The sequence below is a fragment of the Paenibacillus polysaccharolyticus genome, from assembly GCF_023714295.1.
GTDB lineage: Bacteria > Bacillota > Bacilli > Paenibacillales > Paenibacillaceae > Paenibacillus > Paenibacillus polysaccharolyticus_A.
Genome location: NZ_JAMAUN010000007.1, coordinates 57,672 through 288,357, shown reverse-complemented (window position 1 = coordinate 288,357; position 230,686 = coordinate 57,672). Strand labels below are relative to the sequence as shown.

The window sequence follows — 230,686 nt, the reverse complement described above, 5'->3', positions numbered from 1 at the left end:
GTATATGAAGTTCCCGGAGCGGTGCCGGATTGTGGCAGTGGTCGATGTGTATATGGAAAAAGCGCAAAAACGAATCGAAGAATACGGACTACACGATGCTGTGGCAGTAGCGGATTACCATGAACTACTTCAAAACGATATTGATCTTGTATCGATCTGCACACCTCCGTATACTCATGCTTCCATCGCGTGTGATTTTATGAAAGCCGGCAAACATGTATTGGTTGAAAAACCGATGGCTTCCTCATTAGAAGAAGCGGATCAGATGCTGAAAGCAGCGCAGGATAGCGGCACATTGCTATCGGTTATTGCCCAGAATCGGTTTACCACCCCCATGATGAAGCTTAAAAGTATACTGGATAGCCGGCACATGGGGGCAATTCTCCATGTTCAAGTCGACTCCTACTGGTGGCGGGGACATTCCTATTATGATCTGTGGTGGCGAGGGACCTGGGAAAAAGAAGGTGGCGGCTGTACGCTTAACCATGCGGTACATCATATAGATGCCATGCTCTGGATGATGGGGGCACCCATCGAAGTGCAGGCGATGATGGCCAATACGGCGCATGATAACGCCGAGGTGGAGGACATATCCATGGCGATGCTACGCTTCAGCCAAGGAGCAGTGGGCATGATTACAAGTTCCGTGGTACATCACGGAGAGGAGCAGCAGTTGATTTTTCAAGGAAAAGAAGCCCGCGTGTCTGTTCCCTGGAAAGTAGTCGCATCCACTTCGCAAAGTCATGGATTCCCCGAACCTAATCCGGATCTCGAACGGCAGCTTCAACAGCAGTATGATGCATTGCCGGAAGTTATTCATTCAGGTCACACCGGACAGGTGGAGAATGTGCTGGATGCTATAGAGAAGGGCACAACGCTAGTAGTTGATGGAGAGAGTGGACGGGATACACTGGAGCTAATTGTTGGGATATATAAGTCTGCAAGTACGGGCGAGAAGGTAGTTTTTCCAATACCATCGGACGATACATTTTATTCCAGAGAGAGTATGATGCGGCATGTGGTTCACTTTTATGAGAAGAAGTCGTCTGTTGATAATTTTGAGGATATAGGTATTACGCTTGGACGCAGATTGGATGAAGAGTAATCGTCTTATGTAAATCAGATCCCCTTTCGAGTAACTGAAAGGGGATCTGTTTTTAGATGTTACTCTAGAAATTAGCTAAAATGCATCCTTTAGTGATGATTTTACGATGATTTCGTAGACTACCTGTGTTTTATCATCAAGCAGAAACGCGATCATACTTACATCTTCCATATTTGATATACGATCATAGATTGAAATATCCCGATAAGTAGCATCATTCATCTTCTTATAGTGATAATCGATGATCCCATTTCCTCTTACTCCAGATGATCCATATCGGCTTATAACGTCGGATATAGTGCTTTCACCCAATACAATTCCTTTTTTCGTAAGTCGTGAGACACCTGGTTGAATGGAATCTTCTTCATATAAGTATGTTTTCCAGCCATCTAATTCTCCATTTTGGTTAAAGTGAGCATTGAATAACGGATACATGTCGTCATCAAAAATACTCTTCCCTGAAGATTTACCAAATTGTGCATCAATGGATTTTTTTGAGTCTCCAAATCTGAGTTCTGAATTATTGCCCTGAATGACCAAATTAAAGTCCTCATCAGTGACAGGTTCTGTACTAAAATCAGGAATCACCTCAGGAGGTGTATCCACTAGTTCAGGCAGAAGACGGAGGTTCGTAGGGATTTTTGGTCTTTGCTCAATGGTTAGTTTTCCATGTAAAGCAAGTTCACGTATCCATTGAAGGGCCTCTGCTCTCGTAAGTGTACTTTCACCATCAAACTGCTGCGGAGAAGTTGCTTTGCTATTGGCTAATCCTTGTCCGATCAGGTAGGTGACCGCATATTGGCCAGTATAGTGAACACCTTGAGATTTAGTGATGATTTCGGCAACACGTAGTTTTGTAATCGGTCTCATTCTCATTCCCATTGAAATAAACGTTTAGCCCAGTGTTGATCCATATGCTTGATTGGTATTCCTTCCCACGTCCGAGCAGTTAATTCTTCATTGTACTGCTCTTGAATTACAGATTCAGCTGTTACGGTTGTGGAACCTAATAATAATGCAGTTAAAATAGAGCAAGCGGTCATACGTTTAAGGCTTTTCAAGTTATGTACCTTCCTTTGTTGGAATTTATTGTAGCTATGATGATTTATCGGTTGCTTATCTTATGATGTAAAGAATAGGAATAAAATAGCAGAGGTGAAAGAGCGATGAACGCTCCTTACCTCTGCCATTATATTGGTGAGTTGGTAAAATGAAACTTATAACCATTTTTCCGCCCATCGCTCGACAGCGCTTAACGCGCGCCCGAGTTCGCTTCCTTTGCGGGACAACATATATTCAGTCCGAACAGGACGTTCAGTAACGACATGTCGCACGACCAATCCCTCTTCTTCCAATTCCTTCATACGTTCATTCAATACACGTTTGCTCAGATCGGGAATATAAGCATGAATTTCACTGAAGCGTTTGGGTTCTTCCATCAACGCATGGATAATTAAAGCTACCCATTTTCGGCCAATGATCTGATAAGATTGTTCCACTTTTGAGCACATCTGTTTGGCATTCTCATCATCGTTCATAACTGTACTCCTTTGGTTTAGTATCCCTTGTAATATACTTAGTATACTTATTGTAACCTTCTTGTCCACAGGTGTTATGTATGAAATGTCACAATCCAATTGCTATTAAACTTACCACATAAAGCGTTAACATTCAACAAAACCCCTGTAAACACTGGAGTTCACAGGTTCGACACGAATGTTGACGAATTGTGACGACAGGTGTAATATGGGTAACGTTAATTCTTAAGGTTACAATTTATAACCTGATCAAAGTTGATTGAGGTTGTGGAGAGAAGGAATGTTCCCATGGTTGAATTGAGGCAACGGTAATAAACGGAGGCAAGGCGGGCGACGTGCCCACTTATTCCGTCTTTTGTCATGCTTGGATTTGACCATTTTGCAACATCATATACTATACTGCACAGATCATAGGAGGCACTCCAATGGACGCAATGACATTTGTCCTGTTCGGGGCAACAGGCGATTTAGCCAAACGTAAAATTTACCCTGCATTATACAATCTGTACGTAGATCAGAAAATGCCGAAGGCATTCTCCGTCATCGGTTTGGGCCGTCGTGAACTATCGGATGCAGACTTCCAAGCGAATGTGGAAAAGTCACTAAAGGAATTCTCCCGTCAAAAGCCGGAGGAGGAATCTCAAGTACGCGATTTCATCGGAGCTTTCCGTTACTGTTCGCTGAACAATACGAAGCTTGAAGATTACACCCGGTTGCTTCAACTGGTGCAAGAGCGGGAACAAGAACTGAATATCCCTGAGAACCGCATGTTCTATATGTCGGTGGCACCTGAATTTTTCGAGCCAATCGCACTGAATATTCAAGAAAGCGGTCTGGGTAACACGAAAGGCTGGAAGAAACTGATCATCGAAAAACCATTTGGACATGATTTGCAGTCTGCTCGTGAACTGAATGAGAAGTTGAGCAATACCTTTGCCGAAGAAGAAATTTATCGGATCGACCACTTCCTAGGAAAACCAATGGTACAAAACATCGAAACATTGACGTATGCCAACCCGGTGATTCAGGCACTTTGGTCTAACCGTTACATTGCGAATGTACAGATCACGGCGAGTGAAACGGTAGGTGTTGAGGAACGTGCAGCGTATTATGATCAAAGTGGTGCGCTTCGCGACATGTTCCAGAATCATATGCTTCAACTGCTGATGATGATTGCATTGCATCTGCCAAAACGCTGCACACCGCAAGAAATTCAGTATAAAAAGAAAAAAATTGCGGAGTCTTTGCGCCCATTGAACAAAGAAAATGTAGCATCTGAAGTGGTTCGCGCCCAATATGGTGCAGGCGAGCTTCAAGGCTCCGCAGTCGTAGGTTATCTGGACGAGCCTGGTATCCCTGCTAACTCACAGAACGAGACCTATGTAGCTGCAAGGCTATGGCTTGATGATCCGTTCTGGGATGAGGTTCCCTTTTATATTCGTACAGGTAAACGTATGGCTGAGAAATCAACCCGAATTGTCGTTGAATTCAAGGCTCCGCTCAAAACAGGCCATGAGTCCGAAAATACGATGGCTCCGAACCTGTTGACGCTGGAAATTGGTCCTGGCGAAAGTATCTCTCTTCAATTGAACGCGAAGAATCCAATGAACCACGGTGAGGTAGAGCCGATGCATATGACCTTTAACTCAGGAGAACGTAACGTTCCTGAAGCGTACGAGAACTTGATCTTCGACGCGATGCGTGGAGACTCCACCTTCTTTGCACACTGGAACGAAGTTGAACTGGCATGGCAGTGGGTACAACCGATTCAGGAAGCCTTTGCGGCAGGTACTATTCCACTGGATACGTACAGTGCAGGTTCGTACGGACCTGAATCAGCCGACCGGCTGACTGCGGAGAATGGATTCCGTTGGTGGTAAGAGAAGAAACATTCCTTAATTATTTTCTAAATATTTCATCGCTTTAAATTATACCGTTCCAATTTTGCATAAGACCTTCTGACTCATTCAGCCAGAAGGCCGCAAACATTTTATATATAGATAGCAGATGCATCGCGACTTAAGCACACATCATCATGGACCACGTAGTGGAGGGGACGGAATCGATTCTGCAGAAACGAAGTGTTCGCCTTTGTAGTCCAATTTTACCCGTACAGCTAGGAAATTCAAAAAAAATTGGAATACAACAGCGATCGGAAGAACGATCCGTAACTGGAACGGTTGGTGGGCAACAGCGGGATGTGTTATGTATTCTGATTCTACTCAAAACATTTGCATAAACAGGAGGATTTTATTATGAAACTTGGACTTATCGGACTCGGAAAAATGGGCTTGAACCTGGGCAGAAACCTGATTGATCACAAACACGAAGTGGTTGCCTTTGACCTGAATGCAGAAGCGGTTAAAGAAATGAAAGAATACGGCGCTCAAGGCGTGTCTTCATACAAAGAAATGGTTGAATCTCTGGAATCTCCGCGCGTACTGTGGATCATGGTTCCTCACAACGTTGTGGACGCTGTACTGGCTGAAGTGAGCCCGCTGCTATCCAAAGGGGATATCATCATCGAAGCAGGGAACTCTCACTACAAAGAGTCCATCCGTCGTTACGAGCAGCTGAAACCACAAGGTATTCACTACATGGACGCAGGAACTTCAGGCGGTATGGAAGGTGCGCGTAACGGTGCATGTTACATGATCGGTGGAGATCCGGAAGCTTGGGCGATCGTTGAGCCGGCTTTCAAAGACACTTCCGTAGAAAACGGTTATCTGTATGCGGGTAAAGCAGGTAGCGGTCACTTCCTCAAAATGGTACACAACGGAATTGAGTACGGTATGATGGCTTCCATCGGTGAAGGCTTCGATGTATTGGAGAAAAGCGGATTTGACTTCGACTTTGAACAAGTTGCACGGGTATGGAACAACGGTTCCGTTATCCGTTCTTGGCTGATGGAATTGACAGAGCGTGCGTTCTCCAAAGATGCTAACCTGGATGAAATCAAAGGGGTTATGCACTCTTCCGGCGAAGGTCGCTGGACCGTTGAAACGGCATTTGACCTTCAAACGGCTACACCGGTTATCGCCCTGTCCTTGCTGATGCGTTATCGTTCCCTGGAAACCGATACGTTCACAGGTAAAGTCGTTGCAGCCCTGCGTAACGAATTCGGCGGTCATGCGGTAGAAAAAAACTAATTCATTTATTCAAATAAAGCTAAAGATCTCTCTAGTGTGAAAAGTAAACCTTTCGCTTGTGCAGATGGCATATCTGCAACGAGCGGAAGGTTTTTTGCGTTGTAGCACCCTAATTTGCATATCTTGCCGATTTGTTTATCAGGCCACTCCAAACGTGCATTACAGAGCACTGTCCTTCTTTTTCAGGACAACATTGCATATGGATAACATATAGGCCTATGGCTCATCCCGCAGGGGAGGGACGCTCCAATGATGCGAAAGAGATGGCGAAGCCGAAGACGGCGTTCTAAGCCGCCAAGCGGTAAGCGGAAAGTGTGGTTAATTGCTTTACTCGTAGCTATATTTTGTTTGATGCAGGGCTTTGCATACGTGGACAAAAAAATGAAGCCGCCCATTATGCACTTGGCCAAGATCAGGGTGAAGCAGATTGCAACCGAGGCAATTAATAAAGCAATTACGGCTCAGGTTGCTGAAGGCAAGACAACGGAAGGTTTAATCGATTGGAAAACGGATACGGCAGGTAAAGTTTCGGGCTTCATGCTGAACTACAACGAGCATATGCGCATCACGGCAAGTACGATGAATGTGGTGCAGTCTACCCTTCAGAACGTGCATATGTTAAAGGAAAAAATACCGCTCGGGCAGGCGCTGGGTAGCCCGGTTATGGCTTCGTTTGGCCCAAGCATCCCCGTTCGTATTGAACCTCAGGGGGCTGTGAAGGTTGACCTGAACACGCGTCAGCAAAATGCAGGCATTAACATGATTTTGGTCGAGGTCTATATCCATATCATTGCCGAGGTTGCCGTGGTAGTGCCTTTTGACATGGAGCCGGAGACCGTAGATACCGAAATTCCGATCTCCTATTTACTCGTTGTCGGTGATGTGCCAATGTATTATTACGATAATCAGGGCAGGCCTGTCGGAAGCAATGGCAGTAATGCTCCTGCAATTGCCTTGCCTTCAGGGCAGGCAGGCGTATCTAGCGGCGGCAATGGTCACACGGGAAGTGGGAGTGGTACGAACAGCGGTAATGGTAATGTTAATGGGAATGGGGGTGGCATGCACAATAGTGGTGAGACACCAGGCAACCAGCCACAGATTCCGAGTACGCAGCAAGCGCCGGGAAGCAATACACAGTCAAACGGGCTTGAACTTGAATTGGACCCGCCTGATCTGAACGGAAGTTTCCAGTCCGGGCAAAATGGGCATTGAGCCGTTGAATCACTTAGCTTAGCTTTTAATATGTCATCAAGCTTAACCATAGAAAGAGAAAGAGGAACCTCCCGCCAATGGCAGAGGTTCCTCTTTCTGAGCAAGAATATAACAAGTTGTACGTTACATGCCTCTTTTATTTGCTCTTCTTGTTTCTCTGGCTTCGTTCTTCCTGTTCCCAATGTCTAAGTAACGGATAGGGATCGAAAGACCATTCATGCAGACCGCTGTCCCGGTAAATGCCGTAATGAAGATGCGGAGGGAATTTACCCTGAGTTCCCGGCTTGCCGTAGCCAGAGCTGCCGACCCAGCCTACAACCTGACCAGGAGTAACCACATCACCGATTCGAACCCCTTTATCGAAGCCGGACAAGTGAGCATAATAATGATAATGGTTGTTCAAATCCCGGATACCGATCCGCCATCCACCGAACGGATTCCAGCCTTTGATCTCCACAATGCCGTAACATGTACTGCGAACAGGCAGACCATGTGGAGCAAAGATATCTGTACCTTCATGAATGCGATATCCACCCCAACTTCGTTTGGTTCCCCATGTGCTGCGATAGGAATAATTGGTACCCAAAGGAACAGGAAAGGCATGCCCGAATAGATCGAGGTTGTCAAAATGCTCATATAATTTCGCAAATTGCTGGATTCGTTGCACGGCTCTCGAATTGTGATAGTACTCCCATAGGCCAATGCCGAAGTCCTCCGGTTTGTTTCCGTATTGTTGCATGATTGAGGCCATGCTGTAGAGTACATCGAGATCATTGTTCGGGTCCGCAATCCCGTCCCCTGAGCCATCTCTGCCTTTCCCATTGAAAAAAAGAATCGATTGGGGATGCTGGTCTGTCTCATCCGGATTCAACCAGCCTCTCCAAGCTGGAGAGGTCAAGAAAATACCAGTCAAACGTTCAGGGTGTTTGCGATCTTTGGGATGTGCTCGTGTAATCGTTCGTTCATACTGATCGATGGCGGCCAGCCTGTACCATGGAATTTGGGTCATCTGACCAATACTTTCATATAGATGTCGACGTGCAGCGAAAATATCGGATGCTTTGGGCTCTGAAACTTGGGTTTGGTTCGTTGTTTTCTGGACAGTCTCACCGTAAACATCAGCAGGCAGGAATGGGAGAAGCATCGCGCCTGCGAGTAACGTTTTGATGCAAAAGCTGTACGTATTTCGGAGTATCCACTGATGTTGCACAGGGAAGCAGCCCCTTTCCGTTAAGATGATGCGCTTATGCCCGATAAATCAAGCTATAACTTAGCGTTCTTCAAACGTTCTGTTTTTATCCATTTCGTTGTGTAAGCACAAGATGTGACAAATGGGGGTTTTTCCAAGCCTTTCATGGTATAATATGTTCCGAGCAACAGCCTAACTTCAGTAGAAAGAAGGTTTATGCATTGGCTAAACGTGTTAAAGAACCGAAACCGGACTGGATTCGGATCAAATTGACAACCGGAGATAACTACCAGGAAATTAAAAACATGATGCGTTCCAAAACATTGCATACCGTATGTGAGGAAGCACGTTGTCCGAATATTTATGAATGCTGGGCGAATCGAACAGCCACTTTTATGATTTTGGGCGATATTTGCACAAGAGCATGCCGATTTTGTGCGGTCAATACCGGTTTGCCTACGGAACTCGATTTACAGGAACCGGAACGTGTAGCTGAAGCAGCTGAACAAATGAATCTGCAACATTGTGTCATTACAAGTGTGGCCCGGGATGATTTGAAGGACGGAGGAGCGACCATTTTTGCCGAAACGGTAAAAGCTGTACGCAAGCGTCTGCCACTGTGTAGTGTGGAAGTGCTTATTCCGGATTTTATGGGTGATCGGGATTCACTGCAGATCGTTATGGATGCTAAACCGGACATCTTGAACCATAACATCGAAACCGTTGAACGGTTGTCAGACAAGGTGCGTGCCAAAGCCAAGTATAAACGTTCACTGGAATTGCTCGCTCGTGCCAAAGAGATGCAACCTAACATCCCAACGAAATCGAGTATTATGCTCGGTGTAGGTGAAGAATATAACGAAATTTTGGCAACGATGGATGATCTTCGTGCGGTGAACTGTGACATTATGACGATTGGTCAGTACTTACAGCCATCCGAGAAACATCTGTTTGTTGAGAAGTATTATCCGCCTGAAGAATTTGCAACATTGAAACAAGAAGGATTGAAGCGTGGATTCAGTCACGTCGAATCCGGTCCGATGGTACGCAGTTCTTATCATGCCCATGAACAGGTAAAATCAGCGAATCAGCATACGGAACAGGCGGCAACACACGCGTGATGGAGGAATCCGGATTGGAACAGAATAAAAACACGGAAGAACAGCTGGAGAACGAGCAACAGAACGAGCAACAGCTGCAGGAAACGGAACAGGAATCTGTACAGGAGCAGGAAAAGCCTAAGGCACCCGTCATTGTTCAAGTCGGCGGTAAAAATTATGAAATTGTACAGAACCACAAGCAGGGTTGGAACCCTGAAGTGTTCCGTGATCGGTACAGCGAAGTGCTGGAGCGTTACGACTATATTATTGGTGACTGGGGTTATAGCCAGCTTAGACTCAAAGGCTTTTATCGAGACAATCACCCCAAAGCAACGAAGGATTCAACCATCTCTTATCTTGTGGATTACATTAACGAGTACTGTAACTTTGGCTGTGCATACTTCGTACTGCAGAAGTGCAAAGAGCAGCCCCAAGCCAAAGCAAAAAGCGGCTCCTGAGAAGGACCGCTTTTTTGATGCGTATACATAAACTTTTGGCTAGTCAGACATGTTGCCTAATCAAGAAAGGCTGTGCGAACCCGGTTCCAGAACGGATATGGGCGAAAACGCGCAAAACTGACCTTCTGCTCCGAGACCTGGCAGCGAACGGAAATCAGATCCTCCACCATCACATTGACATGATCAATGGTCAGGAGCAAACGCTGATCTTTGCGTGAGAAAATATCACAATGATGATGCTTGGGCAAAATCACGGGTGAACCGAGTGTACGGTACACGCGGTTGTTGATGGAGGCAATCTCCGCAATTTGAATAGCGTCAATGGTTGGATGCACCATGGCCCCGCCAAGCGCTTTGTTGTACGCCGTACTACCTGACGGAGTGGAGACGCAGATCCCGTCCCCCCGGAACATCTCAAATGTAACATCATTGATGTCCACTTGTGCCACAACGGTACCATCTACCCCTTTTAACGTGAATTCATTCAGGGCGATGTACGATGCGTTGCCTGATTTCTTACGAATCTCCAGTTCGAGCAATGGATACTTCACAATACGAGGTTTAAGGAGATCAGGATCACCCTTACCGCTCATAAGTCGAACCAATTCCCTTAATTCTTCCTTCTTCCAATCGGCATAGAAACCGAGATGGCCCGTATGAACCCCAACAAAAGCAATATCCGGAATGCGGTCGATGAAATTGTGAAAAGCTTGAAGCATCGTACCATCGCCTCCGATGGAGATGACAATCTCCGGCGATTCTGCATCCAGCTTGAATCCTTCTTCCTTCGCCAGCGCATGAAACTGCTGACTGAGATCAATCGATAACTGGTCTCCGCGGTCTTGAACATAGTATCTCAAGATGAAAGCTCCTTTGTGGTCATTATACTACCGATGATAATCAATTCCGCGCCAGAACACAACGTCCGATTCAAACTTCTGGGAAACTATTTAGACAATGCTCTATTTTTCGCTCCGTTTGGGAATCAGTAACGAACGAATCCAGGTAAGGCATAAGAGAGTAGCGAGCATACCGACGAACATCTTTATTCCTGTTATTCCAATGACATTCCATCCGGGTGTGTGATCGAAGACAGAAGGGTTCAGCGTGTTCTCCAGAAATGCAGGCGAGGCCGATATGTTCATGAATAGCGGCCATAACAAAATGACGAGTAGAGGTGCAATTGCCGCATGAATTGCTCGAGCCAGCAAAAAAGGCCCGTATCGCATTGGCGTATTGCTTAACACGCTCATAATTTGCGCATGTACGGATAACCCGCCCCAGGAAAGTACAAATGCAGCGGCAGCAACTTTAAAGACAAGAGGAATGGAGGTGGATGCAGCTCCAGCTTCTTTGGCTCCAAGTGTCACTTCAAATAATCCGCCGACGAGACTGTGGGACAGGGATGGTGGTAAACCGGCAAGTTGAAGTCCTTGTTCCGTTAGAGTGTATAGCATGCCTAGCCATCCGGTCTGAACCAATAATTCCATAATGACGGAGAAGAATACAACGAGCCCGCCTACGATAATAATAAGCCGGAGGGAAGAGGATATAGCATGCCGAAGCAATTCCCCTAAGGTCCGCCCATCGGCTTGTCTCGCTTCGTGCATCGCATAGATCGCACTCAGGAAACGGTTGCGATGCTCTCCGTGAGCGGGAGGGGATTCAGACGGTAGAGTTGCAGCGGGACGGCCATGGAAACGCATGAGCACGCCTACAAGAATAGCCGCAGAGTAATGGGAGGCCACAAGAATTGGAGCGATGGACGTATTGTGGAAAAAACCGACAGACACAGCCCCAATCATAAAGATCGGATCAGATGAGGTAGTGAAAGCAACCAAGCGCTCACCCTCCTCTCTTGTAACCAGTTTCTGTTCCCATAATTGTGCGGTCAGTTTAGCCCCTGTAGGGTAACCAGAAGCACAGCTTACGGCAAAGACAAACCCGCCGCTTCCGGGAACGCGGAATATCGGGCGCATAAGTGGATTAAGCAATGTACCCAAAAAATGCACAATACCAAAACCGAGTAGCAACTCGGATAAAACCAGAAATGGAAACAAGGAAGGGAACAGAACATCCCACCAGATCGATAGTCCCCTCACACTGGCATGCCAAGTTTCAGATGGGTACAAAGCCATCAGAACACAAAAGAAAAGGAGAGCAAGGATGACCAGGATTTGCATGATGCGCTTTGAAACGTTCATGAATTTCTCTCCTTTTAGGGTTAAGATGCAGGATTCGCAGTCCATGATGGAGCTTTTGCCATAAATATATGAAAAAGATCGGACAAACAGTACAAAATAATCTAGGGAAAGCGCTTGCAAAAATGGCTGTGTTTTTGAAAAATGTATGCTAAAATGGTAAAAACGCCTGAACGTCACCTAATTGCCATAAAGGTGGAATCAATAAGGATGGAGTGATGATCATGAGTCTTGTCGCCGGAGTCCTGGTCTGTGCATTTGTGTATGTGATACGTGCCTCGCTGGTGCGTACCGAAGAGGAAGATTGGCGAAGTTATTAATGGAATATGTGATGCGCCAGCCATCGAGGTTGGCGCTTTTTTTGTCATTTTGTTCTGAAACTCCTTGGTACGTAAGGCTCTGGTCAAAACTGATCTTTCGTGTGATATAGGACTTTTTGGTTTTTTTTGATAGAATGAAGATGCTGGCCTTTAGGTCCAGCTTGTTGATCTGTTGTTTATCATGTTCATGTAGCATGTGTTATATTACAAAATTCGACATGTTAAAGGAGGGAAGAAGCATGAATTCCAGTTTAAGTATTTATGACAATCTTGGCGGTGAACAAGGCGTTCGTGCACTGGTGGAGGCTTTTTATCCAATCGTACTAGAAAATGAACAACTAGCACCTCTCTTCCCGGAAGATATCACTCCGGTAATGGACAAGCAATACATGTTTCTATCTCAATTTTTTGGTGGTCCGGCATTGTTTTCTGAGGCTTACGGACATCCGATGATGCGAGCTCGTCATATGCACTTTGAGGTGACGGTCGAGCGAGCAGAGGCATGGCTTGCATGTATGAATCAAGCGTTAACACAAATTGGCGTGGAAGAACCGTTGCATTCGTTTATTTTGCAGCGTTTATCCGGGCCCGCTCACCATTTTGTGAATACGCCATAGTTCCGGATTTACGACAAGCCTTACGGGAGAGGGATGGAACAAGTGGAATTAGAGCCGCTGTATAAGGTAAAAGTGACATGTCATTATTGTGAGAATGAATTTGAAACGTCACGAGTAAGACCTAGCTTGAAACGGCCTTACCGAACAGATTCTGATTTTTGTGCTTATTACAAACAGGAAAATCCGGATTTTTATGTGGTCCGGATCTGTCCTTCGTGTGGATTCGCCTCAACTGAAAATTCTTCAGCTAATCTGAATGAGATACAGCGCAAGGCGTTCATTGAACAGATCGGAAACCGCTGGGTTAAGCGAGATTATAGTGGAACAAGGAATCTGGAGCAGGCACTAGCTACATACAAATTGGGTCTGCTGTGTGCCCAGGTTATTCAGGAAAAGGATCGTCTCGTTGCTGGCCTGTTACATCATATTGCTTGGTTGTATCGGTATATGGAAGATCATACACAGGAGCATCGTTTTCTCGAATTCAGCTTGGAGGCTTATATCAAGGTATTTGAACGGGAAGGAACAGGCGGTAATGAGGCCAAGTTGCTGTATCTGCTTGGAGAACTGAATCGCAGAGTAGGAAGGTTCCATGAAGCGGTTCAATGGTTTGGTAGAGTCATTCATGACAAGCGCATTACAGATGCAGCGATGATTCGTGCGTCCAGAGAACAATGGGCGTTGCTACGTGAACAGATGATATCAGGAAAAATGGAACTGCCTCAAGAGATGCTTGAAGCAGACAAAGAGGCTGCGAAGCGCAGCCCTCTCTAAGTTTATTGCAGGTTTATTTATCGAACGGGGCGACTGGACAACAGGTAATCGTTGTCGGTATCAATGACGGTCATGCTACCATTACAGCAGGGAAAGACAAGCAATTTCTTTTTTCCTTCACGGATACGGATGAGTTCCTTGGGTTTGAGGGGGAGTAGCACATTGTTTGCACCGCAAAAAGGGCATTGCTGTACATAGATATCCCCCATGATGACATCGTATGGCCAACTGTTCTCAAAAGGAATCATTCCGACTTGTCTTCCTGATCTGAAGGTTTAGCCGCCTCTTCCTTGGCCAGCTCTGCAATCTTCTGCATGAGAATATGTTGAGGCATATGCATTAAATGTTCTAGAGGCACACCTAGAGATTCTGCTAATTTGACGGCTGTTTCAGCCGATACTTGTAAAGGTTTCATACACTTACCTCCTGAAAAAGTTGCTGATTATTTCTCTAGTATAGAGATACGTTGCGTATAAAACCAGTTTTTAATTCAATTCTATTCACCCGAATCCATAGAAAGAGGTGCCTTATTAGATGAAAATGCCATTACATCCTGTATGGGATCTGGAGTCCATCTTTAGTGGAGGTTCTTCTTCCGAAGCATTCGCCGCATATCTGAATGAACTGGAAGCGGATGTGCGAAAGCTGCAAGATACATTGAATCAAACGGCTGCTCCAGCAACATTGAAAGATACAGAGGCCTTTGACCCTATTCTTGAACTGTTGCAGAGTTGTTATGTTCGGATCTCTGAGGGGTCTGCGTTCGTCTCCTGTCTGTCTGCTCAAAATCAGCAAGATAAAAAAGCGATCCAGCTTCAAGGGGCTGTAAGTTCCATTGCAGCGATGTTGAACAGCAGTAAGTCTAAATTTGATAATACGCTTAGCCAGATACCACAGGATGTATGGACGGAGTGGCTTGAACGTCCGGTAATCCAATCATTGTCCTTTGTGTTAAACGAGAGTCGGACACAAGCAAAAGAAAAATTGCCACCGGAGCTGGAGGGACTTGCTCTGGATCTGGCTGTGGATGGTTATCATGGTTGGGGCAAATTTTACAATACAATTGTAAGTAAAGTGAATATCCCGTTCGAACAGAATGGAGAGACGATTATGCTGTCCGCAGGACAGGCCGCTAACAAGCTCGGTGACAGTGATCGTGCAGTGCGTGAGCAGGTATATGCATCCTGGGAGCAGGCCTGGACAGATGTGGAGGATTTCTGTGCAGACACGTTGAATCATCTCGCGGGTTTCCGTCTAAAATTGTATGAGAAGCGTGGCTGGCATGATATCTTAAAGGAACCTCTCTCGATCAACCGGATGTCACGCCAAACACTGGATACGATGTGGGAGGTCATCAACGGAGCAAAGCCGGTACTTGTACAGTATTTGGAGCGAAAAGCCCAATTGCTGGGCGTCGATAAGCTAAGCTGGAGTGATGTAGAAGCACCGGTGGGCAAGTCTGTTGGAAAAGTGACGTATGAAGGGGCAGCTCAGACAATCGTGGAGCAATTTGCCAAGTTCAGTCCTAAACTGTCGAGCTTTGCAGAGATGGCTTTTGAGAAACGATGGATTGAAGCTGAGGACCGCCCAGGCAAACGCCCAGGGGGCTTCTGCACCTCATTGCCGCTGAGTAAAGCAACCCGGATCTTTATGACCTTCTCTGGAACGCCGTCCAATGTATCCACACTCGCGCACGAACTTGGTCATGGATACCACCAGCATATCATGGAAGAGCTACCAGCATTGAATCAGCGTTACGCGATGAATGTAGCTGAGACGGCATCTACATTCGCAGAGATGATTGTTGCCGATGCATTGGTGCAAACGGCAAGTGATGAGCAAGAGAAGCTGGCGTTACTTGAAGATAAAATACAGCGCAGTGTTGCGTTCTTTATGAACATTCATGCCCGTTTCCTGTTTGAAAATCGTTTCTATGAAGAGCGTAAGAAGGGCTTGGTAAGTGCCGATGAGTTGAGCAGATTAATGGTAGAGGCCCAAGAAGAGGCGTACTGCGGCGTGCTTGCGTCCAATCATCCTCATTTCTGGGCATCGAAGCTGCATTTTTATCTAACAGGTGTACCTTTCTACAATTTCCCTTATACCTTCGGGTACATGTTTAGTGCGGGAATCTATGCTCGGGCACAGGAAGAAGGTACAGCTTTTGCAGGTAAATATGATGATTTGCTGCGTGATACTGGACGAATGACTGTGGAGGAACTAGCTAAGAAACATCTGAATACAGATTTGACGCAACCAGACTTCTGGCAAAATGCTGCGGATCTAGTCATTGCCGATATTGAGCAATTTTTAGAGATGACCTCAGATATAAAATAGCGAGCATGTTCATTTCGATTAAAAGAAAAGCCATAATGGATTGTTTGGCAGACAATCCATTATGGCTTTTTTGTTTGCAATGTTCTTTAAATTTGCACGTATTTTTTGTCGCAAATAAATGAAAAAGCTCGTTTTAAGGAGGGCTATAGGCAATTAATTGCGCAAAATATAGGGATAATTACCCAAAAATGTTTATATTTGTTGAGTAAGCGCATATGATGTCATATAATGAGTCGTAAGTCCTTGAGGTATAGGACTATAAGCATAATAGGAGGAGTGTTAAAGTGAAAACGGAGCAACTTTCATTAGCAAGACAGTTAGATTTGGTGTTCAAAGAGCTTGATCAGGAGTTATCAGGCTTAGATTCAGGGGTAGTTTTTGTGCAAATACGCAATAACGTTATCGGTAAATTCGGAATTCGACATAATCCGATAACGGGTAGAAATGGACAGCTTGAAATGGAGGGTGATGGACTGAATTCTGCGCAACGCTCTTCCTTCCGTGCAATGGCATTGGAGACATTGAAATTTAAGCGTAATTGGACACATGGTGAAATTAGCTATGACTTCACCGTTAGACAAGGCTTGATTATGATCGATGCGACGATGGAATCCAATTACAACATGGCCAACTTGATGATTCGCTATCCTAGAACGAATACATATCTGGATTCGGGTATGGGTTCTGGCTCATAATGTAGCAAAACTAGAGAATGATATCGTTAAGGTTTATGTGGCTTGTGGAGTACAAATAGAAATAAAGCGGCACTTCCGAAGAAGGCCGCCATTCACTTTCAGCAACACTCAAGCAATAATTACGAGCTTACGAACGACCCGATAATTGCTGCTCAGCGATTTGTACCAGACGTTTGGTGATATATCCACCCAGAGATCCAGTCTCACGGGAAGTATAGTTACCGTAGTAACCATCTTGAGGAATTGTTACACCCAGCTCTTGCGCAGCTTCCATTTTCAGTTGTTGCAATGCTGCGTTCGCTTGAGGCACAACCAGATTGTTAGAGCGGCTTCCGCCACCTTGGTTTTGACTTCCGTACATATGTCTCACCTCCTTGTGGGTTAGTGATGTTAGTATGGATCGAGAATGAGGAAATATACATGATATGGCGTAAGGAAAAATATGGATAATCAAACGAAGGCATGTCAACTCAACAAGCCGATCCAGTGCGGATCGGCTTGTTTTGGTTCAATGCGAGAATAGCAAAAGTTGAGGAAGCTCAACTATTTCAAAAGAAGTCTTGCTTAATCCATCGGGGGAACAACCTCGATATGGGCGAACAACTCTACAGGTTGCTCTGGTTCAAGCCGGATCAGTCCGGTTACGTCATCAGTTAATGGCAGATTCGGCGCATCCGGCAACCAGGTGTATGGTTCAATGCACAAGAATTGATCGGATTCTCCTTTGGTATACAAAACCCAATGTTTGAAAAAAGCTTCATCGACTGAATATTTCAGTGTATATCCATCTCTTCTCTTCAAATGAGCGACTGCAGGTTGACCTTCCGCAGCACGAAGCAGCGTATCCCAGTCTCGTCCCTGCATGTTGATTCCTTCCCCGATCGAGGACCATTCATCATGTAACGTTTCTATTTCGCCTGTAGGCAGCTGATCTTCATTTTGTGCATACAATCCGGAAACAGGTAGGTGTAGTGTCCAGTCTTCAGGTTTACCGTCGAGCAAAAACCATGTATGATATCCCATCCCGAAGGGAGCAGGTGTTGAACTTAAATTGGTGACACGCAGCCGCTGAGTCAGTACAGCATTTTTCAAACTGAATGTCATTTCAAGTTTCAAAGGAACGGGGAATTGTTCCATCCAATGTTTTTCATTTTCAGTTAATAATTCGGTGGTGATTGCACAGCCATCTTCATCTTCTTCAATATCACTGACACACCAGGACTGGCTGCGATGGAGACCGTGAATATGGTTGCCATTCGCCGTATTTTGATCGAACTGATAACGTACACCTTCATACTCGAATTGTCCCTTATGGATACGTCCTGGCGGTATAAGCAACGGGACTCCAAAATGATAGGGCTTTTGTAAATAGAAAGCCAGATCATTTTCGTCCGGGCGACGAACGATATCCCTATTCTGCACCAAATCGCGAATCGAGATGATGTTATTTCCCAGACGAGGCAGCAGGGTGATTTCCAATTCACGGCTATGTAGGATATACGTGTCGTAACCATTCCATTGACCTTTGGTCACTTGTTTCATATCGATGCTCCTTTTCCCACTTGAAATCTGTCTGCATGCAGTTGTGTGCTTCTGAACTGCTGCAGGCGTGTCATTGTGATCATTCCAACTTTTTGAGACATCCTGTAATGAGCTTCATAGCTTTCACAGGATAAGCAATACCATCATAACAGATTTTCAAGCTTCGCGAAAAAAAACTCATCTCATTTTGACATTCAGGCTTATGGGCATTAATATGGAATTCTAAAAGCTTTTTATGAACTGAATGATATCAAAGCGATGACGGGGACAAGTAAGCAAGGAGTATTCTCTTCAGAAAGCCAGTGGTGGATGCGAACTGGTGTGAACTCTTTTTTGAATGGACCCTTGAGTGTATAACTGAACAGATTGAGCTATACAGGGAGATCTCATTAGGTTATGCCGGTTATTCCACGTTAAGGAACAATGAAGGCTTTTTTCTTGCTATTTTCCTGCATATCAGGATAGCGGAGAGGAAAGCGAATAAGGGTGGCACCACGGTCTCACGTCCCTTGCGGATGTGGGGCTTTTTTGCGTTCGCAGAGCGAAGATGCTTCGTGTCCAAGCGTTGGAAGTTAAGAAGCCAAATTTTTGAATTCTAATTTCTAGTTAAGTTGGACGATTCATTTACACGATAACGGAGAGGATAGAAAAAACCTGGAAAAGCGAAGTGTTCGCCTTTATCACCGGATTTTTCCTTTTGAAATAAGGAATCAAAAAAATCTGGGGATAACAGCGATTGGAAGGTTATTCTGTCATCGAAGTAAGGTGTGTAAAATCTTTAGTTCAACTTATTTAGAATCTATGTGAATTAGGGAGGCGTATCAGATGAAAACGGTATTATCAGGTATTCAGCCGAGCGGTAAGCTTACACTGGGCAACTACATTGGTGCGATTAAAAATTTTGTGAAATTACAGCATGACTATAAGTGTCATTTTATGGTTGTAGATCTTCATGCCATTACAGTGGCACAGGAGCCAGCGGCACTGCGTGAACAGTCCGAGGCTGTGGCCGCATTGTTCATCGCGGCAGGAATTGATCCGAGCAAATCAAACGTATTCCTGCAATCTCACGTACCACAGCACGCAGAGCTCGGATGGTTGATGACAACGCTCACCTCTATGGGTGAGCTGGAGCGTATGACCCAGTTTAAAGACAAATCTTCCGGCAAAGATTCTGTCGGCGCAGGACTGTTCGTTTATCCATCCCTGATGGCTGCAGATATATTGCTGTATAATGCAGATCTCGTGCCTGTCGGGGAAGATCAGAAACAGCATCTGGAGCTGACTCGTGATCTGGCAGGGCGCTTTAACCATCGTTACGGAGAATATTTCACCATTCCTGAACCTTATATTCCACAGGTCGGTGCGCGTGTCATGTCACTGGATGATGCTTCCTCAAAAATGAGCAAAAGTAACCCCAATGCAGGAAGTTATATCGCCCTGTTAGATCCGCCGGACGTCATTCGCAAAAAAATTAGCCGTGCTACGACGGATTCCGGTCGTGAGGTTGTCTATGATCCGGCGAATAAGCCAGAGGTGAGCAACTTGATGAGCATCTATGCGGAATGTGCAGGTATGACACTGAATGAGGTGGCGGAGCGCTACGAAGGCAAAATGTACGGCCCATTCAAAAAGGAACTCGCCGAAGTCGTTGTCTCTGTTATCGAACCGTTACAAGCAAGATACAACGAAATTCGTGAGTCTGGTGAGCTTGCAGATGTATTAGAGACTTCGGCACGTCGTGCTGAAGAGGATGCTGCGAAGACGCTGGATGCGGTGAAAGAGCGGATGGGTTTCGTTCCTAGACGTAAGCTGTAATTGGGAATACAGGTTCAGCAAAGTCAATTTAGCATAAAGACCATGAACGGTTAATCATGTGAAACATAGAAGAGGAGACGGATGAATCCATCCGCCTCCTCTTTTTTTTGACTTATTAACTTCGTATGATAGCAATAACCTATGAAGCTGATTCGGAAGCCGAGCGGGCTTCCAGACGTTCTTTTTTCGCCCGAATGACAAATCCCCAAACGATATTAGCCATGGATACAACAAACAGCAGGGCTGCAAGCCAGCCGTTGTAAGAAATCGTGATTGCTGTAACCGTTAACAAAACAATCGAAGAAAATGCAAACCATAAGGATAAGCCTTTGCTCATTGGGAAAAACCTCCATGTACAAATTTATTGAATTTTCGTATAACCTGAAGCGTGGGAGCCATAATAATCTTGCAAGCTTGCAATACATTACAGACACAGATTGAAAGGAGATTTTAAATATGGCTCAAGGATCTCGCTCTTCTAACAACTTGGTGGTGCCTCAAGCGACAGCAGCTCTGCAACAATTGAAAATGGAGGCTGCACAAGAACTGGGTGTAACTATCCCGCAAGACGGATACTATGGTAACTACACTTCCCGTGAGACTGGATCTTTGGGTGGATATATCACCAAACGTCTGGTACAAATCGCTGAGCAGTCTCTGTCTGGCAAATAATTTATATACCAAAGCAGGAAAAGCCCGGAGCGGATAACGCTCCGGGCTTTTCCCGCGCAATCGTTCCTATAACGATTGTGCCCTGCAACCAAGGTCTGCGTCAAGGGCGAGCAGATAAAAGTTTTTTATCCATTTTTTCATCACTTAGCCAGCCTACGTAAGTATCAATTGTTTTGAAGTTACGATCCATGACCACTACGGCGACAAAGGGATACTGTTTCCGGTGTCGATACCGAACATCAGCCCAGCGAACTTTATATCCGGCAGGAAGTTCCTCCACCTCGGCTACAGCATAAGAAGTGAAATAGAGGAATGCACTAACCTCCGGTGCCTTGCGTGAGGCTACAACGGCTGCATGAGTGGAAGAGGTGGCATGCAGGCTCCAGGTCAGCTCAGAACCATCGATCTTACCAAGCTCATAACTTCCATCCTTATTCGTTTTGACAACATGCCAGCGGCTCCAGGAAATCGTTGGAATCACAATGTATTTGGCTGGTTCCGGACTGTTATCCATACGTCTCACTTTTCGAACCACCAGTGCCCGCGCGATGGTACGCCATACATAATATATTCCAATCAGGATATACAGCGTAGTAAAGAGTGGGGCAGGTGCAATAAGGTCGAAAGCCCATAATAGAATCGCAATCACATGTGTAATAAACAGGAACGGGTCAAAGATATGAATGATGTTCCAGGCAATCCAGCGTTCTGTAAAAGGACGGGCAGCCTGTGTTCCATACGTATTGAACAAGTCGGTAAAGACATGTATGCCTACAGCTACAGCAGTCCAGAGGGCAACATGACCAAGTGAAACTCCTGAAAAAATCAATCCGATCACACCCGTAATTAGCAGTACCCATAACAACAGAAACGGCAACGAGTGGGACAGTCCCCGATGATTTCGAATATAGAGCGAATTACTTTTAAAACGCAGTGCAGTATCAATGTCAGGGGCTTGGGAGCCGGCGATCGTGCCTACCATGACGGCGGCTGCCAGCATGGGGTCGGTTGCAACGACAGGATCAACATAGGCGAGACCCGCCAAACCAATGCCCATAACAAAATGTGTAGAGGTATCCATAAATCTCTCCTTTATAAGGTGTAACGTCAGTGTATCGTCATCAAAATTAACCTTCTCTATCTAGGTGATACCCAATTCTAGTGTATATTATCCACCCGCATGGATGCAAAACATGCTAAGCCCTGGGAACAATCTGTCCATTTCCCAACAAATGTACGAACATTGTCAAACTATTCCGTGGTTTCTTGTGATAAAATTTATATCGGAAGTCGCGTGGATTTAATAAACATGTCGCGATGAGACATATTTTGTGAACAACGACCTTGTCATAAGCCAAGATATGTCCCGTAATGAAGGCACTGTATTATACATATGTATCCCTTGGCTGAAATGATAACGTAGACTAATTTATCACGTTAACCGAAATCATTTTGTATCAGTAAGCCAGGGCAGCTTAACAGAGGGTTTTTATGGATCAAATATGTATGCGCATTCACTAGTACATTGTTAGGGGGAAGGGAAGAGGATGCAGGTCATTAAGAAATACAAATGGACGTGGATTTTGCTCGGTATTGCACTGATTATGGCGGTGTATTTAATGTGGAATACGGCATTTGCCAGCCAGGAGAAATTACCCGAGATTCGGGAGATCCAATCGTTTTCCATGGAAAATGTGGATGGTCGTAACGTATCGCTGGCGGATACGCAAGGCAAAGTGCGATTGTTCTACTTTTATTTCACTAGTTGCCCTGATGTTTGCCCGATTACGACATTTACACTGTCTCAGGTGCAGGACTTGTTGAAAGAAGATGGAACATTCGGAGATAAGGCATCCTTTGTATCGATTTCCTTCGACCCAAAAGTAGATACGAGGGAGAAGATCAAAACCTTTGCCGACCGTTTCCACGCGGATTATTCTGGCTGGTATTTCCTGCGTGGGGATATGGATAAAACCAAGCAGTTCGCCAAAGAATCGTTCCAGATTCTGATCGAAGGCGAGAACAAGGATGATTTTGCCCATATGAACATGATTGGTCTGGTGGATGAGAATAACCAGCTTCGCAAGGTGTATAACGCTTTTAATACAGAAGATGTGCAGCCGGAAGCCATCGCAGAGGACATTCGCAGGCTGATTAAAGAATAACAACGTGAAATGTTAAGCACGAAGTCTTTAGAAAAGGCTGTCTCTGGTTGCTATAACCAGAAACAGCCTTTTATTTGTTGTTCTTTTTAATACGAAGGTTCGTCAGGATACTGGATATATTCCTCCAGTCCTGCCTTCTCTAATTGCGAGATGATGTATTCATCAGGTGTGCCTTCAACCCCTGCATACCCACGTCTTGTATACATTTGTACCGCATCGGGAAAAGCATCGCGCAGTACACCTCTTATCTTTTTACCTGAGCTGTCATTGTCCATAAATAAATAAACTTCATCATATCCGACTTGCTTGCGCAGCGTCTCCAGTTTAAGGGAGTTCAGCGTTCCGAATGTGCACAAAATATTGATCTCTGGACCCACTAAACGTTTAAGTTTACTGCGATCATTCTTACCTTCCACAATGACATGAATAGGCATCTTATTCACCCCTGATTCGAGAGCTGATGTCGACATTCCCCGGGAAATGTTACAGCGAAAATCGACTGAATGTACTTATAGTGTATCTGGAAATGGGGGAATGATGCAAAGTTTAAATTGTTCTGCAGAAGGCTCTAACGTATAAGTTGGTCAGGACAAGCTCATATACTTCACCCCAGGATGCTTTTCGCATCGGAAGATGAGAGCGGGGCAGTATGTCTTGACGTATAATAGGGGAGTAGCAAGATGCCGATCATCAGCAAAATAAAAGCAATGAAATAAGGAGATACCCCCAGCCTCAGCTGTCCAGCCGTAATCGGACCAATAAACGAACCAATAGAGGTGGCAATCGATTGCAGAGAGAAAATACGACCAAGCTTGCTACCACCGCTTAAGTGAATAAAAAGTGTAGCCATCGCGGGGAAAATGATACCTTTGGACATCCCGAGCACAAATAACACGATGGATAACGAAATTTGCGGAACGGCTGCCATCACGAAAAAACTCAAGGACATCAGCAGTATACCAGCAACTAAACGCAGTTTGGGCGAATAACGGTTAAGAAACAGCATGCTGAGTGTAAAGAGCGCACCGATGCTAATGATTGAAAACAGTAAACCTGTCGACATCATGGAGGAATGCCCGCCTCCCCGCAGTGGTAATTCAAAGAAGAGAATACCTTGAGCGCAGGCAATGACCAAGGGTAGGATGAAATAACGCCAGGAAACGGGCAGGAATGCTTTTGGCGCTTCTGCTGGCGAATGATCAGAGTTAGCTTTAGCCGAGCCGGAAGGCGCAAGGCCAGGTTTTGCGGGTTCGGTCAAAGGCTGCGGCTGGCGAACGAGGCCACGCGGCATGGTAAGCAATGCAATGACACCTGTCAGAATGAGTAGATAGCCGAGACTCGAGAAGGTGGCAGAGAACCCCATGGCACCGACGATCACGGCACCTGCGGCTGGTGACACCACCGAAGCCAGCGTGTGCACGACACCGTGACCCGACATGTATTTTCCTTGTTTCACCGGGTCATTGGAGAGTTGAGCGAGCAGGGCCAGACATGCCGGAGATAGAAAGGCTAATACAAAGCCGCTGATAGAACGTAGCGCGAGCAGTTGCCAAGGGGTATGAATGTGAGCCTGCAGAAGTAGTATGAACCCCGCACCAACCAGACTGAACACAATATATCGACGGCTCCCGTGTTTATCAATCTGTGTCCCGGCGATCAGATTGCCAGGCAGGTGGGTTAAGGAATAGATGCCCATCATCCAGCCGATAAAGGTTGGAGCCGCACCGAGCGATATCGCAAATGGCGTCAGAATGGGATACTGGGCATGCAGATCAAACACAGCTAGGAACAAAAACAGGTATAGCCAGATGGCTGTTTTCACTAAAGCCCCTCCTTGTTAGGCGATGCCTGTTTGTACACAGGTCTTGAACGTGTCCACGTTCGTCGGACGAATCCTCATGGTACTACTTGTACGCCCCGCAGGACGAACTTAGACCGTTTATTTTTGCCGGAGAGGGCTTAGCTGACAGCAGGTTCGGAAATCATGTATAATATTCGGGAAGTCATGAATCAATTCTAATTCGGAAGGTGTAATCATGAATATAGAAGTAATCAAAGAGTTTGTGATGCAGAACTGGCTGGTGATCGTCGTTGCACTGATCATTTTGTTCTTTGTTCTGAATGTGGTCAAAACGATGTTAAAATGGGCGATTGCCATCATCATTATTGCGGCTCTGCTGATATACAGCGGCATCTCCATTGAACAGATCAAACAAACCGTCACAGACGTGCAGTCCAGCACGATGGACACACTCAAGAAAGAAGCAACAAGCATCATGCTGAAGGAAGCTTCCAAGGCCACCTATGCGGCGGGGAAAAATGGTGAATTTACGATAACCAGTCCTAACGTTGAGCTTAAGGGTAGCACGAAGTCGGATAAAGTCGATGTGACCTTCCGCGGTATTTCTGTTGGTGAGTGGAAACTCGACAACGATACGATCCGCACATTTGTCGAACAGGCACAAAAAAATAAAACAGCACCTGCTTCGTAGTTTAAAGGAGGAATGAAGACGTGCTGCAAACTTGGCTGGACAGCCTGAAGGAGTTTAATGGGATTACCATTCTGCTGTTGCTGATCGTAGCAGCATCCTTATTACAGGGATGGTCCAGAGGGGCTTCACGTTCTGCGGGGAGACTCTTTGGTTTCCTGATGGACGGTATTATGGCGGTCATTGGTATTTTGTTATCTATCGGTCTGACGTTATGGCTTGCGCCTTATGTACAGCAATGGTTATCTGTACATGCCGGGGATATGCCTAATCGTGAGTTGAACCGGTGGGAACAGCTGTATTATACGCTGGTTACAGCGATCGCAGATTTTCCGCTGATGCGGTTTGCCGTATTATTTGTATTGAGTTACGGCTTGATTCGCATGATTCTTGGATTTTTAACATCCTTCATATTTCGCAGAAGACATGCAGGAGATGAGCAAGCTGCGCCAAAAGGGATTTTTAGCCGGCTGACAGGCGCAGTGATCGGCACGGTCATCGGTTCGGTCCGAGGAATCATTGTGATTGCCGTATTGTTCATGATTGTAAGTCTCTATCCGGGTAGTATGTTCAGCCGTTATGTGGAGGCATCTCCGATCTATATGCAGGGTGCTAAATCGGTGATTGAGCCTTTGTCTGGTACGTTTATCAAGGACAAACTTCCGGTATTCACGCAGGCTGTGCAGAAGGAACTCGGAGGGATTTTGCAACGGAAGTATGAAGTGATTGACCACAATATTCCAGCCGATATTGAGCAAGCCGCGCAGGAGATTGTCAAAGGAAAATCGACGGATGAGGCAAAAGCCAGAGCTCTGTATGACTGGGTTGGCACCCGGGTTCAATACGACTACGGGAAAGTGGATGATTATGAACAGAGGGGAATATGGCATGAACAGACCCCTCAGAATACTTTTGATACGCGCAAAGGGGTATGTATCGATTATGCCCGCTTATATGCGGTAATGGCACGTTCTCAGGGGCTTGATGTCAGGGTTGTTACAGGTCTGGGATATAACGGTCAGGGAGGGTACGGCCCTCATGCATGGAATGAAGTCTATTTGAGTGATTCGAATCACTGGGTTCCGCTTGATCCAACGTGGGCCATCAGCGGAGATTGGTTTAAACCACCTAACTTTGCCGACACGCATCTGAAAGATCAGTCAGCCTGATAGTACACCGGACACGGATATGGTTCGGAATATGACGACGTTGCCAGGTTATCATGCCGGTGGTTAAGGTTCTGCGGCATGCATCAAGTCATGAAAGAGGTAGGATGAATGAAAAAGCATTCCAATGAGAAGGATGAACTTGCGGACAAACGGCGTTTTAGTTACCGGATGAACGTATTTTTCTTCGCTTCCTTTGTTATTTTTAGTGTAATCATTGTACGTTTGGCGTTTTTACAATTCGTTGAAGGACCTGAGCTCAGTCAGGAAGAAGCAAGTAACATTACGAAGGATGTGCCGCTTGCTCCGGTGAGAGGAACCATCTACGATTCTACGGGGACGGTGAAACTGGCGTATTCCAAGCCGATTCAGTCGCTGTATCTCACATTGTACAAAAACTACGGGGATGTGGATGGCCAGCCGAATCCGAAAATTGGTGAAGTTCAAGAGATGGCTACGCGTCTGCATGATGTTTTTGAAAAGTATAAAACCCCGAATTCCGAATCCTTGACCGTGGATCAAATCATGGAGGAAATGGATCTGAATTCTCGCAAGGCTAACGGGTTTATGCCACGTCTGATCAAGAGTGATTTGTCCGAAGGGGAGGTTGCTTATTTCCTCCAGCATAAGGATGAATTCAAAGGTATTCAGATTGTGGAAGAAAGTGTACGTTACTACGATCCGGATACCGTGGCCGTTCAATCCATTGGTTATTTGAAAAAATTCAAAAGCTCCAAAACGTTGAAAAAGTATAAAGAAGTAGATGAAGCAAACAAAACGCAGACTGATCCAGGTCTGGTCTATACGGAAAATGAGTTTGTTGGATTTGATGGACTGGAGTTACAGTATCAGGATAAGCTGCGGGGCAAAAGTGGTTATACGTCGGTTGACGTTGATTTACGTAACTTGCCTGAAGGTGTAGCAGGCACAACCCCGCCGCAAAAAGGGTATGATCTGATCTCCAGCATTAACAAAAATGTGCAGGTGAAAACAGAGCAAGCGATTATGGATCAGTTAAGCTGGTTGCATCGCAATCCGGTATCCGGCAGATTACATCCCAATGCCAAAACAGGCTTTGCTGTAGCGATGGAAGTGGATACAGGGAAGGTTGTAGCGGCAGCCAGTATGCCTGATTACGACACCAATGTGTGGAGAACGGGCAGCATCAGTACAGAAGATTACGATAAAATCAAATATATTTATCAGAACGGTACAATCCGGGGATTTCTACCTAGTGATTCCAAAAAAAGAGCTGAATCTGTCGTATTGCTCGGCTCAACGATTAAGCCACTGAGTGTATTGATTGGTTTGAAGGAAGGTTTCTTTACTACTAATTCGGTGTATATCGACCGAGGTTCAACCACGTTTGGTGGAGATAACCGCCGCGTACAGAACTCATCGGGACACGTGTACGGTGCCATGTACCCTCGTGACGCCATTCGTCATTCATCTAACGTATTTATGATTGACGAGATTGGTAAGAAGCTGTACTCGCGATATGGTGCTAAGGGCGTTGACGTGTGGGACAAGTATATGGAGCAGTTTGGTCTTGGTATAAAAACAGGAGTGGACTTGCCGAATGAATGGGCTGGGCGTAAAGAATATGAAAATGAAACGGAAAGCTCCTTGACCAAACTAGCCTATGCTTCCTTTGGACAACAGGGTAAATACACAACCATGCAGCTCGCGCAGTATACCGTGATGCTTGCCAATAAAGGAAAGCGAATGGAACCACAGCTTGTCAAAGAGTTCCGGGATTCCGAAGGTAATGTGGTGGAGAAGGTGAAACCGAAGGTACTCAGCACAGCAGATTTCAATGATGCCTACTGGAATGAAGTACAGCGTGGTATGGCTACCGAGGTTTCTGCCTTTGGCGGTTTCCCTTATGATTTTGCCAGAAAAACTGGTACGTCGACACAGAATATCGGAGGGAAACTGGTGGATAACGGGGTATTTATCGCTTATGCACCCCGTAACAATCCAAAACTGGCTGTTGCGGTCATGATCCCGGAAGGGGGCTTTGGTTCCAACAGTGCGGCTCCGGTTGCACGCGCCATCTTCGATGCTTACGATCAGGAATTCGGTCTCGACGGCGTTCCGAAAAAAAATAAAGATAAAGAAACAGAAACAAGTACACAGTGATGCAGTGATGGAGATCGTGTTCTCCATATGTTTTAAGGCCCCCACAACGGGGCCTTTTTTTGTTGCTTTTTTATGGAACCCAGGCAGTCTTCTTACGTTATATACAGAGGGCTTCTTATTACGAAAATGTAACCAAAATTAGAAAGACGTTACAGTCTGCATTTGCTACACTTAAGAGGTGAGAGTTTGCCATTTTAGTCTGTTGTCTGTTGGGGTCTATTATGACGTTTCAGTATCTATAGATCGTGTGATTTTTAAACTTGTACAAAGAACGGAGAGGGGAGCATATGTTTAATCGACTTAAAAATAAACCGCCGAACGAAGACGAGAGAGCGGTAAATCAATCGACCAGCGCGAGGCTGAATGTGTTTTTTTTCGTGGCATTTGTTATATTTAGCATTCTGATCTTCCGACTGGCGTTTGTGCAGTTTGTCGAAGGGCCTGAACTGACGTACATGGAATCTACGCGTAATACAAAAGATATCCCTCTAGCTCCGGTGCGCGGCCCGATTTATGATGCGACCGGGAAAGTGGCGCTTGCTTATTCGGAGCCGGTACAGTCACTGTATGTGCTGTTATATGAAGATTATCGCAATGATGATCGCAGGCAGGAAGCCGAAGGATTGGCTCGTGAACTTGCGGATATATTCAAACGATTCAATCCGGGAGACGAGAAGCAACCAGATGCAGAGGAGATTATAAAACGGCTGGATCTGGATCACCAAAAAACATTCGGTTATGTTCCAAGACTGGTCAAGTCCGATCTAACGACCCAGGAGATTGCTTTTTTTCTAGAGAAAAAAACGGAGTATCCTGGCGTAATGGTGCTGGAAGAGAATGTACGGAGATATGACCCTGATCGAGTCGCTGTCCAGGTTGTTGGTTACACACGGGAATTCAAGCGAGTACCCACAACACTCAAGCAGTACAAATCGATCATAGAGCAATCTGGGTCTCAGCGTGATCCTGGACTGGTCTACTCTCAGGATGAGAGGGTTGGATTCGATGGGTTGGAGCTGCAATATCAGCAGGAGCTTCGCGGAAGAAGCGGATATCAATCCATTGATATTGACTCTAGGAATTTACCTACAGGCACGATGGAGTTGACTCCACCAGAGAAGGGGTACAGTCTGATCTCCACCATCAACAAGGAGATCCAGCTTGCGGCACAAAAGGCCATTACGGATGAATTACGAAAGCTGCCGAAGGCTATTACAGGCTACGCCGTAGCTATGGAAGTGGATACAGGCAATGTGGTAGCTATGGCAAGTATGCCAGACTATGATCCGAATGACTGGGATTATGACAAAATCAAGTATGTTTTCCGTAACGGGACGACAGAGTCTTTTCCGCCTAACGATAATAAGCCAAGCCGCGCAGAGTCCGTTGTTCTGCTCGGGTCTGTCATTAAACCGCTGAGTGTGCTCATCGGTCTGAAAGAGGGACTGTTCACTGCGGGGAGTACTTATCATGATAAAGGTTACGCTGTATTGGGCAAGGATGGAAGACAAGTAAAGAACTCACATTCGGCCTATAACGGTAATATTACCGCACGGAGAGCGATTGAAAAGTCGTCCAATGCATTTATGATTGATATGGTGGGAAAGCGTTTGCTGAATAAATATGGTGCCACAAAAGCCCTTGCTAAGTGGGACGAATACATGAAGGGTTTTGGTTTGGGTGTCTCGACAGGCATTGATCTGCCCAAAGAATTCCTTGGTCAGTTGGAGTATAAAGCAGACAATAATGAGTCTGCACTGACACGTCTTGCGTTTGCGTCATTTGGTCAGCAAGCCAAATATACGACGATGCAACTTGCCCAGTACACCACTATGCTGGCAAATAAGGGCAAACGAATGGAGCCACACTTGGTGAAAGAAATCAGGGACGCAGATGGCAATGTGGTAAAGAAGTTTGAGCCAAAGGTTCTTAATGAGGTGCAATTTGCGGATGCACACTGGAACGAAGTGCATAAAGGAATGGTCACCAAAGTAAGCTCCTTCGACGGTTTCCCTTATGATTTTGCCAGAAAGACAGGGACATCCGAGCAAGGAACCGGACCGAATAAAAAGGAGAATGGTGTATTTATTGCCTTTGCACCAAGAGACAAACCGAAACTGGCTGTAGCGGTTATCGTGCCGGAAGGCGGTTTTGGATCGGTTAGTGCCTCTCCGATTGCACGCAAAATCTTTGATGCGTACGATGAAGTGTATGGCCTGAACGGCATCTCCAAGGGGAAGAAGCATCAGAAATTAGAACAAGATTAATGATTCAGGGCGTAAAATATGAGGAAGCAACAGCAAGCTTATAAAATTATCGGATAAACGGCTTTAGATTGAACTTTATAAGCAACAGGACAGGCAAGGGAAAATATCCCTTGCCTTTTGTTTTTCCATCGGCTAAAATTTGCACAAGGGAAACATTATTAGACGAGTTTAAAAGTTGGTACCTTGTACAACTTAATTAGTTATGGACAAATATTTTAGGATAGGGAAAGGGGAAGGTTGAATTGTTAATGGTGAAGATGAGGAGCATTCATCGTGGATTCATTACGATGGCTTGTATTGTACTTATTATTGTGCTTACCGCTTGCTCTGGTGCACCGGGAACAGATGCCAACGGCAAAGTGCAGGTCACGGCAACAACGGGCATGATTGCGGATGTAGCACGAGAGGTGGGCGGAGCATATGTTGAGGTTACCGGATTGATGGGACCGGGAGTCGACCCACATCTGTATAAGGCATCCCAAGGGGATATCCGCAAATTGGAGCAAGCCAAGGTCATCTTCTATAACGGCTTGCATCTAGAAGGTAAAATGACAGATATTTTGGAGAAAATGTCCAAAAGTAAGTTGGTCACCGCAGTTGCCGAAAAAATTCCGGTAGAGGAACTGCATTCCGGTCAAGCGACAGGTGGAACAGAGTATGATCCGCATGTATGGTTTAACGTAAATCACTGGATGCGTGCAACGGAAGCCGTGCGTGACACACTGGTGGAAGCCGATCCGGATCACGCGGAACAGTACAAGACGCAGGCAACATCCTATCTGGAGAAGCTAGAGGCGCTGGATACGGAAGTGCGGGAGAAAATCGGGCAGATCCCTAAAGAAAGCCGAGTGCTGGTCACAGCACATGATGCATTTGGTTACTTTGGTCAAGCCTATGGCATTAAAGTGATGGGGCTTCAGGGCATCAGCACGGCAGCAGAATATGGCGCCAAAGATGTAAGTGAACTAAGGGATTTTCTCGTGGAAAATCAGATCAAAGCCGTATTTATCGAATCGAGTGTACCTGCTAAAGCGATGGAAGCGATTATTGCTGGGGCAGCTGAGAAGGGCCATAACGTAAAAATTGGTGGCGAACTGTTCTCTGACGCTATGGGGGCTGAGGGAACCGTAGAGGGCACCTATATCGGAATGGTGCGGCACAATGTCGAAACGATCGTGGCGGCTTTGAAATAAACAATCATCTGAAGAGAGGAGAGCTATGATGATGAAAAATACCAATACAACTAAACAAGCATTAGAAACTATAGATGATAGTCAGCTCGGACAAAAAAAAGCAACGGTCTCTTCGCCTCTTCGTGTAAGGAACCTGGCCGTGGCTTACCACAAAAAGCCGGTACTCAGCAATGTATCCTTTGATGTACCGGAAGGGCAGCTCATCGGCATTCTTGGACCCAATGGTGCAGGCAAATCAACGTTGATCAAAGCGGTTCTGGGACTTGTTCCGAAAATGCAAGGTGACATTGCGATTTTTGGACGATCTTATCGTGAAACCAGACGGCGTATCGGTTATGTACCACAGAGAGAGTCCGTAGATTGGGACTTTCCGACACATGCGCTAGATGTTGTCATGATGGGGCGGTACGGACATCTGGGCTGGTTCCGCCGCCCAGGGAAAAAGGAAAAGGATCTGGCTGCTCATTGTCTGGAGCAGGTTGGTATGGGGGATTACATGTATCGTCAGATCAGCCAGTTATCTGGTGGACAGCAACAGCGCGTATTCCTGGCTAGAGCGCTGGTACAGGATGCGGACTTGTATTTTATGGATGAGCCTTTTGCAGGGGTGGACGCCACGACAGAGAAAGCGATCATTTCGCTGTTAGAGCAATTGAAAAATCAGGGCAAGACTGTGCTTGTGGTTCACCATGACCTGGCAACGGTGGAGGAATACTTCGATCATGTACTGCTGCTCAACGGACGTTTGGTTGCCGCCGGGCCAACAAAAGAAGTATTTGTACCGGACTTATTACAAGAAACCTACGGAGGTCGAATTGCTATGATCGGCAACCGAACGGAGAAAGGCCGGGTGTAGTCATGTGGAATTGGGTTGTTTCTATATTGTCAGACCCGAATACACGCTGGATTTTGCTCGGTTGTCTGTTGCTTGGATTCAGCAGTGGCATTATCGGCTCATTTACCTTTCTACGTCGTCAAAGCCTGATGGGTGATACACTGGCACACGCGGCGCTGCCTGGAATCTGTATTGCGTTTATGTTGACGGAAACCAAATCGATCGGATTGTTCCTGTTCGGCGCACTCATCGCAGGAATTGTGGCGACCTTCGGTATTTCGTGGATAACCCGATTTTCACGGATTAAGCAGGATGCGGCAATGGGCATTGTTTTGACGGTATTTTTCGGTATCGGTGTTGTAATGTTGACACGTATTCAGCACAGTGCCAGTGGAAGCCAGAGCGGGCTTGATAAGTACCTGTTTGGGCAAGCCGCTTCAATGGTGCTTACGGATGTGTATGTGATGGGTGGGGTATGTCTTGTATTACTCATTGCATGCCTTGTCTGGTTCAAGGAATTTAAGCTCGTGAGCTTTGATCCGGGTTTTGCAAGAGGCATGGGATTGCCCGTTGGTGTGCTGGAGCAATTCATTTTACTACTCACGGTTATAGCTGTTGTCGCCGGAATTCAGGCCGTAGGTGTGGTGCTGGTTGCGGCACTGCTGGTGACTCCAGCGGCGGCGGCAAGATGCTGGACCAATTCGCTCGCACTGATGGTGTTGCTGGCTGGATTGTTCGGCGCAGTAAGTGGTGCCGCAGGAACAATCTTCAGCACGTTTGTTCCAAATCTGCCGACTGGACCTGTAACGGTACTTGCAGCTACGGTGCTGTTTGTTGGATCTGCCCTGTTTGCTCCAAGACGTGGGTTGCTTGCGCGCAAGTTACGGAGTGTTCAGGCGAAATCGGCTTATATGCGTGAAGAAAAGGCCGCGTTGCAGGTACATTCTGCACAGCCTAAAACACAGAAGCAGGGGGAGATGTGATGGCCACATTTTGGATTATTCTAACCGCAATACTCGTCTCCTCCGCCTGCGCCATTCTTGGTTGCTTCCTGATTCTGCGGCGCATGGCTCTGGTCGGAGATGCGATCAGTCACGCCGTGCTTCCGGGAATTGCGATAGCGTTTCTGTGGAGCGGCTCCAGAGACTCCCTGTGGATGTTGCTAGGTGCAACCGTGTTTGGGTTGTTGACGGTGTTTTTCATTCAGACTCTTCAAGCGGGAGGACTGTCTTCGGATGCTTCGATTGGTATAGTATTTACAGCACTCTTTGCTGTAGGAGTCATCCTGATCAGCCTGAATGCACAGCATATCGATCTGGATCTGGATTGTGTATTGTTCGGTGAAATTGCCTATGTGCAGTGGGATACGTTAACACTGTGGGGAATGGATGTAGGACCTAGAGCGGTCTGGATGTTGGGCATTACGTTACTTGTTATTCTCGTTGTTGTAGGACTCTTCTACAAGCAGTTCAAATTGTGCGCGTTTGACCCGGCTTTGGCTGCGGCTTGCGGCATTCCGGTGGTCTTATTTCACTATGCGCTCATGGGACTTGTGTCCATGACGTCCGTTGCCTCTTTTGAAAGTGTAGGCTCTATTCTTGTAGTAGGTATGCTGATTGTACCTGCGGCTGCGGCTTATCTGCTCACGGATCAGCTTGGTAAAATGATTCTTTATGCGGTACTGATCGGTGCAGCTTCCTCTGTCGGCGGTTACCTGATGGCGTACGCGATGGATGCTTCCATTGCAGGATGCATGGTGGCTGTGGCTGGTATTTTGTTTGTACTGGCGTTACTTCTGTCACCGAAACACGGCATTGTACTTCGTTATGTTCGCCGTAAATATGTGGCACGTTAAACATGATTTCATAAATTTAGATGACCGTCTGCATCGCAGGCGGTTTTTGGCGTTCCGGTTTTTAGGTTACTTTGTTGCATACGCGTGATCTGTGGTAAAATGTCGTTAGCTGTGACGTCCGGGGCGTCCGCCATTTCGCGGATACCGGGCGATCTTGTTGTTTTAGAGGAGAGAGACATACTGGAGGAGGATTTACAACATGAGTGAACTGAAATATAAACTGCTGGCCCTGGATATGGACGGCACGTTGCTGAATGATAATCATGAAATTACACAGGAGACGGCCAAGTGGATACAGATTGCTATTCGTCGCGGAGTGCATGTGTGCTTGTCTACAGGAAGAGCCGTATACCACGCCATGCCATATGCGGTGCAACTTGGCCTGGAAACACCCATGGTTACGGTCAACGGCAGCGAGGTCTGGAAAGCTCCACATGAGCTTCACCTGCGCCATCTGATGGACCCGGCGTTAATTTGCAAGATGCATGAGATCGGGGAGAAATATAACAGTTGGTACTGGGCATACTCCGTGGAAGAGCTGTTTAACCGTGATCGATGGACGGATAATATTGAAGGATTAGAATGGCTGAAATTCGGATTTACCACCGAGGATGATGAGATTCGTCATCAAATCATGATGGAATTGCAAGAAATGGGTGGTTTGCAAATGACCAATTCCTCTCCTGTAAACATTGAGGTAAACCCGGAGAACGTATCCAAAGCTACCGGTGTAGCTGAAGTATGCCAATTGCTAGGCATCGACATGTCCGAGGTAGTTGCTGTTGGCGACAGTCTGAACGATCTGGCTGTCATTGAAGCTGTCGGTCTGGGTGTTGCGATGGGCAACGCACAGGAGCAAGTGAAACAAGCGGCAGATTTAATTATTGGAAGCAACAATGAGGATGGCATTGCACATCTGATTCGTGAACATATTTTGAAGGGGGAGTAACCTTTGCTCGCAACCGTTGGATGGATTTTAATTGTACTGCTGTTTGCAGTAGGTATGGCAGGTACGGTATATCCGATTCTGCCGGGTGCAATCGCGATTTTCTTCGCGTTTCTGGTCTACGGCTGGTTCTTCAGCTTTGATCCGTTCGGGGTATGGTTCTGGATCATCCAGATTCTAATTGTGGTGGTGCTGTTCGTGGCGGATTATGTGGTGAGTGCTTGGGGAGTCAAAAAGTTCGGCGGTTCCAAGCTGTCTACAACGCTGAGTACCATCGGAGTAATTATTGGCCCGTTTGTGATTCCGGCTTTTGGACTTGTACTGGGGCCATTCATCGGTGCTTTTATCGGAGAACTGATCGGCGGTTCCTCGCCTTCCAAAGCATCGAAAGTTGGGTTTGGATCTGTCGTCGGGCTGTTTACCAGCACGGTGATGAAAATTATTTTGCAACTTGTGATGATTGTTCTATTTATAATCTGGGTGGTTCGATTCGCCTAGAATATCAGGTTAGCTAGCTTAGGGCCGGAGAGGTCCGGTGTGGGGGAAAGAAGGGAATCCGTTTTGTCTAAGAAGGAAACATTTATTAAAGGTACGCTCATATTGGCGGCTGCCGCATTGATTGCAAGGGTACTGGGTCTGGTGCAACGTGTGCCGCTGGAGCATATCCTCGGGGATATTGGTAACGCATCGTTCACGATCTCCAATACGGTGTATTTAATGCTGTTAACTGTCGCAACGGCGGGCATACCGAGTACGCTGAGTAAAATGGTCTCGGAACGCTACGCGCTCGGACGCGCGGGCGAAGCGCAGCAGATATACCGTGCAGCCTTGATCTTTGCGGCCGTGGCCGGTGTGGTCATGTCTGTTCTGTTATGGTTCGCAGCTCCATTTTATGCCACCCATATTTCCAAAGTACCGGAATCTGTGAGTGCCATCCGGGCGCTTGCTCCGGCCCTGTTACTCTTCCCGGCGATCGCGATGATGCGTGGTTATTTCCAGGGACGCGGCAATATGACCGCAGGTGGTATCTCGCAGATCGTGGAGCAGTTTGCGCGTGTAGGTGTAGCGATTATTGTGGCCTATGTGATGTTGCAATGGAATTACGATGATCAGACGATTGCAGCCGGGGCATCCTTCGGTGGGGTGTTCGGTAGTATCGGTGCATTTGCGGTGATGCTGTACTTCACATTAAAGCTACGCAAAAGTGACCGTGCGGCACAGCTACATTATGAGCGTGCAGAGCAATTGCCGATGCGCGGAATTTACACTGATATTTTCAAACTTTCAATTCCGATTGTGTTGTCTTCACTTGCTGTTCCGGCAATCAACTTTATCGACTCTTCCCTCGTTGTTCCCCTGCTTAGTGGACGGATCGGTCTGGAAGAAGCTACAGGCGTACTGGCAATCCTGGGTGCCAAAGCCCAGAGTATAGCCGGTATTCCGCCTATTCTTGCCATAGCGCTCAGTCAGTCCCTTGTGCCTGTCATTTCAGCGGCTTTTGCCCGTAAAGATGAGCTACATCTGAAAAATCAGGTAACGCTGGCGCTACGTATTTCCATTCTGACGGGAATGCCGATTGTGATTACCCTGTGTGCGGCGGCTTATTCGGTAAACGGATTGCTCTTCACAACTCCAGATGGCACGCCGATTATTGCATTGCTTACGTTCGGCACTATTTTCCAGATTACAATGATGACAACGAACTCCATGTTGCTCGGGGTTGGGAAACCACGAATCACGATGATTAGTGTAGCGGCAGGAATTATCGTGAAGCTGATTGCGAGTCTTATCCTGGCGCCGATCTTCGGCATTTACGGGATCATCATTGCAACAGCGCTATGTTTCCTCGTCATCACATATCTGAATCTGCGTGTGTTACGTAAAATCGTTGATTTTTCAATTATGGGGGATCGCTGGATTGGATTTATCATTACGGTGTTTCTCGCGGCAGCTGTCGGTTTTGCGGCCAATTGGAGTGGAAACCAGATCTTTGGCGCGTTCCTGCCTGCACGGGTATCTTTTCTGTTAACCTGTATGGTGGTGGGTGTGCTGGTCGTTGTGGTATATCTCGTGTTGATGGTTGTTCTTCGTGTCTTGCGTAAGGACGAGCTGGCTAGTTACCCGCGAATTCTGCAAAAAATTCTCCGTCCGCTTATGCGTCTGCAACGCGGCGCCGGACAACGAGGATAAATTTAGGTAAAAAAGCGCGGTCTGCACTTGTAGCAGACCGCGCTTTTTTATTGTTATTGCATAAGAGGTTGGTTTCCGTGAAGGTGAACGTTATTCCTACTTTGGCCCTACACAGCAGAATCTGCTCGATCTGCTTTAGTGACTTTACGATCCTGTTAAAGCCGTATCGGGACACCGTTTTTTCTCCTGCCAATTAGTGAGTAAGAACTTGTACATCATGAGCGAGTGCTGTTTTTAACATGCCGTACCGGTGCTCATGACTCATCTCAAACAACCAAGGTCTGCGTGGCGCAGTGAGGTATCCGAGGCAATCCCGTGTTTCCAGCCAGTCATGTCTTGTTATCGGTTCATAGGGTGTGTCCTCCCACACGGCGAGCAACTCAGGAGAATATAGACGTTGACCTTCCGGCAGCCATTCCTCATTCAATAAAGCATCCGTGTACAGGGTATGATCTGTTGGCCCTTCATGGTGCTTGGTAAACAGGCCTGGCCAATATTCGGCTCGTGAGCCACGATGAGGTATTGTTCGTGCGAAGTCCAGCACCTGCTGAAGCACTTGCTCTACACCAAATAACAGGGCATACAGCCCTTTGCCGAACTGGATACGTTCATTCAATTTGCCAAAATGCTCAATGACCCGTCCGGTAAGTCCACCTCCTTGTGCAAGAGGGAAAACGATGTGGTTCAGCCCGGCCAGATTGTGCAGATGAAAAGCAGGTTTGGAGAGTACTACTTTTTGAAAATAAGGATGTTGCACCACCCGGCTCTCGATATAGTTCTGCTCATTAATAATTAAGGCCACACTCAGTATGGAACTGCAACGTTCGAGCCAAAATCGCTCCCAGAACGGGGTCATAAACGACGATACATGAAAATGAGACAACAGATGGAAGCAGCTTCGTCCAAGCCGCCGACTGTGGATATACAGCTGCAATTGAGGATAGGCATCCTGAAAAATAAGGGCATTGCACCGCTCCAGCAAGCGATACATATGCTCACGATCCTTCTGATTTTGCAGATTATGCATCAGGTCGCTGTGCAGGTCGGTCATATGATATCCGCCGTTGCGGGATACCATATGTGCCAGGAGCGCCCAATGTAGTTCGGGATACTGCTCGTAGCATTCCAGATAAGCGGCGGTTCGAGTCACATTACTGCGATTCTGCTGTTGCGTTAAAGTTTTGATCTCTTCGAGAATGATGCAATCCTCTTCACACACCAGTGCACGTTGTGCCTGATTGTTGCGTGCAGGAGATGGCTTGCCTGTTGTAGGGATTAACTTCTCCACCTCAGCTTGCAGAGCGGCAGCTGTATCTGCGTTCCAATTCAGGTCACGCAAAGGATGTCTAAGCCTTGCAGACGCATGCCAGGCGGCTTGTTTACCTCGCCATACTTCCAGAGCTGCTCCGGGAATGGAGCGAATGATCTGTACAATGGAGCCTGAATGCTGATTTTCCGAAGAGTCATTTCTGGTGGAAGTCATGAATGGAACATCCTTTCATGAATATCTGTGTTTGATATGCCAGGACTTGTGGTTATTCTAAGTATGCGCTGAACATTTGACTTCCAATCACCAATTTGCTTCACTTAGAGGGAGACAAGGTACAGAAAGGGAGATGTGACAATGGAACAGATTACATCCAAGCCGGAATTTGATGTGGCGATTCAATCTCCACGTTTGACAGTGGCCGTATTTAAGGCAGACTGGTGCGGGGATTGCAAATACATCGATCCGTTTATGCCTGAGGTGGAAACGAAGTATTCACGTGACTTGACCCTGATTGAAGTGGATGTTGATCAGGTGGGTACAGTAAGTCAGGAGCAAAATATTTTGGGTATTCCAAGTTTTGTAGCCTACACGGACGGACGTGAACTGGTGCGCTACGTGAACAAGCTGCGCAAATCGAGAGAAGAGATCGAACAGTTTTTGGATCGCGCGGTTGAGGTCTATAACACCATTCATAAGTAAGGCCTAGGTGCATCGCAGGGAATGAAATCTTCAAGACAGGGTAGACTGTACAATAGGTATGAAATTACAAGGCTGTCGGTTGAGCCGTCTTCAGGCTTAAGACTGCCTTGTTTTTATTTGGCTTGAGGAGAGTGGCTTAAGGCTACCGAGTTTGGTCGTGGTTCACATACATAAAATCGAAATGAAATGACCTGCTGGTCAATTTTTCAACAGACGTTAACATTTTGTCACAAAGCGCGGCGTCAATGATGCTTTTATCCGGTATAATGAATGTAGTTGTGAAATTAGTGTCAAAGTATGTACAAAACAAGTGCCGCAATGAGCATTATTATGGAAACAAGGCAGTAGATAAGGCAATAACATTGCTTAAAGCAACAAAAGAAGACCAGTATTAATGATGAATCAGTATGATTATCAAGCGAAGAAACTTCTTCGCCATCTTAAACCAACAGCGGGTGAGAAAAAATTGAAGCACTTAACATTGTTTAAATGGTTAACCGTATTAACCTGTCTTGTTATGTTCCTGGCTACCTTTGGCGGCGGGATCGTGACGAAAACCGAATCGGGACTTGGCTGCGGAACACAGTGGCCTTTATGTAACGGTAAGCTTGTACCAGCTCATACTGTTGCCTCTCTGATTGAATACTCCCACCGTGCTGTCAGTGCATTGGCAGGGTTGTTGTCCATCGCATCTTTTGTTGCCTTCTTACGTTTTGGCAAGCAGCGTCGTGATTTGCAATTGTTCTCGTTTTTAACTCTTTTATTTGTGATTATTCAGGGAATTATGGGCGCTTTTGCCGTAGTCTTTTCACAATCGTCGGCGGTCATGGCGCTTCACTTTGGGTTTGCGCTCATTGCCTTTGCCAGCTCATTAATGATGGCTCTTGGGATTAGGCAGGAGGCCAGATATGGCGGTTTGGAACGTCTGAACCAGTATCCGCGCGTTAGTAAGGGATTCCGCAATCTGGTTTGGTTTTCAACCATCTATACGTACCTGGTCGTGTATACAGGGGCGTTTGTAAGCCATACCGATTCCGCAGGTGGTTGTTCCGGATTTCCGCTCTGTAACGGGCAGATTGTGCCTGAACTTTCTGGCGGGGTAGCTGTGGCCTTTGCCCATCGTCTGGCAGCTGTGTCACTCGTGGTCGTAATCGCGATCCTAGGACATTTTGCTTACCGTAAACACCCGGACAACCGTGAGCTACGGACACTCGGTGTGTTATCCGTCGTTTTAATTCTGTTGCAAGTGGTTATCGGTATGTTCATGATGTGGACGATTAATCGCCCGGAAGTTTACATGTTTGTGGCGCTTGCACATATGCTGGATATCGCTATACTGTTCGGTATCTTGACCTATATGAGCTTCCTTGTGTACAAGCTGCACCGCCCGGTGAACCGATTCTAAACAGCGTATGTACTTGGTATTTACAAAGAAATTTTAGTTCATTGTCCTGCAAGCTGCGCTGGGCCATGTTGGAAAGTCCACCATCCGGTGATGTAGATCATTGGAGAGGTGGACTTTTGTTTGATGTTAGGGGGAGCAGGGCAACCTAAATCAAGTTGTCTTGATTAACGGAACGACACACAGGTCTTGGTTCATTTTCAGCTGTTCAACAGTTGTGAAAACATATATTTTGCATCATCAGTGGAAAGAGGAGGCCTTCTATGCTACGTACGTTACTGGGAGAAAAGCCACGAGTGAACCAAGGGAAACTTAAGGAAGCCATGGATACCATGGCGTTTACATTAGAGTCTTTTGAAAAACAAATGTATGTGGATCATGATCCAAACCATGATTATCGGAAGTTGTATGTATGGACACAGGGACTAATCTCTTCGTTGGATGAACTGGAGCAGAGTTATTTTGCTGCCGCACATTTTCGTAAAAAAGTAGTTGCAGGTTCAACGCGCGATATGAGTTCTGCTGAGAAATCTGAGTATGCCCGGTACGTTTATTTTTATAAAGATGCCTTTATTCGGTGCTTCGCGATTCTGGACAAATTGGGTACGGTCTTAAATGAAGTTTTCCAACTAAATACATCCAAAACCAAAGTGCATTTCTCTTATTATACCGTTCTGAGGCAATTCGAATATTATCGGGATCATCATGAGTTGGCACAGCAATTAATTAAAATTAAGGAAGCGTACCGAGAACCGATGAGCAGATTGCGAAAGCGACGTAATATGGAGATTCATTACATGAATTCGGAAATGCAGGATGATTTGTGGCAGTTACATCAGACGTTGCGTGGCAAAGTGAAGCTCGAGGATCTGGATCAGCATCTTCTCGAGATGCAGCAAGGTGTAGATATGGTCTGTGAAACACTGAATATGGCCTATCGATACATCAATCGAATCTGGCGTAAACAGATTTTGAAACACTAGGTGAAGCAATGATTTTAAATAATACCATTTGACAAATCGGAATACTTTGATTATACTGAGTTCCAGATCAATACTTACATGGGATCATGTCTTTAATACAGTATTTGATGCAGTTCGGTCATTATACATGACGAACTACATGAAACTATACAATCCTACAACTTTATATTTCTCTTATCGAGAGTGGCGGAGGGACAGGCCCGATGAAGCCCGGCAACCGATCAACGATGATGGCATGAATGCTTCTCATTGTTGATGTTAGGTGCTAATTCCTACAGAATCATGTTGCACATGATTTTGGCAGATGAGAAGGTCATTTCACGTGAAGAGCCATCTTTGTATCTGCAAAGGGCTCTTTTTTTGCGTAGAACGGGGAGTTTTCCCTTCCTTCGGGTAAAGATATATGTAGGTGATGGGGAAGGAGCAGTACTAGTGATTGAATTGGTTGGATTAACCAAAACATATGGCAGACGTACCAAGGCAACGACGGCGTTGTCACACCTTGATCTGAAGATTGAGAAGGGTGAGATTTTCGGCGTGATTGGTCACTCAGGCGCAGGGAAAAGTACATTGATCCGATGTATTAATTTGCTTGAGCGCCCAACGGAGGGTGAGGTTTGGGTTGATGGCGTTAACCTGACCGAACTTAGCAAAAGTGAACTACAGCAGCAACGACGCAAGATCGGTATGATTTTTCAGCATTTTAATCTGTTATCGTCGGCAACGGTTTACGACAATGTGGCTTTCCCGTTAAAACTGGTCAATACACCTAAGGATGCGATTGATCGCAAGGTGAAGGAAATGCTCGCTCTGGTTGGTCTGGAGCAACATAGAAGTAAATATCCGGCTCAGTTGTCCGGTGGACAGAAGCAACGGGTAGGGATAGCGAGAGCTCTGGCAAGTGACCCAAGTGTACTTCTCTGTGATGAGGCAACTTCGGCACTTGATCCGCAAACAACCAATTCGATTCTGAAGTTATTGCTGGATATTAATGAAAAGTATAATCTGACCATTGTGCTGATTACACACGAGATGCATGTCATTCAGAACATCTGCGACCGGGTAGCCGTCATCCATCAAGGCGGCATTGTGGAGCAAGGGCCCGTGACGGAGGTATTCATGAAACCACAACATGCGATCACGCGGGATTTTGTCTCACGTGACAGCGAGGGTGGACTGGCACTGGAGGAAACGGTTATGGCGAATGCCGAAACAGAACTGCCGGCAGGGATATCCTCCAAGTTAGTGAAGGTTTCATTTCTTGGAAATAAAACCTATGAAGCAATTCTGTCGAGAACTGTTCGCAAAACAGGTGTGGATTTTGCTATTCTGCAAGGTACCATCTCTACAATCAAGCAGGTTCCTTATGGTCAACTGACGGTGCGTTTTGAAGGTGACTCCGCTGCGATTGAACAGACCTTGTCTGAACTAACCGCAGAAGGACTTGATGTGGAGGTGCTCCGATAATGGATTTTTCCAAAGTACGCTGGGAAGAGGTCGGTACGGCCTCCATTGAAACATTGCAGATTCTTGCTGTATCCGGTTTATTTACTGTTCTTTTGGGTTTGCCGCTTGGTGTCATTCTGTTTATGACAGGCCGCTCGGCTTCACCTAGTTCAAAACTAACCTACATCATATTGTCTATTATTGTTAATATTTTACGTTCGGTACCTTTCATCATACTAATTGTCGCTCTTATTCCGTTTACGCGTACGCTGGTGGGCACCGCTACAGGTGTGCTTGGTGTCATTCCACCGCTGGTCATCTCGGCTGCTCCGTATTTTGCACGTCTGGTGGAGAATACTTTACGTGAAGTGGACCGCGGCGTCATTGAAGCAGCTCAGGCAATGGGGGCATCTACAGCTCAGATCGTAAGACGGGTGTTGTTACCTGAGGCTTTACCAGGCTTGCTTGCCGGAATTACGATTACCATCGTTACGCTGGTATCCTATACGGCCATGGCGGGCATGGTCGGCGGTGGGGGTCTGGGTACACTGGCCATTAACTATGGATACTATCGATATCAGAATGAGATCATGATTATTTCTGTTGTATCCATGATTATACTGGTTCAGCTTTTGCAGATGATTGGCGATCGTCTGGTCATTTATTTCACCCGGAAATAACAGATAGATGAAAAAATAAAAAGCGAAGGGGTTTTACAGATGAAAAAGTGGTCTATTATTTTACTCAGCTTGATGATGATTGCCGTGCTCGCAGCTTGCGGCAACAACAAGAAATCCGATAGTGGTGCGGATAACGCAGCAGGCGCTCCGCGTACCGTTGAATTGAAAGTCGGCGCTTCACCTACACCACATGCGGAGATTCTGGAAAGCATCAAACCTGAACTTGAAGCGCAAGGCATTCGTTTGCAAGTGGTGACGTTTAACGACTATGTACAGCCTAACCAACAGTTGGCAGATGGCAAACTGGACGCAAACTTCTTCCAGCATCAGCCGTACCTTGATACGGAGAACAAAGAGCGCGGATTCAACCTTGTTGCTGTGACCCCGGTTCACGTTGAACCTTTCGGTGGCTACTCCAAAAAGATTAAATCCCTGGATGAACTGAAAGATGGCGCTAAAGTGGCTATTCCGAACGACCCATCCAATGGTGGACGTGCACTCTTGCTGCTTGCGAAAAAAGGTCTGATTACGCTCAAAGACGATACCAACATCGCATCCACTAAACAGGACATTACATCGAATCCGAAAAACCTGGAAATCATCGAACTGGATGCAGCCATGATGCCTCGTCAGCTGGATGAAGCTGATCTGGTATTTATTAACGCGAACTATGCACTGGAAGCAAACCTCAACCCATCTAAAGATGCGTTGTTGATCGAAGATTTGCAAGGCAACCCATATGCAAACATTCTGGTGTCCCGTGAAGATAACAAAGATGCCGACGCTATCAAAAAACTGGCAGAAGCTCTTCACTCCGAAACGGTGAAAAAATTCATCAAAGAACGTTACCAAGGTGCAGTTGAACCTGCATTTTAAGGTTCTTTGAGAGATCAGCGTAGGTATTGCTGATATGTATTACAACAAAGGCCGCGGCTCTCTAATGTGAGAGCGCGGCCTTTTCTTATTGTTAGTAAACTGCGTTGGTTAACTTGGATTTATGATTATGTATTCTCTGTCTTTGAGTTTTTATCCGAAGTGCGGTAGTACGTTAGTTCATTCTGTTCCGCAGTATGTTGTTGCTCGTGTTCTTCATAGTTATATTCCCGGGTCACCGGATACTGTGTTTCCTCTTGATGGAGTGCATCTCTTTTCTGTTGGTATCTGACCCAGCCAAATAACAATATGAATAAACCCAGACCCCAATACCATCTATGCTTCAAAAATTTCCAAATACTTTCCTCTTCCGCGGTATAAGGAATTCCCCCCAGCACGAGACTGTTCAGGCCAAGACGTGATGTTTGGTCGGTTTTATCATTATAATCTTCATATCTGAATCCTGGATTCACGGTAAGATGCCCAAGTACCGTTTCTTCAAAAGCAGCACTACTTTGCTCCAGATTCGCTTTTTCGGTTACAAGAATCGCCGTGATATAGCCTTCGCGTGTTAAGAGATTAACATTATAATTGACCAAGGCTTGTTCGTAGCTATCTTTAAATCCGAGTGCATAAATCAGTTGATGACTGGAAGGATTATAATCAGGTGCAACCTCCCACCCTGTTACATGGAGTTCGTTTTCTTCTGTTGCATTACGGTTATGTTCAACTTCCCAACGCATACAGTTACTTAATAACTCGTGAGCATCCAATTGATTTGCGTCATCGGCATGAATATGCCCGCTCTGCACGTATTCGAATATGACAGACCATGAACCCATGGGGTCGTTACTGTACAGGCTTCCGATCTCATTCCCGTTCGGCTGATTACCAAGTTCCAGCATGGAGCGTTGTGTATCCGTTTTACCTAGAAATGAGTAGTTTGCTGGAAGCTCAAGTGAGGCTTTGCCATCGAAAGATACGCTATTCGGACCATCCACCCATTCGTATTCATTGGATGATGAGGTAATGTGCTCATTGGTAGCAGAGACGGGTCCGATATCCGCTAATAGTATAGAATACATTAGAACTAATGACACTGTGAGTCTAAATGAACTCAATTTGAACCATTTCTTCATTGAACACGATCCTTTCGAACATGATAATGGCGTTTTTAGATAAGAAACGACGTTAAGACATTATCACAGGTATGTAAGATGATTAAGATAAATTTGGATAATCAGGACTTATTTGTATTAGTTAAATAACTGGAACAGATTGTGAGCACATGTAAGTTGTGAGGCAAGCCCAAATCTTTTATACTGAATGAGTGACTGCTCTTTGAAGAGGGGGATGAACGTGAAGGGAAAGATTGCCCTCATAACGGGAAGTGCCAAAGGTCTTGGTAAAATGACAGCCCTCAGTCTGGCGGATCAGGGATGCCACATTGCCCTTAATTATGTGCATAGCAGAACAGAAGCCGAATCGTTGCAAGCTCAGATTATCGCCAAAGGGGTGCGCTGCATTGCCGTTCAGGCGGATATATCCAAAGTAGAAGAGATGCACACACTCGTTGCAGAGGTACAGACACAGCTGGGTCATGTAGACATTCTGGTGAATAACGCCGGTCCTTTTGTACGAGAGCGTCGGGTGTTCGCAGACTATTCCGAAGCAGAGGTACAGATGTTAGTGCAGGGTAACCTGCTTGGGCCGATGATTCTGGATCAGCTCGTTTTGCCGGAAATGCGCCGTAAGCAGTGGGGACGTATTATTCATTTTGGCTTCAGTCATGCGGGAGAAGCAAGATCCTGGCCTCATCGTGCAGTCTATGCTGCTGCCAAGGTAGGTTTGGTTTCGTTTACGAAAACTCTTGCCGTGGAGGAAGCGCCTTACGGGATTACGGTGAACATGGTATGTCCCGGTGATATTCGGGGTGCGAATAAAGAGAAAACGATTGATGACATTGCAGGGATATCTGATAAGGAAACGCCGAGAGGACGACCTGGCAGTGGAGAGGATATTGCGCGAGTGATCACGTACCTGTGCTTAGATCATTCGGATTTTATAACAGGCAACATTATGGATGTGTCCGGAGGACTTGACCCGATCAGGCCTACAATCTGATGGAATTACAAAAAAAGAGCCTCTCGCTTCTTGCGAAGCGAAAGGCTCTCTGAGGTTTATTTCGTGAAGGATTGATTAGAATACTTGTACAACTTCTTGTACACCCTCAACTTCTTCAAGAAGGGCGCGTTCAATCCCGGCTTTTAAGGTAATAGTGGAGCTTGGGCAACTGCCGCAGGCACCGACCAGTTTCAGCTTAATGATGCCGTCCTCCACGTCGACCAGTTCCACGTCACCGCCATCGCGTTGCAGGAACGGACGAAGTTTATCAAGCACATCAGATACCTCATCATACATGGTGCTTTGTGCGTTTTCGCTCATATTGTTCAACTCCTTTCCTCCCTATATTATATTACAAATGACCATAAATTAAAATGGTCAAACAAAGCAGGTGAACTGAAATGAGACCAATTATTGAATTTTGTGCTAACAATATGCATTTTGGCACGGATGAAGTCATGGATCAGCTGGATGAAAATCCGGACTATGACGTGATTGAATACGGCTGTCTGACCAATTGTGGTCAATGTTATATGACGCCTTTTGCCTTGGTCAATGGTGAAGTTGTCACCACGGATAAAGTAGAAGATCTATATAACGCCATTCTAGCCAAAATTGCCGAAGCGGATGCCTGGGACGCGCTGGATCTCGATTAACTTCAATTAACCGAGATGACGCTTGGACATCCAGAGCACACCGCTTTTCAGAATACGAGGCACTCGTCCCATCATGGACGTTTTGCCCATCAGCCCAAATCCAGCCTTCTTGCCAAGCGCGCCAAGTGTGCCGCGAAGCTTTAAGGGCTGTGGATTGGGCTTTTCGCCTTTCCAGAGGGCATGCTGAATATGAGCGATCTGTTCACCCTGAACCTCCGCAGCCTGACCACTGGGTGCATAAGGTACACTGGCGCAGTCACCTACCACATAAACGTCGGTATACTCCGGAATCTGATAGTACTCGTTCAATACGACACGACCTTGTGGGTCTTTCGTTACATGGAGGTCCTGAACTACTTTTACCGGCTGAATGCCTGCCGTCCATACGACTGCATCGGTCTGAATCTGTTCATCGCGGTTGTAGATCGCGTTAGGCTCGACTCGCGAGATAGCAATATGTCCTCGTGCTTCAACCTGATGTTCGCCGAACCATTCGTGAACATAAGAGGAGAGACGTTGAGGGAATGCGGATAATACACGTTCACCGCGATCCAGAATACTGATATTCAGATCCGGTCTGCTTTCGCGTAATTCGGCAGCCATTTCAACACCACTTAGGCCACCGCCCACAATGTGAACATGCCCATAAGCTTTAACCTCATTTAGACGCAGGTACGTCTCGCGTGTTTTGCTGAAACTTTGAATGGTACAGCTGTATTCTTCGGCACCAGGTGTATTGTGAAAACGATCCGTACAACCTAGTCCAATCACAAGCTTGTCATATTCAAGCGGTTCCTGACCTTCGAATTCAATCTGACGCTGCTCCAGATTAATGGCTGTAACCTCGCCGAAACGGTGTGTTACTTTCTCATTTACCGGAAAATGGATACGCAGGTCGTAATCGGATACCGTTCCTGCTGCGAGTGCGTAATATTCGGTCTTTAATCCTTGAAAGGGGCTGCGATCCACCAGTACAATTTGCGTATCTGACGGGATTTTGCCTTCCAGAAGTTCCTTGATGATCGTGAGGCCGCCATAGCCGCCTCCAAGAATGACGAAATTTTTCATGACTCGGCTTCCTTTCTGCATCAGTCCCATTGCTGGGGCTGTAACCTGCGGAGCAGCTATGTCCTCACATAGCTGCTCCGTGTGTTGTTTTTAGTTTAAAAAATTTGAATAATTCATAGTGAGGAGATGAAAATTTAAAATATATGATCACAGTTAAGCATCACTCTGATCAAACGTCCCCCCTGATTGAAGAAAGTATCGTTCTTTGATGAGTGATGCTTCTGCTGCTGTAGCATTTGCCTAGATCGATGAAAACAATCAGAGCTATTCGTAAACTTGAATTTCATTGTAGAACGTATCACGTTCTACAGGGATGCGGCCTGCACCCTTAATAAGCCATATGAGCTCTTTACGTGTAAGGCCTTCAGGTGTGAGAGCACCTGCGGCATGACTAATCCGTTCGCGAACAATCGTACCATGTGCATCTGAAGCACCGAATCCAAGGGCAACTTGAGCCAGCTGTGGTCCGATGTTAATGAAGTATGCTTTGATATGATCGATGTTATCCAGCATCAGTCGGCTGATCGCTATTGTTTTGAGATCCTCATAAGCCGAGTTACGACGCATAATGCTTGCGTTTTTACTTTTTGGCTGCATGGAGAGCGGAATAAAGACCATGAATCCGTTGGTCTCGTCTTGCAGTTCACGAATCTGCACCATATGATTGACGCGGTCCTCATAGGATTCGATCGATCCATACAACATCGTCGTATGTGTACGCATGCCGAGCTCATGAGCTGTGCGGTGCACCTCAAGATAACGATCCACGTTGGCTTTGTCTACACGCATTTTTTTGCGGTATTCATCCGAGAGAATCTCAGCGCCGCCACCAGTCAATGTTTTCAGACCTGCTTTTTGCAGCTCTTGCAGAACTTCTCTGATACTAAGTCCGCTGATGCGAGTGAAGAAATCAATCTCTGCCGCAGTATATGCTTTCAGCGTAACATCCGGATATTTTTCGTTTAAAGCACGCAGGGAATCAACATAATATTGAAAAGGAACATGGTTGTTGTGTCCACCTACGATATGGAACTCACGCACGCCTGGATGAATATGCTGCTCCACATAGTCGATCATTTCCGGACCGGATAACGTATAAGAGCCTTCCTCACCCTGGTCTTTGCGGAAATTACAAAATGCGCAGCGGGCTTCGCATACGTTGGTGAAATAAAGGCTCATGTTCTCAATAAAATAAACTTTCTTGCCGTTCTTCCGCAGATTGGCCTCATTGGCCAGCTGGCCCAAAGTCAGCAGATCATCTGTTTGATACAGATATACGCCGTCTTCTACGCTCAGCCTTACGCCGTTCTGCACTTTCTCAACGATTTCAGCCATTCTTTTGTCGGTGAACGGTGTTACCAATGTAGACATGCTGTTTCCTCCTGTTCTTTACCGGAATTCGAGTTGTGGTGTGTTGAACCAATAAACAGAAATACATAGCAAAGATGCGGTCAACTGCCGCCTTCCTGTGAAAGACTAACTCTTATTACCCGGTGCAGCGTGTGCTGCAATCGAAAAGTTTATTTTTTCAAAAGGAGTCTAAGTGACTCTATATGCATTGGGGACTGAGAACCAGTCTCGAAATGTGAAAAAAATTACAACTCCATATATGACCAACATCCGAATATCTCATGACAACATATTGAACATTTTCAGAGTGACCACCTATCCATTATAAACCTCGTGCCGCAGGGGTTCAATACACTGGGAAGAAAAAGGAGTTCAGGGGGAACGCGGTAGCGGGCAAACATGACTTGAGCCCCTTGACGGGGTGGAGTATAATTTAAGGAAGAGTGATGAAAAGGAGAGTGACCTGGCATGATTAATATCAGTGAAACGGCTGCTGACCGATTGAAAGAAATGCTTGCACAGCAAGAGACCCCTGGAATGTTCCTGCGTCTTGGCGTAGCACCGGGCGGTTGTACCGGATTTTCGTACGCCATGGGCTTTGATGATAAAGAGTCCGATGAGGATATATATATGGACATTCATGACATGAAAGTCGTTGTGGAGAAAGAAAATGTGAAATATTTGAATGGCCTCGAAATCGATTTTGAAGAATCCGGCATGTCCGGCGGTTTCACCATTCACAACCCGAACGCAGTAGCTACATGCGGCTGCGGCTCATCCTTCCGTACGCGTGAAGAAGCAGGGGTACCGGATAAAGATTGTTAATCTGCGAATAGTAAGGGTTTGAGCGTGTCAATTCATTAAAGCGTTCAAGAAGATACAACGGTCAAGGCACATTTTCGGCGAAAAGGATTCGCTGGAAGTGTGCTTTTTTGTGCTCCGTGTAGTTAGGTTGGATAGGTACTTTAAGCCGCTCTGAAGTGGGGGTGTTGATTACGCATTTGCGATATTGACATTTTGTTCCATGTATAGGTATATTATTTTGTGCAAACGTTTGCAATAATTAAACTTACCATTAACGTATTTGCCGGTTTCATACCCGATAATCGTTGGTGTATAAGAGGTTATTCATTTCTTGAATATGCAAACGTTTGTGCAAAAAGGCGTTATCTTGCTTGGATCGCTCGAAGATTTTTTTAGCAGAGAATCAAAGAATGACAGGATTACTGGAGAGAGGAGGCGCGATAGCAGGCTCATTTTCACATTCAAACAAAAGATTCGTTAGCAAGGTTCTACTGACTTTCAAATGAATTCAAATTCATGGTCCCCACAGGGGCAACAGATAAGGGAGGAAAAACATGAAGCTTGTGCGCAGGCTAGGCGCATTTCTGTTGGCATTATCCATCGTTGTTTCCACACATACCCCAGCAGCTTATGCTGAAATCTCCGCTTCCCATGTGTACCATAACCATATGCCGAATTTCTGGGCTTACTACGATACGGCCAAGTATGCCTCCACACCTGTAGGATCACCCATCCGATACACCTATGACGGGCAAGTCATAGAATTGAAAAAAAATCCTCCAGCAGGTTATCCGTATTTTCTGCCTGGCGGTGCACCGATGCCACATGACGATCTGGTCGCTTATTACACGCATCATGCAAAAACCGGAGCCTATCTCAGTTGGCCATGGCAAGTGGCAGGCGATCTCAAAAATAACCATCCAGCCGCAGGCATGCAGGTAACCATGTCAGGCTCCCTCCTGAACAATGTGGACAGCTTTATGTATACTAATAATGTAAACGGTTACAATAACAAATCTTGGGGTACTCCTTGGAAGGACGCGTACAACAATCTGAAAACGACCCATGGAGAACGTACGATGGATCTCGTTCATTTTACCGGGCACCACTCCATGGGGCCTCTTGCGGGTAATGAATATTTGCTCAAGGACTTGATATACCAAAATGCAGTCATGGCCCAACCCTTTTTCCTCGGAGACAGCTTCAAATCTTCCAAAGGTTTCTTCCCGACCGAGCTTGGCTTCTCGGAACGTATTATTCCCGTGCTGGATCAACTCGGCATTGAGTGGTCTGTGATCGGCAACAACCATTTTTCGCGTACCCTGAAGGACTATCCGTTGTTGAACGATCCAGGCAAGGATACGATGGTATCCCCACCAAATCGAGCCGATCTGCAAAACACCAGTAGTGTTGGTTCGTGGGTGTCTGCACCGATGTTCAACGAAAAACAGGTCGTGTACAACAAATACCCGTTCGCCTCTACACCGCACTGGGTGCGGTATGTGAATCCCGAAACCGGAGCTGAGAAGAAGATTGTTGGCATTCCTGTAGCCCAGGCAGAATCATGGGAAGAAGGCTACCAAGGTTCGGTGAAGGCAGATGCACTCAAACCATTTGAGGGACTAGTGGATCAGAAGCAGTTTTTTGTTATTGCGCATGATGGGGATAATTCTTCAGGGCGTGCAGGTTCTGAGGACACTTGGCGCAATGCAGGCAGTGTGACTTATGCACAACCCGGGGTAAAAGGAGAGAGCATCAACGAGTACTTGCGTACGAATACGCCAAAAGCCGACGATGTGGTACATGTGCAGGATGGCTCGTGGATTGATACGCGTGACTCCTCCTCCGATCCGACATGGTATCACTGGCGTCTACCTTTTGGCATCTGGAAAGGGCAGTTTGATGCGTTCAACAAAGCTACCGGTCTTCAACTGGAGCCCAAAAAGAATCTGGACGGGGTTCAGGAAGGTATGACGGTATCCTTTGAATACGGTTATCACTATCTGGAGCGTAACTTTGCCCTGGAACAGGCAGCGCTCAATTATGCAAAGACAGCCGAACAAATGTGGCTGGATGCCAACCCGAACCATTGGAAGCCTTCTACAGCACTGGATCGGGAGATCACCTACGAAGGCAATCAGCTGAATCCATGGATGATGGCTTACCCAGTCAAGGGAGATCCGGCAAACAATTATAAGGGCGGGGCGAACCCGGCAGAGCTGAGCTGGTATTTCCTTTTGCCGGCGCTGGATTCCGGTTTTGGATACTATGATGAAAATGTGGATGACGGTGTGAAACCGACACTATCCTTTAATCAGTCTCTGTTTTTCTCCAAGCCATACGTTAACGGGCAGCTAGCTAAGGATCGCACAGGCCCGTCAGTCTGGTGGCCGCAGCGTTATCCGTATAATCCAGGCAGTGCCAATGTTAGTAAGGCAGAGGGATGGACGCTTCATTATTTTGACAATACGTTTGGCATCTACACCTACGCTTATGATGTGAGCGGGATTCGTGATATCAAAGTGAAAGTACGGACTCATCGGGATAAGCAGGCGGATGCGAAGGATAACACTTTCCGTGTGTATGATCCGGCAGCGCTCCAAGCCAAGGGTGTGTCCAACATTGATCCTGCAAAAGTGAGCCCATGGCAGGAATATCCGATGACCAAGCGTGATTTGAAGCCGGACATCAACGGGGTGGCTTGGCAACCAAGCAGTACCGACATGTTTAAACGTGTACCGGCTCAAGAAATCGGGGATATGTATTATACCTATTTCAACGATTTCAGGGATCAACTGGTCGACTATTATATCGAGGCTACGGACGGAAACGGCAATGTGACTCGCAGTGAGATTCAGACGGTGTATGTAGGTGCCGGAAAGTATAAGAAGGATGCGTCTGGTAAAGTGGTGGAGGATGCGAGTGGAACGATTCAGGGGACACACCCATTTCTAGTGGTGGATCAAACACCTCCTTCCGCTCCAACTGGATTGAAATCCACGCGTGTTACGGATCGTAGTGTCACTCTTCAATGGACAGCAGCTACGGACAATGTTGGTGTCGATGGATATGATATCTATCGGAATGGCACCAAAGTGGGCAGTTCGCAGACGACAGAGCATACAGATACCGGACTTGAACCTGCCAAAGCCTACACATACAGCATCAAAGCCAGAGATAAGGCCAATAACCTATCTGCTGGCAGTCAAACTTTACAAGTGCAGACACTCGTTGCAGATACTGAGCCACCAACAACACCGACGAACGTTGTAATGTCCAATTCAACTTCGTCATCGGTTACTCTCGGATGGTCAGCAAGTCAGGATAATTACGGAGTTGCGAGATACGATATCTATCGTGATGGCAATAAAGTTGGAGAAGCAACCCAGCTGACGTATACCGATTCTTCTCTCGCTCCTGCAACCAATTATGTATACACCATCAAAGCGGTCGATGCTGCAGGAAATGTCTCGTCAGCCAGTGAGTCAGTCACGGTAAAGACCAAAGAAGGCAATGTGGTCACCATTTATTACAAACAGGGTTACACCAATCCATACATTCATTATCGTTCGACGGGTGGAACCTGGACGACGGCTCCGGGTGTGAAAATGTCGATAGCCGAGATGCCGGGATACATGAAAATGACCGTGAATGTAGGCACAGCTGCCGGACTTGAAGCGGTTTTCAACAATGGTAGCGGTACATGGGACAACAACGGTGGAAAGAACTATCAGTTTCCTTTAGGGGTGAGCACCTATAATGCAGGGGTCATCACTCAAGGTGGGCCACAAGTAGATACGGCTCCGCCTAGCGTACCCACAAATCTGACAGTCACCTCAAAAGCTTCCGATCGTGTATCCCTTGCTTGGAGTCCATCAACAGATAATACAGGTGTAACCGGATACGAAATATTTCGGGATGGCGTCAACATTGGCACAAGCACAACAACTGCGTATACGGATACAGGTTTGAACGCTGCAACAGCTCATGCTTACTATGTTGTAGCTTATGATGCAGCACGGAACAAATCGGCAGTAAGTGCGGAAGTCCGTGTGACGACCGATGCTGCACCAAAGAGCAATAGTGTCACGCTCTACTATAAGCAGGGATACGCTCAGCCTAACATTCATTACCGTCCGGCAGGAGGGACATGGACGACACCTCCAGGTGTTCCAATCCCAGTATCAGACCTGCCAGGGTATAACAAAATTACAATTGATGTAGGTACATCGACCGGACTGGAGGCCGTTTTCAACAACGGAAGTGGTACTTGGGATAACAACGGGGGTCGCAATTATGTATTTCCTCTTGGGGTAAGCACTTATCATGCTGGTGTCATCACATCAGGAGCCCCAGCGGGAGCAACATTTTCAAGTAATGGTGACAGCCCAGTGACATCTTTGCCAGTAGAGTTTATCCATGCTTCCCCTTGGAGATGGGGACGTAGGAGCGCCTAAGTTGATGGTGTGAAGAAGAAAGGAAAGAAAGAAGCCTTGTTTATTGAGAACAAGGCTTCTTACTATGGCATTCAGAATATTGGCAGGAGGATATTCATCTGTTTATTTTTAGTGCAAGGATCAACTGTATTCATTGTTATCTGACGAACTTCATTCCAGCTGCACATCTTTCGTGGATGTATGGTTAAAAGATAAAAGAAAACGTATTGACAAGAAAAGTTGTAACATTTATAGTTACATTATGAATTAGGGAAACAACCTTAACATAATAGTTAGTAAAAAACGATATTGAAGGAGAGATTGACGATGAAAATTGCAATTATTGGTGCAACAGGTAAAGCGGGAAGTACTATTTTGAAAGAAGCGGTAGACCGCGGGCACGAAGTAACAGCGATTGTGCGGAATGCATCCAAATTAGAAGACAAAAGCCTGAATGCATTGGAAAAAGATGTATTTGATCTGACGGCTTCAGATGTTCAGGCCTTTGATGTGGTTGTGAATGCGTTTGGTGCACCAGCAGGCAAAGAAAACCTGCACGTGGAAGCTGGACAAGCCCTGATCAACATTTTGAAAGATGCTCCTAACACTCGTCTGATCGTTGTGGGTGGTGCGGGGAGCTTGTTCACGGACGAGTCCAAAACGCTGCGTGTTGTCGATTCCCCTGGATTCCCTGATGCGTACAAAGCAACAGCATCCAACCAAGGAAAGAATCTGCAAGACTTACAAGCATCTTCCGGCATTCAATGGACATTCCTTAGCCCTGCTGGTTTCTTCAATCCGGAAGGCGTACGTACTGGAAAATACCAGTCCGGCAACGATGTAATTATGGTAAACAGTGAAGGCAACAGCTACATCAGCTATGCCGATTACGCGATTGCCCTTGTGGATGAGATTGAGAATCCGCAACATAAAAATGAACGTTTTACTGTAGTTGGCGAAGCGAAGTAATAATTAGATATGCTTGTAGGATAAACTAAAAACAAACGGACACTTGCTTGGATAAGCGAGTGTCCGTTTTTGTTGATGTAAAATTATTTATGATCTATCAGATGTTATCTATGATTGGGCTCATTATTGACGCTTCGGCATCTTGCTCTCATCCATGTACAGCAGATTCCAGCGATGACCATCCAAATCCGCAAACCCTGCACCATACATCCAACCGTCCGTCTCTCCTGGCTTACCAAAGATGCCTCCTCCGGCACGCTCTACATTCTGAATAAAGGAATCGACTGCTTCTCTGCTATCAGCACCAATGGAGATGATAACCTCTGCACTATGTGAAGTGTCCACAGCTCTGGCTCCGGTAAATTTCTCGAAAGTTGCATAAGGAAAAAGCATAATTGTAGTTTGCCCTATGGAGATCATGGCTCTCTCGCTACCAACGTTCGTCGTTTTAAATCCTATTGTATTAAAAAAAGAAGTTGCCTTTTCTACATCTTTGACCGGCAAGTTAAACCAGATATCTTGTGACATCGTCATGGCCCCCATAGAGAAAGAATTTATCTTATTATACGCTATTATGAAGAGAAGCAATGCAATTCAATGAAGCTGTGTGTTTAGACTGCTATGTATATTGTTACAAAATTGTATTTTTATAAGTATTTCTTTACTTATGTAAGGAACGAGGCGTATAATCCGTTGAGACATCAGAGATTAAATAGAGACTCAGACAGAGAACATAAAGAGAGGTATGTTTCATGAATAGCGGATTAATTAATGCCATTATTGCGTATGTTATGTGGGGAATCCTCCCACTTTATTGGAAGCTGTTTAACAACGTGCCTGCTGGTGAGATTTTGTCACATCGGGTAGTGTGGTCATTTGTATTTATGGGGATTTTAGTCGCTATCCAGCGCCGCTGGAGTGATGTAAAACGAATCTGGACTAGCCGCTCCACTTTACTGTCGCTCACGGCTAGTGGACTGTTGATTGCGATCAACTGGCTGATTTTCATCTGGGCTGTGAACAACGGTCATGTGGTGGAGACTAGTCTTGGTTATTATCTGAACCCTTTGCTGAATGTGCTGCTTGCCGTCGTTTTCCTTCATGAGAAACCGAACCGGGGGCAATGGCTGGCCATTGCTATTGCAGCGCTTGCCGTGCTGATTATTACGATCGACTACGGACGTTTCCCGTGGATCTCCATTTCACTGGCTGCATCCTTTGGTTTATATGGTCTGGCTAAGAAAAAGATCAAGCAAGATGCGTCAGTAGGCTTGCTGTCAGAGACGGCAGTTGTCCTGCCTGTTGCATTAGGCTACTGGATTTATCTTGGCATTGTAGGTAAAACAACGGTTTGGACATTGCCAGCGCCAATGTTCTTTGAATTGTTGCTTTCCGGCGTTGTAACCGCATTGCCGCTATTGTTCTTCGCACGGGCCGCTGCCCGCATGTCGCTGTCCACGCTCGGATTTGTGCAATACATCGGTCCAACGATTATGTTGGTTCTGAGCATATTTGTGTTTAAGGAAACTGTTTCTCCTGTGTTGCTGGTTGGTTTCGCCTTCATTTGGGTGGCACTTATCGTCTATGCTATTGCTTCGATGCGTGCTACAAAACTGGCGAAGTCTGTCCAGGAACAGAAAGCGATCTAATACCAAAAAGTATGTTATAGCATAAAATGTTTGAAAGTTTAGAATTGATCTAGTCTTTCTGATGATTAGCCTTTCCATCCTTAAGGATGAGGAGGGCTTTTTTTTACCAAATTTACAGTCGTAAGGCAACCTGAATGATTCTTTTATTTACAAATTAAGGAACGTATGTTCTAATTGTAAGGAATGAATTTTTGCGGCGGTGGAGGTTAGGGTTGATGAAGCAACAAGGCATTGTATTCGTTGTGAGTGTATCTATTATAAATAAAGGGAACGTGCTGATTGTTAAGGAGAACAAAGCATCTGTTCGATACACATGGAATTACCCCTCAGGCCGAATAGAGTATGGAGAAGATGTAATGGATGCGGCACATCGTGAAGTGAGAGAAGAAACGGGTTATGATGTTAGACTAACTGCTACAACAGGTATTTACAATTTTATAAGCAGTCTTCAGCAACAGGTGGTTTTATTCCATTTTATCGTTGAGATTATAGGCGGTTCTTTGCAACTGGATACTATAGAAATTGCAGACGCGAGGTGGATTACGCCGGAAGACCTGTCTACATCGAATGTGCTGGAATTGCGCGACCGCGAAGTGATGTTGCAGATTACGGATAATATAATTACTAAAAAAGAGTATCCTTTAATGCTTTTCCACAGCAAGCTATAGAAATGGAGAAAGATGTTCATGAAGTCCTCGTATTTGACTCGTGCTTTTTATTATCTGTGGACAACCCAAACAGCAGCAAATGCTGCGGACGTATTGTATATTATGGCCCTTACGGTTATGGTATTGGATCGTACAAATTCGCTTGTGTCTGCGGCACTTTTGCCATTGATCCGCAGTGGGGCTCAGTTGTTGAGTAGTTTAGTTGCACCTCTATTCATTCAGCGTTTTAAGTTGCCCAGTCTACTCTTTTTTTCACAAACCGGGCAGTTCCTGTTGTTCATCTGTCTGGCAGTGTACATACAGCTTAATAGCGTAGAATCCTCATTAGTGCTTGTGTTTTCGCTTATATTTGTGATGTCTTTTCTCGATGGATGGACAACACCAGCTCGAAATGCGCTGATTCCACGACTGGTGACTCATGAACAAGGTCTACTCAAAGCCAATGGACTCATGAGCGTCAGCGATCAAGTTGTACAATTTGCAGGTTGGGGCCTAAGCGGCGTAATTGTTGCATTCATTGGATCAAGTTCAACGTTGTTAATCGCAGCTGTTATTTATGGCTTGGCAGCTGTATTTACACTTGGTGTTAAGGAACCAACGCTTGGAGGTATACCAGAGAAGCGTGTGAATGCAGCAGCAGATATTTCTTCTGATCTGGGCACAAGTAGATGGCACACGTTAACCGAAGGTTGGAAGATGATATGGAAGACACCTCGTCTGCGAGTGCTTACGTTCATGGATATGATCGACATGCTTGGCGGCTCTATTTGGGTAGGTGCTTTCACGCTTGCGTTTGTGCAGGTGGCGCTTGGACAGGGAGAAGAATGGTGGGGCTTCATCAATGCAGCTTATTTTGCTGGAACCATTAGTGGTGGTTTGCTGGTACTTGCTCTAGGCAGAATCATTGGACGTCGATATTTTTCAGTTATGATGATAGGGATGGCAGGGTATGGAATCCTAACTGCCGTTTATGCTTTAAACTCACAGCCTTTTGTTGCGTTGTTCCTGGTCATGTTAATGGGGCCATTTGCTGAGCTTGCTATGATTAACCGACGTACGTTGATTCAAAGTAGTGTGGCTAATCCGATGTTACCCAAGGTTTTATCAGCTCAAGCCTCCATGATGCATCTCATATTTTGCATATCTTTGCTAGGTATGGCTTGGCTAGCTGAAATCATAGGCATCGTGAATCTTTATTTGTTTGCAGCCGTACTGACCATCTTAGCCATTGTTGCGGGTTTGCTGAATTATCGGGCTTTTCAGGATCAGACCGTTCATTACGAACGATGAAAATAATGAATTAGGAGGAGAATGATGATGGTTAATGATGAGTTGCTAGAGCGCAAGCCTGGTCGTTTCGTGCTACCGGGAAACAGGATTCGTTTGATATCTCCGTTTCTTTTTTCAGTAATCATTGGCATGATCTATACGTGGTTAATCGTGAACGAAACGACAAACGGATATCTTGGCACACTATTGCCAAGTACCAGTGGTGCGGATCTTCATCAATATCTTCCCGTTATCCTTCCTTCATTTCTATTCTCATATGTTGTACAGAGAAAACACATGATCCTGATCGAAAATATATCGTTTAGCTGTATTCAAGCGATGATTGCTATCCTCAGTCTTTTTGTATCTCTTATAGCTGTTATGGTGTTCATGTAAGTTCGAGCAGGATCATTTGAACTTGCCCCTCGAAACGCTCAACCGTAGATATCTCCAAGCACCCAGTCAATAGGGTGCAATAACGCTCTTCAACGTCCAAAGGCACCATCCGTAAGGGTGAGCACCTTTTATAAATGTTTCTACATACTCCCGTGAAAAGTCGAAGCACGTTTTAGAAGCCCTCCCTTAAGGAGCAGCGCGTAGTGGAGGGGGCGGGAGCGATTCTGTAGAAGCGGAGCGTTCGCGTTTGTCATCGGATTTTCTCCTATGAGGGGAATTCAAAAAAATAAATCCGAGGACAACCAGCGATCGAAAGAACGCCCCGCCCCCGGAACGTCCACCCGCAGCTCTCATCTCAATGAGTTTGCTCTTTTCCATTTACTCCCGTGAAAAGTCGAAGCACGTTTTAGAAGCCCTCCCTTAAGGAGCAGCGCGTAGTGGAGGGGGCGGGAGCGATTCTGTAGAAGCGAAGCGTTCGCGTTTGTCATCGGATTTTCCCCTATGAGGGGAATTCAAAAAAGAAATCCGAGGACAACCAGCGATCGAAAGAACGCCCCGTCCCCGAAACGTCCACCCGCATCTCTCATCTCAATGAGTTTGCTCTTTTCCATTTACTCCCGTGAAAAGTCGAAGCACGTTTTAGAAGCCCTCCCTTAAGGAGCAGCGCGTAGTGGAGGGGACGGGAGCGATTCTGTAGAAGCGGAGCGTGCGCGTTTGTCATCGGATTTTCCCCTATGAGGGGAATTCAAAAAAGAAATCCGAGGACAACCAGCGATCGCAAGAACGTCCCGCCCCCGAAACGTCCACCCGCAGCTCCCGCCCGGGCATAAGGCTTCTAACTCCCGTGTTTAGTCAATGAACCCTTCCAGGATAGCCGTTGGCATCATATTCGACTGCCAAGCGCCTTTGCCGTATCCACCGTTATAACCTGGAGTAGCTTGTGGCTCCCAGTAGAATACACCTTTTCCTTTGCCACTCGGCAAATTGCGGATCTGATTTTTCATCGCTGCGACAAAGTTTTTTCCTGCCGACGGCTGATTGTTGTCCATGCCAATTTCGGAGATGATAATTTCTTTGCCATACCGATTTATCATATCTTTTGCATTGTTCACCGTGTTCGTCACGGCAGTATTCCAGCCGGAAGCAGAAGGGTAAAGAGACATTGCAATCATGTCAAAGTTAGCCCCGTTGCTAATTAGCCCACCGATATTCCAGACAAAGAGGGCGTTATCGTCTCCGTTTGCAAGATGTACAATGGTTTTAGTACCGCTGCTTATGGATTTTACAGCATTATGTCCCGTGTTCACGAGCCAAGCATAATTTTTCATATTGACCGAAGCTTTGCCATCATCCCACAACATACCGTTGCTCGTTTCGTTACCGATCTGTACCCAGTCTGGAGTGACCCCTTTGCTTTGCATAGTCGTCATAACGTCACGGGTATAGCTCCAGACAACATCCATCAACTGCTGGAAACTATAGTTTTTCCATGCGGCCGGTTTAGTTTGTTTACCCGGGTCTGCCCAGGAATCGCTGTAATGCAGTGTCAACATGACACTCATACCTGCATTTTTAGCACGTTGTGCGAGAGCGGCAGCGCGGTCTTTATTCATGTAACCGTTACCATAATCATTCGAAGGATTAACGAAAACACGGATGCGGACAGAGTTAATCTGATAATCCTTTTTCAAAATATCAATAATGTCGCGTTGTACTCCGTTTTTATCTTTCCACTTGTACCCTTGAGCTTCCATGCCCGGAACCCAACTGATATCAGCTCCTTTGGCAAAACTAGGTGCGGCGCTGGCGTGCTGGCCTGCTGGTAGCAGGATCGAAGTGAATAATAAAACAAAAGCTAGCAGAATGCTTGTTTTGAAACCCCTTACATTTCTAAACATGACAACATGCCTCCTCGGTTATAAGTTGAGATGCATCCTCATTATAGCCTTCCGAAATCATGCTTCTAAAGGGTCCGTTTCCAATATTTTGGTTGTTTTCTCAACTTCTCATACTTTTTCATGCGTTACGTTTATATGTATTATAAAAAAGACAAAACAAAAAGCCGTCCGAAGACGGCTTTTCTACCCGTGGCGCTTTTTAAAACATTGATCCGTATCCCGCGCCTCCATTACCATCCCATTTATTTGGAAGTAGTGGATCGGGTAAGGGACACGTTCAACATGTGATTAGAAATGTTGACGCACCTCCTTTCCTTGTGGCAAGAGTATACAACACTCTGTTTCAGAAAGCTAGTCTTTTTTCATATATACGCAAAATTATTTTTCGGTTTGAAACATCGTCGTTTCCCGAGCATAATGGCTCTTCGTTCCATTATCATTGCGAATCCGTACACTGTCATCACTGATTTTCTCCACAATGCCGCGACCGACTTCACAATATACACCTGCCGGATCTTCCTGCCATGCGGTAACTACACATTGGGAAAGGGCAGCAGTGAAAAACTCGATGTTTTTTTGTAACGTTCTAGGTTTGTTCGATTTCATGAGATACTCCTTTGAAATAACGTAAATTTGGGATAATAACGACAGCCGATCAAATCACACTGTAGTTCACTTTACCTTGTCTATTGTGCTTTGTAAAGGGATGGAAAAAGTTGCGGTCATGAGTTATCATTTACATAAATTTAACACTGCGTTAACATTCCGATGACGCTAGGAGCCGATTACGAATAGTACAATTATAGTAGAAGTTCGAATAAGAATTAACATGCATCACATTCGGAGGCCATACATGCATAAAGATCTCAAAACAGGAAACTATGTCAATCGTGATTTGAGCTGGGTTGAATTTAACAGACGTGTGCTTCAAGAGGCTCAGGACCCTACGACGCCTATGCTGGAACGGATGAGGTTCCTCGGTATTGTTGCCAGCAATCTGGATGAGTTTGTCAGTGTCCGACTTGCAGAAACCAAGGAGAAGATTAAGGCAGGATTCACACAAAAAGACTTCACAGGTTATACCCCTTCGGGACTATACCGCAGATTGATTAAACGAACCGGGGCTATGGTCGCGGAGCAATATAAAACGTATAGAGAGCTTACTCGTCTTCTCGCCAAGAAGGGTGTGCACATTCAGGATTACGTGGACCTTAACGTGACACAGCAGCGTGCAATGGACCAATATTATCATGATATTATTTTTCCGGTGCTTACGCCCATGGCCATTGACCAGAGCCGACCGTTTCCACTGGTGCATAACAAGTCGGTGTATCTGTCGGTCATGCTGCAAAAAGAAGATGAACAAAATGACGAGCCATTTATGGCGATCGTACAAGTACCTTCCAATCTTCCTCGAATCGTGAAGGTGCCTTTACGGGCCAATAGCAAAAAGAAATCCTTCATTCTTATCGAAGACCTGATTAAACATCATATTCATACCCTGTTCAGCGGATACATCTCGTTAGCTGTACAAGAATTCCGAGTGACTCGTAATGCGGATCTCTCTATTAATGAAGAGGAAGCGGAAGACTTGTTGGAAGCGATCGAAAAGGAGCTACGCCGCAGACGTCGCGGAGCACCTGTCAGGCTGGAAGTGTGCAAGGATTTTCGCAGTGACGCTCTGCAGGAACTGCAAGAAGAATTTGAAATACAGGACCCCATCTTTGAAATTGATGGACCACTTGATCTTAGTTTTCTGGCAGGATTCGTGGACAGTCTTGAGGGCTTCTCCCATTTAAAATACGCTCCGGTAAAACCTGTTTATCCGCCTGAGTTTTTGCCAAGAGAGAGTCATTTTGAGTTGCTTCGCAGACAGGATGTACTGGTCCATCATCCGTACGAATCGTTTGAACCGGTGACGGATTTTATTTTGGAAGCTTCGGAAGATCCGCAGGTTCTGGCCATCAAAATGACACTTTACCGGGTAAATGGTGATTCACGTCTCATTCCTGCGCTTGCACTCGCCGCAGAGAGCGGTAAACAAGTCACCGTCGTTGTGGAACTGAAAGCCAGGTTTGATGAGGAACGGAATATTGCATGGGCTCGTAAGTTGGAAAAGGCAGGCTGCCATGTCGTCTATGGTCTGGTGGGCCTGAAAACACATGCAAAAATCATCCTCGTTGTACGCAGGGAGCAACAAGGGTTGCGGCGTTACGTTCACGTCGGTACGGGGAACTACAACGAGAGCACGGCCAAAGTGTATACGGATGTAGGTTTGTTTACCTCTAACCCGATCATTGGTGAGGATGCATCCGAACTGTTTAATGAAATTACCGGTTATTCCGGTCCAAAGGCATTACAAGCATTCCGCGTTGCGCCAGATGGCATGAAGGATGAGTTGTTCACTTTGATTCGCAGAGAGACAGAACATGCATTGAAGGGGAAACGTTCTCGAATCATTGCCAAGATCAACTCTTTATCTCATCAGGAAATGATCGATCAATTATATGTTGCCTCACAAGCAGGGGTGCAGATTGATCTGATTGTTCGCGGTGTATGCTGTTTGCGTCCCGGGGTAGAAGGACTTAGTGAGAATATTCGCGTTATTAGCATTGTAGACCGTTTTCTGGAACATTCGCGGTTGTTCTACTTCGAAAATGGTGGGAATCCGGACGTTTTCATTTCCAGTGCAGACTGGATGTCAAGGAACTTAAATCGGCGGATTGAGCTGATGTGTCCTGTATTTGATCCTTCATTGAAAAAAATGCTGGTGGATATCCTCAATCTGTCGTTGAATGACAATGTGAAGGCTAGAGAACTTATGCCAAACGGCAATTATGTATTTATACAAAATGAAAAGCCCCCGCTGAGAAGTCAGACGGAGGCCATGGGCATTATCCCTTGGAAGCCTGCTGAATGGAGTGTTTTAACGTAACTCCCCAAGCTTCCTGCAGATCTTTGACGGCATCTTCCAGGCCGTTCAGTTCAAGTAAAGGCTCGTCTGTACAGGTCAATGTGACCTGCAGCGAGTCTTTTTCTTTGACCGCGTGAATGGCGGCAATGCTTTCTGCACGATTAATCGCTTCGGCCGCACGCAGTAACGATCCGATTCGGTGAGCATGCTGTGTATCCGAATCTTTTAGAATATCCTCATGCTTCTGCAGCAGTTGAGGCGTTCTTTTTTTCGGATGATAGTCGGCTGCAATGGCACTAAGAATCGTTTCCCTGTGGGAAAGACCGTAGATGCTTGCATTCATTATCCAGTAAGCCGAGTGTTGCGTGTACCGGAAATAGTTAATCTGTTTGCCGGCCATATGAAGCATGGAGGATGCATACAAAATTCGCTCATCAGAGGCGTCAGGAGGAGTCTCTTGCAAAGCGGTGTACAAGGTAACCGCATCCTGATGAATCCGGTTCAGACGTTTCTCCGGAATCGGCGGGCCGTAATGAAGGAAATTGCGGATGCTATCCTTCAATGCGTCAGGAGCGGATGGTTGACCAGCGGCGAGATAGTCTTTCAAGAGGCCATCACGGAGTCCTGCTCCGCTTACCACATAACGATCTCCCTGGATGATACGGAAGATGGTGCGCAAGATCAGTACGCCAGGTACGATAATATCAGCCCGATCCTTGGCAAGACCCGGCACCTTTTTGCGCTGGGCAGAAGTAAGATAGGGTAAGGAGTGGGCGATATTTTCCATCGCTTCCTCTCCGATTTCATAATGATGCGTTACTGGCAGAGAATATTGCGTCCGCTTCTGTTCTACTTTTGCGAGTGTACGCATCGTTCCGCCCAGTCCAATGAGCGGCAAACCGGGATGTTCCCGAATCCAAGCCTGCCCCTGTAGTGCCTCGATAACTTCATTGCACAGTGATTGTTCATTGGCCTCGGCCCACTGATCCTCGCCTCCGTAACGGGCATGTGAATTCACAGCACCGATTGGCAGAGAGACACTGTGCAATCTTTCGCGATTGCGGAATACGGTAATCTCCGTACTGCCGCCCCCGATATCAACGACAAAACCGTCAGCCAGGTCAATCGATTGTATTACGCCCAAAAATCCGTAATAGGCCTCACGATCTCCGGAGACACATTCAATCGTAAGTCCAGTCTCACTTTCCAACCATGCAATAATCTGTGCGGCGTTGGTCGCATTGCGAATTGCGGCGGTTGCTGCCGCCCGAACCAGTTCAGTCCGATAAGACTCACAGGTGGCTTTAAATTGCCGTAGGACGGTTATGGCAGTTGATAAGGAAGATCTTTGGATACTGCCGTCCGATTCCACAACCCCGCTTAGCCGGGCAGCATACTTGTCTTCATGAATAATGCGATAAGCTCCTTCTTCGTTTAATTCATAAATCACTAGACGAATCGAGTTTGAGCCAATATCAACAATTCCAAGTGTTTTATTATTTCGTGTCATAAGCATCTCCTTCTACAAAGATCAGTTACCCATAATGTAACAGGGTAGCCAGCGCTTCCGGTGAGCCTGGAGGCGTGGCAGAGAAGGGCGTGGTGAACATCACAACGATGATAAAGACGATGAAGCAGGCAAATAAAATGCAACTGAGAGCAAAGCCACGATTGCGTTTTTTGATAAACAGACGTATCCCGATGACAAAAAGCAGTACCGTTACCGCGACCAGTACAATGGACATTGCAAAATAGGCTACACCATAAAGTGATTTGAAAAATGCTTCCATGTCTTCTGACGCTCCCTTAGATCCTCATTTTTAGCCAAAACAAAGTCATTCTTTAGTAGCATACGACAGATTGAACCGTTTGAAAAGTAAACCGGCATTTGTCCTGGAATCCGCGTAACACAGCAGGACATGTTCCACAGAAAAGGGGCCTTAGCCTTGGACAATCATCCAAGAAAACAATCCTTGGTGTGAGTATGTATAAAGAAGGATCATGGTTTGGAGAGAGGAGATTGACCTATGGCGAGACAGTTAGCAAGCAAATGGCGGAAGACCGCTGCGTTAATGAAATATCCGGTAGCTGCTGCTCATATCCCGCAAACAAAAGTATTTAATTCAAGTAACCTGCTATATATGCTGCAACGTTATGGAATGGTATATATTAAACCCGTTGTTGGCGGCGGAGGGTACGGCGTGATCCGGGTATCCAGCAACGGTGGAGCTTTTAGATATACACATATGAAAGTTACTCGTTCTTTTGCAAGCTTTACAAAGTTGTACCGCTCCCTTGTACGGGTAAAGGCCAAACGAAGATATATCATACAGCAAGGCATCCATCTCGCAACCATTCATGGAAGACCCGTGGATTACAGAGTTAAGGTAGTAAAGACGGAACAGGGCTGGGTATTCCGTTCATTGGTTGGAAGGCTTGCTCGTCCGGGACTGTGTGTAACAAATCTGAGCAAAGGGGGGACGATGCTGTCCGGCAAAAAAGCACTCGCCGTATCACTGCCCCACATCGGTAATCGATACAAACGGCAGGAGATGCGTTCACTAACATTAACTTGCACACATATCATGGAAAGTCAGTTCCCTGGCATAGGTCAGCTGGGATTCGATTATGGATTGGATCACTCCGGTAGAATATGGATTTTGGAAGTGAATACCAGACCTCAATGAAAATTATTGGAAATGTTAAAGAAAACGGAAGAAAAACCGATAGTATATACAAGAGAAATCGGTTGAAAAGTGTTTGAAAATTTTCAGTATTGGGTAATACATTCGGAGCATTGATGGAAACTATGAAAATAGTTCCAAATTTTCTTTTAATCCTGAATTGTGTAGAGATGCTATCCATCCTGTGTATAAATAATGTCCACATTATCCACTGATATATATTCTATGTTTTTTCCAATTATCAACAAACTATACACAGGATTTCCACACGTTGTTGTGGATAACAAGAACGCTTGTTCTCTTATCCGATCTCTGATATGATAGTTATGAGGAAAATAAAGGAAAGGTTGTGGCGGGAAATGGCTATGTTATCCGATGAGATGTTGTTGGATTCCTACCATAAGGCGATCGAACTGGATCTCGAAAGAGATTTTATCGCTCTGCTATTGGCAGAAATCCATAAGCGCAAACTGGGTACCGACGTATCTGCCATTCTTCACTAGAGATCCTCATTGCAGGCAATGTTACAGGTTTCCGGACGAGTCCCATAAAGAGACAGGCAGCAGCATGCTGGTCTGACAATGGTGACAATACATCAAGTGATTGCAAACGCTCTCGGTTTCGTCTGCCGTGTCAGAGGAAGCTTGACGTTCGTAGGGGCTGTATGGTCCGGTGTAGTCGTCTAATTTGCCGCATTCTGACAGTCCCTGAAGGCAGTGGGGACAAGCCTGCTCCGGTACAACCAGACCGTTACACAGCGGGCATATATAAGACAAGGGTATCCCTCCTGATCATGAGATTTCTCAGGAGTAAGATACCCTTTTTTGTACCATATTATGTGATTTCTCTCAATTAGCGTTTCATATTACTGCTATGTCCAGGAGACAATTTAGCATCCGGATCAAAATATACTTTCGCATTATTTACTGCAGTTGGGGCTTCGCCGAAGCCAACAGCAATCAATTTCAGCTTGCCGGGATACGTCGTAATATCGCCAGCAGCAAAAATACCTGGAATAGATGTTTCCATGCGTGAGTCGACAACGATGGAATTGCTATCAATTTCGATACCCCATTCAGCAATTGGACCGAGGGACGATACGAAACCAAAGTTAACAATCACATCATCTACTTCAATTTCCTGTGTTTCTTTCGTTTTAACATGAGCTAGAGTAACTTTGGTAATGGTGTCGTCTCCGTGAAGTTCCGTAATTTCAGTCGGTGTCATCACGTTGACTTTGGAGTTCATTAGATTTTCCACACTGTGCTCATGTGCACGGAATTTGTCCCGGCGGTGAATCAGAGTAACTTGTTCAGCAATCGGCTCAAGCATCAGAGCCCAGTCTACAGCAGAATCTCCGCCGCCGCTAATCAAAACTTTTTTACCGGCAAAAGCGTTTAAATCACTGATGAAGTAATGCAGGTTGGTTTTCTCAAACTTCGCTGCACCTTCAAGTTCAAGCCGACGAGGTTCAAATGCACCAACACCAGCCGTGATGATCACCGCTTTGGCATGATATTCATTCTCATCTGTTTTTACGATGAAATGCTGTTCTTCTTTTTTCTCCACGGACACCACTTTTTCTTCCAAGCGAATGTTCGGGTTAAAGTGGTTCATCTGCTCGATCAAGTTATTCACAAGTTCTTGAGCAGTAACCTTTGGAAAACCGGCTACATCATAAATGTATTTTTCCGGGTAGAGGGCAGCCAGCTGTCCGCCAAGCTGTGGCATGCTTTCAACCAGTGTAACGGAAGCTTGACGCATACCTCCATAAAATGCAGCGAACAGGCCCGCAGGACCACCGCCGATAATAAGTAAATCGGTCATTTCATGACCGGACGTCTGTGCAGTCAACAATCAACAACACCTTTCTTATTTTAATAGGTAGAGAACAGTGATTATTTTCGCAAATTATGTCACATCATCTGCATGGATGCCAAACTGTCTTTCCTATTATAAACGGTGTAATCTGGGTTGCAAAGTTAGCTGGGTCACTAATCTGAGAATAAATGATGAAGTTCTGGTGAGAATAGGATGAAATTGGAAATGAAAGGCTATGAAAAATAACAAAAAAAACCTTGATCTTTACGAGAAATACAGATATCCTTGACCTGTACTATGTGTTTTTTTGTCAAAATTAGAGTCATAATATCAGGTTAAGAAACAACCTCGTTTTGTGGAAACTTGTGGTTAATTTCACAACTATAATCGTCGATATTATACGTACAGAAGTTAATATACACTTACGAATTTTACATTTGTCGTCATATTGGATAAGACCTGAGCAATACTTGTAAGTAAGAGCATTTTGCATTCCACCTCAATTATCAGGAAGGATGCGAGCGAAACCGGAAGGAGTACAGATATGAGCAGCATTCCCAAAATCGTCATTCTCGGAGCGGGATATGGCGGAATTCTGACAGCGCAGCGGCTGCAGAAGGAACTCAACTATAATGAAGCTGACGTCACATTGGTGAATCGGCATGATTATCACTATATTACAACCCATCTACATATGCCGGCAGCCGGCACGGATAAAATAGAGCATGCGAGAGTTTCTATTTCCAAACTGATCGATGAATTCAAGATTGATCTGGTAAAATCATCCGTGAAGGAGATTCGTCTTCAGGATCGTAAAGTCATTTTGGAGGATGGGACATTGTCCTATGATTACCTGATTATTGGGCTAGGCGGAGAACCCGAAACCTTTGGTATACCGGGTATGCTGGACCATGCGATGACCATTCGTAGCATCAACTCTGTGAGGCTGATTCGGGAACATATCGAATATCAATTCGCAATGTACAAAAACGATAATAAGCGAAACCGTATTCGGTTCGTTGTAGGGGGAGCAGGTTTTAGCGGCGTGGAATTTGTCGCAGAACTTGCAGATCGTATCCCGCAGCTGTGTAAAGAATTTGACGTGGACCCGAAGCATGTACACATCTATAATGTTGAGGCCGCACCTTCGGCATTGCCGGGGTTCGATCCGGAACTTGTGGAGCATGCGATGAACGTACTGAAGAAAAAAGGTGTTACGTTTAAAATTGGTGTTCCCATTAAGCAATGTCTTCCTGATGGCGTCATCGTTGGTGAAGGCGAGAAGATCGACGCAGCCACTGTCGTATGGACAGGAGGCATTCGGGGGAATTCCTTACTTGAACAGGCGGGGCTTGAAGTGATGCGTGGTCGTGTGAAGGTAGATGAGTATTTGCGTGCTCCTGGGCACGAGCATGTGTATGTGATCGGGGACAACTCCCTTGTGTTTAACAAGGAGGGCAGACCGTATCCGCCAACAGCACAGATTGCGATGCAGCAAGGTGTGAACTGTGCAAAGAATATTGTCGCAGCCATTCGCAACAAGCAGCCTCAGCCTTTTGAATTCACTAACAAAGGTACCGTTGCCTCGTTGGGTAAAGGGGAAGCGATTGCTGTCGTTGGGGATAAGAAATACAAGGGCTGGAAGGCAGCTCAATTGAAAAAATTAGTAGATATGCGCTATTTGTTTATCATCGGAGGTATTCCGCTGGTCCTGAGGAAAGGACGGTTTTTCGGATGAGACATTGCAGTGTACAGGTTCGAGGTCTGTTAACCCGTGATGAACTGGATCGTTACAACGATTTGATGCAGGTCGGCGGGTATCTGGAGGATCAGAATCAATATGACCTGGCCTACATCGTTCAGAAAGAAGTAGATATTCTCATCCTGCCGGCGATTGAACGACTGAAGGAAAAAAGTCGTGACCGTGACCGTGCAACTGCTGAGTTTCTTGAGTCTCTGAAAGCGGTTGATGAAGGGGAGCAGGATTAAGACCTCAGTTAGTTGAAAAGAAGAGTTTACACTCGCACACTTCGATGACAGAATAACCTTTCAATCGCTGTTATCCCCAAATTTTTTGATTCCCTTTTCAAAGGGTAAAATTCGGTGATAAAGGCGAGCGCTTCGCTTTTCCAGGTTTTTTCTGTCCTCTCCGTTTTTTGTGTAAACAATGAGTTCAACTAAAACAAATCTAAATCAAGCTTGAAGTGAAGTAATATTGGAAAAATAAAAAGCACCCGCGGAGTAATACATCTGGCGGTGCTTTTTATGCTGTATTGAAATTCAAAAAAACGTCCAGGCTGTCTCAATAAAAGACAAGCTGGACGATGAACCTTTTATGCAAGAAACAAATTACAGTTTCAGCATCTCTTCCAGTGTGCTTTCGTTCAACAAGCTTCCTACATAGAAGGAGCCAAATTCACCGTAGCGTGCACTTACTTCATCAAAGCGCATCTCGTACACGAGTTTTTTGAATTGAAGCGCATCATCAGCGAACAGCGTAACGCCCCATTCCCAATCGTCAAATCCGACAGAGCCCGTGATGATCTGTTTCACTTTACCCGCATAACTGCGGCCGATCATGCCGTGACTGCGCATCATGGTACGGCGCTCGTCCATGGACAACATGTACCAGTTGTCGTTCAACTCACGCTTTTTGTTCATTGGGTAGAAACAAATGTATTGGCGTTGTGGTAAAACCGGTTTAAGACGGGCAATAATCTCCGGATTTTGCATCGGATCTTCGCCCTCTTTGCCAAGATAGTTGCTCAGTTCAACTACACTGACATATGAATAAGCTTTAGTCGTGTATTTGGCAAACGTTGTTTTGTTGAAGGCGTTTTCTACTGCCTTCAGATCTTCCAGCGTTTCGCGCAGATGCATCATCACAAAGTCAGCTTTCTGACCTACGACTGTATAAACTACAGTGCTGCCTTGGGAAGCCTCCTCGACTTTTTTCCAATCATTCCAAAACTCTTGAAGCTCGTCCAGGGCAACAGCACGCTCTTCATCGTCGGCTGCTTTCCAAGCGGTCCAGTTCATCGAGCGAAAATCATGCAGGGCATACCAGCCCTCCAGGGTTGATGCGGCTTCGTTCATGGATATTGTTCCTCCTGCGGATTATATTTCCAAATCCCGGTAAGGGATGGTTTAGTGCTTTATCGTTATATTGTATCCCAATATGAAGCAGGAGGGCAAATGATCTTCTCGTGGAAATCGGTAGATTTGTCCAGAAAGTTCGTTGCTTCGCCACATTTTTTGCGGTAAACTTACTACTATCCAGAAGGGAAAACCGAAAGTGTGAAAGAAGAGGTGAACGTCAGCCGATGCAGTTTATACCTGTGCTTGTATTAATGGTATTATTTTTTGTGATGATGTTTGGTATCGGTTTCATTTTGAATATGCTTATGAAGACCACCTGGTTTCCTTCCTATCTGTTCGTCATCGTTATTTTGCCTGTGGTGGTATATTCCTTATGGGATCATTCATCTACGCTCGTGTCACATCTTGGATCGTTCCAGTTGGTCGATTATATGACAGGGGTTGCAGGCCTCGCGGGTGCGATAATCAGCGGATGGACGATTCAGAAACTGCGTTTAGGCGGATATCGGATGTTCTGATGACTGGAAAGTGAAGGCATCTGCCGCAATAACTTGAAAAAAGTCTTTATCTTTGACGCAAACGCTTACGCGTGCAAAGGGAAGGCTTTTTTGTTGTGACGAACGGGGTACGGGAATGTTTGTATGCTTTTTTTCATAAGCATAAGATGAATAGATATAAACTATTTTCGCTTGTAATCTCGCTCTGTAGCTTTTATAGTATTCTAGCGACTCTTTGTCGTTATTCATTTGAAAATTCGCCCAATTCTGCGAAAACGTGAACGATGTCGACCTAGGACGAAACGGAGAGAGAACGGGTTGGTTTTTTACCTGTTTTTGAGCATTTGAGGATCGGACATTTATGATAGAATAGAAAAACAACCTTTGGGGAAGAAGGAGATCAGGCTATGCGCATGAAGAATTTGCATCATTTTACGGAACATCATCGCTACTGCGTATACAGGGAGTTTGGATTAAGCGCCCTGGACGACCGCATGCTCACAGGAGCTTACCAGCCTATGGTAGGTGCTTTTGCGGTTGGCTTGTATCGGCTGTTATTTCAGCATCTCCCCGGAGAACAGGTCGGTTATTCCCCGCTTGAGCAGCAACGAAGGTTGTTCATGACATTGGGGCTGGAGCCTAGCGAGAAAGGACGTAAATATCTGGTTGAACAGGCGTCCAAGCTGGAGGCAGTAGGTCTTCTCCAGACATCGCGGGTTTATATTCCAGAGAATGATGATTACATCTATGAGTACGAACTGCAGCCGCCGCTCTCGCCAGGAGAGTTTTTCCGCACACAGCATCTGACACTGCTGCTTCGGGACAAAATTGGCAAGTTTGCTGTGTTGTCCCTGCGAGCTGGCTTTTCGGCAGTTGAAAATGGGGACGCACCTTACGTTGCAGCCAACAAAGAAAATATTTCAGTTCCCTTTTACGATATATTTGAGCTTAACACGCATGTCATTGATTATGAGCTGGAACAGGCACTATCCGAAGTATCTACATCGGCACAGCGAACGGGCACGAATGATGCTGTGGAAGAAAACACACTGAATTATGCAGACATTATTTTACGATTCCCGCGTGAGTCGGTAAACCGGCGTTATGTGGAACAACTTCGTTTTGATCATGAACAGCTCGGGATCGTCAATTTTGTAGTGAACAAGTTTAATCTTAGCGTGCAGGATGTATGCAGACTGCTGGACGAGGATGGTGTATTCAGCCCGCAAGGACAACTATTGCTGGATGATCTTCAACACAAGGCGAGCATGCAATTCAGACAAACGAAGAAACGTCAGGAACAACAAACGGTACAAGCCGCCAAGGTGGTTGCACTTCGCCAGCATATGGAGGAGCCACAGCCATACAGTGACGCTGGTGAACCGCCAGTGGAGCATGTTGTTCAGATGGAGTATTATGTCGAGGTGCCGCCGCAATTTGCAACGAAGTGTGACATTCATCAATACAATATGATGCTTCGTAACGAGCCGTACACTCGGTTGTTACAGACATTTTTCCCGGGGGCTGTACCGGATAATCTGGTTGATATTTTCGAAAAAATTGATCTGAGCTACAAGCTTCCTGGTGAAGTGATCAACGTATTGATTCATTATCTGATGGCATTGCTTGTATCGGGCGGCGAGCAACGGATTAATCGTAATTTTGTCGAAGCCATTGCCTCCAATATGTTGCTAAAGCAGGTTAATACGTATGAGAAGGCTGTACAATATATCCGTGATCAGGCGAAGGTGAAAGGCAAGCAGGCTGCAGGAGCAGCCGGAACCCGTACCCGTACATACGGCAAAGGAACCAAAGCCAAACCCGAAATTCCGATTGTACAAGACATAAGCCAGGATGGGGAAGATGTTTCGGAGGAAGAGTTCGAAGAGATGATGCGGTTTGCTCAGGAGATGCAGGCGAGCAAGCAAAAAGGAACGTTATAGTTGTACGGTACAGGCGGGTCCCTTGGGAGAGGTGACTCGCTTTTTTACTCAATAGGTGTGTGGTGGAGTCCGAAAGCTAGGGACACGAGTCATTCAGAGGGAAGGGGCAGATCCGTTGAACACGAATCAGAAAGCCATCGAATACCTTGAAAATAATGATTATGATGCAGCGTTGGCTTTATTTCAGAAAGCATTGAACGATTCAAGGGACGTTCAGTCCTTGACGAATCTGTCCTGGATCTATTATCACGAAGAGGGGGATATCGAAGCAGCTATTGAATTGGCTCAGGAAGCAGTGGCGTTGAAACCAACCTCTCATTTTCCTTACAGTCTGCTTGGTGAATTACTTGTTCAGATGGAGAGATGGGAAGAAGCCGCGGTTGTACTATCAGACTCTATTGCTGTGGAGCCTTCCAAAGAGGCATACAATAACTTAGCAATTGCCAAATATCATCTCGGAGAGTTGGATCAGGCGACAGCTTTATTTTTGAAGAGTGCCGGGCCTTCTGATTACGCCATGTATATTCATGTTCACTGTTTAATTCAGCTGGGACATATCATTGAAGCAAAACACAAACTGGATGCCTTCTTGGAAAGTGATGATGATTTTGTCGGAGAGGTACATGTTGCGGAACTGTACTTGGAGCTTGCATGTTATTCCGAAGCGGTTCATTGGTTTGAAAAATCTTGGAACACTTATGATAAGTCGCCCGACTGGGTGAATAGATATATATATGCTCTAGTTCAGACGAATGCAATTGAACGTGCAGTTGAAATTGCAGAAGAATGTATTGGGTTAAAACAAGATGATATTGAGGAAGCACAGGCAGAAGATTGCGATGAGAATTGGACAGAAAGTGATAAAGTGGCATACGTGACTCGCTTGCAAATGGAGAAAAAGGAGTATGAACATATTCTCGAACAGATTGTCTCGGGTTTTGTTCCACCATTTAAATTCACCACATCTTTAAGCTCCAAATGTTATTTATTCGGGTGCTCCAGACATGCACATCCAGAATATAAGGGTTAAATGAATACACGTATAATATGGAGAGGTTTTTTCCAAATGTATCAGTTGAGTTATTGTGTGCTTTTCTATAGAATGAACAGTACGAATGATTGAATATTTGGAGATGAAATTGTCTCATGTTTTCATAAATATTAATACTTTAAAAGGGGGCTTGAAGTCATGGAATCCTTGGGAGGACTGCTTCAGCAGCTGAACCCTTCGTTTCGTGAGCAGTCGCGGCGAATTATGGCGGATTTGTTGGAAGACCCATATGTGCGCGAGTTCCGCGCAGGTCATCCTGAACTGAAAGATACACAGCTCATGCCCGATCTGAGCAAGCTGTTTCAGTATGCTAAAGATTCGAAGAACTGCGCGAATTGTCCGGGACTCGACAACTGTCCCAACGATTTTCAGGGTCATTTCTGCAAACTGGAAGTAGAGAACTTCAACGGTAAACCCGAAATTATAGATATCAAAGCACCTTGCTCCAAACAGATTGCCCGGCAAAATGAACATATCATCAAACAGCGGATTCGCAGTTTTTATGTGGATGAGCGCGCTCTAAGCGCTGGATATAATGATGTGGAAATTATGGGCAAAGATCGCATGCGTGCGCCAGCGGTAAACCGTGTACTTCGTTATATTAGCGAGACGAAGGCCAACGGACTTTCAACGCAGGGGTTGTATCTGGAAGGTTCGTTTGGAACCGGCAAAACGTTTCTGATGTGTTATCTGCTACATGAACTCGCGGTTGCGGGTCATACAGGTGTCATTATTTATATGCCTGACTTCGTGGAGGATTTGAAATCCATGATCAGTGAAGGACAGAAGCTCAAGGAAATGACGGATGTTCTGAAAAGCTGTGATCTGCTCATCTTTGATGACATTGGTGCAGAGAACCTGAACCCATGGGTACGGGATCATGTGATGGGCTCTATTCTTAACTATAGAATGAATCGCAAGCCAACGTTCTATACGTCCAATTACAACCTGGAAGGGCTCGAGAAACACTTGAGCTTTACGAACCGGGATGGCGAGGAATCGAACAAAGGTCAACGTTTGATGGATCGAATTCGTCCATTTGTGGATGTCATTCAGGTACGGGGCGAGAACCAACGAGGGAAGAGCTAAGATATAGATGAACCCAAAAAAGCCTGGCTTTCGCAATATGCGAGAACCGGGCTTTTCTGGTCTGCGGGAGCCTGAAACTGACTTGAATATCCTATTCGGTCAGGAATTTAAAAATTACCATACCAAAAAAGATAACAGTCATCAGGCCGCCCATGCCGACAACGCCCATAATTAGATCAAAGAGATCGCTACGCGGCTCCTCGTTCACATGTTCACGCGGGTCGGTCATCCGAATATTAGCGTCCATTGTGTTGCCTCCTTTGAGGATTGACAGCTTGGCCTGCAAGCAGGGCTACAATCCGGAGTAATTTTAGTATACTTGGAAAAGAAAGCGTTTGTAAAGATTTTGCAGACGACTGGCTGCACCTGTAATTGTGAAGATTTCATGTTGGGAAGATGAACATTATCTGTTCATTTCACATGTCTAACGCACATGTGTTATACTGGAAGTGTCGTTCACGACGTTACAGGTTAAAATAAAACCGTAAGTATATATAAGGAGGACAATTTCATGGCTATTGTTAACGTATCCGATCAATCCTTTAACACGGAAGTCGAAGGAGAAGGAACGGTTCTGGTTGATTTCTGGGCGCCTTGGTGTGGTCCTTGCAAAATGCTCGCTCCAATCCTGGAAGAGCTGTCCACAGAAGTTGGCGATTCCGTAAAAATTGCTAAAGTAAACGTGGATGAGAATCCAGAATCTGCATCCCGCTTTGGCGTAATGAGCATTCCAACACTGATCTTCTTCAAAGATGGTCAACCGGTTGATAAAGTGGTTGGTTTGAACTCTAAAGATGCACTTAAAGGAATCATCGAAAAACATCAATAAGATGCAAAACACTTTGATAAGTGCAGGCTGACACATCGCCTCCGGTTTACATGCCGGGGGCGTTTTGCGTCGATAAGTGATATGTAGGACAATATAAAAGTAAAACTAATTTTTACAACGTACTTGAACCATTCACACAATAACTAAAAGGACAGAGAAAACCTGAAAAAGCGAAGCGTTCGCTTTTATCACCGGATTTTCCCTTTTAAAAGGGAATCAAAAAATCTGGGGATAACAGCGATTGGAAGGTTGTTCTGTCATTGGAGTGCCGTGTGTGAATTCTTTTGTGTAACCATTATTTTTACTTTTTTCGGAAAGGAGGACCCACCGAATTATGGATCCATTTATGCAGGAGTTAGACGCACAGGAGAAGGCACTGGAGCAGATTCGTCACAAGCTTGCATTGCTCCCAGACCTGCCGGGCTGTTATTTGATGAAAAACAGTGAGGGTACGATTATCTACGTTGGTAAAGCCAAAGTGCTCAAAAACCGTGTGCGCTCTTATTTTATTGGCAGTCATAATGGGAAAACGCAGCGTCTTGTATCGGAGATCCGTGATTTCGAATACATCGTGACAGGTAGCAACATGGAAGCACTCATTCTCGAGTGTAACCTGATCAAAAAGCATATGCCACGTTACAACGTATTATTGAAAGATGATAAAACTTTCCCTTATCTTAAAATAACGAATGAAAAGCATCCACGGCTCGAAGTGACTCGCCGTGTGCTGAAAGATAAAGCCAAATACTTCGGTCCATATCCGAACTCCTATGCGGCACACCAAACGAAAAAACTGCTGGATCGGATGTATCCACTCCGCAAATGTGGTGTAATGCCGAAGGAAGTTTGCCTGTATTACCATATGGGCCAATGCCTTGCCCCTTGTGTGAAGGAAGTTGGCAAAGAACAGTATGACGAGATTTCGCAGGAGATCGGGTCGTTTCTGAGCGGCGGGCATGAGGAGATTAAAAAGGACTTGCAACGCAAAATGCAGGAAGCGGCTGAAGACTTGTATTTCGAACGTGCCAAAGAGCTGCGTGACCAAGTGATTGCGATTGATGCGATCATGGAAAAACAGAAAATTACGATGGCGGATGCCAGAGACCGTGACGTCTTTGGATTTGCGATTGATAAAGGCTGGATGTGTGTCCAGATTCTATATATGCGGCAGGGAAAAATGATTGAACGTCATGTATCCACCTTCCCATTCTACGGTGAGGCCTACAATGATTTCATGTCCTATGTAACCCAGTATTATAGTGATAACCCGGCGTTGCCACAGGAAATTTTGCTACCGGAGATGCCGAAAGAACTCCTTACTGGCGAGGCGTCAAACGATTCGGTCAAAGCGGATCCTACGAATACTTCAGAGGATCAGCATTCTGAAGGAGCGGTTGAATCCACACACGTGGAATTACAAGCCGTGATGAATCAGGCCGCTGCTTCCATACCGCATGTTGCCGAGACACTTGCAACTTATGGGGCAGATGTAACCGAGGAAGAAAAGAAGCAAGCAAGCGAATTGCTGGAAACATCCAATGCCAAACTACCATCCGAGTTGGAAGACCCGTCACAGATGGCTGCTTCTCTGCAAGAATGGTTGGACATTAAAGTGCATATTCCGCAACGCGGACTGAAACGCCAGATGATTACGATGGCACTCGACAATGCACGGGTGGCATTGGAGGAGAAATTCCGTCTTATTGAACGTAATGAAGAGCGGACATCCAAGGCTTCCGAGGGATTGGGACGCTGGATCGGTCTGGAGCAGTTAAGACGAATTGAAGCTTTTGATAATTCGAATATCCAGGGTACGAATCCGGTGTCCGCCATGATTGTGTTCACCGACGGTAAACCGGACAAGAAGGAATATCGGAAATATAAAGTACGCTCTGTCGAGGGGCCGGATGATTATGAAACGATGCGTGAAGTTATCCGTCGCCGTTATGAGCGAGTGCTTAAGGAAAACTTGACCCAGCCTGACTTGATCGTAGTCGATGGAGGTAAAGGACAGATTTCCGCAGCTGTAGATGTTCTTGAAAACGAGCTGGGGCTATTCATTCCGGTGTGTGGATTGGTGAAGGATGCCAAACACAAAACATCACAGCTGATGATTGGTAATCCGCCAGAGGTAATTGCTCTGCCGCGGGACAGTCAAGAATTTTATCTACTTCAGCGGATTCAAGAAGAGGTTCACCGGTTCGCCATCTCATTTCACCGTGAACAGCGCGGTAAGTCGATGGTTACGTCCCGCCTCGATGCTATTCCGGGTATCGGGGAGAAACGACGTAAGCTACTTTTGAAGCATTTTGGCTCTCTGCGCAAAATAAAAGAGGCCAGTGTTGAAGACTTCCGGCCTCTATCGATTGGTGATAAACTGGCAAATCAAATTATTGCAGCACTTCGTGATGAGGAGTCGTGACATACGGCTTCTCTTTTTGTTTTGGATTGAAACGGTAGACCACATATCCAACAATGGCAGGTAGCACAATCCAGAAGATTCCGGCACCCATATTCAGTGCGTCTCCCATGAAAATCAAGCTGAGTCCCATCAGCAGACTATCGAAGATGACATGTGCAAAAACGACGGCAATGAAGCCGTGACGCAACATGATCAGACTGAAGAGCAATCCGATGACGGTCAGTTCAATCGGACGTGTAATGACTGGGTAGATTGGATACAAGGTGTGTCCAAGTGCCCAAATAATTGTAGGGATCAGACAGGCGATAAACGTGTTACGCACAACTTTTTGCATCATTCGAATACCAAACAGTCGGTATACCGCTTCTTCCCCAATACCGGCCATCCAAGCCATAATCGGGAAGATCCAGGCATATGTCATGTTATACGTCGATTGATCTGCCGAGGTTGTAGACCATGTACCGATACTGCGTTCCAGAATGAAGAACAGAATCGATTGCACACCTAACAGAATAAAAGCCCATAGATAACCGGTGTACATACTATGAAGCACATATTTGCCATAACCCGGCTCCTTGGCACGAGGCCATGGATTCGATCCGATTTTGCGCCACATGCCGTCACCGGCGACAAGCGACAAATAGATCGTAGCACTCATCACGATGGTTATGCCGGTTTGGATGAGCATAAGGAACACTAACATGAAGCTTGAAAGCCCTTGTGCCTGGAAGAGAGGCAGCATATTCAGTGTACCGATCATAGAAGCTGCAAAGTACACCAGTGACAATACCACGCCTCGTTTGAACGATGTATTTGCACGAGCCAGAATGCTATAAATAATGGCAAGCACACCGAGAACAAACGTCAGAAAAGCGTAACCACCGTAAGTTAACCAATTGGCTAATTGGGTCTGGCCTTTAACATAATCCGTATGGGATTTCGGTACGGAGAACTCCGGATCGAACGAACGGACAGCCCCATTTTCAAATGTAAAATTCAATTCTAGCTTGGAGTTTCCAATCGTTTTACTTGCATCCGTGTACTTCAGACCCGGCTCGCCATCTCGTGTATCCAGTTGGAGTGTTGGGATGTCATATCCGAATTCTTTCAAAACTCCAGCCGCAAGATCTTCTTTTTCGTTCAATGGCATATTGCCTTCTGCAAGCGACTCTGAAGTTCTTCTGATCCCCTGCTCTTGCTCTGATTCAACGGCCGTATACAGGGAGGAAGGTAATACACGCTTAAAAGCGACCACCTTGCCTGTTTTCATATGTACGTCAACGTTTAGGTAACCCCCACTGTTCTGATCAAGCAAACGCACTCGGTACACATCGTAAGGATAGGTTGTTTCCCATTTTTTATTGTACGTGGCAAGCTGTTTCGTCTTCGCCATATAACCGTAAATATCGGAATGGGTCTGATACGTTACTAGGGGTTTACTGGCATTGCTGGGGAGCGTATAGTCATCAACAGAAGCCGCGAATGAACGTGCGGATTGGATCGCTTGATCCTTGCTAATAAAGGATGTTGACGAAATTTCTGTCGTTTGTGACGAAGTTGCAGGAAAGATCTGAAAGATAAAAAATAAAATCAGGCCGATCACCGCAAGCAACCCCAAACGCTTGAAGTTAGCCTTAAGCTGTAAAGGCTGCCCTAAGGGATTCATGGAATGGTGTTCCTCCTTTTTTCAATTACATCGTAATGTAAAGATAGCACAGGGCATGTACTCAATGCCAACGACAGAGCGAAAACAGGTGCAAATCTCTGAAAATGAATGAAAATGATCGAGAAAATCTGATCTTGCCGTCCCGGCCTAGGTGTTTTTCCCGTTTTGAACGAATTTGATGTTATTTACCCAAAAATCGTTTTGTGTGCATTTGCCGCAGCGCTTATAATTTTGAAGCAAATATGCAAAAATCCGCATGGCTCGGGTCTAACAAGGGAACGAATAGAACGGAAAGAACTAACTGAGTAGAGCTAACTCAGATGTCATCATTTACAAGATGGATGCTAACTCCAGTTGGATGCATATCAACTCCAATTATATGAAGTTTTTTAGGAATCATACATGGGCTCCACAGGTTGGAGTTATTTTCTTTTTTAGCAGAGGTGGATGATACTGAAGTGAAAGCGAATGTTCAATGGATGCGATTATCGCCGCCGCGTATTCTGGTGTTAGGCTTTGCTGGCATTATTATGCTCGGCACGCTGCTGTTGATGCTGCCGGTATCCAGCCAAAGTGGTGACAGCCTGGCTTTTATCGATGCACTTTTCACGGCAACATCGGCAGTCTGTGTGACGGGGCTCGTAGTTGTGGATACAGGAACCTATTTTTCAGTGATAGGGCAGGTGATTATCGCCATTCTCATTCAGATCGGCGGTCTCGGTTTTATGACAATGTCTACCCTGGTTGCGATTGCATTTAAACGGAGAATATCGCTCAAGGAACGATTGATCTTACAAGAGGCAATGAATCAGAGCACAATGGAAGGCATTGTGAGGCTGATTCGCAAAGTCGTGACTTATTCGCTTATTCTGGAGGGGATTTGCGGTACATTGTTTGCACTGCGCTGGTCATTTGATATGCCCCTTGGGCAGGCAATGTATTACGGTTACTGGCACGCCATCTCTATGTTTAACAATGCCGGGTTTGATATGTTTGGTCATTTTAGCAGTCTAACGGGCTATGTCTACGATCCGCTTGTTAATTTTACCGCCATGTTTTTGATTGTTTCGGGTGGGATCGGTTTTGTGGTGTTGTCCGATTTGGTGGAATATCATAAAACGAAGAAGCTATCCTTACATTCCAAAGTGGTTTTGCTGATGACGGCCTTATTGATTGTGTTTGGTGCGCTGGTCATTTTCGTGTTCGAATTCAGCAACCCTCGAACGCTGGGTGGCCTGAACTGGGGCGGTAAGTTGCTCGGCTCGTTCTTCCAATCGGTAACACCGCGTACAGCCGGGGCCAACACGGTGGATATTGCCGGACTGCGGCAGGCCACGCAATTTTTCATGATTATATTGATGTTTATCGGTGCATCACCGGGGTCAACCGGGGGCGGCATCAAAACAACAACGTTTCTGATTATGGCCGGGGCAGTCATTGCCATGATGCGCGGGCGGGAGGATATCGTCTTTTTCCGTTATCGGCTTGTGCAGGAACGTATTTTCAAGGCACTCACCATCACGCTACTGGCGCTGTTGTTCATTATTACGGTGACGATGGTGCTGAGTACGACAGAAGACAGTAATTTTTTAATGATATTATTTGAAACGACATCTGCTTTTGGTACCGTGGGCCTTTCTCTTGGCTTGACGCTTAAACTCACCACGTTTGGCAAGTTAATGATCTGTTTTACCATGTTTGCAGGACGGCTTGGCCCCATCACGCTGGCGTATGCACTGGGGCAGAAAAAGGGTAAGGATTTATACAGGTATCCGGAAGGCAAAATGATAATTGGTTAGTGATTATTAGGATAGAGGGGTTCGTGAAGAACGATGAAAAAACAGCAGTTTGCAGTCATTGGACTTGGGCGGTTTGGCTCCAGTCTGGCACAGGAATTAATGGAACTAGGTTATGAGGTGCTTGGCATTGATAAAAATGAAGAGCTTGTCGAAGACATGAGTGACCTGGTCACTCATGCTGTCGTAGCCGACGCTACGGATGAAGAGGTACTACGCTCCCTCGGCATCCGTAATTTTGACTGCGGCATCGTTGCTATTGGCGACGATATCCAGACAAGTATTCTTACCGCGATCCTGCTCAAAGAACTGGGGGTCAAAACGGTGGTTGCCAAAGCCATCTCCGTTCTTCACGGACGAGCGCTTGATAAGCTGGGCATCGACCGGGTCGTTTACCCTGAACGGGATATGGGCATCCGGGTCGCTCACCAATTGGTTACGCCAAACCTGCTGGATTACATCGAACTGTCCAATGATTACAGTATCGTGGAGATGAAGGTACCTGCCTGTCTCCACAATAAAACACTTTCCAGCCTGAATGCACGTGTACGCTTTAATTGCAGCATTGTAGCCCTGCAAAAAGAAGCCGGAGTCATTATAGCTCCGACGGCGATGGATTCCCTGCAAATGGGGGATATTATGGTCATTATTGGCAATAATGATGATATCGACCGGTTTGAAGAAGAAGTCATTAGTGATGAGAGTTGAGTTTTATTGAAATCAAGGCGTTGTTGTCCTCCTTGTGGGCAATGGCGCCTTTGCTGTAAAAAATGCAGCGGTCTCCCTGACCCATTGTCTGGCGGTTTCGCTGAGGTTGTCCTTTTCCCCGTAGATCATGCAAGTTGTTCTTCGGGTCTGTTTCAGCTGGGGTAAATGCACGGCAACGAGATCGTTATCTGCCAGCAGCTGTGGACGAAGATAAGATTTGGGAAGCAGGGCAGCGGCTTTACAGGTCGGCAGAAGACGGATAATGGCTTCAAATGAATCGATCTCCATGCGAATGTCAGGCATTACAGTGCAGCGCTGGAACAGATCGTCTGTGAGTTTACGGTACCATGTCCCTTTGGAGAACGTAATCATGGGTAGATCCTGTAGATGCTCCATTCCTGCTTCCTTGCCTGCAAGTGGGTGCGTTAGCGGCACAACCAGCTCCAGGTGATCGTCAAATAGTGGAACACAGTTGAGTCCCGTTTCGCTAATGGATGAGGCTACAATGCCCACATCGGCCTTTTTATCACGTACAAAAGAAACGATCTCATGGGTCTTGCCTGTTAAGAGCTTCAATTCTGCATGAGGATGCTTCTCCATAAAGGCATTGACGAGTGGAGGTAAAGTGGTCTGAAGGGTCGTCAAGCTAGCTCCTAGCGTAATAATGCTCTGTTCTTCATCCTTGTATTGAGATAACATGGTTAGAAACTTCTGTTGCTGTTGTTTCTGCTCGACGGCGAAGGTGTAGGCGAGTTGGCCTACGCTGGTTAATTCCAATCGTTTGCCGCGGCGATGGAAGAGGGATACGCCCAATTCATCCTCCAGCTTGGAGATTTTACGAGAGAGTGCAGGCTGAGACAGATTCAATAACTTGGATGCACGGTTTAGACTGGATTGCTCTACGACCGCTGCAAATGCGTTTAATTCTTCGAACATGAACACAAACCTCTCTTCATTATGAGTGTGATTCTTGCCCTTGATTAATTGTTTGCCTTATTGTATGGCGTTTAGTCTCGTTGTTTGAATGGTTATATAGGTTAGGAAAATCATAGTTTCAATGGTATAAGCCTTACAAAACCTTTGTTTCAACACTTATACCTATAGGTTATAACATTTAATAATTATATTGCAATTCCCTTATAAGAAAAAAAGGAGTAACATGAATTGTGACACAAGTTGTTCACACCTGATCAAAACGGAACAATTTGTCGAACCTTCCCATGTAAGAAGGATTCGTGTCATGATATAAGAATGGATTTATGAAAACGTTGTATTTAGCGAAAGGGGATCGACATTTTATGAAAGGGTTTTACTCGAGAAAGCTGCACTCCTTGCTTGGCGTCATTCCGCTCAGTTTGTTTTTTCTAGAGCATCTGGTGACGAACTTCTCAGCAGTTGAAGGCGGCAAAGAAGCTTTTAATGGTGCGGTTGCCTTCTTGAACAGCCTGCCGCTCGTTATTGTTTTGGAAACGTTTCTGATCTGGCTGCCGCTGTTCTATCACGGTGTATATGGTCTGTACATTGCTTATCAGGCAAAGCCTAACGTGGGTCGTTACGGCAACGAGCGTAACTGGCGTTATACGTTGCAGCGGATCAGTGGTGTCATCACGTTTGTATTTGTGATCTGGCATGTATGGGAGACGCGTGTACAAGTGGCTCTGGGCAACGTAACTCACGAAGAGTTGGGCGGTGTTATCCATAACATTGTGATGAATCCGGTAACATTTATTTTATATCTGATCAGTGTGGTTGCGGCGTCATATCACTTTGCCAACGGACTCTGGTCGTTCCTCGTTAGCTGGGGAATTACGGTCGGACCTCGTGCACAGCGGGTATCCTCGTATGTGTGCATGAGCTTGTTCGCTCTTATTTCCATCATGTTTATCGCTTCGTTGTTTGCTTTCCGGAACGTTGATTTCCAAACAGCAACTTCAATGATTGACGCGGTAAAATCCGTTTTGGTCTAACATTTACTGATCTTAAATTTTATGAATAACGCTTACTTACTAAGGGAGTGAACTAGCAATGGCATCATCGAATGTAATTATTGTGGGCGGCGGTCTCGCGGGATTGATGGCGGCGATCAAATCGGCTGAAGCCGGAGTCCATGTTCATTTATTTTCACTGGTTCCTGTTAAAAGATCCCACTCCGTATGTGCCCAGGGCGGTATCAACGGTGCGGTAAATACCAAAGGGGAAGGCGACTCCCCATGGGTACACTTTGATGATACGGTATACGGCGGAGACTTTCTTGCCAACCAACCACCCGTTAAAGCGATGTGTGAAGCAGCACCTGGCATCATCCACCTGATGGACCGGATGGGCGTTATGTTTAACCGTACACCGGAAGGATTGCTCGATTTCCGCCGTTTCGGAGGAACGAAGCATCACCGTACGGCGTTTGCCGGCGCGACAACGGGTCAGCAGCTGTTGTACGCGCTCGATGAGCAAGTACGCCGCTGGGAAGCAGCGGGTCTCGTAACCAAGTATGAAAACTGGGAGTTCCTGCAAGCTGTTATCGACGATGAAGGTGTGTGTCGCGGTATTGTGGCACAGGACCTGAAAACGATGAAAGTACAGACGTTCCCAGCCGAAGCTGTTATTCTGGCAAGCGGTGGTCCGGGCATCATCTTCGGGAAAACAACAAACTCCGTTATCAATACAGGTACAGCTGCAAGTGCGGTATATCAACAAGGCGTGAATTATGCCAACGGCGAGTTCATTCAGATTCACCCGACAGCGATTCCGGGAGATGACAAGCTGCGCCTGATGTCCGAGTCGGCGCGTGGTGAAGGCGGACGGATCTGGACGTACAAAGACGGCAAACCTTGGTACTTCCTTGAGGAGAAATATCCATCTTACGGGAACCTTGTTCCGCGTGATATCGCAACACGTGAAATCTTCAGCGTATGCGTAGACATGGGACTTGGTGTGAACGGCGAGAACATGGTATATCTCGACCTCTCTCACAAGGATCCGAAGGAACTGGATGTCAAACTGGGCGGAATCATTGAAATCTATGAGAAATTCATGGGCGACGATCCGCGTAAAATTCCGATGAAAATCTTCCCTGCCGTTCACTATTCCATGGGTGGCATGTGGGTAGATTATAATCAAATGACTAACATTCCAGGGCTGTTTGCAGCTGGCGAATGTGAATATCAATACCACGGTGCAAACCGCTTGGGTGCTAACTCACTCGTATCCGCCATTTATGGTGGTATGGTGGCAGGACCAAAAGCGGCTGAATATATCAAAGGACTCAAGAAGTCCTCTGCGGATATCTCTTCTTCCGTATTTGATGGTTATACGAAGCGCCAAACCGACAAATACGAAGGCATCATGAAAATGCAAGGTACGGAAAATGCTTATGTGATTCACAAAGAGCTGGGCGAGTGGATGACAGCCAACATGACGGTGGTTCGCTACAATGACAAGCTTGAAGCAACCATTGGCAAAATCAAGGAACTGAAAGAGCGTTATGGCAAAATCAACATGTATGACAACTCCGGTTGGAACAATCCGGGTGCGGCATTTACCCGCCAGTTGTGGAACATGCTTGAGCTTGCTGAAGCGATGACACTTGGCGCATTGCTGCGTAATGAGAGCCGCGGAGCGCACTACAAACCGGAATTCACGGAGCGTAACGATGAAGAGTTCCTGAAAACGACTATCGCGAGCTGGTCCAAAGAAGGCCCACAAATCTCGTACGAGCCGGTTGATGTATCCTTGATTCCACCACGTATCCGGGATTACTCAAAAGACTAAGCTTCCAGCAAAGCAGCACGAGGTGCACGGCGTAGCGGAGGGAGCGGAAATGCCCGAAAGAAGCGAAGCGTTCGCGTTTATCATCGAATTTTCACCCCAGTAAGGGTGGATCAAAAAATTCGAGGATAATGGCGACCCAAAGGGCATTCCGCGACCGGAGCGCCCACCCGAGCACCCAAACAATCAGCTTTGCGCACCTTCATTCATTTCAAGGAAGCCCAGCATGAGCAGGATTCCACAAAAAATTACATTAATCTAGAAAAATGGATTGCAGCTTCCAGCAAAGCATCACGATGTGCACGGCGTAGCGAAGAAAGCGGAAATGCCCGAAAGAAGCGAAGCGTTCGCCTTTATCACCGAATTTCAACCCTGTGAAGGGTTGGTCAAAGAAATTTGGGGATAACAGCGATCCAAAGGGCATTCCGCGACCGGAGCGTCCACCCGAGCACCCAAACATCCAGCTTTGCGCACCAGTAATACAATCATCGTCACCAGAGGAGGGGACAACGATATGGCGGAACAAGCAACAGCAAGCAAAACCGTCAAGTTTATTATCACCCGTCAAGACAGCCCGGAGTCATCTTCGTACACCGAAGAATTTGAGCTTCCGTACCGTCCAAACATGAACGTGATCAGCGCCCTGATGGAAATTCAGCGGAATCCGGTAAACACGGAAGGTAAATCCATTGCCCCGGTGTGCTGGGAATCCAACTGTCTTGAAGAAGTGTGCGGCGCCTGCTCCATGATTATTAATGGCAAGCCGCGTCAAGCGTGTGCCGCTTTGATCGATAAGCTTGAACAACCGGTTCGGATCGAACCGATGAAAACATTCCCGGTGGTACGTGACCTTGTCATTGACCGTACGCGGATGTTTAACGCTCTGAAGCGTGTTAAAGCTTGGATTCCTATTGATGGCACGTATGACCTTGGTCCAGGGCCAAGGATGCCTGAGAAGAAACGTCAGTGGGCTTACGAGCTGTCTAAGTGTATGACTTGTGGCGTATGTCTCGAAGCTTGCCCGAACGTTAACGAAAAAACCGACTTTATCGGTCCAGCTGCGCTATCCCAGGTACGTCTGTTTAACGCTCACCCTACAGGTGAGATGAACGCAGAAGAACGTCTGGAAGCGTTGATGGATGATGGCGGTATTGAAGGTTGCGGAAACTCCCAGAACTGTGTGCGTTCATGTCCAAAAGGCATCCCGCTCACCACTTCTATTGCGGAGATGAATAAACAAACCACCAAGCATATGTTCAAACGTTGGCTGGGTGTATAATACTGTAATAACGTAGCAGAGGTTGACTCTGCTTCACGGAGGAGTCGTGATCCCGCGCAGAATTTGGCGGGTCACGGCTTCTTTTGTCATCAGTCGAAGGAAGCGGGCATCCTGTGCAGAATATGGTATACTACAAGGATGGATATGGCCTATAACAACTATAAGAAAACAGATTTGAGGAGGGGAATGATGGGAAAGACACCACGTTTGAGCAGCGGCAGTTCGCCGTCCCGACACGTAAACAGTCCAAACGGTTCGAATGAATCTCCTTTTCCTGGAGAAGAAAAGGATCATGACCCTTCTCGTCGAATGTTCCAACTACGAAAACATGTGATGACTGTGGTAGCGAGTGTGCTGACATTGGGATATGCGCTTTGGGAGCCGCGGCGTCTACAGGTTAATCATATTGATCTTAAGTTCCCTTCATTTCCTGAATCGTTTGATGGACTGCGTGTCGTTCATTTCAGTGATGTGCACCTCGGTTTTCATACAGGACAGAAAAAGTTGAGCAAGCTGGCAGCACAGATCAAGGATCAGCAACCGGATCTTATTTGTTATACCGGAGATATCGTTGAGAGACAATCCGAGCCGATGCGTGAGTGTGTACCGATTCTAGCCTCTATGACAGCAAGGTACGGGAAGTTTGCTGTACTCGGGAATCATGATTATCGAGGACGGCAACAACAGGAAGTGATAGATATGTTCCGTGAAGCTGGCTTTACCCTGTTACTGAATGAACATGCCGTTATCGAAAGTGGAAATAGGAAGTTGGCAGTAGTAGGTCTGGATGATGCATTAACAGGAGAGCCCAACTTGGACGAGGCCGTTACAGGGTTAAGTGAGAGTGTATGGAAACTTCTACTTATGCATGAACCGGATTATGCCGATTATGCCGCTCCGTATGGATTTGGGCTGCAGCTTTCAGGTCATAGCCATGGTGGCCAGGTTCGTTTTCCTTTGTTCGGTGCAATGACAACTCCAAGGGGATCACGCAAATTTGTTGAGGGATTGAATTATACCTCTGAACCCCGGATGCCGGTTTACGTGAATCGAGGATTTGGCATGACGCAGCTCCCCATTCGTTTTCTATGCAGACCTGAACTGACTGTGCTTCATCTAAGCCGGGATGATGTTAGTGAAAGATAAGGCTTAACAAACATGAATGGGGGTTAACCAAATGGAACGTATAGCGATTGTATCCGACATTCATGGCAACATGACTGCCTGGGAAGCTGTGATGAAAGATATTCAGCATCGTGGTTTGAACAGGATATTTTGTCTGGGTGATCTTGTGGGCAAAGGGCCACAACCAGCTGAAGTGGTGGATCACGTCAGAGCAACATGTGAAGTGGTCATTCGTGGCAACTGGGACGAACTTGTCGCAGTGAATCAGGATGTCCGTGATTTCACATGGCAAGCTGAGCGACTGGGAGCCGACAGAGTGGCTTATTTGGCGAGCCTTCCCTTCAGTTATGAATTCAAATTAAGCGGACGGACCGTTCGCCTAGTCCATGCTTCACCGCAAAGCGTTTACCATCGCGTACAACCATGGGATGATATGGATAAGCGTCTGGCCATGTTTGATCCTCCAGTGGATGATTCAGGGACAGGTGTGGCTGAAGTGGTCGGTTATGGTGATGTTCATAATGCTTTCCTTCAATATCTGGAAGGGAAAATGCTGTTTAACACTGGAAGCATAGGCAATCCGCTTGATCTTCCGCAAGCCTCGTATTGTATTCTTGAAGGGGAATACGGAGAGGATAGCCAAAAACCGTTCAACCTTCAGTTTGTTCGGGTTCCTTACGACATTGAACATGAAGTACGGATTGCACAAAAAGCAGAAGTACCGTCACTTGAGGTATATATTCGTGAAATACGCTCAGGTATTTATCGCGGATTACAAGAGTAGAAACAGTATTGTGATCGAATAAAACTGAACAATGACAGGACATACTACAATTTATGTCATTCAATCAGCCGTATCATGCCGGATCATCCTTAGAGCTTGCTTGTCTTACCGGACTAGAGCCCGTTAGGCAAAGGAGTGATTGTCATGCTTAATCGAAACATGCTCATTCAAGGGCTGCCAGCCTTATGGACAGAGCGTCTTGTACTTCGGTCATTACGTCAAAGTGATTACATCACTTTATCTGAACTCTTATCCGATCCTCAAGTGATTCGTTACGTCAATCGAGGGAGTCAACCTCCACCCATTCGAGCGAGAAAACTGTTAAACCAGATTCGGAGCAGCAGTGCTAAACTGGATTCATTGCATTACGGTATCTGTTGGAAAGGCAGAGAGCAAGTAATCGGCATAACTTCTTTTCAACATTGGAATGATCAAAAAGGAACCGCACAGATCGGTTACATCTTGGACAAGGATTACTGGGGGAAAGGCGTGGCCACAGAGGCGGTGCATCGCCTGTTGACATTCGGTTTTGATGAGCTTCATCTGTGGAGAGTTGAAGCACGCTGTTATGAGGCCAATGGTTCATCGGAACGGGTACTGCTTAAAATGGGCATGACTTATGAGCGGAATCTTCCGTCATATGGACTGAGCGATGAAGAAGACAAGGCGTTTGAAAACTCCATGGATGTTAAGGTGTACGGCATGTACCGCGAACAGTTCCAGCATGACCTGTACCTCGAACAGCTTCATAATCTGGCATCAAACAAGCCGGGAATATCATAACGTAATCGAGGATAAAACACCTGAAACGAACTTCAATCATTTGTTACACAATTGAAATATAGTTGCAATTGAACTCTAACAGACAAGGGGTAAACTTATCTCATGACCCCCTTTTTGATAATAGATAATGCTGTTGGAACCCGCGATGAGCGGGTTCATTTTTTTGTTTATATAAGTTTTGAACTTTTCTTTTACACTTTAACGGAGAGGACAGAAAAAACCTGAAAAAGCGAAGCGCTCGCCTTTATCCCCAGATTTTCCCCTATGGAAAAGGGAATTCAAAAAATCTGGGGATAACCGCTACTCTTACTCTCCAGGTTCTTCTGTCATTGGAGTGGACTGTGTAAAATCTTTAGTTATAATCTACTAGGGAATTAGAAAAAACAAGAAAAGAAAAGAAAAGAAAAGAAAAGATCCTCACGTTTATTCATGCTACGTGGGGATCTTTGTGTTTCGCCAGTTTTTATAGAGGAACAATCTGCATTTGCTTTTGTTTGAAATACACCCATTCGGTGAAACCGATCTCCCGCAAACGTGTGCGTACAAGGTCAAGCTCATCGGCTACCCGCCCCGGGATGTGAGCATCTGAACCGAAGGTCACTTTTACACCGTAATGATTGGCACGCTCCAGAATAGCATCGGATGGATACCAACCGCCACTAAGCTTGGTTTTGCCGGAGGTGTTGATCTCAATCGCAACGTTGGCATCGGCTATCACCTGAAGGGCCTCGTCAATCGCGTGGTCTGCAACAATTTCGGAGAATGGCGGATAATTGCCTTTCATCGCATCAATATGTCCGAGAATCTGGAACATGCCGCTGCGGGCCGATTCTGCGATTAACGCATAGTAGCCTTCTTTCACTTCAATTTTGCGAGCATTGCTTAGTCCATTCCAGCGAGTTTTGTTGAAGATACTGATATCCTCCGTGTGATGAACGGAACCGATAATATAGTCAAACGGGTACTGCCCCAGCGTTGTCCGGTACAATTCAGCATGCGGTGGAAAGTAGTCGGATTCGATTCCGAGCAAAACGTCAATTTTACCGGCATATTCTTCTTTTAACGCGAGCACTTCAGCGACATAATGTTGTAATTCAGATTTACCCATTGCAATTCGTGGATGCGCCTGCTCCAGTTCACTGCCAAAGTAAGGGGTGTGATCCGAGATTCCAATAGCCTGAAGTCCTGCCTCAATACCTGCTTCAATGTAATCCCTGATGTTGCCGTCCGCATGACCGCAGCGGAAATGGTGTGTATGAAGATCAAATTTCATATGGAATCCCTACCCTTTCTTTTCATCTAATTTATTCCGAACTGATAAATTGAGTCTCCGGCATACCTTTGAGATCACTCAAAAACTGATGCATCGCCGAATTCAAATAGCGACTGGATTTATAGATGACACCTACAGGATGGCTGACCTCTAGCTCACTTAAAGGAATCATGCGGAGTGTACCTTGCCGCAGCTCCTGTGCAACAGATTGTTTGGAGATAATGGCTGCACCAAGATCAATCTCCACCATTCGTTTCACTTCTTCGCTACTCGATAATTCCATGACCACATTGGGTTCGATGTTATATTTTTTGAAAACCGCTTCTGTAAACCGGCGCCCAACCGTATCGGGGGACAGGAGAATCAGAGGTGTACTGCGCAGTACATCAACTGCGGCATGTTTTTTCTTCGCCAGCGGGTGGGAAGGGGATACAACAAGTTCAAATGTATCATAGTACAGCACCGATGTACTAAGATTAGGATTCCGTTCGGTCAGATATCCAATTCCGATATCCACCAGACCATTCTCGACCTGTGTATAAATCTGCGCGGAGGGCAGAGATTGTATGCTTGTTTTAATCAGTGGAAATTGATCCTGAAAGTAAGAGAGCACCCGTGGCAATATTTGAATTGCAATCGACGTCGTTGTTCCGAGTACAATACGTCCTTGTGGTGTTTCATCGAGATCGGACAGCTTTTGTTTTAACTCGTCTACAATATCGAGCATCCGTTCGGCATGTTCCAGAAAAACCTGTCCGCGATCTGTGAGGGTCACTGGTTGATTCCGATCGACAAGAACGGTGTTGAATTCGTCTTCCAGACTTTTAATCTGAGCGGAGACAGCCGGCTGTGTCAGATTAAGAAGTTCTCCAGCTTTACGGAAACTCATCGTTTTGGAAATAGTAATCAGCGTTTCGAGCTGGCTGATGTTCATATACGGCCTCCTTGCAACAAAATATCCTCTGTATGTCATGTGTCATGCAGTGAATTCCGTGACGGGTTCTGTTTCTTTTATCTTAAATTATAGGGGATTACGGAGATCAGAGCAATGAAGGGCATACGCCTATTTGAAAGTAGACTAATGGACTAAATAAATGGAATATATGTGAAGTGAGATAAAATTTTAAATTTTAACCATATACACAACCGGTATAAAAGTCCTACATTCCTTTTACAGTATCAATGAGGGAATAATATTTCTTTCCAAAAGCGTAAAGCGACAAAAACAGCTATAAACATTTGCTATTCTAATGACGATAAATTATAGTACACAAGATTTCCTGAATTCTTAATGAATTCTCGTACGTGATAAAGTATAATAAATTTAATGAATATGGGACTTTTGGTGTGTGACCAATAACCCAGTGTGAGGAGGACATATACAGTGAAAGCGGAAGTAATTAACCCATTCCTGGAATCTGCACGCAACGTTTTTGAACAGCTCATCCAGGTTTCGCCTTCCACCGGGAATCTTGGCGTGAAAAATGTAGAGTACATTGCAGACCATGTCTGGATCGTGATTGGAATGACGGGACAGTTGAGCGGAAATATTGTTTTTGGTATACAAGAGACGGTGGCTTTGAAAATCGTTTCGGCTATGATGGGTGGTTTTGTCATCACCGAGATGGACGATATGAGTAAAAGTGCGATCTCTGAGCTCGGTAACATGATAAGTGGTAATGCAAGTACAATTCTGTCCAACCAAGGCGTTGTTGTAGATATTACGCCTCCTCAGGTTATGCAATCTGAAATTTTAGCCACATTTACTGCAACGAAAGCGCTTAGCATACCTTTGTTGATGGATGGGATTGGCGAGATGGATATTCAGGTGATGATCTCGTAAAATAGAAACCATAGGCCTTCATGAGGCCCAATGTGTTTTATTACGGGAGGACACCAACATGCTGAAAGATCAGGTTGTTTTTATAACAGGAGCATCCAGTGGAATCGGTGCGCTCTGTGCACAAATGCTGATCGAAGAAGGAGCCATCCCGATTTTGGCTGCCCGTTCGCGGGACAAGCTGGATCAGATTGGTGCTTCACTACAGGGACGGCATGAACTGCTTACGATGGATGTCACAGACAGTGAGCAGGTTCAGACGGCTGTAGATGCGATGTTACATAAATACGGACGAATCGATATTTTGCTGAATAACGCCGGATACGGAAAATTTGCTGCCATGACTGACATGTCTGTACAAGAATTCGATGAGATGATGGACGTGAATTACATGGGCATTGTCCGCTGTACCAAAGCGGTGCTTCCACATATGCTGGAACGGGGCAAAGGTCAGATTGTAAACGTTGCTTCGATGGCTGGTAAAATAGGGACGGCCAAATCAGCTTCTTATACAGCGACAAAGCATGCTGTACTTGGATTCAGCAACGCACTGCGTCAGGAACTGCGCAAGACGGGCATCACTGTGACGACGATTAATCCAGGTCCCATTGATACACCGTTTTTTGATCGTGCCGATCCTTCAGGGAATTACGTAAACAATGTGCGCTGGCTGATGCTGACACCACAGAATGTAGCAGGCCACATGATTCGCGCCATGAAGAAACGTAAGGAAGAAGTGAATCTGCCACGGCTGGCATCAGCTGGCATTTGGTTGTATCAGTTGTTCCCTAGACTGGCTGACCGCTTGTCACACGGTGTAATGAATCAGAAGTAGAATGTAACGAGTGCACTATATATCGGATGAAGAAGGGCTCCGCCGAGGGGCTTTTCTTTTTTTTGCGCAGACTTGAACATTTCGGCAATAAGATTTGGTAAGCGGGCTTTTTTCGCATATAATGAAAGGTAATGTGATGACAGGCTTTGTTTTTTACGAATAAATTTAAAGGATGGAATACATGACGAATCAAACTTTTGCATCAATTGGCGTAGCAGAGGATCTGGGAGCATTGTTAGCTGGGCACGGAATTAACGAACCTTCCCCGGTACAGGCACAGACCATTCCAGTTATATTGGAAGGCAAGGATGTCGTATCCAAGTCGCAGACGGGAACAGGCAAAACGCTGGCGTACCTGCTACCGTTGCTACAATCCATCAAAAGTGATATTAAAGGAACCCAAAAACTGATTATTGCACCAACGCAGGAACTTGCAATGCAAATCGTGCGTGAGGCTCAGCGTTACGGTGCGGATCGTGGCATCGGTGTACAAGGTCTGATCGGCGGCGCGGCGGTGAAACGTCAGATCGAGAAATTGCGTGAACATCCAGAACTGGTTGTTGGTACGCCTGGACGGTTGAAGGAACTGATCACACTTAAAAAGCTGAAAATGCACAATGTATCGACGATTGTTATTGATGAAGCGGATCAGGTGTTTCAGCTCGGCGGTGTAAGTGACGTGGAATTTGTGCTGAAAAGCGCGCTGCGCGACCGTCAATTAATCTTCCTGTCAGCTACAATTGACGAACATACGGCTACACTTGCAAAGCGCGAGATGAAAGAGCCTGTTCATATCGGTATTGAACCGGATCGTGCGACGGCTGCCGGACTTGAACATTATTATTTTGTGGAAGAAAGCCGCAACAAGATCGATATGCTGCGTCGTCTTGTTAGACAGTATAACCCGGATCGGGCCATCGTCTTTGTGAATGCAACGGAGGATATCGGTGAGGTTGAGGCAAAAATGAATCACCTCGGGCTGTCCGCAGCTGCGCTGTACGGAGATGCCGACAAAGTGACTCGCAGCAACGTACTCGCCGCCTTCCGTAACGGCAAAATTCAATTGCTGATCGCCTCCGAGGTGGCGGCAAGAGGACTGGACATTGAAGGTTTGCCAATGGTCATCAACTATGACCCTGCTTTTGACTCAGAGCACTATGTTCATCGTGCAGGCCGGACAGGCCGAATGGGACGTTCAGGAATTGTATTGTCCATCGTCGATGAAACGCAAATTTTCATCATGCGTAAATTCGCTCGTGAACTCGGCATTGAATTGCAGGAGCGTACGCTGTTCGGCGGTAAAGTGTTGGTGGCTGATCCGCGGCCAGATACACGTCCTGAAGGACATTCGTTCTCACGGAAACCAGGACAGTCCCGTGATCGTAAGCCAGCTCAGGGGGACCGGAAACCAGGGACGAGAGCAACCATTTCAAGTTCAACGCAACGACCTGCAGGTAGCAAGCCGTCAGGCAATACAGGCCGCACAGATAGCGACCGGAACCGCAAAAACAAGGGGGCACCCAAGTGGAGCAAAGACAGAGCGCCGCGCTCTGAGGAATAATCGGATGAAAGGGGTGCAGGGATAGATGGAAAATGTTCAATCGCCTGTGCTGCAAATCAGCGGGCTTAGTGGAGGTTACAGTGCCAAGCGGCCAGTGCTTCATGACGTGAATCTGGAAGTAGGCCGCGGAGAAATGGTCGGATTGATCGGATTAAACGGTGCTGGCAAAAGTACAACGATGAAACACATTCTCGGTCTGATGACTCCGCAGCAGGGAGAGGTTCGGGTAATGGGCAAGAAACGGGATGAGGACGCACAGATCTACCAATCTGCGATGGCCTTTGTGCCGGAATCTCCCGAATTATATGATGAAATGACCGTCATGGAGCATCTGGAGTTTACGGCGAGGGCGTACAATGTGTCCGAGGCCGATTTCAAACAACGGACAGAGAAACTACTGGACTTGTTCCGCATGAATGAGAAAAGCACAAGTCTGTCCACACATCTGTCCAAAGGGATGCGTCAGAAGGTCATGATTATGTGCGCTTTCGTGGCAGGACCGCCACTTTACATTATCGATGAACCATTTCTTGGACTCGATCCGCTGGGCATTCGTTCACTGCTTGATTTTATGCTGGAGATGAAAGCGGCCGGGTCTTCTATTCTGCTGAGTTCACATATTTTGTCCACGATTGAAAATTATTGTGACCGCTTCGTTGTATTGCATCGTGGACAAGTCATTGCTCAAGGAACACTGAACGAACTGCGTACAAAGTTCGGGGAGCCCGATACACCGCTGGAGCATATGTTCTACTCCCTCGTGCAAGGCAGGGATTAGCATGGATCTCAAGCAGTTATGGAAGCAACGTCGGACAGGTTTTTGGAATGGGATTTTACCTTATGTGGGCTATGTCATCCAGAGCGGTGTAGCGATGGTATTTCTTTTTCTCGTCATCGCTTTCTCCGCTTGGTATACATCTTTTGTACAGAATATTCCTGCGGGATTTCCGATTCGCTGGATTGCTTTATTGTTGCTGGCTCCGCTTGCACTGTTTAGCAGTTATCGTACATATTTGCTTCCGGCAGATATTGTCTTCCTGCGGCCGCAGGAGTACCGGATGCAGGATTATTTAAAAAACAGCTTCGTGCGTGGCGTAATTTATAAAATGCTGTTGTTACTTTTTGTATTTCTTACCTTGTGGCCACTCTATGTAAGGGCAGATGTAGATGCCAAACCACTGGGCTGGTCCATGTTGTTTCTCGTGTTATGGAAAGTGTTGTCCAGTTACGGTGCATGGCAAGAACTGAGGATGGTTCAAGCTGGGGCGTCCAAAGGATATCGGATACTCCGCTGGGCAATAGCGATCCTTGCCGTTGCAGCCTGGTTATGGCAACCGCCGCTACGCAGCCTTTGGTTTCTGTTGTTACTGGCCGCTGTTTATATCGTTGCACTGCGTGTACCTGTTAAACACCGAGTCGCTTGGGAACGTCTGATTCAGGTGGAACAGACGCAGGCAGGCAGAGTGATGCGTACATTAGGTTGGTTTGTCGATGTGCCATCGTCTGGGCAAAAGGTAAATTCTCGCCGCTGGCTCAGCAAATGGGGCAATGGTCTTCCATGGAATGCGGGGCAGGCTTATCGATATCTCATGACCAAAACATTTATTCGAACGGAAGTATTCACCATTGTTCTGCGTCTGATCATCCTGGGTATGTTGCTTTCCTGGTGGACGGCAGGCAGTTACTTCGGAATCGGGGTATATCTGTTCTTCCTGCTACTTACAGGCATTCAACTGGGGGTACTGCGCCGCAGTCACGGTGAATCCTTCTGGATTATGATTTATCCGATCTCAGGAGAGAGCCGCCGTTCACAGGTGCTCGGTTTCATCTTCCAACTGCATGCTATAGCCGCATTGCTCATGTGGTTGCCGATGCTGGCAGCAGGAATGGAAGGATTGAGTATCACAGGCATTGCACTCGTACTTGGTGTACTTGTCATCGTGCTGATGCGTCGTTCGCAGGGTAGCAAATGGCTCAAAGAGGAAGAGGACGAGTAGAAGAACCAAAGTAGCTTAAGCTTTCGCTGAGCCGTCAGGTTTATTCATCACAAGTGAATTATGCGTAAGAGCAAGAGAAGAAGGGTATTTCGGGCTGTATCCCGAAATACCCTTCTTTTTGATGTGTGATGTAAACTCATGATGTCTTGCGCGTATACATAGCGAAGGCGTATTAGTACAGGAAGGATTTTGTGATGATGACGAGCAGGATGAACAGTACGAGAATGGCACCAATGTTTGTGAATCCTCCAACGCCACAGTATCCGTATCCGCCTCTTGTATCTTCAACTTGGGACATGGGTCATACCCCTTTCGAGTGATGGTTTGGCACGCCCTTGCGTACATCGTATATTATGTGCCATGGCGTTAGGCTGATTGGGCCTCTGCCCGTGCATATGTGTTTTGGGCATCTATCCTGGATACCAAAGAACCCTTCGGCGATGACATTAGCTTTCGCAATGTGCCGCAAAGGGTTCTATTTTTGAAACCATCTAAATTAGAAGGTTATATTTACTTATATGCTAAGTCGTTTGCAGATCCTGCACGCCGCGATAGATCGTATCGAACAGTTCTTCGAGACCATTTTCCTCGATACAAGAGAAGGCAATCCGCAGATCGGATTCACCGAGTGCAATCGTGCCTACACCATATTGGTGCAACAGATGGCTACGGAGTGCTTCAGCACTGACTTGTTTCAGCTTCAGACACATGAAGTAGCCGGAGTTGAAAGGATAATAATCCCATACGTCCCCATACTTACCGCTGTCTAAGATCGCTTTAACTTTGTTGGCGCGGCCTTTCATAATCTCGAACTTTTCTTGTTTCTGTGCTTCAAACTCCGGTGCTTTCAGCGCATCCAGAACAAAAGTCTGTGAAGGATGCGGACCGCTAGAGATCGTTGCACGGATGATGCCAAGTGTTTTTTGCTCCAATGCATGCAAAATAGCGGCATCTTCATGAGCAAATGTAATGAATCCTACACGGAAGCCCCATACGAATTCTTCTTTCGTTGCACCGTCGATCTTCACCGTTAATACACGTGGATGAATATTGGCCAATTTACCAAAAAGAGACTCATGAATGGAATCTTCAAAGAAGAGGCCAAAGTATGCATCATCTGTAACCACAACAACATTTACACCGGCTTCTGCAGCTTGACGAATGGCATCTACGATGGCATCTGCTTCTGCGCCGCCTGGCGTGTAACCTGTCGGATTGTTCGGGAAGTTCAGCAAAACAATGGCTTTTCCTTTGTCCTTCTGTGCAAGCAACGCCTGAAGCAGTCCGTTGCTGTTAAAGTTCAATTGATCATCAAACAATGGATAATGAATCAACTGGCCGTGTCGACGAATTCCGAAAGTCAGCTCGTAATTCTCCCAGTTTTTATCCGGATATATAACAGCGTCCCCTTCTTCAGTGAACAGGTCGGCTACGATGCTGAGTCCATGAGTTAGTGCGTTCGTTACAATCGGGTTTCCGAAAGATTTGCCTTCCAGTGAAGGGGTTTCTCTCAGCATCTTTTCTCTCCAAACGGTTCTTAATTCAGGTTTGCCTGCAGGAGGCGCGTAAGGATACAGATCCTTCGGCTGGAATGCGGACAACTTTTCCTGAATCACCGGAAGATGCATTGGCACTCCACCCTCCAGAGCGATACCGATCGTTGCATTATAGGTCTTAGCCAAGCTTGCTGCTTCCGCAGATTGACTTAAGATACCTTCTTTTGGAAAATAAATTTCTTTGCCGAGTTGTGACAGCATGGAGTAGACGTGACTGCTGCCGGCCTGAATACTTTCGTTCAACTGTTCAGCCAGTGGATTCATTTTTTTCATCCTTCCAAGTCTTTGTGATTCACTGCCTAACATTATAACACCTTGACATGGCCCCGTCACGGAAATTACGCAATATGACAGTTATATCACTTCACCGCGTTGTTGCGCGGGGTCAGAATGCAATATTAGCCTGAATTTAAGGCTGGATCTGGTGTGTTACTCCTGATGGTACGGACAATATTTTCGCATCATTTCAGCCGTTTCATGATCCCGGCCTTCGTTTCGTTTATGCAATTCACCGCTGATATGATCAAATCGTTCAGGCGTCAGATTCTGCCCGAATTTAAACTTGGCGCTGAGTCGATCCGGTACGATTCGAACGACAGCTACAGCTTTGAGCCTTCCGGTGTAGCGGGAGTCTTGCGCGTCAATCGGTATATAACCGCCTTGCGGCTGGAGTTTCTCCATAAACCGCTGAAGTACCTTGCCTTTAATATCAAGATCTTCTACACGCTCTGCCAGACCGGAGGCCATGACACTTTTGAAAAATGAGGTTGCAGGACAAGCCAGTTCAGGATCACTGAAAAAAGAAGGAATCAGCGAGAATTCCTCCGCCACGGTAAAGCTGACGGACGAGTGCTGTTTGATCTGTTTCATTTTTTCCCCGGCTAAACTTCCATGAAAATAAAAGCAACCATCCATATATACAAAATTCAGCGGTGTAACTCTCGGTTCTCCATCCGGGCTGACGGTACCCAGAAAACCAAAAGAGCACTGGTCCAAAAAAGTAATGATTTCCTGTTCCTCTTCTACCGAAAATTCTTTGCGTCTCATATAATTTCCCCCATTATTTTAGAAAGTGTTAGGACATGTCGGAATGTAGAAACCGTTATAACATGTCAGAAATAGGATTGCAGCATGTATTCCATGAAGATAACCATAAAACGAATATTGACAGTAAAATAGATCCAATTTACATTCATTTTTATAGGCCAATTGGGATGAGAGTGATCTTAAACAGGAAGTAAGACTAGGAAAAGATAGAAGGAAACATAAAAGTAAAGATCGAGAAGACATGTTAAGAGGGAGAATCGCATGGAATTGTGGCTGCCACTTGATTCTTATGAGCTTCAATATCGATACCAATATCAAGCGTTATATCACGCACTGCGGGATGCGATTCATTCAGGTACACTGGATGCAGGAACACGTTTGCCTTCTACGCGTTTACTGGCGAAACAGTACGACATGTCACGCGGGTCGGTAGCCCAGGTATACGATATGTTGCTTGCGGATGGATATGTCCATGCTTATCGGGGAAAAGGAACCTATGTTACGGAATCCTTGTCCGTGCATCACAACAATCATAGCGAAGCGGTATTGTCTCTATCTCCATGGGGAGAGCGTCTTCGCGGACTAACCGCAGAACACAAACGTTCACGTGAAGAGGTTCAACTGGAACAGGAATCCGTCATCAATTTTCGGATGCAGCGATTGCTGCCAGAACATTTTCCAAAAGCCGAGTGGAAAAGTGCGCTCGCTGCGGTTCATCGTAGTGGCTGGCGAGATGTAGGTGGTGCAGCCGGTGATTCAGAGCTACGGGAAGCGATTGCCGCACATCTTCGCTGGACACGTGGCATTCAAACGGATGCCTCCCAGATCGTACTGTTCAGTGGATCGATACAAGGCATTACGCTGTTGTCCCAATTACTCATTCACGAGGGAAGCCCGGTGGTGCTGGAAAGTCCGGGTTATCAAGGCATTCTGCATGCGGTCAGATCCTGCGGTGGTCAGGTGATACCAGCTGAGGTTGATGAAGGAGGTATTATCCCGCAAGATTGGCATGCACAAACGTTATTTGTCACGCCGACTCGCCAGTTCCCGACCGGAGCGGTACTCGGGCTGGAACGAAGGCGGGCCTTACTGAACTGGGCATCAAAACAAAATGCCGTTATTGTTGAAGATGATTACGACAGTGAATTTCGCTGGGGCGGACGTCCGATTGAACCACTTAAGGTGCTTGATCGTGAGCAACGCGTGATATACATCGGTTCCTTCTCCCAAACGATGCCCGCTTCGTTCCGGCTCGGTTATGCGGTATTGCCAAGCAGTCTGGTCGAGCCACTTCTGGCTGCCAAAGCTCTGTATGAACCGGTGTCACCCGCGCTGCTGGAACAGCGTGCACTAGCCAAATTTATGACACGAGGTGGATATATGCGGCATTTACGTCGATTAACCAGGCTATATGGGGAGCGGCATGACTTTTTTGTAGAGGAGATGAACCGTTGGTTGCCACAAGCCTTCACCATGCAACCAGGGGATGCCGGATTGACCATTTATGCGATATGGAACGGGGACCAAGCAAGTTATGAACGGTTTACCGGAGAGGTTCATAAAGAGGGCGTTTTGTTCCGGGATGTGGAGCAGTACCGCTTAACTCCGGGGCATGCTGCAATATGTTTCGGATTCGCTCATCTGGAAAAAGAGGAGATTCGCGAAGGGATAAAGCGGATGCAAGCCGCGTGGGAGAAGTGTACATTTTCGTTTCAGTGAATTCCGCTGTATAATGGGATAAGTGTTTAAAGAGATTAACTGTCAAGGGGGAGTGGCGACATGCTGCAGGCATCGCCGTCATCATTTGTAATTTTGCCCGCTGTCGCCAAAATAGTCTGTGAACCGGGCTGGAAGTGGCAGAAGCGAGAAAAACCGATGCAAAATTATGATTTATTTTACGTGTGGAGCGGTGAAGGCACGGTTATTTTGAATGATCAGCCTTACGAGGTTGGCAAAGGAAGCTGTTTCCTGTTTCGTCCGGGAGACCATACAAGCGCAACGCATAACAGGCAGAAACCACTGGTGCTTACATATATTCATTTCGATGTGGACGAGCCTGTTGTGGATGTGCCTCAGTCTTACCGTGAAGTGCAGGAGACTGTGGAGTTTGAGCATTTGCTTGCACGTTACGTAAGGCTGTTTTTGTCCGATGTGTATGGACGTGATGAAGAGAGCAGGCTGATTTTGAAGCAGTTGATGATCCATTTACTGCGTGCGGATACGGAAGAACCTGTGGAGAAAAAGGTAAGTAATCAGTTGTCCGATGTGATTCAGGAGGTAGCCAATTATGTTCGCCAGCATCCCGGAATTACACATCGTGTAGAGGATCTGGCCGCGCGAGCTGGTCTGTCGCCGCGTTATTTCTCAATTAAGTTCAAGGAACTTGTCGGATCATCGGTACAGTCCTATATTATTCGTATGCGTATTGAACGGGCAGAACATCTTCTGGTGCATACCGGTATGAACGTGACCGAAGTTGCGGATGCACTGGGTTATCGGGATATCTTTTTCTTCAGTCGTCAGTTCAAGCAATATACGGGCAAAAGTCCGTCAGAGATTCGTTAAAACCATGTCAGCGTCTCGTATGCAAACATCACAACGTTTCAATGCTGGATGGCTAGGGTAAGTAACTAGCATTCCAGATGACCTTACAAGGAGGAACATGTGATGATGAACGGAAAAAGACGGGTTCGTAGCCGTAGAAATTCCATTAAGGGATGCAGTATTTTTCGGAAACGCCTGCGCCGGCTGAAACCCGTTGAAGAACTGCAGGACGTATGGTTTTAAAGTTTGGAGAGATGGCTACACCTTATAATGAACTGGCGTTCCAACCGGAGAGAGGCAGCGCCATGCATGTATACATGAAATGATATTTCGTTAGGCAATTTAGAATGGTAACATTTCATATCATGAATTATAGGCAAATGAAGGATAGAGAATAAAGAGGATGGCATAACACCTGATTGCAGGTGCTGAGCCATCCTCTTTATTTACGTATGAAATTAGGGTTGTTTGGGTTTCAGACGACCAAGTAAAGCTCCCATTTTAACGGAATCTCCAGGTTTCAAATCAGGGAGCGGTTCGAAGGTATCGGTCTGCATAAGCAGTACAACGGTAGAACCGAACTCGAAATAGGCCAGATCATCTCCCTGAGCCCAATCTTGGGTGTCGATATCCGCATATTGGATACTACTGACATTCATTGCACCTACTTTGACGACAGCTACTTCACCATAATCATGCTGAATATACGTAATAAGCCGTTCATTGCGGCTGAGCACGGATTTCATATGGGTGAGTCCGAAATCATTCACAGGATAAACTTTGCCTTTGATATGTTCGCTCTCCATCTTACGACCGCTGACAGGTGCATGAATGCGGTGGTAGTCGCGCGGGCTGAGATAGAGCACAAAACCATAACCATGCTTGTACTTCTCCAGATGTGGAGAGTGGTTTAACAATTCAGCAAGTGTATAATCTTGTCCCTTTACATTCAGAATGGTTCCTGCGGAAATCGGGCCTGCTGCCGTAATTTTAGCGTCGACAGGGCTGATCAATGCATGTTCCGAAAGGTCTAGCGGGCGCATCCCGGGTTTTAATTTGCGAGTGAAGAAATCATTCAGGGAACGATATTCTTTCCAATCCTTCTCGGCTTCCTGTACAGGGATGTTGTAGGTCCGGACAAAATAAGGGATAAATGCTTTGCTTCCCCGGCTTTTGGAGAAAGCTCCCACGGTCCGGGAGATCCATTTGCGCGAAGAAAGCTCAGTCATTAATCGCAACAGCGTTTTTGCCATGAATATCCCCCTTAGGGTTAATACAAACTTCAAGGCCGCAAAAGCGGCCATTCTGCATAATATTGACACAAATCACGAATGAAATCAATACAATCCACGATCATAGGTTTGTGGCTGTCTTGGAATGCTGGAGTTGTGATTGACGAGCAGACGTCCGTACGCCATTGGTTTGTTATATGTCATCTGCCAATGTTCCTGCATGCCAGCCTTACGAAACCCATATCGCTGATCCCTGCCATTGCATTCGATAAAGTAAATGCCTCCGTTTTGGGTTACGCCGAGGTCGAGGCCCAGATCAGCCAGATGAGGCAAGTTGGAAGCTAGCGTGTGAGCAATACGAAGGGCGACTATAGTTATTCGGGCTTGCAGCTGGAACAGCTCCGTACTCGGTTCAGCCAGACCAAGTGCTCCAGCCACAGTCATGACTTTGCCGCCTTGCGCAATGTTTGTGACAAACGTATGCGCCGGAGCTGCCTTGGCAAACATGCCAGTGACACTCCATACCCCATCTCCCCCGCGTTGCACGGATACTCTCAGATCAACGGGCTTTCCCTCATACCGGATGAGCCGAATCCGTTCTTCAATCAGATAAGCATGACGGAATATCCGCCTTAGTGTAGCGGAAGGCAACTGTCCCCGGTTCAGCTTGAAGGTGGCCCAGCCTTTACGCGATGCCCTCGTTTCACAGGTTAGTCTCCAATGGCCCTCCTGCTGGAAGAGACGCATAATGCCATGACCAATGCTGCCGCTACACGGTTTAATGACGAGATCTTTATGATGTTCCATCATGTAAGTGAGCGATTCGGGCGTTGCTTTGACTGCGTGTGGCAGATGATCTTTTAAAAAAAAGTCTTGCCGCAGCATATCATGCACATGGTCCTTCCGATAACGATTACGCACGTTATACACCTGGATGCCTTGCAGGAGCAAACGTGTAATCAGTCGCTGTTCCGCACGGCGAAGCTGGAGCGCACGGTTATGGATTACGGAAGGAAGTGGTATACGCTCACGGACGTAACGACCTTCTTTTTTCACATAAGCCAGACATGTTTTACGATCCAGATCGATATCCTCCAGCCTTAAAAAGCAAGGCGTTAATCCGTAACAGGCTGCAGCCTGTTCATAATTGGCGAGTGATTCCTGACCGGTCCTTCCGGCCGGTATCCCCCGGTACATGCGTGAATCGAACATAATGCCGATCGTTTCTTGGAGCATGACCGTTCCTCCTTCATTGTTATCGCGCAACCATGAATTTTTTCAGTATGCCGGCCTGTCAATGCATGGTTTTAACATCGCGATAACGCAGACCGGTGTGCAGAGGCACTTTTATACATCCGTTGTTGTCCAGACATCTTATCTTATGAAACGAGCGGATGCGGGGCGTGGACAGCCGCCTTCTCTCTTCACTTCGTACAGCCTAATTACGCCAGGGTAGATGTAACGTTAACCTGAGTAGACAGGAATCTGATCAAGGATGTGCAAAAGTAGGGCCATAAAAGTGGCAGATGCCCAGCTCAAAGCATATGATGCCGGAGATGAACGTTAGGGGAAGGAGTTGGCCTCATGAGTAAAAAAGGCAAAAAAAAGGTTGTGACGCCTAAAGTGCGTCATATCAGTCCCAAATTCAGGGAGCTGGATCTGATGGATCGGCGACTGGAATTCAGCAAGCCGGAAAAAACAGTGAAAAAAGAGGAGGTTTCGACTTCGGATAGAGTTGCCTCCAAGGAAGTTATTGCTGATACCGTAACGACATCTGATCAGACGACGCCAGATGCATCGGTCAATAAATCTGAAGTTGTGGTGGAAGCGCAAGACATAGTGCAGGAGCAACAGCCCCGGCAGCCGCAACAAATTGCCCCATTAAATGCAGAAAAAAATAATGTGGAAAAGGAAAACGCAGAAAAAGAACTTCAGATCAGAAGCATTGCGCACCTTCCATTGAAAGAACAGGATAACCTAAGCCGTTCAACAGGCAAGCAGCGTCTTGAACAATTAAACCAGAACCAGATGCCAGGCTATGAAGGACAGTATATTTATACAGATGACCTCAGTGAGTTTGCCGTCACGGAAAGTAAGCTGGCTCCTTTTTCGGTGGACGCCTCCAAGCTGAAATCAGGAGCTGTAGGAAGCGAGGCGCTTCAGGATTATGCAGTAACAAGTATTCATATTGCGGACGGTGCGATTGTTTCTGCTAAGCTGGCTGAGGCTTCGATTGCGGAGGAACATCTGATTGATGGCTCTGTATCAGGTCACAAAATCAGAAATGCATCCATCGCTGGAGACAAAATCCGGGATGGCAGCATTACCTCACAGAAGCTGGGTAATCAGGTCATTGATGCAACCAAAATAGCGGATGGCTCCATCGGCACAAGGCATCTGAGTCGCCTGCTCGTCACAGAGGAATTAATCCAGAATCAAGCTGTTACTGGTGAAAAAATCGCGATTAGCGGGATCGAGACCCGTCATTTAGCTGGTGGAGCTGTCCATACCTCGAAACTGGCGGATGATGCGGTCACCAGTGCCAAGATTCGTGATGGAGCGGTGACAGGTAGCAAAATTGAAGAGCAATCTATTGATACACGCCACATTCAGGCCGGTTCGGTGAAACAGTCTCATTTGGCTGAAGGTTCTGTTGGACGTAATCAATTGCTGGCAAGCAGCATCGGCAGCGAACAGATTGAGGATGGCTCGATTCATACACGGCATATTGCCGAACATGCCTTGAATGGACGACATCTGGTGGATGGTTCGATCGGATCAGTACAGATTCGAGCTGCTGCTGTAGGGAGCGAACAGATCGGCAATGCCGAAATCGGTAGTGAGCATCTAGTCGATGGAGCGATCATTAGCAGCAAGCTGGCAGATCAATCGGTGGGAACAGCGAAATTGCTGGAGCAGGCAGTGACGGCTTCGAAACTGGCAGATCAAAGCGTTGTCGCTTCTAAAATATCCGATGAAGCTGTGCTCGGGAAACATCTGGCTAAAGGCTCGATTCGCGGGGAACATATTGCCAATCGAGGCATTACACCGGTTCATGTTGATAATGGTGCTATTCATTCCATACATCTGGCGAGTGGAAGCATCGAGACAACACATCTATCCGAGGGAAGTGTGTCTGCGGATGCACTGGCTTCAGGTGTTGTGCTGGAAAAACATCTGGCAGAATCTTCTGTAGGATCATTCCAATTGCAGGATGAAGCAGTCACAACCGCAAAGCTGGCATCTGAGAGTGTCACGGCTGATAAACTCGCTCCAAGTGCGGTTACAAGCAAAGCTATAGCCTCAGGGACGGTCAATTCGTCCCACTTGGCCAAAGCAGCCGTATCAACGGCTCATCTGGCTCCCGGCAGTGTGGATTCCGAAGCACTGAGGCCGTATGCAGTGAAAGCCGAGCACCTGACAGAGCATGCCGTAGGTGCCCCTCACCTGCAGCCGGGCAGCGTTCAGACCGATGCCATATCACGTGCGGCAATTACGACGGACAAAATAGCTCCGGGCAGCGTGACTTCAGCACAGATGGCAGGCGGTTCCATCTTTCCACCACATCTTACAGATCATGCTGTGACATCACCTAAACTCTCACCGGAAAGTGTCTCTACAGATAAGCTGGCTGATCTATCGGTCACCTCGGCCAAACTGGCTGACGGCAGTATCACTTCCGCCAAGATTATGGCTGAAAGCATCGTTGCCAAACATATCCCTGCTGAAACGATTCGTGGATATCACCTGAAGCAGCATACGATCTCGCTGGAGCATCTGTCCGATGAGGTGCGTACGCCAGAATTATTTGCAAACGGCAGCATCCCCGGTAGCAAGCTTCGTCAAAGAACAGTGACAACAGAACATCTGGCCACCGACTCGGTATCTGGCGAGGAATTACAGTACGGGGCAGTGGGAAGCGAACATCTGCAACGAGCATCCGTTGATTCCATGCATCTCGCTGAAGGCAGTATAAAATCAGATCATTTGACTGCTCAGTCTGTCCATAGCGCTCATCTGAGAGAAGAGGTCATTCGCAGTGAGCATATTACCGAGCAGGCGATATCTTCCAATCATTTGATGGCCGGAGCGGTGCATACAGAACATTTGGCTCCGCTCTCTGTAACAGAAGCACATTTACAGCCAGGGCTGATCAGTGGGTTGCATCTGCAGTTGGAATCTCTGGGTGCTACACACCTGCAGCAAGGTGCAGTTCAATCTCGTCATATCCAGGATGGGGCTGTTTTCTCCTACCATATTCAGGAGCGGAGTATTGGAACAGAACATCTGGAGGAAGAGTCTGTCCGCTCCGTCATCTTACAAGATGGTGCAGTTACTACATCTAAATTGGCGGATGGCAGTGTAGACGGCAGTAAACTGACAGAGGGCACGGTATCCAGCATTCATTTGACCGATGAGAGTGTGCAGTCTGCACATATCGCAGAAGGTGCAATCCGTGCGGATCATATCGCGGATGGAAGCATCACGGCGAGCCATTTGAGCGAAGAAGCTGTAAACACAGCTCATCTGCAAGATGGTGCAGTCACGGCATCTAAACTGGCAGATGGCAGTGTAGACGGCAGTAAACTGACAGAGGGCACGATATCGTCTGTGCATCTCGCTGATCGTGCTATTGATGGCAGTAAGTTAAGTGAGCAAAGTATCACGTCCAGTCACTTAAATGATGGAATCGTGGGCACATCACATCTAAGTGAAGAGATCTGGAATACAATTCGTCAGGTCAGTGCAGAAACGCTGGAACAGCTTGCCGAGTTCAAAAGGCAAGAAGCCATGCAGGAAGTACAACAGTTTATACAGTCGGTTGGCCTGCCTAACGAAGCTCTGTTTGCCTGGGGAGATGACGCGGAGTCGTCGCCGGATGCGCCTGCTGAGTTCCAAGCCGGAAATTTGAATCTTCAAGAGCTGCTTGGGCTATACAATGATTCGGAAGTAGATGCCGTATTAATGGAAGGCGAGTCTGCTACGGGAATCACTGAAGCTGAAGATGCATCGGATGGAGAAAATACATTATCGCCGGATGTAGCTGACACAGACTTATCCAACTCTATCACCCCTCAAGGGGCTGATACAGAGGTGCCAGTCTCCTATACCCTTGAGCCTCAGTCGGTAACACAAGAGCATTTGTGTGATGGTTCTGTAGGCAGTGAACAGTTGCAGACTGGTGCTGTTCAAGCCGAACATCTGGCATTCAAGCCGGTACGTAGTGTCAGTAAACAGCCTGCCGTGCAGCAGTTTGGCATGGAAGCTTTTGTTCTGCCGGAGAATGAAACGTGTACCGAAGTGACGATCGTTTTCGAAGAGGCGTTCGATTCGGAGCATTATGTCATTGTAGCCATGAGCAATGACCGTGGATTTCAGGTGTCGCTGTTATCCCAGAGTGAGGATGAAGCTGTGCTGGAAGTAACGCGGACAGCGGATTGCAAGCATACGTATGGTTTGTTGTCCTGGATCGCAGCGGGGCCATCGGCTTAAAAATATACAAAAGCGGTGTCCAGAGTATGTCCCGGACACCGCTTTTGCTTAGTAAGCCTGACCGTTCGGACATGAGGGGTGTCGGAAACGAGGCTAACTTTTTAACATAAGATATAGAAAGAAAAATAATAAGTTCGGCTTTACTTTTGGTGAAGATCACAGATGCTGCACACGATTAGTTAACGATCATAGTCCTACAGCTTGATAAGCTTTGGTGATGGCGGTAGCCTCGGCAGAATTGGCGCCGTAGAGGTCTTTGGCCGCCTGGATCGTTGCTGTTTTGGCAGCTGCAAATTTGGATGTTGGTGTCAGGTAATTCACCAGTGTGTTGTAGAAGATACGTACGGCTTTATCCCGGCCGATGCCGCTAACGGTTACACCGTTATGTGTGCCCCCTTGGGCTGCAAGGTAATAAGCTTTGTTGATGATACCGCTGTTGATATGAACACCGCCATTATCTTGGGTACCTGTGTAGCGGTCGCTATATTTGTCAGGCTGATCATACAGCGTAGGGTTGGACAGGGAGCGCAGGGCGTCACCTGGAATGTTAGGGGTATAGATATCGTCACCCAGCAGCCAGTTTTTGCTCTCGATGGTGTTACCCATAATATCGGCAAAAGCTTCATTTAAAGCGCCCGGTTCATTACGATATTCCAGGTTGGCCGTGTACTCAATGACCCCGTGTGTTAATTCATGACCGACAACGTCCAGGTCACCAGAGAATGAGCGGAACAACGAGCCGTCGCCGTCACCAAATACAATCTGTGCCCCGTTCCAGAAGGCATTATTGTAGTTGGAGCCATAATGTACTGTCGACCGAATCAACAATCCGTTACCATCAAGGCTGTTGCGGTTAAATTTATTTTTGTAAAAATCATAAGTAGCGGCAGCATAAGCGTGTGCATCTACAGCTGCGCGATCCGTCCATACGTTATCGGAATCTGTAAGCAGCGTGCCTGGCAGGGAGGAGCGATTATTCGCTGTGTAGGTTTGGATGCCTTTACCCCGAGTGGTATCTTTCAGTTGGTAGGTACTGCCGGATTGCGTTGTCGTCAGCGTTTTGGTGTCACCCAGTACGCCTGTTCCTGTACCCGTGGCAAAGTTAATGATATCAAACTGGGATACGATGCTTCCGTCCACGGCGTTAATAAAGTATTTGGTACGAAGCGGTGCAGGTTCAAGCACGTTCACTTCGGTAATGTAAACCAGATAGGTCTGACCGTCATCTTCATGATGATAAATTTGGAGTTCAGCCTTCGGCTCAAGCTCCGGTGCACCTAACTCGCCGATCCGGGAAGTCGCTTCTTCCGAAGCTACTTTAATCGCTTCCTCTGCACTGATACTTGGGATGCCGTCATTAGGAATCGCTTGTTCTTCAACAGGAGGAAGTTCACCAAGGGCAGAAGTCACAGCGCCCGTTTTGTCCAGATGGAGGGTCTGTTCAGCACCGTAGACCGGAATACCTTTGATGTACTGTTGCAGACGGAAGTGCCTTACGCCGGAAGTATCCGTGTTACGTTTAATGATTTTGAGTTGGCCTCTGACATCGGAGTTCAGGAACTCTTCCTGTTGTCCAAGGTAATTGTAGATCGTTTCGTCCGGATTGTTGTTCAAAAGGATACTCTCCTCGGAGGCATAAGGAGCCTCAAGTGGATTAGACAGATCAGATGGCGCTGCAGCGGCAGAGGATACGGAAGCGAGCAAAAGAGCTCCTCCAAGTATTGTTGGCATAACTTTGGCAAATTTCATTGTTAACTCTCCTATTCTCATTTTAGATTTTGCTTGAAAAAAAAGGGTTTATGCCTAACTCGGCTGGATTTCCGTCTGCATCTGGCAGGGCGGAGTGAGGGGCTCAAACAGAAGTATGTTTAAGAAGCAGGGGTTGTCCCCTAATGATTGCGGCAAACCGAAGGTTCTACGGAGAACCGGGATGTTCAATCCGTGTGTGGCATGCGGGAAGAAGAAGCCGGGTTGGGAACGGCATCACTCCTTTCAAGTTCATGGTCTGTTTGTGTAGTAAATGGAGGAGATCAAACGTCTGAACTAACCGAAGGTCAATAAATGGACAGAAAGAGGTTTTGGGAACGTGAGTTCTCAACAAGGTTAAAAATGTAAATTGTGTGGCTTGAATCGTATAGTATCACAGTGTAAAAGATTGGAAAAGATACAATTTTAAATTTTTTCGAAAATTGTGTCTAAGGACAGGGAAGAGATGTCATTTTTAAAAATATTGACGAATCTTGTCGGGTCACAGGATGGGTCTACTTACACTCTTGCCCAGAACCTAAGTAAGATAAGGACATACGCCGTTTCCACTGCTCCACGAATACATAGAATAACGTGTACTCCCTTGGCATGATCAGGATGGACAGTGGGAGGTGAAGTTGTTGCGGAAACAACGTAATAGAGCCAATTATGCAACAAAAACAAGAAAAAAGCGTTTCAGACCTGCACTTGGAAAAAGAAGAATCCAAACGAGAAAGAAAAAGGGTACAAAGACCTATGTCATTTCCTTACCTCCTAACCATTCATTTCATGCGAACGATCGGAGAGAATCACATGAGATGATTGGGGAAGTTACTGCGCAAGACAGAGAAGTTCTCCGGCAACCTGTGCTATCGGTGATTATTCCAGCGATGAACGAGGAACGAACCATTGCTGCTGTAGTCCGTGAAGCGACACGTATATGCCGCGATGCGGAAGTACTGGTTATTGTAAACGGGTCAACCGATGGCACAGCAAATGAAGCTGAACGGGCTGGGGCACGGGTACTCCACTACCCTGAAGCGCTGGGACATGATGCAGGACGAAGAGTAGGGGCAGCATCAGCCCGAGGGCAGATCCTGCTGTTCACGGATGCAGACATTCTGATCCCGGCCGAACATCTGGCACCTTTCGTTCAGGCTGTACTGAATGGAGACGATGTTGCACTGAACAATTACAACGGTCCGCTGAAACGGAGCCCTGTTCATCCGGTCGTTGAAGCAAAACATATGTTGAACAGTCTGCTCTCCAGATCCGATCTTGGCGGTGCTTCTATGACAGCCATTCCTCATGCGCTCAGTAGGCAGGCACTTGAGATCATTGGCATATCTTCACTGGAAATTCCGCCACTTGCTCATGCCAAAGCGATAATCGGCGGCCTTCGGGTGCAAGCTGTTCATCATGTGCCTGTAGGCAAATGGAATGCTGTACGCACGAGGAAACGAGGCGGTGCTGATCTACTTAGCCAAGTCGTACTGAACGATCATCTGGAGGCGATCCGTTGGATGACAGATACACGGGGGCCACGGGGAGGGTACTCTGATCTACAGCGTATTCGTAGTCTGGCTCAATAAGAAGTTGTAATCGTCAGAACGGTAAAACTTTAGATCGGTAAGTAAGCTGAACTCATTAGCCCAGCCATGAAGAAATAAAGGATTATGTGATAGAAACGGCAACATGCGGAGGTGACAGCGATAAAAACACGATCAGGAGTAAGGGCAAAGAGACGGACGCGAGCCAAGCGAATGGCGGCGGGCAGACCCCGGAGCAGAAAGCAAGCTGAGGGGAAACGCGCGCCACGTACTCAGCATCTTGGGTGGAGCCGGCGGAATGTCCGGAAGGTGATGCCGGATCTACGTCCATTTTGGAGAGCAGGCCAGCTTGCAGGCAAACAATTCAGGGCAGACTCCGACAACCTGAATAAACATGCTTCTGAAACGTGGCAAGTACACGCGGCGAATCTGCCGGAACAGACTAGCTACGAAGCTGCATTGCAGTCAGGCCGGGTGTTTATTCAAGGCTATGCGAATTCCTCAGGCCATGTACCAGAGATTGTACCGCTTCCCCTCCGACATGTTGCTGCTGCCGTAGTCTGTGCCTGTAATGAGGAACGCACACTTGGGCAAGTGCTGGTACAACTAAGACGTCTGCCCCTCCGCGATATTGTAGTTGTATTAAACGGTACGACGGATAACAGTCTGGAACACGTGCTTCAACATTCAGGCATTACACTTGTGTATGAACCGGAACGAGCCGGGCATGATGTGGGTCGGGCGCTTGGAGTCAAAATGACAGATGCAGAGACCGTTTTGTTTGTGGATGGAGACATGGTTATACCTGCGGAACAACTGGCACCGTTCCTGTTCGCGATTGACCGGGGGCAGGATGTAGCGTTAAACGATTTGACTTCCTTACTTCCTCCTTTTTCCAAGCAGGACGAAGTCAGCCGAATCAAAGCTTATTTGAACCATACATTAGGTCGGCGGGACCTTGGTTCGAATTCGATGACCGCTGTGCCCCATGCCCTGTCGAGGCGAATGATTCAGGCTGTAAAATCTGCTTCGCTGGCCGTTCCGCCGAAGGCACAGATGCTTGCAATCCAGCAGGGACTCAAGGTATCCGCTCCATGCCAAGTGGATGTCATTCGCTCAAACCGACTGCGTGCCGGGAACACGGGTAGTGGTAACGATGTTGCCAGACTGATTCTTGGGGATCATCTGGAAGCACTCGCGGCGTGGATGGGCACGAGTGAATATGCCCTTCGGACCAACCTTCCTTCCCGTGCAGAGGTAGCGTACAGGAGGAATGTGAGATGACGCTGACCAGCATCATTATACCCACGTATAACGGACTCTCATTGCTGAGGCCTTGTGTCGAGGCCATCCGAACATACACGGAAGAAACGACATCGTATGAGATCATCGTTGTAGATAATGGGTCGACGGATGGTACTGCCGAATATTGTGCCAAGGAGCGCATCCGGTTTGTTCGTTTACCCGAAAATCGGGGATTCCCTGCCGCTTGCAATACTGGACTTCGAATGGCCTGCGGAGATGAGCTGCTCTTGCTGAACAACGATGTTACCGTTACATCTTGCTGGCTCGAAAATATGCGCACAGCACTATACAGTGAAGAGCGCGTTGGCATCATCGGGCCAGTCACGAACTATGCCAGTGGTATTCAGCAGGTTCATATGACGTTTCGGGATGTGCCACATTTTCAGGAGCTAGCAGCTGCCAATAATGTTTCGGATGTGTCCAGATGGAAGGAAGTACGCCGAATCGTAGGGCTGTGTATGCTGATGAAACGAAGTGTACTGGAGGCCGTAGGCTGGCTTGACGAAGCGTATTCCCCTGGCCACTATGAAGATGACGACTATTGTTATCGGGCTAGGCTTCTGGGCTTCCGTTTGTTGGTATGTGGTGATGTCCTTGTACATCATCAAGGCAGTGCGAGTTTTCAAAAGACAGATCATGCGGAATGGAAACAGTTGCTGGAGCGTAACCGCTCCATTTTCATAAATAAATGGCAAGTCGATCCGCTTGAATTTATGGACATATCCGATGAAGGAGGGAACAAGGAATGAAAGGTGTAATTCTTGCTGGTGGCACAGGAACCAGGCTGTACCCTCTGACCCAGCTTATCAATAAACATCTGCTTCCCGTCGGTAAACATCCGATGATTATGTATGGTATCGACAGGCTTCGTCAGGCAGGGATTGAGGATATTTTGATTGTTATCAACAAACATTCCGCTGGTTTGTATACGGAGTATCTTGGTGGTGGAGCGGATCATGGGGTCAGGCTGACGTATCGTATTCAGGAAAAGGCTGGCGGTATTGCCGAGGCTCTTGATCTGGCATCATCGTTTATTCTGCCAGGCGAAAAATTTGTGGTGTTGCTTGGTGATAACTTGTTCAGCGATGATTTGAAACCGTATGTAGAGCGATATATGCAGCAACCTGCGGGTACGGCGCGAGTGTTGCTTAAAGGCGTGGACGATGCACGTCGCTACGGGGTGCCTGTCTTTAATGAACACCATCCGGAACGTATCGCGTACATTGAAGAAAAGCCAAGTCAGCCCAAGACCTCTTACTGTGTAACGGGCATATATATGTATGATGACCATGTGTTTAGCCTGATTCATAATATTGTACCGTCTGCACGTGGAGAGCTGGAGATCACTGATGTAAACAACCATTATGCATCCGGCGGCGGATTGGAGTATGACATTTTGCAAAAATATTGGAGCGATGCCGGCACATTTGAATCGCTCCAGGAGGCAGCTGTACGCATGAAAGGGCAGCTACCTTAACCGGAAATAACATGATACAGCCGCGGTGCGTTGCGTGGATCGAAACCGATGATTGAATCAGATGATGGAAACAGAATTCTCGCCAGAGCCTTGAAGTAAGCTCCGGCATTTTGTGCAACGACCGCGGTCTTTCTCAAATATGCTCAGGGGAAATCGTGTGAGAGCAGTGATATTGCCGGGGCGAAGTAAGACTACGCAGGCAGGAGAATAACGTGTGAGGTGTTTTAGGCGCACAGGCAAAAAGGGGCAGATTACAGGGAAGCGATGTCGGATGTGTAAGGTAGGGGGAGAGTAGAGACTAGAAGAGGTCTGGGTCATGCGAGTGGTGTGAAGAGTGGAGGCAGAGCGGTGCAAGTGAATAATGCAGGGAAGTGGGGCATGTGAAAGGTACTGTAAGAGCAGGGAGCAGCAAGGGCGGAAGCAGTACGGGTGGTGTGATCAGGATAAGTAAGGCAGGCCGGACTGGAGTTGTGTTGAGTAGGGGCAAGGCAAGTACGGCTGAAAGAGTTGGGAAAGCGAGTACGGCTGGAAGTGTGATAGTCGCTGGCAAAGCAGATCGGATTGGAAATGTGGGCAAAGCAAGTCGGCCTGGAGGCGGCATTAGGGTGGGCAAAGCAGCGAGGGCCCGGGGAGTGGGAAAGACGGACAAAGCGCGAAGAAGCAGCAGAGCCGCAGGTGAGAGAGCGAGCAGGGCAGGCGGGGCAGCGCTGGCTGGCCCTGCACAGAGCCGCCTGCGCCAAGGCCCCGCCCCGCGCAGGCGTTCTTCTGCGCTGGGCCGGCGCGCCGCGGCCCGCGCCAAGCAGCGCACGGCGATGCGCCGTGCGCCCAAGCCAGCACCGCACGCAAGCTCGCCACAGGCGATGCCTGCCAGCGGTGCTGGCCCCGCCCCGCGCCAGACGACACACCCGCAGGGTGTCGTCGTGCCCGCGGGGCGGGAAGGCGCTGCCGCGAGTGCGGGCAGCGCAAACGGCGTGCCGCCGCCGGCTGCGGAGCATGCCGTGCAAGCGGCAGGGTCCGGCGGTTACGCCGCGGGTTACCGCGACGGCGTATTCGCCGGGGGCGAGGCGCTGGTGGCGCAGCACATCCCGCCGGATCATATTCTGCCCGCTGTCGCGGCGGCAGATTTGATCGCAGCGGGCTTCCGCCAGTATGCGCCCAGCTTGACCCGGCTGACCAGCCCTCATGAGATGGCTGGTCACATCATGGCGGCGCTGGATGCGCAGCGCCCCCTGTCTGTCGTTCGCCTCGGGGATGGCGAACTGCTTACGCTGGCAGCAGACACCGTGCTGCCAGCTGCAGAAGTGCAGGAGCTGGCACCGTTTCTGTCTTATGCAGGGGTGCCATGCTCCACGCCGGACATCCGCGCGACGCTTGCGGAAGCGATTCGGGGTGCAGACTGGGTGGGTGTGCCCATCTCACGTGCTCCGACGTTTCAAGGACTATTATTCCCGGTTCTGCGCCATTTCGGAATCGATTGGTCCAGTCTGAAATTGACCAGTTCCACCATCAATTACAGTCTGCATCAGTCTCGTCTGTTGCTGCCGATCTTGCAAGGACGGCGTGTGCTGCTGATCGGCAGCCAGGCGGCAGAGCTTGGGGCCTTGTTACAACTGCATGGGGTGCAGGTTACAGGCATTATCCCTGCGGTAGCAGGCATGGCAGATATTCCGAGGGTAATGCAGCTAACGTCTGAGCACACCTTTGATATCGCTCTGGTCGCAGCGGGCATTCCAGCGGTGGTGCTATGCAGGCGTATCGCTGGAGAACTGGGCAGCGTTGCCTTCGATTTCGGACATTTGGCGGACAAATTAGTGACAGGGGAGCTTCAACTCTAGTGAGTTGTCAGGGGCAGGATCACCGGGACCCTGCCTCTGGCACGAGTGGAATGGAGGAAGCAACATGAAGAAATCGGAAATACAGCCTCATCGTGTACGAAAAAATAATCAGAGCAACTTACAGCAGAGAAGTCAGCTTAGAGTGGGCGCGCAATTATCTGGTAGCCATCCTCATCGTATAGGTGCATCTGCTAAGATTCTTCTTCATGCAGCCGATGGCCGTAATCGGCGTAATGCTTCACGGAAAGGCAAAAGGAGTCATCGTATTCTTCGAAACACCAAGTTATACAAGCAAGGATATAACCGAGGTTACGAAGATGGTGTTCTTCAGGGACAGAATTCATTCGGAATTGTGTTTGAAGGTGTCAGCATCATCATTCCCACCTACAATCAGCGGGATTATGTGCTGCAATGTGTATCAAGCATTGAGAAACATACCCCGGCTCCCTACGAAATCATCGTTGTAGACAATGCTTCTCAAGATGGTACGGCCGATGCACTGCTTCGCAAAGGCGGTATGGTGAGGGTAGCTGCACTGGAGAAGAATCGGGGATTTGCCGGAGGCGTTAATCAGGGTCTGATGATGGCAAAGGGACGGCATATCGTTGTGCTGAACAATGATACCCTGGTTACCCCAGGCTGGCTGGAGAATATGATGACGTGCCTTAACAGCGATCCGCAGATTGGTGTCGTAGGACCTGTAACGAACTACATTGGCGGAGATCAGCAGATTGAAGTGCCTTATCGTGAAGTAGAGGACATGTGGTCTTTCGCTGCGAACCAGAATCGTCCAGACCCGGAGAAACATCGAGTGACGGATCGTCTCGTCGGATTCTGCTGGCTGTTTTCCAGAGATTTGTTTGAGCGGGCAGGGTATCTGGATGAGGGTTACGCCGTAGGTAACTTTGAGGATGACGATTGGATTATACGGGTGCGGATGTTGGGATACCGACTTGCTGTAGCAGGTGACGCCTTTATTCATCATTTTGGAAGTGTCAGCATGAAAGCGCTCGGAGAGCAGGACTTTAACACAGTGAACAAGGGAAATGAACAATTTTACAGTCAAAAATGGGGAGATCCCCAAGCGCTCATCGCGGAAACCTCCAGGCTGGCACAGACTCCGCACTCAGACCCTCAAACTCGATCTCAAGCGAACGTATCTTCGTTAGCGGCAAAAGGTGATTTACGCCAGAGGGTCGCAGTTTCCTCTTCTGTAAACAGTCCTGCAACATCACCGGTCAGACGAAGCAGTGATTTCTATCCCGAAGGTGCATTTCTTGTTGATCTGAAGGGTGATGTCTATGTACTAAGAAGCGGTCAGCGCCGAAAGCTGAACATTCCTGTTCCGCGCGGCATCTCGCCGGTGCTGGTCGCCAAACCTGATCTGCTGGGCATACCTGCGGGTGAACCGCTGGTGTCCGCTGGAGATATTTGGAGCGGATCGTTTGAACCTGACCTTCCTCTTGCCGTAATCCCTCCCGATCCTGGCGTGGCAGCTACTGAATTGAGTATTGTATCTGTTGCTGATACACCGGAAGTTTGGTATCTGGTCACCGAAGGTAAACGCAGGAAGTTTGTATCCACCTATGCAGCGGAACGTTGGGGAATAAGCTCCAGACATGTGCATCAAATATCAACCGAACAACTCCATTCGATCCCGGAAGGATGGCCGATTATTGCTCCGCCCCAGTTGCTGAACAAGGATTTGTGATGGCCACCGCTCGTAGTTTGAAGCAACATGTAAACATGCGGAATGAACAACACTGAAGGGTGCGCTCTTCTTGGGCTAAACGCTCAGCTGATCTGTTCATTCCGTGTGAGGTCTTTCAATAAGAGTTATATAATTAAGTGATCAGAACAAGACTATTATATCTGTAAATACATATTTGAAGTTGAAAGACTAATTTACTTCTAGGGAGCCGTAGGTAACGCATGTTAATAAGCTTGGAGGCTGAAAATGAAAAGAGCACTTTTTATTACTTTCTTAATCTTATTTATTCTCTCAGGGTGTAATGATCTTGAAAAAATAGACATTAATTCACCATCTTACATGTTTAGCGAAAACTCCGGGATCGCTAGTGAAGTAAAAGTAAATTTAAATGGAATCTTTAACAAAAATGAAAATGCTTTTGAGGGATCTTTATCTATCAATGATATGGCTTTCGAAAAGGTAATCTTCATGCATAAATCTTTGCTAATATCTTATGAAGACGCAAAGAGAACCGTGTTAGGAGATATTTATTTAGATAAACAGGCTAATCAATTCGCAATTATTATTACAGAACCTGAACTATACACGAAATTAACGAATGAAAAATATCAGAATGAAGGGTTAGTTATCAGTGCTCCTGCATCAAATCTAGAAGAAGCAAAGACGATTGAGGAGAAATTAAAAGCATTGGAGTGAGTCTAAACTCACTCCTTTTTTTGAATCAAAATGGATACTGAATGGATAAATCAAAATTTAAATTTATTTTTTCTATTTTGTTATAGGATTGTTCTATTAGCAGAACCATTGACGATGCAAAGGGACGGGAGTACATTTATAGCCATAATTCTTATTTAACAGATTGGAATTGATGGTATATGTCGATCCGGTCTGTCTGATGATCTGGAACTATATTTTGGAAATCGGAGGTATGTCGATGTCATCATCCCAACAATGCGGCAGGATGAAGCAATGCTGTCTGAACGGAATGGATTAAGTCTAACAAGGCTAATGCAACAGGAGCACAGCGGTTATTTTTAAATGGATGCCATATAGAAAAAATCTATTAGAAGCACAGTTGACCGGTTCGGCGGGGCAATGATAAGCTGTGTGAAATTAAAACAAACAAAACTCATAGGAATAATCAATTTTGATTTCGAGACTCAATCATTTATTTAGATATGCCACATTTTGGTACCATCAAATTACCTTATTTCAGGGAAGGCGGAGTGTACATGACAGCAAAACGAAGTTTGAAATTTGGAGCAATCATTCATGGTGTTGGGGGAAGCAACACAACCTGGAGACATCCGGAGGTTCTATCTGATGCCAGTGTCAACTTTGGATTTTACAAACGTCAGGCGCTGAAGGCAGAAGAGGGCAAGTTTGATCTGGTATTCATTGCAGACGGCCTGTATATTACGGAAAAATCCATTCCTCACTTCCTGAATCGCTTTGAACCGATCAGCATTCTTTCCGCTCTTGCTGCGGTAACTTCACGCATTGGACTTGTGGGCACACTCTCCACATCCTATAGTGACCCCTTTACAGTCGCCAGACAGTTCGGTTCGCTTGATCTGATCAGTGATGGTCGTGCAGGCTGGAACGTGGTGACATCTCCCTTGGAAGGTACCGCAAAAAATTACAGCAAAAGCAATCATCCAACACATCCGGAACGTTACCGTATTGCTAAGGAATATTTACAAGTGACCAAAGGCTTGTGGGATTCATGGGAAGATGATGCATTTGTAAGAGACAAGGACAGCGGTGTGTTCTTCGATCCTTCGAAACTACACACGCTGAACCATGAAGGGGAGTTCTTCTCTGTACAGGGGCCATTGAACATCGCTCGTTCACGGCAGGGACAGCCGGTTATTTTCCAGGCAGGTTCCTCAGAGGATGGCAAAACACTGGCGGCACAAGAAGCCGATGCCGTATTCACTGGACACGATAACATTGAAGATGCACAGGCGTTTTATAAGGACGTCAAAACACGGGCAGCTTCCTATGGACGTTCAGCACAAGATATTGTTATTTTGCCAGGCATTAACCCGATTGTGGGACGGACGGCAGAGGAAGCGGAACAGAAATATCAGGAGATCGCAAGCCTGGTAACCATTGATAAAGCATTGGACTACTTGGGACGTTTCTTTGAGCATCATGATTTCTCCCAATATCCGCTGGATGAACCGTTCCCTGAACTGGATGGCATAGGCAGCAACAGCTTCCGCAGTGGAACAGACAAGATTAAAAAAGATGCCAGAGAACAGGGATTAACGCTGCGAGAAGTTGCTCTACGGGCTGCAACACCACGAAGTCAATTCCTGGGCACACCGGAGCAGGTCGCAGACAAGGTTCAGGAATGGTTCGAGGCAGAAGCGGCAGACGGATTCATTATTGCTTCGGAGTTGCCTAGCGGATTGTCCGACTTTGTGGAGTTGGTGGTGCCGATTCTACAAGAACGCGGCCTCTATCGTACGGAGTATGAGCATGATACGCTGCGTGGCAATTTGGGTGTCCAGGTGCCTGTAAACCGTTATACAGCAGCAAGAACACAGGAACAGCCGAACGTGATCTAATCGAATGTCAAATGTCATTTAAATCGAACATCATCTAATTGTTGTAATTCATGTTAACTCAAACGCGGTGACTCTAACCTGTACTCACAATCCAATACATTCGGATCAAATACAAGAACAGTTCATCGTTAAAATGAAGCACAAATGCATCTGGATCATAGCGTTAATAAAGTTAATGAATCCTTTTTTTTCTTAAAACCTACTTTTCTCATAGGAAATATAAAATATATACAAGTTTGCTTGGCGTAGCACATTAATGACACCTGTATACACAGAGGGGGAAGCGATATGAACAGGTCTATTTCATGGACAAAAGTGGTGGCGTTGGCAGTAGCATTGGTGATGGTTTTGTCCGGATGCGGAGCAGCATCGGGAGGCAAAACCAGCGGTGCGGCACAGGCTTCCGCCGGCGGGGGTCAGGCTGGTAAAGCGGAAGGGGGTAACCTCACCTTTGCACTGGCGACTTCACCGGATACACTCGATCCGCATCGTAGCGGTCTTGCTGTAGCCGTACGGGCGATTCGCACGATCTACGACAATCTGGTGGTTCAGCTGCCAGATGGGTCTATCAAACCTTGGCTTGCCAAGGAATGGAGTGTATCGAAGGATGGCGAAAGTTATACCTTCAAGCTGCGTGAAGACGTGAAATTCCATGATGGAACCCCGTTTAACGCCGAAGCGGTGAAGTACAATCTGGATCGTGTCATTGATCCTGCCACCAAAGCTGCCAATTCCCTTGCCCTGATTAGACCTTATAGCTCCTCCGAGGTCATTGATGAGTATACGATCAAAGTCAATCTGAATGCACCTTCGCAAGCGTTTCTCGGCAACCTGAGTCAGGCATTACTGGGAATCGTGTCTCCAACCGCTGCGAAGAAATATGGAGATCAACTGGGTAAACATCCGGTAGGCACAGGCCCCTATACCTTTGTGAAATGGGATGAAAACGCGGATATCGTTGTAGCCAAAAACAAGGATTATAACTGGGGCCCGGAAACGGTCGAAAACAAAGGCGCTCCTCATATCGATACGATCACGTTTAAGATTGTACCGGAAGAAGCAACACGTATCGGAAGTGTGCAGAGTAAGCAGGTGCTTGCCGCTGAAACTGTACCACCGCAAAATATCGCTGCGCTGAAAAGTGATCCGAACCAGCAATTGTTGCAAGCCAATACGGTTGGTTTGCCGTATACCCTCTTTTTCAATCTGCGCAAGGCACCTTGGGATGATGTAAAAGTAAGGCAAGCGGTACAATCCGCTGTAGACGTCGAGTCCATTGTGAAAACCTTGTATCTGGGTAACTACGAGCGCGCATGGTCTGCATTGTCTCCAGGTATTCTTGGCTATGACAAGGCACTTGAAGGGAGTATCACCCCGGACATCAACCGAGCTAACCAACTACTGGATGAGCAGGGCTGGGTTAAGGGGGCTGATGGGATTCGTGTCAAAGACGGGAAGAAGCTAACCTTGAAATATGTGGATGGCTCCCCTAACCGGGAAAAACGCAATGACATTGCTGCGATCATCCAGCAACAGCTGAAACCGCTGGGCATTGCGGTAGAAGTGGTGATTACCAAAGACATTGCTACCGTGATCTATCAGAACTGGGATTATGATCTGTATGGTAACAGCCAGGTCAACTCCGATCCGAATGCCTTGTACGCCTTCTATCACACCAGTGCGGAAGGGGAACGTCCGACATTATCCGGTTTGACTGATCCAAAGATTGATCAACTTCTGGAGCAGGGAGCGGTAGAGACGGATTCGGCGAAAAGGGTAGATATCTACAGTCAGATTCAGAAATATCTCATTGAACAGGCGGTTATTTTGCCAATCTACGTATTTCCGTATACTGTGGCTGCATCCAAAAACGTGGAAGGCATCAAGTTCGATGCACTCGGTTATCCACTCTTTAATGATGTACGTATCCAGCCATAATGCAAATTGCATTATCCAGTCTTATCATTCCAACATGGCGTACAGCCTGTTCCGGTTTCAGAAAGGAGCCATTCCGGTATGATTCAACTGATCTTGTCACGGTTTGCAACGTCGCTTCTCGTTATATTTGGAGCTTCGGTGCTGGTGTACTGCATCATGTATCTTCTGCCGGGTGATCCGGTGCTGTTAATGCTGGACCCGTCCTCGGCTACCCCGGAGATGATTGCTAATCTCCGGGCACAGCTTGGGCTGGATCAACCTTTTTATATCCAGTTTGCGAACTATTTTGGCGATATGCTGCGCGGGGATTTCGGTCAATCCATGGTTAACTCCGACCCGGTATTGCCCAAAATTCTGGAACATTTCCCGGCAACGCTGGCATTGACGGCACTCAGTTCGCTGATTGCCATCACCATCGGAATTACACTTGGCGTTCTGTCGGCCATTCACCGGAATGGTGTGATTGATGTTGTGGCTCGGCTCGTTGGATTGTTCGGCATCTCGATGCCAACGTTCTGGACCGGCATTCTGCTTATTCTGTTGTTTTCCGTACAGCTCGGCTGGTTCCCTGCGATGGGGTCGGACGGATTCAGTTCCTTGGTGCTTCCGGCAGCTACACTCGGACTTGTCGGTGCAGGATTTATTGTGCGCATGGTGCGTAACAGCATGCTTGAAGTGATCAATGAGCCGTTTATCGTTGCTTTACGGGCCAAAGGATTGTCTGAACGGGCCATCATGTATGGTCATGCACTGCGTAATGCCCTGATCCCCGCCGTAACGGTCATCGGTATGTTAATTGGGGATTTGCTGGCAGGAACCGTGGTGGTAGAGACGGTATTCTCCAGACAAGGAATTGGCCGTATTATTGCCGATGCGCTAATGGCTAAGGATCTGCCGGTGGTGCAGGGCGTTGTATTTTTTACATCGATCATCTATGTCGTGTTGAATTTGCTGGTAGACATCTCGTATTCGTACATTGATCCTCGAGTTCGGCGGGCGGTCCGTACATGATCCAGATCAGGAACACCGCATCAGGAATTTGCAAAATGTGAAGAGGCAGGAGAAGGAGGCGTTAATTTTTATGAGCATGAAACCTTTGACGGGACACAAAAAGACATGGGCAGGAAATGTCAGAAGTACCGGAAGTACCGAAATTGTCGGGAAAGCTCGCCTGTGGAGATGGAACCGCCTGCCTTGGCAGCGCCGTGTTTCATCCGCAGTATCGCAATTGTTTTTGTATACCGCCCTGCTCATCGTCATCTTCACTGTGGCCTGTGCCATCGTACCAGGCTGGATTGCGCCTTATGATCCAACACAGATGATGACGGATGCCATTCTGCAGTCTCCTTCTGCTTCTCACCTGTTCGGTACAGACTATTTCGGCCGAGATATCTTCAGTGTAGTTGTGCATGGTAGCCGGGATTCCTTGCTGATCGGTTTTGCTTCCGTGCTTGTTGGTGGTCTCGTCGGCAGTGCTCTTGGCATCCTTGCGGGATATGCGGGAGGACTGGTTGATACGGTAACGATGCGGGCGGTGGATATTCTTATGGCCGTACCAGGCGTATTGCTCGCCTTATCTGTTGCTGCGGCGCTTGGGCCAGGACTGCTAAATATTGCACTGGCTGTTGCAGTAGCCTCGATACCAGGTTATGCAAGGGTGATGCGCGGTCAGGTGATGTCTGTCAAAAATCTGCCTTTCATTACAGCCACGCGTTCCCTGGGTGGTTCCAATGCCCGCATTTTCTGGAAACATGTCCTGCCACATTCCTTGTCTCCGCTACTCGTAATGGCAACGCTGGGTGTAGGTACATCCATCCTGACTGGGTCTGGACTCAGTTTCCTTGGGCTCGGAGTACTGAAAGAAATTCCGGATTGGGGTGCGTTGCTGTCCCAAGGGAGAGGTTATTTGACGGTAGCCTGGTGGATTTGCACATTCCCGGGTCTGGCTATTACATTGTTTGTTCTGGCTGTGAATCTGATAGGGGACGATATTCGCGACAGGCTTGATCCCAAAGTAAAAGGAGCGGCTTGACCGCTATTCCAAGGAGGAAAATAATATGTCACATGTTGTCATTATCGCCGGAACCCCGTCCAAGCGTTCACGATTGACAGGACTTACGGATTATAGCAACCATACGTTAAGCAAAGCTGGTATTTCCGTTGAAGTGATTCAGGTGACCGATTTGCCGGCTGAAGATCTGGTACAGGCAAAGTTCGACAGCCAGGCCATTCAGGATGCACTTGCCATTGTGGATGGAGCGGATGCCGTTATTGTGGCTACTCCGGTATATAAGGCAGCTTATTCGGGCGTGCTCAAGCTGTTTCTCGACCTGATTCCACAAGAAGGACTCCGGGATAAGGTGAGTCTGCCTCTCGTCATTGGCGGTTCGATTGCACATTTGCTCGCCATTGATTATGCTTTGAAACCTGTGCTTACCGCGCTCGGCGGACGACATATCCTTGGCGGTGTATACGCAGTGGATCAGGGGATTGAACGCAATGAGGATGGAACATTTACACTTGCAGCAGATATTACCGCACGTTTAGATCGGTCTCTGGAAGAATTACGATTGACACTGGAAAAGGATGGGATTACGATATTATAAAACCAAGTTTTTATATAGGAAAAATAAGTAGATGCGGAGGCGCCCATGAATATAGAGAACATTGAAGCGTTTGTATATATCAATCACTACGGAAGCTTCAATAAGGCGGCTGAAGTACTCTTCTTGTCCCAGCCTTCGGTTACGGCACGTATTCAATCATTGGAAAGGGAGCTGGGATGCAAGCTGTTTGACCGACTAGGCAAGCAGATCGTGCTGACGGATGAAGGGCGCAAATTTTTACCGTATGCGCAGCAGGTGTTACAAGTGATCCAGAAGGGAAAACAGAAAATTCAGCAGCGGAGAACGACACCTGAGGCACTGCGCCTCGGAAGCACAGTATCGGTGTCCAATTATGTCATCCCCGATTTTCTGCCCCGAATCAAAGAGTCGTACCCCGAAGTCAACATTAAACTGACAACAGCAACAACGGATCAACTGATTGCCAAACTGCTCGGTCAGGAGATCGATTTGGCATTTGTACGCAAGGTCATGCACCCTGCGATCCGTACCGTTGCTTTTTACGAAGATCCGATACAGCTATACGTGTACAGAGGGCATCCTTTCATTGAAAGCGGACATGTCAGCATGGAGGCGATCCGGAATGAACAGCTGGTCTTTTTTGAATGTGGCTCACTGGACTGGCTTCGCATTCACCGGGCCTTCGACTCCCTGGAGTACCCGCCGGATATTACATATCATGTCGATAATTCGGAAACAGCGAAAAAACTCGTCATGCAAGGTGCGGGCATCGCTTTTCTCCCGGGGTTAACGGTGAAGAAAGAGGTACAGCGTCAGGAACTGTTCCCGATTCAAGTCCATGAGGTGGCAGGGGTGTCGCTACAGATCAGCGTGGTGACTTTAAAAGAAGAATATTCGCCATTTGCAGAGCCTTTTGGGGAACTGCTGCGGCAATTATAGATGGAAATGACAAGGCGAATCAGAGTATATCGTTATCATTGGACAAATGAAGTTTGAAAGGAGGGCACAGGATGAAAAGTGATCTGGAGCAGACGAGAGGACAGCTTGTGCAGCCTGAGGAAGAGCAACAACAAGTGGAGCAGAACGAGCAAGAGCAGGAAGCAGCGTGGACTTTAGATCCCCCATATGTGTCGCCACAGGTACAGGATGCGGAGCAAGAGCAGGAGTTCGCGGCACATCTGACCGCAATTCGGAGGCATCTTCATCGCAACCCGGAGCTTTCTGGTGAGGAAAAGGAAACAACAGCAGCCATTCGCAGCTGGCTGGAGGAGGAAGGTGTTCGCCTTGCCGATGAGTATAAACTGCGAACAGGGCTTGTTGCTGAGGTAGGGCAGGGAAGTGGCCCTGTCGTAGCGCTGCGAGCGGACATTGATGCCTTGCCTATTCAGGAGGAAACCAAGCTGGAGTTTGCTTCGCAGATTGCGGACCGAATGCATGCATGCGGGCACGATGCGCACACCGCTATTTTGATTGGAGCTGCACGGTTGCTGAAACAGCGTGAATCCAGTTTGCCCGGTAAAATTCGATTGATTTTTCAACCGTCAGAAGAAAAGGCAACAGGTGCTCGCCAAGTCATCCAAAGCGGAGCACTTGCCGATGTTCAGGCTATATATGGTTTACACAATAAACCGGATCTGCGAGTAGGCACAGTGGGTATTCGCGAAGGTGCATTGATGGCAGCAGCGGATGGATTTGTCGTTAAAGTGCAAGGGGTGGGCACCCATGCGGCTGTACCTGAGGCAGGCATCGATCCGATTGTAGTTGCTGCACATATCGTTACCGCATTGCAAGCCATTGTCAGCCGGAATGTAGGTGCTCAGGAGAGTGCTGTACTCAGCGTTACGAAAATAAACAGCGGTACAGCCTGGAACGTTATTCCGGAGGAAGCGATACTTGACGGCACAGTGCGCACATTTGACGAGAAGGTGCGCGCCCGTATCCGGGAACGTTTCAATCAGGTCGTAGCTGGTGTGGCTGCAGCCTACGGCACAACGGCGACGGTACGCTGGATTCAGGGGCCACCTGCTGTGGTCAATGATGCATCGCTGGCATTGGACGCAGAACAAGTCGTGAGTGAACTTGGGTTGAATCGTGTCAGACCACTGCCTTCGCCGGCAGGAGAGGATTTTTCCTTTTATCAAAAAGAAGTGCCGGGCCTGTTCCTCTTTCTCGGGACATCGGGCCCGCACGAGTGGCATCATCCGGGCTTTGATGTAGATGAGCAGGCTTTGCCAATTGGTGCACATCTGCTGGCAGAGCTGGCTGAACAGGCTTTGAAACGTCTGCAAGCCTAAATGGCAGTGATGTTGAAAAAAGTTGGACGTTTAATTTTGAATTCAAAATATATTCCTATTCTCGATCTGTAACATTTGTTTCAGAGCTGGCGCTAGTCGTCAGCTCTGTTTTGTTTTATGTTCAAAAAATCGGGCAATCCGCAGAAACTTTTCGGTTATTCTGACACCGGAGTGTACGCATAAAATCCGGTTGTACAACAGGTATAGATGGAAATATTTGTTGACGACCCCCAATGAGTGTGCTATATTTTTCTCGTCCTTTAATCGTAATTATTACTATTAATGTCGAAATATGCAACGGAGAACTTCAATTCGAATCCAAAGAACAGGAGCCGCCGCCGCGATGAAACAAGAGATTGATTTTATCAAATGTAGTCCGACACAGAACATGACCCTTCTGGTGAGAACGGATCACGCATCCGAACATTACAGTGATATCGCTTCCAGCCTGATGTCTTATGATCATGTTCACGCTGAACAAGTCGGGTTCATCAAGCAGACGCGAAGACCAGAAGCCGTTGCCCGCCTGGAGATGGCAGGAGGAGAGTTTTGTGGCAATGCTTGTATGGCGCTGGCAGCTCATATTGCAGCAGAAGCAGGGCTGGAGAAGCAAGCGTCCATGAATATCAAGCTGGATGTTTCAGGCACAGAGCGCTTGATCAGCTGTCAGGTGAAGCGGCGAGAGCATCGGTATGATTGCCGGGTTACGATGCCTGTTCCCGATCAGATCGAGCGGCGGAAGATTACGTTTGAAGGTATGGAGCTGGAGATAATCATTGTCCGGTATGCCGAATTCATTCACATCGTGATTGAAGTGCAACACGTTGATGACCTGATGAAGCGAAAGGCAGAACACCTTGCACGGTTACTTGGACTCACGATGGGAGACAAAATGATCGGTGTGTTGTTATATCACCCTGCTACGCAAGAGATGGCGCCCCTCATTTATGTCCCGCAGCTGGATAGTCTGATCTGGGAGAGAGGGTGCGGATCAGGTACGGCCTCTGTAGGCGCTTATCAGGCCTGGCTTAGACAGAGCAAAGTCACCCAGTTGGTCAAGCAACCTGGAGGTGCAATTAAGGTGACCGCTCAGTGGGGGAGCCAAGGGGTGAAGGCCATAACGATTGAGGGAACTGTTGGCATTGTTGCCTATGGCACGGCTTTTATTGATACCTTACAGGAGCAGAGCAGGAGCGTTGTAGAGGTCTGAGCAGGTACCTGAGACTGAGATGTATGATGGTTGACCATGACAAGGTGTAGGAGGAGAGGGAATGATCACGTTGATCCACTTGGAAACGAGATTACGTGTTTTTGCCGAACAATTTGGCAAGCTTGCGGTCAGATATGATCAGACGCTTGAGCACAGCGCGGAACTGGAAGTGGTGATTAACGAGTATTCACGGTTTGTGACCGACCCTGATCACAAGATCGCTTGGGGGATGTTGAGGCAAGCAGAACTGGAGGAGCTTGATCCGTTAGTTCAAGCGCTAAGACAAAAGTCCGCTCAGTGTGTCGCGATTATGGAGAAATATCGGGCATTGAAGCTGCAGGATGGAGAAGTGCAGATTGCGGATTATTTTAAAAATATCGAAGAGTGCATCGACAAAGAGTTTGGCAGCTTTCAGGTGACACCTGAATCCAAAGTGCTGCTGGTGGGTTCCGGTTCATTTCCGATGACCCCTTTACTGATCGCTAAACGTACCGGAGCCGAGGTCGTTGGCATTGATATTGACGCAGAGGCGATTACGCTGGGGAGAAAAGTTATAGAGAAGCTTGGTGCTGGCTTGAACATTCGTTTAGGGCAGCAACTGCTGGAGGATCTGGCGTATACCCGACAGGCGACACATATTATTTTCAGCTCCACGGTGGCTAACAAGTATGACTTGCTCGACCAATTATATGCATTGACCAATGAACAAGTCGTTGTAGCTATGCGGTACGGCAATGAGTTGAAATCACTGTTTAATTATCCTATGAAAGAGACGGACGGTAGTAAATGGAGGCTCGCAGACAACATTTTGCGCCCGCATGATGTGTTCGATATCGCGTTGTACCAGAAGGCGTAAGAAGTCGAGTGAAGTGTAATCTGGTCTATGATTTTTTACAGGGAGGTATATATGAGCGGCGTTGAAAGAGTTCTGTTATGCGGCACGGGTCCTGTGTCCATTCAGCTTGCGGTAAGCTTGAAAATACATCTGGGCTGTCACGTGGGTATGGCGGGTAGGGAATCGGTGCGGTCAGCATCGTTCTTTGCATCACTGGAACAGAGCAAGCAACACATTCAGGTGACGATTCAAAATGAGAAGCATCGACCCTTGGCCGGGGGATGTACAGTGGATCAGGTGTTTAAGGGATACAACACCCTTGAAGGGGAGTGGGATACGCTGATATTGGCAGTCACCACCGATGCTTATATCGATGTACTCCAAGAAATCAATGATGAATTCGTTAAACAACTGAAATTCGTTATTTTGGTTTCTCCAACCTTCGGTTCCAGTCTTCTGGTGAGCCAGTATTTGCTTGAGCGGAATGTATCCCCGGAAATTATTAGCTTCTCCACCTATCTGGGCGATACCCGCTGGTTGTATGAACAACCGTCCAATGAAGTGATCACCACGGGAGTCAAAAGGAAGGTTTACATCGGCTCCACGGTTCCCTCTTCAACCTATGTACGGCAATTAAGCGAGTTATTCGAGCGGTTGCATATTTCACTCGCCGTCATGTCTTCCCCACTGGAAGCCGAAACAAGAAATATTTCGCTGTACGTTCATCCACCGCTTTTTATGAATGATTTTTCGCTAGAAGTGATTTTTGGTGAGCAACGTGTTCAAAAGTATGTTTACAAGCTTTATCCCGAAGGGCCGATTACACCCGCGCTCATTTGTAGTATGCGGTCACAGTGGCAGGAGATCGAGCAGATTACAGACAGACTTCATATTCAGGGAGTGAACCTGCTGCAGTTTATGACGGATGACAATTATCCGGTGCGATTAGAGAGTTTATCACGTCAGGATATCGAGCAATTTGATCGATTAGAGGCCATCCATCAGGAGTTTTTATTATACATACGGTACGCCTCATTATTGATTGATCCGTTCTCGGAACCGGATGCTAACGGCACATATTTTGACTTCTCCGCTGTTCCGTTCCGCCGAATATTTATAAACCGCGAGGGTGAACTCGACGTTCCGAGAATGCCCAAGGAAGACTATTACCGCATCAAAATGATTCAGGGCATCGCGAGACATGTGAATGTCGCCTGTCCAACGATAGATCATTTCATTGCCACATATGAAGCAAAGCTTCAGGAAGTGACGCGTACACATCCAGATCAGCGCCTGTCGACCGCGTTCGTGATCCAGTCGTTTGGGCAGGATGTTCGCATGATCTGTAACGGACTTACGGGCGGTAAGGTCTAGTTATATCTGAAGAAGCAGAGTTAAAAGTTTTCTGAAAGAAAGCCGTATTGCGAGATGGTACTGCAATCGAAGTGGCATGGAGTAACAAGCAATGATCTGCTTGAATCTTATTTGTTTATCAGGGGGAACTATGATGAGAAAAAGGCGTACTTTTACACGCATTATAACACTGGTTGCTGTCATTGCGATGATATCGGGCTGTGCTCAGCGTGCCACAAAGGAAAATACCGAAGCGGCATCATCAGTCGGTAGGATCAATAATGAAATTATCTATGCTTCCGCGAAAGATATCAACGATATGAATCCACATCTATACACAGGCTCCATGCCTGCGCAAGGCATGGTGTACGAATCTCTGGTCGAGAACACGGCTGAGGGAATCAAACCCTTGCTGGCCGAATCATGGGACATCTCCAAGGACGGCAAAACGTATACCTTTCATCTGCGCAAAGGGGTGAAGTTCCATGACGGCGAGCCATTTAACGCCGAAGCAGTCAAACAGAATATCGAAGCGGTTCAGGCCAATGCCGAGAAACATGCCTGGATCAAGCTGTCCACGAAGCTGAAGGATGTCAAAGTGAAGGACGAATATACCGTGGAGTTGGTTCTGTCAGATGCCTATTACCCGACGCTGGTAGAGTTGTCCATGACCAGGCCGTATGTCTTCATCTCACCAAAGGATTTCAAAAATGGTGGAACCAAGGACGGGGTGAACGGTTTCCATGGGACTGGGCCGTACAAGTTGACGGGGCACAAGGTCGAAGAAAATGCCACCTTTGAAGCCAATACGGAATACTGGGGCGGTATGCCTGCCATTCAGAAAATCACGGCCAAAGTGCTTCCGGCCGGAGAAACGACCTATTTGGCACTGCAAAAAGGGGAGATCAACTTTGTCTTCACGGATGACCGCGGGGCAGACAGCATTGACGTAGAAGCGATGGATCAGCTGGCTGCATCCGGCGAGTATCAGGTGGTGCGAAGTGATGCGATGAACACGGCCATGATTGTGGCGAATAGCAGCAGGCAGAACAGCCCGGTTCACGAAAAGGCTGTGCGGGAAGCATTATGGATCGGTATCGATCGGGAGACGATCAGCAAGGATATTTTCAATGGCACGCAGACGGTAGCGAGTACGTTGTTTTCATCGAATGTGAACTACGCCAATGTCGATCTAAAGGTTCGAACGTATGATCCGGAAGCCGCCAAACGTCTGCTGGATCAGGCAGGCTGGACTTTGGCAGAGGGCAAGACGGTGCGTACAAAGAACGGCCAACCTTTAGCGATGAAACTGTATTATGACAGCAACTCGTCCTCTCAGAAAATGCAGGCGGAGTTCATCCAGTATGCGATGAAAGAGATCGGTTTGGAACTGGATCTGACAGGCGAGGAGTCCTCTTCCATTGCGAACCGAAGAGCGACCGGGGAATATGACCTGTTGTTCAACCAGACCTGGGGACTGGCGTATGACCCGCAGAGCACCATCGCCGCGTTTACATCGGATTCGGCGTACAAACATACAACAAGCGGCATTGCCGAAGCGGATGAACTGTATCGGAAAATCGATCAGGTGATGAGCTCGACCGACGATGACTCAGCAACCGCATCTCAACATGGAGAATCGAGAAAAGCACTTTATGCGGATATTTTAAACATCGTACATGATGAAGCGGTGTTCATCCCGCTTACAAACGGGCGTGTCACCATTGTTGCTCCGAAACGTCTGCAAGGCATTACCTTTAAACAGACACAGTATGAATTGCCGTTTGAAAAGATGAAATTCGAGTAGAGGGGGAGGGATATGGGAAGTTATATTGCCAAACGACTGCTGCTGACCATCCCTTTGCTGATCGTCATTTCGTTGATTACTTTTCTGTTGATCAATCTTTCCCCGCTCGACCCGGCAGTCGTTGTCCTGCAGGCTCAGGATGTACCGCAGATCACCGATGAACTGATCGCTCAAACGAATGAAGCGCTGGGTTTTAACCAGCCTTTCCTCGTTCGTTATATGGACTGGATGGCGGCCGTTGTACAGTTTGACTTCGGATATTCTTACGTGTCCGGTGAGTCGGTGTGGTCTTTAATCGGGCCGGCTTTACTGAATACGTTAAAGCTTACGCTGGTGTCATCCGTCTTCATCATCCTGTTATCCATATTACTTGGCGTACTATGTGCTTTGAAAGAAGGGAAGTTGCTTGATCAATCGGTCAGAGGCGTCTCCTTTTTTCTGACAGCGATGCCGTCTTATTGGCTTGCCGCCATCCTGATCTGGTACTTTTCAGTGAAACTAGACCTGCTGCCGACCAGCGGCATGGATTCTTATCGTAGTTACATTCTGCCTGTGCTGGTGATCACGGTCAGTTATACGGGCATTTATTTTCGGACGGTACGCAGTGCGATGCTAAGCAACATGAATGAGGATTATGTGTTATATGCGCGCGCGAGCGGCCTTAGCGAGCGGAAGGTCATGCTGCACATCCTGCGTAACTCCCTGCAAGTCGCGGTGTCCATCTTCTGCATGGCGATTCCGATTGTACTGGGCAGTACCGTTGTTATTGAAAATGTATTTGCGTGGCCGGGGCTTGGCCGGCTAAGTGTAAAGTCGATTCTGAGCCGGGATTTTCCGATCATTCAGGCCTATGTGCTTATTTTGGCAGTAACGTTTGTGGTGTTTAATATGCTTTCGGATATGATCAATGCTGCACTGAATCCTCGTTTAAGAAAGGAAATCTGATGCGACTATTCAAAAATCTGAGCCGTGACAAACTCGCCGTGACCTCTCTTGCCGTTATTGTCGTGACCCTTGTTCTGGGGATCTGTGCACCTCTCGTTGCACCTCATGACCCTGGAGCCGTTAACATGAAACTACGCTATGCTTCACCTTCCTGGCCTTATCTGTTAGGCAATGATCACCTTGGTCGATGTGTCTTATCCAGACTGATCTACGGTATCCGTCCGAGTGTGTTATGGGTGCTGGCGGCACTCGGTTTCTCGGTACTGATCGGTGCGGCGGCGGGATTTGCCGCAGGGTATTTCAAAGGTAAAGTGGATGCGTGGTTGATGCGGATCTGTGACATTATGCTGTCTTTTCCCGGGTATGTGATGACGCTGGCGGTGGTTGGCATTTTGGGGGCGGGACTGGAAAATATTCTGATCGCCTTTGTCTGCATGAAATGGGCCTGGTTTGCGCGTGTCATTCGTACTTCCGTGATGCAATTCTCGGACATGGATTATGTGAAATTCGCCAAAGCTTCCGGCATATCCAGTTGCACGATCATTACACGTCACATCATTCCGGTAACCTTTGCCGATATCGCGGTAATCTCCAGTGGCGCGATGTGTTCCATGATGTTGCAGGTGTCGGGGCTTTCCTTTCTGGGACTGGGCATTCAGGCACCCCATGCAGAGTGGGGAATGATGCTGAATGAGGCGAGAGAAGTCATGTTCTCCAGGCCGGAATTGATGCTTGCACCGGGGCTTGCGATCGTTGTGGTGGTATCGGCTTTTAACTTTTTATCAGATGCACTTCAGGTGGCACTGGACCCGAAATTAATGACCTCTCCAGGCAAGCGGGATAGATCTCGTGAAAGAGAGGTGAGAAAGGCGGCCTATGAATATAGTCGAGGTTGAGCATCTGAAAGTGTGGGATACGCATACCAATCAGGCCATTGTTCATGACAGTTCATTTACGGTGCGGCAAGGGAGCTGCATGGCGATTGTTGGGGAGAGCGGCAGCGGCAAATCAGTCACATGCAGAGCGTTGATGCGGCTGAATAAGCCTAATATGCGCCAATCGGGAAAGATGCTGTTTCAGGGCACAGATCTGAATCAGCTCTCCGAAAAGCAGATGCGGCGTCGAAGAGGCAAGCAGCTGTGTATGATTTTGCAGCAGGGCATGAGTGCATTTGATCCTTCCTGTGTGATCGGTGTTCATATCCGGGAGACGTTGCAGACGCATTACCATTGGAACACCCGTGAGCTGGAGCGGAGAATGCAGCAGGCGATGGAGAGTGTTATGCTCCGAAATCCGAAAGACATCCTGAACAAATATCCCCATCAGTTGTCTGGCGGCATGTTGCAACGAATTATGATTGCACTCGCACTTGTACTCGAACCGGATCTAATTATTGCGGATGAGCCAACCACGGCGCTGGATACGATCTCCCAGTACGAAGTGCTGGAGCAACTGATTCAGCTACGTGAACGTATGGGATGCTCCATGATTTTTATCTCCCATGATCTCGGCGTTGTGCGGAAGATTGCAGATGATGTGATGGTTATGAAAGACGGGAAAATTGTTGAGCAGGGCACCATGCAGTCTGTTTTGCAGGAGCCTACCCATGCCTATACCCGTTATCTCGTATCTACCCGGCTGGAACTGAGCAATCATTTCAAAGCATTGATGCAGGAGGGATCATAGATGCTAACGGTAGAGCAGGTTGAAAAATCATATGCACAAGGCGGATTATTCTCGAAGCATCGACAGCAGGTGTTGAAAAAGGTGACCTTGGAATGCCGGCATGGTGAATGCCTCGGCATTATTGGCGAGAGTGGCAGCGGCAAATCTACACTGGGTCGGTTGATGCTGGGACTGGAAAGCCCGGATCGCGGGGCCATCCGGCTGGAGGGAAAAGATGTGAAAGATCGGCGCGTGCGGATGGGCCGCATCAGCGCAGTTTTTCAAAACTATACCTCATCCATCAACCCGTTCCTTACGGTGCAGGATGCAATTATGGAGCCGATGAAGGCACTCCAAAAGTCAGCACAAGGACAACAGATTCATGCAAAAGTAGATATATTGCTTGCCCAAGTTGGACTGGACTCATCGTACCGACTCAAGTATCCACATGAGCTGTCGGGCGGGGAAGCACAACGAGTCTGCATCGCGAGAGCAGTGTCGACAGAGCCGCAGTATCTTGTACTGGACGAAGCCGTCAGCTCGCTGGATGTGTCGGTCCAGATTCAGGCTTTGCAATTGTTAAAATCGTTGATGAGCCTGTACAAGATGAGTTATGTCTTCATTACGCATGATATTCAGGCGGCAGCCTATATCTGCGACAGGTTTGTTTTTTTCAGAGAAGGCCAGATTGAAGAAACGGTTTCGGTTGATCAGTTAAAACATGTGCAGTCTGACTATGCTCAACAATTGTTGAGTCATCTCATTTCACTATAGCGTGGAGAAGTGGGGGAGCCACGTATGTAGCCCATGAAACCGTCTTGAGTGAAGGGACAAGGAAGTGTTCTCAGTGGAAACGGTTTGAATCGCCTACGTGTGTAAGTTGGGAGAGCATTATAAGTAAGGGGGAACAGTTGTTGTGAGTGGGGCAATGTCATGGCCTTTTTTGCGTTTGTACATTTTGGTGCTACTCTACTTCAGTGCCAATGCTATTCTGAATGTCATTATTCCATTGCAGGGGGCATTCCTCGGTGCGAGCAGTACGACGATCGGGCTGATTATGGGTGCGTATATGTTTACAACGATGTTTTTCAGACCGTGGGCAGGCAAAATGATTCAAAAACACGGGCCGATCAAAGTGTTACGAATTATTTTGATTATCAATGGGTTTGCGCTGATTCTCTACACGTTTACAGGACTTGGCGGTTATCTGCTTGCCCGTATTTTGCAAGGGGTATCGACGGCCTTTTTTTCCATGGCGCTACAGATGGGCATCATTGGTGCACTACCGGAGAAAGACCGTTCTCAGGGCATTTCTTATTATTCGCTGTTCAGTTACATTCCCGGCATTGTTGGCCCGGTGCTGGCTTTAGCCATTTGGCAGACCGGAGGCATGGATTATTTTACAGTGGTGCTGATCGGGATTGCAGTTTGTACCGGGATCTTCGGCTATACTGCCAAGATGGAACAAAATAAGGAGAGGACACAGACGGCTGCAGATGTATCCGGGCAGAACGTGAGTATGTGGGAGTCCTTCGGACAGCTGGTGAGAAATCCATTGTTGTTCCGTTGCAGTGTGCTGATGCTGAGTGCATCGGTGGTATTTGGCGCGGTCACTACATTTATTCCGCTGTATGCAAGTCAGGTTCCTGGCGGCAATGCTGGCGTATACTTGATGTTGCAGGCGGGTACAGTGGTGCTGGCTCGAATCGCACTCCGCAAACGCATTCCTTCGGACGGGAAGTGGCATTCACCGTTTATCATGACCACGATGCTGTTGCTGGCTGTTGCGGCACAGTGTGTGAGTTTTTCGGTTACGGGAGGCATGCCCTTATTTTATTTTGGTGCAGTTCTGATGGGAATCGCTCAAGCCATTTTGTATCCAACACTCACGACGTATCTGTCCTTTGTTTTGCCTCAGCTGAACCGCAATGTACTCATGGGTTTGTTTATTGCGACGGCTGATTTGGGCATTTCGCTCGGGGGTGTGGTCATGGGACCGATTGCTGATCTGTCGTCCTATTCATTTATGTACACGATCTGTGCTATTCTAGGAGCGGTAATGATCGTTTTTGCCTATGAACGGCGTAAAGCGACTACCAGAACCTCATGAGCTGACCGCCAGAGAACGTGGGTACGTGTTAGAGAAAGCAGGTATGATCTATTGAAAGATTCTAAAACGACAACATCCAGTGGAAAATTAAACCCGGTATCGTTTTCCTTTATCGGGTTTTACATACTGGCTTTTTTATTTTTTGCGGCGAATGCGGCGTTGACGATTATTTTGCCTTTGCGTAGTGAAGCCGCCGGGTTAAATCAGGCTGAAATTGGTCTGATGATGGGCAGTTACATGTTCACCTGTATGCTACTGCGGCCATTTGCCGCACAGATGCTGGGCAAGTATGGACCGCTCCGGGTTATGCGATGGCTGCTGATGTTACATGCCGGGACGTTGCTACTGTTTATCGTGTCCGGGGTGGAAACGTACCTGTGGCTACGGGCATTGCAGGGCGTGGCGACCGCATTTTTCTCAATGACGATGCAGGCAGGCATTGTAGAAAGACTGGAGGATAAGGATCGTGCGCAAGGCCTGGCGATGTACACCCTGTTTACGATGGTGCCTTCGCTAGTCATCCCGATTCTGGCGGTGCAAATCTGGCAAAACGCCAGTGAGCTGGCGTTCACGCTGTTGATGATTGGACTGGCGGCACTCCCCTTGTTGCTCGGATACAAGGTGGATTTACCACAGAGTACGGTGCAGAACAAAACGTATACGCTGGGGGATATGCTTCGCTCGTTCAGTGGCATCTGGCGCAGTACACCCCTGCTCGTCAGCAGTGTGGTGATGCTGTTTGCGTCCTGTGTATTTGGTGCGACAGCGACCTTTCTTCCGCTATATATGGTATCGACTGGTATGGCGAGCGCGGGTATCTTTTTGACGATTCAGGGTCTCGTGGTGATCCTGTGCCGATTCATTTTGCGCAAAAAAATACCGTCAGACGGCAGCTGGAATACGTGGCTTATGGCAGGTCTGATGTTATCTGCGGCACTGGGGACACAGCTGCTTAGCTTGATGGATACGCTGGGGCCATTTGTGTATATTTCTGCGGTGTTTAGCGGTTTTGCACTGGCTTTACTGTATCCAACACTGACCACGTATTTGTCCTTTGTATTGCCTGCGGATTCGAGGTATGTGCTTATGGGCATATTTATGTCCTCGTATGATCTCGGTTTTTCATTAGGCGGGCTGGCGATGGGCGTTGTGGTGCAGATCAGCTCTTATTCCTTGATGTTTACGGTTTGTACGATGCTCTCTGTTGCCGCACTCATTGTGGTGATGCTTTTCAGACAGCGGATGGAGGCCGGGAATAAGGCTAATACTGCGTCAGTGAATTGAGTTGGAGGGCAGAAGGAAAGACAGAGGTACGATGTAGATTTAGATAAAGGCATGGGAGAAGGAAGGCAGTGCAGGTCGCAAGCAATAGGGTTATACAAAAAGAGCTAGAGTTGAAGAGATACAGCAAAAGAGTTACAGATGAATAGTTATAAATAAAGAGTTACAGGTAAAGCTTATGCTTCTTCTGCGAAGCGCATCACGAATGCGAATGTGCAGGGGAATCATAAGCTTTTTTCCAATATTTTTGTGCATGAGTACGAAAAAAGATTTGACAACGGCGTCAGGCAGGATTATAGTCATTGTTGTTAATCGTAATTGTTACTATTAAATTCAGGGATCCACCGATCAAGGTGAACTGTACCTATAAGGAGTAGATCTATATGACACAAAAGCAAATACCGGTGACCGTGCTCAGCGGTTACCTTGGGTCAGGCAAAACGACGGTTCTGAATCATGTGTTGCACAATCGGCAAGGGCTGAAAGTCGCTGTAATCGTGAACGACATGAGTGAGGTCAACATGGATGCGGCGATGGTAAAAGGAGAGGCAACGCTCTCTCGTACCGAGGAGAAACTGGTGGAGATGTCCAACGGTTGCATCTGCTGCACTCTTCGTGATGATCTAATGCAGGAGATCGAAAAGCTGGTAAACGAAGGCAAGTATGACTACATCCTGATTGAGTCGACAGGCATCAGCGAACCTGTTCCGGTGGCGCAGACATTTACATATGCCGATGAAGAAACAGGCATCGATCTGACACGTCTGGCGAAGCTGGATTGTCTCGTCACTGTCGTTGATGCCAACCGTTTCTGGCATGATTATGCCTCTGGGCAGAGCTTGCTGGATCGGAATCAGGCAACCGGGGAAGACGATACCCGTGACGTAGTGGATTTGCTCATTGATCAGATCGAAACCTGTGATGTGTTGCTGCTGAACAAATGTGATCTCGTGGAAGAAACGGAACTTCACAAACTGGAAGGCATTATCCGCAAGTTGCAGCCGAATGCCAAAATCATTCGTACGGTGAACGGACAGGTGAACCCGGTGGAGATTTTGAATACGGGACGGTTTGATTTTGAGAAAGTGAGCATGTCGGCTGGCTGGATTCAGGAGTTGGAAAAAGAGTCCCACACGCCAGAGACCGAAGAATACGGTATCGGATCATTTGTGTACCGCCGCAGGAAGCCGTTCCATCCTTCCCGTCTGGCTGAATTCATGAGCTACTGGCCGGAAGAAGTCGTACGTGCCAAAGGGCTGGTATGGCTTGCCGCTGAAGGAGATGTGGCTGCCAGTCTGAGTCAGGCGGGGCCATCCATTCAGTTTGGGCCTGCCGGACATTGGGTTGCCGCACTGCCGGAAGCGGACAAGCAAGAAATTTTGCGGACAGAGCCGGATGTGGTTGCAAAATGGGATGCCGAGTGGGGCGATCGCCAAACGGAACTGGTCATGATCGGCATTGATATGGAACGTTCCATCATTGAAGATGAACTGGATCAATGTCTGCTCAGCGATGAAGAGATGCTGGCGGATTGGGGACATTTTGAAAATCCGTTACCGTGGCCTGTCGAGGCTGTGTGAATTAATCAAATACTATACAAAACTTAAGAGGATAAGGAGCTGTTGAAGATGGCTAAAAAATCAAAGGTCGTGCGTGAGAAACAACGTCAGGCAATCGTAGCGAAATATGCGGATCTACGCCGGGAACTGAAGAAAAAAGGTGATTATGAGGCGCTGCAAAAGTTGCCCCGTAACGCATCACCAACGCGATTAAAAAGTCGTTGCGAGATCACTGGTCGTCCGCGTGGATATCTGCGCAAATTCAAAGTTTCCCGGATCAAATTCCGTGAACTGGCTCATCAAGGTCAGATTCCGGGTGTTACCAAGTCCAGCTGGTAAGCATGGTAAGCAGAGTACTCGATAAGGAGGTCTCTCCCATGTTGGATATGTTTACGAAGCGGCGCATTGTATCCTTGATGAACGGTTATGTCGATGAGAAAGTACCAGCAGAGCTGCGGACGATGGTGAAGTTAACCTACGAGATGAAGGATAATGAGTTGATTCTCAATGAAGAACGTCCTGCTGGACAGCGACATCAGTGGGAGCGAATGCCGATCGCTCGCTTTTACTGGGAGGGAAACCGGTGGAAGGTGTACGCTAGCGATGATCAGCACAGCTGGAGTCCGGCGGACATTGTTGTGCCATGTTTCGATTTCGAGGATGCGTTGGAGCAAGTGGAGCGAGATGACTCCGGGGTGTTTTGGCGTGAACGTGATTAAACAAAAATAACTGGAGAAGCGCGCATTGGCTATACGGGGATCGGAATCGTGAACAACGATTGGGGTCCTCTTTTTGTTTTATGGTTGAAGATTGCACATACGGAGATGGAACACCATAATGTTAGACACTGGATACGGCGGAAAGAAGGAAGAGAAGGAAGAGAAGTGTGAGAGTAGGTGGAATAGCTGGGTGGTGCGAATAAGTGGAGTATGTAAATGAAATTGCTGCAGTGGGCCTGTCTCGTACCCCTGAAATTCTTCTAGTCCAAAATTCTAACGGTCCTCAGGAACGCTATTCGAACAAAAAAAGCGGGTTTGAAATTCTAACGATCCGTAGAAGCGTTATTTTGCTAGAAATAGCGATTTTTGTGGGGAAATCGGTGATTTTCAGCCGAATAAGCTCTGTGGTGATCGTTAGAATTTTCAAAATGCGAAATGTGGCTAAATAAGCTCTCTGGTGATCGTTAGCGTGAGGAGTGCAGGTGGAGAAGCAGTCATTTGTTGAAGAGAAGACATTGAACGTACTAGAGTACACGGGTTTCCTGCCACCGTAGACCGTACAACCATACAACCATGCTACTATCTACACACTGCCATCCTTCCCCCTCTATCCCCGTTCACAACTCCTCCTTCATTCGTACACACTCCAAGCTACTCACCTCTCCCACAGCTATGCCTCGAATAACACTTCGCCCGTACGTGATACGTCATATCCTTCAAATGCTCGCAGCTCTTGTCTGAACTCTGGAGATCGGAGGATGTGCAGAACGGATTCAATCCAGGCCACGTTCCCCTGTTTTCTCAGCATGACCAAGTCGTAGCGCTCCTGCACGAGAGGAATGAAATCGACTTGCCCGACAAGGCGAGCGGCCTTCTCTATGCCGACACCTACATCGGCTTCACCGGAGCTGACTTTGGCTGCGACACCCATATGACTTGTTTCCTCCACATCATACCCGAGTAGTCCGGCAGCAGAAATCCCGTGTAGCCGTAACTGCTCGTCCAGCAACACTCTGGCGCCAGAACCTTTTTCCCGATTCGCGAGGCGCAGGTTGGATTGGTTTAGATCGGTCCAGTCGTTCAATTGACGGGGATTACCGCGTGGAACATATAGACCGGCAGGGCGAGACAGCAGATTTACAACGACATAGGACCAGCCTGTTAAAATTTTGCGGATATAGGGAAGATTATACTCCCCCGTGTCTCCGTCCAGCAGATGAGTGCTGACCAGGTCGGACTCCCCCCGATACATCGAGATTAGTCCATCCAGACTACCCATGAAGGAGCGAAGAGGACGAATGTCTCGGGATTGCTTCTCCATATGACGCATCAGAATATCCAGACTGACATCCTGACCCGTAATCACCAGATGTCGGGCCGAACCCGCAATGTTCTGACCGTACCCGGTTAGACCGCTTGCGAATGAAATTGAAGCCGTTTGAGAAGGGGACGCTATCCTATGATTAGATGTCATCGCATGCTGAGACTCGCTTTGGTCCGTGACTGTGGATAAGCCAGCAACTGGGCTATGCTTCTGGACAGCCTCGGTCGATAGTTGCTCGGTTGTTGTCGTTCCAGGCAATACATTTGGCCTCGCCTGTGCCGGGGACTGGAGTTGCTTAGAACGGCGTTTGTAAGCATCCAGATCGGCAGCATCGATGCGCATCTGTTTGCCCACTCGGTAGGCGACAAGGTCTCCCTTTTTGATCAAATCATAGACAGTTAGTTTGGATATTTTAAGCAGCTTGGCTATTTCTTCGGTTGTGTAGGATTGCTCCTCCGTCATTAGTGAAGAACCTCCCTCTATATTATAAAGGCGTTAAAATTTTATATTGAAACCCTATATGTGTGTCCACTCATAATCCAATTCTTATTTCCATCGATACAATGGCGTTTCTTGTACTATACCATTATTTGAAGACACGCATAAACCTTAGAACGCACAATAAAAAGCTGACATATTGTCTCGGATGTAGAATGTGATTAATGTCACCTTCCTATTTCGTATGTTCTGTGTATAATTAGTTATAATCAATTATATCTAGTTATAACTAAACATGATATTAAACATGAAATATGGGGGAGAACAAATGAACAAACGAATTACATATGTACTTGGAACTATGTCACTGGGGCTGGCGCTTGTACTGGCTGGTTGCGGAGCCAACACAGACACAAACAAGCAAGATGCGGATTCTTCCGCAACTCAACCAGCAGCTTCTGCACCAGCGGCATCTGGTGAAAAGACAACACCGGCAGCGACTGAGCCACAGGAAAAAGTCGAGCTGACGATATCCGCTGCAGCAAGTCTGACCGATGCAATGAAGGAGATCCAGACGAATTTCGAACAAGCCAATCCCAATGTCAGCCTGAGCTTTAACTTCGGAGCGTCCGGTGCATTACAGCAGCAGATTGAACAGGGAGCACCGACAGATATTTTTGTATCCGCGTCTGCGAAAAATATGAAAGCCTTGGTTGATGAGAACCTGATTGCCTCAAGCGACCAGAAGAACCTGCTTCAAAATTCATTGGTAGCTATCGTACCGGCGGATGGGACAAGCGCAGTAGCCAGTGAAAAGGATTTAACGAATGATGGCATCAAAACGGTAGCCATTGGCATTCCAGAGAGCGTACCTGCAGGTACTTATGCGAAGGAAGCTTTGACCAATGCGAAGCTTTGGGATCAGCTTGAGAAGAAGCTTGTTCAAGGCAAAGACGTAAGACAGGTTCTTCAATATGTAGAAACAGGTAATGCGGATGCAGGTTTTGTGTATAAAACCGATGCGCTGACTTCCAAGCAGGTAAAGATTGCGTTTGAAGTAGATAAAAACAGTTACACACCTGCCAATTATCCGCTAGGCATCATTGAAGGTACGAAACATCGCACGGAAGCTGAACAGTTCTATGCTTATCTGCAAACACCTGAAGTGCTGGATATCTTTGCGAAATACGGATTTTCGATTCCGAAATGAATATGAACGCGATCGATTGGTCCGTGTTCTGGCCCCCGGTGCGTCTGTCCCTTCAGGTGGCGCTGTTATCCAGCGTTATAGCGGTTGTGGTGGGGGTAGCTGTCGCTTGGAAAATGTCACGTACTACATTTCGCGGCAAAATTTTTCTGGAAACGATTCTGATGCTTCCGCTTGTGCTTCCTCCAACGGTGGTTGGATTCTTGCTACTGGTTATTTTGGGTCGCAGAAGTCTGCTTGGACGCTGGATCGAGGCGATCTTTTCGGCCCCTGTCATTTTTTCGTGGTGGGCTGCGGTCATTGCTTCTGTCGTTGTGGCCTTCCCACTGGTGTATCAGACGATGAAATCCGGTTTTAACGGGGTGGATCGAGACCTGGAGGATGCTGGACGGTCTATCGGAGCTAATGAATGGCAGGTCTTCCGCTACATTACGTTGCCACTGGCAGGTAGAGCGTTGATGACCGCTTTTATTTTGGGTTTTGCCCGTGCACTGGGGGAGTTTGGCGCAACATTGATGATTGCTGGCAATATCCCAGGCAAAACACAGACGGTGCCAACGGCCATTTATGTCGCTGTGGATTCAGGAAATCAGACGATGGCCTGGGCCTGGACGATATCGATTGTTATCATCTCTTTTCTCATGTTACTTATGACGAGACAGCAGCGCGATAGCAAAGCATCCTTTTAGTTTCAAATACAATGCAGGAAAGTCTATTAAAAATAATCAAATCAATAAATGACCTTTAAATAAGTAGTAATAACAAGTTGTAATAGGAAAAAAGACATAAAACCCGCTCAGAGAATTTACTCTTGGATTGCGGGTTTTTATTATGAATCTGATGACATATGTCCTCAAGGGGGATGAAAATGATCATCATGGAAAAGTAAAGCCCTTTTCAGCGAAAAAAAACAATTATTTTTCCAAAATTAAGTCCTTCGGGACTCGCTTTCTGGGGGCTTGTTCCTGTAAAATAGGAGGTAACTGATTCCAGCCAAGCATTGAAATAAGGAGAGACGACGATGAAGACTAAACCTGATTGCGACATATCGTTGCAAATCGATGATTATCTGGATCTTTTGCATTTTGCCATCCAAATTCAAGATCACGAATGGCGCCAGTCCCTTATCCAGCAACTCAAGATATTTCAAACGGCACCGGAGCAGCAACATACTCCTGAAGAAGAATTATGGATGAGATTCGATTATATCAACAGCAAACTAACAGGTCTGTGTCATCAGATCCACGCCGCTCATTCTGTAGATGAACGCAAGAAGTTTGAGGAACGTGTTGGTGTTTTGCAACTACAGCGAGTGGAAGTAGCACGTAAAATCAAATGGGCAAGTCGCAGATAGCAAGAAGCAAGAACATGGAGTACTACTTGGAAGTACAACGATGAATTACCCAATTCAAGAACAAAGCCATTCTCCTGTGCAGTCCAGGAGAGTGGCTTTTTTGCTTATGAGTAGAAGTTTGCCTCCAGCCACTTCCTTAGCCGTTACTTTCCTGAGGGCAGTTATGTGACTTGAGGGCAACCGTGAGCTAAGGAATTCATAGGATATGGGGTATATGCAATTTAACGATATAGGCGCAAGCTGGAGTAACTGACGCTCCCGGCCCGGCATATGCTGTAGCAGGCAAATGCTGATAGGCCGGTTTTTTTCTATGGGTGAAGCAGGCCTTAACCGAAAGGAGGAGCACCATGCAGAGCAAAATCGATGAAATTATTAACCATATCGCGCATTCCCACCAGCAGATTGCACGGGTATTGGACGCCAAACGTCAGGTTGCTGTGCGCATGTCGGAGATCATCCACCATTTGCCGGATAACGAGCCGGAACTGGATGGGGTTGAAGGTTTGCTGGACAGCTCGGGACAGATTAACAAAAGCATTATCTCCTACCTGGGAGGGCTTGCGGATCTGGAAGAAGCTGTGGCTGAGACGCTGACCCAGGTTATGCGGGAGATCGCGGTACAAGAGGAAGAATAGGCCCGGAAGGCGGGTGATGAAACATGAGCAGAGAACAAAGTCTCATTCTAATGCTGGATGCTGCAGCTAAAATGCAGTGGAACATTGCGTTAATTCTGGAAGCAAAAGCCATTGAGGCGGAAAAGGTAAGGAATTGGACGCTGAATCATCTGAACGGGGACAGCTTTTTAACTCATGGCGATCAGGTTGGTGAACCCCTTAAAATGCATGAGCAACTGGTGGAATTGCTGGAAGGATTAACGCGCATGGAAACGGGACTATGCAACAACCTTAAAGCCGTGATGGTCCAGAATGACAGCGAAGATGGCGGCGGAATGGACGGGGGCATGTTTGGCGGCATGGATCTCGGGGATCTGGGAAAATGAGTCTGTTGCAGCGTGAGCAGGAGGTCAAACTGGCACTCATCGAATCGATTGCACATAGCCAGCAGGCGCTCGCCCGCATTCTGGACAGTGTAGCCAGTGTGTCTTCTCATTCGGAAGTATCCGCCCGCAGTCTCGCGGAGAATATACGTCTGCTTAGTCGTTATCAGGAAGAGATGTCTCGTATGATCACGGGGATCAGGCTGGCCCGAATTCGCCATGGTGAGCCAGGTCTGCCTTGGCTCAAAGACCCCGGATGTGTCGTTCTTACCGCCGGGGACCTACAGGAGGAATGCTGATATGTTAAAAAAGAAGTCCAGATTAAAATCCAAACGTGCTTTATTAGCGCGTGGTGCCCGCTTGCGTAAGATCCGCAAGTTGCGTGCGCTGAAATCTAAACGTGTCGTTCACAAGCGTACTGGCAAAGGACGTAGCGCGTGGCTGAAAAAAAAGAAACGTACGGTGCAGAGGCACCGGAACAAAAAACTTGTTCGACCTGTCGCCCCGGTTACCCCTACCGATCCAAACCCGGACAGTGCGTACAGTCAGGGATACAACGAGGCGTACAACGAGGGATTCAACGCGGGTTTCGCCAAGGGATTCGAGGACGGACATCAACTGGCATACAAAGCGCAGTAATCGATGGAGTTGTTCAAGACACAGCTAATATTGACAATACTATAAAAGATACAGATGATCCGGATATTTCGGCTAAAGAAAACAGCGAATGACAACCATATCTCGATGATTGCTTATGGGAATATACAGGTTAAGGCTACAGCCCGGAGGGACAGATCCCTCCGGGCTATTTGCATGACCGCAGTAGCGGACATGCCCGTGCAGGCGAACATGGAGGGCAGATGCCAATTTTGAGCCTTGCAGGACACCCGTCCATGATGCATCTGACCCCGAGGCATATCCTTTAGAGGGAAGACCAATCTCGTGGAGAGTCAGGAATGAGATCTCCTTGAAGGAAGACAGGGTGAAGAATGTGGCAAAACGAAGACACCGCCCGCTGACTGAAGCGGAGGCGGCCTACCGCGGCGGATATGCAGAAGGCCGCAGGTTTGGCGGCTGTCAGGCCATCATGGAGCGGGTGCAACCGTTCGAACCGACCCTGCGGGACATGAAGGTACTGTATATCCCGCAGGGATTCGATGCCATTGATCAGGGTGTCATTCTGGCACTGCAACAGTCGGTTCGAGAATGCGTTGTTGGATCGCCAGCAGCGATGTTGCAGGAAGCCAGTCAGCACCGGCCTGATGTTGTGCTTGTGATGAACGGTCTGCACGTATTTCCCGAGAATCACCTGGAGCAGGTGAAGGGAATACGTGAACTGGGGATTCGGACGGCTGTATGGTTTGTCGACGATCCTTATTTCACGGAGGATACCGCGACCATCTGTCAGCACTACGACATCGTGTTTACTCATGAAGAGGCAGCCGTACCCTTCTACACAAACCAGGGAGCAAGGCGGGTCATTTACATGCCACTGGCAGTAAATCCAGGCATGTATCATCCGCGCCGCACCGAGCCTCAATATCAGTACGATGTTTGCTTTATTGGCACCGGATTTTGGAACCGGATTGATCTGTTTAATCAGCTAGCGCCTTACCTTGCGGATAAAAAAGTGTTCATTGCCGGAAGTCAGTGGAATCGTCTGGCACGGCTGGATGTACTGGGGCAGTTCATTCACGAAGGATGGATTGACCCGGAGGCAACCGTTGATTATTACAATGGCGCCAAAATCGTGATTAACGTACACCGAACTTGCGAGAATGGTGAGGATAATCGAAACACCCATCATTTACAGGGGAGATCGATCAATCCGCGCACCTATGAGATCGGTGCCTGTGGCACGATGCAGATTACCGATACTCGCGGAGATTTGCCCCGTTATTATCAGCCAGGATATGACATTGAAACATTTAGCACAGCGGCAGAGCTGCAGCGCAAGATCCACTATTATCTGCATCATGAAGAGGAACGCCAGGCTATCGCTTGGCGAGGGCTGCTCACAACCATGAATCGTCATACGTTTAACCGCCGCATTACCGAGTTGTTAGGACATCTGTAATTTTCCTTCTGCGGAAGGGAGACATCAGGAAGCAACGTTATCCCAAATAAAAAGGAGTGGCGGTATGCCTATCAAACACCGTAAAACGAGAAAGGTTCATCAACCACCTATACTCAGCCTGGCAGATCAGGCTCGTAAAAATGGACGGCAGGCTGGATTTGACGCAGGTAAAGAAGAAGGATATCTGCGGGGACGCGCCAACTATATTGTGAATTGTGCACAGGAACCGTTACCTTTCCGGCAACTTCACGTGCTCTATGTCTCTTCGGGTAAAGGCTTCCCATACTCTCCGCTCGATGAGGCCATCATGTCTACGCTTCAGGGGATGGTGGCTCAGGTGACGCTGTCTGATCCGCGCCAGCCGGTCTCACAGGTTGCGCTGGAAACCCGCCCCGACCTGGTGCTTGTGCTGGACGGGATGGATATCCCTATCGAGCAGATCGATGCGATACGCCAAGCAGGTATTCAAACGGCGATCTGGCTTACAGACGATCCGTATTATACGGATATGACTCTGGAGATCGTGAAGCACTATGATCATGTATTCACACTGGAACTGAATTGTGTAGAACTGTATCGCCAGCATGGCTGCGCATCCGTGCATTATATGCCTTTTGCCGCTTTTACGAACCATTACTTCCCAATCACAACCCCTTCCCCGCTGAAAAGAGATGTCAGCTTTATCGGCTCGGCATACTGGAACCGCGTATATTTCTTCAACCCGATTATGCCGCAACTCATGTCACATAATACGGTCTTTAACGGCATCTGGTGGGATCGACTGCCTGACTATACGGCTTATGGCGAGAAAATCGAGCTGGGTCGCTGGATGAGTCCCCAAGAAACAAATGATGTGTACAACGGCACCAAAATCGTTATCAATCTGCATCGCTCCCATGAGGATGATTCAGTCAACAATAATCAGATCAAAATTCCGCCAGCCTCACCAAACCCGAGAACCTTCGAGATTGCTGCGAGTACAACATTGCAGTTAACCGATGCACGCGACGATTTGGCTCGTTTCTATAAGCCAGGAGTAGAGATCGAAACGTATTCTTCACCACAAGAGATGCTTGAGAAAGTCGAGTATTACCTCACACATGAGAAAGAGCGGCGTGAGATTGCCCTGCGTGGGCTTGAACGGACGTTGAAAGAACACACGTATGACCGAAGAATCAACGAGTTGTTAAGCACTATACTCCCTTAATCTCGGCCAGGAGGAGGTGTGCACAGTGCCCCGTATCGACTTGTCTGTTGTATACGGGGTCCGTGTGCGGCCATGGCAATGAAACCAAAACTGATGCTGTTTTCCCATGTGTGTAATACCCGCAGTATTACAGGGGCGGAGAAGCTTTTGCTTCATTTTATGAGAGAGATTGGCACGATCTTTGAATGTGTGCTTGTTGCGCCGCAGGAAGGGAAACTTACCGGGCTTGCACGAAGGTTTGGCATCCAGGTTCATATTTGTAATTTGCCGATGCTTCACGGTGTGTACACACCGTACCAGGGGATTGCACAAGATGCCGAACATCTTCGGCACACCCCGGCATTTCAGGATGCGCTCTGGCTGATCCGAAGTCACGAGCCGGATATGGTTTTGACTAATACCTGCGTTAATGTCATGCCCGCTGTAGCGGCAAAATCGCTCGGGATTCCAATCATCTGGAAAATTACCGAGATTATTCAAACCAATGAGCATACACCCGAAGCGATCCAGATGATTGGGCGGTATGCAGACTGGATTATCGGGATTTCCGAGACGGCAGCGTTACCGTTCAAACAAGCAGGTATGAGTGACAGAGTGACGATTATTCCTCCGACATGGGAGCCTGCTCTGCCTGCACCGGACCGCTGGCTTCATCTGCGTGAGCGAAAACGTAAGGAGCTTAGATTCAAGTCTTCGCACACCTGTATCGGTTATATTTCTTCCTTTATATATGATGCCAAAGGTTTAAAGCCCTTTGTTGATATGGCACTGAAGCTGTGTGAGACCCATTCACGCTGTCGCTTCTGGATCATAGGCGCACCGTCAGACAAAAAGTATTACGACGAATGTGTTTATCAGGTGAAACGCTCCGGGTATGCAAGGCGCTTTACGTTTACCACGTTTGAGGAAAATGTATCGTTGGCCTACTCCGCAATGGATATTGTGGTCATTCCCAGCATGGTAAAAGAAGGCTTCGGTATGACTGCGCTGGAGGGGCTTTATTTTGCCAAACCAGTCATCGCTTTTGCCCAGGGTGGCCTCAGTGAATTGATGGAATCCGTAGGCAGCGGTGCATTTTTGGCTCCGCCTGGGGATAGTGATGCACTCGTTACGCTGGCTACGACATTACTGAATGATTCCGAGCTTGCTTCCGATACCGGATGGCGTAACCGGACAGAAGCGGAAAAGCTGTACGGAATCGAAACCTACCGGGTGAAGTTGCATACGATGGTCACACAGTGGTTATTGCGTTTTCCCGGATGGTTCACATATATCCAGCCACCGAGTGGTCCTGTGCTGGCGTGGGGAGAAGGCGGACTGCGTACAGTGATGAATCCCGATCCGGCCCTTATTCGAACGTTGTTGCTTCCAGAGAGTATTGTACAGCTTCTTCCTCGTTCTTCGTTGCCTCCGATAACCGTAACACAGCAGGGAGAGGGGGCAGGGAAACCCCGCGAAGAAGATCAACGGACTGAGCCAGAAATTCTTGTAGGTAAACGCCATCGTAAAAAACAGGTTCCCGCTTCTCGCCGCAAGCTCAAAGAGTTGAAACGAACGATTCAAACCGGGAAGAAGAGCCGTTCGGCTCGTACTCGTAAAGTCAAAAGGCGGCACACATCTGCCTCGAATTTGTCCACTCGCAGACGCTCTTCCAGGAACAGACGACGTAGCCGGACGGCACGCAAAGGTTCCAAGTCACGGTAATAGACAAGGTTCATAACGCACGTTAAAAGAGAGGGACTTTAATAAAAGAAAAGGGGTTTCTAACACACGACAGAAGGCAGGGATGACGATGAAGATCATGACGGTGCTGGGTACGAGACCTGAGATTATTCGACTCAGCCTGATCATTTCCAAGCTGGACCAGTATGCGTCCAAACATATTCTGGTGCACACGGGACAGAACTTCACAGAAAGTCTCAGCGGTCTTTTTTTCAAGGAGATGGGTCTGCGTGCCCCGGATTACGTTCTTCAGGATGAGGCTGCCTCATTGGGGAGACAGCTGTCCTCCATGTTTACTCAAATGGAAGATTTAATTCAGCAGGAGAAGCCTGACAAATTGCTCCTGCTTGGAGACACCAATAGTGCATTGTGTGCGGTACTTGCTGAACGTATGGGCATTCCGGTAATTCATATGGAGGCTGGCAATCGCTGCTTCGATCTGGATGTACCAGAGGAGAAAAACCGCCGCGTGATTGATGCGATCTCGACCATTAACATGCCATACACCGAACAAAGTAAGAAACATCTTGTCAGTGAAGGTGTGCCTAGCCGCCGCATTGTGCTTACGGGCAATCCGATCTACGAGGTGATGGAACATTACGGTCCACAGGTCAATGCCAGCAAAATTTTGAAAAAACTCAAGCTGAAGCCCGGACAATATTTTCTCGTTACCGCTCACCGGGCTGAAAATGTCGATCACCCTCCTCATCTGCTGGAGATTATGAAAGGGCTGAATCAAGTCGCGGAGGAACATGGGCAACGCGTGATATGCAGCATTCATCCGCGAACAGCGATTCGCATTGCTGAACATCTGCAGCTGGAGATGCATCCGCTGGTGGAATTCCATGAGCCGTTTGGATTTTTCGACTTTGTCATGCTGGAGCGACATGCACGCTGTGCGCTCACAGACAGCGGAACGGTTCAGGAGGAATGTTGCATCATGGGGGTGCCTACCGTAACGATGCGTCGCACGACAGAACGTCCGGAAACGGTAGACTGTGGCAGCAATGTGGTCTCCGGCCTGGATGCCGCGCGCATTGCGGATTGTGTGAACGTGATGACCAAACTACCAAATGACTGGGATTGTCCGCAAGGTTACAAGGCAACAGATGTGTCCAGTAAAGTGGTCAAATTTCTGCTTGGAGGGAAAATGCATGTTTAAAAATAAGCGTATACTCGTGACTGGCGGTACGGGATCATGGGGGTATGAGCTTGTCGCTCAACTGTTGCCCCAGCAGCCAAAAGAAATTATTGTGTACTCTCGCAACGAGTCCAGCCAGGTAGCGATGAGTCGTGATTTTGAAGACCCGCGCCTTCATTTCCGCATTGGTGATATTCGTGACAAGGATGCCTTGACGACGGCCTGCCAGCATGTGGACTATGTTTTCCATCTGGCTGCACTCAAGCATGTACCGGTATGTGAAGACCAGCCGTATGAAGCACTCAAAACAAATGTGATCGGCACACAGAATGTCATTGAAGCGGCGATTGAAAATAAAGTGAAAAAAGTCATCTATATTTCGACCGACAAAGCGGCCAATCCTTCGAACTTCTATGGAATGACCAAGGCGATCGGTGAGAAATTGATTGTTTATGCGAACCTGCTTCATAGTGATACGAAGTTTGTCACGGTACGGGGCGGCAATGTGCTCGGCACCAACGGCAGTGTAGTGCATCTGTTCAAAAACCAGATTCGCCAAAAAGGCCAGGTATCCATTACGGATATGGGCATGACCCGGTTCTTCCTTACACTTAAGGACGCGATCAAACTTCTGTTCAAAGCTTCGGTAGAAAGTGTTGGCGGTGAAATCTTTGTCATGACGATGCCGACTTGCAAGATTGTCGATCTGGCCGAGGTGCTCATTGAAGATTCCGGTGTGGAAAACGTAGCGATTGTAGAACGTGGCGTTCGCCCGGGTGAGAAAATCCATGAAATACTCATGAGTGAATTCGAGAGCATGACGACGGTTGTCTACGACGAGCAGTATCTGGTCATTTTGCCTACGCTCGGCATACCAGGATTGCGTGAGCATTACACCAACTGCCCACCGGTGCCATACAGCAGCTTTAGTTCTGAGCACCAACTTATGACCAAAGAAGAGATTCGTGAAATTCTGAAGCGTGGAGGGTTTCTATCATGAAGCTGCTGATTCTTGGGGGGAACGGAATGGCCGGCCATATTCTGGTCGACTATTTCCGCCGTCAAGGTGTGCACAGCGTCTTCTACACGACGCGGGACGTGACTGACCCGAATGGTTTGATCCTTGATGTGAATGACAGCTTTATGGTCGACAGGCTTGTAGAAGCAGTGCACCCGGACGTCATCATTAACGCGGTTGGTGTGCTGAACAGCTTCGCGGATAAGGATAAAATTGGCGCTTATCATATCAACGGTTTTCTGCCGCATCGCCTGCGGCGGATGGCCGATTCCATTGGTGCACGCTTAATCCATATCAGCACAGACTGTGTATTTAGCGGTGATCGCGGCGCATATCGCGAGGATGATGTGACAGACGGCACGTCCGCCTATGCGATTACGAAAGCACTCGGTGAAATACAGGATGAAGGACATCTGACGATACGGACGTCCATTATTGGACCTGAAATCCGGCAGGGTGGTATCGGTCTGATGCATTGGTTTATGTCCAGTACAGGTGAGGTTGGCGGGTACACCCGTGTCTTCTGGAATGGCGTAACCACACTTGAGCTTGCCAAATGGGTAGACCATTATCTGGATTCTCCAGTCAGTGGCCTGATCCATCTTGCTCATCCTGAACCCGTCAGCAAACATGATCTGCTTGTGCTGTTCCAGCAAGTCTGGAACAAACAGGACGTGAAGATTATACGGGATGATAGCATGGTACAGGATCGCACGTTGGTATCCACCCGTGAGGATGTGAAGACAAAGCTGCCGGACTATTCAACTATGCTGAAGGAGCTGGCATTATGGATGGATCAGAGCTGACGGGTAAAAAAGTACTGATTACGGGTGCCTCCGGTTTTACCGGGCGGCATGCTGTCACTTATTTTCAAGACGCCGGAGCGGACGTTACAGCCGTTGTAAGGCGGCCTAATGTGTATTCGTTTTGTGAAAACGTGGGTGTGTACACTTGTGATCTCAATAATAAGAATCAAGTGCGCGAACTGATCAAGCAGGTTCAGCCGGACTACGTGCTGCATCTCGCTGGTAAAAACTCGGTGCCGGATTCCTGGGCTGATCCACTGTTAGTGCTCGAAACCAACGTGATGGCGGTGTTGTACCTGTTGGATGCTCTACGTATCTGTCCGGACGCGCGGACAGTAATTGTAGGGTCCAGACTCAAGTACACACCGGAACCTGGGCGCATACCCCAGCCACCACATCCTTACAGCTTAAGCAAAGCGCTGGAAGAGATGGTGTCGCTATCTTGGAAGTCCCTGTTCGGTCAGCAGATCATGCTAGCCGAACCGGGTAATCTGATTGGTGCAGGGCCCTCTACGGGCATCTGTTCTCTGCTTGCCCGCCATGTAGTTGCTTGTGAGCAGACGGGTAAAACAGAAGCGTTTCGTCTATCCGGGCGAGATAATACACGTGATTTTCTGGATGTACGGGATGCGGTTCGCGCGTATGCTACCTTACTGGTGCATGGCACCAGCGGAACCGTATATCCGGTGGTGTCCGGGGTGGAACGGAGCCTTGGCGAGATCGCTGATCTGTTGTTGTCGATGACAGAAGCTGAAGTACCGATTCGCTGGGATGGTACTTCATCTGGGCCGGACGGAGCAGGGAAACAGGAGTTAATGTCGGAACTGCGCAAATTGGGCTGGCAACCGCAGATCTCATTTGAGGCATCACTACGCGATATTTTGAGTGATGTTCGTACCCGGCAAGGGAGGACGACAGGATGAATCCGCGCGTATCCATTGTGATTCCGTTCTACAATTGTCCTTATGTGCCGATGGCGATTCAAAGTGCGCTGGATCAAACGTATGCTGAAGTGGAGATCATTGTGGTCGACGACGGCTCCACAAGACATGCGGAGCTGCTCCAGCCTTATCTGCCACGGATTAATGTACTTGGCAAAAGCAACGGCGGCACCGCCTCTGCCCTGAACCACGGCATTCGGCATGCTTCGGGTGATTATGTGGCTTGGCTCAGCTCGGATGATTTCTTTTATCCTGATAAAATTCGTTACCAGCTTGAATTCATGCAACGAGAAAATGTACTGGTCTCTCATACGAATTTTCACTATATCAATGAACATTCGGCGGTGACCAAAATGCATGGTGGGCCTGAGCCGATGTCTGAGCTGGATTGTCTACGCCGTTTTAATGGCGGCAATCCGGTCAATGGATGCACGGTCATGATCCGCAAGGATCTCTTCAGCGGCGTAGGGCTGTTTGATGAACTGTTGCCTTATACGCATGACCTGGATCTATGGCTGCGAATGCTGCTTAATGGTCATCGCTTCCCGTACCTGAATGAGCCGTTAACGGCATATCGCTGGCATGGGGGGATGGGATCGGTGCGTCATGCGGACGTGATCGGCAGAGAAGCGTCCATGGTCTGGTCGAGGTATCGCGAACCGTTGTTGCAGCGTATTGCTGCACTCGGCGGGTAGCGTAAGGGGCCGTTATGAAGCCGCGTAGCGTGCTGATTAGCGGCTTCTTTGGCGCAGCCTTTTGGTAAGAGAGAGAAAGGTTAGGGTACTGTATGCATAATCATGAGCTCTATGTGTATGAAAGTGCCGGAGGCTGTGACGGTTCTGCGCTATGCTACAAAATGTACGTTAACCCTGCTATGAACGCCCGATACGGCCGGTAGAAACCTTCATATACTGGAGGAGACGCAACAGTTTGCAGAGATTTGAGGAGGAAGGGGATGCCCGGATGGAGCCGAAGGTTTCGATCGTGATTCCTTTTTATAATTGTCCGTATATCGAGCAGGCCGTTCACAGTGCCCTTCACCAGACTTATCCGCATATTGAGGTGATCGTGGTGGATGATGGGTCGACCAAACATGTGGAGCGGCTACAGCCGTTTATGGAAGAGATTCATTATATTCGCAAAGAGAATGGCGGCACAGCGACCGCACTTAACGAAGGCATCAAACATGCAACAGGGGACTACTTTGTTTGGCTCAGCTCGGATGATGTGATGCTGCTGAATCGGGTGGAAAAACAGTTGAAGTTTATGCTTGATGTCCAAGCATCGTTCTGTCATGGGGCGTATCATTACATCAATGAACATGGCGAATGGCTGGATACGGTGCAGCCTGAGGTGGGAAGCCGTCTGGAAATGTTGCAGGTGCTGATGGAAGGCTGCCCGATTAATGGATGTACGGTAATGGTGGAGATGGAGGCGTTTGAGCGCTTTGGGGTGTTCGACACGGATTTTCGCTATACGCATGATTATGAGATGTGGCTAAGGCTGTTCCCGCTGTATGAGCTGTTTTATTTCAATGAACCACTGATGTGTTACCGGCTGCACGAGTCAATGGGAACGAAACGTCATTTCAAGGAACTGGTCGCGGAGATGGAACGTGTTCAGGAGAAACATCGTCCAATTCTGCTTAACTTGCTGCACGTCGGCGGGTATTGGAAATGATGGACGATTGCAATTGTAGGTCTATCTAGCAGAGCAACATGGATCAGCAGGATGATTAGCTAAAATACGGAGTATGAGGAGCGAACACCTGAGCAGCAGTGGAAGATGCTACGCAGGTATTCGCTCTTTTTTTGAAAAGGATGAGATAGCGAAATTCCTGTATAATGAACGGTGACTTGTACATAGAAGGGACTGAATGATGCGCAGATATCAATATTGGATAACCGGACTATTAACGAATCATAATGGAGGTTAACGTATTGATTACCGAATTACACACGACAAGACTACAATTAAGTCAAATGAAAGCTTCCGACTCGACTGAGCTCTTTCAGGTATGGTCTGACCCGGAGGTCGCCAGGTTTATGAATATTTCCCCGTTCTCGGATGAAAAACAAGCGCTGGAGATGATTCAGTTGCTCGCTGATCTGGCTAAGGAAAAGAAGGCTATCCGCTTCTCCATCATTGAAAAGGAATCGGGTGTGATCATGGGCTCCTGCGGTTATAACTATCTTGATAATGAACAAGCTAGAGCCGAGATCGGGTACGATCTGGCCAAAGCTTACTGGGGTAGAGGGTATGCAATGGAGGCTGTATCTGCTCTATTAACTCACGGCTTCTCTTCTTTGAAACTCAATCGGATTGAGGCAAAAGTTGATCCCCGTAACGTGAGCTCTATTAAACTGCTGGAGAAGCTAGATTTCACACGGGAAGGAACGTTGAGAGGTTACGAGAGAGTGGGAAGTGGAGCAGAACCAGGTTCGATGGATACGTTTAATGATCTGTATATGTATTCAAAGTTGGCATCCGATTAAGTAGAAAAAGTGTTGAAGTATGATTAGATTATGAAAAAAAGAAGCTACAGATTTAGATCTGTGGCTTCTTTTTGTAATGCTTGCACATTAGCCTTGAAGAGGCTGCTCAGAGAGTAATTTTTTAGTCCTTTTCATTCAAAATAACCATGGATACCGGATCGGGAAACACATATCCTTTCGGAAGCTTTTGCATAAGTGCGTTCATCGTCTCGTAATCCACCTCAATGTGGGGCGTGGAGACGGGAACGGAAAACCAGCGATTATACAGATCACTTGGAACAAGCAAGGTCATGCCCGGAGTCCTCCTCTATAGATCGCTTCTTGATATACATCCAGTGTACGTAATCCCATTTCTTCCAAGGAGCGATGCTGTTCCGCCCATGATTTGGCGGCGGCTCCTACCTTTTTGCGAGTTGTATCATCCTCAAGCAGCGCATGCAGCAGCTCGCTGAGTGAATCGGCATCCTGCGGGGGAACGACCCACCCGGTGTGCCCCGGTTCGACCATTTCGGGCATGCCTGCTGTACCGCTGACGATAACGGGTACACCTGCAAGTTGTGCCTCGGTAACGGAAAAGGGCTGTGTATCCTGAAGGCTGGGTTGTACATAGATATCTGCATGTTTGAGGAAGGAAGGAATGTTATCAAGCTTGCCCCAGAATACGATATCTGCGTCAATCCCAGCCTCGGCAGCTTGACCAAGCAATTCATCTCGCAGATTGCCTTCTCCAGCAATCCAGCATACCCAATCCGAACGTATTGTCTTCAGGTTCGCGAGTGCCTTGATTAGTACATGTACGCCTTTGATATATTCAAGTCTTCCGGTAAAAGCAATAACCTTCTTGCCCACAGGTGCGCGATGAGGGAACCTGGCAGCGGCAGCTTTACGATAATTCGGCAGATCGACAGCATACGGAATTTGTCTGAATTTGGACTCCGGCACGCCGAGTTCAGTCACCGTGCTTTTAATCCAGTGACTCGACACCAGAATCAATTCAGATTGCGCCGCGCTGCGTTGCTCCAGTGAGAGGAAATAACGTCCGCGTTTGGATTGCAAATAGGCAGATAGTGTTAACTGTGGATTGGAATTTTGCTCATCGTAGAACGCTTCGCGAGCAAGAGCTCCATGGTAACTTGTAACGAGCGGGATGTTTCGCTTCATAATCCGTTTGATCGCTACAGCTGCAACAGGGTCTTGAGCATGAATAACGTCATACTGTTCCACGCCAAGATAGGAAGCAGCCATCTCAAAAGCATATCTGTTCAATTCGTAATAAGCCAGCAGTGAGTCAGCTGTGAATTGTGGAAGGTCGGTTGGGTTAAGCTTGGCTTGCAGCATGGGCCATACCAGATCTTTCGAGAATGAATGATTGAGATTACGAACATATACTTCATTTCTGGCGCTGTTTGTGCCCATGATATCCACTTCGACACCGAGGGCAGCGAGTCTGTCGGCGAGTTGTTTAATATACGTCCAGATGCCTCCCATATGCGTAAGTTCCCAATACGTAACGAGCAGAACTCTCATGACGACCTCCTTGTCGCGGCCTGCACAGGCCGAACTCCTATCCTGTTATTCTATGAAATAAGCGGGAGTTCAGGCCGGGCATCCGTTTGCAATCCTGAAAATTGGGTGACTATACATGCCAATGGACGAGAATAAACATATCCTGTCTACAGGGAGAATTGCGAAGAATTCAGGCTCCGCAGGAGGGATACGAGATGGCCGTATATATCATCCAGATGCATGAGAATTTGCTTCAGACGTTTATTCCTGTGAAATACATGGATGTGGAAGTTGCTTATGTTGGAGATGGCGAAGGAACAGATGTATATGTTGGAGTAGGCGGAATTTACGGAGAAGTGTACCGAAACTTATTTCATGTAAACCCAGGCTCAGGGACGGCAGCCAATAGTTATGTCATTCACAATCTGAACGTGTCTGGCGAAATCGGTGAATTGAAAATCATAAGTAATAGTTCTGTACCTAACCATCTGTTGATCCGAATCTACTGTCGCAGCGGGGACGGACAGCTCATCGGCGTATTGTCGGAGCATCAAATGATCAAACTTGCTGATTAATGTGTACACTACGATAAGGAGCAGGCGAGAGGCCTGGTCCTTTTTGTCGTTTTTTTATAAAAAGGTACCTTGAAAAATAGCTTGACAGCAAAGGTATTTTCATTACAATTAAACCAGTATAAAACGAAAGTTTAAAACAATGATTTAAAACGATGGTTTGAAACAATCGTCATTATAGGCAGTCCGCAGGCCGGGTCATCCTGAAGCCATTGCGACGCCGGAAAAGAGAGTGATGCGTGAAACAACAAACATCAGTACCACAGGAGACAGAAGAATTTTCAATTAAGACGATTATCCTGCCGCTTCTATCGATTATCGTCGGCATGATTATGGTCATTCTGGACAGCACGGTCGTTAACGTAGCTATTCCAAATCTGGTACAGTATTTTGAGACAGACCTGAAAACCATTCAATGGACGGTTACAGGGTATACGCTCGCCTTGTCCGCTGTAATTCCGCTAGCCGGATGGCTGACCGACCGTTTCGGGGCCAAAAGAGTATTTTTATTCACCATTGCCATGTTTACGCTTGGCTCTGTCTTGTGTTCGATTGCTCAATCACCAGAGCAGTTGATTTTATTTCGTGTCATTCAAGGACTTGGCGGAGGTATGGTCGCTCCAATCGGGATGGCTATGGTGTTTCGTCTGGCTCCGCCAGAACGCAGAGGTTCCATTATGGGGATGCTCGGTATTCCGATGCTGCTTGCTCCTGCGCTCGGTCCGGTATTGTCCGGCTGGTTTATCGAATCGGTCAGCTGGCACTGGATTTTTCTGATTAACCTGCCGATTGGTATTGCGGCTTTCATACTCTGTGTTCGATTCTTACCGGATACCGACCGCGGCCTTACACCTGCTCTGGATTTGCTGGGTATGATCCTTGCACCAATTGCTTTCTCCATGCTGGCGTACGGTGTAAGTGAAGGCGGCACGAGCTGGACGTCTGCGACAACACTTACGGGCGTTATTGTTGGCGGTGTAGCGCTGATCCTGTTTATTATCGTAGAGCTTCGTCAAAAAAATCCGTTGCTTGAGCTTCGGGTGTTTACCTCTTCCGACTTCTCCAGAGGTATTGTCCTAGCTTGGGTAGCCCAAGTGGCTTTGTTCGGCTCGATGATTCTGATCCCGCTCTACTTGCAGCAGATCAAAGGATACACGGCACTCGAGACAGGACTAATCCTGCTGCCTCAAGCGCTGGCTTCCGGGATTTCCATGCCACTGGGTGGCCGGTTGTTTGACAAGATTGGAGCAAGACCGCTCGCCTTTGTAGGTCTGGGTATTATTTCAGGAGCGTTGTTTATTTTGTCCTCGATTACAGCTACGACAGGGCTAGGTCTTATTATTACCGCCTTGCTTATGATGGGATTTGGTATGGGCTTGTCCATGATGCCACTGAACACACACGTATTGAATGCGGCACCGCGTAAACTGGTGGCCCGTGTGACACCATTAACTGCTGCTGCGCAGCAGGTCGTTGTTTCCTTTGCGGTAGCGGGTCTTACGGGATTCCTTACCTCTCGTGTGACAAGCAACACAATGGGCACGGAAAAAGCAGATATCGTTAACGGACTGGTGAGCGGATTCAATGATACGTTTTTCCTCGCAGCATGTATTGCGCTGTTCGGTTGTGTGCTTAGTCTGATTCTGCGTAAACCGAAGCGTACGGCTGAACCGGAACCGGAATTGCAGACAGGGGATAGCCCTGACCCAGCGATGATGATGGGACATTAATATATTTCCAATATATAACAAATTTAAGGCAGTTCAGAAGCGTATGCTCTGGACTGCCTTTTGATTACCCAATTCTCGATATAACTTGCACTAAATTATTTACACAGAAACGGAGAGGACAGAAAAAACCAGGAAAAGCGGAGATAAAAGCTTTCTGGAAGAAAGCTGCTTCGGAAGGATTCGCTTCGCCTTTATCACCGGATTTTTCCCTTTGGAAAAGGGAATCCAAAAAATCTGGGGATAACAGCGATTGGATGGTTATTCTGTCATCGGAGGGGTCCGTGTAAATCACACATAGTTCAAGTTAATCAGTCGTTCAATGAAAAATTCTCAACGCCGTCATCATTTCGCGGAAAGAGGCTGCGTATCGGTCGGGTGAAAAGGATATACTCAGATGCTGTCTTCCCTGGATACGAATATATTCCCGAAGTTTCTTGTTGTTCATTAGATCCATTGCCTCGTTTACTGCGGCATGCACATCGCCAATCGGATAGAATTTACCCGTTTTGTTGTGAGTAATAAATGAACGAACGCCATCCGAATCTGTACTGAGTACAGGGCAACCACAGCTAATGGCTTCGGCTACGGCATAACCGAAACCTTCGAGTAAAGAAGTGGATAACATAATCCCTCCTGAAGCAGCAACCATGGAATAGAAGGTTGGCATTTCCGAGTGGGGAACGTTCACAAAGATCCCGATGCGATCTTCTAATCCATACTCGGCGAGCAGATGCCGAAACATGACCTCATCTTCCGGATTAGCCAAGGTGGGATCGTGGAAGAGCCACAGCCTGGCTTTTGGTTTCTTTTTAATAATCGCATGGGAAATTTCGAGGAACTCGCGCCAGTTTTTGTTGTGCTCCAGACGTCCGACCCACGCAAGAACCGGGTAAGGCGGAGTGTCCACAGCGATCGGGGCAAAAGCATCCGTATCCAGCATGTTGGGGATGACAAAACGATGAAGCCAAGGGCAAATATGGATGAACATATCCAGTAGATGATCGGTTGGGGGGATTACAGCAGCATCGCAATGAGCTTGAAGGTAGGGGACGGCCATTTCAATGGTTTCCAGTGCTTGTTCCCGCGTGCCTAGACCTTGAGCTTCAAAAATAATCCGGCCTTTGTAACCCAGACCTCTCAAACGACCAGGCATGGCAATATCCGAAGTGGTAATAATGGCATCATAGTGCTGACTATGGATCAGATGATGAATATCCTGGTCACTGGATGCGGTGAAAATACGAGTATCACTGTTATTCTGCAAGCCTGAACCTGTATTCAAATACAATAGATGTGCCTCTATGCCATGACGTTTCAATACAGCGGTTCGCAGTCGGTTAAGCGTATCCACACCGCCGCTGGGAACATAAAACGTGAATAATACTTTCACACGATTCACCCTCTGACTTTTGGTCAGGAGCTCATTCTCCTGTACTGTATGTTACGTATGACCCAAGGGCGGGGTGTGGGTACAATGTTGAAAGTTCACAATTTAGACAAAAAAAATTAAGCTTTATTTTAAGTGATCTTAAGCTGAGGCTAGCGTACATCCCATATCATACAAATAACTTCCCGTGTTGTGTTTAATCGCGCTACATGGGTATTTTTAACGGGAAAGGATGAAGGACGTGCTCGAAGTGAGACAGGTGAGCAAAGTGTACGAGGGCCAGCGCGGTGTGCACCAGTTGCACTTCACCATGGAGCGAGGCGAGATCGTTGGATTTTTGGGACCCAATGGTGCTGGCAAAACGACAACGATGCGAATGATTACAGGGTATTTGCATCCCAGTGAAGGCTCGGTGCTGGTCGATGGTGTATCAGTGCATGATCAGGGGCGTAGTGTTCGCTCGAAGATTGGGTATCTTCCAGAAACGCCGCCGCTTTATCCGGATATGACGGTGCAGTCATATCTTAAATTTGTCGCTAATCTGAGGGATGTTCCGGCGCGTGAGGTCAAACTTCGGATTAGTGAGATGGTCAGCAGGCTGGGATTGCAGGGCAGGGAAAAACAACTGGTGCGCGGATTATCCAAAGGTTATAAACAGCGGCTGGGATTAGCAGGAGCGATCATACATAAGCCAGACCTGCTGGTGCTGGATGAACCTACCTCTGGACTTGATCCGAACCAAATTATCGAGATTAGAGATTTGATTCGGGAACTGGGTGAAAATCATACCGTATTACTCAGCACGCATATTTTGCCTGAGGTAAGCACACTATGTAACCGAATGCTGATTATTAATCAAGGGAGGCTTGTGCTCGATGGATCTCCGCAGGAACTTGGGTCTGCAGTGGGAGAGCGTTTCAAAGTGTCCCTTGAAGTCAAAGCAACGGAGCAACAACTGCTACAGGTGCTGAATCCTTGGGAGAAGGCAAAAAGTGAAGTTATTCCATTATCATCAACGTCTTCGTTGTCTTCATCCTCTGAAGGTAACACAGAAGCAACAGCAAGTGAACTAGCAGGGGAAGATCATACAGCGGCTTCAGTAGCAGAGACAACCGGTACACCAGATACAGGAGAGACAGCATCTCATCTAGCTTCTACTGTTCACGTAAGGCTCACCGGGGAAACGTCCGAGGATTTCCGGGAAGAGCTGTTTTATCTGTTATCGGGTGCAGGTTTGCCAATTCTGGAGATGAAACGTGAAAACCTGAGCTTGGAGCAAATATTCCTGAAGTTAACAACGTCCGAACCAGAAAACTATGATGCTGCAGACGCGCAGGACGTATCTGATCCCAAGGTCTCGAATCGGGGTTCAGAGGAGGGAAGCCAATGAGAAGAATGCTGGCAATCTGTAACAAGGAGCTACAGGCGTATTTCCTGTCGCCAACCTCTTATTTTGTTTTTGCCGTATACGTGCTGATGACGAGTCTGTTGTTTTACTCCAGCTTTGTATATGTTCAGCCGAGCATTGTAGACTATCGCCTGGTCTTGGGTGATACATTGTCCATGCTACTTTTTGTCGTGCCATTGTTAACGATGCGACTCGTTGCAGAGGAGTTCAGGCAGGGAACAGACGAGCTACTATTGACTTCACCGACACGAGTGACCGAGATTATTTTCGGAAAATATTTGGCTTCACTGGCCATTTTGCTCGTGCTCATTCTGTGCAGTCTAGTGTATCCATTCATCATGTCTTTCTACGGGAAGCTGGATCTGACATCCGTCTGGTTGTCTGCACTTGGTTTGTTCTTCCTCGGCGCCAGCATGATGGCGATTGGAGTGTTTGCTTCCACGTTGTCTCAGCATCAGATGGTGTCTGCGGTGGCGGGTTTTATTATGTTGCTCGTTTTGTGGATGCTTGATTCATTCGCAGGTAATACGGGGTCCACTTTACAGAAATGGCTTGATCCGTTTGCGCTGACAAAGCACTTTGACAACTTTACCAAAGGTGTGCTGAGCGGACCGGATGTTCTATATTATGTCACACTTACGGGTGTGTTTTTATTGTTAAGCATTCAAATTGTGGAACGGAAGCGGTGGAGGTGAGAAGATGAAAAAATGGTTAAGTCATACCAACAGTACCGTCTTGTCCGTTGCGGTGATTGGCATCTTTATTTTGCTAACCCTGTTCCTGAATTCGCTTGGCGGCTTCCAGCTCGACCTGACCTCGAATAAACAATATACACTATCCGACCAGTCCCTAACGGCGATCAAAAATGTCAAAGATGATGTCAACATTCTCGTGTTAACGGTTGAAAATGCAAACAATACCGTCCTGAACCGCGAAGTGGCGGATATGGTTGAAGAATATACTAAACGCAGCAGTAAGCTGAAAATGAAACAGTACAACTTGACGCAGGAACCTGCGCTTGCCTCCAAATACGGGATCACAGGTAGCTCGATTGTGCTGGAGCAGGGAGACCGGCATAAGGTCATTGATATTGCCAGCTTGTTCACTGCGAACGGGGACGGTAGCGACGGGTCTTACCAGTTTACGGGTGAGGAGAAATTAACACAGGCACTGATGAACCTTTCCTCTACGGAGACGGAAAAAATGGTATTCCTGACCGGACATGAAGAACTAAGTCTGGATCAGATGGGCACTTTGCGATCTTCACTGGAACAGAATAATGTCACAACAGAGGAGTTGCAACTGAATCAGGCTGGTAAAGTACCTGAGGATGCCGATGTACTCGCTATTATTGGGCCACAGCGTGATCTGAGTGATCCTGAGCTTAAGGCCGTACGGACATATATGAGCAATGGAGGTAAGCTGTTATTATCCCTCGGTTTTGCAGAAGATATGAAGTCCAGTTGGAAAAATATCGACGCATTGATCGCTGACTACGGTGTAGTTGATGAGCATGCAGTTATGGTGGATAACAATCAAGCCAGTACAATGGGCCCGCTGTGGGTGTCCCCTGAGTACGGAAGTCATGCGATCACAGACAAGCTTGCTCAGAACAAGCTGTACCCGATGCTGTCTCTGTCGATTGCACTAACCAGCAAGGAGCAGGACAAATACAAGCTGTCTCCGTTAATGCATTCCTCGGATGACAGTTACGGAGAGACCAATATTAGCGGTTTGCTGCAAAATGAAACGAACAATGACAAGAAGGTGGATATCCAGGGCCCTGTCGAACTCGGTTATGCCGCGGATACGTTGGATGGCAAGCCCAAAGCCGTCATTCTGGGGTCGTCCATTTTCATGCAGGATTCGGAAATTGCGAGTGGCGGCAATCGGGATTTCATTTTGAATACCGTGAATTATTTAAGTGAAAAACAAGATGGTCTGACGATTCGTCCACGTGTACAGGCTGGTTATGAGATAGCGTATCTGAATGATCAGCAGGCCAGAACGATCTTTTTTGTAGCGATTGTGGCATTCCCGCTTATCTTTGTGATCATCGGTGCACTCTTATGGTGGAGGCGCAGACGGGTATGAAAAAATTAATACCAACATTGGTGGTCGTTGTTATATTGATTGCAGGCTGGGTGTATGCGGCCAATCAGAATTATTTTCGAGAAGAAGAGGCCGTGCAGGCCAAACTTCTTGGTATATCATCAGCAGATATTCAGGCGATTACACTGCATGAGGGGACTGAAGATAAGTCCGGAACAGGTTCAGATTCAGATGCTGTGTCAACGTTAGAACTAAAGGACGGCGTCTGGCATATGACTGAGCCGAAGAACTATCCTCTTAATGAGTACAGTGTTGGTAGTTGGCTCGATGCGATGAGTAGTGCTGACCAGGAGATGGTTGTCGAAGAGTCGCCAAAGGATGTTGAGAAGTACGGCTTGGGCGCTGCGGCTACACGTCTGGATATCAAATTGAAAGACGGGCGTGAATTCAAGATTGCTATTGGTAGCCAGTTACCTGCGGGGGATGGACATTATGTTCAGGTGAATTCAGGAGCGGTGGTTGCTGTGAAAAATGATGCGGTGACCAACATTGCTCTCACACGCCGCCAACTACTGGATACAACTCCATTTAATATGGATGAATCTAATGTGCGTACGCTGGAATGGGAAGGCGAAGCATCGAGCTGGATGTTGAAGGCATCAGCAGAAGGGGATACGGCATCTGAACATACTTGGACCTTAAATGGCAAGTCCATTAAGGCAGAAGATGCGATATCTTTGATCAGCCAGATTAAAAATCTGACTACCGCCGATGATGTTCGTAAGGCGTCGGATGTAAAAGATGCGATTCCTCGCTCCACTTTGTCAGTCCAGCAACAAGTGAACGGGAAAGAGACAACTACGGTGTATCGGTTGCTGACGACCTCTTCAGAGCCGGATACCATCTGGGTAATCACTCCGGACGAAGGGTGGGCCTATACGATGGATGCGGCTAGTTTGAAAGAAGTGGAGAAGGTTGCGGAAAAACTCAAAACCTCCGCTGCGTCTTCGGAGCCTAATACGTCCGAGACATCTTCCGAGAAGTGAGAAAATTAGAACAGAGCAGTGTTGCTGTACATGCAACACTGCTGTTTTTTATTTTGCATGCGGAAAAGAACAGAGTTAAATTACATAAACCTATAAAAATGAGTCAGCTTGGCAGGTTAGAGTGCCATATCCTTTCAGCATATCGGTAACTCCATACGTGCATCCTATCTATGTGAACCAAACCAACCACATTGGAGGATGAACATTACATGCCAACAGTCAACAAGGCAACAGCGATTACGTTATCATTATCTACTGCAATTTTTGTAATGGCCGGCTTGACGGGTTGTGGGAATCGCGATAACAACATGCATACCCAAAGTGTTCGTGAGCAAGCCCATGGTATCAATCGTTACGGCGTCGAAACCAACGGTATGGATGGTATTCGCGCAAAAAGCTACCGGATGCACAATGTCACAGACCTGAGATCCAGTGATGAACTGGCAAAGCGCATTACTGAAATGAAGGAAGTCGAGTCTGCTCATGTCATGTTAACCGACCGTAATGCTTATGTTGCTGTGCGTCTGGCGAATGGGCATGCAGGTAAGCTAGGCAGCAAATCAACAGGTCATACAGGCAGCCGTTTAAATGGCACCATGCGTAATCATGCCAGTGATACGATGCGTGGTGGCTTGATGAATGAGGATATGGGAGGGATGCGCGTTCATGGCGGAACGGGCACGAATTCACCGTACAGTACAAGCGGAATCGCTCCTGGACTTAATTCGGGTACAGCAACAGACCGTAGCCATATGGGCAACGATCGCGGAATCTATGGCACGATGGGCACGGGAACAATCGGTATGATGCGCGGTTTGACGGATAGTGGCAAAGCCCGTACTATGAACGAAAGTCAGTATGGCACAAGAAGCGAGCATCCACGTATGATGGATAGTTCGGATGACAACACACCTGAGGAGATCAAAGGTAAAATCTCCGCCAAAATCAAGCAGTTTGCACCTAACGTGGAGAACGTATACGTATCGGCTAACCCGGATTTCGTAGGCCAGGTGGAGAACTATGCAACTGATCTGCGCAATGGTAAGCCAGTCAGCGGTATGATTGATACGTTCCAGTCGATGGTGGAGCGCATCTTCCCAACGAACGCAGGTGATACCCATAACCGTGACGGTATCCTGGGTGATGGTGTTATGAATCGTAATCACGATGGTCTAATGAATCGTAACCATAATGATGGCGGCATGATGAACCGTGTGACTCGGTAAAACAGTGAAATGAACAAATGTGCCTTTGCAGAAGATGTCTATCCACTGCAAAGGCACATTTGTTTCTACATAAGTACATTACTTGGCCAAAAACACTAAATATCTATTAAGATTCATGAATGCTAATTAATTGTTGCATGAATTTCTTTAACTCTTTGGTCGTTGCGTTCAAGTGGTTAATCGTTTCCATAAATTCGCTGACGAGCTCAGCCTGTTCCTGTGAACTTGCCGTAATTTCGCCAAGGTCGTTATCTAACAATTGGATGGACTGTCTCACTGTCAGTAAGGACTTCTCAATTTCGTTAGTGGCGTTTTTAGTATCAACAGACAGTTTGCGAATTTCCTTGGCAACTACCCCAAAACCGGCTCCTGCATCCCCGACACGTGCGGCTTCAATGGCCGCATTAAGGCCCAGTAAGTTCGTTTGCTCGGAGATATCACGAATAAATCCGGCAACCTGAGTTACACTGCCAGAAGTCTGAACAGCTTTTTTCGTATTGCCTAACATCTCTTCGGAGGTAGCGCTCAGCTCTTCCGAATGAGCTGCAACATGCTGCACACTGTCCACCAGTTGGCTGGTTAGTCCTTCAACGATGTTCATTAGCTGCTGTAGCTTATCCTGGTCTTCCATGCTATATACGAGGGTAAATACTGCGACAATCTCGTTAGCGACGTTTTTGACAGGGATGAAAGCAACATCAAAGGGGATGCCAAATACCTCCTTCGGAAAGTGACTGTATGTCGTTGTTGTGCCGTTTTGCAGATCTGCAAAATTCCGATTAGCTTCAGGGAGTGGATCTCCCGTCTTAAATTTCAGTTCCTTCAGCGATTCTCCTGAAGAGAAGTACAGATATTTCTCTCGATCAATTAAGGATAAGGTCACATCTTGTCGGATGGCTAACCGAAAATAAGGCATGCTTTCAATTAGTGCTTGGATAATGTCCATTAATGTGTGGCTCCTTTTATGGAAGGCTATCAATTGTAATACAAGTTGTTTTAGGTATATCGGTTCTCTAGTGAAGAAAATGAATAAAAGAGTAAGCACGAATTTGAAATACTGCAAGCATACAGAATTCACTTGTTCTTTCACAATGAAAATGGAGCAAGCAATGATTGCTTAAATGGATTGTTATGTGCTGACCCACCTGAACTGCCCATCCACCTGCCCATTTTTCTTATAAAACTGAACCAACGCCCTTGATCTGACATAAGATGAGTTGACTGTATCCCCTTAACCTTGTTACACCAACACAACCCGAGCAAGGAGGGGTGAACATTGAAGGGTATCGATCATCATAAAAGCAAATTTTTGTTAACCCACCGTGAACGCGAAGTATTCGAATTGCTGGTTCAGGACAAAACAACGCGTGACATCGCAGGGCAGTTATTCATCAGCGAGAAAACGGTGCGTAACCATATCTCCAATGTGATGTGATTTGAAATTAACTCCATAATAGATACTACTCAGGCAGTGACGAGGAAGTAGAAAGTATGTTCTTTCTCATGGTATAATATTCCTATAACAATTAAGGAGATGAACAATATACGCGGAATTGAATTTGACAAAACACATTTACCAAGAATTATTACCATTGGTATTATTACAGGATTACTTATTTATGCAATCCCAAATGTATCTGCACATAAACTGTTCGCAAATGGCTTCACTGGTATTCTTGAAACGACATGGAATCAGTTAATGAATATTACACAGCCTGACTTCTCAAATACAGCCCCTTAGAGGGCTTTTTTATTTTGTTACATGATGTAAAAACTTGGGTTATTATGTCGAAGTGTGTTACAATAGAAAGAATCAAAACGTAAGGAGTTGGTTCTTTTAGTGAGGTTTAAACCAAACAATCATCGTAAAAAGCAACGGGTTAAAGAAGGTTACACTAATGGAAAGACATTAGCTCTTGTTAAGAAATATGATAAGCTGAGAAATGGACTTTTGAATTGCAGATGCAGTAGATGTCAAAAAACTATTTTTTTAAGTCAAACTGAAGTCGGATCATATTGTGGTGAATGCATGAGACAGGGCATTTACTCTAAATATGTGCTGACTGATTATAAAATAGATCGTACCAATCAAAGATACAGAAATGCATAGTACCATACAGCCTAGACAGCCCTCACACGGCTGTTTTTCTTTCCCCCTCACAATTGCCTCTAGCTCCTAATAGCTCCAAAAATCCAACACAGCCAATCCCGGCACTATATAATCGTGTCTCTGGGTGTCACTTGATGAGACCCTAACTTTAAGAAAGAGTTCCGAATTTCGGAAGTGTAATGTTCATTGAAACAGTGTTATCAATTGAATCGAAAAACTTTAACTGAACCATGTTATTTTAGTTTAATTGTGATACCATATTATATGTATGGAAGGAGTTCATGCATATGAAAATAGACAGAGCAGAAATTGAGAAATTAATCATTACACAACTTGAAGAAATAAGCGATTCGAAAAAACTGAAGCATCAATTTAAGAATCAACTTATTGAGCTGAATGTTCCTGTAGAAGTAATCGACTCACTATTGAAAAAAGCAGAGTATGTTTCACAATACATTACACAAATTGAATCTTTTATATTGTACGGTGTATGCAAAGCTCTATTCAATGTGACGGGAAATGAGCAATTAGAGCCGAATCAACTGTTTGGTAAACGTGAAATAAGAGATGCTCAGGATAACCTTAAATCCATAGTTCAGAAAAGAATGGAATTACCTATTTCATTTTCAGACACTACCATGCTTAAATATGACAGCTACATAACCAAAATTGCGATTAGAGATTTAGTGAAGATGTCTGAGAGTCAATTAATTGTGTACGATTACGAAACTCAACGTGGTGCTAAATACGCAGTTAATCAGTCTGGAGGAGTTGTCAAAACACCAATCGTTAATAAGGCAAGTGTTAAGAGGATTGCATCTAAAATGGCTGCTAATCACTACTTTGAAGATATGATTACTCTTAATGTATATTCTACAGAAGTTGATCCTGTGACGTACTATGATGACTCTAGAACGCTTACCATTAACGATGGAGCAGTTATATCCATACTCGATGGATTTCACCGCTTACAGGGTGCTATAGCAGCTTTACAGATGAAACCTAATTTAGATTTAGAGATGATACTTTCTATTAGGTCATATGACCATGAGACAGCTCAAAAGTATTTTGGTCAGATCAATACAATTAACGTATTGAAGAAGGAAAGAAGAGATGAGCTTGCACAGGAAAGAATGTCGGACAAGGTAGTTGCCATTCTCCAGAGGAAATCAGAGATAGGGAAACATATTGCTTCAGCAACAACTGTTAATGAATTAGCTGGAGAGTTGACCACCTTTGATATCATGAGTTACTCAATTGATCGCATGTATCATTTTGACAGACAGTTAGACGTTATTAAAACTTCAAATTATCTCAATGATTTCTTTACTTATTTGGTGGGCAGTTATCCAGATGAATTTTCAATTAACGCTAATAATCGTAAAAAACCAATTATGAGCCATCCATTAATGTTTATTGGATACATTGTTTTATCTAAGTTCATGAAAGAACATTATATAGGCTTAGATGAGATAGAAAAATATGTGAACAGTATTATTTTTGACTATAAAGAACTTGAGATACTTCTAGATGCCAAGAAATCACTCACAGGAAACAAACGTATCCGTAATCAAATAATTAATTACTTTGAATCTAAGTTCAGAGGGGAATAACAGTGAATAAGATATATGATGATAATCTCTACAACGAGTCACAGAAAGAGCGATTTCTGCAAAGACAGAACGCGAATACAAAAGAAGCATATTCTAGAGTGCTTCGTAGAGCATCGGCTATTGAGAAGCGGTTAGGGATGGATTTATATGATTTTAATCTAAACGAAATAAAACAAGTCTTACTCCTATTGCAGTCCACTAAACTTGCTACTGTCAAAAGTACAGGGAGTATTATACAGAACTATATTCGTTGGGCTATTGAGCAAGACTTGCGTAAGGACAATATAAATCCACTTGATGCTGTTTCAGGAAATGAATTTTTTGTTCAATTTGTAGACGACAACAATCCAACACTCTTCAGCGAAGAGGATATAGGAAATGTTGTAGATGGATGTTTAAACTTTCAGGATAAAGCTATAGTACAGGCTATATTCGAAGGTGTCATGGGCAAAGAAAATAGTGAACTGCTTAATATGAAGATGGAGCATATCACTCAAATACGAGAAAATGACGAAATGAGATATAAAATAATGCTCTTCAATGATGGTCGTAAAGGTAGAGAAATCAGGGAAATAGCGATATCAGACTACCTATACAATATTCTTAGGATTGCAAACAAAGAAGAGAGATATGTTAAAAACAATGGAGTTTTAAAGCCAAATATCAAAACTGATTCTAGGGAGTTAATTGATAATGATTATATAGTTCGATCTGCTGTTACCTCAAAAATGAAGCAAAATTTAGATGAGCCAACGACTAAGTATCTTGTCCAGTCTAGGTTGACTAAAATTGCTGAGTGGTATAACTTGCCTCAACTAACTGTTACAAATCTTAGAAATAGTGGAATGCTTAAAATGGCAAGAGAATTGTATATCAAGCATGGGAAGCTGGAAAAAGAAGAATACAATATCATCTGTGAGCATTATAACGTAGGCAAACAGCCTGATGGATCATATGCCCATTCAAAATATAAGGTTGGCTTTCTGAATATGGAGAGTTTAAGTTTAATATATGACATAGGGATTTAATGTTACGTCACCTTTTTTCTTAGTTTACTGAGTTTCGTCTTTATCAGAAGAACGTTTTGCAATAACCAACTCTATTCGATGTCGAAATTTTTCGAGAAGTAAGTCTTTCTCTTTCCCTGTAGCCAACCAAAGATTACTATACTGATCCAAGAACGCTTCAATAAGTAGCTCGTCATTCTCAGTTGGCTCGATCCCTAGAACTTCCGACATGAACTTTTTATTTGGCATTATTTCCATCAGTTCAGTATATATTCTTGCTAGTTCTTTGGTGGCTATACGCGAAGCAGTCTCTTGAACAAATTCTAAATCAGGGGCTATAACAAATGTTTTCATAGGTTTACGTTTTGATTTTTTTCCTGTCTTTGTTCTAGGAATGACATCTTCTAATTCTTCAACTATTTCAACTTTAACTATATTGGCATCTAAATATCTAACACCTTGAATTCGAGAATTAAGGATTTCAATTCCTTGGTCACAAAAAACACGATTAATCTCTTCAAGTTGATATCTTAACAAATCATAAATTCTTTTTTTAATGGCTTCTTCTTCGTAGAGAGAATTTATTTGTTCATCTTTTAATAACCCTTCAATACTATAAGTGACTATCAAATTATAAAAGGTTTCTTCTTTGACATGAAGTTCCAAGGGTAAATTTCTGGCTGCATCTGGTAATGACATATCTGAAATAATACCGGTTATCAAAAGTTCCATTTGGATCGCCTCCAGAATTTGATTATAAAATAACTTTATCATTCTCTTGTTGCGAATTATGTAGAATATTAAGGTATAAAAAATGTTGTTGATTCGAGTATGTTTTTGTTTTCGGACTCCTGCCCAAAAAAACCTACATCAATTTGATGTAGGTTCTTTGTCTTTTGTATCTGAGACTTCTTTAAACTGAATTAACTCAGATATGTCTGTGATTTCTAAGGCAGCGGCTATTTTCTCAAGGATACCTAAGTTTATCTCTTGTCTGCCTGACTTGCAGAGTTGCGAGATTCTAGCTTGATTTACTCCAGACATACTCTCCAATTGTCTTTGGGTAATGTTTCGCTGTTTTAGTACATCTTTAAGTTTAATTTTCAGAACATACAACTAGAAATTCCCCCTAGAAAACAGTTGACATGATTCTCCTAAGCGAATATTATGAAGAGGTAACATTGATTCGTATAAGCGAATCGAAATTGTGTGATATCCAGTATACAAAATTGTGTACCTGTATACTCATTGTACACTATCTGCAACTATTCATCATCACCAATGTACCGAAACTTGAATTCCGATTTAGAAAAGCGAATCAAATAAGCGACAATGTACTGTAACTATTATTCATGTAACAAATAAGTTTAGACATTTTTTAGAATCCGAAGGGAGCGATACAGATGTACAAACATGGTAAACTGATCAATCGTCAATTATGTATATGTACACGTAACGGTACGTGGGTTTCACTGAAATCTGTTCTTAACGTTTAGATAACACAATTCAATCCAAAGGAGAGTGATACATATGGCTACAGCAATTGTTGAACCTGTATTTGATATTACGAAACGCTCGTATATCGAAGGTTTAATTGAGGCTAATAAACACAGGGATTTCAGCATCGAATTTATCGTTGATGATTACAGTATTAAAAATACTTCTTTCATTAAGGATATGCGTTCTGTGTTGACAACAAATGAGTTGAGACTTGAATACTTCATTCGTGCAGGAATAGATCCTACTAGAATGATGCTGAGAATTCTTCTAAATATAATGCGAAAAGAACAAACTCAACTTTAAGTGAAATTGTACTTTCATCTTCTTAAGGGAGTATGCAAATTTCATCCCCCCCCTTGTAAGATAAATATGAAATGAGGAGAATGATACATATGGAATTGAACATTGTTAGTCAAACGCAGCCGATTGTTGTTAATCGCATTGGGGGAGTATTTGCTCTACCTGAACAGAGTAAAAGTTTGGACTTGAGAATATTAGAGAAGTTTGATGAATACAAATTGTGTTGCTTGGTGGATACAGCATATGACGCATTGATTAAAACGATGAATGATTCTGCATCTGATATAGGCAAAGACAAGTCACAGAGATTAGTAAATTATTTGGAAAGTGGCGAGTCTTATGATCATATCATTAGTAAGATGGTAGAACACTTCGAGAAGATTATTGTTGAATGCTATTTAAACACTAGCAATATCATGTTGTAAATTTGAGGAGGTATTAAGGAGAGGGGAACGAGCTTCTATGTATAATAGAGACAACTTGTTTGAAACAATAATGAACCTGAGACATACGGAAATTCCGTATAGGTCAGCAAGAAATAAAGGTCAGCAAGTCAAGCCAAAGAAAAAAACGTAAGCCTAAGCCTGTAACAATATCTGATTCAAGGTATAGACATCTGGTTGCTGAAGGTTCACGATTAGACATAACATTTGAACGTAGGATGGAAATACGTGAAGAGTTAACATGGATTAGGCAGGAGAAGCGAACAATGATGAAAATGGAATACCACATGTGAGGATGGCACAAATGGGTGCTGTCTTTTTTTGTTAATGTTCGTATTCTCAATATGGACAGTTTTGTCCACATTGGATTACATAACGTTTTGTCGATAGAAAGTTGGGATTGCCTACATATAACAAGATATTTGGCTATAATGTTCGTGTTTGCAATATGCACATTTTTGTGCTCATTGTATTATCGCCTAATACTGGACTAAATCAAAGAATAACACGAACAATACTCACCCGCGAAATCGCGGTAAGCCCATTTACCCTCAGTTTGAGGGGTACTGATTAACTGACTGCTCAAAGTTGAGCCGTGGGAATTGTTGTACACTGTGTGGATGGCTGCTAAGGGTAAGGGAGGGTTTTGACATCTTGTCATAAGCCTATGGGAGAACGAGAAATAACCTTCTAAGTTTAACTTAGTCTCCGTCAAAGTGACGGTAACTGACCAAGATAGTAGGTTGAAACTATGCCCTTGTGTTGTACGCTGCGTACAACTTTTAATGCTGTGTGAAACCATCATAATCCACGACCTTTGTATGTTCTAGTTTGGTAAAATCCCAAAACAGAAAACTCAATAACGAATCGTTAGTGAGTGGTCAACTTGTTTCCACTATAGAAATGAGTCAGACAAGCAAAGGCAACCAACGGAAATATTCCTTCAGTTCACTATTTTCAATTGTAACGATTCGTTATTTCTGAAAACTGAATCATGTTAAACTAACCAGTACGAAAATTGGGTAGGTTAATATGTAACGAACAGTAAATATGATTGTTCATCTATGTTGATTTGCCGACATCGGCAATTATCTATGATGCATCAGAATATATCATTATCACTATACAACGTTGTAGGTGGTATAATATTCCTATCATACATAAGGAGTGATATGGATGAACGAAGCAACAATGTCTAGTTTGATTGATATGATTCAAGACATGAGAACGAAAGAGAAGAAGGTTGAGGATGCTTTAGGAGTTACTTGGAGTGTTTATGATGGTTACATGTCTGAGATCGAACATATAATCTGTGACTCTGTTGGCATGCCTAGAGATAACACAGTAGAAATGACTGAGTTACACGGTGATCCAGAAGGATACTTCCATAAAGATACGTTCTGTAGAGACTTGGCAGGAGATTGGTTTTTTCAATATGGTGAAGGTGAGATGACTAAGGAACAGTTAATCTATAATGTTAGAAATTGGCGTGAATTGTTTGGAATGAAGAGTGAATGGATTGATTTATAATTAGGGGGAAAGCAAATGAGTAATGTAGAGGATCACTCAACAAACAAGTACACAATAGAGATAGTAAGGAGCCTTACAGAATCAAAAAAGGAATTAATTCAAACTTTGGGGGAGGAAATGCCTGAAGATATCAAAAAACAAGTATTAGATCACATAAAAGTAATTGATGGTAAGCTATTTTCATATGTTGAGGAACTTATTACAGAAGAGATGTACGATAAACTTCGGGAAAAAATAGAGAAGCAAGATAAGAAGATTAAGAAATTGCAGGAGAAAATAGAGAGTAACTAGCTGTTTATTTCTATATAGTAAGACAGCATCCTTCGGGGTGTTTTTTTGTTGTTATACAGAACATATATAACAGGCAAATAAAAAAATCCGCTGAAGCACAGCCCCCAACGGATAATGAGCGTTAATTAAAGGAATCTGGTGTTCCTGATAAGGAGACTTACTCCACTAGGCAGTGTTTCAACTGTACCAAGTTCCTCAAAATCGATATTGTAGTGTAAAAGCAAGTCGCGAGTATTAGAGTTGATATAACTAAAGTATTCATAGTCTGGGAAATTGGGATCTTCATAGGAATTGGTTGCATAGTGGAGTATTTCACGCTCTTTTGTGTATGTTATTGCATTCTGAGCACGTGTAAGTTGTTCATTCTGAAGAGGTTCCATGATTTGTCTTTGTAATATTCCAGAATCCCTTAGTGAGTCATGACCAATAACATAGTACATTTTATAATGCACCTCCTTATAACACAGTTATTTCGACATAAATAGAGGTAAACCCTTCCTGCATGTCGAATTATACTTGTTAAAAAAAACGTAGCTAGGAGTGAAAAAGATGAGTGATAAAATAACTAGCATTATTCAGAAGATGGAAATAGAGAAAGTTAAGATCGAAAATTTAAAAAACGAACAAATTGCTGCTCTTAAACAATTATATAGTAGCGTAAGGAGTTGGATTGAAAACAGTGAAAGTAAGAATGTTATTGAAATTACTGAAGAAGAGACATTGGATATTAGAACTGGATATACTGAACTTGCAATTAAATTCACTGAAGTTCATGGAGTAACTATACGACCTTATGTTAGTCATCCTGAAGATAAGTTCTTCGTTCATGTTAATTACTATAAAGAATTTTTAGGAATGTCTGATCTTGCATCTTCTCCAGCTAACACAACTAAGCTGATTTATTCTTCAGGAGAATGGGAAATAGAACCGAGTGTTAGCTTTGGACAGCAGAATGATAAGTTTACGGAAGCCACCTTTTTAGATGATATTGAACGGAAAATGTTTAGGAATTAAGCATCCTTATGGGTGCTTTTTTATATGCGCCAATCTATCCTTGAAATTTCAAGGATAGAGTAAAGTAGTAGTCAAACTGACCAGTAATGGTTACTTCTGTTCCCCGATTACCGTTACCTAATTCCACGACTCGACTGTAATTTTTGTGATGAAAACGTGTATCGTAAATCAGTCATGTTGTTGAGCAAAATTTTGCTCAATGAGGGGAAACGTTGATATAACAAGGATTATGAGTAAATGAGATGCGTAACCAAGTGTGGAAAGTTGCGTAAATAAGTCATCATTTTAGATAATCCTGTTACTCATACGATACAACTTTTGTAAAACGCTGAAAACCCTTGTCCCGTCTAGCTTTTTTGGCATCTCAATCGCAAATTTATAAATTTTACCAATATGGCTAAAACCGTTGGTACTACTGCGTTTTTGGGTTGTTTTCGATCATGTCACGATTATACTTACGATATAGGGTAGTATTCGATATGTGTAAAGGTAAAAACCCTTACAAACACTGGACTTATTGTGGTTGAAGTGTTGAAATTGCATCGTGTACGATTGGAACTATGATTTGTACGACTGTAATATGATTCAAGCTTTTGAGCAGTTTGGAAATCGCGCGTCGACTGGCGATTTGCCAACAGGGAAAATGTTTGAGATGTTATCTTTACCTGAATCAATTGATAGAGAAGAATTTCTTACAAAGGGAGACACTATACCATCAACTGGTGAACCATCGTGAAATTCAAGATAGTTGAAATGGAACCGTCATAAAATTCAGGATGGTTGGCGACTTCGAAATTTTCTAAGTTGTTATTCCCACTTATAGGTACAATCCTTGTTGGTAAACTGTACGACATAGGTGTGGCTAAAAGTATACTTTTTGAAAGACTCTCTTGGTGTGTGTCAAAAGTGGTTATGATATATTTCAAATAGTGTGTAAATATATATGAAATATTTCAAAAGTGTGAGTATACATTTTGACATGATTTTGATATAATATCTTTAACAACATAGCAAAGGGTGATTGAATTATGGGAGAGATCAGACATCATGGGTACATAAGAGTTTCGACTAAGGATCAGAATGAAGCAAGACAAATAGAAGCAATGAAGAACTTAGGGATATCGGAGCGAGATTTCTATATAGATAAGCAGAGTGGAAAGAACTTCGACAGACCAAATTATCAAGCTATGAAGAGTGCTATCCGTAAAGATGATATATTGTTCGTGAAGGAACTGGATCGTTTAGGGCGTAACGCACAGGAGATTAAGAAGGAATGGGAAGATATTACCCAGAACATAGGTGCTCACATTGTTATATTGGATATGCCAATTCTAGATACTAGACAGTACAAGAATGGATTAGAGAAAGTCATAAGCAGTATTGTATTGGAGCTGCTTTCGTATATGTCAGAGCGAGAGAGGGAAAAGATAAACGGTAGACAGGCTGAGGGAATAGCTGCCGCTAAGAATAACAACGTAGTGTTCGGCAGACCAAAGCAAGCTATCAACGAGGAGTTTAAGCAAGCATACACAGAATGGAAGCAAGGTGATATCACAGCCGTTGAAGCTATGAGAAGGGCAGAGATGAAGCCTAATAGTTGGTATAGACGAGTAAAGGAATATGAACGATCATTAGCCTAGGCCATGTGCTTAGGCTTTTTATATGCTTATAACTATCCACGTACACAAAGAAAGAAGTCCATTCACTGGACTCCATTAGCCTTGCTTTGGATTGGGCTGGTCTCTAAGCAGTAACCACGACCTTCCAATCTTTTCAGCTATAACATCACCATTAGCACATAGGTTCTTGATATATCCCTGAGACAATCCCCAAAGTTCTGATGCTTCTTCTGTTTGCATGAGTTGAGACATGATATTATCCATGTTCTGTTGTAATTGGTCTTTAGATGGATTGTTAGTCATGATGACTCCTCCTATTTGCGAGTGATGTATATTACTCCTGTAATGAGTGAGTATGCAGCCACAATGAGCAGTAATGTAATTGCCCAAGTGGTATTGATGGATAGAGCAACAGTAGATAATACACCTGTGAGCATAAAGCGTTCGATACCTTCTCGTTTATGTTTATTCATTGTCTGTTCATTCCCTTCTGTTTATTTGACACTTGTGTAAGGAGTGTTGTATTATGTTGGTGAGAAAGGGAGCCTCTAACTCCCTCTCTCGGTGAATGCTTACTACTTGCGGCGATTACGTTTCTTTTTGGACGTTTTCGCCTTTTTCTTTTTCTCCTTCCATTCTAGAATGTCTTTGGTGATAAGTCTGATGAAGGTTAGTGTACCAATGATGACTCCAACCTTTCCCCAAATGTCCATATGTATCACCTCCTTACATATATAATTATATTATGTGCGCCAACGCATGTAAAGAATTTTATTACCCATAGGGGGTATATTTACACCCAAAATCGAGTCAAAATTTCCAAATATTTCGGCAGCACTTATACCTACACCGCAATGTTGGATTCAGTGACGATACATACTGACACGTTACCTGATCATAGGAGATGGGGGGCTATTAAAAATCCCAAAAGTTGACTGTCTCACAGAATATACGCCTAGCACTACCACTCCGACACCATGAATCAAATCTGTACGATTGTCACTTCGCTAAAATGGCGAACAGGACTGTAAACGAATAATGATTCGTTTTATCTCCTTGTTTTGCTCTCTTTCCACCTATACAGTCCACTATAACCATGATTCCAAGTAATGATAATACGAATAACTTGTCAGCTATCTTACCCATATTCTTCATACTATAATATGAATATACCAAAGAGGAGGGATACGATGACTATAGGAACAGATGAGCAGCACAAATTAACAACTTTAGTTAGAGAGTACATAAAGGAACAAGACAAAGTGGAGAAGTTGGTGGATTATCTATATAGACATGAGATTGTAGGATTAGAGGTATTTGCTTACTTAGGATTTGATAAGATAGACGAGTTGATATTTCAGCCAGTTAGTAGAGATACATTCATTAGAAGAATACCATTCTATTTTCATAAACCTAGTAGAGAGTTAGGTGACATTGCTGAGTTAAGTCAATACATCTATTATTCACTTGAATTCAACAAACCAGATTATGATAATCAACTTGAAAAGTTCTATTGTGGATTGGAACGCCTATATTATGACTTTGGTATTGACCTTGTTACCATTTTTAACTATACAGTTAAACAGCGTGGACGTGTGGGGGAGATTCAACCTATTTATAATTGGTTGCATTACCTTGAATTAGCACAGAAACTTGGAATAGAAGAGAAGACACCGACTCGATTCATTGTTGAATACAATATTGTCAGAGAAATGGTTGGATTGAAACCAATTATCTATGAGATTCAAGAAATGTATGTTGGAGACTTTATCGAAAGATACGGAAACAGATTAAGAATGGATGGTATGTTCCCATGTGACCATAACAATCAACCCATACTTAAATGGATTGGTGTAAGAATTAAAAACGCCAAGAGAATATGGGTCGATGTCAATGATAAGTTGAAAGGTTCACTATATGTAGAAATTACACCTAGAACAAAAGTGTGGGGACTCAATGTGTACGGAGCAGATGAAGATGGCTCAGATATTTGGTATGACCTATACACAGGCCCATTGTTAATGGAGTTTGATTATACAGTGATTAAGGATAGACGAGTTGCAGTAGGGATGACACAGAAAAAACTGGCTGAAGCTATTGGAGCTTCTGACCGAACACTGCAAAAATGGGAAAGCGGAGAAACAACGCCTGATGGTCATTTTCTACTTAGACTGATGAATGTATTGGATATTAAGGAATTGAGTGAAATGACGAAGATACATGATGTGGAGTAACTGTAATAGTCCATGTCACCATAAATGACTCTCAGAGTTTAAAGTGACAAATTTTCAATGACATGCCAATTACCCCCTTCCTTTAGTGGTTGGGGGATTTTTTTACGTCTATTCTACTGTGAAATAAACAACTGGATAACTTGGATTGCCATTCTCATTGTAATGTAAGGGTATTTCCCTTTCTTCCATTAACTTGTTATTGAGTTTCTGCTTCTTTAAACCATGATTGATCATCAGGCCACCAATAATTTTCTTGAGCTGTCTTCGTTTTAACTCATACAACCATTTGGATTGGTCTTCTTCTGTAACAATGGAATCCTTGATTCGTTTATCGCGCTTTCTCATTTCTGCTTCAACATCTTCAATTTCTAAGTATGTATTTTCTATAATTCTATGTTCAGTTACCCACCCGTACTCTGTTATGTATCTTAGACAAGTCTGTTCTAATTGTTCGCATACGTGCTCGTTTAATCTAGATAATTGCTCATTTTTCCTCATAGGGAATATTCTGTTTGCTTCTTCTTCTCCCAAAGTTTTCAATACCATCTGTCTATCAAAGTTGCCTACCGTCATACCCAAGTCCTTAAATTGCTTGGCTAACATTTCAACTTCATTCATGTGTGTAGCTGCCATAGAGGGAACTGTCCAAAATGTAATCATGTTCTGAAAATGCTTTTTCTGTGCTTCTAATTTGGCTCTATTTACATATTCAAATGGCAAACGTTCTATATCGATACGATTAAGTAACTGTAAGTAAACAAACAATGACAAGATAGTTCTGATTCGGGATGCCTTACTATTCTTGAAACGATCAAAATCACACCATCTATCTAGACGCTTCATTATGTAGTTTATTGAAGCAAAGAATACAGCTTCTTCAGTATCTTTGATGTGAATTAGGGTTGAGATATTCTCCAATGCTATTAAATGTAACTCTCGTAACAATGAATAGTATAGTGGCGTTCGAAGTAATGAATTCAAATTGGGGTATGCCTCTATTATGAATTCCTCTTCATTTAGCAACTCTAGATTCTGCTGGATTAAGTTCTCCATCTCAACATGCCATTCTGATTTCTGAATTGTGATGTTAAAGCATTCCATCAAGTATCGGAGTGATTTTGGCTTGTTTAGTTTAGTCAATCTTTCTGTTACCTCAATAATAGTACCTGTGAATGGGTGACTACTACTCCAACACTTATACCACCAGTAACCTGTTTTGGGATCTTGGTATATATTAGCTGACGGTGATGATTCATTGTGGAATATATCATGAAACTGTTTGCTTGCTATTCCTATATATTCATGTAGATTAATCTTCTTTAAATAATCGTATACTTCCTTACGTGATGATACTGTAATTGGTTTATATGTATTTTTCATTCTATGTATTATATTTGTGTTTAAACTCTGAATCATATCTATATTGCTCATGTATGTAATTGCTGTATCTGATGTAGCAGGGGGGGATATTGTAGGCTCAATTATATCTATATTATTACTATAGTAATTGGGGTCATAATATCCCCCCTCTACAAGTAAGTCATGATTAATCTGGAGTCTATTTTCATAATCAAATACATAGAGGTCAGTCCCACCAAAGAATAGCCTTTCAACTTGGAAGGTTGATTCATCAGCATATGGGTACTCTTTAAATAATTGATCAGTATGGGCATTCAACAAGTTGATATCTGTGAATGGTTCATTGTAAGCAAAGACTACTCTAAACTTAGGCCAATCATCTGTGTGACTGAACGTTTTGTACATGAACATAGCAGACGTTTTAAATTCTTCCTGTGCTTCTTCCCATGTGATATGTACATCCTTAACTTTCTGCTTGAGTATCCTATCATAGTATCCATTGTCAAAGTCCATACAGATGACTTGCTGAGAAGTCCAACAATCTTTGGTACGTGCTAGTAATCCATTCGTTTTACTCGCTATGTACGCAGGAACGAATGACTTGCCTTGTATAATCTCATTTGCTAACTGTTGAGGTTCAACATCAGTTGGATTTTGTAGTAGTCGATTACTGATGCTGCCTATCTCTTTAAAACTTGGCTTACAACTAAACTCCTTCTGGTCTATCAGTAGTTTGATAGTATACACTCCTTTTTGGTTAATAATCAATTATACAAAAATAATACTTAAATATTTTATAACATATAATAAAGAGGGTGGCAAGTGTAATTTTAATTGCAGGTGTGCAAAATTTTGCACAGCATGAAGGGGGTATGTTGAACATACATCCTTTGTTATATATCGTTGGCTCCAGTTGAAATCGTAGATGTAGACGAATGGCAAGCTGAATACATGCTTATTGCTGAGAACACAGAGCGCAGAGGGGAGGCTGAAAGCGATCCAGTTAAGAAGGGGAGACAAGCAGCATTTTTAAAGGAGTATTGGGGAGTTAAGAATGGTGGAAATAAAGCAGATGGACCAAAGACCCATCTGAGAGATATAGCTGAAACTATTGGCGAATCAGAAAGGACTTTGCACTTCCGAAATTGGGAACCACAAAGTGAAGGTAAATGATGTTCCTCTAAATCATAATAAATCTATAGGAAGAATCAGCCATCCATTGCTGGGGTCACTTTATACCAGCGAGGACAGTTGTGTTCCTATTCCTTATTAATTAATCAAGGATTTGAGGATTAGAATTGAATCTGAGGTGTCAATATAGTAGAAGAGAAAAAAATTTCTTTATTAAACATAAATAATACTTTACTAAATAAATGTTTTTGGATTATATTGAGTGCACAAGGTTAACGAATTCCAAGGTAGACTCTTGGAGCCTATGAATAGAGTTGAAGGGGAGGGATGAGATACGCGGAAGATTAGATATGCGTGGTACAGGTTGATGAGCTGGCTGGGCTGGAAGTGATCCAAGGAGAGCAATAAGGGCAATAGAGATGAAGAATAGGAAGTAAGTTTTGTGTGGTTAAACTGGGAGAACAATTATAGACGAAAATAATACATAGTGAATGGAGATTTGTGAATATGAAAGTGACATTTCTATTAAAAGATAACAGAGCATATGAAAGTAGAGCAGATACGTATGGTAAAGAACATGTTGAGAAGATGTTGACGTCAATTGAAAACGATTTTGAAATGCGTGTAGAAGGAGAGTATATGTGTAAAGGTAGCGAAGTAAGAGCGATCATTCTTAAATTTTAATAAGTTACAGGAAAAGACAAACATAAGAAAATGGAGGAAAAAAATACTAATGACATTGCATTATATTTCAAAAATTGATGGAAAAGCAGTTTTATATAGTGATACGCGAGTAAGTGTTACCTATAACAATGAGAATTATTGGTGTGAGGATGGATTTGAAAAGGCTTATCAGTTGGGAGATAAGTTGATTGCAGTTGGAGGTTACTGGAAACATGTTAAAGCAGTAATTAATTCGATTAACAAACAGCATTCTGTTAAAGATATCCAGAAAATTGTAAAACACATTTATCAGGGAAACAAAGAAGAACTTAGTGTTTTTGTTGTTTCACATGAACAAGATGATTACTACCTTCACCAAATGGCCTCAGTAGAGGATTTCATGATTCATCGGGATAAATTGGAGGAAGGAGAGGCTTTTGCAGCGGGTGCTCACTGTGACAAAGCATTAGCAAAAACAGGCTCCTTAATTAAGTGGGGTAACAACCTCAATGACAGTATCATTGGTGCATATAAGTTTGTAACTGATGAAATGGTCGGTGGAACTGTTACACGTTTCACGATGGAGAAAAATAAGATTACAAAAGAAATTATCCCAATTCCTGATAAAGTAGAGTTGAAAATTTGGAAACATCAAAAACCAAAATTCCATGCGAATATGCAAGGTGAAGCCAGAATGAAAAAACTAACAGTTACTGATACAAACAATACACTGTTAATGGACTCTGCAACAAAGAAATTCATGGCTAATCAGTGGGATATGGTAGGCTTGGGTGCAATTGATGCAGAACTACTTGCAGCTAACATGTTAACTGCTCAAGATGGAGTTATCTCCAATCTCACGGCTGGTAAACTGTCTACGCTCACAAATGCCGCACTTGAAGGTTGGTCGGATTATGTACGTATAGAAGGTAACAGTGTCATGTGGATTACTGGGCGCGTTAAACCGGGCAGTGGAGTGCAAAAAACCTTGCCTGATGGTCGAAGTCTATATTGGACAACCGCTGAGCAAATGGGACTGATGACTATTGAAGAAACAGGATGGCCTGTAATGGTTTACGATATGGAAGAGAAGATTAAGCGGATTGATACATTTGAAGGTTCTGGTGATGCAGCTCAGCCAGTTCGGAGAGTCGGTGCAGGGGATGGTGGTGCCAATGGATCAGCGACATTTACTGAAACCAAGTATAACGGTGGCATCAGTGGTGTCTATAAGTCTTCAAATACTGGAAAAGAGCGTAGTGTTGACTTTAAAGATAGCGGTGTTTATCTAGATTCTCAAGATGCAAAAATGGTATTCACAGCCAAGGAGTTAACAGCAATGGCTGATGGAGGGCCAATGAAGATCGGGAACACGAATGGTTATATTGAGATTACAGCAGACGGTACGTTTGAGTTCCACGGTAAAGCATTTAATTTTCATACAAACTAATCAATAAAGGGGAACATACATATGAGTAAAAACTATGAGCTAGAAAAAGCATTAATGATGGAACTAATTGAAACGAGAGATTTGTACGAAACTACCATGAACGAAAGTGATATCCTTATGAATTTTGTCATGGAACACAATCTTACAAAGATGCTAGATAACTATATCTATGAACAAATTAAAGAGTACACTGAGCCGGATATGTTAAATAGTTATATGAACCTGATCACACATGAGCCAGAAGAAACTAAGGAGCCACACCTTAACATTGGTAAAGAAGTTTACATCAACGGAGTAAGAGTGAAGTAGTTAAGTAATAAAATTCATTCGTGTGACCGATATATGGGATATACTGTATTTAGATTTTACTAGGTATATCCCATATTAAATTGGAGGTACATAAGATGAAAAAGATGTTTAAGAAACTACCAACATTTCTACTTGGAGCGGTTGTTGGTATTACGTTCACAGGGGCAACAGCAGTTGGAGCAGCTACATACCTCAAGGCGACACAAAGTAATGTAAAGGTTATTGTGGATGGTACACAAGCTAAATTGTCTGACTCCCCATTGAACGTGAATGGAAGATTATATTTGCCAGTCAGAGATACAGCTAATGCCATGGGATATTCAGTAGAATCCGTTACAAGTTCTCAGGTTTCTCTGAAAGAAGGAGTCGCTACAAGCAACGCAACAAACACTGGTTCAACGGGAACCACCGTTACTACTCCAAGTAATAATACAAATGAAACTGCAAGCAAAAAGGTGAAAAATTTGAGAGAAACATATTCTACAGACGGGAAATTAGACCCTGATAAAATCCGTACAGCATTAAATAATGGTACATTGGACGTAAACTCCCAAGACTCTACCAATGGGAACAACACGCTCCTAATGTATGTGATCGAAGAGAATAATTATGAAGCATATAAAGCGATTAAACGCAATGCATTGGACGTTAATGTTCAACGTGATGACGGAAAAACGGCGCTAATGTTGACCGTAATTAGCAAGAATGATTTCTATTTTGGAGAGATGACAAATTTAAAAGCAGACGCAAAGCTCAAAGATAACTCTGGAAAACAGGCAATAGATTACGCTGACGATAACTCAACTGAACAGAGGTATTTGAAAATTTACATGATGTAATAGAAAGGAAGATATATCATAGCTAACGTAGCATTACAAGGATCTACTATACAAGAGTCAAATAAAAGTGGACATGTGTCATATGTTGAGCGCTATCAGAATGGTACAACATGCGTTTCTTGGGATGAAGACGGAAACTGTACTCGCCGTGAGCCGACATATACCACCACAACTCACACAACTGGTGCAAAGATCACAGGTACAGTAGAGTCCAATAACAAATTCACAGTGAATGGTGTCCCCGTTGCGTGTGTAGACGACCAGACCAATGAGCAGTGGAGTGTTGATCCATCACCGTCCCCTAAACTTGGTGGTAGCATAGTCTCCATTAGTCCTAGTACAAGTGGTTCAGGTGCTGGGCGCATTACAACGGGAAATGGGGCACGGGTAACTTTGAATGGCAAATTAATCGCAGTGGTCGGCTCTACTGTTCAGACACATTTGGGTACGTCTACAGCCGTCTCTGAAGGTAACAGCCTACTCAACATGTGACCATCACCAAACAAGCGTCTAGACTAACTCTAGGCGCTTTACTTTTACCAACGTATAGCTGGAGATGGAGTTTAACCATAGGAAACTGTGTTGCATATACATTGTATATGTTATATAAAAGTGGTATATTTAATGAAAGCTAGTACATTATTCAGTTTTCGCAAGCTAGTAACTTCCGCTGTTATGTTGGTAAAAGTGGGTATATTCTAAATATTAGGGCATACTTTTTACTAAATAACTGTGTGAAGGAGTGTGTAATATGTGTAAGGAGGACAAGGATATGTCTACAGTTCAAGAAAACAGAAAATCTCCGTCTAAAACGCCTGAAGGTATTAGTATGAATTTTTTAAAAACTGCTAAAAGACTTCCCAGAAAAGATGGTAAAATTGTGTTGGATAGAAATAATCCAGAACACGTAGCTTGGGCGGAAGGGTATGAACGCAAATAATGTTAATCTTGCCTAAAGATATATATGAAGTATATCGTGAATATAACGATGATCCAAGTGAGGGCAAACGTAGACCAAACTTAGTCATTTATGTCGATGGCGACGATGTTTATTGTTTGCCCATCACTGGTACATCTCCCAATAAACCACCTAGACATAAGGATGATTATTGGAAGTTGGAAATTGAAGGTTGGAGAGATTCTCAATTAACTAAGAGATCATGGTTACTTGTAAACCAAGCCAAAATTATTGATAGAGAAGATATAGAGAGAATTCACTACATAGGGCCTCTTCAAGATGAAGATTGGGAAAGATTGCTCCTGAAAAATGAGGAGTATGAGAACTTTTTAATAGAATTAAGTAAGAATAGACGTGTACGCTCAAATAAGAGAAGTAAAAGTCAATAAATGGACAGATAGGGATTGGGCTAAATCAGCCCGATTCTATTTTTTCACTCCAATTAAACTAAAATAATACTTGTTATTTATAAAATTTTAACTTATAATTCGGTTATAAAGAAAACGACAAACGGAGTGATGAAATGTTGACTGTTGAAAATACGGAATATAAACGGTAAGAGCTTTGGTTCGCAAATTTGCAAGCAACGAGTGGTAGTATTCAGAGGGGAAAGCGACCTGTGTTGATTGTATCCAATGATATGGGAAATCGTCACAGCCCGACTGTACAAGTAGCCAGTGTGACATCTGTTAATAAGAAGGATATGCCTACACATGTTAAACTGAACGCTTCTGAATGCGGCTTACTAAATGACTCAACTGTGCTGTTCGAACAGATGACTACCATTCAGAAGGATCAATTGTTATGGAGAATTGGTAATGCCAATACGTACGTACCTCAACTGGATCGTGCTCTCTTGGTTCAGCTTGGTTGTATTAATGCATGGGAGTAACCTACATACGATTTAAGCAGTGTTTTATATAGATAGACACCTTTGACGCTTATTAAAGGTGGTGATGCAAATTGATTTGATTTGGAGGTACTGTCAATTGGTGTCTATCAAAATATAAAATGGAGGAAGATATATGCAACCTGAATTAACACAAATTACAGACATTAACGAAGCAGATATTATTGAATTGGTAAATGGGGAAACGAAGGATTTTACAGCAGGGAAAATGTACGAAGTCAAAGTCGATGATGGATCAATTTTCGGGGTAGAGAACGAACGATACACAATAGACGATACATATGTCGCAAATACGGAGATGTTCTATTCTCCACATCTTGAACTGAAGTACTACAAGAAAATTAGCGAGTAGCAATTATACTTTTACAGGGGTTGGACGCATTGTCCAACTTCTGAATTTTTAATTAAACTAAAATAACATTTAAAAGGGTGTTGATGATTTGGCAAAACGTCTCATTACAGAAGAAGTATTAAAAGAGTGGATCGATACATATGGTCAACACAATTATGTTGACTATAAGTTGCGCGCAATAGCATTTGCTGAAAGATGTTTTAAAGAAGGAATAATTTCAAATGAGGAAAAATTCAGTGCGTTTCTTCTCCATGGAAGTATATACAGCAGAATAACCAATTGTAAATACAACACTGGAATGTATAAACACGTAGAGTGTGAATGGGAGAATGAAGAGGAAACCTTTCTATCTGTACTACATAAGAAAAAAGGGTTCTGGTTGTCGTGGAAAGAACACACGGAAGAGTACATAAGAAATGATTACAAACCTTCTTTCAGACCAACTATAGATAGAGTTGATGAAAAAGAAGGTTATAGCTTGAATAACATACAAGTATTAACAAATGCAAAGAATTGCGCTAAAGCAACTAGCTTTCCTCACTATCTATTTACTGTAGTAAATACTACTGATCCAACGAAACAACAAACATTCCGGCGATTTGATTCAAAGGGCGCGGCACTTAAACATATAGGCTTACCTTACTCCAAGTCTGACACAGGAAGATTCCATCAGGTAGGTAACTCCCTTTTTCTGCTCCAGTCTGAAGACGTCACTTTGGGAAGAACAACAATAGAAGAATATGAGAATCCTGAAGACTTAAGCTATACGGGATCTTTTTCAATAACTACAGAGCATCCACATGGTGGAACAATAACGATCAATAGGAATTTCACTTATGAGAGAATGGCGATTATCTTAAAGCAAGACTAACTCATATAATACATACAGGCTCAACTAGAAATATGAAATGATTTTAGACAGTATAGCATGGGGTATCATGGGGTGACACCTACTGTCACCTCGGATATACAGACAAGGAGGTGAGTAATTATCCAAAGTATAGCGAAAACATTGTCTGTCATTCGTCCAAGCAGTATCCGCATAAAGTATCCGTATGACACTAATACGGGTGGTGTGCAGGGAATGAAGGAGACAAATAAGCGAAAACAATCCAATTCATTCAATTTTATATTCATAGATGATAACCGTAGCGATGCAGAAGCAAGAGAAGCAATTCAATTTGTAGTTGATACGATAGTACATAAAGCAATCAAAAATTTCCCTGCTTCAGAATATGATATCCAGATTAAATTGACAGACTAAAGGGGAAAGTCATATGAGATATGATGATACAGCAATATATGTTAGGGTATCCACAACAAAGGAGTCCCAAAAATTCAGTCCAGAACACCAACGAATGGATTGTGAAGAAAAAGCAAGACAGTTAAGCTTAAAGGTTCGTGAGGAGTACATATATGTAGACAGGGATAGTGGAACATCCATTATTGGCAGACCATCTATCCAGACATTAATTGAGGATGCAAAAAAGGGCTACTTTAAAACCATCCTCTTTTCTTCTTTATCAAGATTTTCTCGTGATACGTACGACTCGCTCGGATTAAAGAGAATACTCGTTGATAAGCTAAAATTGAGAGTAATTTCATTGGACGAGAACTATGATTCACAAGTTGATCATGACGAGTTTAAGTTTCAGATTTTTTCAGCGGTCAACCAGAAATTAAGTGAGCAAATTAGCATCTCATCACGAAGAGGAATCAGACAGTCAGGAATGAAAGGGAACTATCTGGGCACGATTGCTCCACTGGGCTACGATAAAATCAAAATTGATGATAGGAAAACAATTGTACCTAATGAACGTGCCAGCCTTGTACAACTCATATTTGATATGTATGTCAACCAGAAGATGGGGGAGAAGGCTATCACGAAGTATTTAAATAAAGAGAATATTCCATCTTATAGAGGAGGGAAATGGGGAATAACCTCTATAGAGCGGATATTAACGAATGAGATATACACAGGTAGAAATGTGTTCAATAAATTCACAGTTGTAAAGGTATACAACGACATAAATAATATGTCTGATCGCTCTAGAAAATTAGTGAAACGGGATAAAGAATTATGGGAAGAGAGTGGCAAGCAGACTCATGAGGCAATTATTAGTGAGGAGTTATTTCAAAAAGCGCAGGAGGTTCGCTTAAAGCGTGGAGGTGGGAAGCGTGGGGGGGTAAGAAATAAGGTTAATGTATTCGCTGGAATAATCAAATGCAAGCATTGTAAATCATCATTGAACATTGTGACCTCCAAAGGTAAAAAGAACGATTATCGTTATTTAGTTTGCTCTAAGAGAAGAAGACAGGGTGAAACTGGATGTGACAATCACAACAGGATTCCATACGACGATTTCAAAGAAGCTCTTATCCAAAGTTTAATGGAGAAACTGAGAGCTAAGATTAAATCAGGCAAGACGATAACAATTACCAAAAAGGCAAGGGAAGATAACGAGAAGTTGATCATTAAATTAGAAAAGCAGATACAGAACGTACGTAAATTGCTTTTTGAAATCCGAAAGCAAAAGTTAAACGATGAGATTGATGATGAGCAATATGAGTTTGAGAAGCAGCAGTATGAGCAGGAGATTAAACAGAAGCAAGAACAGTTGTCCAAGATGAAATCTGAATTAGAACGAGTTTTGAATGACAGTGAACAGTTTAAGGAGATAAACATCTCACTTGATGAATTATCAGATCTTAATCAGTTTACCGAAGTAGATCAAGTAAATTTAATCCTAGGGAAGTTAGTATCTAAAATTACAGTTGATAAAGTAAATAATGTTGAAATTCATTCCGTGTTGGGTAGGCTGTAATTTTTGGTGTGTTTCAAAATACATTACGAATGTGATGCAGAAACTCAATGTTAAGGGTCGTTCGCAGGCTGTTGTAGAGCTAATCAAGCTCGGAGAACTTAAGATTTAGCCTGCGAACCGCAGTTAAAATGAGGGTAACACAAAAGCCTTTCTCTATCCTTCAGTATGAAGCATGGGGAAAGGCTTTTATGTTTGTTTTTTTACGAATACAGCTACTTTTCAAACGCTATACTCATGGATTCAAAATCAACTTTACATTTGGCTCTCATCATGAAATCAATACCAATAATTCCGTCAAAGCCATAGGGCTCTCGAATTGAACCAAGTTGAAGAGGGAAATCAGCTAATTCAATATGTCCAATGAAAAAGTCAGGAACCTGTTGCTCATAGAAAATTTCACTGGTACCTCCAACCCCATACATTCGTTTAGCCCTTCCGTTAATGAAATCTATGTGTAAACCAATTGTTTCTAAAGCATCGGTATCAAAAACAGTTGTCGCACAGCCTGTATCGAAAAGTATATTATTCAAAACAATGGATCGTTCATTATGAGTTACAGTCAAGGAAATGATAGGTAAGCCATTAATAAGTTTTAGCTTCATGTTCGTTGCCTTACTCCTGAGAAAAACTCCTCAACAACTTCCACATCGCTTCTACTTGTATGAAAAACATACAACTCGCGTGAGGGGTGAAGTTTATGCATCTCTTTATACCCACTCCATGCCTTTTGAGGGTCATCATAGTCTTGAATAACTGACATGTCCTCCAACTGACGTAGCTGATTATTGGAACTCGCCTTAATTGCCTCAACTAGCACAAAACGACCTGGATGCAATTCAGTAATGTCCTCCCATTTCATTGGCTTCACCTCGCTATGAATCTGATGATCTAAGTATAACATAATCCTCCAACGTTAAAAGGAAGCAACAATCCAAAACCCCCTCTTGGTCACTTTAATGAAGCCTCTTTTTTACGCGTATGTTCCTTCATAAAAACCTTCCATCTTTTCCTCGAAAACGGCTGATAAAATAACTGCTCTAATTCCTTATACTGTACCTCATTTAACTGTAAGTACAATGCCTTTTTGGCAATTTTAGCAGCAGGCTGTGATGAGTTGGCGCGTCCCGCCACTTTTCGTTTGACCGGCACGTGAAATTGCAAAAACTCTTGGTAACGTGTCCAGCCTTCCCAGCTCAAGCGGGCTCCACGCCTCCAGTCAATGGCATAGAGGGCAAAATAATTGTGGGCGGTGTCACTACGCTTGGCGGCAATGATCCAGATGTTTGGGACGATTTTATTACGCTGTCTACGATTCATGAGCAGTTCCCCTTTTTATATCCTTAGAAGTACATCACATATAGACTCATCCATTTGTTCTGTTGTTGTTAAATTACATACGATTAACTTTAGCAGACTGTGTGAAAACTTCAAATGAACTGAAGGTGTGACTAAGCGTGATTGATTAACATAATGGACTTATATCAACTCCAGCGAAAATCCTCTTGCTTTGCCAGAGCGCCTTGATTAAAATAAGGGTGTAAAAACGATTTTCTTATTTAACTCAAATAATATAAAAATAATTTTCATAATAAAGAGGTGCTTATGGCAGCCATCTTACATGCATTGAAGCAAGAATTGCACAATTTGCCCTCTCAGGAGAGACGAATCGCCGAGGTGATTATTCAATCGCCATCGGACGTGCCGGGGATGACCATCAACCAGTTGGCTGAACAGAGCGGGACAAGCGCGGCGACCGTGACTCGTTTTTGCAAATCATTTCATTTCAAAGGTTTTCCCGATCTCAAAATGAAACTCGCCGCCGAACTGTCGCACGCACCGAATGAAACGGCCTATCAGGATATTGTTGCGGGCAACCCTTTATCCAAAATCGTCGAGGCGATTGAAGCGAATCATCTCGCATCTATTGCGGATACAACACGGTTACTGGATTTGGGCAGGCTGGAACAAGTGGTGCAGCTGTTGTGTCAGGCCCGGCGTATTGACCTGTACGGCGTGGCGACTTCGTCCATTGTTACACAGGATTTTTATCAGAAGCTGGTGCGGATCGGCAAAAGCTGTACTGCCTTTTCCGATTCCCATATGCAGATTACATCCGCTTCCTCGCTTGGGCAAGGAGATGTGGCGCTGGCCGTATCGTATTCAGGTGAAACACCAGAGACGATCGATGCCTTGACCTGTGCCAAAGAGGCTGGAGCTTCCACCATCTCGCTGACGTCATATGGCAGTAATTCACTCGCTACCGTATCGGATATCCCGCTTTTCACATCTTCTCTCGAAGAAGGGATGCGGCGAGGAGACATGGCTTCACGAATTGCGTTGCTACATGTGATTGATATTTTGTTCACAGGCATGGTGAGTGCGGATTTTGATCAATTTATACCTAAACTTGAGCAGTCGTATCACAATGTGCAGTCCTATCGTTTCCATCACACCGGAGGTGCTTGACAGATGAATATTCGTATTTTTGATAATGAAGAAGATTTGAACGCGACAGGTGCAGGCTTGATCGCCAGCTTGCTGCAAACGAAACCCCGTGCCGTACTCGGACTTGCAACGGGAAGTTCACCTGTGGGCATTTACAAGCAGTTAATTACGATGTATCAAAAAGGTTTGGTGAGTTTTGCACAGGCCTCTTCTTTTAACTTGGATGAATATGTAGGTTTACCTACAGAGCATCGTGAAAGCTACCGCAGTTTTATGAATGAACAGCTGTTTAATCATATCGACATCGATCTATCCCGCACGAATGTGCCGAATGGCGAGGCAGTAGACTTGGAGGAGGAATGTGCGAATTACGAGCTACGTTTGGAGGATCGTGGACCTGTAGATCTGCAACTGCTTGGGATCGGACATAACGGCCATATCGGTTTTAATGAACCTGGAACGGAATTGACGGGGCGCACCCATGTGGTGGGTCTGAAGGAAGAGACCAGAAAGGCGAACGCCCGCTTTTTTGACAGCATCGAGGAAGTTCCAGCGCAAGCGATTACGATGGGTGTGGGTTCCATTTTAAAAGCGAAACAGATCCTGCTCATTGCCCGTGGAGAAGAGAAAGCGGAGATTATTCGCGAAGCGTTCATGGGTCCGATTACCACATCCTGCCCGGCATCTTTGCTGCAATGTCATCCGAACGTGGTTGTATTGCTGGATCGTGCGGCAGGGAGGCTGGTTAGATGACCGAAACTAATCCTAAAGTCAGTGAGGCTGAAGGTGAGAAAAAGACAATGTTGCTTCGCGGCAGACTGTTGCTTGCCGATGAACTGTTGGAAGATGGCCTGATCGCCTGGCGCGCAGGGAAAATCGTATATGCCGGCATACCGGAAGGTCTGCCTGAATCCATTCGGCAAGAAGCGGGAGTGATTCCTGCCAAAGGGAAAGGCTTAATTGTGCCTGGTTTTATCGATATCCATGTCCATGGTGGTAACGGGGAAGATTTCATGGATGCCAGTCCTGACGTGTTGGACAAAATCACTTCATTTCATAGCTCGCAGGGGACGACGGCGATGCTGGCGACGTCCATGACGGCTCCGAAGGAACGTCTGGATCATGTTTTGGCTGAAGTAGGTCGCTACCGATCGGAGAAAATGCCATATGCTCAGCTGGAAGGCGTGCATTTGGAGGGACCTTTTTTTAGTCCAAAGTGGCCTGGCGCGCAAAATCCCGATCATATCGTGCTTCCTGACGTTAGCTGGCTGCAAGAATGGGAAAAGCAATATCCCGGCCTCATTCGCCAGGTGACGCTGGCACCAGAACGTGAAGGTGCACTGGAGGTTATCTCCTGGCTACGGGAACAGCGGATCACGGCTGCACTGGGTCACACGGATGCAACTTACGATGACGTACAGCGCGCAGTGGAGGCGGGATTGCATCATGCCGTGCATACGTTTAACGCGATGACACCGCTACACCACCGTGAGCCGGGAACAGCAGGAGCCGTGCTAAGTGATCCGCGTATTAGCGCCGAAGTCATTGCCGATGGAATACATGTGCATCCCGCCGCGATTTCGATCCTTGCTCAACTGAAACAAGGCAACGATCAGCTGGTGCTGATTACCGATGCGATGTCAGCGGCAGGGCTGGAAGATGGCGAATACAAGATCGGCGATCTGCCCGTTATTGTAAAGAACGGTGAGGCGCGGTTGAAAGAAGGCGGCGCTCTGGCAGGGAGCACATTGACTATGGTTCGTGGGTTCCGTTATCTTGTGCAAGAAGTGGGGCTTAGTCTAATCGCTGCTTCTAGAGCAGCCAGCTTGACGCCAGCTCGTTTGCTGGGTATTAATCACCGAACGGGTTCCCTGACGAAGGGGAAACAGGCAGATATCGTTTTGCTGAATGAGGATTTGGAGATTGATACGGTGTGGGTGAAGGGCAGAAGGATCGGCAGTTGAGAGGAAATACGCTGAACAATATGTTAAAATAGATCTCAAAAATGAGATCTGCGGATCATTAACGGAGGCATGAACCATGGAACGTAACGCCATGTTGGAACATGATCCGTTTATCCCCGTGCTGGCGGAGAAGCTGCACATTCACGGATACTATGCTTTTTATGGCGAGCATTACAATGAGACGGATATGGAACAGTACCGCAAACATCTGTTCACAACCTTTAATAACATCGTATGGATTGAGCTGGATAAACGTAAAAAATACATGATTGTGGATCATCGTGGGCGCAATACGGTCATGAAGCTCATTGAAGGTATGTTAAATACTCGTAGAACGCTACGAGCTAATCAGGCAATGGCGGGAACCGATACGAGAGGGGTAGATCAGGAGATCGCTCATTTCTCCAAGCTGGTGCACATGCTGAAATTTACTACGTTTCGCCCGTAAGACGGATGCAATGATTCAAATTCAACCTCTGTATGGTTGATACAAGTGGCAAGTCAGCTTTCCAAAAGATACATTTCGAAAAAGAGTCCTGTCAAAGAATTATAATGTCCTTTACTAAGAGTACATTTTAATTCTGACAGGGCTCTTTTGATATTTTTATTTGATTTTTTTATATTTACAGTCATAGAAATGAATCCAAATCACACCTAAACTTTATATTCAATTACTATCTAAACGAAGTCACGAAACTGCTGAACAGCGTCCGCACGTCGTATTGATATTGATGGATCGGCTCAACCGGACGGTTGATGCCAAGTAAGGTGTAGACGGCGATGCGTGCGGCACGTACCGAATATTCCTCCGTGAACACCACATCATCTGGAATCTCGCAAAATTGACTGATAAATGCCAGATTCGTAGAACCTTCCGGCACGACTTGAGGGCGGTCACTGTTCAGCCTTGGCATGAATTGTGCAGTAATATACGGCATCATACAAGGGATACAGTTGGCTGTAGCCATGATCTCCTCTTGGTGCTCCTGGAAATGAAGATGGCCAATTAATTCTTGCATAATCTCTTCACCCGTGCAATCACACATTCTTTTTTTCACATAGTCCCCTACGTTGTCAGGATATAAACCATAGCCCCAGAATACTTTAACATGGTCAGGCTGATTCCGGAAATGCGGCTGGAAGGCCAACACGACTGACATGAACCAGCTCGAATCTTTGAATGTAACCAGGGCTCCAGTACCCGCGCGGTTGCGTGTGAATTTTTCCATCAGATCAAAGAAAACGGAGTCCTGGAAAGTGACAGTGAATGATTCCCATTTGGACTCATCAATATGATCATTGAATGAAGAAGGGTTGCCCAGCATCGGTTTTTTCGCCGCAATGTTCTCCCACAGCTTCCAAGAGCTGCCCTTGCCATTCAGTTTGGGAGCGGAAGCCATCGAACCAAGGTCAGCACCTTCCGTCATCGATCCGTTCGTAACAATGACCAAATCACCCTCATGAATGTCGATCATCTCCTCGACACCGTTCCGCAGCACATGCATACCTGTGACCGTAATTCCGTCGCCCTCTTTGAAGTCCAAATCCGTAACGGTGCATTTTAGCGTGAAATCTACGCCGTACGGCTCCAAATATCGATGCAGCGGCAGAATGATGGAGTCGTATTGGTTGTAGGGCGTGCGTGTAACCCCTTCGAGCGTTTGAATTCGTGGAAACTCGTGAAAAAATCGGAGCATATATCGTTTGAACTCCACTGCGCTGTGCCAAGGCTGAAAGGCAAACGTCGTCGCCCACATGTACCAGAAGTTCGTTTGGAAAAAGTGGGGTGCAAACCAGTCGTTGATCCGCAATTTACCCAGCGTGTCTTCAGGAGTAATGATGAGTTTGCCCATCGCCAGCCGGTCGACCATATCGAATCCCATGGACAACACGTCTTCAACCTGACCATCACGGTTAATTAACCGTGCATTGGAATGTGTGGGATTAGCGTTATCAAAGGCCGTAATTTCTTCTCTGACCGACATATCCGGACGTTCGATAGAAGGGATGGTCGCCAAAAGTTCCCATAGATTTTCATATGCCTCATCGTTGAGCATCCGTCCACCGCGAATGACGTAACCTTGTTCCGGATTACCTGCACCGTCATTGCTGCCCCCGAGAATCGGCATCTCCTCAATGATGTGAATATTCTCTCCAGGGAAATCACAGTCTCTGACCAAATAAGCTGCTCCCGCGAGAGAAGCAATACCGCCGCCGACAAAATAAACCTGTTTAGAGCCATGTTCTTTTTTCACGATCAATCGCCTCCAAAAGATGGTGTATTCTTCACATTTCCAATGTAAACCTGCACTGGGAAAGAAGGTATGAGCAAAAGAAGATAGCTGTCTGTTTTTTAGTCACTTTTGGAAAAATGTCTAGTTTTAGGTCTGAATATTGAGCGATGACTTGATACTATTTACGATCATAGAAAAATAAGCCGCACATCCTTAACGGGATGGCCGCTTGTTATGTGCCTTATCTACACTCCTATTAGTTCTTTATCCTTTAATCAGTGCTGATACTTATGCTCATACTTATGCAGTGCTCTGACTATATTTCCTTCAATCAGTTCACTCAACTTGTCGATGATGTGTTTGGGTGGTTCTTTCATGTCATTTCGCATCCATTGGATAATGAGACCCGTGAAAGCCAGTGTATAGAAATTAGCAATAAACTCTTTATCCTCTCCGCGAACCTTGACTCCGCAAGCAAGCTCATCAATGACACCCATAATCAGGTCATGCGTCACTTGATAGAGATAACCATCCAGATGAGAACGTCCAAGGGATTCAAGGGTATTGCAGCAAAAGGCCTTATTATTTTCGATGTAACAGAAAATTTTGTAGAACCCTTCTGTCCACGTATCATAACTGCGGTATTCATGGATACTTTCCACCGCTTCCGTTTCGTAAATCCACCCAAGCAGGGCGTAGATATCCTGAAAATGATAATAAAACGTTTGCCGGTTTACACCGCAGCCATCCACCAGATGCTTCACTGTAATTTTATTGAGCGGCGTGTGTTCCATCAGGCATTTAAGCGAATGAGCCAGCGCGGTTTTGGTCAAATGGGAAGCAGACATTACCGTTCACCTCATCATTCAGATTGTGGTCATCATACGACTTGAGTGTACTACTGAAAACGTACATAAGAAGGCTACCACATTTTACCTTAATATGGTATTGCAATGATCACTGCAAAATACAGAAAATAAAAAAACGATGACCGTTTAGGCCATCGTTTTTACGTTATTACATTATTGAAACGAGAATAACAGCGATCGGAAGAACGGTTCGCCACCGGAACGTCTCCACAAGCGCGCCCTGTGTTATTGTGCTCATCCCCGAAAAAGCTAGATTACGTTTATAAAAACGACTTATAGGAACGCGCATAACGTAGTGGAGGGGGCGAAATCGATTCTGAAGAAGGGAAGCGCTCGCCTTTATTCCCGGATTTCTCCCTTCGGAAAGGGAATTAAAGAAATCTGGGAATAACAGCGATCGAAAGAACGGTTCGCCACCGGAACGTCTCCACGAGCGCGCCCTGTGTTATTCTACTCAACCCCGTAAAAGCTAGATTACGTTTTTAAAACGACTTATAGGAACGCGCATAACGTAGTGGAGGGGGCGAAATCGATTCTGAAGAAGGGAAGCGCTCGCCTTTATTCCCGGATTTCTCCCTTTGGAAAGGGAAACAAAGAAATCTGGGAATAACAGCGATCGAAAGAACGATTCGCCACCGGAACGTCTACATAAGCGCGTCCCACTTCCGTTTTAACCGTTAAGCCAAGCTTTTCATAAACTCCACGACCGTCAGCAACCCTTTATCAAAGTTCTCCAGGTTAAAGTGCTCGTTTGGTGCATGCAGATTTTCATCTGGCAGACCAAAGCCCATCATCACGGCAGGCACGCCAAGCACGCGGGAAAGCTTCTCGACGATTGGAATGGAGCCGCCATCTTTGGTGAAGAGAGCACGCACGCCATATACTTTTTCGTAAGCGTCTGCGGCTTTTTGCAGGATCGGATCAGTCGGATCGGTATTGAACGCAAAAGCCTTCTCGATCTGTTTGATCTGCAATGTCGCCCCTGGTTGTACATGAGCACGCAGGTGAGCTTCAATCGAATCAAGCACATGTTGCGGATCTTGGTCAGCGACAAGACGGCAAGTGATTTTAGCGTGAGCTTCTTTTGGAATAACGGTTTTACTGCCTTCGCCCTGGAAACCGCCCCATACGCCGTTCAATTCGAGGGTTGGGCGCGCCCCGACACGTTCCACAAAGGAATACCCTTCTTCGCCATACAATTGCTCCAGTCCGAGATCTTGACGAAGCTGTTCTTCATTGAAGCCTTGCTTTACGAATTCTTCTCTCATCTCAGGAGACAACGGTAGAACGCCGTCATAGAATCCATCCACGCTCACGCGGCCTTGCTCATCGTGCAAAGATGCCAGCAGGGAGACGAGGGCATGGAGCGCATTCGGTACACCGCCACCGAAGGAACCGGAGTGCAGGTCGGTATTGGCGGTGAACAGATCCACATGCATCGAGCACAGGCCGCGCAGGCCCGTGGAGATGGCAGGTTTTCCTTTTTCCAAAAGAGAGGTATCCGAGATTAACACCATGTCTGCTCTCAGTTTGTCCGTATGATCGTTGAGATAGATTGGCAGGTTCGGGCTGGAGATTTCCTCTTCGCCTTCGATGCAGAATTTGATGTTGATCGGCAACTCTTTATTTTCCGCAATCAGTGCTTCAACGGCTTTGATATGTATAAAAATTTGTCCTTTATCATCCGTTGCACCCCGAGCATACAGCTTCCCGTCACGAATCGTTGGTTCGAAAGGTGGTGTCTCCCACAGATTTAGCGGATCAACAGGTTGTACATCATAGTGTCCATAGATCAGGGCTGTTGGTTTGCCCGGTGCGTGCAGGTGGTCTGCATAAACAATGGGATGACCAGCTGTTTGGATAATCTCGACATTTTCCATACCCGCACGTGTAAGTGCATCCGCTGCCCATTGTGCCGCACGTTGAATGTCTTCTTTATGCTCAGAAATGGCGGAAATACTCGGAATGGATAACCACTCGTTCAGTTCTGCCAGATGTTTGTCCCGGTTTTGCTCAAAATATGCTTGTTCGTTCATTGAAAAAGGCCTCCTTCAAATCTGCTTTCAATCTATTGTAATCCATTTTGCCATGTTAATAAAACATTGGTTAAAAAAATGCTTCCTAATGCTGGGTTCCCATATTGATAGTTCTTTTTACTTATGTATTAATAAAAGAGTAAGAACATTACTTTTATATGGAGGAATAGTGTTGAAGAAAAGACCAGCATATCAGAGATTCACTACAATTCTGGGCATTTCATTCTTGGTACTCATTGCGTCAGTACTTATGATACCGAGGGTTGCGCTAGCAGCAAACGAGCCAGTTTATCATGAGTGGGACAAGGCGCAGGAACATGTGGGATTGAGCCATCTTTGGTTCACTGACCGAGCAGATAATGGACTCATCCCGGTTCGTCAAAACTGGCAGTGGGGATTCATCAATTACGAAGGGAAATTTGTTATTAAGCCACAGTTTCAATTAGCAAGAGATGCGTTCAACCAGGGTGTAGCAGTCGTAAATAGAAATCAGTTAATAAATAATAAAGGTAAAGTGATATTTCAGGACAAAAGCATTGAATATATTGGTTGGTTTGATTATGGGCTCGCCATCGCTAAGAAAAATGGGAAGATTGGTTACATGAATACGAAAGGCAAATTTGTTATTTCTCCTACATATGAAGAGGGAACAAGCTTTTACAATCAAGTCGCAATGGTCAAAAAGAATGGTAAGTGGGCATTAATCAATACCAAAGGGAAATTACTAACGACATTTAACATCGAAGAGATGGATTATAGAATAGATTATCGTAAATCCGGGGTATTTCCTGTAAAGATCGATGGGTTGTGGGGAAGTATGAATTATAAGGGGCAGCTCGTGGTACCTGCAGAGTTCAAAAACAAACTTGAATTTACAGGTAATACGTTAGATTGGGGGCTCCGTCGCGATAACCATAGCGCTATTGTTAGGCAAGATGGCTTAATTGTTTCGTTCAATGAATATTATTCCAAGTTAGGCGAGCCACAGAGTGGACTTTGGAAAATAAAGCAAAATGGCGAAGGCATCGTGGATGTATCCGGGCGTATGATTGTAGAACCTCAAAGTGAACAAAAGGTTATTCTTTCAGGAGATGGAAGTTACGCGGTAAGAGATATGAAAGATGAAAGTTCCGGATGGGCTTTTTATAAAAAGGATCAAACCCTACTATTTGAGTCCAGTTATACAGATATGCAGGCTTTTTCAGAGGATCTGGCGGCTGTGAAAGTTAATCAAAAATGGGGATATGTTTCGAAGAAAGGAGACATTAAAATACCCGCTCAGTACGAAGAGGCCAATCTGTTTCAAGCGGGAAGTTCTGTCATTCGTAAGAATGGTAAGTATGGATTGATCGGAACTCGTGGTGAGTCCATACTAGCTGCGAAATACGATGAAATGATTCCACTTATTGAGCGAACGAATTACATGAATAACCAGATTGAGAAATTGACAACAAAAAATCCACTATACCGAGTAAAGTTAAATAAAAGCTATGGGATTGTGGATAGTCGAGGGAACATCGTGATGGATGTGAAATACGAGATTATGGATATTGATCGTACCGACTATTATCACGACATTGATCCGATCGCAACAGTTCAATATGCATTAAAAGCCAAGGATGGTTCAATCTCGGCATCAATCAATATTAAAACGGGTAAACGGATATTCCCAGCCTATTCCATGGTAAACTACCTTGGTGACGGAATGTACAGCGGGGTTCCGGTAGGGAAGAAGAGTCATTATGTTATTTTCAATGCAAAAGGAAAAGAAGTATTCCGCTCAGGTTTTGAAGGTTAGATCCTTTCGGTACATCAGTGTTTGGGATAATGAGCCTTTGTATAGTTAACAGGTCATTGGCGTTCATACGATTCGTTGTATGGGAGCCAGGGAAAGGTGTCTCAACAGAGGCACCTTTTTAGGTGTTTATTTTAAATATTTGAGTTCTGATATGAACACTAACTGATTTAACTATAGGTGAGTCCCAATGTACTGTCTTTCTTTTCTGTTTAAAACAACTCCAGTTGCTCAGGGCCTTCTTCCTTCTCCGGCTCGGTGCGGTCGGGAAATGGTTTGATAGGCTGACCTAGCAGTTCCATCATCATCTGGGCGTTGGTTGCTGCATCTCCGGCAGAGTTATTGTTAAAAATAACAAACACATCTTCACTCTGCTCCTGCAGCTGTTCCAGATAAACTTTCCATTCCGACAACTCCTGTTCGTTGTAGCGATACAGATAACGTGTCTCACGCCAGTTTGAAGCGCCGTTTTGTTGCCAGCTGGATACGTTGCGTCCATGCATACGGACGAGTGTCATCCTAGGATCGGTTGCGATGGGCACAATGGGAATAGAGCCTGGCCCTGCCTGTGGTTCGTCACAGACGCTGTGAATCCATCCTTGCTCTTTTAGAAAATGAAGCGTGCGCTCACGCATGTTGTCCGCATACCAGCTCTGGTGACGAAATTCGATTACACATGGAATACCCTCCATACGGAGCTTTACTTCCCGTAGTTCATTGACGTTGTCCCGGTTGCACTCAAACCAAGGCGGATATTGAAACAAGGCAGCCTGCATCTTGCCTGCTTCGATCACAGGTTCAAGCGATTCACGAAAAGCTTTGTACATCTCGGACGTGCTGGTAAAATACGGCTTGCCCCGTAGATGTCCCGTCATTCCCTGATAGGCTTTCACGATAAATGAAAATGATTCAGGAGTCTCCGAAGCCCAGCGGGCCATCCGGTCGCGAGGTTGCACGGCGTAGAAGGAACTGTCTACCTCCACCGTGGAGAAATATTGTCCGTAAAGACGAAGCTTGTCCTTCGCTTGGGTACGATTTGGATAGAGGTCTTCCTGATCGCCCCATCCCGTAAGTCCGATACGAATCATAAGAACACCTCCTGTTATATGTATTTAACCGATTCGCAGGAGCATGATATGTCTAACATTATATCTTGCGTTGTAAAGGCGTTCAACGAGGATGGCAGACGATCATTTTGAGTTTGGGTACTAAAGCGTTACAATAACTTGAAATGATTCAAAACGGACACCAGCCTTAGCTTAGCTTGGGGTGGTCTGGCCAGCAAATTAAACAAGGCGGCTATGGTTCACTGATGATACGGAGGGCGAACGTTAACATGACGGCATGGTACGAAAAAAGTTTTGGCGAAGATTATTTGCTTGTATACAAACACCGGGATGTGCATGGTGCTTATGAGGAAGTACATAAAATGATTAACTGGCTGAAGCTTCACCCTCATGCAGAAGTACTTGATCTGTGCTGCGGGATGGGCAGGCATTCTCTTGCGCTTGCGGACGCTGGCTTCCAGGTGACGGGAGTGGACTTGTCCGAAGTACTTCTGCACGAAGCCAGAGAACTGGATACCGAACATCGGGTTAGAAGGTGTCATGCCGACATGCGCAAGATCCCTCTTGGCGGTGGATTCGATGCTGTAGTTAACTTGTTCACATCGTTTGGATACTTTCCCGAGGATATTGAACAATTGAAGGTCCTGCGTGCCATTCATCGAATGTTGAAGCCAGGAGGCGGTTTCATTCTTGATTTTATTAATACAGCCTACGTGCAAAAACATCTCGTGCAGCACTCTGTTCGTGAAGATGAAGGGCAACGGATCGAAGAATTTCGCAGGATACGAGAGGGATTTGTGCAAAAGGAAATACATATCACGGACATCTCTGCCGGGACTGAACCGCGAATCTATAAGGAAAGTGTGAAGCTCTACTCGCGTGAGCAACTGAGTGAAATGCTGGAGGATGCAAATCTTCAGGTTGATCAGGTTCACGGAGGATACGATGAAGAGAAGTATGACGAGCAGACTTCACCGCGCATGATCTTTGTGGGACATCGTCCTGCGGACTAAAAGTGTGTTCAGTGTAAGTATCCGAGGTGCTATGCTTCAACTTATGAATGAGGGAGAGGGGAAAGCCATGAAACGTACAAGAACCGAATCGTTACCTTTGCCAGAAGGGATGCACTGTATTCAAATCACGATGTCTTTTCCACTTCGATGGGTAAACAGTTATATTTTAACCGAACCGGATGGCAAGGTGAGCATTATTGATCCAGGACCGCGTACAGCGCAGACGGAGCAGGAGTGGCATGAAGCGTTGAACGGACTCGGCTTGACCTTTCAACATATTCATCAGATTGTACTAACCCATCATCATCCGGATCATCTGGGATTGTCCGGATGGATGCAGCAGATGTCGGGTGCACCCGTGTTAATGTCAGCACGCTCCCGCCAGGAAACAGATTTTATGTGGGGAACCGGGGCGAGCATTGAAGAGAGACTGCCAGAGTATTACCTTCTTCATGGCATGCCGCAACATAAGACAGTCGAAATTAAGGAACATATGAAAACATTCATCTCACAAATCACACCGCTTCCTGAGGTAACCATCATTGCAGATGGTGATACTATCCGGATGGGTGGAAAAGCATGGATCGCTGTGGAAACGGGGGGACATGCCCCCGGTCATCTCTCATTCTATGCTCATGAATCAAGAGAGATTCTGTGCGGAGATGCGGTTTTACCCCAAATCTCGCCCAATATCAGTTTGCAACCGGGCAGTGATGCAGAACCGCTGCAATCCTACATGGACGGCTTGCGGCGTCTGAGCACTTTGACAGTGGAACGTGCATATCCGGGGCACCGAAATCCGTTTACCCGTTTTACGGAACGCACGATCGAATTGCTTGCTCACCATGAAGAACGTCTGGGTAAACTAGCGGAACGATTGCAGGAATGCCCTGCTCACGCATATGATGTCTGCTTGCATTTATTTGGTGAGCGGCTTGGAACACATCAACTTCGTTTTGCCATGAGCGAAACGCTGGCGCATTTACAGGAATTAATTCGGCGTGGCTTGGCGGGACAGGTACAACAGGCTGACGGCATTATTTATTTTCAATATTTAACTACTAGTAGTCATAGGTTGCATATAGACACATTTGGCACAGATGATAATAGCTTTTTTCAATAGTGATCTCATCCTTATCCCCGAGCAGGACTACCTGTTCGGGGTTTTTTTTTGTGAGAAAAAACGAAAAGCTTTAGGCGCGGTTAACCGTTTATTCAGCTTCTTTTAAGCCAGCGAGCCTATCATACAACTATGAACTTCGCTATAGAAAGCAGGGATAAGCGATGACGAGACGTAAACGGAACCAATGGCGGAAATGGCAAGCTTCGGCTGCGGCTACATTAACGGTGGCTGCACTCTTTCAATATGTAAGAACTTCGGATGCTTTTGATGCGGCTTATGCGGCGGCGAATGGGACAGACACCGGAATAACAGCTTCCACACGTGTGGATTCACGTGACGATGTGATGGATGAATGGTCTCCAGAAGGTACGGATCAGTACAATTGGGATACAGACGGATACTCGGTTGGATCAGATCATGATCAGGCCAATTCGTTCCGCTCGGGCTCTGAAACCAATCGTGGCAATTATCGGTCACGCACAGGTGCATCATGAGCCGCATAGAGCAGGCTGTACGTCCCCTCCGGTTTTATTTTCACGCGATGAACACGAAGGTGGAAGTGCAGTTGTCGGCAGATAGAGAACAGGCGGAACACGCTGCCTCGCTCGTCAAAAACTGGTTTGAAACACAGGAGCAGCGCTTCAGTCGTTTTGTGGCTGACAGTGAATTAAATCGTCTGAATGAGAGTCACGGATGGATCTCTGTCTCGGCTGCGATGGATGAGGTGCTCAGCTTAGCATATGGTTATATCGGGCAAACGGAGGGTATCTTCCAGCCCAACATCATGAAAGCTCTTCGTTCATCGGGATACGATGCAAGCTTTGAAAAGATACAGCAACGAACATCCCAGCGGCCTTTGCTGGAGCGACTATTACCTACAACAAAATCGGAAACCCATGGCATGAGGGAAGATCCGTATGACTACAGTCGTCCAAGCTGGATACAGCGGGAAGGGAGCCGAATGGTGCATCTTGACCCGGGAACGGAGCTGGATCTTGGCGGTATTGTAAAGGGCTGGGCCGTAGAACGTATCGCGGACTGGCTGCAGAAGACAATGAACATTGCTGCGGGAATGATTAATGCAGGCGGTGACATTCAGGTATGGGGTACAACAAACCATCCTCATTGGACGCTGGAGGTAAACAGTCCGTTTCCACAGATTCAAGATGTGTCGGGAGCGGTACGGCTACAACGAGGGGCTGTGGCCACATCAGGGATTACACGTAGACATTGGCAAGATGACAAGGGTTGTACAGCACATCATCTTATTGATCCCCGGACGATGAGACCGGCAGACACAGACATTTTACAATGTACAGTGGTTGGTCAGCATGCTTCGCAGTGCGAAATTATTGCCAAAACCGTATCGATCTTGGGGAGCGCAGAGGCAGTGAACTGGCTTAATCGACATTATGACCGACATGATGTTCTTTGGATCACTCGAGAGGCAAACGTTTATTTTAGAGGAAATCCATCAACACTTGCTGAGCGCTGGCCTGGATTCGACCCGGATCATCGTTTTAGCTTGATCGAATAGGAACGGGACAAGTCTGATAGATTTGGGGGAACCGGTTATGGCACAGTGGATTGTAGATTACCTGCCAACGTGGAATATCATTCGTATTAGTGGAATTGCTGCATATATATTGCTTTTTGCTGGTGTGTTTCTGGGCATTGCTCAAGGGATGCCGATCGCGAAGGGGAAACCAAAAGCTGTCATGTTTAAGTGGCATACACGAACAACCTGGCTTGCCTTTGGACTTGGCATCACACATGCACTTATGTTGGTTATTGATCATTACAGCCCGTTTACCTGGAGAGAGCTGTTGATTCCTTTTACAGCGTCAGTGCACCCGATTGGCACTGGACTGGGGACGTTAGCTTTCTACGGCCTGCTGATCGTGCTGTTGTCCAGTGATCTACGAAACAAGCTGGGGCGCAAATGGTGGTTTATGTTCCACATGTTGTCTTATCCGGTTTTCGCCGGGTTGTTGATTCATGGCATGGTAACGGGAAGTGATTCGGGTCATGTGATCATGCGCCTGATGTATGTATTTACCGGAGTCAGCATTATTGGTATCACGGTATTGCGTGGTCTGATGCGAGAGCGAAAAGGACCGGAGATCACGATCGGACCCAAACGGACCGAATCAGAATCGATGAAGGATCGAAAATGGGCAGAAACCTACGGATTGGCTGTGCCTTTGGGGCAAGAACAACTCAAATAGCTGTTGCATCATGAAAAAGTTACCTTGAAGCAGTTACCTAGCATATTACTCGCCATGGTGCGCAATAAACTCAATCTATAAGCTATGCCATAAGAAATAGAAAAGCGGCCCGCACAGGCCGCTTTTTTCGACTTGTTTTCCTTCGACTACCCATCTAAAACTAAATCTTGTCGTCGCTGACTGGCTTTTCTCCCAGTGCCTCTTCCATCTCCGATTGTTTGCGATGCGCAATCCGGCTACTCGCGGCCGAAGCGATTGCGCCGACTATATCATCCAGAAACGTATGCACTGGCCCTAGGCTTTTATCGTTGAGGCGTTCCAGTACTCCAGGCTTCAGCTTGTCCACATAACCGTAATTGGTGAATCCGATACTTCCGTATACATTTACAATCGAGAAGGCCAGAATTTCATCCACACCATACAGTCCTTCATCGTTCTCAATCATCTCTTGCAAAGGAGAGATTAGTTGTCCCTGTTCTGCCATCAGATCAAGTTGGATACCCGTCAGGACAGCATTCTGAACCTCACGTTTTTTCAAAACCATCTCTACGTTATCAATGCATTCTTCCATCGTCAGTCCAGGATAGTACTTTTTCTGAAGCAGCATGACCAGTTCTGCGATTTCAGGGATCTTGACGCCCCTTTTGTGTAACCAATCCCTTGTGGCTTCTGCAACTTTGCGGCTATTCAGACTGTAAGGGATTTTTTCCTGCTCCGGATGTTCCATGGGCGAATCCTCCTCTGGTGTAAATATAAATTGAACGAAGAGGTTTACACGGGAACACTTCGATGACAGAAGGATCTTGAGAGTATCGGTTATCCCCAGTTTTTTCTGTCCTCTCCGTTAACGTGTAAAAAACCATTCAACTTATATATCAATGATTGTATACATCTAACTTACATACGTTATTAACCGTTTTGCGTTGCTTTTATGTTGGTATTGCAAGAAGATTGCCAGATTGAGCAAGAGCTTGTGCAAAAAGTAGTTATTTTTTGAACGAAGGCTCGTATACATGGTAGTACAAACTGTAAAAATGATGAGGGGGAACGTGATCATGAGAAAAATCCCATCTTTACGTAAGACATCGGTAGCGGCATTACTTGGCATTCCTGTGGTATTAACGGGTTGTGGAATGTTCGGTGCCCAATCTCCAGAAGCGATTGATCCGCCGCCACGTATTCAGGAAGCCGCTATGATTCAAGCCGCCGAAGGCAATGGAAAGCTTGCAACACTTCCGCTCACGACCGTGTATTTGCAAGACCAGCAGGGGCTACTCGCCCCAGTCTCGTTAACCCTTCCGTCTGGAACCGATGTAAGCAGCCCGAAAGCAGCTTTGGATACGTTAGTTACAGGCGGGGCATATGCTGGAATGTTACCTGAAGGCTTCAAGGGGGTATTGCCACAGGGAACGGTAGTGCAGAATGTAACCATCCATGCAGACGACAAGCTGGCTGTTGTCGAGTTCTCGGGTAACTTTGCCAAATATGAAGCCAAAGATGAGCGTAAAATGCTGGAAGCCGTGACATGGACGCTGACAGGTACGCCTGAGATAAAAAATGTACAGATTTGGGTGGATGGCAAAAAGCTGAGCCAAATGCCTGTCAACAGTACACCGCTGCCGGAGCCACTGAATCGTGCAGTAGGCATTAATCTGGATTTAGGCGAGTCCTTCACAACGAACAGCAGTCCGGTGACGGTTTATTTTTCAGCCGCTTCTCCTGCCGGTGTGCAGTATTATGTTCCGGTTACACGGCTTGTAGCTCCAGGTGGAGACCGCGTTCAGGCTGCTTTAAACGAGTTAATCAAGGGGCCGGCGAAGGACGGAGAATTGGAAGAAGTGATGACAGGTGGAACGGAATTGCAGTCTGTCAAGACGTCTGAGGATGGCACGGTAACGGTTGCGCTGAAGGATGATATGTTCACAGAAGGGGATATTGTACCTAGTGAGTTACTACAGTCCGTTGTCCTGACAACCGCGGAGAATACAGCCAGCCAAGATGCCAAGGTGCAGATTGAATGGAATGGACAGAAAACGGTCAAAGGTGATGACAACCGGGATTACAGTGCGCCAGTGTCCAAGCCAGAATACATCAATGAAATCCCGATTTAACAGATAAGAGAGCCCCGAGGGTGCTTTTAACTGAACTCTTTGGTAAAATATAAAGGATTGTTGCAAAAGAGAACAAGTTCAACATTACAGGATGCTTAAGTCGTAGGAGGCAGAAAATATGAGATCTAACGGACGAACTAGCGAACAGCTGCGCCCGATGAATTTAACAATTAACACGAATAAATACGCCGAGGGCTCTGTATTGATTGAAGTCGGTGATACAAAGGTAATCTGTACGGCGACGGTGGAGGAACGTGTTCCACCTTTTATGAAAGGACAAGGCAAAGGCTGGGTTACAGCGGAATACTCCATGCTTCCACGTGCCACTCATACCCGGAATCAGCGTGAAGCAAATCGCGGCAAACTGACAGGACGCACGATGGAGATTCAACGTCTGATCGGCCGGGCTCTTCGTTCCGTAGTGAATTTACAGGCACTTGGGGAGCGTACCATTACGCTGGACTGTGATGTCATTCAGGCAGATGGAGGCACACGCACAACGTCCATTACCGGTTCATTTGTTGCGCTGGCGCTCGCTGTGAACAAAATTGCTCAGCAGCACAAACTGCAGGTGTTCCCGATCACGGATTTCCTTGCTTCCGTGAGTGTAGGTGTTGTCGGAGATAAGCCGGTACTGGATCTGAATTATGATGAGGATTCCAAAGCCAAAGTGGACATGAATCTGGTGATGACGGGCAGCGGTAAATACGTGGAGCTTCAGGGAACAGGTGAGGAAGCACCCTTTGACCGCCGTGAATTGAACGCGATGCTGGAACTTGGCGAACAGGGAATTTTGGAAATGATCGAGCGGCAAAAAGAAGCTCTTGGACCGATTGCGCTGAAGATTGGTTCACGTGGATTGGGTGAGGCTTAAGATGAGTCTGGACAGCCCGGTTATCATTGTTGCCACCCGCAATGCAGGAAAAGTGCGTGAATTCGCGCATGCTTTTGCTCCGCTGGGCAAAGAGGTCAAAAGCATGTTTGACTATCCGGAGCTGCCGGATGTCGTGGAAGATGGTGTTACCTTTGCCGAGAATGCGTGGAAAAAAGCAAAGACCGTCGGTGATGCGCTCGGGCTTCCTGTTCTGGCAGACGATTCAGGACTTTGTGTAGATTTGCTGAACGGAGAACCGGGTGTTTATTCCGCAAGATATGCTGGTGAAGGTGCAACCGACGCCCAGAACAATGCCAAGCTACTGGATGCTCTTGCTGCGCTAAAGTCAGGTGAGGATTCCCAGCAACCGCTGTTAAGTCCTGCTCAATTTGTGTGCGCACTGGTGCTTTACGATCCAGCAAGTGGAGATAAGTATGAAGCTGAAGGTTCGGCTGATGGCTGGATTACAGCTGATGCTGCAGGTGAGGGTGGCTTCGGATATGATCCCCTCTTCTATGTGCCGGAGTATGAGAAAACGATGGCAGAACTTACGTTGGAACAAAAACAAGCGATCAGTCATCGGGGTCATGCACTGCGAGCACTGGTTTCCCGCTTGCAAGCATAAAAAAACGAGGTAGGCTACATGCTTCGCTAGTGTGCTGAATCGATTGACTTTCTTGATTGTATGAAGCAAGTGGAGCATTGAATTCATCAAGGCGTTAATGGAAACAACTTTTATTCCTATGGGATAGAATAAGGTTGTTACCCTGTTAACGTCTTTTTGATATGCGTTGTTAAGCTAATCAAGTGTGGTCCTTCCATGTACCTAGATATCATGACTGATTAAGGATTATAGATATGGGGAACGTGTGTTCTTTTTCCTATACCGAACAGGAGGTGGTTTGCACGATTGGGAATGGCATTGGGACTGGGGTTGGAAGAAGTTGCAAGTCATGCCGGGTATGGGTTAACATTCAGATTAGTGAAAGATGATACACCTTATACGGGAGGGATTCGGCATGCAAGAAGTGAAGCTGGTTGTAAATTACGATGACTATGAAGAAGGTATTCGAATGGAGACACTTCTTCAAGATTTGGCAGCAAAACCGGAAGCGGCTACGCTGGAAAGTCTGATCATTGGAGATTGGGGACAAGCTTATGAAAATTCTCCGCAGGAATTCAAAGATACGTTAATTCAGCTTGCACCAAGTTTTCCGGCTCTAAAACAATTGTTTATCGGAGATATGGAGTCCGAAGAGTGCGAAGTTTCCTGGATTGTTCAGACGAATCTTGCGCCAATTCTGCAAGCTTTTCCGAATTTGACCTCGTTTGTCATCAAAGGCAGTAGCGGACTTGAACTTGAGCCTCTTCAGCACGGCAAGCTGGAAGAGTTAGTGATTATCTGTGGTGGTCTTCCGAAAAAAGTGTTACATTCCATTGCCTCTGCTGAACTTCCCGAATTGCGCAAGCTCGAACTGTATTTGGGTGTGGAAGACTACGGATTTGACGGTTCATTAGAGGACGTACTGCCATTGCTTGAAAAAGGACGTTTCCCTAAACTGGAGTACCTTGGTTTGAAGGACAGCGAAATACAGGATGAGATTGCCAAGGCTACTGCAGATGCATCGATCTTGGAACAGATTCAGATACTTGATTTCTCCGAAGGCACATTATCCGATGAAGGTGCAGAGGCACTGCTTGCCAGCGATAAAATTAAACAGTTGAAATATCTGGACTTAAGCTACCACTTCATGACGGATGAAGTCATGGAGCGCTTTAATCAATTGGGCATATCCGTGGATGTCAGTGACCAACAGGAAAGTGATGAGGATGACTGGCGTTTCCCGATGCTGACAGAATAAATGATGTTGCATGAAAAGGAACTGTTATTAATTAGCAATCCAGATAATCGACGAACGGCAGGGATACAAGAAGCCAGAAGACAAATGGGGATGAAACCTGCGACGGTGTTGTCTTATGAGAATCTTCTTCGAACCTGGAGACGAGGGGGCGGTCTTGCCGAACTTGTGGAATTCATCTCACCTAGTCCGCTGATTCGACTGGATGCTCCCGGGGAAGATTGGGAGGTAGAACGCGGGCTGTTACATCTCGGGGCAACAGACTACGATGTATCGGACAGCAAAGTGCTGAGCGATCAAGTGCCGAGCTTTAAGGGATTGAAAGCCTGCGTAGAAACTGATCTGCCGTCCTCCTTGCAAAAGTTGAAACGGGAATCTTTCTCTGCCGAAGCAACGCTTACATTAGAGCAACAATGGGGCAGAATTTATGCGCCTGCCCAATGGTTCAGAGGCTGGAAGGTTTGTCTTGACCGAATTGCCCGAGAAGCGCGTGAAGTATGGCCTGATGTGCAATTCTGGAATGATCCTGATGAGATTGGCATGATGTTTGATAAAAGAGAATGCCAGCTTCACCTCATGCGTCATGGAATTACGGTACCACCGATATTACCTTCTTCCGAGCCAATTCAGTGCTGGGAACAGTTGCGAGCAGCGATGGATGCATCACGGATGCATCGCGCTTTTGTTAAGCTAGCCTGTGGCTCGGCTGCTTCTGGTGTGGTTGCGTATCAGGTGAATCCGCGAACAGGTGCAGAGATTGCTGTGACAACCGTAGGTATGGAGACCAGCCAGGGTCAAACGCTCTTTTACAATGAAGGTAAACTGCAAAAGTATACACATTCTGAAGAAATTCGTACACTGCTCGACTGGCTTTGTGCTGAAGGAGCTCAGATAGAACGGTGGATGCCCAAAGCAACACTGAATCAACGCGCTTATGACATTCGTCAACTTGTAGCGGCGGGGCAGGCTGGTCATGCGGTCATGCGTCTTAGCCGTACACCAATCACCAATCTTCATTTACGGAATGAGCGGATGCTGCCAGCAGAAGCTGGTCTGAACGAGTCGCATCTGGCCATGATTCAGAAGGCGGCTCTGGATACGATGCTGGCTTTTCCCAATTCATGGTCGGCAGGCATTGATGTGATGCTTACCAGTGGCATGGAACCACGAGCGTACGTGCTGGACGTGAACCCGTTCGGAGACTTGTTATACCGAGTCAGACATCAAGAGTTGACCCCGTATGAATGGGAGATGGAGCTTTTGCGAAAGGAGCCTGTTAGACATGCCTGATATGAACACCATTGTAGGCTCCCATGATATATTGATGATTACACTGGATACGCTACGATATGATGTTGCCAAGCTGGAAGAACAGCATTGCCCCAATCTGTGTGGCTCCGGTTCGTGGGAGAAACGGCATACCCCGGGGAGCTTTACGTATGCTGCTCACCATGCTTTTTTTGGCGGTTTTATGCCCACACCTGCCAATACAGACAAAGCATCGCATGTGAGGTTGTTCCATTCTCGAAATACCGGACTTCAAACCCATCCTCATACTTGGTTGTTCGATACTCCGGATATCGTGTCCGGATTTGCCGCTGAAGGGTACCGAACGATCTGTATCGGTGGCGTTATATTTTTTACGAAAAAGAATCCTCTCGCCAAAGTGCTGCCTGGTTATTTTCAGCAAAGTTATTGGCGCATGAATTTTGGGGTTACCAATCCAAGGTCAACAGAGAATCAAGTCAACCATGCCTTAAAGTTACTTGATCAGACTGGGCCAGACGAGAAGCTTTTTCTTTTCATGAACGTTTCTGCCATTCACGGCCCCAACCGATACTTCGTTGAGGGAGCCCGAGAAGACTCGGTAGAGACGCAGCGAGCCGCATTGCGATATGTGGACAAGGCGTTAGGACCTTTGTTTGAAGCGATGAGAGCGCGCGAACGGCCAACGTTCTGCCTTGCTTTTTCTGACCATGGTACCGCCTATGGTGAGGATGGGTATCACGGACACCGGCTGGCGCATGATGTTGTTTGGACGGTGCCGTATCGTGAATTTATTTTATAAGGAGGGAAGCCCGATGAGTGAGTATGCAGAGCGAACTACAGCAGGTGCCACACATTCTGGCTCCGATCCAGCAGAACGTCTTCGTGATGTGCTGACATTTCCGTATCGTTCCTATCTGTACTCTTACCCGCATAAGACCGCATATCGTGAACTGAATCCGCCCATTCCGTTGCAATCGCTGTGGGAGAAGGAAGACACGGAAACCTATTTTTTATACATGCATATTCCTTTCTGTGCCGCTCGTTGCGGGTTTTGTAACCTTTTCACATTGCCGGACAAGCGGCAGGACAGCCATGAACAGTATGTGGACGCACTTGAGCGTCAAGCGAAGCAGTGGGCGCCAGTGACTTCACGTAGACCGTATTCGAGGTTTGCTATTGGTGGAGGAACTCCCACATTGTTGAATGAGACACAGCTAAGCCGTCTGTTTGACATTGCTGAACATACGATGGGACTGGATGCTTCTCAAGCTTCGATATCGGTGGAGACATCGCCTGACACCGTTACGGATGGCAAATTGAGCATCTTGAAGGAACGGCGCGTGGATCGGGTGAGTATGGGGATTCAAAGTTTTATTGAAGCAGAGGCTTCCGCCATCTATCGTCCGCAAAAACCACAAGAGGTAGAACGCGCTCTGGAGAAGCTGGTCCGTCATGATTTTCCGCTGTTGAATCTGGATCTGATCTATGGTTTACCGGGACAAACGGAGGAGACATGGATGTATTCCCTTGAACGTGTCCTGGCTTATAATCCGGGGGAAGTATTTATTTATCCTTTATATACACGGGAAAATACGATCGTAAAGCCAGAGGATATTCAGCGTCAAGGACCGGATATAAGAATGCAACTTTACAAAGTTGCACGTGAACTTTTAAAAAGCAAAGGGTACACCCAATATTCGATGCGCAGATTTGCCAAGGAGCAGTCTTCTGCCAAAGCACTTTTACCGTACAGTTGTCAGGAAGAAGGCATGGTCGGTCTGGGATGTGGTGCCCGTTCCTATACGAGCGAGGTTCATTATGCATCTAAATACGGTGTGACCTATAAGGCAACACAAAGCATTATTGCTGATTATGTAGGCACCGAGCGTTATGATGTGGCTGATTATGGCATTGTGTTAAGCCGTGATGAGCAGAAACGCCGATTCATATTAAAAGCGCTGCTGCATCGGGAAGGACTCATGTTGTCCGCGTACCAGGAGAGGTTCGGAACAGATGCGATGTTTGACTACCCTTGGCTGAACGAATTGTTGGTCGAAGAGATGGCATGCTTCGATGTCGAAGAAATTGAGCAAGTACTGCGTTTGACAGAGAATGGACTTGGATATTCCGATGCCATTGGAGACTGGCTTATTTCTGCGGATATTCGGGAACAGATGGAAGGATTTGTTTTCTCATGAGAGCGACACTGTATTACCGGGGGAAGTTATCCTCTTGTAACTATGACTGTCCTTATTGTCCGTTCAGCAAAACAGTGGATTCCAAAGAAACGTTAAATGTGGATGAACAGCAGCTACGCCAATTTGTAAATTGGGTTAGAGAACAGGAGGCTCATGGGCATCGTTTTTCGATATTCTTTAACCCCTACGGAGAAGCGTTGGTGCGACGCTGGTATCGGGAAGCGATGGTTGAATTGTCACATATGAATCATGTGGATAAGGTGGCAATTCAGACCAACCTTTCTGTGAAACTGGATTGGGCAAGTGAGTTACATGTAGACAAAGCAGCCTTCTGGGCGACGTATCACCCTCGTGAGACCAAAGAGACTTCATTTGTGAAGCAATGTATGACATTACGTCAGATGGGTCTGTCTTTCAGCGTCGGCACGGTTGGACTACGTAGTGCATTTCCGGCTATAGAATCCATGAGGAATGCCTTACCTGGCGATGTATATATGTGGATCAATGCGTTCAAAGATCGGCCGAACTATTACACTCCCGACGAAATAAAGTATCTCAAGAACATCGACCCGTTGTTTGAAGGAAATTTGCAGGACTATGACAGCTTGGACAAACGCTGTGCCGCAGGCTCGGATATATTTTATGTTCAAGGCTCGGGACATGTGAAAAGGTGTTACAAAGATCGCCGGATTATTGGGCACCTCTATCGTGACGGCTTACAGGCTTTGGCTAAAGACCGGCCTTGTGGTATGAAAAAATGCGGTTGTTACATCGGTTATATTCATATGCAGGATTTCCCGTTTAGAGAAACATTTGGCACAGGACTGCTAGAGAGGAATCCGACCTTCATTCATCTATAAACTCATCTTTCAGGAAGTACTTGTTTCAAACCGTAAGGTTTGTTTGCAAGTGTACTGGAAGGTGTTTTTTATTTTTTGTAATAAAGGAATGATCCCAAAATCCTTGGTAAATAGGTCTTGACTTATATTATTGAAAATTCAAAATAATTTCTGATTCAAGTTTTGGTGGTTTTGGGTTAGTATTAATTAGGAATAAAGACCTGTTTATTAGATGATATATATATTTATTATATTATCTTATATATTTTATTGGGTCTTTAGTCTTATTTTTAGGAGGTGAGTATGAAAAAATATAAATTATTTTTACATACTTGTATCGAAATTCGGGAGGAACTCAAAGTGAAAAGGATATCCATCAGTCGAAAATTGCTTGTCGGTTTTTCATCCGTTCTATTGTTGTTGATAGCGGTTACAGCTATCTCATACTTTCAATTTGTGAGTTTGGAGAAAACGTACACCGATTTAATCAATGATAGAACAAGCAAACTGCTTAAAATCAAAAATATGACGATTGACCTGAAATCACAACAAGTGGCTCTCAGGAATTACATCATGAAACCTGGTCAGGAGAATGAGGACGCATTTCAGCAAGCGTATGAAGATTACATAAAATTGAGCGAAGATTTAAAAGCGACAGTTACGAGTTCCAATATGAAGCAATATCTGGCAGACTCGAGCGAATTGATGATCAAATATTATGACATTGCCAAAAATATAATGTCTTTGACTAAGCAAGGGAATGTGGAGGAAATATCCGGGTTAATGGAGAATACCGTCCCGCCGCTTATTACTGAATTTGAAAACATTGTCGAGTCGATGGAAAATCATCAACAAAAAGCAATGGATGAAGGGATCGCCGCGGCCAATGTCCAGACAGCTACGGTTCTTCGATTGATCATTATCCTAGGTATCGTGTCTATTCTTATTGGTTTAGCAATCGCAACGATCATCGGCCGAATGATCTCCAAACCGGTGCAGGCTGTTGCACAAGCCGCTAGCCGTATTGCTGAAGGTGACTTAACAGGGGAACCATTGAAGGTTCGTAACAAAGACGAGATCGGGGAGATGGCTGAAGCATTTAATGTGATGTCCGTCAATTTGCGTTCGCTGATTCATCAGGTGAATGATGGTGCAGAACGTGTAGCAGCTTCGTCGGAAGAATTAACGGCAAGTACCGAACAGACGGCTATAGCTAATGAACAAGTAGCCACTACGATGGGTGAGATCGCAACAGGGATGGATGCCCAGGTTCGTATGGTCAGCGAAGGATTCCAGACGATGAATGAGCTGGCAACCGGTTTCCGGCAAGTGGCTGAAAATACAACTGTTGTTTCCGAGAAGGCTGCTGAAGCTTCTGCTCAGACGATATCGGGTAGTGAATCCATTCGCACAGCGGTTGGTCAGATGAATTCCATTCAGAATACAGTTTCGAGCCTTGCAGGAGTTATTGAAGAACTCAGTAAGCACTCGACAGATATTGTGAAAATGGTAGACGCGATCTCGGAAATATCTGCCCAGACGAATCTGTTATCTCTTAACGCAGCCATTGAAGCGGCGAGAGCTGGAGAGCACGGAAGAGGATTCCAGGTCGTGGCTACCGAGGTTCGAAAATTGTCAGAGCAATCTGCACAGTCTGCAGGAGAAATTGTCGGACTTGTTTCTTCCATTGAGACAGGCATGAGAAATGCTGCGCATTCGATGAGTGTGGTATCTTCTGAGGTGCAAGAGGGAATTCAATTAGTGAACCAGGCAGGATCTACTTTTGACCACATTCGAACTTCAGTTAGTGGTGTTGCGGGACAAGCGCAGGAGGTGTCTGCTTCCATTGAACAGATGAATGCTGGTGTAGAGCAGATTAATGCGTCTATGAAATCAATCATGGACGTAACGGAGAACGGCGCAGCGGGCACAGAAGAAGTAAGTGCAACAACCGAAGAACAATTGTCTGCAATGCAAGAGATTGCATCGGCTGCGAATGATCTTTCATCTATGGCGGAGATGTTACAGCAGTCTGTTGCTCGTTTTAAAGTTTCTTAATTTAAGAAAAGGTAAATATGAGAAATGCCCCTGCACCATGTTAATGGTACGGGGCATTTTTTATTGTGGTTTTGTGGATGAACGCTCTAATTATCAGGATAGCTTACAGGGAAGTGCAGTGCTTAAAGTTGTACGTGAAAGAAGGCGAATTGAATTATCGGATCGCAACGTTATATGTTTTCAGCCAGCTATTGATTTGAGTCAGATAAGCGAACAACTGGGGCCCTGACATTAATTGTCCAAACCACGGCAGATTGGATGAAGCATCTGGTGAAGAGGCAAGATTACGAATCTGTACTTTGTCGATAAGAGGCAGTATTGGTGATGTTGGATCATCCAGTATTTCAAGGACCTGCTGCTTGACTGCTGCAAGATACTGAGGATTATGTGTTTTGGGATAGGGGCTCTTTTTACGATATAACACATCGTCCGGCAGGACACCTTCAAGCGCTTTTCGTAAAATTCCTTTCTCTCTTCCGCCGGTGATTTTCATTTCCCAGGGAATGTTAAACACGTATTGGATCAGCCGATGATCGCAATAAGGAACGCGGACTTCCAGACCGGCACCCATACTCATCCGGTCTTTGCGATCCAGCAGGGTAGGCATGAAGCGGGTAATATTCAAGTAAGACATAACACGCATCTGAGCTGTTTTCCCTGTTTCCCCTTCCAGTAGCGGAACCTCTGCTACGGCATCCGAGTATCGGTCTGCAAGGTAGTCGAGCGGTCTGATCCACTCCCGAATGTCTGGGGATAACAGCCCTGCCCGCATGTCGGGTGCAACGGACCAAGGGAATGTACCTGAATTCAGCATTTCATCTCGGTGGAACCACGGGTACCCGCCGAATACCTCGTCAGCAGCTTCGCCGGAGATGGCGACAGTTGCTCCCTTTTTGATCTCTTTACAGAATAGATACAAGGATGAATCGACATCTGCCATACCCGGCAAATCTCTTACCAGCATAGCTTGAGTCAGTGCATGAACGAGTTCACCATTTTCAATCTCGATCCAGTGATGATCGGTTTTGAGCTCATCCACCATCCGCTGAATCCATGGGCCATCGGCCCCGGGCTGAAAGGAATGGGCTTGAAAGTGTTTCGCATTATCCACATAATCAACCGAATACGTACTCACTTGACCTTGCCCTGTTCGATTATAATAATCGACAGCCAAAGCTGATAAAGCACTTGAGTCAAGGCCGCCGGATAAAAGAGAACATACAGGAACATCGGAAGCTAACTGGCGTTCTAGCGTATCCTGCAACAGACGGCGTACTTCAACTGCGGTCTCTTCCAGATTATGTTCGTGTTGAACCGATTCTAACTTCCAATAGGCATAGGTCTTGATCCCATTCCGGCTGTATATCATGGCGTGAGCGGGCTTCAGTTCATGAAGTGAAGAGTACACGCCATGTCCTGGTGTTCGTGCAGGTCCTACAATAAATACTTCGGCGAGTCCTTCGGGTCCTACTGCAGCTTCCACATCTGGATGAAGGAGCAACGCTTTGGGTTCTGAACCAAATACAAGTGTATCTTTTGCATTACTGTAAAACAGAGGTTTGACGCCCAGCCGGTCACGGGCTAAGAAGACCTGTTCTCTTGCGCCGTCCCATATTGCAAAAGCAAAGATACCGTTAAACTTTTCAACACATACCGGCCCCCATTCGATATACGAAGCGAGCAGAACTTCTGTGTCACATTGCGTACGGAAATGGTGCCCACGCTGAAGCAACTCTTTTTTTAATTCGGGTGCATTGTATAGTTCTCCGTTATACACAACGGTATAGGAGGTGTCTCCTTGTAACGCATGCATGGGCTGTGCCCCGTTCTCCGGGTCCATTACGCTGAGGCGGCGATGTCCAAAAGCACAGGGGTTGGAAATCCATGTACCCGAAGCGTCGGGGCCACGGTTCGATAAGCTATTCGTCATCCGAACGAGCAACTCCGATTCCTGTGTCAAATCCCGATTCCACTGTACGAAGCCGGTTATACCGCACATGGTTTGTTCATCCTTTCTTGATCGAGTCATTCATCCGTATGCTTCCAAAAATCGGAAGCAGTTAGCGAATGTTGTCTTTTTCGTCAGAGGTCGTAACAAATATATGCCGAATGCAGGCATAAAATGTCTGTCCTCTTCGGAAACTACATGTAGGGATAACAGCTTTAAGCGCCTGTGAAGGGGAGTGCATGCAATGGACAGGACCAACTATTATGTGTCCGTCATGGGCCGCTCTGTCATACCGGATTCGTCTGTAACGTCATATGAATGGGTGATTCAGGCAACGCCGCAGGAAGCCGAACATTTACTGGGATTGCTATATCTTATGCAGGAAAAGGAAGAAGAAGCTTTTCCAGGAATGGTATTTCCTTGGCCGGACACGCCAGAACATGATGTGAATCGTGCTTATGAAACTGTTTTGCAACAGGTATATCGGGAAATTTACCGGTTGGGAACGCCAGAGACCAAGCACCAGATTGAACAAACGACATGAACAGAGTGAGCAACATGATGAAAACGAAGCAATTAATACAATTGCAAATGATCAGAACAAAAGGAGAAGATGACGATGTATGCCATTCAGGACGCTAAAATACGCAGATTAACGGAAGTGGACGGGTTATCTTGTGCAGAGGTTGAAGTACAGCCTGGCAATGCGGGAGATCCATCATTACTTGTATATGTAGCTAGTACTCAGCCCGCCAATGAACTGCAAGTGGTACGTATTGTGCGGAATCACTCGGATGGAGCCATTGACTGGTATAACAACAACATGCATACCGCCTTTGAAGATGCGACGGAAACAGCATTTGAAAATAGCGAGGGTATTACGGCAGAAGAGGATAAAGCTCAATTTCAAAGTAATTTGTTTGCTTTTGGATTGCTTGGCCCTACGCTGCAACGGTACCTGATTGGTCAGGGGTAATCAGATAGCACAATTGTACAAGTGATAAGTGTTAGGGTAGTGAAGAAATGGGATGTGAAGTAGAGGAAGTTTCGAGTAACAGAAAACAACGTAGCGTAACGTATGCAGAATAAAGAGTAATGTTGATGGACAAACAACCCGCCGTAACATCATAGCGGGTTGTTTGTGGTAGGGCATACTTTGATATCGATGCGCTAGTATTATAGTAACATTCAGTATTATCAGTAATATTCACGTAGAACTTGAATTCCTTTTACCACATTGTATACAAAACTCAAGCCGTATATGACAAAGAACAGAACGACAAACCCGATTGCTGATGCTAAACTGTGGGCTGTTATGAAGAAATACAGTAGCGGGATTGCGGCAAGGAAAGGAAATACATGGGAGAAAAGTGCGCGTTTTGCATGTCCTGCAATGTATTCATCTCTCGCCACAATCCATACAATTATGGGAAACAGAAACGGGGCAAAGAAAATGCTGAAGTAGGATAGTGATGATAGAAGTTGTCTCATAAATATTCTCTCCTTTAATAGAATTTCATAAATGTATGTATGCAACAAATTACCCAGATGGGAGGGAGGTGAATAAGTATACACTTGGTAGAAGTACTTCTGATTCGATAGGCCTCGTTATTATTCAATATTGCCTCAAACAGATTACCTTATTCGGCTTGTTGTCTAAGTATACATACTCATACGACGCTGGTTGTTATTAGGATGCATTATTAATTTTCAATAAAACTATTGCTAAAAATAGAAATCGGAGTATAATAGAGATCGTGCCGAATTTTATTGTACATATTTGTCTCAGTAGCTCAGCAGGATAGAGCAACGGCCTTCTAAGCCGTCGGTCGGGGGTTCGAATCCCTCCTGGGACGTCAGTAGAAAGCTTCCTTCGGGAAGCTTTTTGCGTTCTAGGGATGAGAAGCCCAATGGGTTCGTCGGTGCATCCGCATCGATAGCATGAACTTCGCAGTCTCGACTGGAAGGAGAGTATCCCTCCTGGGACGTCAGTAGAAAAGCTTCCTTCGGGAAGCTTTTTTCGTTCTAGGGATGAGAACCTCAATGGGTTCGTCGGAGCATCCGCATCGATAGGATTCATGTGATGTGCATATTTCTCCTTCATCTTTATCCTTCATCGAGCTAAGCATAGGTTCTGCTTACAATACTGTTGTTTAATTGTTTTTTCCTATAAGTGAAATAGAATATATATATTTTATCAATAAGAAAATCTGTGCCACAATGAGGATATCAACAGTGAAAGCGACGGTGGAGCAGATGAAATCAATTAATCAGTGGCAGGCGCAAGAGTATGACAATCAACTGGCTTTTGTATCGGAGTATGGAAAAAGTCTCATACCCTGGCTTCGTCCGACAGAAGGAGAATCTATCCTTGACCTTGGCTGTGGAACCGGTGATTTAACGCATGAGATTTCCCAATACGGGGTAGCAGTGACTGGCATAGATGCTTCCTCAGACATGATTGCTCAAGCGAAAAAAAAGTTTCCGGAATTGGAGTTCTGGGAAGCGGATGGTCAGCAGTTCGAAACAGAGCGACAGTACGATGCGGTCTTTTCTAACGCTGCGTTGCACTGGATGCGAAAGCCTCGAAATGTCGTAGACGGTGTGTGGCATGCACTGAAGCCTGGAGGACGATTTGTGGCCGAATTTGGCGGTAAAGGGAATGTGCAGATCATCGTTAACGCACTGGAGGAAGTGCTGGAACGGCATACAGGGATCAAGGCTTCCGAACGTAATCCATGGTATTTTCCGACAATTGCACAATACAGCACTCTTTTGGAAGACAGAGGCTTTGTGGTTCGTCAGGCCTATCACTATGACCGTCCTACCAAACTAGCAGATGGGGAAGATGGAATCATAGGCTGGTTGGCTCATTTTGGAGATGACTATTTTGAGGGTTTCAGCTCTGAGCAGGTGAAGGAATGGTGTCAGGAGATTAGCGAGATCGTGATTCCTAAGCTGTGGAAAAACGAAGCGATCTATGCGGATTACAAACGCCTTCGTATCGAAGCATTCAAACCGGAAGTTTAAGCATTAAACTACTTAAAGTTGATGTTATATGAATTTAAATTGTTTAACTTGCAATATTTTTCTCTCAATTCTTACATTAGTAAAATAGTTTAAATCCAATGGAACCTGAAAATCCCCAATGAAAACAGGAAAGAACCATGCCTTTCTTTCGTTCAGAAAAGCGTGGTTTTTTCCTGTTTTCATACCGGAAATTTAAAATTTGAATATCCAAACGACAAAAATATACAAATGCGAATATTTGCCCTACCAAAGACCCATATAAGTAATTTCTATAGCATAATGTAAGTATTTAGAAGGAATTTGTGATATTTTGGTAGAATAATTTACCAGGGGTCAAACATCTTGCAGATTGGCGGTGAACTTGGTCGAAAGTATTGCAGTGCTTCTGGCAGCAAGATCCCATTGGTGAGGCATCTACACGAAGAAGGAGGGCATAGCCTTGAATAAACGATTAATATCTATGTTAATGAGTGTCCTTATGGTTTTTTCCCTTATCCTGCCTGCAGCTGGAGCCGCTTCTGCGGATTCCGCAATTCAACTGGATAACACATTAAACAGCACCAAAGCAAAGCAAATGAGAGAAGTGCTTGCCAATAGGGAAGCTCGAATTGCTGCCGATCCAGTTTTGGATGAAAGCCTGAATGGTCTTGGTGGAGAGAACACACGAGTCATTGTTGAGCTTTCTAACAAACCTGTTGCTGTAGCACAAGGCGAATCAACCCTCTCAGGAAGATCATTTACCTCCTCTATGGAAACAAAGGCTGTGACTCAAGTTGAAGACCAACAACAGTCATTTGTACATAGCCTCACTCAGAAAAAAATCAAACACGAAGTGCTGGACAACTATGCATATGCCTTGAATGGTGTAG

Annotated in this window: 220 protein-coding genes, 1 tRNA gene, 3 pseudogenes, 1 riboswitch and 1 other annotated feature (2 of these 226 only partly in view); of the genes and pseudogenes, 165 read left to right on the top strand and 59 right to left on the bottom strand. The window is 45.9% G+C overall.

Going from position 1 to position 230,686, the window contains the following annotated elements:
* Nucleotides 1-1,105: the 3' portion of a Gfo/Idh/MocA family protein gene (locus M3629_RS18340; protein WP_251509194.1), read on the top strand. Its footprint begins 56 nt before the window's first position; 1,105 of the gene's 1,161 nt are visible here — the last part of the coding sequence; the start codon falls outside the window, past its left edge; its stop codon occupies nt 1,103-1,105.
* Nucleotides 1,106-1,180: 75 nt separating this feature from the next.
* On the opposite strand, the gene M3629_RS18335 is transcribed toward M3629_RS18340, so the two are convergent.
* From M3629_RS18335 to M3629_RS18325, 3 genes are all read right to left on the bottom strand, one after another.
* Nucleotides 1,181-1,975: a hypothetical protein gene (locus M3629_RS18335; protein ID WP_251509192.1), complete on the bottom strand. Its 795-nt coding sequence runs from the start codon at nt 1,973-1,975 to the stop codon at nt 1,181-1,183.
* 2 nt (nt 1,976-1,977) lie between these two features.
* Complete coding sequence (locus M3629_RS18330) at nt 1,978-2,166, bottom strand: hypothetical protein (RefSeq protein ID WP_251509190.1); 189 nt, start codon at nt 2,164-2,166, stop codon at nt 1,978-1,980.
* A gap of 156 nt (nt 2,167-2,322) precedes the next feature.
* Complete coding sequence (locus tag M3629_RS18325) at nt 2,323-2,643, bottom strand: winged helix-turn-helix transcriptional regulator (protein WP_090919666.1); 321 nt, start codon at nt 2,641-2,643, stop codon at nt 2,323-2,325.
* Nucleotides 2,644-3,068: 425 nt separating this feature from the next.
* Between M3629_RS18325 and zwf the strand changes: the two genes are divergently transcribed.
* The 3 genes from zwf (at nt 3,069) to yunB (ending at nt 7,004) form a co-directional block, all read left to right on the top strand.
* On the top strand, nt 3,069-4,523 hold the full coding sequence (gene zwf / locus M3629_RS18320) for a glucose-6-phosphate dehydrogenase (protein WP_251509188.1): 1,455 nt from the start codon (nt 3,069-3,071) through the stop codon (nt 4,521-4,523).
* A 375-nt stretch (nt 4,524-4,898) separates the two neighbouring features.
* Nucleotides 4,899-5,792, top strand: a complete 894-nt coding sequence (gene gnd, locus M3629_RS18315; protein ID WP_123064728.1) for a phosphogluconate dehydrogenase (NAD(+)-dependent, decarboxylating) — start codon at nt 4,899-4,901, stop codon at nt 5,790-5,792.
* 249 nt (nt 5,793-6,041) lie between these two features.
* Nucleotides 6,042-7,004, top strand: a complete 963-nt coding sequence (gene yunB / locus M3629_RS18310; protein ID WP_251509186.1) for a sporulation protein YunB — start codon at nt 6,042-6,044, stop codon at nt 7,002-7,004.
* A 136-nt stretch (nt 7,005-7,140) separates the two neighbouring features.
* Here the strand turns inward: yunB and M3629_RS18305 are convergent, their stop codons facing one another.
* The gene (locus M3629_RS18305) at nt 7,141-8,148 is read right to left on the bottom strand and encodes a M23 family metallopeptidase (RefSeq protein ID WP_251509276.1); all 1,008 of its coding nucleotides are present in this window, start codon (nt 8,146-8,148) and stop codon (nt 7,141-7,143) included.
* A 266-nt stretch (nt 8,149-8,414) separates the two neighbouring features.
* Between M3629_RS18305 and lipA the strand changes: the two genes are divergently transcribed.
* A complete protein-coding gene (gene lipA, locus M3629_RS18300; protein ID WP_090919653.1) occupies nt 8,415-9,314 on the top strand; it encodes a lipoyl synthase in 900 nt (299 codons plus the stop codon).
* Between the two features lie 14 nt (nt 9,315-9,328).
* Nucleotides 9,329-9,751 carry a YutD family protein gene (locus M3629_RS18295; RefSeq protein ID WP_244159298.1) on the top strand — a complete coding sequence of 141 codons (423 nt, stop codon included), beginning with the start codon at nt 9,329-9,331 and terminating at the stop codon, nt 9,749-9,751.
* Between the two features lie 56 nt (nt 9,752-9,807).
* On the opposite strand, the gene M3629_RS18290 is transcribed toward M3629_RS18295, so the two are convergent.
* Nucleotides 9,808-10,611 (bottom strand): NAD kinase, encoded by an 804-nt coding sequence (locus M3629_RS18290; RefSeq protein ID WP_251509184.1) that lies wholly within the window; start codon nt 10,609-10,611, stop codon nt 9,808-9,810.
* A 102-nt stretch (nt 10,612-10,713) separates the two neighbouring features.
* Nucleotides 10,714-11,955, bottom strand: a complete 1,242-nt coding sequence (gene ylbJ / locus M3629_RS18285) for a sporulation integral membrane protein YlbJ (protein ID WP_154891085.1) — start codon at nt 11,953-11,955, stop codon at nt 10,714-10,716.
* 556 nt (nt 11,956-12,511) lie between these two features.
* On the opposite strand from ylbJ, the gene M3629_RS18280 reads away from it, so the two are divergent.
* Together M3629_RS18280 and M3629_RS18275 are read left to right on the top strand one after the other, a co-directional pair.
* Nucleotides 12,512-12,889: a globin gene (locus M3629_RS18280; RefSeq protein WP_251509182.1), complete on the top strand. Its 378-nt coding sequence runs from the start codon at nt 12,512-12,514 to the stop codon at nt 12,887-12,889.
* 42 nt (nt 12,890-12,931) lie between these two features.
* On the top strand, nt 12,932-13,663 hold the full coding sequence (locus M3629_RS18275; RefSeq protein ID WP_251509274.1) for a DUF2225 domain-containing protein: 732 nt from the start codon (nt 12,932-12,934) through the stop codon (nt 13,661-13,663).
* A 17-nt stretch (nt 13,664-13,680) separates the two neighbouring features.
* Here M3629_RS18275 and M3629_RS18270 read toward each other — a convergent pair whose 3' ends face one another.
* Entirely contained in the window at nt 13,681-13,911 is a 231-nt protein-coding gene (locus M3629_RS18270) for a hypothetical protein (RefSeq protein ID WP_251509180.1), read from the bottom strand.
* Nucleotides 13,908-14,078: a YycC family protein gene (locus M3629_RS18265; RefSeq protein ID WP_251509178.1), complete on the bottom strand. Its 171-nt coding sequence runs from the start codon at nt 14,076-14,078 to the stop codon at nt 13,908-13,910. Before M3629_RS18265 ends, M3629_RS18270 begins: the two co-directional genes overlap by 4 nt.
* Before the next feature lie 119 nt (nt 14,079-14,197).
* Here M3629_RS18265 and M3629_RS18260 point away from each other — a divergent pair, with 119 nt between their 5' ends.
* Together M3629_RS18260 and M3629_RS18255 are read left to right on the top strand one after the other, a co-directional pair.
* Nucleotides 14,198-15,997, top strand: a complete 1,800-nt coding sequence (locus tag M3629_RS18260) for a M3 family oligoendopeptidase (protein WP_251509176.1) — start codon at nt 14,198-14,200, stop codon at nt 15,995-15,997.
* Nucleotides 15,998-16,281: 284 nt separating this feature from the next.
* Entirely contained in the window at nt 16,282-16,692 is a 411-nt protein-coding gene (locus M3629_RS18255) for an O-methyltransferase (protein ID WP_251509174.1), read from the top strand.
* A gap of 127 nt (nt 16,693-16,819) precedes the next feature.
* On the opposite strand, the gene M3629_RS18250 is transcribed toward M3629_RS18255, so the two are convergent.
* Nucleotides 16,820-17,053 carry an alpha/beta-type small acid-soluble spore protein gene (locus M3629_RS18250; RefSeq protein WP_090919627.1) on the bottom strand — a complete coding sequence of 78 codons (234 nt, stop codon included), beginning with the start codon at nt 17,051-17,053 and terminating at the stop codon, nt 16,820-16,822.
* 203 nt (nt 17,054-17,256) lie between these two features.
* On the bottom strand, nt 17,257-18,234 hold the full coding sequence (locus tag M3629_RS18245) for an aldose 1-epimerase (protein WP_251509172.1): 978 nt from the start codon (nt 18,232-18,234) through the stop codon (nt 17,257-17,259).
* Between the two features lie 249 nt (nt 18,235-18,483).
* Nucleotides 18,484-18,747: a binding site (T-box leader), on the top strand.
* A gap of 312 nt (nt 18,748-19,059) precedes the next feature.
* Between M3629_RS18245 and trpS the strand changes: the two genes are divergently transcribed.
* A complete protein-coding gene (gene trpS, locus M3629_RS18240; RefSeq protein WP_090919620.1) occupies nt 19,060-20,052 on the top strand; it encodes a tryptophan--tRNA ligase in 993 nt (330 codons plus the stop codon).
* 139 nt (nt 20,053-20,191) lie between these two features.
* Here the strand turns inward: trpS and M3629_RS18235 are convergent, their stop codons facing one another.
* Entirely contained in the window at nt 20,192-20,389 is a 198-nt protein-coding gene (locus tag M3629_RS18235; RefSeq protein ID WP_251509170.1) for a hypothetical protein, read from the bottom strand.
* A 119-nt stretch (nt 20,390-20,508) separates the two neighbouring features.
* Here M3629_RS18235 and M3629_RS18230 point away from each other — a divergent pair, with 119 nt between their 5' ends.
* Entirely contained in the window at nt 20,509-20,724 is a 216-nt protein-coding gene (locus M3629_RS18230) for an alpha/beta-type small acid-soluble spore protein (RefSeq protein ID WP_090919614.1), read from the top strand.
* Between the two features lie 100 nt (nt 20,725-20,824).
* On the opposite strand, the gene M3629_RS18225 is transcribed toward M3629_RS18230, so the two are convergent.
* Nucleotides 20,825-21,805 (bottom strand): metal-dependent hydrolase, encoded by a 981-nt coding sequence (locus M3629_RS18225; protein ID WP_251509167.1) that lies wholly within the window; start codon nt 21,803-21,805, stop codon nt 20,825-20,827.
* Between the two features lie 466 nt (nt 21,806-22,271).
* Between M3629_RS18225 and M3629_RS18220 the strand changes: the two genes are divergently transcribed.
* Nucleotides 22,272-22,889 carry an SCO family protein gene (locus M3629_RS18220; protein ID WP_154891081.1) on the top strand — a complete coding sequence of 206 codons (618 nt, stop codon included), beginning with the start codon at nt 22,272-22,274 and terminating at the stop codon, nt 22,887-22,889.
* An 86-nt stretch (nt 22,890-22,975) separates the two neighbouring features.
* Here M3629_RS18220 and M3629_RS18215 read toward each other — a convergent pair whose 3' ends face one another.
* Together M3629_RS18215 and M3629_RS18210 are read right to left on the bottom strand one after the other, a co-directional pair.
* Nucleotides 22,976-23,323 (bottom strand): toprim domain-containing protein, encoded by a 348-nt coding sequence (locus M3629_RS18215; RefSeq protein WP_090919605.1) that lies wholly within the window; start codon nt 23,321-23,323, stop codon nt 22,976-22,978.
* 170 nt (nt 23,324-23,493) lie between these two features.
* Nucleotides 23,494-24,711 carry an MFS transporter gene (locus tag M3629_RS18210; protein ID WP_251509164.1) on the bottom strand — a complete coding sequence of 406 codons (1,218 nt, stop codon included), beginning with the start codon at nt 24,709-24,711 and terminating at the stop codon, nt 23,494-23,496.
* A 214-nt stretch (nt 24,712-24,925) separates the two neighbouring features.
* Between M3629_RS18210 and M3629_RS18205 the strand changes: the two genes are divergently transcribed.
* The 11 genes from M3629_RS18205 (at nt 24,926) to M3629_RS18155 (ending at nt 37,972) form a co-directional block, all read left to right on the top strand.
* Nucleotides 24,926-25,381: an ATPase gene (locus tag M3629_RS18205; protein ID WP_090919599.1), complete on the top strand. Its 456-nt coding sequence runs from the start codon at nt 24,926-24,928 to the stop codon at nt 25,379-25,381.
* 20 nt (nt 25,382-25,401) lie between these two features.
* Nucleotides 25,402-26,547, top strand: coding sequence for a transglutaminase domain-containing protein (locus M3629_RS18200; RefSeq protein WP_251509161.1), 1,146 nt, complete (start codon nt 25,402-25,404; stop codon nt 26,545-26,547).
* Nucleotides 26,548-26,655: 108 nt separating this feature from the next.
* A complete protein-coding gene (locus M3629_RS18195; protein ID WP_251509157.1) occupies nt 26,656-28,686 on the top strand; it encodes a peptidoglycan D,D-transpeptidase FtsI family protein in 2,031 nt (676 codons plus the stop codon).
* Nucleotides 28,687-28,973: 287 nt separating this feature from the next.
* Complete coding sequence (locus tag M3629_RS18190; RefSeq protein WP_251509155.1) at nt 28,974-30,953, top strand: peptidoglycan D,D-transpeptidase FtsI family protein; 1,980 nt, start codon at nt 28,974-28,976, stop codon at nt 30,951-30,953.
* Nucleotides 30,954-31,201: 248 nt separating this feature from the next.
* Nucleotides 31,202-32,146: a metal ABC transporter solute-binding protein, Zn/Mn family gene (locus M3629_RS18185; protein WP_285888902.1), complete on the top strand. Its 945-nt coding sequence runs from the start codon at nt 31,202-31,204 to the stop codon at nt 32,144-32,146.
* Nucleotides 32,147-32,171: 25 nt separating this feature from the next.
* Nucleotides 32,172-33,002, top strand: coding sequence for a metal ABC transporter ATP-binding protein (locus M3629_RS18180; protein ID WP_435368242.1), 831 nt, complete (start codon nt 32,172-32,174; stop codon nt 33,000-33,002).
* Nucleotides 33,003-33,004: 2 nt separating this feature from the next.
* Entirely contained in the window at nt 33,005-33,964 is a 960-nt protein-coding gene (locus M3629_RS18175; protein WP_251509152.1) for a metal ABC transporter permease, read from the top strand.
* A complete protein-coding gene (locus tag M3629_RS18170; RefSeq protein WP_251509149.1) occupies nt 33,964-34,836 on the top strand; it encodes a metal ABC transporter permease in 873 nt (290 codons plus the stop codon). The genes M3629_RS18175 and M3629_RS18170 overlap by 1 nt, the downstream gene beginning before the upstream one ends.
* 199 nt (nt 34,837-35,035) lie before the next feature.
* Nucleotides 35,036-35,785 (top strand): Cof-type HAD-IIB family hydrolase, encoded by a 750-nt coding sequence (locus M3629_RS18165; RefSeq protein WP_251509146.1) that lies wholly within the window; start codon nt 35,036-35,038, stop codon nt 35,783-35,785.
* Nucleotides 35,786-35,839: 54 nt separating this feature from the next.
* Complete coding sequence (locus M3629_RS18160; protein WP_145336354.1) at nt 35,840-36,280, top strand: DUF456 domain-containing protein; 441 nt, start codon at nt 35,840-35,842, stop codon at nt 36,278-36,280.
* Between the two features lie 63 nt (nt 36,281-36,343).
* Nucleotides 36,344-37,972 carry a putative polysaccharide biosynthesis protein gene (locus M3629_RS18155; RefSeq protein WP_154891075.1) on the top strand — a complete coding sequence of 543 codons (1,629 nt, stop codon included), beginning with the start codon at nt 36,344-36,346 and terminating at the stop codon, nt 37,970-37,972.
* Between the two features lie 193 nt (nt 37,973-38,165).
* Here the strand turns inward: M3629_RS18155 and M3629_RS18150 are convergent, their stop codons facing one another.
* Nucleotides 38,166-39,455 carry a DUF2515 family protein gene (locus tag M3629_RS18150; RefSeq protein WP_154959696.1) on the bottom strand — a complete coding sequence of 430 codons (1,290 nt, stop codon included), beginning with the start codon at nt 39,453-39,455 and terminating at the stop codon, nt 38,166-38,168.
* A gap of 141 nt (nt 39,456-39,596) precedes the next feature.
* On the opposite strand from M3629_RS18150, the gene M3629_RS18145 reads away from it, so the two are divergent.
* The 6 genes from M3629_RS18145 to M3629_RS18120 all read left to right on the top strand — a co-directional run bounded on the left by M3629_RS18145 (nt 39,597) and on the right by M3629_RS18120 (nt 45,328).
* Nucleotides 39,597-39,941 carry a thioredoxin family protein gene (locus M3629_RS18145; protein ID WP_090919572.1) on the top strand — a complete coding sequence of 115 codons (345 nt, stop codon included), beginning with the start codon at nt 39,597-39,599 and terminating at the stop codon, nt 39,939-39,941.
* Nucleotides 39,942-40,458: 517 nt separating this feature from the next.
* Complete coding sequence (locus tag M3629_RS18140; RefSeq protein WP_251509269.1) at nt 40,459-41,346, top strand: COX15/CtaA family protein; 888 nt, start codon at nt 40,459-40,461, stop codon at nt 41,344-41,346.
* Nucleotides 41,347-41,606: 260 nt separating this feature from the next.
* Nucleotides 41,607-42,326, top strand: coding sequence for a Cthe_2314 family HEPN domain-containing protein (locus tag M3629_RS18135; RefSeq protein ID WP_251509141.1), 720 nt, complete (start codon nt 41,607-41,609; stop codon nt 42,324-42,326).
* 171 nt (nt 42,327-42,497) lie between these two features.
* Nucleotides 42,498-42,637: riboswitch (SAM riboswitch) on the top strand.
* Nucleotides 42,638-42,758: 121 nt separating this feature from the next.
* A complete protein-coding gene (locus M3629_RS18130; RefSeq protein ID WP_251509138.1) occupies nt 42,759-43,793 on the top strand; it encodes a methionine ABC transporter ATP-binding protein in 1,035 nt (344 codons plus the stop codon).
* Nucleotides 43,793-44,452: a methionine ABC transporter permease gene (locus tag M3629_RS18125; RefSeq protein ID WP_251509136.1), complete on the top strand. Its 660-nt coding sequence runs from the start codon at nt 43,793-43,795 to the stop codon at nt 44,450-44,452. Before M3629_RS18130 ends, M3629_RS18125 begins: the two co-directional genes overlap by 1 nt.
* A 39-nt stretch (nt 44,453-44,491) precedes the next feature.
* On the top strand, nt 44,492-45,328 hold the full coding sequence (locus tag M3629_RS18120; protein WP_251509133.1) for a MetQ/NlpA family ABC transporter substrate-binding protein: 837 nt from the start codon (nt 44,492-44,494) through the stop codon (nt 45,326-45,328).
* A 125-nt stretch (nt 45,329-45,453) separates the two neighbouring features.
* On the opposite strand, the gene M3629_RS18115 is transcribed toward M3629_RS18120, so the two are convergent.
* Entirely contained in the window at nt 45,454-46,464 is a 1,011-nt protein-coding gene (locus M3629_RS18115) for a DUF2167 domain-containing protein (RefSeq protein ID WP_251509130.1), read from the bottom strand.
* Between the two features lie 220 nt (nt 46,465-46,684).
* On the opposite strand from M3629_RS18115, the gene M3629_RS18110 reads away from it, so the two are divergent.
* A complete protein-coding gene (locus M3629_RS18110) occupies nt 46,685-47,449 on the top strand; it encodes an SDR family oxidoreductase (RefSeq protein ID WP_251509127.1) in 765 nt (254 codons plus the stop codon).
* Between the two features lie 75 nt (nt 47,450-47,524).
* Here the strand turns inward: M3629_RS18110 and M3629_RS18105 are convergent, their stop codons facing one another.
* Nucleotides 47,525-47,770: a NifU family protein gene (locus tag M3629_RS18105; RefSeq protein WP_053783253.1), complete on the bottom strand. Its 246-nt coding sequence runs from the start codon at nt 47,768-47,770 to the stop codon at nt 47,525-47,527.
* A gap of 80 nt (nt 47,771-47,850) precedes the next feature.
* On the opposite strand from M3629_RS18105, the gene M3629_RS18100 reads away from it, so the two are divergent.
* On the top strand, nt 47,851-48,105 hold the full coding sequence (locus M3629_RS18100) for a YuzB family protein (RefSeq protein ID WP_090919554.1): 255 nt from the start codon (nt 47,851-47,853) through the stop codon (nt 48,103-48,105).
* Between the two features lie 6 nt (nt 48,106-48,111).
* Here M3629_RS18100 and M3629_RS18095 read toward each other — a convergent pair whose 3' ends face one another.
* Nucleotides 48,112-49,173 carry an NAD(P)/FAD-dependent oxidoreductase gene (locus M3629_RS18095; protein ID WP_251509125.1) on the bottom strand — a complete coding sequence of 354 codons (1,062 nt, stop codon included), beginning with the start codon at nt 49,171-49,173 and terminating at the stop codon, nt 48,112-48,114.
* 264 nt (nt 49,174-49,437) lie between these two features.
* Entirely contained in the window at nt 49,438-50,544 is a 1,107-nt protein-coding gene (gene mqnE / locus M3629_RS18090) for an aminofutalosine synthase MqnE (protein ID WP_251509123.1), read from the bottom strand.
* A gap of 447 nt (nt 50,545-50,991) precedes the next feature.
* Between mqnE and M3629_RS18085 the strand changes: the two genes are divergently transcribed.
* The 3 genes from M3629_RS18085 (at nt 50,992) to M3629_RS18075 (ending at nt 56,732) form a co-directional block, all read left to right on the top strand.
* The gene (locus tag M3629_RS18085) at nt 50,992-51,348 is read left to right on the top strand and encodes a HesB/IscA family protein (protein WP_123064700.1); all 357 of its coding nucleotides are present in this window, start codon (nt 50,992-50,994) and stop codon (nt 51,346-51,348) included.
* 533 nt (nt 51,349-51,881) lie between these two features.
* Nucleotides 51,882-55,784 (top strand): carbohydrate binding domain-containing protein, encoded by a 3,903-nt coding sequence (locus tag M3629_RS18080; RefSeq protein ID WP_251509120.1) that lies wholly within the window; start codon nt 51,882-51,884, stop codon nt 55,782-55,784.
* 306 nt (nt 55,785-56,090) lie between these two features.
* Nucleotides 56,091-56,732 carry an NAD(P)-dependent oxidoreductase gene (locus M3629_RS18075; RefSeq protein ID WP_251509118.1) on the top strand — a complete coding sequence of 214 codons (642 nt, stop codon included), beginning with the start codon at nt 56,091-56,093 and terminating at the stop codon, nt 56,730-56,732.
* A 123-nt stretch (nt 56,733-56,855) separates the two neighbouring features.
* Here the strand turns inward: M3629_RS18075 and M3629_RS18070 are convergent, their stop codons facing one another.
* Entirely contained in the window at nt 56,856-57,260 is a 405-nt protein-coding gene (locus M3629_RS18070) for a VOC family protein (RefSeq protein WP_090919535.1), read from the bottom strand.
* A 224-nt stretch (nt 57,261-57,484) separates the two neighbouring features.
* Here M3629_RS18070 and rarD point away from each other — a divergent pair, with 224 nt between their 5' ends.
* From rarD to M3629_RS18050, 4 genes are all read left to right on the top strand, one after another.
* Nucleotides 57,485-58,381 carry an EamA family transporter RarD gene (rarD, locus tag M3629_RS18065; RefSeq protein ID WP_251509097.1) on the top strand — a complete coding sequence of 299 codons (897 nt, stop codon included), beginning with the start codon at nt 57,485-57,487 and terminating at the stop codon, nt 58,379-58,381.
* A 215-nt stretch (nt 58,382-58,596) separates the two neighbouring features.
* Nucleotides 58,597-59,049, top strand: coding sequence for an NUDIX hydrolase (locus M3629_RS18060; RefSeq protein ID WP_251509083.1), 453 nt, complete (start codon nt 58,597-58,599; stop codon nt 59,047-59,049).
* 18 nt (nt 59,050-59,067) lie between these two features.
* Complete coding sequence (locus M3629_RS18055; RefSeq protein ID WP_251509080.1) at nt 59,068-60,339, top strand: MFS transporter; 1,272 nt, start codon at nt 59,068-59,070, stop codon at nt 60,337-60,339.
* 21 nt (nt 60,340-60,360) lie between these two features.
* Complete coding sequence (locus M3629_RS18050) at nt 60,361-60,714, top strand: hypothetical protein (protein WP_251509077.1); 354 nt, start codon at nt 60,361-60,363, stop codon at nt 60,712-60,714.
* Nucleotides 60,715-61,562: 848 nt separating this feature from the next.
* Here M3629_RS18050 and M3629_RS18045 read toward each other — a convergent pair.
* A complete protein-coding gene (locus tag M3629_RS18045; protein ID WP_251509075.1) occupies nt 61,563-62,612 on the bottom strand; it encodes a glycoside hydrolase family 53 protein in 1,050 nt (349 codons plus the stop codon).
* A gap of 378 nt (nt 62,613-62,990) precedes the next feature.
* Complete coding sequence (locus M3629_RS18040; RefSeq protein WP_123064690.1) at nt 62,991-63,218, bottom strand: hypothetical protein; 228 nt, start codon at nt 63,216-63,218, stop codon at nt 62,991-62,993.
* A gap of 247 nt (nt 63,219-63,465) precedes the next feature.
* Between M3629_RS18040 and ppk1 the strand changes: the two genes are divergently transcribed.
* Nucleotides 63,466-65,547 carry a polyphosphate kinase 1 gene (gene ppk1, locus M3629_RS18035; protein ID WP_251509045.1) on the top strand — a complete coding sequence of 694 codons (2,082 nt, stop codon included), beginning with the start codon at nt 63,466-63,468 and terminating at the stop codon, nt 65,545-65,547.
* On the opposite strand, the gene M3629_RS18030 is transcribed toward ppk1, so the two are convergent.
* A complete protein-coding gene (locus tag M3629_RS18030; protein WP_251509013.1) occupies nt 65,507-67,036 on the bottom strand; it encodes a Ppx/GppA phosphatase family protein in 1,530 nt (509 codons plus the stop codon). The two genes, ppk1 and M3629_RS18030, sit on opposite strands and share 41 nt — an antisense overlap.
* 25 nt (nt 67,037-67,061) lie before the next feature.
* The gene (locus M3629_RS18025; protein ID WP_251509011.1) at nt 67,062-67,316 is read right to left on the bottom strand and encodes a hypothetical protein; all 255 of its coding nucleotides are present in this window, start codon (nt 67,314-67,316) and stop codon (nt 67,062-67,064) included.
* Between the two features lie 237 nt (nt 67,317-67,553).
* Here M3629_RS18025 and M3629_RS18020 point away from each other — a divergent pair, with 237 nt between their 5' ends.
* Together M3629_RS18020 and M3629_RS18015 are read left to right on the top strand one after the other, a co-directional pair.
* Entirely contained in the window at nt 67,554-68,213 is a 660-nt protein-coding gene (locus M3629_RS18020) for a YheC/YheD family protein (protein WP_251509008.1), read from the top strand.
* Between the two features lie 356 nt (nt 68,214-68,569).
* Nucleotides 68,570-68,713, top strand: coding sequence for a sporulation histidine kinase inhibitor Sda (locus M3629_RS18015; RefSeq protein ID WP_024632651.1), 144 nt, complete (start codon nt 68,570-68,572; stop codon nt 68,711-68,713).
* A 21-nt stretch (nt 68,714-68,734) separates the two neighbouring features.
* On the opposite strand, the gene M3629_RS18010 is transcribed toward M3629_RS18015, so the two are convergent.
* Nucleotides 68,735-68,986: a hypothetical protein gene (locus M3629_RS18010; RefSeq protein WP_251509006.1), complete on the bottom strand. Its 252-nt coding sequence runs from the start codon at nt 68,984-68,986 to the stop codon at nt 68,735-68,737.
* Between the two features lie 76 nt (nt 68,987-69,062).
* Nucleotides 69,063-70,064 (bottom strand): NAD(P)/FAD-dependent oxidoreductase, encoded by a 1,002-nt coding sequence (locus tag M3629_RS18005; protein WP_285888900.1) that lies wholly within the window; start codon nt 70,062-70,064, stop codon nt 69,063-69,065.
* Nucleotides 70,065-70,575: 511 nt separating this feature from the next.
* On the opposite strand from M3629_RS18005, the gene M3629_RS18000 reads away from it, so the two are divergent.
* Together M3629_RS18000 and M3629_RS17995 are read left to right on the top strand one after the other, a co-directional pair.
* Entirely contained in the window at nt 70,576-71,769 is a 1,194-nt protein-coding gene (locus M3629_RS18000; protein ID WP_251509003.1) for an NAD(P)/FAD-dependent oxidoreductase, read from the top strand.
* On the top strand, nt 71,766-72,020 hold the full coding sequence (locus tag M3629_RS17995; protein WP_251509001.1) for a hypothetical protein: 255 nt from the start codon (nt 71,766-71,768) through the stop codon (nt 72,018-72,020). Before M3629_RS18000 ends, M3629_RS17995 begins: the two co-directional genes overlap by 4 nt.
* 360 nt (nt 72,021-72,380) lie before the next feature.
* On the opposite strand, the gene hemQ is transcribed toward M3629_RS17995, so the two are convergent.
* Nucleotides 72,381-73,127 carry a hydrogen peroxide-dependent heme synthase gene (gene hemQ / locus M3629_RS17990; RefSeq protein WP_090919493.1) on the bottom strand — a complete coding sequence of 249 codons (747 nt, stop codon included), beginning with the start codon at nt 73,125-73,127 and terminating at the stop codon, nt 72,381-72,383.
* A 227-nt stretch (nt 73,128-73,354) separates the two neighbouring features.
* Between hemQ and M3629_RS17985 the strand changes: the two genes are divergently transcribed.
* The 4 genes from M3629_RS17985 to dnaI all read left to right on the top strand — a co-directional run bounded on the left by M3629_RS17985 (nt 73,355) and on the right by dnaI (nt 77,710).
* Nucleotides 73,355-73,648, top strand: coding sequence for a YuiB family protein (locus tag M3629_RS17985; protein WP_090919489.1), 294 nt, complete (start codon nt 73,355-73,357; stop codon nt 73,646-73,648).
* Between the two features lie 386 nt (nt 73,649-74,034).
* Nucleotides 74,035-75,570 carry a DnaD domain protein gene (locus tag M3629_RS17980; protein ID WP_251508999.1) on the top strand — a complete coding sequence of 512 codons (1,536 nt, stop codon included), beginning with the start codon at nt 74,035-74,037 and terminating at the stop codon, nt 75,568-75,570.
* A 115-nt stretch (nt 75,571-75,685) separates the two neighbouring features.
* Nucleotides 75,686-76,600, top strand: a complete 915-nt coding sequence (locus M3629_RS17975) for a tetratricopeptide repeat protein (protein WP_251508997.1) — start codon at nt 75,686-75,688, stop codon at nt 76,598-76,600.
* 159 nt (nt 76,601-76,759) lie between these two features.
* On the top strand, nt 76,760-77,710 hold the full coding sequence (gene dnaI / locus M3629_RS17970; protein ID WP_090919464.1) for a primosomal protein DnaI: 951 nt from the start codon (nt 76,760-76,762) through the stop codon (nt 77,708-77,710).
* A gap of 91 nt (nt 77,711-77,801) precedes the next feature.
* On the opposite strand, the gene M3629_RS17965 is transcribed toward dnaI, so the two are convergent.
* Complete coding sequence (locus tag M3629_RS17965; RefSeq protein WP_090919461.1) at nt 77,802-77,957, bottom strand: YqzM family protein; 156 nt, start codon at nt 77,955-77,957, stop codon at nt 77,802-77,804.
* Nucleotides 77,958-78,221: 264 nt separating this feature from the next.
* On the opposite strand from M3629_RS17965, the gene trxA reads away from it, so the two are divergent.
* Both trxA and uvrC read left to right on the top strand, forming a co-directional pair.
* Nucleotides 78,222-78,539, top strand: a complete 318-nt coding sequence (trxA, locus tag M3629_RS17960; RefSeq protein WP_251508995.1) for a thioredoxin — start codon at nt 78,222-78,224, stop codon at nt 78,537-78,539.
* 334 nt (nt 78,540-78,873) lie between these two features.
* Nucleotides 78,874-80,961: an excinuclease ABC subunit UvrC gene (uvrC, locus tag M3629_RS17955; protein WP_251508993.1), complete on the top strand. Its 2,088-nt coding sequence runs from the start codon at nt 78,874-78,876 to the stop codon at nt 80,959-80,961.
* Here the strand turns inward: uvrC and M3629_RS17950 are convergent.
* A complete protein-coding gene (locus M3629_RS17950) occupies nt 80,930-82,627 on the bottom strand; it encodes a CPBP family intramembrane glutamic endopeptidase (RefSeq protein ID WP_251508992.1) in 1,698 nt (565 codons plus the stop codon). The genes uvrC and M3629_RS17950 overlap by 32 nt on opposite strands.
* 479 nt (nt 82,628-83,106) lie before the next feature.
* Between M3629_RS17950 and M3629_RS17945 the strand changes: the two genes are divergently transcribed.
* Nucleotides 83,107-84,426, top strand: a complete 1,320-nt coding sequence (locus M3629_RS17945; RefSeq protein ID WP_285888913.1) for a TrkH family potassium uptake protein — start codon at nt 83,107-83,109, stop codon at nt 84,424-84,426.
* 33 nt (nt 84,427-84,459) lie between these two features.
* Nucleotides 84,460-85,131 (top strand): potassium channel family protein, encoded by a 672-nt coding sequence (locus M3629_RS17940; RefSeq protein WP_251508988.1) that lies wholly within the window; start codon nt 84,460-84,462, stop codon nt 85,129-85,131.
* A gap of 12 nt (nt 85,132-85,143) precedes the next feature.
* Here the strand turns inward: M3629_RS17940 and M3629_RS17935 are convergent, their stop codons facing one another.
* On the bottom strand, nt 85,144-86,067 hold the full coding sequence (locus tag M3629_RS17935) for a LysR family transcriptional regulator (RefSeq protein ID WP_251508986.1): 924 nt from the start codon (nt 86,065-86,067) through the stop codon (nt 85,144-85,146).
* Nucleotides 86,068-86,429: 362 nt separating this feature from the next.
* On the opposite strand from M3629_RS17935, the gene M3629_RS17930 reads away from it, so the two are divergent.
* From M3629_RS17930 to M3629_RS17905, 6 genes are all read left to right on the top strand, one after another.
* The gene (locus M3629_RS17930; protein WP_251508985.1) at nt 86,430-87,098 is read left to right on the top strand and encodes a succinate dehydrogenase cytochrome b558 subunit; all 669 of its coding nucleotides are present in this window, start codon (nt 86,430-86,432) and stop codon (nt 87,096-87,098) included.
* A 58-nt stretch (nt 87,099-87,156) separates the two neighbouring features.
* The gene (gene sdhA / locus M3629_RS17925) at nt 87,157-88,899 is read left to right on the top strand and encodes a succinate dehydrogenase flavoprotein subunit (RefSeq protein WP_145335514.1); all 1,743 of its coding nucleotides are present in this window, start codon (nt 87,157-87,159) and stop codon (nt 88,897-88,899) included.
* A gap of 511 nt (nt 88,900-89,410) precedes the next feature.
* Complete coding sequence (gene sdhB, locus M3629_RS17920) at nt 89,411-90,175, top strand: succinate dehydrogenase iron-sulfur subunit (protein WP_251508983.1); 765 nt, start codon at nt 89,411-89,413, stop codon at nt 90,173-90,175.
* Between the two features lie 186 nt (nt 90,176-90,361).
* Nucleotides 90,362-91,321 carry a metallophosphoesterase gene (locus M3629_RS17915; RefSeq protein ID WP_251508980.1) on the top strand — a complete coding sequence of 320 codons (960 nt, stop codon included), beginning with the start codon at nt 90,362-90,364 and terminating at the stop codon, nt 91,319-91,321.
* A 31-nt stretch (nt 91,322-91,352) separates the two neighbouring features.
* Nucleotides 91,353-92,084, top strand: coding sequence for a metallophosphoesterase family protein (locus M3629_RS17910; protein WP_251508977.1), 732 nt, complete (start codon nt 91,353-91,355; stop codon nt 92,082-92,084).
* A gap of 144 nt (nt 92,085-92,228) precedes the next feature.
* Nucleotides 92,229-92,867, top strand: coding sequence for a GNAT family N-acetyltransferase (locus M3629_RS17905; RefSeq protein WP_251508975.1), 639 nt, complete (start codon nt 92,229-92,231; stop codon nt 92,865-92,867).
* A gap of 463 nt (nt 92,868-93,330) precedes the next feature.
* On the opposite strand, the gene M3629_RS17900 is transcribed toward M3629_RS17905, so the two are convergent.
* Together M3629_RS17900 and M3629_RS17895 are read right to left on the bottom strand one after the other, a co-directional pair.
* Entirely contained in the window at nt 93,331-94,140 is an 810-nt protein-coding gene (locus M3629_RS17900; protein ID WP_251508973.1) for a histidinol-phosphatase, read from the bottom strand.
* 31 nt (nt 94,141-94,171) lie between these two features.
* On the bottom strand, nt 94,172-95,074 hold the full coding sequence (locus tag M3629_RS17895) for a LysR family transcriptional regulator (protein WP_090919420.1): 903 nt from the start codon (nt 95,072-95,074) through the stop codon (nt 94,172-94,174).
* 450 nt (nt 95,075-95,524) lie between these two features.
* On the opposite strand from M3629_RS17895, the gene M3629_RS17890 reads away from it, so the two are divergent.
* The 5 genes from M3629_RS17890 to M3629_RS17870 all read left to right on the top strand — a co-directional run bounded on the left by M3629_RS17890 (nt 95,525) and on the right by M3629_RS17870 (nt 100,373).
* On the top strand, nt 95,525-95,983 hold the full coding sequence (locus M3629_RS17890; protein WP_123064663.1) for a chemotaxis protein CheX: 459 nt from the start codon (nt 95,525-95,527) through the stop codon (nt 95,981-95,983).
* Nucleotides 95,984-96,041: 58 nt separating this feature from the next.
* The gene (locus M3629_RS17885; protein WP_251508971.1) at nt 96,042-96,815 is read left to right on the top strand and encodes an SDR family NAD(P)-dependent oxidoreductase; all 774 of its coding nucleotides are present in this window, start codon (nt 96,042-96,044) and stop codon (nt 96,813-96,815) included.
* 181 nt (nt 96,816-96,996) lie between these two features.
* The gene (locus tag M3629_RS17880; RefSeq protein WP_251508969.1) at nt 96,997-98,376 is read left to right on the top strand and encodes a DEAD/DEAH box helicase; all 1,380 of its coding nucleotides are present in this window, start codon (nt 96,997-96,999) and stop codon (nt 98,374-98,376) included.
* Between the two features lie 25 nt (nt 98,377-98,401).
* Complete coding sequence (locus M3629_RS17875) at nt 98,402-99,154, top strand: ABC transporter ATP-binding protein (RefSeq protein ID WP_123064660.1); 753 nt, start codon at nt 98,402-98,404, stop codon at nt 99,152-99,154.
* A 1-nt stretch (nt 99,155) separates the two neighbouring features.
* Entirely contained in the window at nt 99,156-100,373 is a 1,218-nt protein-coding gene (locus tag M3629_RS17870; RefSeq protein WP_251508967.1) for an ABC transporter permease, read from the top strand.
* A 172-nt stretch (nt 100,374-100,545) separates the two neighbouring features.
* On the opposite strand, the gene M3629_RS17865 is transcribed toward M3629_RS17870, so the two are convergent.
* The 3 genes from M3629_RS17865 to M3629_RS17855 all read right to left on the bottom strand — a co-directional run bounded on the left by M3629_RS17865 (nt 100,546) and on the right by M3629_RS17855 (nt 102,976).
* Complete coding sequence (locus M3629_RS17865; RefSeq protein ID WP_208606778.1) at nt 100,546-100,671, bottom strand: YjcZ family sporulation protein; 126 nt, start codon at nt 100,669-100,671, stop codon at nt 100,546-100,548.
* 223 nt (nt 100,672-100,894) lie between these two features.
* Nucleotides 100,895-102,193 (bottom strand): aminotransferase class I/II-fold pyridoxal phosphate-dependent enzyme, encoded by a 1,299-nt coding sequence (locus M3629_RS17860; RefSeq protein ID WP_251508965.1) that lies wholly within the window; start codon nt 102,191-102,193, stop codon nt 100,895-100,897.
* Between the two features lie 165 nt (nt 102,194-102,358).
* Nucleotides 102,359-102,976, bottom strand: a complete 618-nt coding sequence (locus tag M3629_RS17855; RefSeq protein WP_251508963.1) for a pyridoxamine 5'-phosphate oxidase family protein — start codon at nt 102,974-102,976, stop codon at nt 102,359-102,361.
* Between the two features lie 261 nt (nt 102,977-103,237).
* On the opposite strand from M3629_RS17855, the gene M3629_RS17850 reads away from it, so the two are divergent.
* Nucleotides 103,238-104,695, top strand: a complete 1,458-nt coding sequence (locus M3629_RS17850; protein ID WP_251508961.1) for a PLP-dependent aminotransferase family protein — start codon at nt 103,238-103,240, stop codon at nt 104,693-104,695.
* 60 nt (nt 104,696-104,755) lie between these two features.
* A complete protein-coding gene (locus tag M3629_RS17845) occupies nt 104,756-105,541 on the top strand; it encodes an AraC family transcriptional regulator (RefSeq protein ID WP_090919385.1) in 786 nt (261 codons plus the stop codon).
* Nucleotides 105,542-105,978: 437 nt separating this feature from the next.
* Here M3629_RS17845 and asd read toward each other — a convergent pair whose 3' ends face one another.
* Nucleotides 105,979-106,773 (bottom strand): archaetidylserine decarboxylase, encoded by a 795-nt coding sequence (asd, locus tag M3629_RS17840; RefSeq protein WP_251508959.1) that lies wholly within the window; start codon nt 106,771-106,773, stop codon nt 105,979-105,981.
* 84 nt (nt 106,774-106,857) lie between these two features.
* A complete protein-coding gene (locus M3629_RS17835) occupies nt 106,858-107,988 on the bottom strand; it encodes a YheC/YheD family protein (RefSeq protein ID WP_251508957.1) in 1,131 nt (376 codons plus the stop codon).
* A gap of 348 nt (nt 107,989-108,336) precedes the next feature.
* Here M3629_RS17835 and M3629_RS17830 point away from each other — a divergent pair, with 348 nt between their 5' ends.
* A complete protein-coding gene (locus M3629_RS17830; RefSeq protein ID WP_251508955.1) occupies nt 108,337-112,245 on the top strand; it encodes a WIAG-tail domain in 3,909 nt (1,302 codons plus the stop codon).
* A gap of 186 nt (nt 112,246-112,431) precedes the next feature.
* On the opposite strand, the gene M3629_RS17825 is transcribed toward M3629_RS17830, so the two are convergent.
* Complete coding sequence (locus M3629_RS17825) at nt 112,432-113,994, bottom strand: M4 family metallopeptidase (protein WP_251508953.1); 1,563 nt, start codon at nt 113,992-113,994, stop codon at nt 112,432-112,434.
* A 629-nt stretch (nt 113,995-114,623) separates the two neighbouring features.
* Here M3629_RS17825 and M3629_RS17820 point away from each other — a divergent pair.
* The 27 genes from M3629_RS17820 to M3629_RS17690 all read left to right on the top strand — a co-directional run bounded on the left by M3629_RS17820 (nt 114,624) and on the right by M3629_RS17690 (nt 144,746).
* Nucleotides 114,624-115,583, top strand: a complete 960-nt coding sequence (locus tag M3629_RS17820; RefSeq protein ID WP_435368241.1) for a glycosyltransferase family 2 protein — start codon at nt 114,624-114,626, stop codon at nt 115,581-115,583.
* 171 nt (nt 115,584-115,754) lie between these two features.
* Nucleotides 115,755-116,825, top strand: a complete 1,071-nt coding sequence (locus tag M3629_RS17815; RefSeq protein WP_251508946.1) for a glycosyltransferase family 2 protein — start codon at nt 115,755-115,757, stop codon at nt 116,823-116,825.
* Nucleotides 116,822-117,595 (top strand): glycosyltransferase family 2 protein, encoded by a 774-nt coding sequence (locus M3629_RS17810; protein WP_251508944.1) that lies wholly within the window; start codon nt 116,822-116,824, stop codon nt 117,593-117,595. Before M3629_RS17815 ends, M3629_RS17810 begins: the two co-directional genes overlap by 4 nt.
* Complete coding sequence (locus tag M3629_RS17805; RefSeq protein WP_251508942.1) at nt 117,592-118,323, top strand: sugar phosphate nucleotidyltransferase; 732 nt, start codon at nt 117,592-117,594, stop codon at nt 118,321-118,323. The genes M3629_RS17810 and M3629_RS17805 overlap by 4 nt, the downstream gene beginning before the upstream one ends.
* A 380-nt stretch (nt 118,324-118,703) precedes the next feature.
* Complete coding sequence (locus tag M3629_RS28690; RefSeq protein ID WP_251508940.1) at nt 118,704-120,158, top strand: GT-D fold domain-containing protein; 1,455 nt, start codon at nt 118,704-118,706, stop codon at nt 120,156-120,158.
* A gap of 64 nt (nt 120,159-120,222) precedes the next feature.
* On the top strand, nt 120,223-121,869 hold the full coding sequence (locus tag M3629_RS17795) for a glycosyltransferase family 2 protein (RefSeq protein WP_251508938.1): 1,647 nt from the start codon (nt 120,223-120,225) through the stop codon (nt 121,867-121,869).
* Between the two features lie 246 nt (nt 121,870-122,115).
* Nucleotides 122,116-122,565, top strand: a complete 450-nt coding sequence (locus M3629_RS17790; RefSeq protein WP_154959663.1) for a hypothetical protein — start codon at nt 122,116-122,118, stop codon at nt 122,563-122,565.
* Nucleotides 122,566-123,101: 536 nt separating this feature from the next.
* Nucleotides 123,102-124,445, top strand: coding sequence for an LLM class flavin-dependent oxidoreductase (locus M3629_RS17785; RefSeq protein ID WP_251508936.1), 1,344 nt, complete (start codon nt 123,102-123,104; stop codon nt 124,443-124,445).
* 288 nt (nt 124,446-124,733) lie between these two features.
* Nucleotides 124,734-126,383, top strand: a complete 1,650-nt coding sequence (locus tag M3629_RS17780; RefSeq protein ID WP_251508934.1) for an ABC transporter substrate-binding protein — start codon at nt 124,734-124,736, stop codon at nt 126,381-126,383.
* Nucleotides 126,384-126,461: 78 nt separating this feature from the next.
* Nucleotides 126,462-127,394 (top strand): ABC transporter permease, encoded by a 933-nt coding sequence (locus tag M3629_RS17775; protein WP_251508932.1) that lies wholly within the window; start codon nt 126,462-126,464, stop codon nt 127,392-127,394.
* Nucleotides 127,395-127,464: 70 nt separating this feature from the next.
* Entirely contained in the window at nt 127,465-128,415 is a 951-nt protein-coding gene (locus M3629_RS17770; RefSeq protein ID WP_251508930.1) for an ABC transporter permease, read from the top strand.
* Nucleotides 128,416-128,440: 25 nt separating this feature from the next.
* Nucleotides 128,441-128,989 (top strand): NADPH-dependent FMN reductase, encoded by a 549-nt coding sequence (ssuE, locus tag M3629_RS17765; RefSeq protein WP_251508927.1) that lies wholly within the window; start codon nt 128,441-128,443, stop codon nt 128,987-128,989.
* A 45-nt stretch (nt 128,990-129,034) separates the two neighbouring features.
* The gene (locus M3629_RS17760; protein WP_123064643.1) at nt 129,035-129,907 is read left to right on the top strand and encodes a LysR family transcriptional regulator; all 873 of its coding nucleotides are present in this window, start codon (nt 129,035-129,037) and stop codon (nt 129,905-129,907) included.
* Nucleotides 129,908-129,978: 71 nt separating this feature from the next.
* A complete protein-coding gene (locus M3629_RS17755) occupies nt 129,979-131,262 on the top strand; it encodes an amidohydrolase (protein ID WP_251508925.1) in 1,284 nt (427 codons plus the stop codon).
* A gap of 343 nt (nt 131,263-131,605) precedes the next feature.
* On the top strand, nt 131,606-132,472 hold the full coding sequence (locus tag M3629_RS17750) for a diaminopimelate epimerase (protein ID WP_251508923.1): 867 nt from the start codon (nt 131,606-131,608) through the stop codon (nt 132,470-132,472).
* A 61-nt stretch (nt 132,473-132,533) separates the two neighbouring features.
* Complete coding sequence (locus tag M3629_RS17745) at nt 132,534-133,328, top strand: methyltransferase domain-containing protein (RefSeq protein ID WP_251508921.1); 795 nt, start codon at nt 132,534-132,536, stop codon at nt 133,326-133,328.
* A gap of 51 nt (nt 133,329-133,379) precedes the next feature.
* Nucleotides 133,380-134,681: an opine metallophore biosynthesis dehydrogenase gene (locus M3629_RS17740; protein ID WP_251508920.1), complete on the top strand. Its 1,302-nt coding sequence runs from the start codon at nt 133,380-133,382 to the stop codon at nt 134,679-134,681.
* A gap of 130 nt (nt 134,682-134,811) precedes the next feature.
* On the top strand, nt 134,812-136,467 hold the full coding sequence (cntA, locus tag M3629_RS17735) for a staphylopine-dependent metal ABC transporter substrate-binding lipoprotein (protein ID WP_285888896.1): 1,656 nt from the start codon (nt 134,812-134,814) through the stop codon (nt 136,465-136,467).
* Nucleotides 136,468-136,479: 12 nt separating this feature from the next.
* Nucleotides 136,480-137,412, top strand: a complete 933-nt coding sequence (opp1B, locus tag M3629_RS17730; RefSeq protein ID WP_251508918.1) for a nickel/cobalt ABC transporter permease — start codon at nt 136,480-136,482, stop codon at nt 137,410-137,412.
* Nucleotides 137,412-138,308: a staphylopine uptake ABC transporter permease subunit CntC gene (gene cntC / locus M3629_RS17725; RefSeq protein ID WP_251508916.1), complete on the top strand. Its 897-nt coding sequence runs from the start codon at nt 137,412-137,414 to the stop codon at nt 138,306-138,308. Before opp1B ends, cntC begins: the two co-directional genes overlap by 1 nt.
* Nucleotides 138,289-139,098 (top strand): staphylopine uptake ABC transporter ATP-binding protein CntD, encoded by an 810-nt coding sequence (cntD, locus tag M3629_RS17720; RefSeq protein WP_251508914.1) that lies wholly within the window; start codon nt 138,289-138,291, stop codon nt 139,096-139,098. The genes cntC and cntD overlap by 20 nt, the downstream gene beginning before the upstream one ends.
* Entirely contained in the window at nt 139,099-139,851 is a 753-nt protein-coding gene (locus tag M3629_RS17715) for an ABC transporter ATP-binding protein (protein WP_251508912.1), read from the top strand.
* Nucleotides 139,852-139,993: 142 nt separating this feature from the next.
* Complete coding sequence (cntE, locus tag M3629_RS17710) at nt 139,994-141,187, top strand: staphylopine family metallophore export MFS transporter CntE (RefSeq protein WP_251508911.1); 1,194 nt, start codon at nt 139,994-139,996, stop codon at nt 141,185-141,187.
* Nucleotides 141,188-141,238: 51 nt separating this feature from the next.
* The gene (gene cntE, locus M3629_RS17705) at nt 141,239-142,471 is read left to right on the top strand and encodes a staphylopine family metallophore export MFS transporter CntE (protein WP_251508909.1); all 1,233 of its coding nucleotides are present in this window, start codon (nt 141,239-141,241) and stop codon (nt 142,469-142,471) included.
* A gap of 380 nt (nt 142,472-142,851) precedes the next feature.
* The gene (locus tag M3629_RS17700; RefSeq protein WP_251508907.1) at nt 142,852-144,048 is read left to right on the top strand and encodes a GTP-binding protein; all 1,197 of its coding nucleotides are present in this window, start codon (nt 142,852-142,854) and stop codon (nt 144,046-144,048) included.
* A gap of 48 nt (nt 144,049-144,096) precedes the next feature.
* On the top strand, nt 144,097-144,366 hold the full coding sequence (rpsN, locus tag M3629_RS17695) for a 30S ribosomal protein S14 (RefSeq protein ID WP_154985026.1): 270 nt from the start codon (nt 144,097-144,099) through the stop codon (nt 144,364-144,366).
* Nucleotides 144,367-144,404: 38 nt separating this feature from the next.
* Nucleotides 144,405-144,746: a DUF3024 domain-containing protein gene (locus tag M3629_RS17690; RefSeq protein WP_251508906.1), complete on the top strand. Its 342-nt coding sequence runs from the start codon at nt 144,405-144,407 to the stop codon at nt 144,744-144,746.
* Between the two features lie 670 nt (nt 144,747-145,416).
* On the opposite strand, the gene M3629_RS17685 is transcribed toward M3629_RS17690, so the two are convergent.
* The gene (locus M3629_RS17685) at nt 145,417-146,532 is read right to left on the bottom strand and encodes a substrate-binding domain-containing protein (protein WP_251508904.1); all 1,116 of its coding nucleotides are present in this window, start codon (nt 146,530-146,532) and stop codon (nt 145,417-145,419) included.
* 304 nt (nt 146,533-146,836) lie between these two features.
* Here M3629_RS17685 and modA point away from each other — a divergent pair, with 304 nt between their 5' ends.
* The 17 genes from modA to M3629_RS17600 all read left to right on the top strand — a co-directional run bounded on the left by modA (nt 146,837) and on the right by M3629_RS17600 (nt 161,473).
* Complete coding sequence (modA, locus tag M3629_RS17680; RefSeq protein ID WP_251508902.1) at nt 146,837-147,718, top strand: molybdate ABC transporter substrate-binding protein; 882 nt, start codon at nt 146,837-146,839, stop codon at nt 147,716-147,718.
* Nucleotides 147,715-148,404, top strand: coding sequence for a molybdate ABC transporter permease subunit (modB, locus tag M3629_RS17675; RefSeq protein WP_186809759.1), 690 nt, complete (start codon nt 147,715-147,717; stop codon nt 148,402-148,404). The genes modA and modB overlap by 4 nt, the downstream gene beginning before the upstream one ends.
* A 332-nt stretch (nt 148,405-148,736) precedes the next feature.
* Complete coding sequence (locus tag M3629_RS17670; protein WP_251508900.1) at nt 148,737-149,069, top strand: hypothetical protein; 333 nt, start codon at nt 148,737-148,739, stop codon at nt 149,067-149,069.
* Nucleotides 149,070-149,416: 347 nt separating this feature from the next.
* Nucleotides 149,417-149,704, top strand: coding sequence for a nucleoside-diphosphate sugar epimerase (locus M3629_RS17665; protein ID WP_090919291.1), 288 nt, complete (start codon nt 149,417-149,419; stop codon nt 149,702-149,704).
* Nucleotides 149,705-149,727: 23 nt separating this feature from the next.
* Nucleotides 149,728-150,069 (top strand): restriction endonuclease subunit S, encoded by a 342-nt coding sequence (locus M3629_RS17660; RefSeq protein ID WP_145335438.1) that lies wholly within the window; start codon nt 149,728-149,730, stop codon nt 150,067-150,069.
* Nucleotides 150,066-150,365: a hypothetical protein gene (locus M3629_RS17655; RefSeq protein WP_251508898.1), complete on the top strand. Its 300-nt coding sequence runs from the start codon at nt 150,066-150,068 to the stop codon at nt 150,363-150,365. The genes M3629_RS17660 and M3629_RS17655 overlap by 4 nt, the downstream gene beginning before the upstream one ends.
* Nucleotide 150,366: 1 nt before the next feature.
* Nucleotides 150,367-150,705 (top strand): hypothetical protein, encoded by a 339-nt coding sequence (locus M3629_RS17650; RefSeq protein WP_090919282.1) that lies wholly within the window; start codon nt 150,367-150,369, stop codon nt 150,703-150,705.
* A 343-nt stretch (nt 150,706-151,048) separates the two neighbouring features.
* On the top strand, nt 151,049-152,143 hold the full coding sequence (locus M3629_RS17645) for a CgeB family protein (RefSeq protein WP_251508896.1): 1,095 nt from the start codon (nt 151,049-151,051) through the stop codon (nt 152,141-152,143).
* A 64-nt stretch (nt 152,144-152,207) separates the two neighbouring features.
* On the top strand, nt 152,208-153,350 hold the full coding sequence (locus tag M3629_RS17640; protein WP_251508894.1) for a CgeB family protein: 1,143 nt from the start codon (nt 152,208-152,210) through the stop codon (nt 153,348-153,350).
* Nucleotides 153,351-153,422: 72 nt separating this feature from the next.
* A complete protein-coding gene (locus M3629_RS17635; protein ID WP_251508892.1) occupies nt 153,423-155,054 on the top strand; it encodes a glycosyltransferase family 4 protein in 1,632 nt (543 codons plus the stop codon).
* Between the two features lie 88 nt (nt 155,055-155,142).
* Nucleotides 155,143-156,234 carry a non-hydrolyzing UDP-N-acetylglucosamine 2-epimerase gene (gene wecB / locus M3629_RS17630; protein ID WP_090919756.1) on the top strand — a complete coding sequence of 364 codons (1,092 nt, stop codon included), beginning with the start codon at nt 155,143-155,145 and terminating at the stop codon, nt 156,232-156,234.
* Nucleotides 156,227-157,213 carry a polysaccharide biosynthesis protein gene (locus tag M3629_RS17625; protein WP_251508890.1) on the top strand — a complete coding sequence of 329 codons (987 nt, stop codon included), beginning with the start codon at nt 156,227-156,229 and terminating at the stop codon, nt 157,211-157,213. Before wecB ends, M3629_RS17625 begins: the two co-directional genes overlap by 8 nt.
* Complete coding sequence (locus M3629_RS17620) at nt 157,210-158,037, top strand: dTDP-4-dehydrorhamnose reductase family protein (protein WP_251508888.1); 828 nt, start codon at nt 157,210-157,212, stop codon at nt 158,035-158,037. Before M3629_RS17625 ends, M3629_RS17620 begins: the two co-directional genes overlap by 4 nt.
* Nucleotides 158,019-158,960, top strand: a complete 942-nt coding sequence (locus M3629_RS17615) for an NAD-dependent epimerase/dehydratase family protein (RefSeq protein WP_251508886.1) — start codon at nt 158,019-158,021, stop codon at nt 158,958-158,960. The genes M3629_RS17620 and M3629_RS17615 overlap by 19 nt, the downstream gene beginning before the upstream one ends.
* Complete coding sequence (locus M3629_RS17610; protein WP_251508884.1) at nt 158,957-159,673, top strand: glycosyltransferase; 717 nt, start codon at nt 158,957-158,959, stop codon at nt 159,671-159,673. Before M3629_RS17615 ends, M3629_RS17610 begins: the two co-directional genes overlap by 4 nt.
* A 235-nt stretch (nt 159,674-159,908) precedes the next feature.
* Nucleotides 159,909-160,658, top strand: a complete 750-nt coding sequence (locus M3629_RS17605) for a glycosyltransferase (protein ID WP_251508882.1) — start codon at nt 159,909-159,911, stop codon at nt 160,656-160,658.
* A gap of 260 nt (nt 160,659-160,918) precedes the next feature.
* Nucleotides 160,919-161,473 carry a GNAT family N-acetyltransferase gene (locus tag M3629_RS17600; protein WP_251508881.1) on the top strand — a complete coding sequence of 185 codons (555 nt, stop codon included), beginning with the start codon at nt 160,919-160,921 and terminating at the stop codon, nt 161,471-161,473.
* A 121-nt stretch (nt 161,474-161,594) separates the two neighbouring features.
* Here M3629_RS17600 and M3629_RS17595 read toward each other — a convergent pair whose 3' ends face one another.
* Both M3629_RS17595 and M3629_RS17590 read right to left on the bottom strand, forming a co-directional pair.
* A complete protein-coding gene (locus M3629_RS17595) occupies nt 161,595-161,765 on the bottom strand; it encodes a hypothetical protein (RefSeq protein ID WP_167375712.1) in 171 nt (56 codons plus the stop codon).
* Nucleotides 161,762-163,000 (bottom strand): glycosyltransferase family 4 protein, encoded by a 1,239-nt coding sequence (locus M3629_RS17590; protein ID WP_251508879.1) that lies wholly within the window; start codon nt 162,998-163,000, stop codon nt 161,762-161,764. Before M3629_RS17590 ends, M3629_RS17595 begins: the two co-directional genes overlap by 4 nt.
* A gap of 194 nt (nt 163,001-163,194) precedes the next feature.
* Here M3629_RS17590 and M3629_RS17585 point away from each other — a divergent pair, with 194 nt between their 5' ends.
* Together M3629_RS17585 and M3629_RS17580 are read left to right on the top strand one after the other, a co-directional pair.
* Nucleotides 163,195-163,554: a hypothetical protein gene (locus M3629_RS17585; protein ID WP_251508877.1), complete on the top strand. Its 360-nt coding sequence runs from the start codon at nt 163,195-163,197 to the stop codon at nt 163,552-163,554.
* Between the two features lie 236 nt (nt 163,555-163,790).
* Nucleotides 163,791-165,281 (top strand): DHA2 family efflux MFS transporter permease subunit, encoded by a 1,491-nt coding sequence (locus tag M3629_RS17580; protein ID WP_251508875.1) that lies wholly within the window; start codon nt 163,791-163,793, stop codon nt 165,279-165,281.
* Nucleotides 165,282-165,597: 316 nt separating this feature from the next.
* On the opposite strand, the gene M3629_RS17575 is transcribed toward M3629_RS17580, so the two are convergent.
* Entirely contained in the window at nt 165,598-166,671 is a 1,074-nt protein-coding gene (locus M3629_RS17575; RefSeq protein WP_186811753.1) for a glycosyltransferase family 4 protein, read from the bottom strand.
* Nucleotides 166,672-166,900: 229 nt separating this feature from the next.
* On the opposite strand from M3629_RS17575, the gene M3629_RS17570 reads away from it, so the two are divergent.
* The 5 genes from M3629_RS17570 (at nt 166,901) to M3629_RS17550 (ending at nt 172,400) form a co-directional block, all read left to right on the top strand.
* On the top strand, nt 166,901-168,058 hold the full coding sequence (locus M3629_RS17570) for an ABC transporter ATP-binding protein (RefSeq protein WP_285888895.1): 1,158 nt from the start codon (nt 166,901-166,903) through the stop codon (nt 168,056-168,058).
* On the top strand, nt 168,055-168,771 hold the full coding sequence (locus tag M3629_RS17565) for an ABC transporter permease subunit (protein ID WP_154891001.1): 717 nt from the start codon (nt 168,055-168,057) through the stop codon (nt 168,769-168,771). Before M3629_RS17570 ends, M3629_RS17565 begins: the two co-directional genes overlap by 4 nt.
* A gap of 4 nt (nt 168,772-168,775) precedes the next feature.
* Nucleotides 168,776-170,170 carry a GldG family protein gene (locus tag M3629_RS17560; RefSeq protein WP_251508871.1) on the top strand — a complete coding sequence of 465 codons (1,395 nt, stop codon included), beginning with the start codon at nt 168,776-168,778 and terminating at the stop codon, nt 170,168-170,170.
* Nucleotides 170,167-171,174 carry a DUF4340 domain-containing protein gene (locus tag M3629_RS17555; protein ID WP_251508870.1) on the top strand — a complete coding sequence of 336 codons (1,008 nt, stop codon included), beginning with the start codon at nt 170,167-170,169 and terminating at the stop codon, nt 171,172-171,174. Before M3629_RS17560 ends, M3629_RS17555 begins: the two co-directional genes overlap by 4 nt.
* 209 nt (nt 171,175-171,383) lie before the next feature.
* A complete protein-coding gene (locus tag M3629_RS17550) occupies nt 171,384-172,400 on the top strand; it encodes a YhcN/YlaJ family sporulation lipoprotein (RefSeq protein WP_251508867.1) in 1,017 nt (338 codons plus the stop codon).
* 106 nt (nt 172,401-172,506) lie between these two features.
* Here M3629_RS17550 and M3629_RS28430 read toward each other — a convergent pair whose 3' ends face one another.
* The gene (locus M3629_RS28430) at nt 172,507-173,346 is read right to left on the bottom strand and encodes a methyl-accepting chemotaxis protein (protein ID WP_285888894.1); all 840 of its coding nucleotides are present in this window, start codon (nt 173,344-173,346) and stop codon (nt 172,507-172,509) included.
* A 330-nt stretch (nt 173,347-173,676) separates the two neighbouring features.
* Here M3629_RS28430 and M3629_RS17540 point away from each other — a divergent pair.
* From M3629_RS17540 to M3629_RS17530, 3 genes and pseudogenes are all read left to right on the top strand, one after another.
* Nucleotides 173,677-173,832 (top strand): annotated as a pseudogene (locus M3629_RS17540) (LuxR C-terminal-related transcriptional regulator); the annotation flags it as partial.
* Nucleotides 173,833-174,797: 965 nt separating this feature from the next.
* Entirely contained in the window at nt 174,798-176,123 is a 1,326-nt protein-coding gene (locus M3629_RS17535; protein WP_251508866.1) for a DNA sulfur modification protein DndB, read from the top strand.
* A 2-nt stretch (nt 176,124-176,125) separates the two neighbouring features.
* Nucleotides 176,126-177,151 (top strand): phage lytic cycle repressor MrpR family protein, encoded by a 1,026-nt coding sequence (locus M3629_RS17530; RefSeq protein ID WP_251508864.1) that lies wholly within the window; start codon nt 176,126-176,128, stop codon nt 177,149-177,151.
* A gap of 24 nt (nt 177,152-177,175) precedes the next feature.
* Here M3629_RS17530 and M3629_RS17525 read toward each other — a convergent pair whose 3' ends face one another.
* Together M3629_RS17525 and M3629_RS17520 are read right to left on the bottom strand one after the other, a co-directional pair.
* Entirely contained in the window at nt 177,176-177,862 is a 687-nt protein-coding gene (locus M3629_RS17525; RefSeq protein ID WP_251508861.1) for a hypothetical protein, read from the bottom strand.
* Between the two features lie 138 nt (nt 177,863-178,000).
* Nucleotides 178,001-178,246 carry a helix-turn-helix domain-containing protein gene (locus M3629_RS17520; protein ID WP_251508859.1) on the bottom strand — a complete coding sequence of 82 codons (246 nt, stop codon included), beginning with the start codon at nt 178,244-178,246 and terminating at the stop codon, nt 178,001-178,003.
* A gap of 414 nt (nt 178,247-178,660) precedes the next feature.
* Here M3629_RS17520 and M3629_RS17515 point away from each other — a divergent pair, with 414 nt between their 5' ends.
* From M3629_RS17515 to M3629_RS17490, 6 genes are all read left to right on the top strand, one after another.
* Entirely contained in the window at nt 178,661-178,933 is a 273-nt protein-coding gene (locus M3629_RS17515; RefSeq protein WP_251508857.1) for a hypothetical protein, read from the top strand.
* Between the two features lie 89 nt (nt 178,934-179,022).
* Nucleotides 179,023-179,355, top strand: coding sequence for a hypothetical protein (locus M3629_RS17510; RefSeq protein ID WP_251508855.1), 333 nt, complete (start codon nt 179,023-179,025; stop codon nt 179,353-179,355).
* Nucleotides 179,356-180,549: 1,194 nt separating this feature from the next.
* Nucleotides 180,550-180,903, top strand: a complete 354-nt coding sequence (locus tag M3629_RS17505; RefSeq protein WP_251508853.1) for a hypothetical protein — start codon at nt 180,550-180,552, stop codon at nt 180,901-180,903.
* A 15-nt stretch (nt 180,904-180,918) separates the two neighbouring features.
* Complete coding sequence (locus M3629_RS17500) at nt 180,919-181,194, top strand: hypothetical protein (RefSeq protein ID WP_251508851.1); 276 nt, start codon at nt 180,919-180,921, stop codon at nt 181,192-181,194.
* Nucleotides 181,195-181,743: 549 nt separating this feature from the next.
* Entirely contained in the window at nt 181,744-182,208 is a 465-nt protein-coding gene (locus M3629_RS17495) for a hypothetical protein (RefSeq protein ID WP_251508849.1), read from the top strand.
* Nucleotides 182,209-183,236: 1,028 nt separating this feature from the next.
* Nucleotides 183,237-183,848 (top strand): recombinase family protein, encoded by a 612-nt coding sequence (locus tag M3629_RS17490; protein WP_251508847.1) that lies wholly within the window; start codon nt 183,237-183,239, stop codon nt 183,846-183,848.
* Between the two features lie 75 nt (nt 183,849-183,923).
* Here the strand turns inward: M3629_RS17490 and M3629_RS17485 are convergent, their stop codons facing one another.
* The 3 genes from M3629_RS17485 to M3629_RS17475 all read right to left on the bottom strand — a co-directional run bounded on the left by M3629_RS17485 (nt 183,924) and on the right by M3629_RS17475 (nt 184,540).
* Nucleotides 183,924-184,130 (bottom strand): helix-turn-helix domain-containing protein, encoded by a 207-nt coding sequence (locus M3629_RS17485; RefSeq protein WP_251508846.1) that lies wholly within the window; start codon nt 184,128-184,130, stop codon nt 183,924-183,926.
* Between the two features lie 11 nt (nt 184,131-184,141).
* Nucleotides 184,142-184,300, bottom strand: coding sequence for a hypothetical protein (locus M3629_RS17480; protein ID WP_251508844.1), 159 nt, complete (start codon nt 184,298-184,300; stop codon nt 184,142-184,144).
* A gap of 102 nt (nt 184,301-184,402) precedes the next feature.
* Nucleotides 184,403-184,540, bottom strand: coding sequence for a hypothetical protein (locus tag M3629_RS17475; protein ID WP_167433912.1), 138 nt, complete (start codon nt 184,538-184,540; stop codon nt 184,403-184,405).
* 477 nt (nt 184,541-185,017) lie between these two features.
* Here M3629_RS17475 and M3629_RS17470 point away from each other — a divergent pair, with 477 nt between their 5' ends.
* On the top strand, nt 185,018-186,061 hold the full coding sequence (locus M3629_RS17470; protein ID WP_251508842.1) for a helix-turn-helix domain-containing protein: 1,044 nt from the start codon (nt 185,018-185,020) through the stop codon (nt 186,059-186,061).
* Between the two features lie 108 nt (nt 186,062-186,169).
* On the opposite strand, the gene M3629_RS17465 is transcribed toward M3629_RS17470, so the two are convergent.
* Entirely contained in the window at nt 186,170-187,933 is a 1,764-nt protein-coding gene (locus M3629_RS17465; protein ID WP_251508840.1) for a hypothetical protein, read from the bottom strand.
* Nucleotides 187,934-188,371: 438 nt separating this feature from the next.
* On the opposite strand from M3629_RS17465, the gene M3629_RS17460 reads away from it, so the two are divergent.
* From M3629_RS17460 to M3629_RS17395, 14 genes and pseudogenes are all read left to right on the top strand, one after another.
* Nucleotides 188,372-188,593 carry a hypothetical protein gene (locus M3629_RS17460; protein ID WP_251508838.1) on the top strand — a complete coding sequence of 74 codons (222 nt, stop codon included), beginning with the start codon at nt 188,372-188,374 and terminating at the stop codon, nt 188,591-188,593.
* A gap of 465 nt (nt 188,594-189,058) precedes the next feature.
* Nucleotides 189,059-189,235: a hypothetical protein gene (locus M3629_RS17455; protein ID WP_251508836.1), complete on the top strand. Its 177-nt coding sequence runs from the start codon at nt 189,059-189,061 to the stop codon at nt 189,233-189,235.
* 49 nt (nt 189,236-189,284) lie between these two features.
* Nucleotides 189,285-190,664, top strand: coding sequence for a hypothetical protein (locus tag M3629_RS17450; protein WP_251508834.1), 1,380 nt, complete (start codon nt 189,285-189,287; stop codon nt 190,662-190,664).
* Between the two features lie 21 nt (nt 190,665-190,685).
* Complete coding sequence (locus M3629_RS17445) at nt 190,686-190,973, top strand: hypothetical protein (protein ID WP_251508789.1); 288 nt, start codon at nt 190,686-190,688, stop codon at nt 190,971-190,973.
* Nucleotides 190,974-191,068: 95 nt separating this feature from the next.
* The gene (locus M3629_RS17440; protein WP_251508778.1) at nt 191,069-191,812 is read left to right on the top strand and encodes a stalk domain-containing protein; all 744 of its coding nucleotides are present in this window, start codon (nt 191,069-191,071) and stop codon (nt 191,810-191,812) included.
* A 75-nt stretch (nt 191,813-191,887) separates the two neighbouring features.
* The gene (locus M3629_RS17435; RefSeq protein ID WP_251508777.1) at nt 191,888-192,304 is read left to right on the top strand and encodes a hypothetical protein; all 417 of its coding nucleotides are present in this window, start codon (nt 191,888-191,890) and stop codon (nt 192,302-192,304) included.
* 280 nt (nt 192,305-192,584) lie between these two features.
* Nucleotides 192,585-192,752, top strand: a complete 168-nt coding sequence (locus tag M3629_RS17430; protein ID WP_251508775.1) for a hypothetical protein — start codon at nt 192,585-192,587, stop codon at nt 192,750-192,752.
* The gene (locus tag M3629_RS17425) at nt 192,752-193,159 is read left to right on the top strand and encodes a type II toxin-antitoxin system PemK/MazF family toxin (RefSeq protein WP_251508773.1); all 408 of its coding nucleotides are present in this window, start codon (nt 192,752-192,754) and stop codon (nt 193,157-193,159) included. The genes M3629_RS17430 and M3629_RS17425 overlap by 1 nt, the downstream gene beginning before the upstream one ends.
* 182 nt (nt 193,160-193,341) lie before the next feature.
* Nucleotides 193,342-193,662, top strand: a pseudogene (locus M3629_RS17420) (type II toxin-antitoxin system PemK/MazF family toxin); the annotation flags it as partial.
* Nucleotides 193,663-193,795: 133 nt separating this feature from the next.
* Nucleotides 193,796-194,032, top strand: a complete 237-nt coding sequence (locus tag M3629_RS17415; protein ID WP_251508769.1) for a hypothetical protein — start codon at nt 193,796-193,798, stop codon at nt 194,030-194,032.
* A gap of 88 nt (nt 194,033-194,120) precedes the next feature.
* Nucleotides 194,121-194,903 carry a hypothetical protein gene (locus M3629_RS17410; protein ID WP_251508767.1) on the top strand — a complete coding sequence of 261 codons (783 nt, stop codon included), beginning with the start codon at nt 194,121-194,123 and terminating at the stop codon, nt 194,901-194,903.
* Between the two features lie 213 nt (nt 194,904-195,116).
* Nucleotides 195,117-195,296, top strand: a complete 180-nt coding sequence (locus M3629_RS17405; protein WP_251508765.1) for a hypothetical protein — start codon at nt 195,117-195,119, stop codon at nt 195,294-195,296.
* 13 nt (nt 195,297-195,309) lie between these two features.
* On the top strand, nt 195,310-196,857 hold the full coding sequence (locus M3629_RS17400; RefSeq protein ID WP_251508763.1) for a recombinase family protein: 1,548 nt from the start codon (nt 195,310-195,312) through the stop codon (nt 196,855-196,857).
* 10 nt (nt 196,858-196,867) lie between these two features.
* A pseudogene (locus tag M3629_RS17395) lies at nt 196,868-196,966 on the top strand (LuxR C-terminal-related transcriptional regulator); the annotation flags it as partial.
* A gap of 103 nt (nt 196,967-197,069) precedes the next feature.
* Here the strand turns inward: M3629_RS17395 and M3629_RS17390 are convergent.
* The 3 genes from M3629_RS17390 to M3629_RS17380 are packed head-to-tail and all read right to left on the bottom strand — an operon-like array spanning nt 197,070 to nt 198,174.
* A complete protein-coding gene (locus tag M3629_RS17390) occupies nt 197,070-197,459 on the bottom strand; it encodes a retropepsin-like aspartic protease (protein WP_251508761.1) in 390 nt (129 codons plus the stop codon).
* A complete protein-coding gene (locus M3629_RS17385; RefSeq protein ID WP_251508759.1) occupies nt 197,456-197,758 on the bottom strand; it encodes a hypothetical protein in 303 nt (100 codons plus the stop codon). The genes M3629_RS17390 and M3629_RS17385 overlap by 4 nt, the downstream gene beginning before the upstream one ends.
* A 47-nt stretch (nt 197,759-197,805) precedes the next feature.
* Complete coding sequence (locus M3629_RS17380) at nt 197,806-198,174, bottom strand: hypothetical protein (RefSeq protein ID WP_251508757.1); 369 nt, start codon at nt 198,172-198,174, stop codon at nt 197,806-197,808.
* A 285-nt stretch (nt 198,175-198,459) separates the two neighbouring features.
* On the opposite strand from M3629_RS17380, the gene M3629_RS17375 reads away from it, so the two are divergent.
* The 4 genes from M3629_RS17375 to M3629_RS17360 all read left to right on the top strand — a co-directional run bounded on the left by M3629_RS17375 (nt 198,460) and on the right by M3629_RS17360 (nt 201,714).
* Nucleotides 198,460-199,323, top strand: a complete 864-nt coding sequence (locus M3629_RS17375; RefSeq protein ID WP_154959632.1) for a MurR/RpiR family transcriptional regulator — start codon at nt 198,460-198,462, stop codon at nt 199,321-199,323.
* A gap of 3 nt (nt 199,324-199,326) precedes the next feature.
* Entirely contained in the window at nt 199,327-200,055 is a 729-nt protein-coding gene (gene nagB, locus M3629_RS17370; RefSeq protein WP_251508756.1) for a glucosamine-6-phosphate deaminase, read from the top strand.
* Complete coding sequence (gene nagA / locus M3629_RS17365) at nt 200,052-201,266, top strand: N-acetylglucosamine-6-phosphate deacetylase (protein ID WP_251508753.1); 1,215 nt, start codon at nt 200,052-200,054, stop codon at nt 201,264-201,266. The genes nagB and nagA overlap by 4 nt, the downstream gene beginning before the upstream one ends.
* Nucleotides 201,267-201,342: 76 nt before the next feature.
* Nucleotides 201,343-201,714 (top strand): hypothetical protein, encoded by a 372-nt coding sequence (locus M3629_RS17360; protein ID WP_251508751.1) that lies wholly within the window; start codon nt 201,343-201,345, stop codon nt 201,712-201,714.
* A 226-nt stretch (nt 201,715-201,940) separates the two neighbouring features.
* On the opposite strand, the gene M3629_RS17355 is transcribed toward M3629_RS17360, so the two are convergent.
* The 3 genes from M3629_RS17355 to M3629_RS17345 all read right to left on the bottom strand — a co-directional run bounded on the left by M3629_RS17355 (nt 201,941) and on the right by M3629_RS17345 (nt 206,405).
* Entirely contained in the window at nt 201,941-203,521 is a 1,581-nt protein-coding gene (locus tag M3629_RS17355) for an oleate hydratase (RefSeq protein ID WP_251508749.1), read from the bottom strand.
* Between the two features lie 254 nt (nt 203,522-203,775).
* Nucleotides 203,776-204,348, bottom strand: a complete 573-nt coding sequence (locus M3629_RS17350) for a TetR-like C-terminal domain-containing protein (protein ID WP_251508747.1) — start codon at nt 204,346-204,348, stop codon at nt 203,776-203,778.
* 698 nt (nt 204,349-205,046) lie between these two features.
* Complete coding sequence (locus tag M3629_RS17345; protein WP_251508745.1) at nt 205,047-206,405, bottom strand: dipeptidase; 1,359 nt, start codon at nt 206,403-206,405, stop codon at nt 205,047-205,049.
* Between the two features lie 172 nt (nt 206,406-206,577).
* Between M3629_RS17345 and M3629_RS17340 the strand changes: the two genes are divergently transcribed.
* On the top strand, nt 206,578-208,203 hold the full coding sequence (locus tag M3629_RS17340; protein WP_251508743.1) for a WG repeat-containing protein: 1,626 nt from the start codon (nt 206,578-206,580) through the stop codon (nt 208,201-208,203).
* A gap of 209 nt (nt 208,204-208,412) precedes the next feature.
* On the opposite strand, the gene M3629_RS17335 is transcribed toward M3629_RS17340, so the two are convergent.
* Complete coding sequence (locus M3629_RS17335) at nt 208,413-209,288, bottom strand: DUF72 domain-containing protein (protein ID WP_251508741.1); 876 nt, start codon at nt 209,286-209,288, stop codon at nt 208,413-208,415.
* 248 nt (nt 209,289-209,536) lie between these two features.
* Here M3629_RS17335 and M3629_RS17330 point away from each other — a divergent pair, with 248 nt between their 5' ends.
* The 5 genes from M3629_RS17330 to M3629_RS17310 all read left to right on the top strand — a co-directional run bounded on the left by M3629_RS17330 (nt 209,537) and on the right by M3629_RS17310 (nt 213,631).
* The gene (locus M3629_RS17330; RefSeq protein ID WP_251508739.1) at nt 209,537-210,280 is read left to right on the top strand and encodes a class I SAM-dependent methyltransferase; all 744 of its coding nucleotides are present in this window, start codon (nt 209,537-209,539) and stop codon (nt 210,278-210,280) included.
* A 67-nt stretch (nt 210,281-210,347) separates the two neighbouring features.
* Entirely contained in the window at nt 210,348-211,403 is a 1,056-nt protein-coding gene (locus M3629_RS17325; RefSeq protein ID WP_251508737.1) for an MBL fold metallo-hydrolase, read from the top strand.
* 161 nt (nt 211,404-211,564) lie between these two features.
* A complete protein-coding gene (locus M3629_RS17320) occupies nt 211,565-211,897 on the top strand; it encodes a hypothetical protein (protein ID WP_251508735.1) in 333 nt (110 codons plus the stop codon).
* Nucleotides 211,894-212,940 (top strand): FAD:protein FMN transferase, encoded by a 1,047-nt coding sequence (locus M3629_RS17315; protein WP_251508733.1) that lies wholly within the window; start codon nt 211,894-211,896, stop codon nt 212,938-212,940. The genes M3629_RS17320 and M3629_RS17315 overlap by 4 nt, the downstream gene beginning before the upstream one ends.
* Nucleotides 212,941-212,977: 37 nt before the next feature.
* The gene (locus M3629_RS17310; RefSeq protein WP_251508731.1) at nt 212,978-213,631 is read left to right on the top strand and encodes a ferric reductase-like transmembrane domain-containing protein; all 654 of its coding nucleotides are present in this window, start codon (nt 212,978-212,980) and stop codon (nt 213,629-213,631) included.
* A gap of 160 nt (nt 213,632-213,791) precedes the next feature.
* Here the strand turns inward: M3629_RS17310 and M3629_RS17305 are convergent, their stop codons facing one another.
* Nucleotides 213,792-214,358 carry a phosphatidylglycerophosphatase A family protein gene (locus tag M3629_RS17305; protein WP_251508729.1) on the bottom strand — a complete coding sequence of 189 codons (567 nt, stop codon included), beginning with the start codon at nt 214,356-214,358 and terminating at the stop codon, nt 213,792-213,794.
* Nucleotides 214,359-214,686: 328 nt separating this feature from the next.
* On the opposite strand from M3629_RS17305, the gene M3629_RS17300 reads away from it, so the two are divergent.
* The 9 genes from M3629_RS17300 (at nt 214,687) to M3629_RS17260 (ending at nt 224,839) form a co-directional block, all read left to right on the top strand.
* A complete protein-coding gene (locus M3629_RS17300; protein WP_251508727.1) occupies nt 214,687-215,742 on the top strand; it encodes a GerMN domain-containing protein in 1,056 nt (351 codons plus the stop codon).
* Between the two features lie 118 nt (nt 215,743-215,860).
* The gene (gene rph, locus M3629_RS17295; protein ID WP_251508725.1) at nt 215,861-216,616 is read left to right on the top strand and encodes a ribonuclease PH; all 756 of its coding nucleotides are present in this window, start codon (nt 215,861-215,863) and stop codon (nt 216,614-216,616) included.
* Between the two features lies 1 nt (nt 216,617).
* The gene (locus M3629_RS17290; protein ID WP_251508723.1) at nt 216,618-217,241 is read left to right on the top strand and encodes an XTP/dITP diphosphatase; all 624 of its coding nucleotides are present in this window, start codon (nt 216,618-216,620) and stop codon (nt 217,239-217,241) included.
* 394 nt (nt 217,242-217,635) lie between these two features.
* Nucleotides 217,636-218,478, top strand: coding sequence for an STM4015 family protein (locus M3629_RS17285; protein ID WP_251508721.1), 843 nt, complete (start codon nt 217,636-217,638; stop codon nt 218,476-218,478).
* Nucleotides 218,479-219,765, top strand: a complete 1,287-nt coding sequence (locus tag M3629_RS17280) for an STM4014 family protein (RefSeq protein WP_285888892.1) — start codon at nt 218,479-218,481, stop codon at nt 219,763-219,765.
* Nucleotides 219,758-220,543: an STM4013/SEN3800 family hydrolase gene (locus M3629_RS17275; protein WP_251508719.1), complete on the top strand. Its 786-nt coding sequence runs from the start codon at nt 219,758-219,760 to the stop codon at nt 220,541-220,543. Before M3629_RS17280 ends, M3629_RS17275 begins: the two co-directional genes overlap by 8 nt.
* Before the next feature lie 13 nt (nt 220,544-220,556).
* Nucleotides 220,557-221,942: an STM4012 family radical SAM protein gene (locus M3629_RS17270; RefSeq protein WP_251508717.1), complete on the top strand. Its 1,386-nt coding sequence runs from the start codon at nt 220,557-220,559 to the stop codon at nt 221,940-221,942.
* Nucleotides 221,939-222,802 (top strand): STM4011 family radical SAM protein, encoded by an 864-nt coding sequence (locus M3629_RS17265; protein ID WP_251508715.1) that lies wholly within the window; start codon nt 221,939-221,941, stop codon nt 222,800-222,802. The genes M3629_RS17270 and M3629_RS17265 overlap by 4 nt, the downstream gene beginning before the upstream one ends.
* Before the next feature lie 282 nt (nt 222,803-223,084).
* Nucleotides 223,085-224,839, top strand: a complete 1,755-nt coding sequence (locus M3629_RS17260; RefSeq protein ID WP_251508713.1) for a methyl-accepting chemotaxis protein — start codon at nt 223,085-223,087, stop codon at nt 224,837-224,839.
* A gap of 154 nt (nt 224,840-224,993) precedes the next feature.
* Here the strand turns inward: M3629_RS17260 and asnB are convergent, their stop codons facing one another.
* Complete coding sequence (gene asnB, locus M3629_RS17255; RefSeq protein WP_251509259.1) at nt 224,994-226,838, bottom strand: asparagine synthase (glutamine-hydrolyzing); 1,845 nt, start codon at nt 226,836-226,838, stop codon at nt 224,994-224,996.
* Nucleotides 226,839-227,031: 193 nt separating this feature from the next.
* Here asnB and M3629_RS17250 point away from each other — a divergent pair, with 193 nt between their 5' ends.
* Both M3629_RS17250 and M3629_RS17245 read left to right on the top strand, forming a co-directional pair.
* Nucleotides 227,032-227,331, top strand: a complete 300-nt coding sequence (locus tag M3629_RS17250; RefSeq protein ID WP_090919156.1) for a hypothetical protein — start codon at nt 227,032-227,034, stop codon at nt 227,329-227,331.
* A 75-nt stretch (nt 227,332-227,406) separates the two neighbouring features.
* Nucleotides 227,407-227,763: a hypothetical protein gene (locus tag M3629_RS17245; RefSeq protein WP_090919153.1), complete on the top strand. Its 357-nt coding sequence runs from the start codon at nt 227,407-227,409 to the stop codon at nt 227,761-227,763.
* A gap of 221 nt (nt 227,764-227,984) precedes the next feature.
* Here the strand turns inward: M3629_RS17245 and M3629_RS17240 are convergent, their stop codons facing one another.
* Nucleotides 227,985-228,278, bottom strand: a complete 294-nt coding sequence (locus M3629_RS17240) for a DUF4870 domain-containing protein (protein WP_145335335.1) — start codon at nt 228,276-228,278, stop codon at nt 227,985-227,987.
* Nucleotides 228,279-228,569: 291 nt separating this feature from the next.
* On the opposite strand from M3629_RS17240, the gene M3629_RS17235 reads away from it, so the two are divergent.
* The 3 genes from M3629_RS17235 to M3629_RS17220 all read left to right on the top strand — a co-directional run.
* A tRNA-Arg gene (locus tag M3629_RS17235) sits at nt 228,570-228,643 on the top strand.
* A gap of 379 nt (nt 228,644-229,022) precedes the next feature.
* The gene (locus M3629_RS17230; protein WP_353056755.1) at nt 229,023-229,817 is read left to right on the top strand and encodes a class I SAM-dependent methyltransferase; all 795 of its coding nucleotides are present in this window, start codon (nt 229,023-229,025) and stop codon (nt 229,815-229,817) included.
* A 439-nt stretch (nt 229,818-230,256) separates the two neighbouring features.
* Nucleotides 230,257-230,686, top strand: the 5' portion of a protein-coding gene (locus M3629_RS17220) for a S8 family serine peptidase (protein WP_285888890.1). The gene runs 3,509 nt beyond the window's last position; only the first 430 of its 3,939 coding nucleotides appear in the window; it begins with the start codon at nt 230,257-230,259; its stop codon lies beyond the right edge, outside the window.

Excerpts from the sequence above, each read along its gene's own strand:
- M3629_RS17670 (WP_251508900.1), top strand. The coding sequence starts at position 148,737 with ATGAAGACTAAACCTGATTGCGACATATCGTTGCAAATCGATGATTAT.
- M3629_RS18080 (WP_251509120.1), top strand. The coding sequence starts at position 51,882 with ATGAAGCTTGTGCGCAGGCTAGGCGCATTTCTGTTGGCATTATCCATC.
- M3629_RS17625 (WP_251508890.1), top strand. The coding sequence starts at position 156,227 with ATGTTTAAAAATAAGCGTATACTCGTGACTGGCGGTACGGGATCATGG.
- M3629_RS18235 (WP_251509170.1), bottom strand. The coding sequence starts at position 20,389 with ATGAGCAAAGGCTTATCCTTATGGTTTGCATTTTCTTCGATTGTTTTG.
- M3629_RS17310 (WP_251508731.1), top strand. The coding sequence starts at position 212,978 with ATGGCACAGTGGATTGTAGATTACCTGCCAACGTGGAATATCATTCGT.
- uvrC (WP_251508993.1), top strand. The coding sequence starts at position 78,874 with ATGGATCCATTTATGCAGGAGTTAGACGCACAGGAGAAGGCACTGGAG.
- M3629_RS17640 (WP_251508894.1), top strand. The coding sequence starts at position 152,208 with ATGCCTATCAAACACCGTAAAACGAGAAAGGTTCATCAACCACCTATA.
- M3629_RS17750 (WP_251508923.1), top strand. The coding sequence starts at position 131,606 with ATGAAACAAGAGATTGATTTTATCAAATGTAGTCCGACACAGAACATG.
- M3629_RS18020 (WP_251509008.1), top strand. The coding sequence starts at position 67,554 with ATGGCGAGACAGTTAGCAAGCAAATGGCGGAAGACCGCTGCGTTAATG.
- M3629_RS17810 (WP_251508944.1), top strand. The coding sequence starts at position 116,822 with ATGACGCTGACCAGCATCATTATACCCACGTATAACGGACTCTCATTG.
- M3629_RS17460 (WP_251508838.1), top strand. The coding sequence starts at position 188,372 with ATGCTTATTGCTGAGAACACAGAGCGCAGAGGGGAGGCTGAAAGCGAT.
- cntA (WP_285888896.1), top strand. The coding sequence starts at position 134,812 with ATGATGAGAAAAAGGCGTACTTTTACACGCATTATAACACTGGTTGCT.
- M3629_RS18140 (WP_251509269.1), top strand. The coding sequence starts at position 40,459 with ATGTTCCTGGCTACCTTTGGCGGCGGGATCGTGACGAAAACCGAATCG.
- M3629_RS17895 (WP_090919420.1), bottom strand. The coding sequence starts at position 95,074 with ATGAACATCAGCCAGCTCGAAACGCTGATTACTATTTCCAAAACGATG.
- M3629_RS17590 (WP_251508879.1), bottom strand. The coding sequence starts at position 163,000 with ATGAGAGTTCTGCTCGTTACGTATTGGGAACTTACGCATATGGGAGGC.
- M3629_RS18220 (WP_154891081.1), top strand. The coding sequence starts at position 22,272 with ATGCAGGTCATTAAGAAATACAAATGGACGTGGATTTTGCTCGGTATT.
- M3629_RS17415 (WP_251508769.1), top strand. The coding sequence starts at position 193,796 with ATGCAACCTGAATTAACACAAATTACAGACATTAACGAAGCAGATATT.
- M3629_RS17940 (WP_251508988.1), top strand. The coding sequence starts at position 84,460 with ATGAAAAAACAGCAGTTTGCAGTCATTGGACTTGGGCGGTTTGGCTCC.
- rph (WP_251508725.1), top strand. The coding sequence starts at position 215,861 with ATGAGATCTAACGGACGAACTAGCGAACAGCTGCGCCCGATGAATTTA.
- M3629_RS17515 (WP_251508857.1), top strand. The coding sequence starts at position 178,661 with ATGGCTACAGCAATTGTTGAACCTGTATTTGATATTACGAAACGCTCG.
- M3629_RS18070 (WP_090919535.1), bottom strand. The coding sequence starts at position 57,260 with ATGTCACAAGATATCTGGTTTAACTTGCCGGTCAAAGATGTAGAAAAG.
- M3629_RS18135 (WP_251509141.1), top strand. The coding sequence starts at position 41,607 with ATGCTACGTACGTTACTGGGAGAAAAGCCACGAGTGAACCAAGGGAAA.
- M3629_RS17745 (WP_251508921.1), top strand. The coding sequence starts at position 132,534 with ATGATCACGTTGATCCACTTGGAAACGAGATTACGTGTTTTTGCCGAA.
- M3629_RS17570 (WP_285888895.1), top strand. The coding sequence starts at position 166,901 with ATGAAGGACGTGCTCGAAGTGAGACAGGTGAGCAAAGTGTACGAGGGC.
- M3629_RS17950 (WP_251508992.1), bottom strand. The coding sequence starts at position 82,627 with ATGAATCCCTTAGGGCAGCCTTTACAGCTTAAGGCTAACTTCAAGCGT.
- M3629_RS17550 (WP_251508867.1), top strand. The coding sequence starts at position 171,384 with ATGCCAACAGTCAACAAGGCAACAGCGATTACGTTATCATTATCTACT.
- M3629_RS17880 (WP_251508969.1), top strand. The coding sequence starts at position 96,997 with ATGACGAATCAAACTTTTGCATCAATTGGCGTAGCAGAGGATCTGGGA.
- M3629_RS17995 (WP_251509001.1), top strand. The coding sequence starts at position 71,766 with ATGAGACATTGCAGTGTACAGGTTCGAGGTCTGTTAACCCGTGATGAA.
- M3629_RS17740 (WP_251508920.1), top strand. The coding sequence starts at position 133,380 with ATGAGCGGCGTTGAAAGAGTTCTGTTATGCGGCACGGGTCCTGTGTCC.
- M3629_RS17555 (WP_251508870.1), top strand. The coding sequence starts at position 170,167 with ATGAAAAAATTAATACCAACATTGGTGGTCGTTGTTATATTGATTGCA.
- M3629_RS17390 (WP_251508761.1), bottom strand. The coding sequence starts at position 197,459 with ATGAAGCTAAAACTTATTAATGGCTTACCTATCATTTCCTTGACTGTA.
- M3629_RS17715 (WP_251508912.1), top strand. The coding sequence starts at position 139,099 with ATGCTAACGGTAGAGCAGGTTGAAAAATCATATGCACAAGGCGGATTA.
- M3629_RS18015 (WP_024632651.1), top strand. The coding sequence starts at position 68,570 with ATGGCTATGTTATCCGATGAGATGTTGTTGGATTCCTACCATAAGGCG.
- M3629_RS17465 (WP_251508840.1), bottom strand. The coding sequence starts at position 187,933 with ATGGACTTTGACAATGGATACTATGATAGGATACTCAAGCAGAAAGTT.
- modA (WP_251508902.1), top strand. The coding sequence starts at position 146,837 with ATGAACAAACGAATTACATATGTACTTGGAACTATGTCACTGGGGCTG.
- M3629_RS17325 (WP_251508737.1), top strand. The coding sequence starts at position 210,348 with ATGAAACGTACAAGAACCGAATCGTTACCTTTGCCAGAAGGGATGCAC.
- wecB (WP_090919756.1), top strand. The coding sequence starts at position 155,143 with ATGAAGATCATGACGGTGCTGGGTACGAGACCTGAGATTATTCGACTC.
- hemQ (WP_090919493.1), bottom strand. The coding sequence starts at position 73,127 with ATGAACGAAGCCGCATCAACCCTGGAGGGCTGGTATGCCCTGCATGAT.
- mqnE (WP_251509123.1), bottom strand. The coding sequence starts at position 50,544 with ATGTCTACATTGGTAACACCGTTCACCGACAAAAGAATGGCTGAAATC.
- M3629_RS17870 (WP_251508967.1), top strand. The coding sequence starts at position 99,156 with ATGGATCTCAAGCAGTTATGGAAGCAACGTCGGACAGGTTTTTGGAAT.
- M3629_RS18125 (WP_251509136.1), top strand. The coding sequence starts at position 43,793 with ATGGATTTTTCCAAAGTACGCTGGGAAGAGGTCGGTACGGCCTCCATT.
- M3629_RS17835 (WP_251508957.1), bottom strand. The coding sequence starts at position 107,988 with ATGCTCCAAGAAACGATCGGCATTATGTTCGATTCACGCATGTACCGG.
- M3629_RS18100 (WP_090919554.1), top strand. The coding sequence starts at position 47,851 with ATGAGACCAATTATTGAATTTTGTGCTAACAATATGCATTTTGGCACG.
- M3629_RS17450 (WP_251508834.1), top strand. The coding sequence starts at position 189,285 with ATGACATTGCATTATATTTCAAAAATTGATGGAAAAGCAGTTTTATAT.
- M3629_RS18145 (WP_090919572.1), top strand. The coding sequence starts at position 39,597 with ATGGAACAGATTACATCCAAGCCGGAATTTGATGTGGCGATTCAATCT.
- M3629_RS18245 (WP_251509172.1), bottom strand. The coding sequence starts at position 18,234 with ATGAAACAAGTGACCAAAGGTCAATGGAATGGTTACGACACGTATATC.
- M3629_RS18095 (WP_251509125.1), bottom strand. The coding sequence starts at position 49,173 with ATGAAAAATTTCGTCATTCTTGGAGGCGGCTATGGCGGCCTCACGATC.
- M3629_RS17790 (WP_154959663.1), top strand. The coding sequence starts at position 122,116 with ATGAAAAGAGCACTTTTTATTACTTTCTTAATCTTATTTATTCTCTCA.
- M3629_RS17290 (WP_251508723.1), top strand. The coding sequence starts at position 216,618 with ATGAGTCTGGACAGCCCGGTTATCATTGTTGCCACCCGCAATGCAGGA.
- M3629_RS17250 (WP_090919156.1), top strand. The coding sequence starts at position 227,032 with ATGGACAGGACCAACTATTATGTGTCCGTCATGGGCCGCTCTGTCATA.
- M3629_RS17470 (WP_251508842.1), top strand. The coding sequence starts at position 185,018 with ATGACTATAGGAACAGATGAGCAGCACAAATTAACAACTTTAGTTAGA.
- M3629_RS17560 (WP_251508871.1), top strand. The coding sequence starts at position 168,776 with ATGAAAAAATGGTTAAGTCATACCAACAGTACCGTCTTGTCCGTTGCG.
- M3629_RS17700 (WP_251508907.1), top strand. The coding sequence starts at position 142,852 with ATGACACAAAAGCAAATACCGGTGACCGTGCTCAGCGGTTACCTTGGG.
- sdhA (WP_145335514.1), top strand. The coding sequence starts at position 87,157 with ATGGCATCATCGAATGTAATTATTGTGGGCGGCGGTCTCGCGGGATTG.
- asnB (WP_251509259.1), bottom strand. The coding sequence starts at position 226,838 with ATGTGCGGTATAACCGGCTTCGTACAGTGGAATCGGGATTTGACACAG.
- M3629_RS17650 (WP_090919282.1), top strand. The coding sequence starts at position 150,367 with ATGTTAAAAAAGAAGTCCAGATTAAAATCCAAACGTGCTTTATTAGCG.
- M3629_RS17240 (WP_145335335.1), bottom strand. The coding sequence starts at position 228,278 with ATGAGACAACTTCTATCATCACTATCCTACTTCAGCATTTTCTTTGCC.
- M3629_RS17490 (WP_251508847.1), top strand. The coding sequence starts at position 183,237 with ATGGGAGAGATCAGACATCATGGGTACATAAGAGTTTCGACTAAGGAT.
- M3629_RS18280 (WP_251509182.1), top strand. The coding sequence starts at position 12,512 with ATGAATTCCAGTTTAAGTATTTATGACAATCTTGGCGGTGAACAAGGC.
- M3629_RS17785 (WP_251508936.1), top strand. The coding sequence starts at position 123,102 with ATGACAGCAAAACGAAGTTTGAAATTTGGAGCAATCATTCATGGTGTT.
- M3629_RS17815 (WP_251508946.1), top strand. The coding sequence starts at position 115,755 with ATGGCGGCGGGCAGACCCCGGAGCAGAAAGCAAGCTGAGGGGAAACGC.
- M3629_RS17505 (WP_251508853.1), top strand. The coding sequence starts at position 180,550 with ATGAACGAAGCAACAATGTCTAGTTTGATTGATATGATTCAAGACATG.
- M3629_RS17775 (WP_251508932.1), top strand. The coding sequence starts at position 126,462 with ATGATTCAACTGATCTTGTCACGGTTTGCAACGTCGCTTCTCGTTATA.
- M3629_RS17780 (WP_251508934.1), top strand. The coding sequence starts at position 124,734 with ATGAACAGGTCTATTTCATGGACAAAAGTGGTGGCGTTGGCAGTAGCA.
- M3629_RS17980 (WP_251508999.1), top strand. The coding sequence starts at position 74,035 with ATGCGCATGAAGAATTTGCATCATTTTACGGAACATCATCGCTACTGC.
- M3629_RS18195 (WP_251509157.1), top strand. The coding sequence starts at position 26,656 with ATGAAAAAGCATTCCAATGAGAAGGATGAACTTGCGGACAAACGGCGT.
- M3629_RS17885 (WP_251508971.1), top strand. The coding sequence starts at position 96,042 with ATGCTGAAAGATCAGGTTGTTTTTATAACAGGAGCATCCAGTGGAATC.
- M3629_RS17345 (WP_251508745.1), bottom strand. The coding sequence starts at position 206,405 with ATGAACGAACAAGCATATTTTGAGCAAAACCGGGACAAACATCTGGCA.
- M3629_RS17830 (WP_251508955.1), top strand. The coding sequence starts at position 108,337 with ATGAGTAAAAAAGGCAAAAAAAAGGTTGTGACGCCTAAAGTGCGTCAT.
- M3629_RS18225 (WP_251509167.1), bottom strand. The coding sequence starts at position 21,805 with ATGGATACCTCTACACATTTTGTTATGGGCATTGGTTTGGCGGGTCTC.
- M3629_RS17275 (WP_251508719.1), top strand. The coding sequence starts at position 219,758 with ATGCCTGATATGAACACCATTGTAGGCTCCCATGATATATTGATGATT.
- M3629_RS18175 (WP_251509152.1), top strand. The coding sequence starts at position 33,005 with ATGTGGAATTGGGTTGTTTCTATATTGTCAGACCCGAATACACGCTGG.
- zwf (WP_251509188.1), top strand. The coding sequence starts at position 3,069 with ATGGACGCAATGACATTTGTCCTGTTCGGGGCAACAGGCGATTTAGCC.
- M3629_RS17985 (WP_090919489.1), top strand. The coding sequence starts at position 73,355 with ATGCAGTTTATACCTGTGCTTGTATTAATGGTATTATTTTTTGTGATG.
- modB (WP_186809759.1), top strand. The coding sequence starts at position 147,715 with ATGAATATGAACGCGATCGATTGGTCCGTGTTCTGGCCCCCGGTGCGT.
- M3629_RS17485 (WP_251508846.1), bottom strand. The coding sequence starts at position 184,130 with ATGACTAACAATCCATCTAAAGACCAATTACAACAGAACATGGATAAT.
- rarD (WP_251509097.1), top strand. The coding sequence starts at position 57,485 with ATGAATAGCGGATTAATTAATGCCATTATTGCGTATGTTATGTGGGGA.
- M3629_RS17430 (WP_251508775.1), top strand. The coding sequence starts at position 192,585 with ATGTCTACAGTTCAAGAAAACAGAAAATCTCCGTCTAAAACGCCTGAA.
- M3629_RS18040 (WP_123064690.1), bottom strand. The coding sequence starts at position 63,218 with ATGAAATCGAACAAACCTAGAACGTTACAAAAAAACATCGAGTTTTTC.
- M3629_RS17315 (WP_251508733.1), top strand. The coding sequence starts at position 211,894 with ATGAGCCGCATAGAGCAGGCTGTACGTCCCCTCCGGTTTTATTTTCAC.
- M3629_RS18050 (WP_251509077.1), top strand. The coding sequence starts at position 60,361 with ATGATGATGGTTAATGATGAGTTGCTAGAGCGCAAGCCTGGTCGTTTC.
- M3629_RS17280 (WP_285888892.1), top strand. The coding sequence starts at position 218,479 with ATGATGTTGCATGAAAAGGAACTGTTATTAATTAGCAATCCAGATAAT.
- trxA (WP_251508995.1), top strand. The coding sequence starts at position 78,222 with ATGGCTATTGTTAACGTATCCGATCAATCCTTTAACACGGAAGTCGAA.
- M3629_RS17270 (WP_251508717.1), top strand. The coding sequence starts at position 220,557 with ATGAGTGAGTATGCAGAGCGAACTACAGCAGGTGCCACACATTCTGGC.
- M3629_RS18160 (WP_145336354.1), top strand. The coding sequence starts at position 35,840 with ATGGCAGGTACGGTATATCCGATTCTGCCGGGTGCAATCGCGATTTTC.
- M3629_RS17305 (WP_251508729.1), bottom strand. The coding sequence starts at position 214,358 with ATGGAACATCCGGAGCAGGAAAAAATCCCTTACAGTCTGAATAGCCGC.
- sdhB (WP_251508983.1), top strand. The coding sequence starts at position 89,411 with ATGGCGGAACAAGCAACAGCAAGCAAAACCGTCAAGTTTATTATCACC.
- M3629_RS18205 (WP_090919599.1), top strand. The coding sequence starts at position 24,926 with ATGAATATAGAAGTAATCAAAGAGTTTGTGATGCAGAACTGGCTGGTG.
- M3629_RS17455 (WP_251508836.1), top strand. The coding sequence starts at position 189,059 with ATGAAAGTGACATTTCTATTAAAAGATAACAGAGCATATGAAAGTAGA.
- M3629_RS17360 (WP_251508751.1), top strand. The coding sequence starts at position 201,343 with ATGGAACGTAACGCCATGTTGGAACATGATCCGTTTATCCCCGTGCTG.
- M3629_RS18075 (WP_251509118.1), top strand. The coding sequence starts at position 56,091 with ATGAAAATTGCAATTATTGGTGCAACAGGTAAAGCGGGAAGTACTATT.
- M3629_RS17380 (WP_251508757.1), bottom strand. The coding sequence starts at position 198,174 with ATGAATCGTAGACAGCGTAATAAAATCGTCCCAAACATCTGGATCATT.
- M3629_RS18215 (WP_090919605.1), bottom strand. The coding sequence starts at position 23,323 with ATGCCTATTCATGTCATTGTGGAAGGTAAGAATGATCGCAGTAAACTT.
- M3629_RS18270 (WP_251509180.1), bottom strand. The coding sequence starts at position 13,911 with ATGATTCCTTTTGAGAACAGTTGGCCATACGATGTCATCATGGGGGAT.
- M3629_RS17400 (WP_251508763.1), top strand. The coding sequence starts at position 195,310 with ATGAGATATGATGATACAGCAATATATGTTAGGGTATCCACAACAAAG.
- M3629_RS18260 (WP_251509176.1), top strand. The coding sequence starts at position 14,198 with ATGAAAATGCCATTACATCCTGTATGGGATCTGGAGTCCATCTTTAGT.
- M3629_RS17660 (WP_145335438.1), top strand. The coding sequence starts at position 149,728 with ATGAGCAGAGAACAAAGTCTCATTCTAATGCTGGATGCTGCAGCTAAA.
- M3629_RS17845 (WP_090919385.1), top strand. The coding sequence starts at position 104,756 with ATGCTGCAGGCATCGCCGTCATCATTTGTAATTTTGCCCGCTGTCGCC.
- M3629_RS17620 (WP_251508888.1), top strand. The coding sequence starts at position 157,210 with ATGAAGCTGCTGATTCTTGGGGGGAACGGAATGGCCGGCCATATTCTG.
- opp1B (WP_251508918.1), top strand. The coding sequence starts at position 136,480 with ATGGGAAGTTATATTGCCAAACGACTGCTGCTGACCATCCCTTTGCTG.
- M3629_RS18115 (WP_251509130.1), bottom strand. The coding sequence starts at position 46,464 with ATGAAGAAATGGTTCAAATTGAGTTCATTTAGACTCACAGTGTCATTA.
- M3629_RS17500 (WP_251508851.1), top strand. The coding sequence starts at position 180,919 with ATGAGTAATGTAGAGGATCACTCAACAAACAAGTACACAATAGAGATA.
- M3629_RS17440 (WP_251508778.1), top strand. The coding sequence starts at position 191,069 with ATGAAAAAGATGTTTAAGAAACTACCAACATTTCTACTTGGAGCGGTT.
- M3629_RS18060 (WP_251509083.1), top strand. The coding sequence starts at position 58,597 with ATGAAGCAACAAGGCATTGTATTCGTTGTGAGTGTATCTATTATAAAT.
- M3629_RS17330 (WP_251508739.1), top strand. The coding sequence starts at position 209,537 with ATGACGGCATGGTACGAAAAAAGTTTTGGCGAAGATTATTTGCTTGTA.
- M3629_RS17525 (WP_251508861.1), bottom strand. The coding sequence starts at position 177,862 with ATGGAACTTTTGATAACCGGTATTATTTCAGATATGTCATTACCAGAT.
- M3629_RS17285 (WP_251508721.1), top strand. The coding sequence starts at position 217,636 with ATGCAAGAAGTGAAGCTGGTTGTAAATTACGATGACTATGAAGAAGGT.
- M3629_RS17610 (WP_251508884.1), top strand. The coding sequence starts at position 158,957 with ATGAATCCGCGCGTATCCATTGTGATTCCGTTCTACAATTGTCCTTAT.
- M3629_RS17265 (WP_251508715.1), top strand. The coding sequence starts at position 221,939 with ATGAGAGCGACACTGTATTACCGGGGGAAGTTATCCTCTTGTAACTAT.
- M3629_RS17405 (WP_251508765.1), top strand. The coding sequence starts at position 195,117 with ATGAAGGAGACAAATAAGCGAAAACAATCCAATTCATTCAATTTTATA.
- M3629_RS17795 (WP_251508938.1), top strand. The coding sequence starts at position 120,223 with ATGAAGAAATCGGAAATACAGCCTCATCGTGTACGAAAAAATAATCAG.
- M3629_RS17935 (WP_251508986.1), bottom strand. The coding sequence starts at position 86,067 with ATGTTCGAAGAATTAAACGCATTTGCAGCGGTCGTAGAGCAATCCAGT.
- M3629_RS17875 (WP_123064660.1), top strand. The coding sequence starts at position 98,402 with ATGGAAAATGTTCAATCGCCTGTGCTGCAAATCAGCGGGCTTAGTGGA.
- M3629_RS17850 (WP_251508961.1), top strand. The coding sequence starts at position 103,238 with ATGGAATTGTGGCTGCCACTTGATTCTTATGAGCTTCAATATCGATAC.
- rpsN (WP_154985026.1), top strand. The coding sequence starts at position 144,097 with ATGGCTAAAAAATCAAAGGTCGTGCGTGAGAAACAACGTCAGGCAATC.
- M3629_RS18165 (WP_251509146.1), top strand. The coding sequence starts at position 35,036 with ATGAGTGAACTGAAATATAAACTGCTGGCCCTGGATATGGACGGCACG.
- M3629_RS18185 (WP_285888902.1), top strand. The coding sequence starts at position 31,202 with ATGGTGAAGATGAGGAGCATTCATCGTGGATTCATTACGATGGCTTGT.
- M3629_RS17445 (WP_251508789.1), top strand. The coding sequence starts at position 190,686 with ATGAGTAAAAACTATGAGCTAGAAAAAGCATTAATGATGGAACTAATT.
- M3629_RS18190 (WP_251509155.1), top strand. The coding sequence starts at position 28,974 with ATGTTTAATCGACTTAAAAATAAACCGCCGAACGAAGACGAGAGAGCG.
- M3629_RS18250 (WP_090919627.1), bottom strand. The coding sequence starts at position 17,053 with ATGTACGGAAGTCAAAACCAAGGTGGCGGAAGCCGCTCTAACAATCTG.
- M3629_RS17655 (WP_251508898.1), top strand. The coding sequence starts at position 150,066 with ATGAGTCTGTTGCAGCGTGAGCAGGAGGTCAAACTGGCACTCATCGAA.
- M3629_RS18000 (WP_251509003.1), top strand. The coding sequence starts at position 70,576 with ATGAGCAGCATTCCCAAAATCGTCATTCTCGGAGCGGGATATGGCGGA.
- M3629_RS17615 (WP_251508886.1), top strand. The coding sequence starts at position 158,019 with ATGGATGGATCAGAGCTGACGGGTAAAAAAGTACTGATTACGGGTGCC.
- M3629_RS18055 (WP_251509080.1), top strand. The coding sequence starts at position 59,068 with ATGAAGTCCTCGTATTTGACTCGTGCTTTTTATTATCTGTGGACAACC.
- M3629_RS18335 (WP_251509192.1), bottom strand. The coding sequence starts at position 1,975 with ATGAGACCGATTACAAAACTACGTGTTGCCGAAATCATCACTAAATCT.
- M3629_RS17685 (WP_251508904.1), bottom strand. The coding sequence starts at position 146,532 with ATGACGGAGGAGCAATCCTACACAACCGAAGAAATAGCCAAGCTGCTT.
- ylbJ (WP_154891085.1), bottom strand. The coding sequence starts at position 11,955 with ATGAACGTTTCAAAGCGCATCATGCAAATCCTGGTCATCCTTGCTCTC.
- yunB (WP_251509186.1), top strand. The coding sequence starts at position 6,042 with ATGATGCGAAAGAGATGGCGAAGCCGAAGACGGCGTTCTAAGCCGCCA.
- M3629_RS18025 (WP_251509011.1), bottom strand. The coding sequence starts at position 67,316 with ATGGAAGCATTTTTCAAATCACTTTATGGTGTAGCCTATTTTGCAATG.
- M3629_RS17690 (WP_251508906.1), top strand. The coding sequence starts at position 144,405 with ATGTTGGATATGTTTACGAAGCGGCGCATTGTATCCTTGATGAACGGT.
- M3629_RS17585 (WP_251508877.1), top strand. The coding sequence starts at position 163,195 with ATGGCCGTATATATCATCCAGATGCATGAGAATTTGCTTCAGACGTTT.
- M3629_RS18150 (WP_154959696.1), bottom strand. The coding sequence starts at position 39,455 with ATGACTTCCACCAGAAATGACTCTTCGGAAAATCAGCATTCAGGCTCC.
- ppk1 (WP_251509045.1), top strand. The coding sequence starts at position 63,466 with ATGCATAAAGATCTCAAAACAGGAAACTATGTCAATCGTGATTTGAGC.
- dnaI (WP_090919464.1), top strand. The coding sequence starts at position 76,760 with ATGGAATCCTTGGGAGGACTGCTTCAGCAGCTGAACCCTTCGTTTCGT.
- M3629_RS18325 (WP_090919666.1), bottom strand. The coding sequence starts at position 2,643 with ATGAACGATGATGAGAATGCCAAACAGATGTGCTCAAAAGTGGAACAA.
- M3629_RS18305 (WP_251509276.1), bottom strand. The coding sequence starts at position 8,148 with ATGCTTCTCCCATTCCTGCCTGCTGATGTTTACGGTGAGACTGTCCAG.
- M3629_RS17865 (WP_208606778.1), bottom strand. The coding sequence starts at position 100,671 with ATGTCCCAAGTTGAAGATACAAGAGGCGGATACGGATACTGTGGCGTT.
- M3629_RS17320 (WP_251508735.1), top strand. The coding sequence starts at position 211,565 with ATGACGAGACGTAAACGGAACCAATGGCGGAAATGGCAAGCTTCGGCT.
- cntD (WP_251508914.1), top strand. The coding sequence starts at position 138,289 with ATGAATATAGTCGAGGTTGAGCATCTGAAAGTGTGGGATACGCATACC.
- M3629_RS17910 (WP_251508977.1), top strand. The coding sequence starts at position 91,353 with ATGGAACGTATAGCGATTGTATCCGACATTCATGGCAACATGACTGCC.
- M3629_RS17335 (WP_251508741.1), bottom strand. The coding sequence starts at position 209,288 with ATGATTCGTATCGGACTTACGGGATGGGGCGATCAGGAAGACCTCTAT.
- M3629_RS18085 (WP_123064700.1), top strand. The coding sequence starts at position 50,992 with ATGATTAATATCAGTGAAACGGCTGCTGACCGATTGAAAGAAATGCTT.
- M3629_RS17825 (WP_251508953.1), bottom strand. The coding sequence starts at position 113,994 with ATGAAATTTGCCAAAGTTATGCCAACAATACTTGGAGGAGCTCTTTTG.
- M3629_RS17915 (WP_251508980.1), top strand. The coding sequence starts at position 90,362 with ATGATGGGAAAGACACCACGTTTGAGCAGCGGCAGTTCGCCGTCCCGA.
- M3629_RS17635 (WP_251508892.1), top strand. The coding sequence starts at position 153,423 with ATGGCAATGAAACCAAAACTGATGCTGTTTTCCCATGTGTGTAATACC.
- M3629_RS17770 (WP_251508930.1), top strand. The coding sequence starts at position 127,465 with ATGAGCATGAAACCTTTGACGGGACACAAAAAGACATGGGCAGGAAAT.
- nagA (WP_251508753.1), top strand. The coding sequence starts at position 200,052 with ATGACCGAAACTAATCCTAAAGTCAGTGAGGCTGAAGGTGAGAAAAAG.
- M3629_RS17930 (WP_251508985.1), top strand. The coding sequence starts at position 86,430 with ATGAAAGGGTTTTACTCGAGAAAGCTGCACTCCTTGCTTGGCGTCATT.
- M3629_RS17260 (WP_251508713.1), top strand. The coding sequence starts at position 223,085 with ATGAAAAAATATAAATTATTTTTACATACTTGTATCGAAATTCGGGAG.
- M3629_RS17245 (WP_090919153.1), top strand. The coding sequence starts at position 227,407 with ATGTATGCCATTCAGGACGCTAAAATACGCAGATTAACGGAAGTGGAC.
- cntC (WP_251508916.1), top strand. The coding sequence starts at position 137,412 with ATGCGACTATTCAAAAATCTGAGCCGTGACAAACTCGCCGTGACCTCT.
- M3629_RS17595 (WP_167375712.1), bottom strand. The coding sequence starts at position 161,765 with ATGACCTTGCTTGTTCCAAGTGATCTGTATAATCGCTGGTTTTCCGTT.
- M3629_RS18170 (WP_251509149.1), top strand. The coding sequence starts at position 33,964 with ATGGCCACATTTTGGATTATTCTAACCGCAATACTCGTCTCCTCCGCC.
- trpS (WP_090919620.1), top strand. The coding sequence starts at position 19,060 with ATGAAAACGGTATTATCAGGTATTCAGCCGAGCGGTAAGCTTACACTG.
- M3629_RS17565 (WP_154891001.1), top strand. The coding sequence starts at position 168,055 with ATGAGAAGAATGCTGGCAATCTGTAACAAGGAGCTACAGGCGTATTTC.
- M3629_RS17860 (WP_251508965.1), bottom strand. The coding sequence starts at position 102,193 with ATGAATCCACTGGCTGAACAGTTGAACGAAAGTATTCAGGCCGGCAGC.
- M3629_RS17385 (WP_251508759.1), bottom strand. The coding sequence starts at position 197,758 with ATGTTATACTTAGATCATCAGATTCATAGCGAGGTGAAGCCAATGAAA.
- M3629_RS17425 (WP_251508773.1), top strand. The coding sequence starts at position 192,752 with ATGTTAATCTTGCCTAAAGATATATATGAAGTATATCGTGAATATAAC.
- M3629_RS17755 (WP_251508925.1), top strand. The coding sequence starts at position 129,979 with ATGAAAAGTGATCTGGAGCAGACGAGAGGACAGCTTGTGCAGCCTGAG.
- M3629_RS18265 (WP_251509178.1), bottom strand. The coding sequence starts at position 14,078 with ATGAAACCTTTACAAGTATCGGCTGAAACAGCCGTCAAATTAGCAGAA.
- gnd (WP_123064728.1), top strand. The coding sequence starts at position 4,899 with ATGAAACTTGGACTTATCGGACTCGGAAAAATGGGCTTGAACCTGGGC.
- M3629_RS28430 (WP_285888894.1), bottom strand. The coding sequence starts at position 173,346 with ATGGACATTATCCAAGCACTAATTGAAAGCATGCCTTATTTTCGGTTA.
- M3629_RS17350 (WP_251508747.1), bottom strand. The coding sequence starts at position 204,348 with ATGTCTGCTTCCCATTTGACCAAAACCGCGCTGGCTCATTCGCTTAAA.
- M3629_RS17900 (WP_251508973.1), bottom strand. The coding sequence starts at position 94,140 with ATGAAATTTGATCTTCATACACACCATTTCCGCTGCGGTCATGCGGAC.
- M3629_RS18180 (WP_435368242.1), top strand. The coding sequence starts at position 32,172 with ATGATGATGAAAAATACCAATACAACTAAACAAGCATTAGAAACTATA.
- M3629_RS17760 (WP_123064643.1), top strand. The coding sequence starts at position 129,035 with ATGAATATAGAGAACATTGAAGCGTTTGTATATATCAATCACTACGGA.
- M3629_RS18030 (WP_251509013.1), bottom strand. The coding sequence starts at position 67,036 with ATGACACGAAATAATAAAACACTTGGAATTGTTGATATTGGCTCAAAC.
- M3629_RS17905 (WP_251508975.1), top strand. The coding sequence starts at position 92,229 with ATGCTTAATCGAAACATGCTCATTCAAGGGCTGCCAGCCTTATGGACA.
- asd (WP_251508959.1), bottom strand. The coding sequence starts at position 106,773 with ATGGCAAAAACGCTGTTGCGATTAATGACTGAGCTTTCTTCGCGCAAA.
- M3629_RS18045 (WP_251509075.1), bottom strand. The coding sequence starts at position 62,612 with ATGTTTAGAAATGTAAGGGGTTTCAAAACAAGCATTCTGCTAGCTTTT.
- M3629_RS17855 (WP_251508963.1), bottom strand. The coding sequence starts at position 102,976 with ATGAGACGCAAAGAATTTTCGGTAGAAGAGGAACAGGAAATCATTACT.
- ssuE (WP_251508927.1), top strand. The coding sequence starts at position 128,441 with ATGTCACATGTTGTCATTATCGCCGGAACCCCGTCCAAGCGTTCACGA.
- M3629_RS17665 (WP_090919291.1), top strand. The coding sequence starts at position 149,417 with ATGCAGAGCAAAATCGATGAAATTATTAACCATATCGCGCATTCCCAC.
- M3629_RS18105 (WP_053783253.1), bottom strand. The coding sequence starts at position 47,770 with ATGAGCGAAAACGCACAAAGCACCATGTATGATGAGGTATCTGATGTG.
- M3629_RS18230 (WP_090919614.1), top strand. The coding sequence starts at position 20,509 with ATGGCTCAAGGATCTCGCTCTTCTAACAACTTGGTGGTGCCTCAAGCG.
- M3629_RS17805 (WP_251508942.1), top strand. The coding sequence starts at position 117,592 with ATGAAAGGTGTAATTCTTGCTGGTGGCACAGGAACCAGGCTGTACCCT.
- M3629_RS17480 (WP_251508844.1), bottom strand. The coding sequence starts at position 184,300 with ATGAATAAACATAAACGAGAAGGTATCGAACGCTTTATGCTCACAGGT.
- M3629_RS18120 (WP_251509133.1), top strand. The coding sequence starts at position 44,492 with ATGAAAAAGTGGTCTATTATTTTACTCAGCTTGATGATGATTGCCGTG.
- M3629_RS17965 (WP_090919461.1), bottom strand. The coding sequence starts at position 77,957 with ATGGACGCTAATATTCGGATGACCGACCCGCGTGAACATGTGAACGAG.
- nagB (WP_251508756.1), top strand. The coding sequence starts at position 199,327 with ATGAATATTCGTATTTTTGATAATGAAGAAGATTTGAACGCGACAGGT.
- M3629_RS17300 (WP_251508727.1), top strand. The coding sequence starts at position 214,687 with ATGAGAAAAATCCCATCTTTACGTAAGACATCGGTAGCGGCATTACTT.
- M3629_RS17945 (WP_285888913.1), top strand. The coding sequence starts at position 83,107 with ATGCGATTATCGCCGCCGCGTATTCTGGTGTTAGGCTTTGCTGGCATT.
- M3629_RS17495 (WP_251508849.1), top strand. The coding sequence starts at position 181,744 with ATGAGTGATAAAATAACTAGCATTATTCAGAAGATGGAAATAGAGAAA.
- M3629_RS17475 (WP_167433912.1), bottom strand. The coding sequence starts at position 184,540 with ATGGACATTTGGGGAAAGGTTGGAGTCATCATTGGTACACTAACCTTC.
- M3629_RS17535 (WP_251508866.1), top strand. The coding sequence starts at position 174,798 with ATGAAAATAGACAGAGCAGAAATTGAGAAATTAATCATTACACAACTT.
- M3629_RS17510 (WP_251508855.1), top strand. The coding sequence starts at position 179,023 with ATGGAATTGAACATTGTTAGTCAAACGCAGCCGATTGTTGTTAATCGC.
- M3629_RS17375 (WP_154959632.1), top strand. The coding sequence starts at position 198,460 with ATGGCAGCCATCTTACATGCATTGAAGCAAGAATTGCACAATTTGCCC.